We start from the raw sequence: 179,059 nt of genomic DNA, 5'->3' as shown, positions 1-179,059 counted from the left end.
AAAAGTTGCGCCTAATCTAAAACCAGCTATTGGCCGAGTACGCCAATAGCTAGTTTCCAATTAGTGCTCGCTTTTTAACCGGGACAGTTCGCACTGATTTTGATGTCGTGCTTACCATCGCAAAAAGTTGCGCCTAATCTAAAACCAGCTATTGGCCGAGTACGCCAATAGCTAGTTTCCAATTAGTGCTCGCTTTTTAATCGGGACGGTTCGCACTGATTTTGATGTTGTGCTTACCATCGCAAAAAGTTGCGCCTAATCCAAAAACCAGCTATTGGCCGAGTACACCAACAGCTAGTTTCCAATTAGTGCTCGCTTTTTAACCGGGACGGTTCGCACTGATTTTGATGTCGTGCTTACCAGTACAGAAAGTTGCGCCTAACCCAAAAAACGATCATTGGCCAAGAACGCCAACAATCGTTTTTCAGTTAGTGCTTGCTTTCTAAACGTACTGGTTCGCACTGATTTTGATGAAACGAGTGGAGGCTGACCATGAAACGGCGAAGTGCTGAAGAAATGATGACCATCATTAAAACGGTGGCTGAGGGTGATGATAACATTCGGGCGATTGGGATGGAAGGGTCACGCAATGACCCGACGGCTAAACAGGATGCGTTTGCGGATTTTGACATTACGTACTTTGTGAAGACACTCAATCCGTTCAGAAAAAACGATGAGTGGTTGGCTGTGTTTGGTGAGCGTTTGATGATGCGAAAACCAACAATGGCCCAAATTGCTGGGACGAAACAACCGGCATATCCCTACCTCATGCAGTTCACGGACGGAAATCGTTTGGACCTAAAGGTGGCTTGTGTGGAAGATCAAGCGGCCTACCTTGCTGCCGAACATGAAAACACCGTGATTTTTGATAAGGATCATCCAGTAAAAGCGCAACCGGAATTATCAACGTGGGATTTTCGAATTACAGCGCCCAGCACGGATGATTATCAGGAAAGCATTAACAAGTTTTTTTGGAACAGTTTGTACGTGGTCAAGGGCCTAAAACGCCATGAGCTATTGTATGCAAACGGCTCGTTTGAAATGGATGTTCGTCGCGAACTGTTAACGATGTTACGGTGGTCAGTCGGTATTGCAACAAACTTTCAAACGGATGTGGGAAAGCACGATGAACGCCTGAAAGAAGCGTTAGCCCCTGCCGATTATGACCAGCTATTAATGACTTATAAACTGGCTGATGAGGATGCAACGTGGGTGGCTTTACAGGTGGCGAGTCAGCTATTCTTAGTAACGGCACGGATTGTGGCCGACCAAATGGGCTTTGACTTTCCGACGTACCCACAGGCTGTGATTGCTTACGAAGAGACATTAATGGAGGCTGCCGATGGCACAAGCGCGGGATACTCGCCGACGAGGTGATCAGTTACAAAATGAAATCTACCAAGCAGTGTATGAATTATTGGATGAAAAAGGGTATGCCAGTTTAACACTGGCCGATGTTGCGGGACGTTCGAAAACGAGCCGCTCCGTCCTTTATCGTCACTGGGATAATATTTTCGATTTAACTTTGGACGCGATTTTGGCGGGAATTTCGACGGAAACGAACCCACTGGTTCAGGGAATTTTTGATCGCGGTAGTTTACGAGCTGACCTTTTGTATGTCGGTCAAACATTTATCCGCCTTTCAAATCAGGGGCCGAATAAGTATTTTCGACTATTGTTTGCGGAGGCGCCTGAAGCACAATTGAACCGGGAGAAAATTCTGGCAGCATCGGAGACAAGCAACCTGAAAATCATGGGGGTTGTCCTTGAAAACGGCCGCCGGCGTGGAGAGATTCATAAGGAACCACCAGTAATGACGCAGCTGATGCTGTTTCGGTCGTTGCGATACTTTGACTTGATTGGCGGCCGGTCAATGACGGTGGCTTACCTGGACCGGATCGTTGATGAGGAAGTGTTGCCAGCATGGCGAACGTTTATAAAAGAGGAGAGCGTGACCTAACGCGGTTAGGCACCGTCATCTAAGCAAACAAGCGACAGTGGGTGGATTATGCCCGCAGTCGCTTGTTTGCTTAGATGAACTGATGCCTGCGTTAGGTCACGCGTTTATGGCAGCTTAGAAAATGAAGCAGTGGTGGGCGACAGTGGGTGGATTATGCCCGCAGTCGCTTGTTTGCTTAGATGAACTGATGCCTGCGTTAGGTAAAATCGGTAGTAAGCGACGGATAAGGTAATTGTGACCCGTAAAAGTGATAAAGAACACGGTGTTCTCTATTGTTTTTAACTGTGAAGGTTGTATGATAGACATCGTTAAAATAAAGTACATAGTGTACTTAATCAAACGGAGGATATCAATCATGAAGGTTATTGTTTTAGGCTTTTCTCATGGTGGCTATGAAGCAGTTGAAAGTTTACGGTTAATGGATGTTGACGCAGACATTCATTGGTATGATCAACAAGCCTTTGATATTGTGAAGCGAAACGATGCAGCAGTGGTGGAAGGAATCCCGGCAATTAGTTCGCTGACAAAAACAGAATTAAACGAGCAACGCATTACGGTGTTCGAGCAGACAGTCATGACACGAATTGATGCGACTGCCCACACGGTTGATACAAAAAATTTAGTGACCGGAAAAACCGCAACGGATTCATATGACAAACTTATTTTGAGCCCGGGCATTCATGCAACAAAGCTCCCGGTCCCTGGTGTGGATTTGGAAAATGTTTTGACGGTGCATTCACCTCAAGATTTAATGATGACCCGCAAGCAAGCGCAATCCGAAACGATTAAAAATGTCGTGGTGATTGGGGCTGGCTATGTTGGGATGAGCGTCGCAGATTTATTTGTTCAATCAAAAAAACACGTGACGTTAATTGACGTCAACCAACGTCCACTAAGCACGTACTTGGATCAAGAGATCACAGCACCGCTAACAGAGGTCATGGTGGCTGATGGTGTTACGATGGCGATGGGTGAATCAGTAACTGAAATGGTTGGGACCGATCACGTTATGGCGGTTCAAACAGCGACTCATCGTTATCCAGCGGACCTTGTCATTCTGTCTGCCGGTGGGCATGCGAATACGGATTGGCTGGCGGAAACGGTGGCGTTACTCCCAAATGGCCTCATTAAAACGAATGAATACATGGAAACAAGCGCCCCAGACATTTTTGCTGTTGGCGACGCGACACAAATTCAGTACACGCCGGCGAACACAACGTTACCCGTTGCGTTATCAACGAACGCGCGGCGGCAGGCAATTTTTGCAGTACGTAACTTGACGGGCCAGCGGGTGGCATTTCCAGGCGTCCAGGGAACGTCAGCGCTACCTGCGTTTGGGTATAAATTTGCGACGACCGGCTTGTCGGAAAAGACGGCGGCACGGTTAAATATTTCTAGTGCCAGCACCGTTGTTAAGAAGCAGGCGACATTTGGATTAACCGAAGATGTGACGTTTAAATTGATCTATGCACCGAAAACATGTCAGATTTTGGGCGCACAAATCATCTCCAAACAGGATTTAACGGCAAACATTAACACGATTTCGTTAGCGATTGAAATGCACGCAACGCTGGACCAATTGGCAACGGCTGATTTCTTCTTTCAGCCAGAGTTAAGCACTCAGTGGAACGTGATGTCACTTGCAGCACTTCAGGCGTTGAAGACGTGCAACGCTTTATAGGACCAACAAAATAACGGTGTCATTGATGAATGTGTTCGTTCATTAATGACACCGTTATTTTTTTAGGGGTAAACTGATTATCATTTTGTCAGCGTACCGTTAGGCCAGACTCGCGACAACTGCTAAAATAAAAATGAAGTGTAACTTGTGCGGTGAATGAAATGTGCTGCACACGGAGAGGATGGAAGTTAAGACCCATGAAAGAGCTACGTCAAAACGCAGAAGTTTCGAATTTGGAATTATTTTATGACCTTATTTTTGCCTATGCAATTAGCCGCATCACAACGATTCTTCATCTCGTTCACCATGAGGAAATCCCCGGACTGTATCTTGGGGAGTATCTGATCATGTTTTTCATGTTTTGGACCATTTGGACGTATCAAACGGTGTTAGTAAACCGATTTTTCCATGAAAATCTACAGCACACGGTCTTTATGCTATTTGATATGTTCATGGTAATCATTTTGTCGCAATCATTAAACGCAGATTTTGAGGCCACGCACCTGACGTTTGCCGGCAGTACCTCAATTTTATTGATCAGCATTGGGATTCAGTATTGGTTGCAGAGCCGGAAACTGACGGATCAAAAGCAGTTGGTGGTCGCCCGCGGGTTGTACCGCTTGTTGTTTTTGAGTGGTCTTATTGGCGCGGCAACAATTGTTCCGTGGGCCAGTTACGGCGTTCGGGTGACGGTGTACGTGTTGTCGATGGTGTTGGCAAACGTTGGCCCAATCTTTTTATACCGTGAACTAACGGACTTTCCGGCAATATTTGAACACCTGACGGAACGATATTCTCTGTTTACATTGCTTCTTTTTGGTGAGGCCGTGATTGCAGTTGCCAGCATTGTGGATGTTCATGATTTTAACTGGCTAGCCATCCCGTTCTTTTTGATTATCGTGGCCCTCTTCATGATTTATTTTGTTAGCTATCAGGGACGGGTAAACCGCCATAAAAAGACGGCGGGGATTACGTTAATCAACGTTCATTACTTTATTTTTGTTGGCCTTGATCTCGTAACGGCGGCAACAGAACTTTACCTGCAACACGAGCTTATTGGTTGGCAATTTGCAGGGCTGGTTAGTTTGGGTCTGGCAGGATTTTTAGGCGGGATTCTCGTGATGGTCCTGACGTATCCAAACCGGCCGTTAACACACAGTCCGTGGATCAGTGGTCTGGGCTTGCTAAGCTTTGTGGTGATTCTTGGCGCAGTGGTACTTGCACTAAGTGAAGTCCCGGTGGCCGCCATCTTAGTTTTAAGTGGTGTGTTGGTCCTCACGTCATCTTGTTGGTGGTTTTACACCAGCGCACACGCGCGTGATGTGATAAAATGAGGAACAAACGTTCGCTATAAAGGAGGGCATCATGAGTGACCAGGAAAATAAACCCATTTTAATTGGCGATGTGGGTGCACCAAAGCCACGCCGGTCAAAGTCTGGTGAACCGGCCAGTGGGCAGTCCGTTGCTGATGACTTGTTAGCAAAGCACCGCCGTCGTCATGGCGATCAGCAACAACCAGATGAGCCAAGTGGTCCGACAGCAAACCAGGTGACCATGATTGAGGCCCAAAAGCGGGCAGGACGGTATAATGTTTATCTTGATGGGAAGTATGCCTTTCCAATTAGTGAATCCGTCATGATCAAATTCCGCATTTTCAAGGGGATGGTGATCGATAAGGACTTGGCTGAAGAAATTATTGCGGCCGATGATGTGGCTAAGGCATACAACCGGGCACTGGATTATTTGTCCGGCCAGTTGCGGTCTGAACGTGAAGTCCATGATAAGCTGAAGACGTTGGAAGTTGACGAGAGCGTTATCACGGAAACAATGCAACGGCTGCGTGAGTTTCATTTGCTTGATGACCAGGCGTATGCGGAGGCCTATGTTCGGACCATGCGGAATACGTCTGATAAGGGACCGGTGATCATTCGTCAAAACCTTCGGAGCAAAGGGGTGGGGGAAACCATTATTGATGGCGCCCTCGCTGAATTTTCAACGGATCAGTTGCTCGAGAACGGGTTAGAGACCGCTGAAAAATTGGCGCGACACTACGCGCGAAAGCCATTTTCAACACAGCGCCAGAAGGTGATTCAGGGACTGATGACGAAGGGCTTTCAGCGTGAGACAATCGACCAGGTCATGGGCCAACTCGAATTGGTGCGTGACGAAGATACTGAAGCTTCTTTGTTAAGTCATGAAGCGGAGAAAATTTGGCAACGCAACCGGCGTTATGATCTGCGTGATCGGATGAACCGAACCAAACGAAGCCTGTACGGTAAGGGTTATCAAATTGATGACATTAACCGGGTGCTCGACGCATTAAGCGAGGGAACAAGTAAATAGTTGACAATTGAATGGTTAATGTTCATGGTGGTTATATAAATATAATTGTTAAGGGGTCAACATGAGAACACGTGCAGAACTAAAACAATCAGTTAAAGATCTTTTTCACGGTAAGTGGGGGAAAGCAGTCGGCTTAAACGTTATCCCAGTACTGCTGCTGTTATTAGTCAACGGGTACAATCGGTTTTACATTCGTAGCAATTACGATGCTGCATCGTCGTCATTTATCGGATTATATCAGCACCTTGGCACAAGAACATGGTGGATTATATTACTTGCGACGGTAATTGGGTTTGGTGTAACGTACACTTTTCTGGATTGGGTTCGTGAACCTAATCGTGAAATTAACCCTGCCAGTGATAGTTTTCGGGTGGTTGCCTCACCAACTGTCTTTCCGCTGTTAGTATTATCGTTCTTGATCAGTTTCATTGTTGTGGTGGGGTATGTACTCCTAGTTGTCCCAGGAATCATGTTCTCCTTAATGTATAGTCAATCAATCTTTGTCTATAAGGATCTTCATGAAAAAAATCCGGATGCCAGTATCTGGGCCGGCATCATTACCAGCATGCGCCTAAGTCGTCAGCTCATGCAGGGGCACAAGTGGGAATTCTTTGTTCTTACCTTGAGTTTCTTAGGCTGGGCGTTATTGGCTGTTCCTTCATTTGGTTTTTCAAATCTATGGGTAACACCATATATATCTGGAACACGAGCTGCTTATTATAATGATTTAGAGGAAACAAGCGAGCTTGAATTAACGTTATAAACGGGGAAAGTCATCACATTACTGTGATGACTTTTTTTTATTTTCTTGAAATGCAAAATTATATCAGTGTCATCTAGTTTACTAAACTAGATGACACTGATATAATTTACTCATCAACTAGCAGGAGGATGATGACATGACTGAACCATTCAATGAATACCATCAGTGGGAACAACACCTAACTGAAGTAACGTTACCAAAGTGGGATGAATTACCAAAGTTTGATTTATACATGGATCAAGTGGTGGCCTATGTGAACGATACGTTGGGACCACTGGGTGTCGACACGGTGACGCCAGCCATGATCAATAACTACGTGAAGCACAACATCATTTTGGCACCGGTCAAAAAGAAGTACCAAGTGATGCAGGTTGCGGATATTCTGCTGATCGGGATCTTAAAACCAAGCTACTCCATGGACACCATTCGCCAAGGCATGGATCAAGTGACGGTAAGTCTGTTTCCTAAACGTGCTTACGACACCTTCATTGGGTTAGTGCTGGCGGGGTTACGCAATGAACCGGCAACAAAGAGTGCCACAACGGAGCTTAGTGACCAAATGATGAAGGAAACAGTCGCAACGGTGTTGGCTAAAATGCGCTCAGAAAAGCTACTCTCCTTAGCCCAAACGGTGGTAAAGCCAAAGCCCGTCGAACAAAAGTAGGTTCATAATTGTTTCACGTGAAACGGCAAAAGTGGTCCGTCTTGAAGGTATCTTTGAGGTTGACCACTTTTTTTGCGGACAATGGGACGGGGATAATGGCCCACAATAATATGACCGTTAGCGTTACACTTAAACGTAACAACAGGCACAACGGAGGGGAGCACATGAAACGACAACAACGCTATGGCGTGATGTTCATTGGCATCATTGTGATTGTTTTGGGCGCGTATCTATTAAGTCGGGGATCGAGTTTAGAAACGGGGCCAAGCACTAGTGGGTCGCAGTCCACGCAGCACGTGTCTGGTCAGGGTAGCACTGAGGCAGCCAGCACGGCGGCACTGGCTAAGTTGACCTATCAATCTGGCAAGCCAGCGGTGGTGAGTGTTAACCACAACCGGAGTACGTTAAATAGCGATGCGTGGCGGACGAACCACGTCGTTTATCAGTCATTGGATCGGTTGAATCGAACGGTCGAACCGAACACGGCGTATTTGGAACGGCGCAACGTGGCTAACGATTCATTGCGGGTGCGACAGTACATTCAGCCAAGTGGTTGGCACCAAAAAATGGTGAATGGTCAGGCCATCATCAACCGGGGGCATCTGATTGCGTACTCGTTGTCAGGGGGAATTGGCCAATCGGGTGCGTATGATCCCAATGAGCAATCGGGGGATCAAAATAATCCCAAAAACCTGTTTACCCAAACGGCGTTTAGCAACCAGACGTTACAAACGATTTATGAAAGCGAGGTGCGCAACGCCCTTAAAGCCAATAAACGGGTGATCTATTCAGCTCAAGCAGTGTTCTCCGGGGATAATTTAATGGCCAATGGGGTTCACTTACAGGCGCTGTCAACGGATGGCGCCCTGAACTTTAACGTGTACATTTTTAACGTTCAGCCGGGCTTTACGTTTGATTATGCCACCGGTCGTTCACGGGTTGACCATGACATGAAGGTGCCAACACCAGATGAATCATCAGAGGATTAGCCATTATTAAACAACGAAAGCACGGTGCTTATGGATAAAAGTCCATGAGCACCGTGCTTTTTAAGTTAATGATTTCTAGTTTTAGTCCTGTTCTTGGTACTGAAAGTGATCAAACGTTGCTGGTTGCTCATATCCGGCGTAGTCAACGGCGGCTAATCCGACAAAGGCACCGGTGAAGAAGCCACCGTACGTTTGGAGCACGTAGTCATCTGAAAGCACGGCGGCATCAAGGGTAACGGGGATTTCGGTCCACGTGGTGCCGTCGAAGGAGTAACTGTACGTGTAGGATGACTTTTTGACGGTTGTCCGGAACCACACTTGCTTAACATTGGTGGGAATTGGGATGGCGTTGTCACGAAGGTAGGTGTGGTAATCACCGCGATTATTCTCAGCCACTTCAATCACGCGGCCCTTCGTTTCATCATTTGTAATGAAGATCCATGACCAGTGTTTATCGTTGTAGAAGTTGGTCAGGCCGGCCATTTGCTGATAGCTAAACGGATCAAACGTCACCGCAACGGTCGTGGTGAAGTTAAACGCCTGCCACCTGCGAGCAAGCAGTGAAACGTCAAAGGTGCTGGCCAGTGACTTTTGGCCAATGAGGGTTAGGTGACCATCGCCAGTATGGCCCATTTTTGGTGTAAATGGTTCACGAAGCGTGTTCCAATTCTGATCGAGGGTTGGGGTGGTGAAGTCGTCAGACTGTGAATGATCCAGTGGGGCACTCATTGGAATGGCGTCAACGGGGGCGTCCACCACCACTTGGCCACCATGACCACCAACGACGCGGGGCCAACCGGCATCATCCCAAGTGACCTTTTGGATCGCAGTTTCACGACCAAGCGTGCTCCACCCGCGCGGATCGTGGGCAGATTCAGTGTCGTGGTTCCAAGGCCGTGACGTCAGGGAGGCGTAGTACCATTCACCACTTGGTGTATCCACGAGGGCACCGTGCCCCTGCTTTTGGAGGGCGAAGTCTGGCGTATCAAAGTTAGTCAGGAAGGGGCCATCTGGTTCAGAGACGAAGCTGTCGGTGCTGAGGTCGGCTGACTTGGCTACCACTTCTTCATGGGTAAAGACCGTCCCACCTTGAGCGGCAAAGAGGTAGTAGTTGTCATTGATGTGGTAAAGATGGGGCCCTTCAACAAGTTTTGTGGCCGTTCCCCGGTAGATGGTTCGGGCCGTTTTCGGCATCAGGTGCATGGTGCTGACGTCAAATTCGGTCAGGGTGATGCCGTTAAACGGGTGGTGATATTCACGGTGGTCCCACGTTTGTTGAACGAGATATTTGCGACCATCGGTGTCGTGGAACAGAGAAGCGTCAAAGCCAACGCCGTTAAGTTTAATGGGCGTGGTCCATGGACCGTGGATGTCGGTGGCCGTTGTCAGGTAGTTATCCATGTCCTTAAAGGCACCTTCAGTTACCTTGACGTCAGTGTACACGAGCCAGAATTGCCCGTCAGCGTAAGAAAGGTCAGGGGCCCAGATTCCGCCAGAAGCCGGATTGCCACGCATGGATAGCAATGTGGTTGTGTTAAGTGGTGAGGGGAGGAGCTTCCAGTGAACAAGATCCGTTGATTCGTGGAGACGAACGCCTGGGAACCATTCAAACGTGGAGTTAGCGATGTAGTACGTGTCACCGACACGAATGATGCTGGGGTCGGCATTAAAGCCGGGTAAAACGGGATTAGTCAGTTTCATAAGAAAACCTTCTTTATCGATTTGAATTAAAACGTCACGTGGTATGACAGTGTCTTTAACCGTGGCTGGCCGGGATGAATCGTGATGTCCCCAAAGTTTGGGTGTGCGGTTGCATCCGGAAGCGTGTGCGGTTCAAGGGCGATGCCGAGATAGGGGTTACCGTGCCCTCCCGTTTTGATGAACGGCATGTGCGCCGTTGTAAACGAATTGGCGGTGAAGACAACCAGGCCATTTTGATGTGAGCCCACGGTTACGGTAACACCTGTGTCAGGATCGGCTAGGTGAGCAACCGTCCCGGCTTCATCCGGTGTCACGCAGTATACGTCGTCTAGTCCCCGCTCAGAGGTCCGTTGTAAGCCGTCAATGGCCTGCTGCAATGGTCGTGATTGCTGAAAGTCAAACGGGGTGTTTGCCAAGCGGGTAAATGTGCCAGTCGGGACTTTATTTGGTTGTGTTGCTAACCGGTTCGTTGCGTTCACCTGTAACGTGTGGGCCAGAATGGTTGCGGCATCCCCCAAGTTGAAGTACGTGTGAAGGGTTGGATTGAAGACAGATTCGGTGTCACATGTGCCAGCAAAGGTTACCGTGACGGTGTTATCTAATGAGAGTTGGTACGTCATGGTTGTGGTGAGTGTGCCGGGGAACCCGTCGTCTTCTGGATGTTGCGTCGTGGTTAGCTGAATGGCGGGGCAGTCGTCAATAGTGGTTAGTTTACCCACCCAAAAACGTTGGTGAAAACCGTGAGGCCCGCCGTGTAACGTGGTGTCACCCTCATTTTGTGGCAGCAGATACGTTCGGTTGTTGAGGGTCAGCCGGCTGTGACCAATGCGCCCCGCAGTTCGGCCAATGGCCATGTTGACGTAAAACGGGTTGGCGTAGTAATCAGCACTATGTGGGTAATTAAGGACTAGGTTCCGGCGGCCGTTGGCACTAGGAATGGAAAGTTCGTTTAAAATCCCCCCAAGATTTAAGACGCTGAGGCGAACGCCGTGGGCATTTTCGATGGTGTAGCGATAAACTTCCTGACCGCGATAGGTGTCAAACGGCGTTACGGTCGTGGTGAATTCAGATTGTGTTTGCATTTGCCGGCCTCTAGTTCAGGGTAAACGTTTGGCTGGCACTAGCCAAAGTAAAGTCGGTGATCTGGCCGTGATCATGCACATAAACGGTTGCGACACCGTGAAGGCCAGTTGTTGTGAGCGTCAATTGGTTACCAGCCGTGGTTGCGGTGACTGAACCCACGGTGTGGCCGTCCCGGTCGACAACGGGCGTGGTGATGGTGCCGTTATCCAATTCGTAAAGATTAATGTCAGGAGCGTCTGTGTAGTCGTAATCTGCATGTGCGCTGCCCGGTTTCCGAAGCAAGATGCTGTTGCCGGCAACAAGTAATGGTAAGCCCAAATGATCGTACTGTTCGTTCAGCCATTGACCATTTTGATCAGTTTCGTAAACGTGTTCCGTTAGGAGGTTTGTCCACCGACCAGCTGGTAAGTAGTAGTGGACGTTTCCCTGATCATTGAAAATTGGGGCCACCAGGAGCTTGTCACCCAACATGTACTGTTTGTCGAGATAGGCGGTGTTTGGATCCTCAGGAAATTCGATGAACATGGGCCGCATGAGCGGCGTGCCGGTTGCGGATGTTTGAACGGCTTGCTGATACAGGTACGGCATCAGTGATAGCTTTAGGTCAACGAATTTCTTGGTGACGGCGACCGCTTCATCATCGAATAACCATGGAACCCGGTACTGAACGCTACCATGGTAACGGCTGTGTGATGATAACAGGCCAAACTGCGTCCACCGTTTGTAAATGTCTGGCGTTGCCTTTTCTTCGAAACCGCCGATGTCGTGACTCCAGAAGCCGAAGCCAGATGATAGGAATGACAACCCGCCACGTAAGGAATCAGCCATGGAATTGTAGCGGGATAGGTTGTCACCGCCCCAGTGAACGGGGAGTTTTTGTGATCCGACTGTTGCTGACCGTGCGAAGACGACTGCATCATCTTCACCACGTTTGGCACTCAGCACATCATAAACAGCCTGGTTGTACTGAAGGGTGTAGTAGTTATGCTCACGTTGTGGGTCACTGCCGTCAAAGAAGACAGCATCATCAACGGGAATTCGTTCACCAAAGTCGGTTTTGAAGCAGTCGACCCCCATATCAAGTAGGGCGGACAGCTTACTTTGATACCAAGCAACGGCGTCAGGGTTCGTAAAATCGACAAAACCGTTACCGGCCTGCCACAGATCCCACTGCCAAACGTTGCCGTCATGACGTTTGATGAGGTAACCGTGGTCCTTTGCTTCTTTAAATAGTGGTGACTTTTGGGCGATGTAAGGGTTCAACCAGACACAAACTTTGATGCCGCGGTCATGGATCTTTTTAAGGAGACCAGCAGGGTCAGGGAACTTTTCGCGATCCCAGGTTAATGTGCACCATTCAAACCCCTTCTGCCAGAAACAGTCAAAGTGAAAGACGTCTAACGGAATGTGGTGTTCAGCCATGCCGTCAATAAATTTCATCACCGTTTCATCTGAGTAATCAGTGGTGAAAGAAGTGGACAGCCATAGACCAAAGGACCAGGCAGGCGGAAGTTTGATCTGACCCGTTAGCCGGGTATATTTATTCAGAATTGCTTTTGGTGTGGGGCCATAAATCACGTAGTAGGTCAGGGATTCACCCTCAGTGCTGAACTGAACGCGGTCAACATTTTCAGAAGCAATTTCAAAGGAGACCTTTTGGGGTTCATCGACAAAGACACCGTAGCCCTTATCAGTAATGTAAAACGGAATGTTCTTGTAGGCCTGTTCACTTCCGGTCCCACCATCCTGATTCCAGGTGTCGACCGTTTGACCATTTTTAACAAACGGGGTGAACCGTTCGCCCAGTCCGTAAACATGTTCATCAACATCCATGGACAACTGTTCGCGCATAAAGTGCTGGTGGTGAACGGTGTCTGTGATCTCGCCCTGGGCCTTCGTCATGGATTTTGTGATGCTGTGGCCGTCTGGGTCTGTAAAGTTGAGTTCAAACGGACCGTCCAGTGGCAACGTTGCGGTTAGGTCGCCGGAGGTAAAGTGCACGTCATGGGCGTCTTTAGCAATGGTGACGTGGGGATGTTCGTCGTTTAAAACATAGTTTGGGCCCGCCGTTGACTGATCAAAGTGGGTCAACTTAACGCCGATCACCCCTTCAAGTGGTGAAGTCAGGGTGATGGTTGACATCCCGAGGTTAAGTTCGTCATTGCGGGTAGCGATGTGATGATAGGGTGCATATGCCGTGAGGGCATTATCGGTAATGTCGGTATCAAAGACCTCCATTGGTGAATTAATGGTGTACCCATCCTTGGTGAGCCAATAACCGTTTGTAAATTTCATGAAATGAAACCTCCTTAAAAAATTGTGCTGTTATTACCACCACAGTGGTGTGTAAAAGCGGTGTGGTTGTGATGGTTTTGGTGTTAGTGGAGCATGAAGCCAAGCTGAAATGCGTTTGAACCAGTGTTGATTAAACATTGAGAAAACCTCCTGGTTAACAAAAAGTAATTCTACCTGTCAGCAATAACCGACACGTTAGGAAAGCAGGGGCTCCTACGACAATCAGTGGTGGCGAGGTAGAATTACTCGGGTTAATTAAGAATCGTCCTAGTGGTCAGACCGGGATGCGATTTCTTCATTCATTTGTTCAACCTTTTCGTCTGTTAGGTGGTAAAAGGCAAAGACAACCATGGCCAGAACGGTAAGGATAATGGGAATGATGGTGGTTGTTAACCGAATTCCTTGAAGGGAGCGGGCGCTTTGCGTCTTGTTAGCGGCAAAGCCGTAAGCAGCCAGCACGTAACCCGGAATCACACCACCAAGCGCCATCCCGAACTTGAAGAAGAAACCAATAACGGCGTTGATAATTCCGTTTTCCCGTTTGCCGGTCTTCCATTCGCCATAGGTGATGGTTTGGGGAACCAGTGCCCATTGGAAACCAGTGGAGAGAATGATTCCGGCGGCTTCAATGGTGCGGGCGATAAACGTTCCGGGAACGTTGGTTGCTGGAATGAAGTACAACATGATAAAGCCAATGATGGCGAGCACTAAACTACTTTGCATGAGGACTTGGGTTCCAAGTTTGCGGTTTAACCACGGTGTTAGTGGAACAACGATGAATGCGGGGAGGGTTCCCAGCAGGTTATACCATTGCATTAAGCCAGGGTTCCCAGCGTTATACGTCATGTAGTAGGCCCCAACGGCATTAACAACGGACATCAAACCAAACGTAATGATGAAGAAGATGGCAAGGGTCCGAAGGGGGCCGTTGATAACTAACTGGTGGAATAAATCAGAAACGTGAACATTTTCTAATTGATCGCCGCTCATGGTGATCCGTTCAACAGATTCATGGAAACAATACATTAAGATAAGGGCCCCAGCGATGCCGTAAATAACCATCGTCCAGAACCACCCACTTTGCGATTGAGGGCCGGTGTAACTACCGTTTGAAAACAGTTTGACACAGATTGGTACCCCGAAACTGACGGTGAGTGAGCCAAGGTTGGCTAGAACCATCCGGAGTGACGTCATGGAGACGATTTCCTTATTGTTCCGGGTCATTGCGGCGTTCAGTGAACCGTAAGGGATGTTGACGGTCGTGTATAAAACGGACAGACCAACGTAAGTCACGTAAGCGTAAACCAGCCGGCCCATGGCAGAAAAGTTTGGCACGGTGAAACACAGAATGGCGAGGGCTGCCAGTGGCACAGACATGTACAGTAAGTAACCACGGTATTTACCAAACCGAGTCGTGTGTTTATCAACGAACGTCCCGACAATGGGGTCGTTGATGGCGTCGATAAGCCGAACCACAAGGAACATGGTGGCCGCAGTGCTTGCGCTAAGGCCAAACACATTGGTGTAGAAGAACAATAGGTACGTTGAAATGGTGGTGTAAATCAGATTTTGAGCAAAGTCACCGGTTGCCCAGCCGAATTTCTCGCGCCAAGGTAACTTTCCGTCAGCGTTCACTGACGGTTTAACGGAATTTTCCATAATTATGATCCCCTAATTAATTAAGTGAGTGGGTGGAGTGAATGTGCGTGTCAGCGGTATTGGTAGCTCGTTGACGCAACGAGGTTTCGATGTCTTCCAATGAGCGGTTCCGCGTTTCAAAAACATGCGCGTGAACGAACCAAATGGCGACAAAACAGAGAACACCGTAACCGATAAATAAGCTCCCGGTGCCGAAGAAGTTCAGCAATGGTGGGAAGGTCAGGGACACAACCATGTTGGCGCCCCAGTTAATGACACTACTGAAGGAATTCCCTAAGCCACGAATGTTTAGCGGGAACACTTCCCCAATCATGACCCACATAACGGGGCCCCACGTTGCGGAGAAAAAGGCGATGTAAATGGTAAGTGCAATGACACAAACAATGGCTGCGACCATTGAACCGTGAGAAAACTTCATGGCAATGCTCATGATGATCAAACACACACCCATTCCGATCCCGCCACCAATCAGCATTTTCTTGCGGCCGATCTTGTCCATGACGGCCACGGCAACGGCCGTTACGATCACGTTGAAAACCCCGATGCCGATGTGCGCTAACAGGGCCGCCGAAACACCAAAACCAACGTCTGTAAAGATAGTCGGTGCGTAATAAAGAACGGTGTTACACCCCATGACCTGTTGGAAAATGGCAAGGCCAACCCCGATAACCAGTGCAGGCCGGGCCATGGTGCCAAATAACTCGTGCCAGCCGCCACTCTTAATGGCAGCCTGTTGCTTGATTTGCGTCAATTCAGCTTGAACAGCAGCCTGATTATGATGATTCATTTGATCTAAAACATGCTCTGCGGCGTCAAGCTGGTTTGTTTTAACCAAGAACCGTGGGCTTTCTGGAAGCAAGAGGCCACCAAAGAAAAGAATGGCAGCGGGGAGGGCAGCGAAGCCAAGCATCCAGCGCCACCCGGTGACCATTCCGGAAAACCCATAGTTAGTGATGTAGGCTAGTAAAATCCCGGTCATCACCATGAGTTGGAATAAACTGGAAACGGTGCCCCGCTTGTCAGCAGGCGCCAGTTCAGATAAGTATGTCGGGATCAATGCTGACGCAGCCCCGACTCCCATTCCTAAGATGATCCGTGAAAGAATCAAACTCCAAAATTCGGGGGAAAAGGCTGATCCAAGGGCCCCGACAAAGAAGATGATGGATGAGAGAAGCACTAACTTGCGCCGCCCGTAACGATCCGACATGGGACCGATGGTGGCTGCACCAAGCACGGCCCCGAGGAGGACGGCACTAACCACCCATCCTTGTTGCCAAGAACCAAGATGTAATTGTTTTTGAATAAAGAGAATTGCTCCGGAGATAACCCCGGTGTCGTAGCCAAAAAGTAAACCGCCCAGCGCACCGAAGAAATAAACAAAGCCTGTGGAAACCTTATGCATAGCAGTGGACTCCTATCGATGAAATAATGTGACAAACAGCTGTAAGTTGGTGCCGTCAGAGTTTATTCATCAAGTTAGTGCGAGCAAAAAACCAACTGGGGTAATCTTGCCACGCATTTACGGTAAATGCAAGCGCTTTCTAAATAAAGTTTATAATTACACAAACTTTGGATGACGCGATTATTGAGTGTGGATCATCACTGGATAATGCGGTTAATAAGCGGAATCGCGGATTATTTTTCGTTAGCTTAGTTAGATGAAAGAACAGGCTGATACGAGACAAAAGCGGAAAAAAGTTTTTGAAAGGGCTTGCAAAATAATAATAAGCTAATATAATCAATCTCGTAAGTTGGTTGTTGCAGAAAACTAACATCAAAAATTTGGAGGCACGATTGTTATGGCTTATTGGAATGTTGATAAGGTCCCTTACGTGGGCACTAGTGATTTGAAATCTGGACTGGGATTCCACTACTACCAACCAGATAAAATGGTGGGTGGAAAGAAAATGCGTGACTGGTTGCGGTTCTCCGTTGCCTACTGGCACACATTTGACCAACGGTTGGTGGACCCATTTGGTGATGGGACTGCTCAACGGCCATATGATAAGTTCACGGACCCGATGGATCTGGCGTTAGCCAAGGTTGACGCAGCGTTCGAATTTTATGACAAGCTGGGTGTGGATTACATGTGTTTCCACGATCGTGACTTGGCACCAGAAGGCAACACGTTACGGGAAACCAATGCCAACCTGGACAAAGTGGTTGATAAAATCGTTGAATACCAAAAGACGAGTGGCATGAAGGTTTTGTGGAACACGTCAAACATGTTCACGAACCCACGCTTTGTTGAAGGGGCCGCAACATCACCATCCGCTGACATTTTTGCCTATTCTGCAGCACAATTGAAGCACAGTTTAGAAATTGGGAAACGGGTCGGTTCTGAAAACTATGTCTTCTGGGGTGGTCGTGAAGGTTACGAATCACTGTGGAACACACGGACTAAGGAAGAACAAGAACACGCTGCAAAGTTCTTCCACATGGCTAAGGACTACGCCAACGAAATTGGCTTCGACGCACAAATGCTATTAGAACCAAAGCCAAAGGAACCAACGACGCACCAGTACGACACGGACGCAGCCACAACCATTGCGTTCATGAAGGAATACGGTCTTGATAAGGACTTCAAGTTGAACCTTGAAGGAAACCATGCTAACCTTGCAGGACACACATACCAACACGAAATTAAGACGGCCGTTGACGCTGGTTTGTTGGGTTCATTAGACGCAAACCAGGGTGACAAGCTGATTGGTTGGGACATTGATGAATACCCATCTAACTTATATGAGACAACGGCAGCAATGTACGAAGTCTTGTTAAATGGCGGCATCGGGCCTCGCGGTGGACTGAACTTTGACTCCAAACCACGGCGGTCATCATTTGAAGCAAATGATCTCTTCTACGGTCACATCGTCGGAATGGATAGCTTTGCTGCTGGTTTATTGGTTGCCCAACGGATGTATGAAGACAAAGTCCTGGAAGATATCAAGGACGAACGGTACGCTTCATATAACACTGGTGTTGGTGCTGACATTGAAAGTGGCAAGGCCGACTTCAAGACGTTGGAAGCTTATTCGATCGACAAACCACAATCAGAATTGATTGCTGCAACACATTCAGATCATTTGGAACAAATTAAGGACACGATCAACCATTACATCGTGGATACCTTAGGAAAATAATGACGGTTAATAAACTGGCGCTGGTGGCATAAGTCAATCGGGAACAATTGTTGTCGACACACTGTGGTACTCAGTCCGGTTAGCACATTGCACTTAATGAAAAGCGACTGACCTCCCCAAGTTTGGGAACTCAGTCGTTTTCATTTCGAAGCAATGCGTTGACTGATGCTTGTTGGTGTTCGTTTATTCGTGGGAGGAAACGACATGAGTTATGTATTAGGTGTTGATCTGGGGACGAGTGCGGTAAAAGTCTCGGCTGTTGATCAGACGGGGCAGATTGTGGCCCAAGAAAGTTATGCGTACGAATTAAGTCAGCCCCAACCGGGTTATAGTGAGCAAAATCCAGAGGACTGGGTGAGCGGGACCACCGTGGCCATTGTCCGGTTGATTTTAAACGATGGCATTAAGCCGGCGGAAATTGACGGAATTAGTTATTCAGGTCAGATGCACGGACTGGTATTATTAGATGAACACAATCAGGTGTTACGACCAGCCATTTTATGGAACGATACCCGAACCACCAAGCAACGCGATGAAATTACCGCGGCAATGGGGAAAACGTTTGTTAACATTACCAAGAACGAACCGCTTGAAGGGTTTACGTTGCCTAAGTTGTTGTGGGTGAAGGAAAACGAACCGGCAATCTTTGATCAAGCACGGCACTTTGTCCTGCCGAAAGATTATGTGCGTTATCGAATGACGGGCCAATTGGGAATGGATTACTCGGACGCTTCTGGAACGGTGCTTCTGGACGTTGTGAACCACACGTGGAGCCAAGAAATCTGTGACCGGTTTGAAATTCCCATGAGCATGTGTCCACCCCTGATGGACGCCATTGATTACGTTGGCAACGTTTCAGCGAGTTACGCCGCGTTTTCAGGGCTCGATTCGCACACCAAAGTTTTTGCTGGTGGCGCGGATAACGCGTGCGGTGCAGTGGGGGCGGGAATCTTACACCCGAACATGGTGCTTTCAAGCATTGGCACGTCCGGCGTGGTGTTGAAGTATGAGGCGGATGGCGCAGTGGACTATCATGGTCAGTTACAGTTTGAAAACCACGCGATTCCTGATGCCTACTATGCAATGGGCGTGACACTGGCTGCCGGTTACAGTTTAAACTGGTTTAAAAAGACATTTGCACCAGACGAAGACTTTGGTGACTTTGTGGCAACGGCTGGTCAAGCCACACTTGGAAGCCAGGGACTGCTGTTTGCTCCTTACATTGTGGGTGAACGGGCGCCATATGCGGATGCAGATATTCGCGGAAGCTTTATTGGTATTGATGGGACCCAAACCCGGGCGGACTTTGTTCGTGCCGTCATGGAGGGAATTGTGTTCTCATTCCGTGACATTTTGGATTTGTTTGCAAGCCAGGGGAGTCAGTTTGATACCGTGGTTTCCATTGGTGGTGGTGCAAAGAGTCCACTGTGGTTACAAATGCAGGCGGATGTCTTTAACACAAAAGTCGTTAGCTTAAAGAACGAACAGGGGCCTGGTCTTGGCGCCGCCATGTTGGCCGCCGTGGGACTTGGTTGGTTTGAATCAGTGGCTGAATGTGCAGAAACGTTTGTGCAATTTGGCGCCGAGTATCAACCCATTCCCGAAAACGTGGCACAGTACGAAGAACTTCATGCGCTCTATAAGAAAATTTATGCAGCAACGGCAGACGTTAGTCACGAACTATTAGCGTTCCGCCGGGGCGTTCAGAACTAAAATTCAATGACTTTGCTTCCATAGTATTCACCGAAAATACGCCCATTCGTGTTTTTGCGACGATACGGGGTTCAGTGAGGTTTATACTAATGGTAAAAATGCAAGGTAGGAACAACTGTTGGCTAGAAAAGTTTTAAACCAAGATATTATGCGTGATGTAAATCAGAAGTTGGTGTTACAACAAGTTTTTAATGAGGGACCAATTTCCCGGATCGATGTTTCTAAACGTTTGAACCTCAATAAATCAACGGTTTCAACGCTATACAATGCGTTAAATGATGAATCACTGGTGGTTGAACTGGGTGAGGGTGCGGCGTCATCAAATGGTGGCCGTAAACCAATTTTCACGAAGGTCAACGCCCACTGGGGGTACACCGTTAGTTTTGAAATCGGCTACCACCACCTTCACATGATGGTCAATTATTTGGATGGCGAAATTGTGTCGTTCAATAATTATGAAATTGATCGGTTAACACTGGCAGCAATTACCCAGCTGATGATTGCTAAGGTGCGTGATGTGCAGGTTGCGGATACAAACCGTGGCCTACTGGGCATCAGCATTGCTGTTTCTGGGATTGTGGATGATAACCGGGTAACGGACTCGCCGTTTCTCGACATGACGAACGCAGATCTTCAGGGACTGTTTGAACAGACCTTTGATGTGCCTGTTGTCCTGGAAAACGAGGCGAACCTATCGGCAATTTATGAACGTGACTTTAACAGTGCGGGCGATTTTGCCAATACGCTCACGGTCAGTATCCATAAAGGGATCGGTGCCGGAATCATCATCAATCGTCAGTTGTACCGTGGTCTTCATGGTGAGGCTGGTGAAATTGGCCGGAGCATCATGATGGACGCAAACGTTGGCGTGATGGGGCGGTCCCAAAAGGTTGAGGATTACTGTTCGGAGGATGCCATCATTGGGTTTGCCCGAGCCGTCAAGGGTGATGAAACACTTCAACGGCAGGATCTTGTGAACCTCTTTTTGGCGGATGATGCGGACATCAAGCGGATCCTCGGTGAATTTTGTGCGGCCATCTCCAAGATTTTATTCAATGTGGCCACCAATTTCGATCCTGAGGTCATGTACTTAAACTCACCGTTAATCGAAGCATTGCCTGAATTGCTATCCGAAATTCGCCAAGATTACCGGACCATTGCGGGAACTAATCCCCGGATTCAACTTGCACAAAACACGCAGTATGCAACGTTGCTTGGTGGTTGCTCATTGATCACGCACCGGGTTCTTAACATGGATGACTACATGTTGAAATTTTAGGACGTGGTGCCACCTCTGAAAATGTAAGGCCCAATTGATGTATAAGGTAGTATTCCAAAAAGATAAAAGGTGAAGATAGATTGCACCGGGACATAAACAAGCAAAAACAGCGGATGCCTACTAAGGGCAACTCGCTGTTTTTTTGTAACGGTTAGACTTAATGATTAACGTTTCTTTTTGAAAATATGAAACCCAAGAATCGTTGCGCTAATCAATAGTGACGTGGCTAGGATGGTGAGAAGCGCTGGTGTTTCTTGACTGGTTGCTGGCAAGGCAGCAGTTTGTTTTTTAGAAGAAGTGTTATTGGCCGCATGATTTGAACCTTGTGACTGCCCATTTGCATTAACACCAGAGTTTGTAGGTTGGTCAGTCGTTGCGCGTGACCCGGTAACTGTTGTCCCAGGGTTAGTTATGCTCCCTGTACCAGTACCACTGTTGTTTGGTTGCAATTTATTAGTTTCGCTAGTGAGGCTTTCACCACCATTAGATGAGGCACCATTATTGGAATTGTTGCCTGAATTACCAACGTTGGCGTTACCACCGTTACCGCCATTACCGTTAGTATCGCCACCACCGTTAGTACCACCAGTGTTGCCACCGTTATTGCCATTTGAGTTGTCATTGGCAACGGTTATAGTGACAGGAGCACTGTTTTTTGTTTGGCCATCATTTGTTGCAACAATCATTACAGAAATGATTTCATCGGCGGTTAAAGTACCGGTATCAACGGTAAAGGAACCGTCAGGGTTGACCGTTGCGGTCTTCGTTGAACCATCAGGAAGTGTGACAACGGCGGTGAAGGTGGTCCCGTCAGGGATCGGTGTTTCTAGATCAACGTGACCAGAGACACTCGTATCGCCAGCAGTAGCGGGGTTCACCGTCGGAGAGGCAACATTATAGTTGTCCAATGGATTGGTTGGCTGACCTGCTTGAACCGTAATGGTCGTGGTTTGACTGTCCTTGGTGTTTTCACCGTTAGTTGCTTGAATCTTAACACCGATGATTTCATCGGCGGTTAAAGTACCGGTATCAACGGTAAAGGAACCGTCAGGGTTGACCGTTGCGGTCTTCGTTGAACCGTCAGGAAGTGTGACAACGGCGGTGAAGGTGGTCCCGTCAGGGATCGGTGTTTCTAGATCAACGTGACCAGAGACACTCGTATCACCAGCAGTAGCGGGGTTCACCGTTGGAGAGGCGACATTATAGTTATCCAATGGATTGGTTGGCTGACCTGCCTGAACCGTAATGGTCGTGGTTTGACTGTCCTTAGTGTTTTCACCGTTAGTTGCTTGAATCTTAACACCGATGATTTCATCGGCGGTTAAAGTACCGGTATCAACGGTAAAGGAACCGTCAGGGTTGACCGTTGTGGTCTTCGTTGAACCGTCAGGAAGTGTGACAACGGCGGTGAAGGTGGTCCCGTCAGGGATCGGTGTTTCTAGATCAACGTGACCAGAGACACTCGTATCACCAGCAGTAGCGGGGTTCACCGTTGGAGAGGCGACATTATAGTTATCCAATGGATTAGTTGGCTGACCTGCCTGAACCGTAATGGTCGTGGTTTGACTGTCCTTAGTGTTTTCACCGTTAGTTGCTTGAATCTTAACACCGATGATTTCATCGGCAGTTAAAGTACCGGTATCAACGGTAAAGGAACCGTCAGGGTTGACCGTTGCGGTCTTCGTTGAACCATCAGGAAGTGTGACAACGGCGGTGAAGGTGGTCCCGTCAGGGATCGGTGTTTCTAGATCAACGTGACCAGAGACACTCGTATCACCAGCAGTAGCGGGGTTCACCGTCGGAGAGGCAACATTATAGTTATCCAATGGATTGGTTGGTTGACCTGCCTGAACCGTAATGGTCGTGGTTTGACTGTCCTTAGTGTTTTCACCGTTAGTTGCTTGAATCTTAACACCGATGATTTCATCGGCAGTTAAAGTACCGGTATCAACGGTAAAGGAACCGTCAGGGTTGACCGTTGCGGTCTTCGTTGAACCATCAGGAAGTGTGACAACGGCGGTGAAGGTGGTCCCGTCAGGGATCGGTGTTTCTAGGTCAACGTGACCAGAGACACTCGTATCACCAGCAGTAGCGGGATTCACCGTCGGAGAGGCAACATTATAGTCATCCAATGGATTGGTTGGTTGACCTGCCTGAACGGTCATTTCAGCAGGAAGGCCGTTTTTATTGGTTGATCCATTAACTGCTTGAATAGCGACGCTAACAATTTCGTCTGTAGTTAGCTCGTTAGTATTAATGGTAAACGTCCCGTTTGCTCCGTTAACATCAACATTAGCCTCAGCGGTGCTTCCATCACCTAACGTTGCGATGGCCTTAAATGTTGTTCCATCAGGAATTGGCGTTTCAAGGTTAACTGATCCCGTAACTTTGGTATCGCCAGCATGACCTTGATCAATTGTTGGCGTTGCAACATTATAGTTTTCCAACGGATTGGTTGGGTTTTCTGCTTGAACTGTTACCGAAGCGTTAGCGCCATCTTTAGTGTATTCACCGTTAGCTGCTTCAATGTGAACTTGGACAACTTCTTCAGCGGTTAAAGATTTGGTATTAATGGTGAAAGAGCCATCTGGGTTAACGGTTCCTTCAGCAGTGCTACCATCCCCCAACGTTGCGATTGCTTTAAATGTTGTTCCATCAGGAATTGGTTCTTCTAATACAACGTTTCCTTTAATCGCCGTGTCACCAGCTGTTGCTTGGTCAAGTGATGGCGTTGCAACGTTATAATTTTCTAATGGATTAACAGCAGTCTGTGCGAATTGAAGGTCAACAGGGTCACCATTTTGAGTCAAAATATTAATATCGACAGCAGCGTCATTAACTAAAGCACCATAAATGTGTGATTCAGCAACGTTAGGATTTGTAACGGCCGTCGTTAAATGTGCAGAGGTGTGGCCAAGCAAATTAACGTTTAGTAAGTCATCTAGAACAGTACTGGTAGAGCTAACTGCACCCTCTAAGATATTCAATAACGTGTTAACTGCGGCGATTAATGTTAATAATAACGGATTCCCGTGCGGTAACGCAGCTAATGTTGCTTCAACATCGGTAAACAGACCACTAACGGTTTGACGGACATAATTGCCCAAACCATCAGTAATGTCTGCTGAAATGTAATTGTTGGTTACCGTTCCGGCAACGTTGGCCGTATAAGTTCCCAGCGGCTGCGGACCAGTTAGTTGTGCAATGGCATTTTTAAGGGGATTTAGATCAACTCCGGGCACATTTAGTGTGCCTAAGAGCCCTTCGATGATAGCAATTTCTGCTGAAACACCGGGTATCTTAGATAAATCAATATCTGTTAAAGCAGCACTAACATCAATGTTTGCGGCACCAGTTACTTTTCCACGGAGTTCTTGAGCAAGCGCAAACATGATGATTTTCTTAGTGGCTAAGCCGACATCGGCAACACCAGATCCAGTATAGGTTAGATCAAGGTTATAGTTGCCGTCTGCATTTTGCTGGAGCGGATTAGCAAGATTCGAGACTAATTGGGAATTTGTTAGCAAGCTGATTCCAGCTAATCCAGGCCCAGTTCGTTCCACCCGTGGTGTCGCATCAGTTTGAGCAAGTGCAACAGCACTTGGGACCGCTGCACTGGCAATCAATAGAGCAGCACCACAAAGGTAGACTGATCGAGTCAGGTTCTTTTTAAACGAGGACTTTGTTTTTGTCGAAGATTGGGTTGGCGTTGATGACATACGTAGCTCCTTTCTTGGCATAAGCATTACGAAACAGTAAATAAATTCTATCGGTTTGATAGTGATTCCAGCATAGCAGGTCGTTTACCATTAGAAAAATTATATGATTTTTATAAGATATTTTCTAGAGAGGATATTGATACAAATTTTATCGATAACATAAAAACACCCCCGAAGTTGAAAACGACAACTGCGGAGGTGTTTGAAGGACAATTATTATTGAAACGTAGCGTGTTAACCATTTGCTTTGCTTATTTTTGCAAAGGCATCATTCATGAGTTGGTGGGTTGCCCTGAAGACTTGATCTTTGTCTTGATAATCGGCGCCTAGCACAACGGTGATCAACCGGTGACCATGCCGTTTTGCCGTGCCAACGAAACAGTTACCAGCTGTTTCAGAAGAACCAGTTTTAAGCCCATCAACTGGCGTGTCCTCAAAGTAATCGCTTTGGGTGGGCAACATCCGATTTTCAGTGGGAAAGTCGTTAGCAAGTGCAAATTGAACGTGCGGTTGACTGGAAATGCTTAAAACCTGTTTTTCGTAGCGACCGAGAAGCTTCTGGGCCACGGTGGCAACATCCACTGCCCGAAGCTTGTTTTCCGCGGTTTCGCCGGTGTGGGTGACGCGGAGTGACCCCAACGACTGATTATTTAAGCCGGTAACGTTGACCAGTTGGTAGTGCTGAAGTTTCCAGTTGGCCGCTTGGTGGTTGATGGCTTTAACGGCATTTGCCTGGTTTCCGTACATGGCCTGAGCCAGTAGCATGATGGCACCGTTGGCAGAATGAATAAGCGAGGCAGATAGTAAGTCCCTGACGGAATAGCTCTGACCATTTTCAAGTGGAACGTTTGCAAGAGCTGGTTCATGAGAAAGGGCCGCAATATCTGCGGGTGCTGTGACCTGCTGATCCAGTTTTAATTTTCCCTGGTTAATTTTTTGCAGTGCGAGATAGATGATGAAGAGCTTCGAAATGGAAGCAACTGGTCGTGGTGTGGTGGCGTCACTTTTTTGATAGACATGCCCAGATTTGGCGTCCATGACCAACGTGGAAACAGATTGGGTGTCAGCGTGCCCCCTAGTACAAAGAACGGTACTGGTACCCGTAAAGGTGAGTAAAAGAATTAACAGAATGATGGTTTTTTTCATGGTTGATGCGTTCCCCGTTATGATGATTGGTTACCCCTTAATGATTTTAACAGTGGTGCCGGTTGGAATGGTTTCATAGACCCAGTGGGCATCCGGAATGGAAAGGTGGACACAACCGTGGGAAGATGGGCGTTTACCTAAGTCGGCTTTCGGGCCAGGAAGAATGTTTTTTTGTTCGTCAGTTGGTGTTGAGTGGAACAAGTAGACGCCGTGATCCTTCCATGACACCCAATCATAAGCTCCTTCATTAAAGCGCGGTGCGTAAAAATAGGTCCCCCGTTCGGCTTCAATGTGAAAAGTTCCGGTTGGTGTTGAATCATGCATCCCGGTAGAAGCCAGCATCGTGTAAAGTTTTGTTTTGCCGTTCATCACGTAAACGCGCTGGTGCTTTAATGAAACCAACAACCACGCATGGGGATACTTAATGAGATCTGGGTACGTCGCTTGGTGTGATTGCTTTTCATGGGTAGCCGCGCTGGCGACAATGGGGTCAGGCGTGAGGCCGGTTGAACTAATGCCGGCAAACTGACTGAAAAGGACGCTCACGAAAACGACGAGGGTGAGTTTGAGGACGAAATGAGTGCGTAAAGACATATTTTTTCTCCATAAAACGAATGATGTAAGGGTTTAAAACGTGTGCGTTTTGCTGACTAACCCAAATATTATACCATCTGTGTGAAGTTAGCAGCTGGCAAACCAACTAAAAAGTTGATTATTTAGTTGGTTAAGTTAACGGCTGGAAATGAGCCATTAATTGGGGAAAGGACATGTTGGCATATAACAAAGTTTTACTATTCACAAAGGTTCATTAATAACAAAACCAATGAGGATGAAAAAACATTACGAGCAGTAATTCACTGGTAACACTAATGTAAGCGGTTACTTAAAATTCATTTGTTATTTTTTGAGCAAAAAGACTTGCAAAGTTTTTACAAGGTGCTAAACTACTAATTGTGAAAGAGATAACAATAACTTCAACATTGATGGAGGAATTCAAACAATGGTTGTGAAGACTGAGAAAAAAGCCGAAAAAGAAACAATTGATGTAGCAGACATGATCCAAAAGCTCGTTGACAAAGGTCACGAAGCGCTCGACAAGATGGATGATTTTGATCAAAAACGCATTGACCACATCGTTCATGAAATGGCGATGGCAGCACTAGACAAGCACATGGACTTGGCCAAGTTAGCTGTTGAAGAAACTGGTCGCGGAATTGTCGAAGATAAAGCAATTAAAAACATTTACGCCTCAGAAAACATTTGGCACAAGATCAAGGATGACAAGACAGTTGGCATCATTCGTGAAGATGAAGTGGAAGAAATCACTGAAGTTGCCGAACCACTTGGTGTTATCGCCGGGATCACACCCGTTACGAACCCAACATCAACGGTGATCTTCAAGGCAGAAATTGCCGTGAAGACACGGAACCCAATCATCTTTGCCTTCCACCCACAAGCACAACAATCATGTGTGGCCGCAGCCAAAGTTGTTCGTGACGCTGCTATTGCCGCTGGTGCTCCTGAAGGCATGGTTCAATGGATTGACCAACCTTCAATCGAAGCCACAAACCTGTTGATTAACAACGATGGCATTGCCTCAACGTTGGCAACTGGTGGTCCTGGAATGGTTAAGGCTGCTTACTCAACTGGGAAACCAGCCTTGGGTGTTGGACCTGGTAACGGCCCCGTTTACATTGAAAAATCAGCAAACATCAAACGTGCCGTGAACGACATTACTTTGTCAAAGACGTTTGATAACGGGATGGTTTGTGCTTCTGAAAACTCAGCTGTTATCGACGCTGACATCTACGATGACGTGATGGCTGAATTCCAACGCCTTGGTTCTTACTTAGTTAAGAAGTCAGATCAAAAGGCCTTGGGTGAAGCAATGTTTGACCCTCGCACCCACGGTGTTAAGGGCCCAATCGCTGGGAAATCAGCCTTTGACATTGCCAAGCTTGCCGGCATCAAAGTTCCTGAAAACACAAAGGTTCTGTTAGCTGAAATCGATGGCGTTGGTCCTGACTACCCATTGTCAGCTGAAAAATTGTCACCAGTTCTGTCTGTTTACAAGGCCGCAACGCGTGAAGACGCCCTGAAGCTTTGTGAAGACTTACTCGACTTTGGTGGCCTTGGTCACACCGCTTCATTACAAACTGAAGATGAAGACTTAATGACTTCATTTGGTGTTCGCATGAAGGCCAGCCGTGTTCTGATCAACACACCATCAGCTGTTGGTGGGATTGGGAACATCTACAACAACATGATTCCTTCCTTAACGTTAGGGACTGGTTCATGGGGTAAGAATGCCGTTTCTCACAACGTTTCATCATTTGACTTAATTAACGTTAAGACGATCGCTAAACGGAGAAACAACATGCAATGGATTAAGATCCCAAGTAAAGTTTACTTTGAAAAGAACTCAGTTCGTTACCTGACTGACATGGAAGGCGTTGAAAAAGTCTTCGTTGTTGCTTCACCATCCATGGTTAAGAACGGTTACGTCGACATCGTCCGCGATCGTCTGCGCAAACGGCCAAACGGCACTAGCGTTCAGATCGAAGTCTTTGACCAGGTTGAACCAGACCCATCAACAGATACGGTTGACCGCGGTGTTCGCTTGATGAACGAATTTAAGCCTGACACGATTATTGCCATCGGTGGTGGGTCACCACTTGATGCCGCAAAGAACATGTGGATGTTCTACGAGCACCCAGATGCAGACTTCTTCGGTGCTAAGCAGAAGTATTTAGACATCCGGAAGCGGACCTACACATTCGAAAAGCCTAACAAGGCTAAGTTTGTTGCGATCCCAACGACTTCAGGGACTGGTTCAGAAGTAACGCCATTCGCCGTTATCACTGACTCCAAGACCCACGTGAAGTACCCACTGGCTGATTACGCTCTGACACCAGACGTTGCCATTGTGGACCCTCAATTTATCATGACGGTTCCTAAGCGGACAATTGCTTACTCAGGACTGGATGTTTTCTGTCACGCCCTTGAATCATACGTTTCAAGTTTGGCCTCAGACTACACGCGTCCATGGTCACTGCAAGCATTGAAGCTGGTCTTGAACAACCTGACGGCTTCTTACAACGGTGACAAGCACGCGAAGGAAGAAATGCACAATGCCTCAACCTTAGCTGGGATGGCCTTTGCTAACGCCTTCTTGGGGATCAACCATTCCGTTGCCCACAAACTTGGTGGTGAATTTGGTTTAGCCCATGGGTTATGTATCGCCATCACCTTGCCACACACGATTCGTTACAACGCACAAATGCCAAACAAGTTGGCAATGTGGGCGAAGTACGAATACTACCGTGCTGACGAAGACTACGCTGATGTTGCGCGTTACCTTGGTTTGAAGGGGAACACAACGGAAGAATTAGTTGAAAGTCTTGTTCAAGCATTCATCGACTTAGCACATAGTGTTGGGGTTGAATTGAGCCTGAAGGCTAACGGTGTGGACAAGAAGCACTTTGACGAAGCTGTTGACCACTTGGCTGAATTAGCTTACGAAGATCAATGTACAACGGCCAACCCGAAGGAACCACTGATTTCTGAACTGAAGGAAATCATGGAAGAAGACTTCGACGGTAAGGGTGTTGAAACAAAGACACGCGGTGCCTACTAAAATCACTAACTGATTATTAAACGGCACATTCCATGGAGCGGTGAGAACCGCCCGGTGGAATGTGCCGTTTTGTGTGTCATGATAAAGAACCATTTAGTTTAACCGTTTTGGGTAGTGATTTGCCTGTAGATGCGGTAAAATCACGATATCTTTGGGCATTGATTACTGTGTCCAATAATGACATTAAACGTGAGGAGACACCAATGCGGTTACCGAAAAGTGTGTTAGCAATTGTGATCGTTGTCGTCGCCATTTTAGTGGGGGTTGTGACGCTTCATCCAGTGACGGATCAGCCACAACAACCGGTGGCAACGAGTTCATCGACAAAAAAACAAGCACAGGATCAAACGAAAACGTCATCAAAAAAGCCGGTGAAAGAGTCGACGAAGGCGCCCGTTGAAACAGAAACGGTTGCCGGGTTTACATTGACCAAAACGGCTAGTAAGTTGCCAAGCGCACTCAGTGAAACATCGGCCCCCACGGGCTGGTCAACACCAATTACATTGACGGTTGGTGTCAGTTCATTAGCGGGCACAAGCGAGGCGGATATGTATCGTTTTGATGGCCTTCATGTGGGGACGGATTACCGAATTTGGGTTAAACCAGTGGGGGCAACGTCTGCAACAAGTGGTTATGTCATTAACTACCGGCCAACGTCATCTTCAATGTATGTCCCAACAAAACTGTTGAGAACGGTCGCAAACGCAGCTGAAAAAGACGACGATACCGTGACTCAGTTGACGCTGTACAACAGTGCAAAGGACTAAAAGCCCGCAGTTACATTGAAATGCGGGCCACGAATGGTTAACGAATAAAAAATGAAATTGAGGCGATGACAATGACTGCAGACCAAATTCGACGCTATTTGATTGGTGTCGGCGCCATGTTTGGCTTGTTTGTTCTGGAACAGCTGGCCATGGTTCCGGTGGACCTGCCCAGTTTGATCAGCAAGAACGCAGTGGCGGTTCAATGGGGGTTAGGCATCTTGACCACCATTTTAAGCTTATTTGTTTTATGGGTGATTTGGCGCGTTTATCAAAAGGGGCTAGCTGAACGAGAGCCCCAGTATTTTCGGCCCCAGCCACGACGAAAGACGAAATGGCTGTGGTTTGGGCTGATGGTGTTAGCACTGGCGGCCCTCATTGTGGCAGAAGCATTGATTCACTCCGGGACGTCAGCCAACGAGCGGTCCATTGACAAAATGTTAAAGCAAACCCCCTGGCTCACCATGTACTTTGGTGTGATCTGGGCACCGATCCTAGAGGAACTTATTTTTCGGGGGTTGTACTTTGACTTTTTCTTCATGAAGCTTCAAAAGCGGTGGGTCTGGTGGCTTGGTGTGGTGCTAAACGGCGTGTTGTTTGCCATGTTGCATACCAGTCTCTGGAGCCCAAGTGCGTGGGTTTATGGCACGATGGGGATGATCTTGGCGATCACCTACCTGAAGACTAAGGACATCCGTTTTGACATTGGGATCCACTTCTTAAACAACGGGTTTGCCATGCTGGCGTCATTTTTATAATGTGCTTGCTAGCGCAGTGAGGTAGCGGTGTGATTCAAGCATTTCGTTGGCGTGCGTCTGGTCGGCGAGGTTGACCTCATAGATCCGTGTGGCTTGCGGATTAAGCAGCGGTAACATGGTTCGCCAGTCAATTTTACCGGTCCCTAATGGCAGACTGTCATGGGTTTGACCATACGAGTCAACGAGGTGGTAGTGAACCACTTGGTCACGAAGCGTCGTCAGTGAAGCCGCTAATGCGTCGTTACTACCGTGCTGCTTAATGAAGCAGTGACTGGTGTCAAACGCCAGCCGGTAATGGTGGGCGGCGATTGTTTGATCCATGATTGGGTCACCGTAATAAAACAGGGGTGAAATTGAGTTTTCAAACATGACGTGAGCGCCACCCTGAGCAGCGTAATGATCCAGCCGGTCAAAGACGACGGCTTGTGCGGTGGCCAAACTGTCATAGTGATTAATAAAGAACTGTGTTTGGCGAGAATAAGAACCATGTAACAGTAATTGAATGTCGTTTTTGACAGCAAGATCAAGAAGCGTGTCGGAGCTAAACTGCAAAAAGCGGTAGAGCTCCGGCATTTCTTTTTCTGGCGTCACCATTTCAACGGCCCACTTGCCATACTTCATGGGGTGGTGTAACACGATGTGGGGTGTGACCGTTTTGACCTCGTCAATGGCGTCTTGAAGGTGTTTTAAGCCAGTAGGGGTCAGGTCACCTTCGTCGAGGAAGAATTCAAACGTTGCCGGTGCGTAGGCAAGACGATCGCGGTATTGTGCGGGAGCGGTACTCCCCTTTAAACCAAGTTGAATGTGCATGAGTAACCTCCTTATTAGTCAATAATAAGTAATTTAATATCGAACCCAGAAGTTCGTGAAGGTTGTGGTATGATGGAAGAGGATTGTTTTTAACAAGATTCGACGGACGCTTCGGCAAACGCCCGCTTTGTAAAAAGAAGGGAATTGTGTCTAATCGTGAAAGTCAAAACACTCGTCTACGTTATTATTTCGACCTTTTTATTCAGTTCAATGGAGATTGCGCTGAAAATCGCAGGTGGGAGCTTTAACCCCATTGAACTTAACTTCATCCGCTTTTTATGCGGTGGTTTAGCATTACTACCAATTGCAGTACATACATTACATCGAAAAAATCAGCAGCTGCATCTCCGTGATTGGGGGGCCTTTGCCCTAACTGGATTCACCTGTGTTGTTGTCAGTATGACACTCTATCAGATGGCAATCCAGGCAACGACCGCGTCAACAGTTGCCATTTTATTAAGTGCTAATCCTGTTTTTGGGATGTTGATTGGATTGATCTTCTTGGGTGAACGGATGACGCGAACCAACACGATTGCCGTTATTTTAACGCTAGTTGGGTTGGTGATCATCATTAACCCCTTTAAATTGACGAATCCCGTGGGCATTTTATTGGGCCTGTTGTGTTCAATAACGTTTGGTCTTTATGGCGTTCTTTCCCGGGTGAATTCGAATCGGCGGCACTTTGATGGGTTGACCATGACCTGTTTCTCGTTCATTGCCGGAGCGATGGAATTGGGCCTGTTCATGTTATCAACGCACATTCCGGGTGAGGCAAACGTCCTTCGCGGAATCAAGGGCTTCAGTGACGTGCCGTTTTTTGCAAACTTGAGTTGGAGTTCTCTGCCACTGTTGGCTTACGTTAGTATCCTTGTGACCGGGGTGGCGTTTGGCTTATACTTCATCGTCATGGATGAGGCGGGGATTCCCGTTGCCTCGCTGATCTTCTTCATTAAACCAGCCTTGGCACCAGTGTTAGCGCTGATCGTGCTTGGGGAACCGATTTATAAAAATACGGTCGTTGGGATCGTTGTTATCCTGATCGGTTCCGTTGTGACACTGGTTGGTGAAAAGATTGCGTTGACCATGGGCCAGTGGTTTAACACATCGAACGGTGGTCATAACCACTCGTAAGATTAAACGAATAATGAAACGCGTCATTAAGACCGTCAATTCAATTTAGGATTGACGGTTTTTTATTCCCTGATCGGGTGAAACGGCCCGACGCCAGTTTAGTAAAATTATCACAATATGAAGGTGCTGGACGCCGGACCATCAAGATGATTGCCGCGAGTTGACGGGCTTTTAACCAACCTATTACGTGCAGAAATAGCGTCAATAAATAATTCGTATTGGATATGAAATCGCTTCCAGAAGACAATGAAGACGTTATCACAGGGTGATGTAATCTTGTGATTTAAAACACATCATGGAGGCTGTAAAATGGTTGATTACAAAATTATTTATGAAGACGAATTAGAAGTTGGGATGAGCGGCGAATTCTCCAAACGGGTCACCGAAGCTGACGTGAAGGACTTTGCGAAGGTCACCGGGGACTACAACCCCATGCATATGGACGATGAGTTTGCTGAACAAACCCAATTTCACGGCCGGATTGCGCACGGCATGATTTCTGCGGGAATGATCTCGGCTTGCTTAGGAACAAAGATGCCGGGACCAGGAGCCATTTACCTAGGACAGACGTTACGGTTTGAGAAACCAGTTCACTTTGACGATGTTCTGGTTGTTACGGCTGAGGTTACCAAGATCGAAGCCAAAAAGCACTTTAAGATTGCAACGATTGCAACAACGGTGACAAATCAAAATGGTGAGATCGTTACTGATGGCGAAGCGACGATCATGCCAGCTAAACATTAAGCCACCACAATAAGAACGCCCCCCTCATGGTAAAAGAGGGGGGCGTTCCTATTGTGATTTAGATGTTATTCGTTAGGAAATTCTGCTTTCCGTTTTTCAAGAAAGGCGGTCATACCTTCCGTTTGATCAGCGGTTGCAAATGTTTGGGCCCACATTTGGGTTTCGAAGTCGATGGCGGTGTCGAGGGGAAGATCAGCGGCACGGTCAATGACGTACTTAGCCATCCCGACAGCAATCAACCCATTCTTCTGAATGGTGTCCGCAATTTCCGTCACCTTGTCCGTTAAGGCGGCTGGTTCCGTCACTTCTTCAACGATCCCGGTCCGGTAAGCTTCTTCTGCATCCACCATGGTTCCCGTTGCAATCATTTCCTTGGCTTTCCCACGACCGACTAACCGGGTAAGGCGCTGGGTTCCCCCAAAGCCAGGAACGATCCCAAGCGTCACTTCAGGTTGACCAAACTTGGCCTTATTTGAAGCCACTCGCATGTCGCATGAGGCGGCTAATTCAAGACCACCACCTAAACAGTAACCGTTTACGGCAGCAATGGTGACTTGTGGTAAGTTTTCAATCTTACCAAACGTTTCGTGCGCTAATTTTGATAAATCAGCGGCTTCCAGAGCATTCATGTCACGCATTTGGGCGATATCTGCGCCTGCGACGAAGGCCTTTTTACCGGCACCTGTGATGGTAAGCACCTTAATGTCGGCGGCGTTCATTTTGACGTTATCCAGTGCCCGACCAATTTCGATCAGTGTGGCTGAATTTAAGGCGTTCATTGACCGCGGCCGGTTAATGGTCAAGGTTGCAATCCCATCAGAGACATCAAGCAAAATGTTTTTAAACGTTGTTGTTTTAATCATCGTTAGTAACGTCCTTTCGTAATTCCGGGAGTGATACTAGCGAGCACTTTCAATTCACATGATAGCGTGAAATCAAATAAATGCAATGATGCACATGCAAAGCGAAAAAATGGAAATCGCGTCGCACTGGGATTTGCAGGGAACCTTTAATCACCAAGGTAGACAAGTTCATCAGCAAAGTTTGTGAAAAAACGAATTTTTATGGAATTAAAATGGTGTTGAATTAGGCTTTGACCAGCCTATAACTTTTTGTAATCGAAATAATGAAAAAATATCAACATTTACTTCTGAAAGCGTTTTTTTTATAGTTCATATTGGTTAAAATATAAAGTAATGTGCAAAATGTTACTTTATGCAGGTTGAAAACTAAAGGAGGCGGATATTTATGACAGGTAGTTGGGATGTTCGGTTAGCAGCAGAGTTTTTTGGCACGATGATTTTGGTCTTATTCGGGAACGGGGCCGTTGCCAATTCGTTTTTGAAGGGGACAACGGGGAACGGAACGGCTGGTCAAGCTAATGGGGGGTGGCTGTTCATTGCATTTGGGTACGGCCTCGGGGTCATGATCCCGGCGATGATGTTTGGATCCATTTCAGGAAACCACCTTAATCCCGCAATTACACTGGCTCAAGCAGCGGCAGGAATCTTTCCGTGGTCACAGGTGCTGGGCTACTTGTTAGCGCAGTTTGCTGGCGCGATGGTGGGGCAATTACTCATTATTTTGATTTATTGGCCATACTATAAAAAGACTCACGAAGCAGACCTTGTGTTTGGAACCTTCGCAACGGGGGATGCGGCTGGTAGTAAGTTAAATGGTTTCTTAGCAGAAACAGTCGGGACGTTTGTGCTGGTGTTTGGTGCAATGGGGTTATATCGTGGCATGTTCTTTCATCAAAACGTTGATATTGCCAACATCGGCGTTGGTTTACTGATTGCCACAATGGTGATCTCACTTGGGGGACCAACGGGGCCAGCATTGAATCCGGCGCGTGATTTAGGTCCACGGATCATTCATGCGTTGCTTCCGATCCCAAATAAGGGGTCCTCGCACTGGGAATACAGTTGGGTTCCTGTTTTAGGCTCAATCGTGGGGGCTGTGATTGGGATCTTTACGTACAAGGTCTTCTTCGGCCTTTAAGAAAAGTTTGTGAAAAATCACGCTTAAATATCGTTGAATCCGGTTAGGGTAAATATCATAACTTGTTGTTATGGAAAAATGAAAAATGCGTATTGGTTATTTATCTTGGAAGGGCTTACATTTTGATTGGAGATAAGGATTTGTTTTTGATGAAACAATCATGTTATCGCTGGCGGTGCGGACAAAAAGCTCAAAGAGGCCTAACTGACGTTTATTAGCGGGCACTTTCACTCTGACAGTTTGGTGGCACGCACCGACATAAATTGAAAAAGGGTGGAATTGAAAATGTCAGAAGATGTAATGGTTAAAATCTCTGAAAAATTAAAGGGCAACGTTGCCCGCTCTGTTAATCCGTATGGGTGTCAGAAAGAAGTCCTTGATCAAATTGCCTATGTCCAGGAAAAGGGCCATTACGAAGGGGCCAAAAAGGCGTTGGTTATTGGGGGGTCATCAAGTTATGGCCTTGCCAGTCGCATCACAGCGGCCTTTGGTCAAGGCGCCGACACAATTAGTGTTGCCTTTGAACGGCCGCCAAAGGATGCCTCAATGCTCGGAACTGCTGGCTGGTATAACAACATTTATTTCCGTGAAGCAGCTGAAAAAGCGGGCCTGAAAGCGAAAAACTTTAATGGCGATTGTTTCACTCAGGAAATGAAAGACCAAGTGATTGCGTACATCAAGAGTGAATTTGGTGGCTCAATTGATTTGCTCGTTTATTCCGTTGCGGCACCAAAACGGACCAACCCAGATAATCCGGATGAAGTTTGGCGGTCAGCCATTAAAACGGTGGGCGCACCGGTAACGGGTGAGAACATTAACTTAGAAACGAACTCGTTATTTGAACAAACGGTTGAACCAGCAACGCCCGAAGAAATCGAAGGAACTAAGCACGTCATGGGTGGTGAAGATTGGGAACTGTGGGTCAACGAATTGAAAAAGGCCGGTGTTTTGGCACGCGGCTTCAAGACGATTTTGTATTCATACATCGGACCAAAGAGCACGTACGCCTTTTACCATGAAGGAACACTGGGACTTGCTAAGGACGCTGCTGAAGCTTCGTCTCACAAGATCCAAGACAACATCAATGATTTAAATGGTGAAGCACTGATTTCTGTTTCACGGGCGGTTACCACTAAGGCCTCAGTCGTGATTCCGATCTTCCCACTGTACTGCTTGGCATTGTATAAAGTTGAAGAAGAAACGGGCACTCACGAAACACCAATTATGCACAAGGACCGGTTGTTCCGTGACATGGTCTACGGTACAAAACGTGAACTGGATGATCGTGGACGTTTACGGCCAGACGCATGGGAACTGCGTGATGACATTCAAGCGAAGGTCACAGACTTGATGGCAAAAATTACGCCAGAAAACTTTAACACTGATTTAACGGGTTACGCACAGTTCCGGCGTGAATTCCTTCAGTTAAACGGGTTTGAAGTTCCTGGTGCTGACCAAGATGTTGTTAACCTTGAAGAACTGAAAAACCTTGAACCCTAATCAACCGTTTTAGGGAGATCACCGGTACAGATGATCGCCTCAAAATGATGATAACGAAATTGCTAATAATGGAGATGGGCGAGAATGACAGTTCAATTTATTGATAGTAACGCGGCCGCTAAGCTGATTCCAGATGACGCAACGATTGCGCTCGAAGGCTTTTTAGGCTCTGACGTTGCGGAAGAAATCTTACGGGCAATTCGGGCGCGCTACGATACGGAAGGCCACCCCAAAGCGCTTGAAGTGTGGCATGCCTCCGGAGTTGGTGATGGCGTCGCAAAGGGAACCAATAACTTGGCGGCCAAGGGGCTTCTTAAACGGCTCGTCGGGGGGCACTGGGGGTTAGCGCCACAGTTGGAACCACTGGTGGAAGCCAACGACTTTGAAGCCTATAACTTCCCACAAGGGGTGTTATCCCAAATCTTCCGTGATTCTGCGGCACATAAACCAATTCAAATTAGCCGGGTCGGATTGGGAACGTTTATTGATCCCGACATTGAGGGTGGGCGCCTAAACGCAGCCGCTAAGAAGCATGATTTGGTGTCGAAAATTAAGGTTCACGGCGAAGATTACCTCGCTTATGAGGTGCCAAAGCCCAACGTTGCTATTTTACGGGGAACGTTTGCGGATGAAAATGGGAACATCACGTTTGATGATGAACCACTAACGTTGGAATCGACGTCGATTGCCATGGCGGCGCATAACAACGGCGGGAAGGTCTTTGTCCAGGTTAAACGGGTTCTGAAGGCAGGTTCAATGAAGCCAAAAGACATCCGTATTCCGGGGCTATTGGTGGACTACGTTGTTGAAACGGCCGATGAAACGATGACCATGCAAAGCAACACCACGCAGTACAACCCGGACTACATCAATCAAGATGTGATTAAACCAGCCGGCGCCATTAACGTACCATTGGACGCCAAAAAGGTGATTGCACGCCGGGCCGCAATGTTTAAAAAGGATACCGATCAGATCGTCAATTACGGAATCGGGAAGTATCCAGAAACAGTGTCACTGGTCCTAAAAGAAGAAGGTGCTGCTGAAAACATTACAACCACGGTTGAACCCGGAACGTTTGGTGGTGTACCAATAGGTGGCGGTGACTTTGGGTGTGCCATTTCTCCAGAAGCAACCATTGATCAACCATACATGTTTGATTTCTATGACGGTGGTGGGATCGACATTACGTTCCTTGGTCTTGCTGAACTAGACCAAAAGGGGAACATTAATGTCTCGAAGTTTGGACCGAAAATTGCCGGAACCGGTGGGTTTGTGAACATTACGCAAAACACGCCAACGGTAATTTACACGGGGACCTTTACCGCTGGCGGCTTACGGGAAAGCATTCAAGACGGTAACTTGGTCATTGACCAAGAGGGCCGCCGGAACAAACTGGTGGACGCCGTGGAACAGATTACGTTCTCGGGGCCGGTTGCTTACAGCAATCAGCAAAACGTTTACTACGTCACTGAACGGGCCGTCTTCAAGTTGGTTGCCAACGGGATCGAACTGATTGAAATTGCGCCGGGGATGGATTTACAACGAGATATTTTAGCTCACATGGACTTTGAGCCACAAATTAGTCCCACGCTAAGTTACATGGATGCGCGGATTTTCCAAGACGCGCTAATGGGTGATGTGATTAATCAGCCGGGCGAACCAGTCGGGATGTCCGTTTAGACAAGCGGTTGGACTGCACATGACGAAGGTGTTGATCGTCAAGTGCTGAAAAAAAACGACTTCGGTTGGCAAGAAACTGTCAATCGAAGTCGTTTTTAGTTGAGTTGTGTGGTGGTCACGGTTTTGAACGGATGTTTTTAAAGTAATTGGAGATCCATTTTTGCGTGTACCGTGCCAGGTTGTTATGGGAAACGTCGCCGAGACTGCACAGGCTGATGTTCCACGGAAAGGCGGGGGTAACGTCGCGGTGCTCGATGTTTGTGCCCGCATAGTTATCCCCAATTGGGGCGGCGATGATGCCGACGACGGGCATTTCCTGACACATGTTGAGGATGAGGTCCCAGGATGTTGTTTGGAAGAAAATGTTGGGGTTGAGGTGTTGTTGCGCAAAGCGATTTTTCATTTGGAACGTCACCATGAAGCTGTCATCTAAAGTGACGATGCGCTCCTTCCCAATTTCCTTAAGGGGAATGGCGCCAGGAAAATCATGGAACCGGTGGGACTTATTGAACCACACGGCAACGGAGTCACGGTAAATGATGTCTTCCTTAATGGCCGGAAAGGTCGCGGGTGCCACCAGGACGGCGAGGTCAATTTCCTGTAAAATGAGCATTTTTTGAAGCTCGTAGGCCCCTTTTTCAACGATTTTTAACTCAATATCAGGGTTTTCTTGAATGAACTTTGGAATGGCCCGGTTGAAAACGGTGGAAATGATGACCGGCGCGATCCCGATCCTGACGGTCCCACGTTTGGCGGTCGCGTGGTTGCGCATACTGGTCAGCATGTCTTGATACTCCGTGGCAACCAGCCGCCCGTGCTTGATGAGATCCTCACCAACGGGGGTTAGTCCAATAATGCGGCCCTTGCTGCGAATGAAAATTTGAACACTTTCGGTGTCCTCTAGTTCACTGATCAGTTTACTGAGTGCGGGTTGGGAAACGTTCAGGACCCGGGCGCTTTTAGTGAGATTAAACCCGTTATCAACGATGGTAATTAAATACTGAATTTGATGAATATCCATGTAAAAATCCCTTCATTCATTAAAGTGGAGAAGCAAAATGAAATCGTTAAAAGATCATTTATATCGAGAACTTGTTCCAGAAATTATCCGCCAGCACCAAGGCGATGGTCCGGTTATTATTGGAATTACTGGAAATATCGCTTCTGGAAAGACGACGTGTGCTGCTGAAATGAGCCGTGTCCTCACGGAGCTGTTGCCAAAACAGCGGTTATGTAAAATTTCGACGGATGACTTCTTAATGACAAACAAAACGCTGCGTGAACAGGGACTGTTTGCACGCAAGGGGTTTCCAGAAACGTACGATGTCGACCGAATTACAGCCTTTAAGCGCGCAGTAAGTCATCGGCAAAACTTATCGTTACCGGTGTACGACCACCAACAAGATGATTTAAATAAATCACGACGATTATTAATTAATTGTCCTGATATCATTATCCTTGAGGGTCTGATGGTTTTGCAACCCGTTTTTCGTGAGATTTGTGATGAAACGATTTTTCTTGAGACCACTGCGGCGGCTAATTTCCAGTGGTACCTGGACCGGTGTGTCGCGTTGGGCTTGCCGGCAGTTTACCAGTTAGAAATGGACGCGTTTACGGCGTTAGCGACCAAGACATGGCACGACGTTAACGTGAAAAACTTTGAGGAAAACGTCGAACCGTTACGGCAGTTTGCCAGTATTAACGTTCAACTCGCGGCGGATCATCGGATGGTCAACATGACGGTCAGGCATCCACTAACCCAGGTTCAGCGTCAGGATCGGCGCGATATTGAAATAAGCGAGGCAATGAAATGAAATTTAAAACGAGTGATCAAATTGAATTAGATTACGATGACGTTGGAACGGGGCAACCAGTGCTCATCATGACGGGGTATGCCGGCTATCGGGAAATTTGGCGTGCACAGGTCGAAACGTTGGTTAGTCACGGTTACCGGGTCATTAACTTGGACCGGCGCAACCACGGGCGGTCTGAAACGACCACCAAGGGGTTACGAATGAGTCGCCAGGGGAAAGATGTCGCCGAGTTACTGGATTATTTGGATCTGGATCACGTGGATGTGATGGGAAATTCAATGGGGGCGGCCACAATTTGGGCTTACTGTTCCCTGTACGGTGATCGCCGGCTGCATAAGGTGATCAGCGTCGATCAATCTCCCAAAATGATTAGTGACGAAACGTGGTCGGATGGGTTACTAGACCTAACGTGGGCCAATTTCCCAACGGAAGCGTCGGCCATGATCCGCGTTCACACGACGTTTAAACGAATTGACGATGAAACCTATCGGGCTGTTAAGGATGTGCAAGCGGGAAAGACCTTTGATTATCAATTGAACCAACCGTTGCTGTACGACCATGCGTTTCAAGATTGGCGTGATGTTATTCGGCAACTGAGCGTCCCCGTTCTATTTATGGCGGGGGCTGAAAGCCCGTTTTGGAATCCGGAACACGCCCAAAAGTCAGCGGCACTTTGCCCCAAGGGCCAGTTTTGGATTGCACCTGAGGCTGGGCATATCATCATGGCTGAACAACAGGCGGCGTTTAATGACCAGATGCTGACGTTCTTAGCAGATGAGTAGGGCCCGTTTAAATGCAGTAAAAAATCGTACGGCGCCAGCGCTAACTGGTGACGTACGATTTTTGTTGGTTTACTTAGTAAAATCAAATGTTTCGAGGAATTGGGCCACGCCGTCGTCATCATTGTTGCCGGTGACGTGGGTTCCAGCGGCTTTGATCTCAGGCTTCCCGTTGTCCATAACGACGCCCACCTTAGCGGCCGTTAGCATGCCAAGGTCGTTTTCGGCATCGCCAAACGTCATCAGGTTATCAAACGTCCAGCCGTAGTGGGCTAACAGGGCGCTTAAACCGACGTGTTTGTCCATGCCAGCGGCCAAAAATTCGAGAATTTGCGGTTGCGAACGGACGGTGTGGTACTGAGCCTGCATCGCTGCCGTGAGGTTGGTTGTTGCGTCGTCCAATGTTGCAGGGTCAAGGGCCATGACCGCCTTGCTGTACGTTTGGTCGGCAAGGTCTGGAAATGCTGTTGGTGTGAACGTGAGGTTAGCATTCAACATTTTCTGATAGATGGAGGGGTTCAGGTCAGCCAGTGGGTAAACTTGGTCGAAGTCGAGTACATCTAACGGGTACCCGTGATCAGCACAGTAATCATGGAGGAGGGCGAGATCCTGCTTACTAATCCCCTGTTTAAACAGTTCGTGATGGCCAACGTTTTGAATCACCAGTGCGCCGTTAAAGGTAATGGTGTAATCCTCGTCATTTGTCAGTTCAAGCTGTTCGATGTACTTCCAAATGGCGTTGATCGGCCGGCCGGTGCATAACACAATTTTGACACCTTGCTGATGAAGGTGTTTTAAGATTGCTTCATTTCGGGGACTGATCCGTTTATCACTGGTTAGTAGCGTTCCGTCTAGATCCAACGCAACCATTTTAATCATGGGGGTTCCTCCTTGATGGTAACCGTTCGGTGTTTGCGAAATCGGTGTTGAGCGTAGCGATAACGCAACGATTTTTGTGTTAAAACGAGCAAAACGGTTAAACCGGTGCTTGCTCGAATTTAACGCGACTAATTCTAGAATAGCATATTTAAGAAGTGCTGGCGGCGCCAATTAGCTAAATTAACAAAAGACCGAACTTTCCACTGTTTATAATTTATCTTTGTTAAGAAACTCGGTAGAATAAGGGTAACAAGAAAATGGGGGCGACCACCATGAATTATGAGTCAACGTATCGTTACGATGGTAAAAAATCATTAGTGTTAGCAACGCAACCGACAAGTTTATCTGAACCAATGCCGGAAAAAGAAGCCATTCAGGCTCAACTCGCGGAAAATTTATCAAAACTTGCCGATCTGCAAAGCAAATTGTATGCACAATCAACGCATGGTGTGATCGTTCTGTTACAGGGCATGGATGCTGCCGGAAAGGACAGCATGATTCGTCACGTGATGAGTGGTTTGGACCCAGAGGGGACCTCCGTGGTGAGTTTTAAGCAGCCAACCAGTAATGAACTGGCGCACGATTACCTGTGGCGTATTTCGGCAGCACTCCCACGGCGGGGAAGCATTCAGATTTTTAACCGGTCACAGTATGAAGACGTCTTGATCAGCCGGGTGCACCCAGAAATTTTGACGACCCAACACTTGCCGGGCATTACGAGCGTTGACCAGGTAACACCCGCCTTGTTCCATGAACGGTATGACGACATTAAACACTACGAAACGTACCTGAAGCATAACGGCTTTGTGCTGCTTAAATTTTTCTTGCACTATTCAAAGGCCGAACAGAAGCGGCGTTTTGAAAAACGAATTGAAGTTCCGGATAAGAACTGGAAGTTTTCAGCGGCCGACATTAAAGAACGGGCCTACTGGGATGACTATCAAAAAGCATATGAAGAAATGCTGAACCACACGGCAACCAAGGATAATCCCTGGTACATCATTCCATCGGACTCCAAGTGGTGCTCACGGGTCGTGGTGTCGAACATTTTAACCACCCGTTTAGCTGAGTTAAATCCGAAGTATCCAACGGTCACAGCAGAACAAAAGCAAGACTTACACAGAATTTTGGAACATTTACAAACTGACGAAAATAGTTGAGGGTTGTCCTTATGGCAAAGGAAAAATTGTACGGGGCCATGGTGATCAGCGCACAGGATATGCAGCTGATGATCGTGGAATTAAAAACACAACGGGTGCTTGAACGGGTGAGTGCGCCCCTTTATTTGGGGGCAGATCTATTTGAGGGCAAACGAATTGAACCGGAACGCGCAGACGATGTCGTCACCATTTTGGAACGTTTTCTCCAGTTGTTAAAGGACTACAACGTGACAAACTACCGGTTGGTGGCAAGTCATACGATTGCGCGGGCCGAAAACATTGATTATATTCGTGACCATATTTACATCACGACCGGGATTACGCTTCACTTTATGACGGTTAATGAAGAGTCACTCTTTTCATACGAAGCCGCAGCAGATCTCTTGCCAAACTTCCACCAGTTGATTAGTGACCGGACGCTCCTGATCCAGGTGGGTGCTAGCATGGCCCATTTCATGATCTTCGTGGATGGGCGGTTGACGTTGACCCGTGAGCTCTTTTTGGGGCCACTCCAGGTGGCAAATCAATTGCAGGGGTTAGAACACCGGGTGGAATCGTATCAAGAAGTGCTCAGCGATTATTTGCATTCTAAATTGGTGAGCCTGTACCAATACTTACCAGAGCAAACGTTTGACCAGGTTATCTTGATGGGCTCAAAGTTGAACCTCTTGGAGGGGATGATCCCAACAAATCAACGCTATGTCAAACTGAGTCATGCAGATTTTGAACAGCAGTTTCAAACGGTGATCCAGATGACGCCGCAAGATTTGTTGAACCAAAGCAATCTGCCGACCGCGGAAGTCAACGAAGTTTTACCACTTTTCTTATTGCTGGACGAAGTTTTTGATCACTTTGAGGTGAAAACGATTCACCTAACGGACTTCAAGTTGATTGATGGCTGCGTTTTAGATGCCGCGGCCAGTCAGGCCACCCACGCACATAATGACGATGCCATCAGTCAGGTGATGCTGAGCTCGGCGTATGAACTAGCACGCAGGTTCCATGTTGATGAGGCCCACCAGCAATCGGTGGTGATGTTTGCAACCCAGCTATTTGACCGGCTAAAAAAGCTGCATGGGCTCGGGGCTCGCGAACGGCTGCTGTTGCAGTTAGCGGCAATTCTTCAGGATACCGGGTTATTTATTGATAGCGAACAGCACGCGTTTCACTCGGAGTACATTGTTAACCATTCGGAGATGCTGGGCTTGCGGGCTGACGAGCAGATCGAAGTGGCTGCCATTGCGCGTTATCACAGTTCTGAAACGGTCTCTGCGGATTTAAGCCAGTTTGGGATTGCGATGAATAACCGGTTGGTGATGGTCAAGCTGGCTGCGATTTTGCGGTTGGCGGACGCGCTGGATGACAGCCGGCTACACAAGATTTCTAAGATCAGTGTTTCCATTAAAAAACCGACGATCACAATTCGGGCAACGGCCAATGACGACATTGAGTTGGAGACCTGGACGTTTAATAAAAAGCGCCGGTTCTTTGAGGAAATCTACGGACTAACGCCAGTCTTGCAACGGACAGGTCGTTTCTAAAGGGAGAAAACAATGGATTACACAACACCAGAGTTATATGTGAACCGGGAACTAAGCTGGGTGGATTTTGATGATCGTGTCCTGGAAGAAGCACGGGATAAGACCAACCCGTTGTTGGAACGGGCCCGGTTTTTAGGAATCACCCAGAGCAACCTTGATGAGTTTTTCATGGTGCGGGTTGCGTCCTTACGGAAAATGGAAGATGTAAACTACGTGAAGCCGGATGCGTCGGGGATGACGGCCTCAGATCAACTCACGGCGATCAGTGTCAAGGTTCACCAGTTGGTCGAAAAACAGTACAGTACGCTCAACCGTTCATTGCTGCCACAGCTAGAGGCGATTGGCGTGCACGTTCGTTTGTTCGATGAGTTGACGCCCACACAGGTGAGTTACTTAACGCAGTACTTCAGGGAGGTCCTTTACCCCGTTTTGACACCGATGGCAGTGGACATTTCCCGACCGTTTCCCTTCATTAGCAATAATACGTTGAACATTGCCTTTCGATTGGTCAAGAATACGAAGGACGAAGCCAGCGGTAAAAAGGAGCACCGGTTTGCCACCATGCAAGTTCCGGGAACATTTAACCGGGTGGTGGCCGTTCCTGGGACCAATGAATTCGTTCTCCTTGAAGAAATTTTAAAGCACTTTGCGGGCGAGCTGTTTACCGGGTTTAAAGTCAAGGAAGCCCACACGTACCGGGTTATTCGCGACATGGATCTGGATGTTACCGAAGAGGACGCCAGTGACTTGCTCAAGGAAGTTGAACACGAATTGGCACTGCGCGACCACACGCAGGTGATGCGGTTAGAGATTGACGCCAGCATGTCAAAGCAGTTGCGGAAACAGTTGATTAAGGATCTGGAAGCCCGGGAGGCGGATGTTTATGACATCAAGGGGCCAATTGATTTACGGTTCTTGAGTAAACTGGTTAAGCAGGTCAAGGGGCACACAGACCTGTTATACCCGGCGTTTAAGGGTGCGATTCAACCAGCACTGCGGCAGAAGGACATGTTTGCGGCAATTAAGAAACAGGATTTGTTTGTGCACCACCCTTATGATAGTTTCGAACCGGTTGTGCGGTTTGTGCGGCAAGCGGCGTCGGACCCGGACACACTCGCCATCAAAATGACGTTATACCGGGTCTCGTCACAATCACCCATCATTAAGTATTTGGCCCAGGCGGCGCGAAATGGGAAACAGGTGACGGTCCTTGTTGAATTAAAGGCGCGGTTTGATGAAGAAAACAACGTGAAGTGGGCCCAACAACTGGAACATGAAGGGTGTCACGTTATTTACGGCCTTGTTGGGTTAAAGACCCATTGCAAACTGTTACTAGTCGTCCGCCAAGAAGCGGATGGCATTAAGCGCTACATGCACATGGCAACCGGGAATTATAATGATGTCACGGCTAAGCTCTACACGGATATGGGCATCTTTACCGCCGATCCATTGATGGGCGTGGACGCGTCCAACGTGTTTAACATGTTATCGGGGTTCAGCGAACCAGATCATTTTGAACGGGTCGCCATTGCACCAACCACGTTACGGGACTTTTTATATGATCGAATCAATGATGAAATTGATAACGCAAAGGCGGGCCGGCCAGCGCACATTCGGATGAAGATGAACTCTCTGTCTGACCGGGGGATGATCCAAAAGTTGTACGCAGCGTCAGCAGCCGGCGTTAAAATCGATCTGATCGTTCGGGGCATTGTGTGCTTGAAGGTTGGAATCCCGGGTGTTTCCGACAACATCACCGTTCATTCACTGGTTGGCCGGTTACTTGAACACAGCCGGATTTACGATTTTTATGCGAATGGTGAGCACCGGATCTACCTGTCATCAGCCGATTTAATGACGCGAAACATCAGTCGGCGGGTGGAACTACTTTTCCCTGTTTTGCAGGACGACATTAAGGCCAAAGTGAGCGGAATTTACAACCAAATGTGGCACGACACGGTGAAAACGAGGGTGCTTCATGAGGATGGCACATGGACAAAGGTGGATCGGCGCGGATTGGCGCTACTTGATGTGCAGGAACACTTGATTGAGGCGGCCAAAGAGCAGGTTCAACAGGATGCTGACCGTGAAACAGCAAAGCCACAGACGCCGTTTACACCACTGATGCGGCCAACGGACGACACGTTGACTGGTGATCACCACAATAACGAGGAATAAGCACAAAGGGGTGGGTAAACCACATGGAAAACTTCGCAGTTATTGATCTCGGATCAAACTCTTGTCGGATGACAATCACGGAAATTGACGATGATGGTCAGTTTACACGGGGGCAAATGACGAAACAGTTTGTCCGGTTATCCGAAGGGATGGCGCAAACCGGTGCGTTGCAACAAGCGCCAATGGATCGAACCATTGCGGCACTGAAAGACTTTTATGCCGTTTATTCGCAATTGCCGAACCTGACGCTTAAGGCGGTTGCGACGGCTGCCGTCCGGAGTGCGTCGAATCAGGCGGCATTTTTGGACCGCATCAAGGCAGAAGTGCACGGTCTGACAATTCAAGTGATTACAGGAAAAGAAGAGGCCCACTACGATTTTCTTGGGGTCATCAACACACTTCCGGTAACAAATTGCGTGTTGATCGACACGGGTGGAGCCTCCTGTGAACTGGTCTTGGTTCAAAACGGTCGGGCTCAGGAAATGGTTAGTTTACCGTTTGGCTCCGTTAATCTGTCGGAGGCCTTTTTGAAGCATGGAACAACGGAACCCTTAGCGGCAGTGGATCAGTTCCGACTCACAACAACCATGCAGCGGTTGTTTAACGGCATATGGTGGCTTCATCGGGGCCTGAATCTACCCATTGTCGCACTGGGCGGATCGAACCGAACGCTTGCCAAAATCCGCCGCAAGCAAAAGCACGTGGCGGACTTTGAGGACGTTCATGGGTTTCGGATGAGTGTCACCGAGGTGGATGATGTGTACGCGACGATCATTGAACGAAACCTTGAGGATCGCAAGGCGATTCCTGGTCTGGCAAAGGATCGTGCAGACATTATTGCGGCGGGGCTTGCCCCGATTGTGACCATCATGCGGTACTTAGATTCCGGCCGGGTAATTTTTTCTGAAAATGGTGTCCGCGAAGGCGTCCTGTATGAACATTTAGCAGCGCGAAACGTGGAATAAGTAACGATGTTAAAAGGGCACCCATGAGTAGAAAACCTACTCATGGGTGCCCCTTTATGTTTATGAACGTCTAGTTTAATGCGGCTTCAAGTGCCTGCTTTAACGCCCGTTGTTGAACGTCAGCGCGTTGGGCAGCGGTCAGCCGGGGATTTTTCGCAACGGCGCCAAGGACCTGTTTGGCCACGGTGGCGGTGATGGCCTGCTGTTTAGCAGGATCCTTCATCACCTTGGCGAGTTGCTTCGCCTGAGCGGTGCTCAAAGTCAACCACGTTGCGGGAACGTTAAACGTGTAGTGGTGGTGCTGAACGGTGTTTTTCTCGCCAGACAACGCAAAGAGGAATTTCATCCAGTGGTTTTTGTATTCCCACCGGGTCGTCGTTTTGACGAGAGTTGCCTCCGAGGCGGTTGTTTGATGAACCGTCGTGGTGATTTTTTTCGTTGGAATCGGTTGAGGCTTTTTTTCGGATGCGTTCGTCCGGTAAAGGTACACTTTTTCCGTCCCGTTTCCAAGGGGTTGGTACAACAACATGTTAACGGGAAGCTTTCCCTTCACGCTTGAAACTAGCGTGACCGTTTGACTGGTGTTAACTTTTTTCAAACCGTAGTGGTAGTTATCGTTAGCAATCAGTAACCCCATCATGCCAAGAAAACCAATTAAGAAAAGGCCGATCAAACAGTGGCGAATCGCGCCGCTATCGAGTAAAACGATGCTCATAAAGAGCCCGAGGGTGGAAATAACAAGTAAACTGATAACCATTAGTTGACCCTCCGTGAATTCCCAGATTTGATCCAAAATGCGAGAACTAAACCAACTAATGCAAACAGAGTGGCCGTCATGAAGGCAGCGTGGTAACCGGAGAGCGTTGCGCTGATGGCATGGTCACGGTAGGCCAGTGGTGTCTTGTGCAACACGGCTTTAGCCGGCATGTTTGATTTAGTGACGTTGGTCAAAACGGAAATTAAAATGGCGGTTCCCATTGATGAAAAGACTTGCCGACCGGTGTTATTGACGGACGTTCCGTGACTCATCAAGTTGAGTGGCAGGGCGTTCATCCCGGTAGTGGTGACGGGCATCATGACCATGGCGATTCCGAACATCCGAATCGTGTACATCAGGGTGACAAAGACGATGGGCGTGTCTTCAGTCAAGGTCATGAAAAAGGCGGTTCCGGCCGTCAATAAGAACATCCCTGTGATGGCTAAGCGCCGGGCACCGATTCGGTCAAAAATTCGCCCGGTGATGGGACTCATGATCCCCATCATGAGGGCCCCAGGCAGTAAAATCAGTCCAGAATGAAAGGCGGATTCGCCACGAACCGTTTGAATGTAAAGTGGGAGTACCATTTCCGCCCCGATCATGGCCATGTTAACCACGGCCACTTCAATGACGGACAGGGTGTAAACGGGTGAAGTAAAGACCCGCAGTTGGAGAAGGGGATTTTCAATGGTCAGTGACCGCCAAACGAAAAGGCCCACAAAGATTGCCCCGATGATTAAGGTGATGTAAACCTTTGGTGACGTCCATGAGCTGGAGCCGACACTACTAAAGGCGTACAGCATGCTCCCAAAACCAACTGTTGAAAGGAGAACGGACAGCCAATCTGCCTGTGCGTGACGGGTTGGGAAGAGTTTACGCATGGTGAATAAGGCAAGGATAAAAACAATTACTGGGAACGGAAGAATGACGACAAACAGTGACCGCCATGAATAGTTTAATAACAGCCACCCAGACAGGGTTGGGCCGATGGCGGGTGCTAAACCGATAACAATTCCGGCAAGGCCCATGGCGGACCCCCGTTTTTCTGGTGGAAAAATGGTTAGCATGGTTGTTTGAAATGTTGGGGCAGTGATTCCAACGGCAACAGCTTCGATCAATCGTCCCGTTAGAAGCGTGCCGAAGTTAGGCGCAATCATACAAATGAATGTCCCGGCGAAGAAAATGGCCATCGCCGTCAGGTATAACGCCTTCGAACTAAACCGCTGGAGTAAAAAAGCGGAAATGGGAATCGTGATCCCCATGACCAGCATGAACCCGGTTGTCAACCACTGAACGGTATCGGCGTCGATGTTAAACGTCCGCATTAACGTTGGAAAGGCAGTGGTCAGGGTGGTTTGGACGATAAATGTACTAAAGGTCCCAATCAACATGGTTAAAACGAGCAGTAGCCGGTTAAACGGCCGGCCGTTCGCGTCCACCACGTGAAATTCTGTTGATGATTCAGACACAAGAACGCCTCCTTAGCGTAAAAAAAGTGCGGTAATAATAATCAGAAATAAAAAATCCAATGAATAATTATACGCTTTTGACTAATAAAATGTTAGTGGCAGTTCGTGGCTAATTTATTGATGAGTAGATAGCTTGATGGAAACCGTTTGAGAAGGTTGCACAAAAAAGATTGCAGGGTCCATTAGGAGCCAGCAATCTTTATTTAAGGTGTTTGCTTACGAAGCGCTAATGAGGTCGCGGCGTTGGTAGCCAAGCCACCCCACGACCATGAGGGCAACGGCAATGGCAAGCTGCCACCAAAAGGTTGGCCAATCAATGGCGACGGACGGCACGTTACCGATGTACCCAAACGGCGTTAACTTAGGGACCCAGTGGGCTAGGTTAAACAGCCGGCCGAAGTAACCAATTCCAAAGGCTAATCCCAGGTAGCCCCAAATCACAGGGGTCCAGCGAGGCCACCACCCCACAAGGATTGCGCCGATCCCAATCATGATCAGCAGTGGGGGGATGTTTGCCAAAATGGCGTGGTAGAAGATGGTCGTGCTTAGCGGGTGGGTGAGGACGGTATTGGCAGCGATTGCCAACCCGGAGACACTGGCAATGAGGGCGGCCAAACTGGTCAAGACCCCTAAGCCAAGCAGCGTGATGTTTAACCGCCACCGTGCAATTGGTCGGGCAAACATCGTTTCAAGGGTGCCGTGATGTTCGTCGGTTGTTAACCGGTAAAGGATCTGTAAACCGGGGATGGCACTGACTGTCGTGAAGACAATCATGAGAACCGCAATGAAGGCTTTAAGGACGCTTGTCGTTGCGGCAGTTGCCGTTTGCGGATCTGACAAGAGTTTTGCCGTTAAGGGATTCGACTGAAGGACGTTGGCCACGGTGTTAAACACCGATCCATACATCGCACCGAAAATGATTAACCCAATGAGCCATGCACAAATGAGATTACGCTCAAGCCGCCAAAAGAGGCCGAGGGGGCCACTTAAGAGTGCTGACGCGCGTGCAGGGCCAGGGCGACTGGCAATGATGCCGGCGTTAAGGTCGCGGTGGGCCCGTAAGCCGATGGCACCAAGAATGAGAATGATGCTGGTAATCACCATGAGCGCTACTGGCCACCAGTTGTTAGCTCGGTAGGTGGAAAATTTCTCGACCCACCCAAACGGGGAAAGCCACGTGTACGCGGGGTGACTAACATCGGTAACAAGGCGCATCATGTATGTGATGCCAAAGAGTCCGTATGACAAGCCAGTGGCGGCCCGACTGCTAGCGGCTAGCTGAGCACACAAGATTGCGAGAAGACCAAATAACAGTCCGTTTAAGCCTAAGCCAATGCCCAAAACAAAATTTCCGTTGGAATTGGTGCCGGTGAGGTTGGCAAACTGCAATCCGACACTGTAGAGGAGGCCGAGGCCAAGGTTAACAACGAGCAGTTCGCTAATGGCAGCGGCAAGTGGCGCATAGGGGCCAACACCGCGGGCGGCTAGCAGTTCAGTCAGACCCCGCTCTTCATCGCCGCGGGTTAAGTTCACGGCCAGGTTGAAGTTCATGATGACGCCAAAGATGGCCATGAAAACGGTCATTTCACCGGCAAAGACGTCGGCGGAGGTGTATGGCCCGCTGGGAAGGCGGCCGAACAGGGCCCGCATGGCAGGAGTGTTCAATGTATTGGTGATCTGATCGATTGCCGTAGTTGAGCCATAAAGGTCGCTAAACTTCGCGGCGATGCTGGCGAAAAGGCTAACCAACACGAGCACCCAGACAAGAATTTTCCAACGATCCCGGCGTAAGTTGATCCTGAGTAGCTGGTTCGTGTGATAAAACGCGGCGTTAGGCATGGTCACTCACGTCCTTTCCGCTATGATCGGTCACGGGCTGTTGATCATAATAACGGAGAAAGAGATCCTCTAACGTTGGTGGTGTACTTTGAATGGCGGTGATCTGATGAGCGGTAAGCAGTGTCATAACGGCGCCAAGGGCTTCTGAATCAACGGTAAACGTGGTGTGGTAGCCGGGGCGATCCGTCGTGGTCGTGGCCACCTGATGAACACCTTGGTGAGTAGATAAATCAGTCAGTGGCTGGGTCGTCGTCACGGCAATCTGTGTCCGGGTCAGGTGACGCATGTCGGCAAGCGTTCCGGTCTCAATGATGGTCCCGTTTCGAATGATGCCGATTCGGTCACACATCCGTTCCACTTCAGACAAGATATGACTGGAAAGAAGCACGGCTTTTCCCTGTTGCTTCAGTTGAAGCACTGCTTCCTGAAAGAAGCGTTCGTTAAGGGGGTCGAGGCCGGAAGTGGGTTCATCAAAGATGTAAAGGTCTGCGTCCTGTGACAGGGCGGCAATCAGGGCCACCTTTTGCCGGTTCCCTTTGGAATATGTGCGGGCCTTTTTGGTGGGATCAAGGCCGAATTGGTGGATGAGGTCGTCCGTTTTTGGCTGATGACGTTGACCACTGAGCTTTAATAAGAGGTCAATGATCTCGCCACCAGTTAAATTTGGCCAGAGGTAAACGTCGCCGGGAACATAGGCTAACCGTTTATGAATGGCAACGGCGTCCTTAAAGACGTCCTGATCAAAAATGGTCGCGGTGCCACCAGACGCGCGTAAAAGGCCAAGCAGGGTTCGAATGGTCGTTGACTTACCGGCCCCGTTTGGACCAATAAACCCGAAGACTTCGCCAGGATAAACGTCAAAGGTGACGTCATTGAGTGCGTGAACACGGCCGAACTGTTTTTGAAGGTGGTCGAGGTGCACCACCGGAGTATTGAGTGTCATGATGCAATCCTCCTTAGCTAAATGTGACATCAAATAAGCGATTCCGTTGGTCTTAGCCCAAGTGTACGGAGCCGCGAAAACGGTGTCAATTAAGCTGGCTTACAAAAATTAAACCAGAGGAAACGGCCGCCTCGTGGTAGGATAGAAGTAATCAAAATCAGTGCAAAAACAGACAGAATGACGGAAATGGTGGCGCATAATGATGACAATTGGGTTATCAGCAGGTGAACAAGAGCAGCTAGTGAAAATTATTGATTACGCACGTGGTCAACTGGGGGCAGAACACTCGGGCCATGACTTTGAACACGTTGAACGGGTGGCAAAATTGGCCGCGCGAATTGAATCTGTGGAGCAAACTGGGCAGCCGTTTATTGTGATTGCAACGGCGTACTTGCACGACGTTATGGATGACAAAGTGGTTGCTGACCCGAATGCTGCCCGCCAGGCCCTTCATGATCGGTTAACGACGTGGGGTGTTTCGGGAGCTCAGATTACCGCGATGTTTGCAATTATTGATCACATGTCGTTTAGCGCGAATTTAGCGGGGCACCAGTCATTAAGTGCGGCGGGGCAAATTGTTCAGGATGCAGACCGGATGGACGCCATTGGGGCCATTGGAATTGCCCGGACGTTGACGTATGGTGGTCACCACGATCGGGTGATCTATGATCCTGACATTGCGCCCCGAACACAGATGACCAAGGCCGATTATCGAAATGATGAAGGAACAACCATCAATCACTTTTATGAGAAACTGCTGCTGATTAAGGATCAATTAAACACGGCGACAGCGCGTCAACTAGCTGATCACCGGCAACAAGTAATGCTTAATTTTTTGGATGAATTTAAACAGGAGTGGAACGGCGAGGCCTAACCATGAGTGAAATAAAACCGCCATATCCGGACTACTTTATTAGCCCGGATATGGCGGTTTTTGGATTGTTAATGACGTTTAAACAAAAGACGTGTGATCGCGTTGATCAAAATGGATAGTACCACGACAAAGGAAATGGCTAGGTACAGTGGCACCAGGTGAAGCCGGAACCAGCTGGCAATGGGCCAGGATAACATTCCCGTTGCCAGGCCGATGAGACCTAATAACAGGATGTACGTGGAGAGCCCGGTCACTGAGTTTTTAAGGTCCGCCTGACTCAGATCAAAGCCGCCAGCACTAATGTTGGTTACAAGAACCATCCAGATGAGTAAGCGGAGGGTCAATGGCCCCCAGGCGATGGTGGTTACCGGAGCGTGAAACAGGGCGCCAAAACTTGGTTGTTGTGCAAACGTGACCCAGTTGCCATAAACATCTGGCAAAAGCCACGCGGTCAATGCAAAAATGACGAGGCTAATTCCAACGATGGGGGCAAACCCAATGAAGAAGTTTCCGATGACTTGGTAGCTATTATCGGAGTGCCACCGGTGGTTAACGTAACCTAACGTGAGGTTGTCAGGATCGTCCGGGGTGGCGGTTGCGCGTTGTAGGAGTTTGAAACTTTCAATTCGATGGCCAAAAATAAGCGCCATGATGAGGTGACTCAACTCGTGAAGGATGATCCCGAGTGCACCAAAGTACACGGGGGCATTCACGCCGAATTTATTGGTGAACAGTTGCTTGGTGTTGCGATTGATAACGGTCAGCGCCCAGCTAAAAAGGAGCGGAAGGCCGAGCGCATACAGATAGGTGGCCAGTAAATTGACGATGATCTGTTGGCCAATCGTGCTGGCTGACATGGCATTAATCCTCTTCTAAATCTGTGAAGGTTCCGTGAACTAACTCGGCAACGGCCGCCGCGTTCACTTTGACAGAGCGGCCAATTTTTCCGGATGAAACGACGATTTCGCCTTGTTCTTGGGCGGTCGTATCAAAGTAGATCGGGTACTGGTATTTTTCCCAAATCCCAATGGGCGTGTTGGCCCCGTGTTCGTAGCCGGTGGTCTTCAAGAGGTCCTTTAATGGCACCATCCCCACCTTTTTATTGCCGGAAGCAGCGGCTAACTTTTTATAACTCAGGTGTGTATCAAGGGGCACAACGCCGACCAACGGCCCGGTTGTTGGACCGGTCAGCACCAACGTTTTGTAGATGTGGTGTTCGTCATAATTTTCGTGATCCACATCAAGTTGTGCGACATCCCCTTGTTGGTGCGTTGCAAACTCGATTTGGGTGTAGGGGATTTTTGCCTTATCTAAAATTTTTTCAACAAGTGTTTTTTGAATTTTTTTCTTTTTTGCCACTGTGTTAACCTCCGTGGTTGGTCGTTTACGCTGGTTTTAAATATTGGTACGGACCTAATGAACAATTGGCTGGACCAATAATTTCTGATATACTTTCATCAACCAGTATACAAAGAAAGGAACCGAGCGTCGATATGGCGGACTTAGTTTATAAAAATGTAATGCAGGACTTGAAGTGCCGCATTAATGATAATCAATTTCCAGACAAACGGCTACCGGACGAACGGAGTTTGAGCGACGAGTACCAAGTGAGTCGCTCCTCCGTGAAACGCGCGTTGAATGTACTGGCCCAGCAGGGGATCATTTTTAAAAAGCGGGGATCAGGCACGTTTGTTAATCCACTCTATCTGAAAAACCAAGCGGTCTTTAGTTATGAAGGGCGTAATTTGGGAGTTACAGATTCCATGCGGGTGGACGGTAAACAGCCAAGTATTAAGTTGCTGGATTTTCAGGTTGTTCCTGCGACGCCGGAATTGCAGCAAGATCTTTTCCTTAATGAAGACGATTTTGTTTACCAAATCAAACGGCTGCGGATGCTGGATGATCAACCAGTGATGATCGAAACGGGTTTTATCCCCATCAAAATCATGCCAGAATTGTCGTCCACCGTGGTGTCCGGTTCCATCTTTAACTACCTAGAAGATATTAAGCACGTTTCCGTGACAAAATCCTTTATGACCGTAGCGGCAGAACCGTCAACAGTGGAAGATCAAACGTTGCTTTCATTGGCCGAAAATGAGCCCGTGGGCGTTATGAGCGGGATCTTTTTCCTGGATGATGGCACACCGTTCGAAGTTTCAAATATGCGAATTCACTACCAATACATGAAGTACAACACATTCGTCGACCTTGATGCTGACTGATAGATATTAAAAAATGCTAAGAATCTTTAATTCTTAGCATTTTTTATGTTCTTTTTAAGCGCTAATTTGTTACCATGGCGGCAGATTAGTGGATCGCAAACCTGAATGAGGGAGCGGTTTTCACTATGTAAATAAGGGTCGATTGTTTTATTTTGAACAATTGGGTCGTACCAATTTTCAGAAAGGTTGACTTTTATTTAAAACCGGCTATTATAGTAACTGTAAATTAACCGGACAAAAGTCGGTGGATTTCACAGCATATCGTGTTGATAAAAAGACAAATTGAAGGAGTGTAACTATTCATGGCAGTTGATTACGACTCACAAGAATACTTAGACACAGTTGACGCCTACTGGCGCGCAGCTAACTACCTTTCAGTTGGGCAATTGTTCTTAAAGGACAACCCATTGTTAAAGGGTGACTTAACCGCAAACGACGTTAAAGTTAAGCCAATTGGTCACTGGGGGACAATCGTTCCTCAAAACTTCATTTACGCACATTTGAACCGTGCCATCTTGAAGTACGACTTGGACATGTTCTACATCGAAGGTTCAGGTCACGGTGGTCAGGTCATGGTTTCAAACGCCTACCTTGATGGTTCATACACTGAGCGTTACCCACGTATCACTCAGGATGAAGAAGGTATGCAACGCTTGTTCAAGCAATTCTCATTCCCGGGTGGGGTTGCTTCACATGCTGCTCCTGAAACACCAGGTTCAATCCACGAAGGTGGCGAACTTGGTTACTCACTTTCACACGGTGTTGGTGCTATCTTAGATAACCCTGACGTTATTGCTGCTGTTGAAATTGGTGACGGGGAATCAGAAACTGGCCCACTAGCTGCTTCATGGATGTCAAGCAAGTTCATCAACCCAATCCACGACGGTGCTGTTTTGCCAATCGTTCAAGTTAACGGGTTCAAGATTTCTAACCCAACTATCCTTTCACGGATGAGCGATGCTGACTTAACTAAGTACTACGAAGGAATGGGCTGGTCACCAATCTTTGTTGAAACTGATGGTGACGACCACAAGACTGCCCACCAAGACATGGCTAAGGCAGTTGATGAAGCCGTTGAAAAGATCCAAGCTATTCAAAAGAATGCTCGTGAAAACAACGACGACTCATTACCAGTATGGCCAATGATCGTGCTTCGCGCACCTAAGGGTTGGACTGGTCCTAAGAAGGACTTGAACGGTAACCCAATCGAAAACTCATTCCGTGCTCACCAAATTCCACTTCCTGTTGACGCTAACCACATGGAACACGTTGATCTGTTGATCGACTGGTTGAAGTCATACAAGCCTGAAGAATTGTTCAACGAAGACGGAACTCCTAAGGAATTCTTGTCAGCCGTTGAACCTAAGGGTGACCGTCGGATGGCTATGAACCCAATCACTAACGGTGGGGTTCACCCAGAACCATTGAAGTTAGCTGACATTCGTCAATTTGCCGTTCCTGAAAGTGATTTGAAGGACAACAGCAAGCAACGGATGGACATGCAAGTGTTATCAGAATTCACTGCTGACACGATGAAAGAAAACGAAAACACGTTCCGGATCATGGGACCTGACGAAACGATGTCAAACCGTCTCTGGGATGTCTTTGATGTTACCAACCGTCAATGGATGGAAGACATCAAGGAACCTAACGATGAATACGTGGCTCATTCAGGCCGTGTTCTTGACGCTCAATTGTCAGAACACCAAGCTGAAGGTTGGTTAGAAGGTTACGTTCTGACTGGTCGTCATGGTTTCTTCGCTTCATACGAATCATTCACGCGTGTTATCGACTCAATGTTGACACAACACTACAAGTGGTTACGTAAGGCGCAAGAACAAAACTGGCGTCACGATTACCCATCATTGAACATCATCAACACTTCCACTGTGTTCCAACAAGACCACAATGGTTACACTCACCAAGACCCAGGTATGCTTGGTCACATGGCTGAAAAGGGTCATGAACTGGTTAACGAATACTTGCCAGCTGACGCTAACTCATTGTTAGCTGTTATGAACAAGTCATTACAAAGTCGCGAAGTGATCAACTTGATCGTTGCTTCCAAGCACCCACGGACTCAATGGTTCTCCATTGACGAAGCTACGGAATTGGTTAACAACGGTTTGGGAATCATTCCTTGGGCTTCTAACGACGATAACGTTGAACCAGATGTTGTCTTTGCAGCAGCTGGGACTGAACCAATGATGGAAAGCTTAGCTGCCGTTTCATTACTGCACGAAATCTTCCCAGAATTGAAGTTCCGCTTCATCAACGTTGTTGACCTGTTGAAGCTTCGTAAGAAGGGTGACGACCAAGACGACCGTGGAATGACGGACGAAGAATTCGACCGTTACTTCACAACTGACAAGCCAGTTATCTTTGCTTTCCATGGTTTCGAAAACACATTGCGTGGTTTGATTTACGACCGTCACAACCACAACGTTCACTTCCATGGTTACCGTGAAAACGGGGACATCACGACACCATTTGACATGCGTGTCCTGAACGAAATGGACCGTTACCACTTGGCTAAGGATGCCATCAACGCATCTAAGTTTGCTGAACAAGCCGGCGAATTCACTCAACACATGGATGACATGGTTGCTAAACACAACCAATTCATCCGTGATGAAGGTACCGACATGCCAGAAGTAAACGCATGGCAATGGAAAGACATCAAGTAATTTCGCGATTACTTGAGTGTTGACCGATTTGAAAACGCACATCAATCTTCGGATTGATGTGCGTTTTTGTGTTACGAATGGGAATTAATTCGTGTTAAACGTTGCGTCGCCTTGAGATTAGTTTAATAATAAAATATTAGGACTAATCTGAACGAACAGGGCGAGGTGAAACCAATGGCAAAAACAGAAGTAGTGGAACTGACTAACTTAGTGCTTGTGTCTGACAATGAAACAAATCAAATTCTGGTGGAAGATCGGAAAAATCCCGATTGGCCGGGCTACACCTTTCCTGGTGGCCATGTGAAGCAGGGTGAGAGTTTCGTTGATTCAGCCATTCGCGAGGTTAAAGAAGAGACTGGGCTGACGATCCATAACCCGATTTTTTGTGGATTCAAGGAATTTATGACGGACAATGGTCGCTACATCGTGGCCCTTTTTCGGACCGACTCCTTTTCTGGAGAAGTTCGTTCCTCCTCTGAGGGGACCGTTTGCTGGATGCGCCGGGATGAACTTTTTGAACATCACTTTGCAACAGATGTGGATAAGCTATTAGAAGTGTTTGAAAAACGGAATATTTCTGAGCTCAGCTACTTAAATGACCCTAAGGGTGAATTCAAATAAAAACGAATTTAAGTGAGTGCTCACTCGTGATTGTTTATCAAAGCGCGTATAATAAAGTCATGAGAATATCCGGGTGAAAAGCTCGATAACGTCGTGTTTGTTGGCGAAATGATTGCGACAAGACACCGACCGAATACAAAAGTGAGGCAAGGACGATGAAGACAGCAGTCATTACAGATAGTGCCAGTTATTTAGACCCAGAGGTTGCGATGGCAGCAGGCATTCACGTGGTCCCCATCACGGTGATTTTTGGGACCCAGACATACCTCGAAAACGTTGACATTACGAGTGAACAATTTTATCAACGGATGCGGGAAGAAAAAAAGATGCCGTCCACGGCACAAGTGACAATGATGCAAATGCAAGCGGTGTTCGATGAACTGATTGCTGACGGATATGATGAAGTAATCTGCATTCATCTTTCTAGTGGCATCACGACCTTTTTGCAGAACCTCACGGCGTACGCACCGACCGTGACTGGCATCAAGGTCTATCCGTTTGATTCACAAATGGCCAGCGAAGGTGAGGCCTGGTTGGCGCTGTTAGCCGCAAAGATGGCCAAGGCGGGGAAGAATGCCGCTGATATTTTACCGGCCTTAGAACACCTGAGAGCGACGACACACGTGTACTTTGTTGTCGACGACCTCAGTCATTTATTGCGCACGGGGCGAATTACGAATAGTTCTGCCTTTGTGGGGAATTTATTGCGGATCAAACCAATTTTGACGTTTGAAGACGCTAAAATCGTCGGGTTAACGAAGGAACGAACGGCTAAACGGGCGTTTCAAAAGGTGAAACAGGACTTTGAACAGTCCTTGACGACAATAACCGCTCCAGTCCGGGTGGGAATCATCGACGGGAATAACCCAACGGCCAGCGAGGAATGGTTGACGGATCTATCAAGTTCCGCTGAAACTGCGACTGGCGTTACACCAGCCTTTGAAACTGCGCACATCGGCGCGTCTATCGGTGTTCATACAGGTGAAAAAGTGATGGGCCTTGTGTGGGCAGAAGACTGGCAGACACTCGGCGAATAAGCACAAAAGAAAAGCGGCTGCTTTCCCAGATTTTTGGGAATGCAGTCGCTTTAGTGTCGGTAGAAATAGGGGCATCGGTCGTTATTGTTGGTGACTTAGGGACACTGACTGGCTTGCGGGTTGCTGAGCCAGAGTGGGGAAGCCACGTGTCTCCGCCACAATGTACAGCGGCCGTTCACGTGATTGATTAAAAATACGTCCCAGGTATTGGCCGAGAAAGCCAATACTAGTGAGGATCATACCGCCGATAATGAGAAGCGCGCAGAGGGTGATGATGGTTGGCGTAAAGCCGAACCAGATGGCGCTGATGACATCGACTAAAGCAGCAATAAACAGCGTGGTTCCAAACCAAGTCGCAAGTTTTAACGGGAGGTTTGAAAATGAGGTGACGCCATCCATTGCGAGTCGAATCATCTTCCGGAGGGGATATTTGGATTCGCCGTCTGTTCGCGGTTGGCGCTCGTACGTAACAGCCTGTTGGTTAAAACCGATCCAGCTGACCATGCCCCGGACGAACGGTTCGTCTTCGTTCATTTGATCAAGAACGTTCACGACCTTACGATCCATTAACCGAAAGTCGCCGGTATCGACGGGAATATCAACGTTCGTAATGGCGTGTAATAAGCGGTAAAAGGCACTAGCGGAAGTCTTTTTAAACCAGGATTCACCATCGCGTTGTGATCGTTGACCGTAGACAACGTCAGCGCCACGTTGCCAGGCATTGATCATGTCACCGATGACGGCTGGTGGGTCCTGAAGATCTGCGTCCATCACGACAACTGCGTCACCTGTGGCATAGCGGACGCCAGCGGTAATGGCCAGCTGATGCCCAAAGTTTCGTGAAAAGCGAATTAACCGCATGTCAGGGTAAAACGCGCTGGCCTTTTTAAGTTTATCAATGGTTGTGTCACTAGACCCGTCGTCCACAAAAATCACTTCGTAACGTTCAGGTCGCTGGTTGATGAAGCCCTGGACGGTGCGCAACGTCTTCATGATTAACGCTTCTTCATTGTAAACGGGCATGACGATGGAAATTAACGGTGGGATTGCTTCGGGCATGATCCTCACGTCCTTTCTAAAGGCAACAAGATTAATTTAATTGGTAAAGGGTACCGCTACTCATGCCGCCACCCATTGGTTGGGCATTCTTTGTGCTTGTTGATGAGGTCGCGCCCTTGGTGGTTGGTTTTGTTGCGCCTGGTTGTTTTGTCCCTGATGGTTTTGCGCCACTTGGCTTCTTCATGCCAGTCGGTGCACCACCAGGGGCACCATTACCGCCCATGCCGCTTGGCGCAGACCCCTGTTTTTTCGTTGGTGCGGCTGTTTTAGCCGCTGATTTGCTGGTTGTTGATGAGGTGCCACCATATTTTGAGGCACTAATTTTGGTTCCGTTTTTCTCAACCCACTTAACGATGGCGCTGCTACTACTGCTCTTACCGGCAACGTAGAAGTATTTAACTTGGCCTTCTTTGACCAACTTCTTGAACTGCTTCAAAGAGATGGCGTTATCAGTTCCGTTAAATCCGCCGATCGTCATCACCGCTTTCCCGGTTTTAATGATGTACGGGGCTGCGGTTCCAGAATCCATTGTCGCAAACAGATACTTGGCGTTCCCATTGTGTTTTTCAAGGTAGTTAACCAGTTTAGTATTAGCTGATTCACTGCCCATTCCGCCACTGGAGGCACCACCACTGGTTAATAGATCAGGACCAGCTGTTGGAATCGCTGCGGATTCAGCGGCAATTGTTGGAGTTAAGGACCAGAATCCAGGGGCTAACGATAAAATCGTAACGGCTGTGGCCGTTGTGGCCATTGCTTTGCGATAGGTGGTAAAGACAAAGGCAATTAGGGCCGCTGTTGCCACTGATCCAAGTCCAATGAGCCAGCTGAGCCATGGATAGTCAGAATAAACGTACCAGGCTTGAAGTGCAGCCATGGCCAAAAGACCACCAGCAAAAATGAACCGTTGCCATAATTGCCGACCTGTCTTAATGGCTTTCAAGTAGGTCGCAACACCAATTCCAGCGAGAACGGCAAGTGGCGGTGCAAGCATAATCATGTAGTAGGGGTGGAAGAAACCGGCAATACTGAAGAAGCCAGCGACGGGAACCAACCATGCGGCCCAGTACCAAAGCTGTTGTTGATTCTTCGTGGTTTGCCACCACTTTTTCTTCCGGTCGGCTTCATAAAGGTAGCTCCCAATCAAACCGGTTAGGGCGAGTAGGAAGAACCAGCTGACCTGACCACCAAGCGCTTGTTGGAAGAGTCGGAATGGGCCAGCAGTTCCGATGTTAAAGGCACCACCGCCACCACCGGCTGTTGCGCCACCGGTCGCAGCTTTGCCACCAGTTGTTTGTTTCATCCCAGTTGGTGCGCTACCCGTTGGCTTTTTCGTGCCGGATGGCGCTTTACCCGTCTTGCTCCCGGTTGGTGGGGTGCCCGTTTTCGAGGCTGATCCTTCAGACTTACCAGTTGAGCCCATGCCGGGGAAACGACTCCCGGTTCCGGTCGATTGGCCGAGTAACCGTTGTGACCCGTTATACCCAAAGGCAAGGTTTAAAACGGAGTTTGTCGATGAGCTACCGATGTACGGGCGACTACTTTTACTGGTGGAATCAACGGCAAGTGGCCACGCTAAGGTGAAGACGGCGAGGGCAGCTGTCGCATACAGTAAGTGAAGGACCTTTTTCTTCCAGCCAACCGTGCTCGCAATCCAGTAAAAGAAGTACATTGCTGGTAGAAGCATGAAAGCTTGCAACATTTTGATGTTGAAGGAGACCCCGATAAGGGCAAACGAAACGACAACTAACCATGTCTTTTTGTTAACAACGGCTTTTTGTAATAGGTAACCGGCTAACAATAAGAAAAAGACCAGGGTCGCATCCATATTATTTGTTCGCGAATCGGCGACTACGACCGGGGTGATGGTCATGAACAGGGCACTCAGGTTAGCAGCCAGGCGACCAAAATAGGGTTTAACCATCGCGTATATCAACCACACGGAACCGATTCCGAACAGGACGGATGAGAGGACAATGCTCCATCCGTGCAGACCAAAGATCTTAACCGAGATGGCCATGAACCATAAGGCGACTGGCGGCTTATCCACGGTGATGAAGCCTGCAGGGTCGAAACTAGCATACCAAAAGTTTTTCCAACTCTTCGTCATGCTGACAATGGCTGAGGTGTAGAAATCATTGGCAGAACCAGCCTGCCAGATGTTCCATCCGTAAAGAAAGGCGGCGAGGATCAAAATCCCGACGAGCCACCAATCCCAGTGTTTTAAACGTTGTTTCATAGCGTCACTTCCTAGGTTGAGTTTATGGATTAACGATGAGTAGAAGTCCCAATTGCTAAAACATTACGTTCTAGGATAGCCGGGCAGGCATAAAGTGGACTTAACTGAACCTAAACCAAAGCTTAAACGGGGAGAATGACGGGAATGATTTTAGAAACGTAGACATGATTTTCAAAATTTTTTTATGTAGAGACACAGCATTTACGTTAGAACACTTTGATTCTTATGCGGCATATCAACTTAAAAGTGTTTTCAAAATGAATAATTTTAATAGTGCGATTGATTGATATGTGAATCAGCTAGATAATATTGATTGAAATTATGTTTCCCAGAGAAACCAGGGATAGGACGAGCGAAGAATGTTAAACGATAATGAAACAGAAGCAATGGCAATTAAATATTATCAACGATATCTTGACCTTCATGATCGGACACTGATCGGAAAGTATGGCAATCAGTCGCAGGAGGAAATCGAAGCCATTTCGTGCTGGCTGCCTGAATCCTACAAAAAGTTTTTACGGATTTTTGGAATTTCAGAACCTAGTGGATTAGTTTTTTGGGCGAAATCAAATCATCCAAGTATTGATCTTGATACTTGTAATTCAGAAATCAGACAAAATGTGTTGTTTAAGACCGACGATGATGTTACTTACTTTGCTGATGAAGGAGAATCTGTTCAGGGTTTCCGGCATACTAATGATGGAACAGAACCAAAACTAGTTGTCACAGATCATTACGGAACTTATGAAAGAAACGAAACTTTCTGGGCCTATTTACTTGGTGTAGAAGTTGATTTGTATCAGAACAGTAAGGACTTATCCCAGTATGGTTTCAATGGTTTTTTAGACATGGATTCTAAGGAAGATGTTGAAATGTTTGATCCGGACTTACTTCAGTAATGATAATTTATCAAAAAGTGTTGATGGATAATTCATCAGCACTTTTTTGATAGGTTATTTTATGATCAGGTGAGATAAAAAATCGTAATTACTTTTGCCATCTGTAACTTGCCTGTGGTATGAGGGCAATAAAAAACCGCCGACAATTACTTGTCAGCGGTAAGAATGGTGCTTATTTATCGGCGTTAATTTTAACGATCAAAACGTCAACGTCGGCGTTACGGCTTACGTAGTTGGTTACAGAACCAACCATTAACCGTTCAACGGCGTTTAGACCGGTGGTTCCCATAACAATCAATTCGTTGCCGTGATCATGAGGAAATTCACGGGAGATGACTGGTTTCGGGTTCCCGAACCGGACGTGGATATCAACATCTTTAACACCAGCATCTTCAGCCTGCTTTTTTAAGGCTTCTAAGCGGTTTTGAACGTCTTCTACCAACCGGTAAATGACGTCACCACTAACAGCACCACCGTAACTGTCAGAAAATTGGTTAACTTCTAACACGTTCAGGATATCTAAATGTGTGTCGTTGCGTTTTGCAACTTCAATGGCTTTTTCAAGGACTGGGTCAGTGGCCTTGGAACCGTCGACTGGCGCGAGGATATTTTTATATTGTTGTAACATGATTACATGCCACCCTTCTCTCGATTAAAAACGTTGATTGTGCCTTACATTTATTATACCGTTTATTACTAATAATGTAAGCGATTTACTCCATTGGAGAAGAAAAAGTGCGTGGTTTTTTCATTGTGGTAACTGGAATGAGGGGGGATAATGGGCGTTCAAAAGTTTGTGAAGTCACAATGATGAAACGCGGCAACATCACAATTGTGTCCGCTTTCAGAAAGTGCTAACATCAACGTAACGGCAGAATGGGCGGATGAAGTCTCACCCGTTATTGTTGATTTGACTTAGGGGGCTAACCATTATGTATTATGTTTCGATGACATCGCACAACATTGGTGAAAACTTAGCAACTGAACAATATTTGATGAATAACAAGCAATTTGACGAACCATTGCTCTTGTTCTATTACGAAGAACCTTGCATCATCGTGGGCCGGAATCAAAACACGATGGAAGAAATCAACCAGAAGTACGTTCAGGAACATAACATTCGGGTAACGCGCCGGTTGTCCGGTGGTGGAGCGGTTTATCAGGATCTAGGGAACCTGTGCTTTAGTTTTGTGGTGGACTCAAACAGTGAAGCTTTTGGGGACTTTAAGTCATTCACGAAGCCGATCGTAACGGCCTTGCAAAAGATGGGGGCTGAATCCGTTCAAGTTTCCGGTCGGAATGACATCTTGGTGGACGGCCGTAAATTCTCCGGTAACGCCATGTACACACGAAACGGGAAGACGTTCTCTCATGGAACCCTGATGTTGGATGTTGATCTAGACGTTGTGACCCATGCGTTGAACGTTCCAGAAGATAAAATTGCCTCAAAGGGAATTAAATCAGTTCGCTCACGGGTGACGAACCTGCGGCCGTACCTTGCTCCAGACTATCAGGATATTGATGTTCCAACGTTCCGGGACCTTTTACTGAAAGAACTATTTGATGTTAACGACCTAGCTGACATCAAGTCACATGAATATGTTGTCACCCCGGAAGATCAGAAAGAAATCGACAAGTTGTACGAACAATATTACAATAATTGGGACTGGGTTTACGGAAATTCACCAGCGTTTACGGTGAAAAAACGTCAACACTTTGATTACGGGACGATTGATGCACGGCTTGACGTTCAGGATGGGAAAATTGCGAACCTGAAATTCTATGGCGATTTCTTTGGGCCAGAAGATGTGACGGCCCTATCGGATCAGCTGACGGACATTAAGTATGACCGTGATCACTTAGAAGGTGCATTACGTGACGTAGACCTCAGTAAATATTTCGTTGGCATTTCAAAGGAACAACTCATTGATCTGTTGGCATAGAAAGGTTTTTACTAGATGAGAGATGCACGTGTACGTGTGGTTAGTTTAACCATTGCAGCCTGGTTTTTTTATACGATTGTTAACGCGGGGAGTTACTTTGGTTTTGGTGGATCGGCCAGTCAGCAGTGGCCAGCATTTTTAGCCAATGAGGCGTTGATGATCATTTTAACGTTGATCCCGGTGCTGATGTTTGCCTTTAACTGGCGCTTTTCTGTGTACCCGCAATCCCTGGTCCTCATCATTTTAACAGCGGTCTTGCTGTTGGCGATGATGCGAACATTTACTGAACATGGTGCGATGATTGCAAAGGTAGTGATCGACCTCTTTGCGGTTATTGGGTTGATTACCAACTTTGAAGCCTTTGTCGCAGGGGCGCGTTTCCGGCACGATTATGAGGAAAACAACCAGATTTGGGTTGAACGCGAAGAAAAGTCGCACCATTAAAAGAGAAACGGGAGTCAGAACGAATGAAAATTAACATCGCTGATTTTTTGACAGCACTGGAAGAAGAAACGTACGCCGCAACGTCTGGCATCACAACGTTTGATGAATTAACTGCTGATCCAGCCATGATCATGACGGGAAGTTTGGCGTTTGCACAAGAACAGTTGCAGGCCGGAAAGTTGGTTCAAACGCGTCTTGATGTAACAGGGTACCATGATGAACCCATCAACATCCGGTTAGAAAGTTCTGTTATCAACTTGCCGTTTGCTTATGCAAAGGAAATTGATAAAATGCTGGATTCTGATGAGGAGCGTGAGGTGAACCTTTACCTCATCTTCGATTCACCAGCAATTAACGTTTCTAAAATGCGGATTGATCTAATTAGTTCCGTTCAGGCCTTTTTGGACGATCCGGAGACTGTAGCCGAACGGGTGACAGATTGGGTTCGAGAACAACTGAACCAGTTGGCACAACGGGCCGCCGCAGCTGAAGAAGCTGACACGGATGAACCAGAAGCTGATTAACTGAAAATGAAAAAATGTCACGCCAATGTTGGCGTGACATTTTTTTATTTTGAAGATTACCGGGCACGAACTGCATCGATCCATTCATGAAGAAAACGGCTTGCTTCGTGGATGACAACCGGAAGAAGGGCAATACCGATACAAATGAAGGTGAAGTAATTTTCGACGAATTCGGTTTTGCCGAAGAAGAAGCCAGCGAGGGTTGCGATTAGGATCCACGCTGTGACACCAATGGTATTAAAAACATGGAAATCGTGGCGATCCATGGCTGTTTCACCAGCAATTAGGGGCATGAACAGGCCAACAATGGGAATGAAGCGCGCGATGATCAAGAAACCACCACCGTACTTTTGAAAGTATTCTTCAGATTGCGATAAGCGCCGCATGGTCTTTGTTGTTGGTTGGTGATCATCAGGATCAGCTTGTTTTTTAGCCGTGGCTTTCTCCTTGAGGCGCAACCCAGTCTGGTACTTTATGATCGACCCCAAGAGGGTCATGAGGATGAAACCAACCAGGAGAATGTAGATGTTCAGCACCGATTGATGACTGGCAGAAATGGCGCCGGCTACGAAGAGCAAGGATTGAGCGGGGAGAAAGGAAAAGAGCAGGTAGGCACTTTCAAGAAACAGCACCGCAAAAAGGATGATGTAACCCCAGTAATCGAGATGGTTTGTCCAGGGAACTAAAAATTTGAGTGGGTTAAAAATAAATTCGAGGACCCAGGCAAGGCGTGTAGATGCAATAAATTTTGTCATAATACGGTTATCATACCGATATTTAGTTAAGTTTCCTAGCGATTTGCGCTTTTATTTTAGAGGTGTTATAGTATTGACATGCGATGAGTCGAGATCAGCCAGACGACAGTGATGTCGTTCCTCTGCGGAGGCTAGTGGCTATCGAAGTCAGGGGTACGTTTTTCCATCGTATATGGAGTGCTTGATCGTTTGGGTTGTGGAACCCGGCGGTCTACCCACCGACTACTATTGGGTACTGACGTTCTCAGTTCTTCTTTATTGAAGAGCGACCTTAAGTTCAGAAGGTTAATACTGAACATGCCAACCAAACGCCTACGTCTGTAGACGTTTTTTTATTGGTCATGAAGAATATGTGACTAAATTGCTAACTAATGCGGTGACAGCTTTGGGAGAAGTTGTGGTGCCGGCGTGTATGCTACACTATAAATATAAAAACTATTATGAGTTGTTGCGGGGGTCGAAATGGAATTAAGCAAGATGCACCACATTGGGATTGTGGTTTCAAGTTATGCCAGGGCGAAGGATTTTTACATGACCAAACTGGGTTTTCAACTTGTGAGCGAATATGATCGGCCCGTTAAACACGATACGGTAATGATGCTGTGTTCAGGAACGGTTCAATTAGAACTGCTCATCCGGCCCAATAGTCCGGAGCGGCTGACGTATCCTGAAGCATTGGGGCTTCGTCACGTGGCGTTTGCCGTGGATGATGTGGCCCAAACGGTCATTGAACTCGCTGAACTGGGGGTTAAGGCCGAACCAATTCGCAACGATGAATTTACGGGAAAGGCAATGACCTTCATTCATGATCCAGATGGCTTGCCGATTGAACTTCACGAGTAGTCAGCGGTTGATGGGTCATACGAATGTGCGGTGTGGTGTTGAAAAGAAACACCTCGCCTGCGGGTTGGAACCCAAATTTACGGTAGAAATTTTGAACCTGAACCTGTGCTTCAATTTGGATGGGGTAATTTGGGTAGCGTGCGGCAAGGGTTGCCATGACGTGTTGTAAAAGAACCCGTCCATAGCCCTGGCCACGAACGGCGGGGGTGGTCAGGATACGACCAAACGTAACGGTCGTGCCTTCTGTGAAAATTCGTGCGTATGCAACAAGATGATTGTCTTCGTAGTTAAAAAGATGGCGCGCTCGGGGATCAATTTCATCGACTTCTTGGTACACACGGTGCTGATCAACCACGAAAGTTTGGATTCTTGCCACCATTATGTCGTATAATTCAGTTGTTGAGAGTTCTGAGAATGATTTTAAAAGCCACATAAGCGAATTACCCCTTTTGAATGATTGCGCTCTAGTATAGGTTTATTTTATTGCAAATGCAACAAGGAGTTTACAATGATTGATGAATTAAGGCAGTTGGGTACCTTTTCGAGACGGGCAACGACCAGTGCCAACCACGCATTTGCGGCACAAGGATTAAATAATAATCGGTTTCAGTACCTGCTGCGAATTTGTGAACGGCCCGGACTGTTTTTTGACGAATTGGCGACGGACATGGCGGTGGATAGAACCACCAGTTTTCGAGCAGTTCAAAAGTTAATCACGGAAGGCTACGTTGAAAAACGTGCAGATGCCGTTAATAAGAAGGTGCGCCGGTTATACCCGACGGCGCAAGCACAGGCGTTGTATCCAAGCATTCATGCATTTGAGCGTGGTGTTGCAGAGCGGACAATCGGCTCGTTGACGCCTGGGGAACAGCAATTACTGGCTGAACTATTGACCAAAATCAATAAGCAGCTGTGAGTGGTTTCCCACCAGCCAATAAGAAAATAATGCACCTGATTCTCGTAACCGCGGGGATCAGGTGTTTTTTCTGTGAAGGATGGTTGGCGAGCCGACACGCTGATTATTGAAATCATGTGGTCAAGATGCCACGCGTGAAAGATTGTGAATTTTTCTTGCATTGCTGACGTTTAATCGCTGGAAATGAGCTAAAATGGAAACGTTAAGCGCTTACATAGAAAACGAACAGCACTGAGGGGTGTGAAAATGCGGTTTATAAAGAAAGCCATTACAAAGTTAGTTCTATCAACTGCGGTGATCGGTATGATTGCGGCACCGATCGAACCAGCCTTCGCAAGTGACCAACCAACGGGGACCGAACCAACCACTACAGCGGTTCAGCAACCGGCAGAAACGCCACAAGAAACCACGGCAACGCCAATCAAACAGTCCCAATCGGCTGAAACAACCACTACGACGCCGCAAACCCAGCCGCAATCGGCCGTTTCGATGGCGAATGACGTTCGTAACGGCACCACAACAAGTACAGCGTTGGTGAACCAAACGTTAACGTCGATTGATCAGTCCAACCCAACGTTAAACGATGTGATTACCGTGCGAAAAGACGCAGCGCTTCAGGACGCTAAAGCAAACGATGCAACACCGATCAGTGATCGAACGGCGCCATTTTACGGGGTCCCAATTCTGGTTAAGGGGCTCACCCACACGGTTGCGGGTGAACCGAACACAAATGGTTTACCGTTTGAGGCGGGAAACGTGACGAATTTTGACAGTCGCTTTGTTAAAAAGATGAAAGATCTTGGCTTTGTGGTTGTTGGACAAACAAATTTTCCGGAGCTAGGCCTGTTTAACGTGACAAACTCCAATTTGTACGGGGCAGCTAGTAACCCGTGGGACGTCACGCGGAATCCCGGCGGATCTTCCGGTGGTGCGGCGGCAGCCGTGGCGAACGGGACCGTTCCAATTGCACTGGCAAACGACGAGGGTGGTTCCATTCGCATTCCTGCCTCATGGACCGGGGTCGTTGGTTTGAAACCAACCCAGGGAATTTTAGCCTGGGACAGTAAGACGATCGGGGCCGTCAATTTTGCGGAGACACGGACCATGGCAGATACGGAAACGTTGTTTAATGCGCTTCGGGCTAAACCGGGAACGGCCCCGTTGCTGAGTGATCTCAAGCAGGTGCCGGTGGCGTATTCGCTCACCTCGCCAGTTGGAACGCCCGTCAGTGATGACGCTAAGGCGGCCGTGCTGAACACGGTGGCGTTTCTACGGAAGCAGGGCTTCACCGTCGTTGAGAAGGCGGCGCCAGTTGACGGGGTCCAGTTGATGAAACTGTATTATGAGTCGAGTACCGCGACGGGCAGCATCGCTAACTACCTCTTTAATCAAAAGTTCCATCGCAACCTGACCTGGCAGGACGTGGTTAATAAACAGGTTTCGCCCATCACCTACGCGCTGTACCAAGCATCTTTAAAACAGCAGCAGGCAGACCCGACGTTTACAACGAGACGTCAAACGGAACTCACAAACATTGCGGCACAAATGAGCGCGTTCCACAAAGAATATCCGCTGTACCTAACGCCAACAACGGCGACGGTGGCGCCGAAAAACACGGAGCCAATTGTTTTGCCGGCCGATGTTGACCGAATCGCAACCATGGCATCATTACCGTTTGATCAGCAAATGGCACTGATTTATGATGCATGGTTATATGGGTTATCAAAAACACCATTTACGCAGTTAGCCAATTTATCAGGTGAACCGGCCATTAGTTTACCAACTTATGTGACAACTGGGGGCTTGCCACTCGGAGTTCAGTTTGAGGCAGGCCGCGACCAGGATGATCTTTTAATGGCCTTAGGAACGCTGTTTGAACAGGCGGGACTCTTTAAGGAGTGGCCGCAGCCAATGCAACAACCGGAGCCAACCACCAATGGTAACGGTCAATCAGCACCAAATTCACAAGGCGGCTCTTCTGCACAGCAACAGCCGATCACAAGTCGTGCCACCAATCCCGGTAACCCAGAAGTTCCCGTGATGAAGCCGGCGATGGCAGCGGTGGCTACCAGGACGATGTCTCAGCAGGTGTCCTTACAATCAATCACTCCAAGTTCCACGACTGTCGGTGACCCAAATGACGGGCGCTCCCAGCTGAAGCCGGGAACGCTTCCCCAAACGGGCGAAACGGTCCGCGGCGAAATGACTACGTGGGGCATCTTATTACTATTTGTTGTGGCGTCCCTGGATGAACGGCGCTTGAAGAAAGTGCGTGATATTGAAAGGGTTCACTAACTTAAAATGACTGACTTTTCGATTTTTCGAGAAGTCAGTCGTTTTAAGTTAGTACGTGAATTGAAGTAACGTTAGTTTAGTTGTGACCGGTAAATCAACCGGGCGACATTTTCTGCGACCGTTGTGAGATTAGTCTGCACCTGACTGATTGCCGTGGGGAGATCTTCAACACCAGGAAGAATGCCCATGATGACGTCGATTCCAAGGTCATACAACTGGTCAATGCCGCTGCCAACGTTACCGGCCAGCGCAATCACGGTCACGTGATCACTCACACGATGCGCTGCTTGGGCCGTCCCCATGGGGGTCTTGCCGTACTGCGTTTGAAAATCAATGCCACCTTCACCGGTGAACACAAAGTCAGCGTCCGTTGCGCGTTCTTTTAGCCGGGTCATTTCGATCACAATTTCGATTCCCTTTTCCATGTGTGCATGGGTGAAGGCGAGTAAACCAGCGCCCAAACCGCCAGCAGCACCGGCTCCGGGGTGGTCGGCGAGGTCGATCTTTAAGCAGTTCTTCAAGACATGGGCATAATGAGTTAGGTTGGCATCTAATTGAGCGACCATTGCTGGAGTAGCGCCTTTCTGCGGGCCAAACACAACGGCGGCACCAGTCTTGCCCACTAACGGGTTGGTGACATCTGAGGCAATGCGGATGTGGGCGTTTGCCAGTAGCGGATTTATGGCGCTAGCGTCAATGGTGGCTAAATCGCGGAGCCCGCCACCACCGCGGCTAATCGGGGTTCCCGCTGCGTCAAGGAGCTTAGCGCCTAGTGCTTCGGCCATCCCAGCGCCACCATCCGTTGTGGCACTGCCGCCGATCCCGATGATGATGTCGGTCAGTCCTTGAGCCAGTGCATCTGCAATCAATTGACCGGTTCCGTAAGTGGTTGTGATCAGGGGATTTTTCGTTTGCTCGTTAACAAACTGAAGGCCACTAGCAGCTGCCATTTCGATGACGGCTGTCTTTCCATCGCCAAGGATGCCGTAGCGTGCTGGAACTGGTTCTTGCAACGGGTTTAAAACAGTAATGGTACGAAATGTGCCGTGAGTGGCATCCACTAACGACTGAACGGTACCTTCACCGCCGTCAGCCATGGGGATGTTTTCATAGTTCGCATCCGGGAAAACACGTTTGAGTCCTGCTTCGATGGCATCGGCGGCTTCCTTTGCCGTGGCACTCCCTTTAAATGAGTCTGGTGCGATAACAATTTTCATTTTTTATCCTCCGTTAGAACAAAAAGCCGTACATGATGGTGCCAACAATTGTCATGGTGAGTCCAACAGCCGTTTCGTAAGGCACAGCCTTCATCCGCGCCTTTAAATCCATGTTCATCGCGTTAGCGGTCACGTGGAAGTAGTTTCCCTGTGGCAGGTGATCGATCACCGTTGCTCCGGTGTGGACCATCACCGCGGCAGCGAGTGGGGCCGTCCCAAATGCGAGAATTGCCTTGCCAAACGAACCGGTGGCGAGAATGACCCCCGTTGACGTTGAGGCCGTGGCGGCGGCCATTAGAATTCCGGCGATGGGTGCCAGGAAGGTTCCAGAAATCCCTGATAGCTTGATCAAATGGACAATAGCCGCCGGAAGTGTTGACGCGGTGATCAGGCCACCAATGGCACCAGCACCAATTAAAATTAACACAACGTCCGTCATCCGTGCCATGCCAGACTTAGTGTAGGCCAAAATCTTTCGCCCCTGGTGCATGGCAAACATGCCGATGATGCCGGCGAGGGGGAGGATGTACATGGCGTCCACCTGGAATTTTTCTAAAGCACTGATGTGAAAAATACTGCCAATAGGATTGATCAACAATAAAATAACGGCAATCAATGGGGCCACGATTGCTGACTTAAATGAAGGTAAGTCAGCGGGATCGGGGGTTGTGCCCGTGGCCTGGTTAGCCGCAATATCTTCTGCACTGGCAATGGCGCCATGATTCTTTAATAACGTCGCGAGGAGGACGGCCATTGCTAAGCCAAAGAGTGCCGGAATAAAGTCGGCCACCATGACGGCGCTTAGCTCTAAGTGAAACCCGTGTGCTGCCGCAATGGTATTAGGATTGGGTGAAATGATGTTGCCAGCCTTGCCACCGCCGGATAGGGCAACCAGCAACGCAAGTTTAGAAATTTTCATGCGGCTACCAACTTCTAGTGCAATCGGAGCCACGATCAATACAGCGACGGGAATAAACACACCAACGGCCGTAATGATCATGGTTGACAGGGCCAATGAAAAAATGGCAAGGCCCTCACCAAATTGATTAACGATTGTTTTGGCGATGGTGTTGGCAGCGCCGGATTCCATCATGACCCCAGCTAAAACGCCGGCAGCCAAAACGCGGACTACTGTACCCATCACACTTTGGGTCCCAGCAACCACAATGTTTGTTGTTTGAACCAGGTTGGCGCCACCGATGACGGCCCCAACGATTGTTCCAAGTAATAATGAATAGACCGGATTGAGTTTTCGTAAAATCAGAAAGATCGCTAACGCCAGGCCGATAACCGCCCCAAGCCAGCTAACCGTTACGTTTGCCACAATGTGTACCTCCAATAAGGGTTTAAGTTCATTCTTAGCATAAAATAAAGCGGTTACATTTTGTAGTGCCATCGCGGCGTGACCGATGGTATTTTTTTGTCATGCGCCACATTCAACCGTTCATTTGGGCTTACTGTGGCGCAAACTTCTCACCTGAAAAGGATATGAAATTACCCGAACGGGTGGGCTAAAAATCCAGGGCCCCCAGTTCACAACCACTTAGGTGCGTGAACTGGAGGCCCTGGATTAATTGAATGATGCTAATCTGTGTGATGGTCGTGCCAGTAATTATAGAGATTGTACAGACCAACGGCCAGCAAGACCGCCCCGAATGCGCCTGAGGGGAGCTGCTTAGCCCATAAGCCAAAGGCCAATAAAAAGAGTCCGGCAACGGCGAATGAAAGCGCGTCGCGAAGTTGTTTGTTCATTTTAAAAGCCTCACTTGACTAGGTAAACGTGATCATGAATGAGATCGAAGTGACTAAAATGTTTGTTTAGACTGGTTGGTGCCGTCAAATGGGCATTCGTCCAGAAGACTTTTGAATCAGTGGCGCCGTTTTGTTCACCGATCACGATGAATTCGGGCTGGGGTGTCAGTTGCCGAATGGCCGAAAGAACCTGCCAATCAATGTCTTGACCATCAGGTGACCAGCTCATAATGATGGCGTCGACCTGGTGGCCATACTTGGCGATGGCGGCAAGCGCATCAAGCGGTTCGATGGCTGTCACCGGATGCTTGCCCGTTTCGTTTTCTTTGGTCCAGTCCTTGGAATCAGTGGTGAAGATGGTTTGCTGGGGCCGTTTATCCCGGAGCCCTTTTGAAATGTACCCATTACCAGCCATTAATTCGAGGGTTGGCCGACCGTTCAGATACTGGCTGAGGTCGTTCACGAATGGGGCCGAAATGTAGGCCCACATCCCATAGGTGGCTTCAAGGTAGTCCCGAAACCCGCGAAGGGCCTCATCTAGTTGTGGCAAGGCCGTTGAAAGTGCATTCCACACCGTATCACCACGCGGGTCACCAAGAGGGTAACGGGCAAGGATCGTTTGATAAATCGTGTCCTGAAGCGTTTCAGGCAGTAACAGCTCGGGAAGCGGTTGGGGAAGTAATCCCCGTGAGAGTAACCGGTCTGCTTCTAAAACCTGATTGATCAGAAAAACGGCCTCACTAAAATCAGCAAATTGCTCACGAAAATGGGTCAGCTGCCGAATGTAATCATTATGGGCACCGGCGTGTGGATTAAGTCCGTTTTGATCGAGTGCCGGTTCATGGTGTTTGACTTGTTGCTTTAATTTACGGAGTTGTTTGGGAGTCATGTCAGCCTCGTCCTTAGTTTGTTGGCATGTCGTAGCCAAGATCAAGTTCTTCCTGGTGGTCTAATGGCACATCCTCGCGGCGACTTTCGCGGCCGTGCATGTAACCTTCAATGAGTTGATACACTTCATAACGATCCTGACTGCTGAGGGTGTCGTTATTAAACGTCAATCGTTTACCAGAAAGAAATAACCGACCAAGATCATATTCATCCAGCTCTGCCTTACCCGTAAGGTAATCCAGTGAAACATCGAAAAATTCGGAGAGTTTGCGGACTTCAATGTACGAGGGGGTCCGAATGCCACGCTCCCAGTTACCAATTTGCGAAGCGGTATTTGGTTTTTCACTGGGGGTCAAATTCTGATTTAAAGCATCGGCCAGTTGGTCGAGCGTAATGTGGCGCCCGCGGCGAATCGCGCGTAAACGTTCAGGAAACATTCTGTCACTTTCTTTCTAGGGGAGTCTGATGATTGCTTAACCACTCTAATAGTACCGCATACACCCGTTCACGGTCACCCTCATTTAGGATTTCGTGGCGCATTTGTGGCCATAAATGTAACGCTACGTCGTTAAAGCCAGCATGACGGAGGCGTGCGGTGTGCCGTTTTGGCCCGTGACCAAAGCCACCGACAGGATCATCTTGGCCACTCATGAAAAGCATCGGCATGTGGGAATCAATACCTTGGTACCAGTGCCGCCGCGTTGATCGATCAGCAAGTTCAAACAGCACATTAAAGCCATTGTTGGTAAACGTAAAACCAGCGAGAGGATCATGGTTATAAGCGTGCACATTTTCGGGATTTGCAGAGAGCCACTGAAACGGCCAGGATTCTGGAAACCGCCGGGCGTAACCGCCAAAGGCCATGTTGTCGAGGAAATGGTTGGGACGTTTTGGCGCCAGTTTGTTCAGGAGGGCTGTTACGGGCCGGCCAAGGATAAGCGCCGGATTACGGGCAGCGGAGCCAATGATGACAGCGCCGTCCACCCAGCTATCGTAGCGGGTTAAGAACAGCTGCACGATCATGGCACCCATTGAGTGCCCAAGAAGAATGTGGGGTTGGTCAGGATAGTCATGCCGGAGTCGTTTTGCCACCACGAGCTCATCGTCAATAAGGTGGGTGACCGGATCATGCGCCCCAAAGTAACCAAGTGGGGAGTGGCCAACGGTTTGACCATGACCCAGATGATCTGCACCGGCAACCACCCAGCCGTGCGCGCTCATGAAGGTCGCAAAGTGAGCATAGCGGTTAATGTGTTCAGCCATTCCATGAACGATTTGTAGCGTTCCAACGATGGGGGTTGGGGGTGTCGGTAGCCACTGGCGGCCAACCAGTTGGTGGTGATGATCCGTCGATGGGCAGGTAAACGTCGTGCTCGTCATACGGTTCACCTCCTAAACAAGTGGATCAGACAACTTCATAAAGGCGTCAATGTCCTTTTTAACAAGGTCGGCACCAGCTTGCCAAAAGTCTGGCTGGGTCAGATCAACATCAAGGTGCTTTTTCGCCAATTCTTCCGTGGACATGTTGGCCGTGTCGCGAAGCAGTGCGATGTATTGGTCCTCAAAGTCATCCCCAGAAGCCTGGGCCTTGGCGTAGATCCCGAGGCTAAACAGGTAGCCAAAGGTGTACGGGAAGTTATAAAACGGAACGTCATCAATGTAGAAATGTAACTTGCTGGCCCAGAAATGGGGATGATACGTACCAAGGTGATTGGAAAAGGCCCACTTTTGAGCAGCAAGCATTAAATCGTTTAACCGTGCAGGGGTGACGGGACCAGTCAGTCGTTCCTTATAGTAATTGGTCTCGAATAGGTACCGGGCACGAATATTCATGAACATGGCAACTGGATTGAGGAGCTTTGTGTCCAATAGGTTCAACTGTTCGCCAACGGAACTAGCGGCCTGAACGTTTGCGTCAGCGACCACCAATTCGGCAAACGTTGAGGCGGTTTCAGCGACGTTCATGGCGTAATCACGGCGCATGGTGGGCAGATCCTTCACAACACTATAATGGAAGGCATGGCCCAGCTCATGGGCGACGGCTGACGCATCTTCTGGTGTGCCAGTATACGTTAAAAAGATTCGTGATTCCTGTCGTTCAGGCACATCCTCCATGTAACCGCCAGGCTGTTTGCCAGGGCGGTCTTCAACTTCGATCCACTGATTGTCAAAGGCGGTTTGGGCCAGGTGAGCCATTTTGGGGCTAAAGTGATCAAAGTTTTTGACGATGAAGTCCGCGGCGTCATCGTAATCAATGTGTGGTTGGGTAAAACCAGCGACGGTAATGGGCGCTGATTGATCCTGCCAGTCGTATGATGACTTGCCAAGCAGGGCAGCCTTCCGATCCATGTATGGAATAAACATTTCCTTGTTGGCTTCCACAACGTTCCACATGGCTTGAAGTGTCTGCCGGCTCATCCGGTTTTGTTCCAGCGGCTCCTTTAGGAAGGCAGTCGTGTTGTGGAGGCGATCGACTTGTAAACGGAAGCCAGCAAGGTGATTGAGTGTGTCCGCTGCCACGGCCTCTTGTTGCCCCCATGCAGATTCATAGGCGGCCATGAGGTGGTCTCTGGTCTGATTATCAGCGGCCCCAGTGAGTTGGTTTAGGGCCTGACCAGCAGAAAGCGTCTGCTGATGGCCAAAAGCATCGGTAAACGGCACTGCGACTTGACCGGCAATGGTGTCATAGTGCGTGCTCCACCCGGTTAAGCCGTCAACAGACAGCTGATTAATAACACTTTCGGTGGCTTCATCTAATTGTTCGTTGGCATGAGTGCGTAGTTCGGTAAGGTTAAAGGCAATCGGCGCGAGGGCTGGTGTGGCAACAAGCGTGGTGAACGCGTCATCGCTGACCGTCGCAAGACGTTTACCAAGTGTCACGTCAAGATCGGCAAACTTAGCGGAAACCTCGTTTAACCGCGCGATTTTTGGCGCAATGGCGTGGTTATTGAAATCAGCAGATTGGTGAGCAGTCCAAAAGACGCTGAGTTCCTTTAAACCATCGGCAGTCTCATCACGCGTGGTAATGTAGGCCGTTAGTGCTGAGTAAGCGGGTGCATCAGCGGTCAGATCCAATTCAGCAAGGGTCTGTGTTAACGTTGCGATACTTGCGGTCAGCGCTGTTAAGCGCGCGGCGGCTTCTGGTGACTCGAAACCACCGGGGAAAATGTTGTCGAGAGCCCACGTTTGTTGATATTTCATGATGGTGCCTCCTAAAAGTGAACATTATGTTACGGCCATTATAGCAGTCATTTGCGAGGAACGCCCGTTGAAGAAGGCTGGCAGGCGTGGTAAGGTGAACAAATTAGTATAGGGGGTCAATAAATGAAACAGAATCAAAATCGCCACGGCAAAAGTTCTCATGGTCACCGCCGGGCATGGGTCGTTAGTCTCATTGTGCTGGTTTGTTTAGTCTGCGGTGGTTTATTGGCCGCGGGGACGTACTTTTTCCAGGTGGCGGAGGTGCGGAGCCACAAAGCGTTTATCAATAATCAACCGTTAAAACATAGTGATCCACTGTATGGTCGTGATCAGTGGTTTAAAAAGCAGCACAAACAGCGGTGGACCATTACAGGTCAACCCGGGCAGTTAAAGCTTGTCGCTGATTACTTGCCGGCAGCAACCCCCACAAAGAAAACGGTGGTGATCGCGCACGGGTTCGGGGGAAACAAAGAAAAAATGGCGGCCTATGGGACCATGTTTCATGACATGGGCTTTAACGTGTTGATCCCAGATGATCGGGCGGCCGGGCAGTCACAGGGGAAGTACATTGGCTATGGCTGGCTAGATCGGCGTGATTATGTAAAATGGCTTAAACAAGTTGTGCAAAAAAATGGCGCAGACAGTCAACTATTGATGTTTGGTGTGTCGATGGGTGGCGCAACGACCATGATGGTCAGCGGCGAACCGGATGTCCCTAAACAAGTTCGGGCCTACATCGAGGACTGTGGCTACACATCGGTGAAGGATGAAATCAGCTATCAGGCAAAGTCGATGTATGGACTCCCCGCATGGCCACTAGTGGGGATCGTGAGTGAAATCAGTCAGATTCGCGCCGGGTATAATTATGCGGAAGCCAGCTCGGTGAATGCGGTGAAGAAAAATGATAAACCGATGTTCTTTATTCACGGTGATAAGGATACGTTCGTGCCAACCAGCATGGTTTATAAAAATTACCGCGCTGCTGGCGGACCAAAGTCGCTATGGATCGTGAAGGGGGCAAAACACGCTGCCTCATTCCGGCATGATCCAACGGCCTATCAAGCACACATCCAAGCGTTTTTAGATCAACATTTTAAATAATCCTTGTCGTAAAAAAAATCGCTTCTTCATTGACTTATCGTCAACGAAGAAGCGATTTTTTAGACTTACGATAACGAGCTAAACAACACGGTCTGTAAGCAAAGTAAGCTAATGCCAGCGACCCAATAATTCCAGATTGGAACCGAAACGACAGTCACGTGTGTTCGGGGCGCATTTTCAGTAAAGCCGTGAGAAGTCATGGCCTCGGCCAAATTTTCGGACCAGTTAAGGGCGGCCACGATGGCCTTGAAAAGCAGCTGTGGTGACCAGAAATGAAGCGTGATGCCGCGCATTTGAGCACTGGCCCGAATGATGGTGACCTCGCGACGAATCTGTGGCACAAAGTTAAGCGCACCAACCATGCCGTAAACAAAGGTTGTCGGGAGGTGGGCATTTTGTTCCAGTGAGGCCAACGTTTTTGCAGGGGTCGTTGAAAACGTAAAGAGGCCGCCGAGGCCAGCATAGGCGTAGATCCGGGTGGCAAGAACCCAAGCAAAGTGGGCGTTTTGACCACTCGTTGTGAACCGGATGGAACACCAAATCCCGACTGCGGGGATGAGTGGAATGAGGGCGAGACGAACAAACGATACTAAGGGCGCACGTCGCCAACACATAATAAAGAGACTGATGATAAGAATCAAAACATTGGCCCAGATGACGCTGGTAAACGAAATTTCGATACCGATCAAAAGAATTAAGCTGAGGAGAATGGTTGGGTTCATAGGGAAGCCTCGTAGTGGAGTTGGTGATTGATTAGGTGGATGTGCCGATCTGCGTAGTGGACCACATCCGTGAGTTGGTGGGTAATCATGATAATCGTGTGGCCATGTTGATGAACCGCCTCATGTAGTAACTGAAGCATTTGGTGCGTTGACGTTAAGTCTAAACTGGTGAGTGGTTCATCCAGGAGCAGCGTATCCGTCCCCATGATCAACATCAATAAGAGCTGTAATTTTTTCTTTTGGCCCTCACTAAGCGTGTAGACGACGCGGTCTAATAAATCGGCGAGGCCGAGGTCGCTAAGCGTGGCATCAACTTTAGCGGGTGTCCATTCAGTGGAGACTTGGTGCGTCTGGCTAAGGGCCAGTTCCTCTGCAACCGTGATGCGCAAAAACTGACTGCTGGCCTGTTGGAAGACCAACGCGACGTGTTTTGCATACTGTTGGCGGCGGATTTTGTTGAGGTCAGTCTGCCGCCAAGTAATGGTTCCCGTGTACGGTTGTAACCGTGCCAGTGCATTGAGCAACGTTGATTTCCCCGTCCCGTTAGCACCAGTAATAACGGTGAGTTGTGCCTGAAACAGGCTTAACGAGGTAGCGGTCAGTAAGGGTGTTTGGTGGCCGACCGTGAGCTCGTTGAGGTCAAATTCCGATGCTGTCTGAACGACAGGGGAAAGTGATTGTGGTTGATGAGCATGTGCCGCAAAGTCGGTAAACCGAGTGGCCGTTTCGGTGACTGTTGCCGGATGAATCTGCTGACGAGTCGGATCCAAAACGTAAAGTTGATCGATCCGGTCACGATAGTCTGATAGATCATGGTCGGCAATGAGAATCGTTTTATGATGATTGGTGGCTAACTCGCTCAACCGGTCTAATAAGACCGTACGGGCCTCAGGATCAACGTTTGCAAAGGGTTCATCCAGGAGGATCACGCGCGATTCAAGCGCAACAATTAGGGCAAGCGAAACCTTTTGCTGCTCGCCACCGGATAGGGTGGTAAATTGCCGGTCCGCAAGGTCGGCAACATTGGCGAAGGCCAGAGCGTTCCTAACCTTATCAGGAATGACTGCTGGATTGAGCCGTTGGTTTTCCAGTGCAAAAACGAGCTCTTCACGGGGAGTGGGCATAGCGAACTGTTCACCGGGATTTTGAAACATCATGGCAACCAGTGCGGTTCGGTCGTTAGGCGCCAAGACGTTAACGTCCTGACCGGCGATGGTGATGTGCCCCTGCTCTTGGTGGCCCGTAAACGCAGGGTAAAGTCCGGCGACCAGCTTCAGAAACGTCGATTTGCCAGTTCCTGATGGGCCCGTTAGTAAATTAAACGTGCCGTCGAAAACGTCAAGTGACTGATCGTTAAGGACTGGTTGTTGCTGTGCATCATAATAAAACGTAACGTGATCGAGATTAATCAATGACATAATGGTTCACTTTCATAAAAGGTAAATGTAACGTTAGGCGCGCCGATCCAGGAGGTGCGAGCGGTCGAGAAGTTTCGTAACCGCGGCAACAAGGAGACCGCCAAACAGCCACATTGAGATGACCCGGGTGATGAACAAGCCGATTAGCATCCCGGGGTGAAAGGCACTGTAACCAGAGCGAGCAAGGTCCCAAATAAACGTTACGATGGCTGTGGTGATAGCAGATAGCGAGAGGGACCATAAGTCATAACGGCGATAGCGCGTAAACGTGAAACCCAGTTCAGAACCAAACCCCTGAATAAAGCCAGAAAGAAGGGTGCTGGGGCCCCACTGTCCACCGATGATGGCCTCAACAGCGGATGCCAGGAGCTCGCCGATGGTGGCAGAACCAACTTTCCGAAGCATGAAGGCGGCGAGTGGACCAGCCATGGTCCAGAGCCCCAGCAGGGCGTCATTGGCGAATGGTGCCAACCCAAATGGGGTTAGCAACAGGGTAAGTCCGTTGTACAAAAAACCAACGGCAAAGAAAATGATTCCCATGAAAATCGCCATGATCGTGATTAAGATGACGTCACGAAGGTGCCATGAATTGTGATGTGGTGCTGATTGATGTTGCATAAAAAGTTCCTCCTATTGGTAATGTTACCGGACATTAGGAACCGCTATTTGAGACATAAAAACCCCGACACAGATAGAGTCTGTGCCGGGGCGCAATTGCGACATTGAAAACAATCCAAATTAACGGATTGTTGTGACGTATCTCCCTTCGCCGGTACTAACCGGAGCAGGTTCAATGGGTCTTATCTCAGCCAAACGGCACCCCAGATCTATTTAAACTACGCTCATCATAGCGAATACTTAGCAGAAATTCAACAAGTAATGTCCGTTAATTTGACCGACGAACGCGGAGGATTGCCCCACCAATGATCGGCACGATGATAACACCGGCAATCATTTCTGCAATTCCGTTTGTCCCAACCAAGGAAAGGAGCAGCCACATAAATGTGCCACTGTGAGGAATTCCAGGGAAGTAAACGTGGAAAATGGCAATGGTTGACCATGCACTCAAAACAACCAGTGCGGTGTTAGTGAAGGAGGCCCAAAAACCGGAAAGGACAAGTCCTAATCCCTGACGGTGACGCTTAGCCAGCGCCTGGAACGTGTACCCGACGACAAGGCCGATCATGATTCGGGGAACCAAGGCGGTCACAGGATTTCTAAACAGGAAGGCCCCAATGTTGTACGTGGTGGTCCAGGCTTGAATCAGTGAAGCTAACCCCCAGACACCACCGATGAGGGCGCCCCACCACGGTCCGAGCAGAATGGCAGCAATGGCGACGGTAAATTGAATGATGGTAATTTGCAAACCGATAACCATTAATCCCAAGGGGATGTATCCCAAAAAGGGAACGATGACCTGCACGATGATAATGGCAATAAAAAGTGCGGCCAACACGAGGTTTCTGGTGCTAGCGCTAGTAGATGTTTTCATGGTAACGAGCTCCTTTATGTTATGGGAACGGATTAAGCAAGTAGCCGCATCACGCCCATGATGATGTTGTAAAACCAAAGAATGGCACTAACTAAACATAATCCACCAATCAGTAACAGGGTGAGCCAACCAAGGCCAGCCGTTGCGCCACTTGTAAAGCCGACCGCAACGATCCAAAAAAAGCTCCCAAAAGCAATAATGGTTGGTAACAGTTGACTCCAAAAAGCGCGGGCTGCATCACGAGTAACGTCTCGTTGCCCAGCTGCAGCGATCCAAACGATTAGCGGAAAGATAACTGGTAAAAATAAAATGCTGAGGTAACAAAGGGCTGTTAACACTTTATGTGCCATGGTCACCGCCGCCTTTCCTAAATGATTACGTTCATTTTACGCTAGCAGGACGATTGACGCCAAAGTTTTTAATTGACCCAGGTGGAAAAATCGTGACGGCGACTAAACGACGCAATCATTTAGGATTACGTCATGAATCCGCATAAAAAGCGACCGCTTCCTGATTTGTTAGGAAACGGTCGCTCCAAATTGAGCAGAATATGAATGATTAATGTTGGGCAAATAAGTTGGTCAACAAGTCCATGAAATGGGCAAGGTAACGATCCTTATCAACATCAACTGCAACCTTCATGTTAGTCGTTGGGTCATTCAGTCGAGCTGAATCACCAATGGTCCGACCAATATCAGCAGGGTTAGCAGGGTCATCATGAGTGACCTTCATGTTTAAATCAATCAACTTAGCGTAGCTTGAATCGATTGAGATTCCAACAGCCAATGGGTCGTGAATGGCACAACCATTTTTATCAATGTCTAAATCGTAGTAAGCGTCAATGTAGTAGTCGGTAATGTCAGCAAATTTTTCACCGGCAACCGTTCCAAGATCACGCCATTGTTGCGTTTCCTTCTTAGTCAAAAGGGTCCGCAGAGTCACGTCTAACCCAACCATGGTGGAGCGCAATGGTGAGCGGAAGACACGGTCAGCGGCTGCAGGGTCCTGGTTGATGTTGGCTTCTGTAAAGGCCGTTACGTTACCAGGAACAGTCAAGGCACCACCCATGAAGGTCATGTTACCAATCAGGTTAGCGATGGTTGGATCCTTTTGAATTGCGGCATCAATGTTTGTTTGTGGGCCGGTTGGCACCAAAATCAAATCATCGCCGTATTCATGTGCAGCATCGATGATGAAATCGATCCCTGAATTTGCTTCAACTGGGCGACTTGCTGCAGGAATTTCAACTTCCCCAATCCCGTTGACCCCATGGATCTTTTGACTGATTTCCATAACGTCAAAGTGATCTGTTGTGCTGGAATGTGCGTCACCTAGGAAAACGGGAACGTCTGTTGCACCCAATAGGGCTAACAAGTTGAGCGAATTCTCCGCTGACTTGTCTACCAAAACGTTACCATATGATGAAACGATCCCAATTAAATCAACTTCTGGTGAAGCAACTGCATAGGCGATGGCGAGTGCGTCATCCACCCCAGTGTCTAAATCCAGAATCATTTTCTTTGTTGCCATTTTATAACCCCCACAAATGTCAGATTAAAAGCTGTAAACTGTCTGATTACTTCCCTCATAATAGACGAATGTAAGCCCTTTCTCAAGTGAAATGGCTAATTTCTCATGTCATTGTTAATTAAATAGATTAAATAATGCTTAGATGACCGAAGACTGGTGATAAAACATCGGTCGAGTTAGTCAAAGGGCTTGACCATGCGGTTGTTTAAAAGGATAATAATTAAAATTGTAGTTCATTATAATGTGTATTATAGTTTTTAATGGCAAATAATCACCGAGGATTTAGGGTAGTGAGAGATGAATGATGAAAAGAAGCAGGCACCATCCGAACTAAACGTCAATGAGGTTGTTGAACTGTTACAGCGCGGGTATTTGGGCAGCTTTCGAATTATTGAAAAGGTCCTAACAACACTGCCGATGAAATATGGCACAAACTGGGCAAGTTTGTGCATGCTCAATCAACTAGCGGAAGACCCAAATGTGTCCGTTAACCAGTTGGCGGAGCTCAATCACATAAGTACCGGGGCGGTTTCATTACGAACCCGGGATTTACTGAGTCAGGGATTAATTGAGATTCAGATCGATAAGGATGATCGCCGGCGCCGGCATCTTTCCATTACTGAGGCCGGGCGGGCGTTACAAGAAAACCAGGTCAAAGAGGCGCGGCTAACTGCGGAATTATTACTTCAGCAGGTCAGTTACGACGATGTTATGCGGATGCAGGCCTGTTTTGACGATTTATCGGTAATTTTGGATGGGCGGCTTGAAGCGTGGAACCAGTCATCACTTGCCTCAGACGAACGCTAGTGTGAAATTTTTGGTGTTCTGATTGGGGAATCGCAATGTTTCCGCCAAACGTGGCATAATAAACACCATTAACAACAAGTGAGGATCAGTCTCATGTGGACGGTGATTTTAAGTTTACTGGTATTATTTTATTTTATTCAGGGACAATTTGCTTTTGAACGTCCAACACGATTACGATATTGGGTGCTCCCCATTTTTGCGCTGGTGATGTTCAGTCAAACGTTTAAGGTCACGGCGGTTAACGTCTGGATTGCTGTTGCAATGGTTGGTCTTGGTATTATTATCGGGATCTTGCAGGGACGTTACGCAACCATCCGGCCCCTTCTCGGTGCGAGTGGTGAAGCACGCGTTGAGGTGAAAGGCGGCTGGTTGTACCTTGCTGGCTGGGCTGTCATGCTCATCATTCAGTTAGGGATGGAAGTTATTTTTGCACACCATGCCCTCACCGTGAAGGAGGTTTCAAACGAAGCCTTTCAAAGCGTGACTGACGAGTTGTTTCCGATCCGGCGACTCCAAGGGAGTGGTTGGTGGGTGCTGTGGGCGTTAACGGCCGGTTCAGGACTAGCGTACACATTAACGTTAATGCACCGTTCAGAAGGGTTTCGCGCAACCATCAAACGTCATGCTCATCGCAATGATCGGCGGGCAGAACGGAGGCACCATCAGTGATCCGAGTGATGATTACAGCCGGTGGAGCGTTTTTAGCGACCAACATGGACGATCTCTTGTTGTTAATTATGTTTGCCGGGTCAGCGAAAACAAAACGCCAGTGGCGTGCTGTTGTATGGGGGCAACTGTCAGGAATCGTTACGCTAATTGCCGTAAGCTGGCTCTTAAGCTTTGGACTGATGAAGTTTGCCCCGTCATGGATCAGTCTTCTCGGGATCATTCCAATTGCGGTTGGGGTGCTCGATCTGTGGCATGAACGTCACGGGTGGGCAGAGACGTCTGAATTGAAGCAGGCCAAGGTTCGAGCTGTTTCCGTTCCGTTAGTATGGAGTGTGACGGTTGGGGATGGTGGCGATAATCTGAGTGTCTACATTCCACTATTTGCGAAGCAAACAGCGGCAGACATGACAATGACAATTGCAATCTTTCTCATGTTAACCATCGCATGGCTCTGGTTGGGCCGCCGCTTAGCACAAACGAAGGTGGCCGTTGTAATTGTGGAGCGCTTTAGCACGTGGCTGATGCCAGCCCTGTTAATTCTGGTCGGGAGCGTCATTTTATGGCACGGGTTTATCCACTAGCCTAATTAAATTAATATAAAACACCCCGCGTCCTTAGATCGTTCGCTAAGGACACGGGGTGTTTTGGTTGGGGAACATGGGCACCCGTTATTTTGCTTCAGGAGTTGTTACGAACACATTGTTGGCAGCTTTAAAACTAACGTCAACATGGTCGCCTGCATCAGTGGTTAAGGTGATTGGACCTTCAAAAGGCGCGTGAGCCGAAACGGTGTACGTTTGGCCAACCACGAAGTTCAAGCTTTCTAAGTATTCCAACAGGTCGTGATTATCAACAAAACGGGATAGCGTGATCACAATGTTGTCGGGCACGTCAGCTAACGCTAAGCGACTACCTTCGACGTAGTGGCCAGCTTGATCTGGAATGGCCCCACCATGGGGACAATGGTCAGGATGGTCCAAAAAATCATCCATGGCGTCAATCATGTGATCACTGGAGCTGTGTTCCAATTGTTCCGCTTCCTGGTGAACCGTGGCGAGTGTATAGCCAAGCTTTTCGAAAAGGAAGCACTCCCATAACCGGTGCTTACGAACCAATTCTTCTGCTGCGGCCCGACCTGATTCTGTGAGTGAAATGCCAGCGTAGGGCGTATGAGCGACTAGCCGTTCTTCGACCAATTTATTGATCATTTCTGTCACAGAAGCAGCTGCAATGTTGAGACTCAACGACAGCTGCTTGTTTGAAACTTTTCCAGAAACGCCACCTAACTCAAAGATCATCTTTAGGTAGTCTTCCTTCATAGGGGTCATTATTTTCCACCTGTCATTATAAAATTTGTGTTACATCATTTATAGTCCATTTAGGTGGAAAAGACAACTGACGGTTACCTAAATCACTGGTCAAGCACCGATTGGGTGAGTTGGCGGGTAAGGGCTTCACCAAAGCGTTTGATCCCGCTGGTGATTTCTGCTGGTGTAACACCAGAAAAGTTAAGGCGCAGGGTATTGGTCACGTTTTGGTGGGCGTAAAAGACCTGGCCCGGAACAAAACTGACGTGGGCCGTTGCTGAAATTTCCGTTAGAAGCGCCGTTGTGTCCAGATCATCTGGGCAGGTTAACCAGATAAAGAACCCGCCAGCAGGGGTTGTGTAATGGACAGTTTCCGGCATAAACCGGGTTAGTGCGGCAATCATGGCGTCACGGCGTTGCTGATAGACAGGGATTAGCGTTGCGATGTGCTCATCTAAAAGACCGTGGTCAAGGTAGTTTGTGATGGCCTGAAGCATGATTGCTGGCGATTCAAGGTCGCTGGTTTCCTTTAACTGCCGGAGTTTTTGAATAATGCCGGTCCCTGCGATAATCCAGCCAGTCCGAAGCCCGGGCATCAAAATTTTTGAAAAACTACTAATGAAAATGACACGATCATGGGTGTCAAAAGCTTTAATGGCGGGAAGCTGATGCCCCGTATACCGGAGGTCACGATAAGGCGTATCTTCGACAATGTACACATCATAGTGCTCAGCTAGTGCCACTAGGCGTTTCCGATTTTCGGTCGGCATGGTGACTCCAGTTGGGTTATGAAAGTCTGGAACTGTATACACAAGTTTGATGTTGGGATGTTGTTTTAGGGTGGCTTCAAGGGCATCAAGGTCCATGCCGTCACGTGTCATTGGAACATCGTGATAACGTGGCGCATATTGGTCAAATGAGGCCAACGCCCCCACATAGGTTGGCGCTTCGACCGCGAGCTCATCACCCGGGTTTAGGAACAGCCGAGCAACAAGATCAATGGCTTGTTGGCCACCTTGGGTGAGTAAAACATTTGCTGCGGTGGCCGGAATTATCGCCGTTTGTTGGGCACGATCGGCAAGTAATTCACGTAAATGGAAAGGGCCGTCGACTGCTTGGTACTCAAAGAGGTGGGCGCCGTGGTGATCGATGACTTGGGTAAACGCTTGTTTCATCGTGACGGTGGGAAATAATGCAGGGTTCGGGTTCCCAGCGGAAAAGCAAACGCCATTTTGTCCAAGGTCATTGGCGAATAGTTGACCAAGGCGGTTTTCATTGCTGATACTGACGCGATCCGAAAAAATTGTTTTTGTCATGTTAAGGCCCCTTTCGTTATGCCCCAGTATAGGGGGCGGGGTTGGGAAAATAAAACGCAACTTTTTCATAATGATGATGAAAAATCTTCATTATCGAAGTAACGTGAGGAAAATTGCTTAAGCAGGGGCAAACAATTGAAAATAATTGATTACAAGTGTAAACTAAAACCCAAGACGACACTAAATCAAGGAGGCGGCGTGACGATGGAAGCAACGGTTAAACTGGAGATTAGCGATGCAGAGTGGGAAGTAATGCGGGTCGTTTGGACGCTTGGCCAGGTGACCAGCCATCAGGTGACCACCATTTTAGCGGATAAAATGGGCTGGAAAGCCGCGACAAGCAAGACCCTCCTAGGACGGTTGGTGAAAAAAGGGGCGCTGGCAACGGCAAAGGAAGCAAACGCCTTTGTTTACACGCCATTAGTTGCAGAACAAGACGCCATGAACGCCGCAACGCATGCGTTGTTTGGTCATCTCTGCGAAATGAAGGCCGGGGCGACGCTTGCAACCTTAGTTAACGATCTGACGCTTAGTCGAACGGACATTGCTCAGTTACAACAGGTGTTGGCTGAAAAAGCAATTGACGCACCAGCCGTTGTTCCCTGCAACTGCGTTCCGATCCAGTTAACCGATGGGGAACACGCTTGTGCCCCCACCGCAGTTAATAACGATTAAAACTGAATGTTAATGGCCACCACCATGATGTGGGTGGCCATTTTTATTGGGAAGCGCGTTTAATACTTGACGAATTTCGATTACAAATGTAAGCTTTAGTCGTTGATTACAAATGTAAACGAAAAAGCACGTTGAGGGGGCACAATCATGAACAATATGTCGATGGACCATGAGATGGATCATGGATCAATGGAGATGGCCGATGATGGCATGATGCACATGGGCAATCTTAAACGGAAGTTTTGGGTTTCCGTGATTTTAACGATTCCAATTATTTTGTTAACGCCAATGATGGGGGTTCACTTACCCCTTCAGGTGACGTTTCCTGGGTCCGATTGGGTGGCAGCGCTGATTGGAACGGTTTTGTTTTTCTACGGCGGCTCACCGTTTTTCTTTGGTGGGTTTGCTGAACTAAAGGCAAGAAAACCCGCCATGATGGCATTGATCACAATGGGGATCTCTGTCGCCTACATTTACAGTTTGTATGCGGTGGTCGCAAATAACATCTTTCACGCGCAACCAATGGTCACAAACTTTTTCTGGGAGTTGGCAACGCTGATCGACATCATGTTGTTGGGACACCGGATTGAAATGAATGCCGTGATGAACGCGGGTTCTGCGGTTGATTCGTTAGCCAAGTTGTTGCCCAACGTTGCTCACAAGGTGGTTGATGGTCATGTGCAAGACGTCGCCATTAGCGATCTGGCCGAGGGTGATCACGTTTCCGTTCGTGCAGGCGAACAGGTTCCGGCAGACGGCACATTGGTCAGCGGGACAACGAGTGTCAATGAAGCCATGGTGACCGGTGAAGCAAAACGAGTGGAAAAGACGGTCGACGCAACGGTGATCGGTGGTTCAGTGAATGGTGACGGGACGTTTGAAATGGTCGTCACCGGGACTGGTGATTCTGGGTACTTAGCGCAAGTTATGAACCTTGTGAACAGCGCCCAGGCATCAAAATCGGCTCAAGAAAACATGGCCGATCGGGTAGCTGGAACGTTATTCTATGCAGCCCTAACGGTGGCCATCGTGGCGTTTGGTGTCTGGCTGCTTGTTGGTAATTTGCCGCTAGCCCTGTCTGTCGCCGTGACGGTTCTGGTTATTGCTTGTCCTCATGCCCTGGGGTTGGCCATTCCGTTGGTTGTTTCAAGAAGTACATCCATTGCGGCCCGTCATGGTTTGTTAATTCGGAACCGGAACGCATTGGAGCGGGTCAACGACATGAAGTATGCGTTGATGGATAAAACGGGGACCCTGACAGAAGGTAATTTTGAAGTGCATGCACTGGGAAGTTATCAAGCGGACGTTACGGAAGACACAGTGTTAGCCCAATTAGCTGGGCTGGAAAATGGGTCCAGTCATCCATTAGCAGTCGGCATTAAGAATGCTGCGAAAGCGCGAAACGTGACCCCAGTTTCAGCAACAGATATTAGTCAGATCACGGGTGCCGGTGTGCAAGGAATGGTGGCTGGTCATAAGCTCCAAATTGTATCAGCCCATTACCTGACGGAACGAGGGTATGCGCTAGATCAAAAGCAGTTTGATGAGCTGGCCAGTGCAGGTAACTCCGTTAGTTATTTGTTAACGGATGGCACGTTAACGGGATACGTTGCTCAAGGTGATGAAATTAAGGCCGATGCAAAGCAAATGGTCACAGCGTTGAAGCAACAACACATTACCCCTGTGATGTTAACGGGTGATAACGAACAAACAGCGCAGGTGGTTGCGGAACAATTGGGCATTACGGAAGTTCACGCGCAGCTATTACCGCAGGACAAGGAAACGCTGGTTCGTAAGTATCAACAAGATGGTGCGGTAATGATGATTGGTGATGGTGTGAACGATGCGCCAAGTTTGGCCCGGGCAGACATCGGTATCGCCATCGGCTCCGGAACGGATGTTGCGATGGATTCAGCGGATGTTGTGCTGGTTCGTAGTGACCCCAATGATGTGATTGAATTTCTGGATCTCGCCCGGAAGACAACGAGAAAGATGACCGAAAACTTGTGGTGGGGCGCTGGGTATAACCTGTTTGCCATTCCGCTGGCGGCCGGCATCTTGGCCCCAATTGGGTTCTTATTAGATCCAATGGTGGGTGCCATCTTGATGTCACTGAGTACGGTGATCGTCGCCATTAACGCAATGACGTTATCCGTCAAAAACGGGTAATCAAAAGTGAATGACGAGTAAAAATGGCGGTTCTCAAAATGGGAACCGCCATTTTTGTTAGCATTGAGCTAATTTGTAAATTGAGGGTCGCAAGGTTTATGGAAACCGAGTAAACTTTGGTGAAGAACGCACGGGGAGGAACGGAGAATGATTTTTGAAAAGTATCATCCCATCATGACCGCACACTATGTGTTGGACTGGCTGACAACGTATAAGGTGAAAGATGTCTTTGCATTGCGTCATGATATGACGGTCGCTTCGTTAAGCGGGCGGACCGTCGATGAGACGCTAACAGAGACGGCAACCTACGTTAACCAGATGATGAGCCGCGTCATGAGCAATCAAGCCCTAGTGTGGGGAATTGGTGATCAGCGGACACAGACCTACCTTGGCACGGTCATGTTGACGGATTTTAAAACCGAGCAGTCACAAGCAACGATCAGCATTGAGGTAGTGGCAAACGAAGATCAACAAGTGATCAGTCGTGAGGTGTTACTGCACACGCTGGCGTTTTCACGTGAAGAACTGGGATTGACCATGTTAACGGCGGATGTTCCGTTACAAAACACCTTGGCTCAGACACTGTTTGAGGCAGCTGGGTTCACAGCATTTCCGTCCACGCGTGGGTTGCTAGAGCGGCATTACGAACGCGATTTATCGGTGCCGATAGCATAATGGTTACCAAATGACGCCAAAAGCGCTACAATAAAACTAACGAGTGGTTTGGTGAAGTCAGTAGCTCGAGACTGCCCGCTTTTTTTCCATCTTAAAAGAGGCGATAATCATGGCTAAATTGAGTAAGGAAGAACGGAAGGCTTTGATCGAAAAAGCTGAAGAAGACCGTGCTAAGAATCCCCAACCTGCATCAAAGGTTTCTGGATTTGCAACGATCGATGCAGATGCAAAGAAATTGTCTGGTGAAAACTAGACAATTTGTTGGTGGCTTACATAGGTAAGTGAACCAAATTAAAAAGACAGCGACTGTGGGATTAACCCGCGGTCGCTGTCTTTTTTTGAAATGAACGTGGTCGCCCATCAGGTGATGGAATGCTGTATACTCAATGTCATGGTGGCAACATGAGTTAACCGGTTGCGTAAACGACAGAATCGGGTACAATGACCAACATTAAGATCATTTTAGACGGAGTAAAAATAATGAGCGAAGAAATGTACGATTTAACCATCATTGGTGGTGGCCCAGTGGGGATGTTTGCCGCCTTTTATGCGGGATTACAGGAACTGCATACGCAGGTTATCGAGAGTATGCCAGCCGTTGGGGGACAAATTGCCGCACTATACCCAGAAAAGCAAATTCTTGATGTGGCTGGTTTTTCCGGTGTTACGGGGGAACAATTAATCAGCAAGTTGCGTCAGCAGTTAACTGAGTTTCCAGTGGACATCAAGACGGGCACGACCGTGACGAACGTTAGTGGCCAGCTGGGCGATTTTACGGTAACGACAGACCAAGGCGTGACCCACAGCAAGACGGTCTTGATTACAACGGGGAACGGTGCGTTTACACCACGGCCATTAGCAGTGGAAAACGCGGCGACGTTTGAAAATAAAAACTTGTGGTACTTTATGCCAAAGCTTGATCATTTTCGGGGGCATTCCGTGATGGTTGCCGGAGGTGGGGATGCCGCGATCGACATTGCCCTGATGCTTGAACCGGTGGCCAGCCAGGTGTACCTCATGCACCGGCGGAATGAATTTCGGGCGTTGCCACACAACGTGACAAAATTGGCGGAATCTAGCGTTGAACAGGTCACGCCATACTTGGCGCAAGCCTTAACGGCCACCGCTAATGACCGGGTCACCGTGGACTTGAAGGAAATGAAAACAGACAATCACCGGGAATTGACCGTGGATGACTTAGTCGTCAACTTTGGCTTTGTGTCGGACCATAGTGTGTTTGAAAACTGGACGCTTCAGTTTGATCAACACCGGCAGCAAGTGGCGGTTGATTCCAGTATGAAGACCAGTGTAGACGGTGTTTATGCGGCTGGTGACACAGCTAATTATGAAGGAAAAGTGGCCCTGATTGCGACAGGCTTTGGAGAAGCAGCCACGGCCGTCCATGCGGCGGCATTTGCAGCCAATCCGCAACATCGCGGACCAGTACACAGCACATCAGTTCATTTGCCAAAACAGGAGGGCTAAGTCATGCGTCAACAACCAAGTCAAAAATCACAAATGACAAGTTTGATCTTTGTCATGATTCTATGGATTGCATTGTTAATTTGGACAGGATACAATACTGTGATGTTGTACCAAAAGGGTGGGACTGGCGACTGGCACATGTGGGTGTCTGCCGCCATCTTCCTGTGGAGTTGCTTTGAATTGGGCCGTGATGGTGTCCGAATTCAAGCGCTACGGCGTCAAAAATAAGTTAGTATGGTAACAAAAAAACACCTCCATGTGGCTTTTGCACACATGGAGGTGTTTTGTGTCATGCAGGATTAAACGCGGCGAATCTTACCAACCGCGATGGGGAGGGTAACGTGGGCGTCGTAGTCACCAACAGCACCGGCCACAGAGGCAGGCAGTGCTAGTGTGTCAGGAACACCGTGGATGTAAACGACCCGTTTGTCGAGAGCCAATGTTTGATCCTTGAAAACGTCGCTAAACTGCTGATTGATGGCGGCTAACGGAACTTTTTGAACGTAATCAAAGTGACCGTGAGCGTCTGAAACGGGGTATGTATCCGTCGGAATGTTCATCGTTTCGGGGGCGTCGTTGAAGGGGACCATTGTGGTTCCTGAAACAACACCTGTTTCAATCAAATCAACGTACCCGTCACCATTAACGTCTTGTGCCTGGGTTGCAACGGCGGCATCTTGGCCATCTTCAAACCCGTGGAAATGCTCCCAGTGCTGTGTGTTAGCGGGGGTGTCATCCATGGTGATGGCAATGGTGAGCGTATCATCTTCAACGGTAAACGTTGCCTTGCCATGGGCAGCAGTTCCAATCTTCTCGGCGTTTAAGGGGGTAATGTCTGCTTCAAAACGTTCAGTCATCGTGTTAGCTTCCTTTCAATTGTGGACAAGTGATTTTAAAAGCGCCCTCAGTATACCGAGGGCGGTTTGATCACGCAATGATTAAGGCTGGTGCTTCATTTACTTAACTAAATGAGTCATTTAGGTGAAAAAAGATAAAAGATTGTTATTGCGACACCTTTCAACTACCCGTTTACCCAAAAAAGTTAGTATAATGTTAGTAATGACGGTTTTGGGGTGACGCGAAACTTGCACTACCGGCATGAGACAATTGAGAGGATGTGTCTAACATCAAAAAAGTAATGGGTTGGATTTGGCCAATCATCATTGGGGTTTTATTAGCGGTCCTTGTTCAGTGGCTCTTCGTCGCGCATGTTCGCGTTGATGGACCATCGATGGAACCAAATTTACAGAACAATGAAAAAGTGTGGGCGTTTAAGCAGTCCAAGATCAAGCACAACAGTGTGATCGTTTTTAATGCGTACGGCGTTGATCCACAAGCAACGGATCATAGCATCAAGTACGTTAAGCGGGTCATCGGCTTACCAGGCGATACGATTAGTTATCATGCCGACGGAAAGCTCTACATTAACGGAAAGCTGGCAGATCAGTCTTACATCAGTAAGAGTGAACAGTTATCCGGGACATTAGGACCGCTTCCTCATTCAGGATCAAACTACAAAGGCTTTACGCTGAGCAGTTTGAGCTATGACGAAAATTGGACCAAGAATATTGGTGCCACGAAGGTTCCAAAGAACATGTACTTTGTTCTAGGGGATCACCGGTCTGTTTCAAATGACAGTCGGTACTACGGCTTTGTGCCAAAGAGCAAGGTTGTCGGGGTCGTTAAGGCGTACCCGTGGGCCGCACATCATACTGAAATTAATAGTTTCAAGTAAGCAAAAACGGCTGATTTCCCATTGGGAAGTCAGCCGTTTTAATTTGGCGCGCTTGAGCCATAGATTCAGTTTACTGGCCCTTACTGTTTACTTCGGGGGCGTTGGTATGATACAAGTCTTCAATTGATTTATTGCCGTTTTGACTAAAGAGCGATGTGCTCCCAATGCCACGGTCTTGTTCAATCTTTTCGGCTTGCTGGAGCCCCTTTGTGTACTTGTATTTGCTTGGATCAACGGCGGTAAAGCCGGTTGGATCATAGAAGCGTAGGAGGTTTTTCTGGTTTAACGAATCAGAGAGGCTCAGTTCCTTCGACACTTTAGCTTGATCAGCTTCGACCTTCTTTTTCTGGGCGTCCGTTAAATCAGCCTGTTTTCCGGTGTTGTTGTCGTAAATGGTTCCAGAAATCGAGGTGTACTTTGGTGTGATAAAGTCTTGATTCCGGAAGGCAACGACCTGATCGTGGTCCTTTGAGAACAGGTCTGTCCCAAACTGAACGTACTGTTTGGTGCCGACACCGAGCAGGTGCATGATGGTTGGTTCAACGTCAATCTCGCCGCCGTACTGGTGTTCAATTTTTCCGTGACCATTGCCCGGAATGTGGACCATGAAGGGCACCCGTTGAAGCTGGGCGTTATCAAAGCTGGACCAATCATCGGGATTCTTGCCAAGGACACTGGCTAAACTCTTGTTTTCAGAGTTAGAAATGCCGTAGTGGTCTCCGTAGATCACGATCATTGAGTTGTTGTACAACCCGGAGGATTTTAAGAAGTTAAACAATTCTTCTACGGATTGATCAAGGTAATGTTCCGTGACAAAGTAGTTGTTAACCACGGAGCTATCAGTATCAGTAGTTTTGAAATCAGGATCCTGATCTTCCTTATCAAGGTCAAACGGGAAGTGGTTCGTAACGGTCAAATACTTCACGTAGAACGGTTGTTGTAAGTGTTGAAGGTACTTAACGGAATCATCAAACAGTAACTTGTCCTTTAACCCATAACCCATGGAACGACTGCCGCTGGTATTGTAGTATTCCTGAGCAAAGAAATACTGATAACCAAGGTTTGGATAAACGTTGTTCCGGTTCCAGAAACTTGGGACGTTTCCGTGGAACACCGCCGTTGTGTAATGTTCTGGTGATTGCTCCAAAATGGCCGGTGCGGCTTGGAATGTTTCGTCAGAGCCAAGCTGAGCGAACAGGGAACCCTGCGGTAAGCCGTAGGTGCTTGTTTCAAGCATGTTTTCAGCATCGGAGGTCTTCCCTTGGCCGACCTGGTGGAAGAAGTTATCAAAGGCGTAGGTATCCTTTGAATGGTAAATGCTGTTTAAAAACGGCGTAACTTCTTTCCCGTTGACCTTTCGATCAATTGAAAACTGTTGGAAACTCTCCAAGTGGATCACAATCACATTGCGCCCCTTGGCGGCACCATACATGGAACTATTTGGGGCCGCATAGTGTGACTGAGTGAAGTCCGTGACCGTTTTGAGCTCTGACTTTGTGGCCGCAGCGCGCATCGCTGAGGTATGCCATGCGCTGGCGCCATCGAAGGCGGTGAAAAAGTCGAGGCCCAGGTACTTAACCACGTAGGTCCGGTCAAACGTTCTGGTCATGAGCTGTGAACGATCCACTTCACCGAGGGCCAAGTTTGCCATGATAAACATAAGCGCAAATGAAGTCATCGCAAAGCCAGTCTTCTTGGGAAGAGCGAGTTTATCGAACTTCAACCAGCGGAAAAGGTATAGCAAGACTAAGACGACTAGGTCTGCCCAGAAGAAGACGTCGTGCGGCATTGTGAGCGCCAACGAACTCCCGGAGAGCCCCTGGTTGACCTTATCGTACCCGGTCATGGTGGAAACGGTCATAAAGTCCGTAAACTCACGGAAGTAAATGACGTTGAGGTATAACAATAGTGTGTTTAACACATAGGTAACACCCAGAATTGGGTAAAAGAAGCGTGCTCGACGCGCATAAAAAGCAAGGCCGAAGAGCAGCAAACTGGTCCCAATGGGATTGATGATCATGACGAACCCTGCCAACGGATCACCAACACTTAGATGGAAATCCATTGTGTAGGCCAACATTGTTTTGGCCCAAAAAACGAACACAAGTAGCCAGAAGAGACCAATTCTGGTATTCAATTTTGATTGCAACTTACGCATGAAGCTCCGTTCCTTTTCATAATGAATGTAACAGTAATAAGGCTAAAAGCATATGACCTAGTGTACCACGATGCTTTGATACGATGAACTATGTAAAAAGTCACCTTACATAAACTTTAACCGGTCTTAAAGACTAAATGCGGGGGTCGTGTCGTGTATAATAAAAGGAACGGTAACCATCGTTTTTAGGATGATTAGCAATCAGCAACGAGAAAAATGTCGTTCATGTAAAAAAGGAGTGGTTCAGATGGCAGCAGTTAACCTTTATTTAGTGCGTCACGGACAAACATACTTTAATATTTACAATAAATTGCAGGGGTGGAGTAATTCACCGCTGACCCAAAAGGGCTTGGCGGATGCCGCCACTGCCGGACAACGGCTGGCTAATGTGTCTTTTGCGGCAGCCTACTGTTCAGATACCACCCGCGCCCAGCAGACGGCCGCAACGATTTTGGCGGCAAACCACGTGACAAACGTGACTCATGCGCAAAGCAGCCCATTTTTTAGGGAACAGTTTTACGGGTCGTTTGAAGGGGACAACATGAATTACGTTTGGGATCAGGTTGGCCGTCCGCATGGGTTGACCAGCTTTAAGGAAATTGTGGCTGAGCATTCCATTGCGACTGCAAAGGACATGATGAAGGCTGCTGATCCGTTTCACGATGCTGAAAATAATGAAGAGTACTGGCACCGGGTGGATCAAGGTTTCGAATTGATCCGACACAATGCAGATTTAGCTGACGGTGATAATGTGTTGGTGATTAGTCACGGCAACACACTATTAAGTTTGATGGAACGCTTTGGTAACGGAAAATTTGATCTTAGTGTGCGCCCCAAAAACGGGAGTATCACGCGGTTATCAATGGATGATAAACAGATTCAAGTGATGGGTTACAACGAATAAAACGGTAAAGGTAGGCAGAGTGAATGAGTTTATTGCATTGGGGTAAAAAGAAGCGGGACAAACAGTTGGTCATTAAGACCCAAAAAGGGGACGCCGGGCAAGTGTATAACGACGCTGTGGCCGTTCGCTTAGCAGTCTTTGTGGATGAACAAGGAATTGATAAGGAGTTGGAACTAGACGGTGAGGACGTGCATGCCGTTCACTACGTGGGGTATAACCACGAGGCACCAGTCGTAACGGCGCGGACGAAACGTTTGGATCGGAATATTCTTCAAATTCAACGGGTTGCCACCATCGACTGGGCAAGACACCGTGGTTACGCGATTGAGTTATTGAACCAGATTATTGAAGATGCCAAGGCGGATGGCTACAAATCCATTTATTTAGAGGCTCAGGAAACAGCCGTGAGCTTTTATGCGAAGCAGTCCTTCGAAGCCTATGGACAACCATTCTTGAAGGCAAATATTTGGCACCGGAAAATGCTGTTGGAATTTGATCCAGAAAGTTAACCGGATGTCAGGATCAGTGTGAAGGCGGTAAAGTTATGGCACAACCAAGTTTACGAAGCATGAGTAACGGGAAGATTTTCAGCACGGCAAACCTGATCTTTGGAATCGGTGAGTTGAGCAAGATGACGGGGACGTCAACCAGACAGCTCCGTTATTGGGAATCAAAAGGGTACTTACAATCAAAAGAACGAATCGATGAAAAGGCGGCCCGCGAATATGGGTATGATGCATTTTTAAAGGCATCAGGCATCAAGCTGATGCTGGATGAGGGCTACACGCTGGCAGCTTCCGTTGAGCGCACGGAGGTCCTAATGAACGAAGCAAAGGGCATTCGTAATTTCTTGCTGGATGCCTACCATGGCATGGTGACGGAGAATGGTCACCACGTGTTGGACCTTGGGTACTTTGATCAGGCGCATACAAAACGACTGTTTGCGTACAGTGAAGACCACACGATTCATTATGAAGTTCGTGATGAGACAGGTGGGACAAGTAAATGATGATTTCAAAAACGCGGTTAGAAGCGTTTAGTGATGGCGTTTTTGCCATTTTAATTACAATTTTAGTGTTAGAGTTTCACGTCCCCAATTATCACCAGGGACACCTTGCCCAAGCGATTGTTGAACAGTGGCCGGAATTTTTAGCGTACATTGTTTCGTATTTTTACGTCGGCACGTTGTGGCTTTTTCATCATGATTATTTTGTCATGTTGAAGGCAATCGATCGTAATATGAACCTCATCAACCTGTTGTCCATGTTTAGCGTGACGCTGTTGGATTATCCAATGAGCCTTGTCGCCACTGCGCTCGCCGGACGAAATGAGGCGGACATTCGGGTGGCCTTCATGATTTATTCTGCGGTAGCGTTCATGATCTCCGCAGTTTATTATCTGATGTACTACTATTTGGCGGGGCACCAGGAGCTCCTTGATCGAGATCACTTTGTCCTGAACTTTCGGATCAAACGTGATCCAATCTGGTCGATGATTTTGTATGGATTAGCCATTATAAGTTCAATGTGGAACATTTGGGTTGGCGGGTTGCTCTTGCTGGCGGGCATTATTTTCCACTTCATTGCCTACCTTCATTTAAGTCGGATTCGTCGGCGTAATGCCGCGTAAACGGAGAAAACGATGTGTACAAGTATTTTTCAAATTGCGTGTGACGGGACCCATGTGCTGTCGCGCACCATGGACTGGCCGGTGCTGGCTAACCAACCAGCGTTTATTCCAAGAAATTATCAATGGGAAAGCGATTTTGATGGTCAAACACACACCAATCGTTATGCGATGGTGGGCAGTGCCTTTCAGGATGGTCACAGAATCGACCTTTCGGATGGCGTTAACGAATGGGGACTGACGGCACAAAAGCTGACGTTTGCAAACGGGGCGGAACTTGCTGTCTCACGTCGCGATGATCGGGTGCAGTTAGCCCCGTATGAATTTGTGTTCTGGTTACTTGGGCAGTTTCGTTCAGTTGATGAAGTGATTGACCATCTGGCGGACGTTCAATTAATGGCGGCAACGTACAGTAATCGTGATTACGGTCGGCCAGAGCTGCACTTTGCGGTGGCGGACCGGACGGGGAAGATGGTGGCCATTGAACCAACGACGATCCCGATGCGTGTGGTGGCTGATCCACTGGGAATTTTGACGAACGTTCCAAACTTTGAGCGTGAGCTAGACCGGTTGGGCCAGTACGTGACGTTTACGCCTGATTTCTTGGCGGGCACGGTCCCACTGAACACCCCGAAGGTGACGACGGGAAACTTATCTGGGAAAGCCATTCCACCGGGTTCATACAGTCCATCATCCCGGTTTATTCGGGCGGCATACTTCAAGGAACGGGCGGATCAACCAGCTGACGAAGCGGCAGCGATTGTCAGCAGTTGGCGGTTGCTAGATGGTGTGGCCGTTCCAAAGAATACGGATCATCAACAAACGTATTCGGTGTACCGGGCGGCGGCCGTGTGTGAGAGTCGGACACTGTATTTTGAACCCTACCATCGGGGGGCACTCGTTAAGCTACAGTTAACGACGGAAATGCTCTCATGGACGACTCCCGTTTTTTATCCGGTCGCGGATGAATTAACGGTAATGTCGTTAAATTAATTAAAAAATGGTTCACTCGCTGACAGAATTGTTGGGGCGGTGAACCATTTTTTTGTGGTCATTATTAGCTACTTGCCTGTGAATACTGAAAACGATTACTTATTGAAGCCACCGCGGTTTAATAATAGTGGTGGCATCTGTTGTGGAACGTGCTATATTTGAACTAAATGGTCTTTGCGGTAACAGAATGGATTCGAAAGCGAACTGGAACAAACGCTGGGCCTAATGACAAACGACCGATTGAAAAGTGAGGAATAAGAAATGACAGCGCTGACAGATATTCTGGGAACAAAATATCCACTCATTCAGGGATCAATGGCACGAATTTCACGACATGAATTGGTGATCGCCGTTTCAAATGGCGGTGGCTTAGGCGTTTTAACGTCTGCGGGCTTTAATAAAGAGGAATTACGCAATGAAATTCGGCTGATTCAAATGGGGACGAGTAAACCGTTTGCGGTCAATTTGATGCTGATGATGGATAATATTCCAGATATGGTTGACGTTATCATTGAAGAACGGGTTCCAATCGTTATGACGGGGGCAGGAACGCCTAAGCCGTACATGCCGGCGCTAACCGCTGCGGGGATAAAGGTGATTCCGGTGATCCCATCTGTCAAAATTGCTCAAAAGATGGCGGAACTTGGTGCCGTTGCTGTCGTCGCAGAAGGTATGGAATCTGGTGGTCACATTGGTGCAACGACAACGATGGCACTGGTTCCTCAGGTGGCCTCAGCCGTTGATATTCCGGTTATTGCTGCCGGCGGGATTGCTGATGGTCGGGGAATCGCGGCGGCCTATGCACTTGGTGCGCAAGGGGTTCAGCTGGGAACACGCTTTTTAGCCGCAAACGAAACACCCATCCCAGAAACGTTTAAACAGGCTGTCTTGGCGGCAGATGATACAGCCACCACGGTAACGGGGCAACGCTTTGGAGCACCAGTTCGGGCGATTAAAAATCCACTGACGGAAAAATACTTAGAATTAGAAAATGCGGGGGCCTCACGGGAACAATTAGAAACGTTGGCGTTAGGGTCCTTATCGAAGGCCGTGTTTGAGGGTGACGTGGCGCATGGCTCCGTGATGGCGGGTGAAATTGCCGGTATGGTGACGGAAGAACGGCCCGTGGCGGAGATCATTAGCGACCTCTTTACTGAAGCGGCGGCGGTTATTCAAACGCTGAAGATCAATGATTAAGCGTCACACTGTAAAATCGATTCAAACAAAAAACCACTTTTCCCTTAGGAAAAGTGGTTTTTTGCTAGTTTGAGTGATGTTGCTGATCATTGTGGCGTTGGTGCCGTTGCTCTTTAAACCATTTTGCCCACTGTTTGCGCTGTTCCTCGGTGGGCCGGTACCCGTGCTTGATTTTCTGTTGCATTTCCGGATCGATATTTTGATCTAGCCACTGCTGCCAATGACGTTGACGATCGCCGTGGGATGCTTGTTCCTGTGTTTGGGGGGCCGCCGTTTTAACGGGAGCTGACTCAGGTGTTGCTGGCGCCGCAGTTTCGACAGGAGTCGCCGCGATGTTCGACTGGGCCAGCGCAGCGATTTTATCATGTTGTTCACGGAAGGCTTTCCGATCAGCCGTAGAAAAATCAAGAAACTCTGCCCGTTGTGCTTCTGTGAGCTGTTCAACATCGTACATTTCCTGACGGTCACTACTGTTACTGAGAAAATTCCAGATTGGGTAGATGAGGTAAAGAATGATCGCCCACGCAGGCTTAAAGTAGGCCAGAATAATGGTGACAACACTGAGACCGTTTAAAATACGGTTATTGTAGCCGTAAATTTTGACGTAGACCTTGGCCATATCCGTTTTATCCGTGTATCGAAAGTGGACGATTGCCCGACTAAGGTAGCGGAAAAACGCGCCGACGATAAACGAAAGGACGCCGTAAGCCATTACCGTGATGCGTGTTGTGTGGCCCGCCATCATGCCGGTGAGGAGTGGAATTAATGAAAGTGACGCTAAAAAGAGAAAATCTAAGATCAAGATTCGGTAAGTCATCGTTTTAATCTCATTGAAAACAGTTGCGTGTTGGTACCACATGTTTGCAATGTAAAAGAAACTGATGAGGTAGATCCCGATTTCTTTGCCAAGGACGAGGTAGGCCGCCGAATTATCGGAAACAACTGAGTGAATGTTTAGAACCATGATCGTAATGATGATTGAGATGATGTCATCACTGAACGAGTCGAGGCGTGTTTTTAATTTTTCCATGTGGTGGAGCCTCCGGAAAGGATTCTAACGAATGAGCGTGGTTATGAACCGGTTGTCCAACTCCCAGTGGCATAATTAATGGTTGCCCCGGCTTGGTTGTTGAAAACGTAAACGTTAATGTTAAGACCAGCGCCGTCATCCGTTGCACTAATGGCCTGGACGTGAGTGCCGCGGGGAACCAGTTCTGATCCTTGATAAAGCGGCGTAACAACGTAATAAACGGGGATGTTGGGGCGATTCCGGACAAAGGTTCGAATCGCAGTTTCTGCGTAGGCCATCCCGCCGGCTGTGCTGGTGCTCCGCCCGTTAGTCCCGACGTTTTGGGCCCGGGTGCCCGTTATTAAGTTTGCCCGTTGCATGATGGCATTACTAGATGTTGCACCGCCACCGAGGTTTCCCACCAATGACCAAGCGAGGGTGTGGGACCGGTTGTAGAAGTAGCCACGGTAGTCGGTCAGTTGAGCGATCCGGTTGTTGCCCTTGTAGCCGGAAGGATCGGCACTTTCGGCAAATGGCGGCCGTTTCATTTTAGAAGTTGCGTTAACAGAATCATAGGTAACGAGCGCTTGACCGGCGCCACTCCGGCCGAGGCTGTCGAGAGGATCAACACTGTACCAAGCGTTCCCGTTACTATGGTTAACGGCATCCTTAATTTGCAGTTTTGTGAGGGTCGCTTTTCCCAAGTTGGCATAATTTTCGGGGTATTTTTTTGCATCAAAGGTGAGCGCTAACAGCTGACTGTCAGTTGCGTCCTGGGGAACTTTGGCGCCCTTTGCAGTGGCGGCTGGCGTTGCCTTAGTAAGCTTAGCCGCCGAGTTGGTGATTTTGTGCGTGACCGATTTCACGCCCGTTGCGTGAACCAACGGTGTGAGCGTCTGGGGATGAGCGTGAAGATAATAACCGCCCAGAACAATGATGAGGGTGGTTAACAGGGTGAAGAATTTATGTTGTGTGCGTGATCGTTTTTTCATGAGTTTATCCTTTATGTTTTAGTTCAACACTTTATTTTACATTAGAACGGATGTTCGCGGTAGGCCTTCTGCATAAATCTAACGTGAAGTTGGTCTGCGAGTTTGATCTGGCTATACTGTGAAAACAAAACCGGCTGGGTCCCAATTTTTAGGGAACCAGCCGGTTTGCATTAATGGTTATTCTAAATGGTGGAACGTGAATCTGTTTTCCATCTGAGAATTACAAGCGTGAGCGATGTTGCTTCCGTGCGTGAAGCAGTCGGAGCCCCTTATCTGCTTCGGTCACAATGAGGGTAACCAAGCCGGCAAGAATTGCAATGCCCCACTGAGCCCAGGACATCGGGCCCGTTTGGAAGACGTCCTGCATGAATGGGATGTAGGCTTGGGCCGCTTGAAGAACCAGCAGAAGGCCAATGACAACAAAGGCCATCGGGTTGCTCCACAAATTGCGCGACAAGGCGAGGTGGGGCGTCCGAATGTTAAACAGGTAGAAGATTTTCCCCATGATGATGACGTTGACCGTGATGGTGCTGGCAATTACATGGCTAACCCCACTGTTGGTCAGCCAATCAAAGCACCATAACCCCATGGCGGCGATTAAAACAGAAACGTACATCATCTGGAACACATCGTGGCGATTCATCAACGCTGTCCCGGCCTTTCGTGGCGGTCGGTGCATGATCCCGGTCTCTTCTGGTTCGAAAATGAACGCAAACTGAATCGTGACGGCAGAGACCATGTTGATCCACAATAACTGGGTGGGTACTAATGGTAGCTGTTGTTGCATCAAGATACTAAAGGCAACGATCAGCCCTTCAGCAAAACTGGTCGGCAACAGAAAAGCAATCGTCTTTTTAATGTTGTCGTACAACCGACGGCCCTCACGGATCGCCTTGGTCATGGTCGTAAAGTTATCATCAACCAAGATCATGTCGGCGGCATCCTTCGCGACATCGGTGCCCTTGATTCCCATGGCAACACCGATATCCGCTTGTTTTAATGCGGGTGCATCGTTAACCCCGTCACCGGTCATGGCGGTCACCTTGCCATTTTCTTGATAGGCGTTGATGATCGCTAATTTGTTGCTGGGAGTGGTCCGAGCAAAGACATCATAACGACCAATCGTCGCCTTCAATTCTTCAGGCGATAACTGATCTAATTCCGCACCGGTGATGGTGTGGATGTCGTCAGCAAGGCCGAGTTGGCGACCGATGGCGGCAGCAGTGTCAGGATGATCACCGGTGATCATTTTGACCTTCACGCCAGCTGTGCGCATTTCTTTTAGGGCGTCGATGACTTCCTCACGAGGCGGGTCAATAATCCCGACCACCCCGAGAAAGTCGATACCAGCAGCCAGAGTAGTGTGAGTGACTTCGGTGACGTTATCGTCAACAAGCTGACGACCAACGGCAACGACCCGTTTTCCTTCGGTGGTCAATGAATGAATCACATCATTCCAGTGATCAACGTTAAACGTCGGGTCCTTTGCCAGCGCCATGTCATATAGCTTGTCTGGAGCCCCCTTGATGAAGACCTCATGAGCGCCTGTTTCAGTGACATCTAGGCGGGCAATGTACCGGTAATCAGAGTCAAACGGAATTCGGTCCAGCTCTTCATATGCTGGTGGCGTCATGCCGAGCCCCTTGTGGTAAAGCGTTAGGAACGCACCGTCCGTTGGCTCCCCGTTAAGTACCCATTGACCAGCTTCTTCCTGCAACATGGTGTCGTTGGCTTCAAAACCACTGATGAGTAATTGACGAAGAATGGGATCACTTTGGACGTCGACTGATGAATCGTGTTCTTTAATGATCCCGGTAGGTTGGTAACCAGTCCCGGTGACCTGATAGTGATGATCGGCTGTAAAAATGTCTTGAGCGGTCATTTCATTTTTAGTTAATGTTCCCGTTTTATCGGTGGCGATGATGTCGACTGCACCAAGTGTTTCAACGGAAGGTAAGGTTTTGACAATGGCGTGATTTTTCGCCATTTTGTTGACCCCCATCGCCAAGATGACGGATGTGGAGGCGGGGAGTCCTTCTGGTAAGGACCCAACAATCATGGTAATCACAGCCAGTGCTAATGTTGGCAACGCATAGAGATGTTGCACCCAACCAAATACAAACAGAGCGATGGCAACCGCGATAATGAAGTAGGAGATCCATGTACCAAGGTGATCCAGTTCCTTCATCAAAGGTGTCTTTGTTTGTTTGGCATCAGAAACGTCAGTGGCAATTTGGCCAAGCTCAGTTGTATGTCCCGTTGCCACCACGATGCCCGTTGCACTCCCGTTAGTCACGGCAGTACTGGCATAAGCCATGTTCGTTCTGTCGGCAAGTGGCGTCAGGGGATCAGCTAATGGTGCGAACGTTTTGAGTACCGAATCTGGCTCACCAGTGAGGGCGGCTTCCTGAATTCGAAGATTATCTGCATCGAGAATCCGTAAATCAGCTGGGACGTTATCACCTGCTTCAAGGTACACGATGTCGCCGACAACAAGGCCGGTGGCTGAGATGTCGGTTCGCTGGCCATCTCGAATGACGGTTGCCTCTGTGGACAGCATGGACTTGATTTTATCAAGCGCGTTACTGGCATTGACCTCCTGGAAGTAACCAATCAGGGCGTTAATGATCACGACAAGGCCAATAACCACAGCGTCGGAATAGTGGCGAATGAGCAACGTAAAGGCCGCCGCAAACAACAGGATGTAGATGATCACGTTGTTAAACTGCCGGAGAAAAATCACCCACTTGGGAGTTACTTGGGCAGTCAGTTCATTCGGACCGTTCTTGGCTAACCGGGTAGCGGCGTCATTTTCGGTTAAACCAGTGGTTGAATCACTGGCAAACGTGGTGAGAAGCGTGGCTTCTGGTTGAGTAAATACCGGATTGGGTCCGGGTTTTGCATCAGAATTTGTAACCTGTTCCTTCATGTAAACAATGTCCTCGTTAAATAAGATTTTAGTGTCATTGAGTATACCATGTTTTATGGTGAGCTTATCAAGTGAACCGTCCCTTTTAGGAGAAATAAAAGGTTAATCGGCAAATGGTTGAATTTTTAACTGGTCAAGGGGGAACAACGTTTAAAAAATCTGGTGATCAAAAAGCGCTCAATGCGGGGCTTAATCAGCGGCGTAAACTATATTTTAGAAAAGATTGCTTGCAACTTAGTTGTGTTAGTTTTATGGTTAAAGGGTAAAGATGATTAGAACTATTCTAAACCGAAACATAACACAGGAGGCTTATTGGTCATGGAAAAGACAAAAGTTGTTATTGTAGGTGCATCACATGGTGGTCATGAATCAGCAATTGAGTTACTAGATAAATATCGTGATGTTGATGTCACAATTTATGAAGCCGGTGACTTTGTTTCATTCATGTCATGTGGGATGGAATTGTTTTTAGAGGATCAGGTCACGGGCCAAGATGATGTCCGGAACTTTCGGCCAGAAGAGATCGAAAATAAGGGCGGCCATGTTTTCAATAACCACGAGGTAACGGCCATTAACGCAGACGACAAGACGGTTGCGGTAAAGAACGTTGTGTCTGGTGAAACGGAAACAGTGGCCTATGATAAATTAATTTTAAGCTCAGGGGTCACACCGACTGTTCTACCGGTTCCGGGTCATGACCTTTCAAACATTTACTTAATGCGTGGTTATGACTGGGCTAGCAAGATTAAGGCGGCCCTTTCAGATGATGCCATTAAGAATGTGGCGGTGATTGGCGCTGGTTACATCGGAATCGAAGCCACCGAAGTATTCGCCAAAGCGGGCAAGCACGTTACGCTGTTGGACATAATCGATCGGCCACTGGGGAATTACCTGAACGAGGCGCTGACGGATGTTGTGACCGATAAGTTGACGGCTGAAGGCATTACATTAGCCATGGGTGCCCACATTGACGCCTTTGAAGGGACAAATAGCGTCACTGCTGTGAAGACGTCGACCGCAAGTTATCCTGCTGATTTAGTCATCTGTGCTGCTGGTGTTAAGCCAAACACAGGGTGGTTAGCGGGGACCGTTAACCTGACGGACCGCGGGTTCATTGATGTTGATGAATACTTTAAGACAAACTTACCTGACGTTTATGCCATTGGGGATGCAGTGCTGCCGTTATCCATTCCAGCAGGAAAACCAATGCCAATTGCGCTGGCAACGACAGCCCGGCGTGAGGCACAATATCTGGTCAACCATTTATTTGAAACCACACCAGCCGTTCCATTCAAGGGTGTTGTTGGTGCCTCAGCGCTCAGTGTCTTTGACCTGCACTTTGCGGCTGCTGGTTTGAACACGTTTACGGCAGGTCGCGCAGGCATTACCGTGGCAACGAGTGACTACGAGGACACGTTGAGGCCAACGTACGTTCCTGAACGTGCTGGGAACACAACGGTTCACGTGAGTCTGACGTTTGATCCAATGACACACCAGTTGTTGGGTGGTGCAGTCCTGTCTGACTACGACATTACGGCGCAGGGCAATGTTTTAGCGTTAGCCGTGGCACAAAAGCTAACACTGGAAGATTTAGAAAGTGCTGATTTCTTCTTCCAGCCAGGATTTGATCGTCAATGGAGCCTCCTGAACTTAGCAGCGCAACATGCACTTGGCCGAGCACGGTTCTAAGTGAAATAATGAAACGCCCCATAATTGTTAGGCATACACGTCTAATGATTATGGGGCGTTTTATTTTGCTTCAGGGGTGTTCTTATTTTTACAATGTTGTGAATTTTCCGTTAGCTTACATCACTTTGGTTAGGACAAGTTGATCGACAAATTCCGATCTTATCCCAAACTTTGCTCACCCAAATTGGTGGTGATCGAAATGTACGAAAGAAAACAGCTACCTTACAAGTTCATCATGATTGTAGCTTTAACGGTTATCGTTGTTTTGAGCTTGTTCACAGTTAGTGCTTCTTAATGAAGCCAACTGTAAGCGCCTCTTGCCCGGCAGCAAGAGGCGTTTTTATGTACAAAAAAACACTCGTGCCGGCAGACGCGAGTGTTTGGTGATCGAAATGTACAACAACTACCTTACACAAAATATTATAACGACATTTTGTGGAAATAACAAATCTAAGTCGCTAGATTTTGCTTAAAGATTCTCTGGTTAGCGTTTCATTTTGAACACTAAAATAGAAATCATGGTTTTTCATCTTTGGCCAAAAACACCTCAATGCCTTTAAAGATGCGCAGGTGCTAACGGCCGTTAATTATAGCCGCGGTCGCCGAATGGTTGAAGCTTTGCGAGCCATTCTTCACGGAGGTCCTTGAGGGTTTGCCGTAGGTTTAAAACATCCGCAGCGTCTTTTCGATACAGTTCCGTAAATTCAAAGTTCTCCCGACCAAACGTTTTCCAGTCGGCCTGAAGCTGGTGAACAGGAAAGCTCCCGTTATCCAGGTTCTGCTGATAAAATGACCAGCGATTCTTGAGGTTAGGGACAGCGGCAATGTAAATCTTCCCGTTTTGCTTATTTTTAATTTGGATGACGCCGTAGTAGACCTTGATCTGGGCGTATTCATCGAGTAATTGTTGTTTTCGTTGTGGATTCATAATGGCTCCTTAAATAAAGCGCATGACGGTGTGCACGAGATTGGTTGGTAACTTGTGAAGGTCAGTGAAGTCCAGGAAGTGGTCAGCACCGTAAATTTCCTTAAGGGTGGCAGCATCATCGCCCAGGGCCGCAGAAAGTAATGTACAACCACGACTGGTGGCGAGTTTAACCACGTCCTGTAGGTCGGCTTTTGCGAGTGCGCCGGTATAATTTGGTAACGCCCGGGGCTGGCCATCACTGAGGTTGAGTAATAATTTGGTTTGTTCCGGTCGGTCGGCTAGCTGATCTAAGAGGATGCGAAGGGCGCTACCATCACGATTATTATTAAACGCTTTGAGGTCCGCTAATCGTAATAACGCGGTGTCGTAATCATCAGCAAACGTCTTATAGGTGTAGATTGAGGTGGCCTCACGGGCGCTGATGTCTGCCGTGTCACCGCTGATAGCAAGTGGAATGTCCAATGCCCGACAAAAGGCGGTGAGGGTAAAGATGGCGGCCTGCTCATGAGCAATCCGGTCATCATCGACCATTGAAGCGGATTGATCTAACCGAACCGCAATCGCCAGGGTGGGCGCTTCGTTTGGGGGCCGTTTTTTGGTGAAGTAGCGAAAATCTTGATTCACGGTGCGCGTCGCGTCAAACGTTTGTCCGAATGGCTTCCCGTGAGCGACGGTTGTCGCACGCTGATGTTGTAAAATGCCCTGCATCTGACGAACAAGTTGGGTCATGATTTGCTGATTATCGGCTAGCAAAGCGTGCGCCGTTTTCATGCTGGCGTCCGTAATGTCCGGTGTATGGACGATGAGGCCCTCATGCGCGTGCATGGTGTGACGAAGGCTGGCTCTGGCCGTAAGGTTAAGCTCGTGTCGTTGTGACTTGGCGGCATTTGCATCAAGGTGTGGCCGGTGAAGCGTTATTCCGGCGTGAAAACTGGCGCGCGTTTGGGCCCGACCATGACGACTGTCAACGGTGAGACTGGCATCGCGGGATTGTGGCGCTGCCGTGGTTACTTGTTCGGCTTGACTAGGACGTGTGGCCTGTGCAGACACTGCTGGCGAAGCAGCAGAACTTGCGGCCGCCTGGTGGCTAGCGGTGCCTCGCCGAAGACGCTGGCGCAGTTGTTGCGGAAGATGCGGTGGGAGCCTGAGTCAAGGGCTGCTTGTCCGTGACCGTTTGGGGTGTTGATGGTCCTGTGGCCGCGGTTGGGTGAACGATGGCCTGCAAGTCAGTCCAGAGACCACTTGCGGCCAATGCATCATGCAACAACGCCAGTTCTGTTTCATCCGTGGTGATTTTATAGAGGACGAGTTGGTCAAAACCGGTGAGCAGATCAGTGAACGACGCGCTGGCGGCCCAGTACAGGTAACTCCGCATGCCGGCGACACCGCGAATCCCGTTAGCGGTCGCTGTTTCATCCAACAATCGAATGATTTCCGCCATGATGGTCAGGGCAGCTGTGGTGGTTGCCGTTGTTTTGGCTTGGGCACGGGCAACCATGACCGGAATGGTGGGTAAATCCATTTTTTCAGAATACTGCATCCGGTCACGGAGCGATTCGTTTAGTGGCCGATTCCCTTGGTAGTGCCGGTTAGTTGTCAAAACGACCACGGTGTCAGGATGACGGGGAATCTGTCCCTGCAAGGTTTCAAGTGTGCCGTTTGGCTCTAGGACAGCGTTTAAGGCGACCAGGACAGACGCATCACGAATGACGGTTGGTTCCTGAATTTCTAGCAGATAACCGTGTTGAACTGCGCGAACGATCTCAGACGGATAAAATTGGTAATGAACGGTCTGGTGCTGTTGTTCATACTGATCAAGGTACTGCTGGGTGGCAGCGGGCGTTAACCCCAAGTGCTCACCCAATTGGTCGAGAAGATCCGTTCGGGTCGTTGCTCGTTCGAAGATTTCTTGAATGGCGGTGTCACCATCCAAAACGGGAAGCAGCGCGCCAAGGACATCAGTTTTGTCCATGTCGGCAAAACAGGTAATCTTTGTGTAGGGAAGCTGAAAGTCAGCAGAGAGGGCTTTCGCGAGCTGGGTCTTCCCGGAGCCTGCGTCCCCTTCAAGGAGAAGGTTGATAATGCGTAATTCTGGTTGGTCCCAGGTGGCGCTGACGGTTGCCACGATACGGCGTTCCTGAGCACTCGTAACGTGTGTCGTCGGTTTATGCCAAATCATGGCCCGTTCGGCCGGGGTATAGGTGGTTCGTTGTTTGGTTAATGGTGCAGTCATAATGGGGTTACTCCTTCTTGCTAGTACCCCAACTTTGCAAGCTCGTCGCGCAACAGACGGTAACGTTCACCGTAGAGTTCGCCATCAGCTTGAAGTTGGTTATAGAAAAATTGAATGTCGTGGGCCAAGGTGTCGTTGTCTGTGGCAACGGTGATTGGGAAACTGGTGCCTTGTAATGCATGGCGGGCAATTTCCGGGTGGTCCGGATCGTAAAGTGCCGGTAGTTTGTAGGCGGCCTCTGAAAAGTAAGCGTTGGTGCTTAGAATTAATAGCGCCAGGTCTAAAATGCGGGTTGCGGGGACCGTTTTAGCTGGATCATCGTCCAGTTGAACCATGAGTTCCCCAGTTGTGGGCCGGGCACCGAGCGCGTCGCCATAGCTTGCGTGGTGAATTGTGGTCGCCTCTGTGGCGCGACCATCCGTTTGGGAAAAGTGTTGGTTATGTGAAATTGGTTGGTAAGTCATTTTGATTATCCTTTATTGTTTGCGTGGTGAAGTGACCCAGTAGTCGGCGCCGTCACGGGTCCGGCTAAGGAACCCGTAATCGATAAGGTAGCGGCGTAATGTGACGGGATCACTGGTGATGGTCTTCAGGTGGGCAGTAATGTCATGCTCATTCCAATGTTGATCAGTAGGTAAGTCTTGGGTGATGCGGTCTAAAACGATGATGATTTGTTTCTGCTTTTTCGGGATTTTTGTCAGCGTGAGGTGTCCGTTTTGCTCAGTAAAGGCCTCGGAAACGGTCGCTTGCCATTCTGCATTGGTAATGGCAAACCGATCATCAGGTTTTGCAACGTGTCCCGGTGTGGGGATGAGGCTGTCTGCTGAATCTGGTTGGACCTCAAAAACATTGTGGTACATGGCGAGGTACTGAAGTGCCTGCTTCGCCTTCTCCCGAAACGTAAACTTTTGGTGGCGGATGGTCGAGGCAGAAACACCAAGTGCTTTAGCAACGGCGGCATCTTTTTCACCGTTGGCAAAGGCGTCCAGTAGTTCCTGCTGTTTTTTGGTGAGTTGGTTGTATTTAGTGTCAGCATGAATAAGTTGCTGGGCGTTACCGCCGTGCACATCAGTGATGTGGTGGCGAATGGCCGGGGCAGCCGCATAGAATTGATCGCCAAATTGATAAACTTGGTCAGCAACAAATGCCGTCTCGCAGTAGTTGCAGTAGTAGGTGTCACCATCCCGGTGCCAGCCCTGTTCCATTTCTTCAAGTGTTTGATTGATTGACATTTTATCACCTCAATTGATAAACGTATTCTAAATGTGTTTACTATATTCGTCAACACTTTTTTGAAAACAGGAACAAATGAGCGACAAAAAACGCCTGACGCCCCAAACTTTGTGGGGAATCAGGCGTTTTCGTTTTAATGGTGCTTGAGTGATAGATCAGCTGAGGTGACAGTGGCCTAATTGTCAATTGCCGTCAGGGTAACGCGGTACGTGCCGTTTGGAGCGACAACGCTGACCGTATCACCAATAACATGATCCATGACCGCCCGGCCAAGCGGGGAGTCAAATGAAAGTTTGTTCTGGTTTAAATCGGCTTCAAACTTGCCGACAACTTGGTAACGGTCGGGGGCGTCATCATCATCAAACGTGAGCGTGATGGTAGAACCCACTTCCACGTGGTCCGTCGTTTCTGGCGTGACCACCTCGGCATACTGAAGCAATTTATTGAGGTAGCGCAGGCGGCTTTCAAGATGACGAAGGTCACGTTTAGCAGCGCTATACTCAGCGTTTTCGGAGAGGTCGCCCAGGGCGCGTGCCTCCTGGAGCTGTTTGATTTTGTGTGGCCGATCTAATTCAAGGGCAATGATGGCCTGCTCAATTTGGTGATAGCCAGCAGGGGTCATTGTGTTTACAGTGAGTATCATAATAAGATCCTTTAAAGTAATTAACCGGTTAATGGATTGTTGGGATTGATAAAAGATGGGCCATTCAGTTATTCAGAAGACTCCGTTAACCAGTTAACGAAACGGCGTTAACGGATAAGATTACTTACCCCATAAAAAGTCGATAATCAGCTTATTGACTGCTGCGTTGTTATGAAGGCGACTGTGCTGGGCGCCCTTACCGGTAATCATTTTGGCGGTGTAGTGCCGCGGCGTGGTACCAAGTAAGTATGCTAATGATTTTGAGGACACGTTGCTGACTCGACCGTCGGAGGCCGTCCCGTCGTTGAGGTTGCCGTAGACGTTAAGAACGCTAATCTGATTTTTGGGAAAGTTGGCTTGGTGCTTTAATAAATACCGGTATGAGTCGTTCATGCGAGTAGGCTGGCCATTACTTAACAGGTGGTTTTGATTGGCCTTATCGTCCATGCCAAGGATACCATCAAAGTGACCAGCTAACGCAACGTACTTGTTAAGTTGTGGCAGTGTCCGTTTTTGCCCGAAGCGCGCCTCATAGTACATGAGATCAAGGTTGCCCATGGAGTGGGCGACCACGTTGAATTGGGTGATATGATAGCGACGTTGAAGTGCCGTGACCACCCGTTTTAACCAGGTTGCATTTTGAAAAAAATGGCCATTTTTGTTGTCTTTAAAAATGACTTGAACCATGGGATTGACCTTTCCACGTTGCCAATGACCGCTCAGGGAAACGTTGCCGGAGTGGCTGACGGTTGCGGTTAGAACTTTGGTTGCAGCGCCGCTTGATTGCGCCGCGTTAATCATATCCTTTGTTGAAGATGAACCACCACCATAACCGTGAAGAAAAAGGGTTGGCGTTTGACTGTAGTGATAGTTGGCATTGTTTGGTTTACTGGCAGCATTTGTATGCCAGCTGATAAAACCAATAATGAAAACAAGAACAACGGTGACCAATGCACCAATAGCTTTACGCATGAATGATTCCCCCTCGTTAACGTTTATTGTAAGACACTCACCAAGTCGTGCCAACTGGGAACATGTTATTGAATTGATAAGAACTGGATCACTTAAAAAAAGTTGGAAAGTGTTAGAGTTAAAAAATAACTGATTTAAGGGAGGGCCCGTAACGTGGAATACCGAACGTTAGGTAAAACAGGCTTTGAAGTGAGCGAAGTGTCACTGGGAACGTGGCAACTAGGGGGGAAATGGGGGACGCGGTTTAACGAGGAAGATGCACGGGCAACACTTGATGCCGCATATGACGCCGGGGTCAACTTTTTTGATACGGCTGACATCTATCAAGATGGCGCAAGTGAAAAGGCAATTGGTGCGTTTTTAAAGGGGAAAGCTGGTAAGGTGCACGTTTCTACAAAGATCGGTCGGAAACTCGATCCCCACGTTGCGCGTGGCTACACGAAAGAGAATGTTGATAAGTTCATTGATGAATCTTTGCAGAATCTAGGGGTGGATTCATTAGATAACGTGTTGCTTCATTGTCCACCAACGGCGGTTTATTATGATCCCGAAGTGTGGTTTGAATTGGAGCGGTTGAAGCAAGCCGGAAAGATTCAAAACTATGGTGTTAGTGTTGAAAAAGTTGAAGAGGCCATCAAGGCCCTGGATTACAACATTTCAACGGTTGAGATCATTTTTAACATGTTTAGATTTCGGCCATCAAACCGGTTCCTTGAGATGGCAAAGGAAGCTAACGTGGGAATCTTGGCCCGGGTTCCGTTAGCATCCGGGTTATTATCCGGGAAGTACACGGCAACCACGCAGTTCGGAATGAACGATCACCGTTTTTACAATCGTGACGGGGCTGCGTTTGATAAAGGGGAAACCTTCTCAGGTGTTGATTACAAGACTGGGGTCAAGGCCGCTGATGAACTGAAGGAACGGTTAGGAACAGATAACTTGGCAGAAGTAGCGCTTCGCTGGATTCTGATGTTTGACGCGGTGTCGACAGTGATTCCTGGCGCCTCAAAGGCCAGTCAGATTGATCGAAACGTCAGTGCGGCGGATGCACCGGCGCTAACGGACGATCAGATGGCCATCGTCCGGGACGTTTATGATAAGTACATTAAGAACCCCGTTGAGTACCTTTGGTAATCCGGGATTTTAAACAAAATGACTGATTGCCCAGTAAGTGGCAGTCAGTCATTTTTGCTTGCAATTATTCAGGATGATCTTCGTTTAGCCGATGACGGCGGTGAACTTCGCTCTTCAACATTTCATACTGGGTGTCCATGTTGGCATAGATTTTTTTAGCGTTGTCCAAATTCTGTTTCGTGGTGTTTAAACGACCGGCTAGTTCTGCGTTTGAATAACCTGAGAGGTGTTGTTGCGTGTGAACGGTCATGGTGTAGGCCCGCGTAACGGAGCCGTAGCTGACTTTGCCGAGTTCCGCAATCTCAACGCCGATGCTCCGAACTGAGGGCGCGGTACTAAAACGTTGAATGCTGTTAATGGCGTGATCACTGACATGGACGTTCCAGTAGGTGATGAGTGGGCCGGTGAAAAAGGCCACAATAATGGTCGCAACGCCAACGGGACCACCAGCAAAAAAGGCAGCGATCATAAAAACAACGTCTTGGATAATGCGGGCCACGCGGTAATTAATGTGAAAGCGGTCAGACGCAATCGGTGCTAACGCATCATAAGGGGCAACGCCAAGGTTTGTGGACATGTACAACGAGGCGCCAAGTGTGAAAAGCAACAAGCCGATAATGGCGTTCGCTAAAATTGTAAAGAGGGTGACACGTTGTGGGAAAAAGGTTTGGTACAATGTCGTAAACCACTGAATTTCATAACCAACAAGGACCATGTTTAAAATGGTTCCAACGCCAATTTTCTTCCGATCGAATAGTAAAACAAGCACAAAAATGGCAGCGTTAGCGGTCAGCTGATAGGCGCCGAGGCTCCAACCAAAGTGATTGGCTAAACCGGTATTTAGCGCCGTAAACGGATCCAGGCCAACTTGGCCAGCGCGAAGCAGCGTTGTGCCAAGTGAGAGGATGGCGATGCCGAAAAAGGACATGATCGTCTTTAAAGTGAGGTTAACGGCCTTATTAACCTGCGGGTCTGTCGTTGGTGTTTCGCTTATCATGATGAAAACCTCCTGAGGACCAAAGTGACATAAATTAGGTTCCAACATAACAAAAAGTTGTTTTTGGTTTCAAGGGGGCCTGGCCAATTGGTCGACTAAACGAGTAAGATGAAACGTGAAGTAGCGCCGTGATGACGGGGCTGCGTTATCCAAGTGGTCTAATGATTAATAAAACGTTACGTTTGGGTGACAGGGACCGGTTAACCACGCGTGTGGCAGGAGGAGGTTAATGATGAATGAACAACAAACTGATGGTAACGCGGATTTAGGCGACGTGTTGAAAGTGATTGCTTGTACGGCCGTCATGGTGCAAACGGTTCTAGGGTTGGCTGTTCATGAGTCGCTAACCGCAACCCAGCAGACCTGGGTCATTGGCCTTAATGATCTGATGAAGTTTAGTGCGCCAGCCTTTATTTTTGGAATCCTGTACACAACGTCAAAAACGACAACGTTAACGACATTTCGTGGTGACTACTTGCCGTATCTCCAGACCCAATGGACGAAATTGATTGCGCCAACCATTTGGTGGACGGCAGTGTACCTCTTGTTAATGCCGGGAGAACAGGTCCACCATCATTATCATGATCTAGCGAGCTTTAACTGGCAGTTTATTAGTGGCAATGCCGCACCCCATCTGTGGTATAGCATCATGATGCTCCAGTTTATTTTGCTCATGCCGGGATGGCTCGGTGTCGGCAAGTGGTTGGATCACCGACCGCAACGCTGGGGGTTTGCGGCCTTACTGGTGATCCCGGTATACGTTTGGTGGGTCGCACTCTACGATGTCTCAGTGTTTAACGGGCCACGTGCGGCCAGCTGGTACCTGATGGATCGCCTCTTTATTAGTTTTGTTCCGTACGCGTTACTCGGCTTGTTTGCATGGTCCCACCGTGAACTGGTTTCAAAATGGTTGCTTCGCTGGTGGTGGGTGCTCATTATCGTTAGCGGTCTGACATGGTGGCGTATGAACGTCGAACTGAAAAGCTACGGGGTGCCCATTAATTTAGATAATGCGCCGTACCTAAAACCAACGACCGTACTGTATGCAGTGACCATGATTGGCCTCTTAAGTGCTGTGGGAAACTGGTTAATCGCGCATGGTGGCTGGCTTAATGGCAAAATTCACCGCTTGGCGCAGATCGCGTACCGCGCGTTTTTGGGTAATGTCTTCTGGATAAACTTGTTGTGGTGGGGAACCGCACGGCTTGGCTGGCACACGGCACTCGGTTTGCGAATGTTTGTGATTGTTGTGTGCGGATGGGGACTATCGTTTGGCGTTGCCGCTAATGGTGGCCGGATGAGCCGGTGGCTAATAACTAAACTAAATTTAAAGAATGAAGCAAAAAAACGTTAAGCTGCGCGGATTCAAACCGTGCAGCTTAACGTTTTTTATAACATGACCGGTAATAACAATCCAAGCCCCGCTACGAGAATGACAGAGCCGAGAAGGATCGCGTGCACCCACTTATGGCGGGTGAAGACCGCAATGTATTCACGGATGATGGCATTTGGAAGGAAGAAACGTGCGGTATGCGAGCCAATGCCGTCAGCCTTCACGCCCGCTTGCTTAGCAATTAAGCCGGCACGAAGCGTGTGGTAATTACTGGTCACAAAGATGGTGTTGGGCTGTTGATGATCGCCAATGTTGTGCATTAATTTGCGTGAAAAGAGCATGTTTTGAAGGGTATTTAATGAGCGGTCTTCCGCCAGGGCATGGTCGGCAGGAATGCCGTGTGCCACTGCATATTCGCGCATGGCCACACCTTCTGGCCGCGTCTCATTGCCACCCTGACCGCCCGAAAGAATGAGGATCGGGGCGACGCCGGTTGCGGCCCGCTGCCGCTGATAAAAACGAATGCCACGATCGATCCGCTGTGCGAGCAAGGGGGGCACGTCGCCACCATTGATCAGACCGCTGCCAAGAACGATGACGTATTGTTGATTCAGTTTGGGCCGGTTAAATTGGTAAAGGACGAGGACGGTCAGGTAGTTGTAGAACCAAAATAAAAGGTAAAAAACGACCAGATCGGTAATCATGGCGAAAAAGTTAAACCATCGTTGGGACAGAAAGTGACCCGCCAACCGGTCGATCAGCGGAATCAATAAAATGCCAAGTCCCAAGATGAGGGTGAGCATGTTCCCAACAGAATGACTTTCACGGCGCCAGACAACGGCCGCGTTCCAGAGAAGTAAGACACTTTGACCAAGAAAAAGCGCCATGATGGTTAGTAGAACAATGATAAATGGCACACCAAAGGCGATGATCAACAGGTGATTGTTGAGGTGTAAAATGCTTCCACCAAGGGCTGCGAGGGCTGTGTAAAAGGCAATGTTAAACCAAATTCCGTTGATGAGCCGCCGTTTTTCAATGTGCCAAGAAAGCGCAAAGCCGCCGGCAAACATAATGGCAATGAGCCACATGCTAAGTAGTAATAGCGTCGCTGAGTCATGAAGTTGCATAAAAGGTGGTTCCCCCCCAGTCAAATGATGGATTTTTGGGACCGACACCAGGTTACCGGCGCCGACCCCAAAAGTCCGTGTGTCGAAAAACGATTGATCACTTAAGAAGTGACCAATCGTTTCAAGGAAAATTTGTTTATTGAATCACGTTAGCGTTTCAGACGGGTCATTAGCCCCCAAAAAGGGATGCCCACATCATGAAAGCACCGATAAGTGTCATCGCCAACATCACGAGTGTGACACAAAGCCCAGCAAGATACCATAAGGCATGGTAAACGGTCACTTTATTCATCATCATTTCCTCCGTTACACTTCACCTTAAAGTGTAGTGACTGTGGTGGAGAAGTCAATCATAAACTACATAAAACGGAATAAAGTGGAAACAGCGCAATAATTTTAGTGGAAAACCATTCCGCCATCAACCGTAATCGTTTGCCCAGTGATGTAGTCAGAATCGCTGCTGGCAAGAAAACCAACCACGTTAGCGACATCTTCGGGTTCTGAAAGGCGTTTCAAAGCGATGTCCTTGGCGAATGTTTGCATGCCCCATTCGTCATCTTTACCCGCGTTTTGGCCCACTTCATGGGCGATGTCTAACATCATTGGTGTCCGGACGATTCCTGGTGCAAAGGCGTTAACGGTAATGTTCTCGTCAGCTAATTCCTTAGCGGTTGTTTGGGTGATTCCGCGGATGGCAAACTTCGTGGAACCGTACACCGTGAGGTTAGGGTTCCCGACTTCACCGGCTTGAGACGTTGCGTTAATAATTTTACCACCGTGATTTAACCGCTTCATGGCAGCATGTGCGGCCTGAGTGCCCCAGACAACACCACCAGTGTTGATCATGGTGACATTGGCCAGTTGTTCAGGCGTAACGTCGTCAATGGGTGTGGTTGGGGCAACCCCGGCGTTGTTGACCATAACATTTAGGTCGCCAAGTTGGGCCACTGTTTTATCAACGGCTGCAAAGACAGCATCGCGGTCAGCAACATCGGCAGCGATGGAAATGGCTGTTCCGCCATTTGCAATGATCTCTTCAGCAATGTGGTCAGTTTTTGATTTTGTCCGGCCAACAAGTGCAACGGCAAAACCATCATTAGCTAAACGACGGGCAATGGCGGCACCGATTCCCTGGCCGGCACCGGTAATAAAGGCAACTTTTTGTGTCATGGGAAAATCCTCTCTTTGACTTTGTGATTTTAATAACTAATCCCTAGTATAGGGGACACGCGGCAATAAGGAAAGGACGAATAAAAAAAGGTGTTGGATGGCAGGTTCGATTAGGAAATAAACAGGCAGAAGAAAAACGACTGGTCACCGGCATACCAGCGGATCAGTCGTTTTCAATTGAGCAGACCTCGTGGTGTGCAGGCGCTACCGCAACTATTTAATGGTTAGGGGTTGGTAGGCAGGGGTCCACTTCGTTTTAAGGACTGCTTCCTTAACGTCAGTAATGGGCCGCTGATTCAGGTGCTGGTCCACGGCGCTTTGAGCCACGGCCTCGGCCACCGTTTCGGAAAAGACACTGAGTTTATCGACAGGGGGCAAGACGGCAGCCCCTGGTTGGGTTGGATCAACGAGCCCACCGAGTGAGTGGGCGGCCTTACTGATCATCGTATCGTTTAGAACCCGGGCCGATGACGCAATCGTGCCGAGGCCCAGTCCCGGATAAACGAGGGCGTTGTTGGCTTGGCCGATGTGATAGGTCACCCCGTCGTAGACAACATCAGGGGTTGGAATCCCAGTTGCAATCAGTCCGCGTCCGGCCGTCCATTTAATGAGGTCGCTAGCGGATGCTTCAGCCAGTTTGGTTGGGTTCGACAACGGGAAAATGATCGGGCGGGGCGTGTGAGCAGCCATGTTTTTGATGATGGCTTCCGTAAACGTCCCCGGTTGGGTGGACGTTCCGACCAGAATGGTGGGGTGAATGGCGTCGACCACGGCGGCCAAGTTCGTGAGTGCCTCAGGATGAGCAAATTCACTGCGTTGGCGAGCAAATGGCCGTTGTTCCGGTGTCAGATCTGTCATGTCATCGAACAACAAGCCCTGTTTGTCGACCATGTAAAAGTGGCGACGCGCCTCATCCTCGCTGAGGCCCTGTTCAACCATTTCATCGAAGATGCGGTTGGCAATGCCGGCACCGGCCGATCCTGCGCCAAACGTTAAGTAAGTTTGGTCCGTTAACCGCTGTTTCGAAATGTTGAGAGCACCCAAAATGGCGGCTAACGTAATGATTCCGGTTCCCTGAATGTCATCATTAAACGTCACGTACTTCTGCTGGTACTTTTTAAGGATCTTGGCGGCGTTGTTACGACCAAAGTCTTCAAAGTGAAGGTACATTCCGGGAAAGAGGTCTTCGGCGGTCGTCACGAACTGGTCGATAAAGTGATCGTAGTCAGTGCCCTCAATGCGATGATGACGATTGCCAAGGTATAACGGATCGTTAAGCAAGGCCGCATTGTTGGTTCCGGTATCAAGGACAACGGGGAGGACCTTGTGGGGGTCAATGCCAGCGGCAGCGGTGTACACCATGAGTTTGCCGACAGAAATGTCAACGCCCTGGACGCCCCAATCACCAATGCCCAAGATCCCTTCGCCATCAGTCACAACGATGAGCTGAATGTCACGATCACCGGCCACGTTGAGCAACGTTTGGCGCATGCTACCGGGATCATCAATGGATAAAAAGGCGGCGTACTGGGAGCTTAAAAATAGTTCACTGTAGTTTTCGATGGTGTCTGCAATCGTGGGATCATAGACGATGGGCATGAACTCAACCACGTGCTGACTAAACAACTTGTAGAACAAAATCCGGTTTTCATTAAAGAGGGTCATGAGGTACAACCGTTTATCCAACATGGTTGCCTTGGCCTGGAACTGTGCGTAAACACGTTCAAGCTGGTTTTCAATGCTTTGCACTTGGGGCGGTAACAAACCGAGTAAACCAAACTGGCGGCGTTCCTCAGCCGTAAAGGCAGTGCCTTTATTTAAGAAGGGATCTTCTAAAATTTCTGTTGGTGTCATAAACAGTTCCTCCAAAATTACTTGATGTGGATAGGCTACAACGCTGTTATAATCATAGTCAAACGTCCGTTTTGATATAACCATTTTAAATATGGAGAGTGAATATGAATACACGTGATCTGGAATACTTTATGGCGGTCGCCAACCAACAGAACTTTTCTGCCGTTGCAGCACAATTCAACGTGAGCCAGCCAACAATTACGGTGGCCATTAAACGACTGGAAAAGGAGTTTGGTGACGTGTTAGTGCAACGCGATCGAACCCACGCGCTGGCCAAACTAACGACGGCCGGGGTGATCCTGCAAACTCGTGCTGAAATAATGCTCCAAAATCTGACGTTGGCACAACGAGAGATCGCACAATCACGGGCGACCACAATTCGTTTTGGGCTCCCGCCAATCATTGGAACGATTTACTTTCCAAAGTTGGCAGGGCGACTACTGTCGGACAACATTCTGTCACACTTGCGAACCCGTGAGGCAGGGTCGGATAAACTCTTGCAAGAGTTAGAGGACGGCGAGATTGATGTTGCCCTGTTAGGATCGGTACGCCCCTTACAGAATCAAACGTTGACCACCACACTGCTCGCACAGCGCCCCTTTAAGGTGATTGTGGGTCGGAATCATCGTTTAGCAACGCAAAAAACGGTGTCGTTTAGTGAGCTTGCCGAAGAAAACTTTGTGACGTTAACGGATAATTTTATCCACCCGGAGGCGCTTCAAAAATTCGCGGCCGCAAGTGGCATTGAACCACACGTTATTTATAAATCACCAGACATCCCGTTGATCAAAGGGCTAGTGGCGGAAGGCTTAGCGGTCAGTCTTTTGGTTGGCGACGCCATTTTCGAAAGTGACGACGTGGTGGCTTTAGAAATTAGTGATCCGTTGACAATGCGTTTTAACATTTCGGTAGCTTACCGAAAGGGCTTTGTGCCGACCACGGCACAACAACGGTTTATTGACGACCTTGCGCTTATTCAGTAAGCTCATTTTGAACAAAAATAACCCCCTGAACTTGGCATTTGCCGAGTTCAGGGGGTTCATATTTATTGATTATGAGGGTGTTTTGTCGGCGGCCTGAACTAAACTCAGGTGACCGTCCTGAATTTTATAAACGGCGTCACTTTCGGTAGTGAGACGTTCATCGTGGGTAACCATGATGATGGCCGTCTGCCGTTGGTGAGCTTGCTCAATGAGCCGCTTAACGACATCAAAGGACCGGGCGGTGTCCAAACTAGCCGTTGGTTCATCCGCTAAGATGAGTTCTGGCTGGTGATAGAGGGCCTTGGCAATGGCCACCCGTTGGCGTTCTCCACCAGACAGTTCGTTTGGATAAACGCGTTCTAACCGTTTAAGCCCCAGTTGGTCCAATAAGTCACGCATGTGGCTTAACTGGAAGGGCCGGTGTGCCAGTTTATCGAGTGCTTTAAACTGTTCGGCAACGGTAAGGTATGGGATTAAGTTTGAGCCTTGGAGAATAAACCCGACGTGGTCAAACCGGTACTGAAGCCGTTGCTTCTCCGATTGGGTCGCTAGATCGGTGTCGTTTAAAAAGACCTGGCCGTGCGTTGGCAACTGAAGGCCAGCGGCAATGGTGAGTAACGTGCTTTTTCCGGAGCCAGACGGGCCGATGATCGAAATGAATTGGCCCGGTTCAACACTCATGCTGGCATCCTTTAATGCGGTCACCGCGGTGTGATCTTTCCCGAATTGTTTTGTAACATGATTTAATTTTAAGACTGCTTGAACCATAAACGTAACCTCCTAACCAATGGCTGTGACGGGGTTGATCCGGGCAATGGTTCGCCAAGAACAACAAGCGCCAAGAAGGGCGGCAACGACAAGGAGCACACTGTAGATTCCAAGCTGCGTGTAATCGAGGGCAAACGGCATGCCAGTTGGGGCGATGACGCCAACACCACCGGCTAAAAGAAGCCCGATGAGGACACCGACCACACTAATGATGGCAGCCTGAATGATAACACTGGCGAGGATGTGTGTGGTGCCGATCCCCTCAACCTTTAGGATGCCAAAGAGGGCCTGCTTTTGAAGGGTCAAGATGTACATAAAGATCCCAATGATGGCCAGTGACATGGCCACTAAAAAGTAGATCATGGTGTTTAAGGTTGCTTGTTCAGCAGTGTAGCCAGGAAGGTGCTGAATGAATTCAGCGATGGGCAACTTTTGAAGGCCCTTTGAATTCGTCAAAGCGTGATTATTCTTCATCACAACGGCATTGACCATGGTCGTTGGGCTGTTGGTCAGCAGTGAGAACGTTTCGAGATCAGTATAGACTGTTGGGGTAATGCTGTACGTGCTGGCTTGGTAATCACCAACAACGGTAAACGTTGTGGCATTGGTGCCAAAGCGCAGTTTGTCACCCACCTTAATGCCCTGTTGCCGTAAATTATCCGAAATCAACAATTCTCGCGAATGCTGCAGGGTGCGGCCATGGTTAATTGATGGGATAATAAACGCCTTTTTTTGGGTCGCTAAAACAGCCACGTTGATCTTCTTGCCGGAGCCTGTTCGTAAAACGGTGTTAGCAACACTCAACGGTGCAACCGTTTTGGGATCCGTCTGGTTCGTGGCTGTCAACGGAATTTGTGACGCATTCAATATCTTGTTTGCCGTTTCATTCAGATAAACGTTTTGAGCGTTCCACTGATCAACGGCCAACCGGTTTCCCTGAGAGAGACCGTTAGCAAGGCCAGCTAAAATAAAAACAACAACGGCAATCAGTGTCATGACACCAGTTAATAGCGTAAACCGAAGCCGTTCGTAGCGCATTTCTTTCCAACCAAGGTACATGTCGCGCACCTCCCCATGTTAGTTATCAGGTGATAAATATAGTTACACCTAATGATAACCGAGGTTAAATCAGAGCGCAATTAATCCGTCTGTCGGGGTGGTTGATCAGTCAGACTTGATAAGCGAACAAGCAAGTCATGATGACGTTCTTGTCGTGTAACGAATGTCCGAATCATTTCGTCGGAATACCCCGTTTGAATGAGGCATTGTGACCGATTAAAAATAATTGGAAACCGCAACATGCTTGGCTGTGCTTCAATTGCCCGAATCAGTTCAGTAAGGGGCAACTCATCAATGTTATGCTCACTGGCTAAAACTTGGTAGGCGTGCGAATGGGGGGCCAGCAGATCCTCAACCCCATTTTCCGATGCTGTTAAAAGTTCTTTGACCGGAACCGGCGTTAATTTTGGTTGCGCTGGATGAACGCGATGCTCATGAAAGGCGACCTGGTGGTCAGTAAGCCACTGAATCGCTCGCCGTGATGGTAAGTTAGATGGAATCGTATAGATATCGATCATCATGCTGTAACCTCGAATCGTAATCAATTGACTACATGATAATAATTATTTGTAAACATAGCAAACGTTTTACCTAGTTAACGGTTAATTTTATCAAAACGAAAGATAAGTGCGCAAGCTGAATTGACAAGCTTTAATAATGTAAGCGCTGACTTAATTTATTAAAACGATTATACTGACGATAATGATGGGTAATATAGGAGGTAACTGAATGAACTTAGCAAACAAAGACCGATATGAGTCGATGATGTACCGGCGAGTTGGCAAGAGTGGCTTAAAATTATCAGTGCTTGGTTTGGGACTCTGGCATAATTTTGGCAACGTGGATGTTTATAGCAACCAACAAGCAATTGTTCGAACCGCCTTTGACGCCGGGATAACGTATTTTGACCTAGCCAATAATTACGGACCAGAACCTGGGAGTGCGGAAGAAAACTTTGGCCGCATGATGAAAAATGATCTTGGCGCTTACCGGGATGAATTAGTGATCGCGACCAAGGCGGGGCACCGAATGTGGCCTGGCCCTTATGGTGACGGCGGTTCCATGAAAAACATTCTGGCGAGTGCTGATCAAAGTTTGAAGCGGATGAATTTAGACTATGTCGACATCTTTTACTCACACCGTCCTGATCCAGAGACGCCGGTGGCGGAGACTGCGTATGCCTTGGATAAATTAGTTCATCAGGGAAAGGCACTGTACGTTGGGATTTCTAAGTATGATGTGAACCAAACGGCTGCGATGGAAGCTGTCTTTCAGGACCTTCACACGCCCTACATTGTGCATCAGGATCGCTACAATTTATTGGACCGTCAGTTTGAACAGCAGTTACTGCCAACGTTAGCAGAACGAGAAACGGGTGTTGTGACGTTTAGTTCGCTCGCGCAGGGGCTATTGACGGGTCGGTACTTAAACGGAATTCCAGAAGATTCACGGGCGCACCGGTCAGACAGTCCGTTTCTCCATGAAGATCAGGTGGCAAAAACGTTGACCCTGGTGCGGGCGTTAAACGATCTCGCGGCGAACCGTGGTCAAACGTTGGCGCAAATGGCATTATCCTGGTTGTTAAATCATCAAGAGGTGACCAGTGTCTTAGTGGGCGCGAGTCGGCCGACTCAATTGACTGACAGTTTGCAGGCGTTGAAACACATTGATTTTACGCCGGAAGAGCTGGCAGAAATTGATCGGTTAACGTTGGCAGAATCGTAAAGATAAGTGAAATCTAAAAAGGCTGATCTCCCGGGTGGGAGGTCAGCCTTTTAGCAGTGTTAATCACGTTCGATTAAGCGCTTACATTTTCACGAGACGGAATCGGTTGGGGCGCTTACTTCACCAGCCTGAACAGGATCTTCCTTTTTGAGGGTAAACGCTGCGAACAGGGTAATGGCAAAGACCAGAATGCCCATCCAAATGTAGGTATGTTGGTAGCCAATGACATCGTACATTTTGCCGGCAACAGAAGAAAAGATGAAGACGGAAATTTGTTTGGCAAAGTTTGATGCAAGGGCGTAAACCGTTGCGTATAAGCGAATGTCGAAGGCACCAGCAATGTACTTCATGATCGAAGTCAGTAACAGTGGCATTTCCAATCCAGCAATCAACCGGAAGAAGACGATCCAGCCCCACGTTGGTGATAGGGCAGATCCAAGGATGCGGATGCAGGTCAGAAAGCCGTAGATGATTAATCCATGCTTGGCACCAATTTTATTGATGATCCAGGGCATTGGGAACATGAGTAAGAATTCGATGGCTGTTTGGCCAGAGGTCATGTAGCTGTAAACTAACGTTCCTTGAGAAGCGGTGTGGAAAAACGTCTTGAAGAAAATGATGAACTGTTGATCGAAAACGTCGTAAACGGCTGATGCACCCATGTAAAAAATGGCAAGGTACCACAGGTTTTTGATTTTAAACACGTTGGCAACGGTTTTCATGTCCAATGAGTTAGAGGTATCACCTGCTGCTGCGGCGTTATCCAGGTCAACCTTGTCACTGAAAATAAGCAGGCCCGTTAAGATAATTGCGGCAACGGTACAGGCCCAGAAAATTGAGTTGGGGTGCCAGAGAAACAGCCGTCCGGCAATGAGTGAGGCGACAACACCAGCAACAGAACCGCCGACCCGTGAGTGAGCGTATTCAAAGTGGTTAGCAAGACTAGCCCGTTGAACGTACTGCTCAATGACGGAAACCCCGCCGTTTAACACAAAGCTAAGGAAGGTCCCAGTGACAAGCGCAACAAGGAATGAATTGATGTGTAACAGCGGCATGAAGAGCCACTGGAAGTACGGGCCAATAAAGATGGCAACAATGGCGATTAACAGGACAAGGTTCTTTTTGAAGAGGAGTTTGTCGGAGACAATCCCGAAGACCGGTTGGAATAAGAGCGAGATGCCGGCCATCATTGAGAAGACGGCACCAGATTCCGTCCCGTTGAGGTGACCAACTTGCTCTAACCACAGCGTTAAGTAACCGTAAATGGTCGCCCAAATGAAGAAATAGCTGAAGTGCGTCAGGGGAAATCCCCAGAAGTGTTTGGTTGATTTTTGTTCAGTTTTCATGTGAATGTTTGCCTCTATTCATAGTTGTATGGCACGGGTTTGCCGAAGTGAGGGGTTCCGTCAGTATTCCAGGTGAATGCTTGGATCTTTGTGTGACGGTTAGGATCGTACAAGGGATCACCGGTGATGTCGGTGTAGTCGCGGCAGTGGTACACCAAGATGTCTGTAACACCGTCTTCCGCCACCGTAAATGAGTTATGGCCGGGGCCGTATTGGTGGGTAGCGGGGTCACTTTGAAAGACTGGGGTGGTCTGTTTATGCCAGTTGGCGGGGTTCAACAAGTCGGCGTCGTCTGCGATGGTCAACATGCCCATGCAGTAGTTTTCATCCGTGGCACTGGCTGAATACGTGAGAAAGAACTGACCGTTGCGATGAAGGACTGCGGGCCCTTCGTTGACCCAGAAACCACGCGTTTCCCAGTCAAGTTCTGGTTTGGAAATCATGACCGGCGCTGTTTTCAGGGTCCACGGATTGCTCATCTCGGCAATATAGAGGTTGGAATTGCCGCGGATGGCGGGATCTTTTTGGGCCCAAACGTAATACAAGGTGTTATTTGCGGTAAAACAGGTGGCGTCAAGGGCAAATGAATCCAGTGGTGTGCTTACTTGGCCACGTTCCTGCCAATCCGCTTCACTGTGCATTGGGTCAACGGCGTCACATTCCAGGCAGAACATCCGGTGTTGGAACATTCCGTTTGCATCAAAGGCGGTTGTTTCGGCAGCCGCAAAATGGATGAACCATTTGCCATCAATGAAGTGAAGTTCTGGAGCCCAAATTAGCTGACTCATGGGCCCACGGTCGTGTTTTTGCCAAATGGTGCGCGGGGCTGCATGGGCTAAACCGGCAAGTGTCTTTGCTCGCCGCAGTTCGATGCGGTTGTAAGCTGGGACAGAAGCCACAAAGTAGTAGTTTCCATCCGAATGGCGATAGATGAACGGATCAGCACGTTGAACAATGAGTGGGTTGGTATACTGTGGTGAATAAGTCATTAAGTTATGTTCCTTTCGTGTTACTCATAATGGTTGGGGACTTGTGCACAAGTTCAGAATAAATGGCAAATTAACCGCTTACAATAGTGTTTATGTTGTTTTAACTGATAAAGTCGCTGAACAAAAGTGTTTATGTTGCTTTAAAAGACTAACAAACCGTTTAATATTATGTTAAAATGATGTTAATGTTGTTTTTAAGAACGAAACAAAGGAAAAGGTTGGTGTTGATGATGGAGCTCGATTTATCTGATGCCGCATTAAATGCATATAAAGCGCTGGCGAGTTCGGTCCGGTTGGAAATCTTACGAAAGCTGTCTTATAAGAAGCTAAGCGTGCAAGACTTAGCGACGGAAATGGGCTTGAGCAGCACGATCATCTTGATGCATTTAAACAAGTTGGCAGAAGCAGGATTGATCGAATTTGAACGGATTGGTCATAACAAGGTGTCACGGCTTAAAGTGGATCACATCAATGTGAATTTCCCTCAGGAAATCTACACGGCGTTTTCGGTTTACACGACGCAAGTTCCGGTGGGGCACTACACCAATTTTTCCGTAACACCATCATGTGGTTTAGCGGGTAAGACGGACTACATTGGAAAGGTCGATAATCCGGCCTACTTCATGGACCCGGAACGAATTCATGCGGGGATGATTTGGTGGACCGAGGGCTTCGTTGAGTACCAGTTTCCGAATTATTTGAATAAAAATGACCAGTTAGAGATGATCGATTTATCGATGGAGTTGGGATCAGAATTTCCGTTTTCAAACAATGTGTGGCCCTCAGACATTACGTTTGCAATTAATGGTCACCGGGTCGGGGCGTGGACAAGTCCTGGCGATTTTTCCGACACGCGGGGGAAGTACACGCCGCTGTGGGTTCCGGATAATGTGAACCAGTACGGCATGCTGAAGGTATTACGAATTACCAATCACGGGAGTTATCTGGATGGGCAACCATTTTCGGAGGCCTCGTTGGACGACTTGAAGGTCGATGGCGATACGGTGACGGTTCGCTTTGAGGTGGCGAAAAATGCGGAACATCCGGGCGGGTGTACGTTGTTTGGTCATGGCTTTGGAAATTATAATCAGGATATTGAAATGAAGATGTTTTATAGTTAGAGAGCGAAATTGCCCGCGGTAGGCCCCCCTCATCTAACCCCACCAACGCTTATGGACGGTTTATGTCCATGAGCGTTGGTGGGGTTAGATGAGTAGTGGACCTGCGGGCAATTTCGCGTTTTCGGGAGCAAACAGGGTAAAACGAAATGATGAGCATCTAAAAAAGACCATCGTTAGAATTTTTTTCTAACGATGGTCTTTTTGCTGTGTCCGTTAATCGCGGGCGAGCCCTTTTGTCAGGGTGTCCACGGTGTGGTTAATGATTTGCGGGGTGATCGGCTGGTTGAGGAAAAGGTTCCCAAGAATCAGGCCACTGGCACCCGTGATAATTTGATGAATAATGTCGTGGTTTGGCCAGTTGACAAGCATGTGGTTGGCCTTAAGGTCATCGAGCTCTTGGTCTAAGCTGGCCCAAAATGAAGCAGGAATGTTGCCAATCATTTTATCGCGGGTTGCTTGATTATAAGCCAGTTCGGCAATCAAAATTTTAATAACCTTGCGATTAGCCAAGAGAATCTCAACGCGGGTTGTAATAAACGTTTCCAAAAACGCGTGGAGGGTCAAGTATTCAGTTTGTGTTTGATCCGCAAGCAACTCCGTCATGGTATTGGGGAAAATGGAGGAAACAACGGGGTCGATAATGGCTGTTAATAGCCCCCGCTTGTTTGTGAATTTGCTAAAAATATTACCTTCTGAAACGCCGGCCCGAGTCGCAATCTCCTTGGTACTGGAGTTTGAATACCCCTTTTCTGAAAAAACGTCGATGGCAGCAACAAAAATTTGAACTTGTTTGTCCGTATAGTCGGTCAACGCGTGAGCGTCTTGGTAAAGGCGCAGTTCTGGATGTTCCATGGGTGGACTCCTTTAAAATCGATGTGAGTTGATATGACTAGTATACCGCAAATTTACGTTGATAAATGGGGTTCATTCAAGGGAAAAATATTTTTAATTGAGCACTCACTTATTTCGTTTGATTCAACAAGTCGTTTCCGTAATCAACCATTATTGCCTTTTTATAGGTGTTTTTAGGAATGGCTAAAAAATGTTTGACACACATTCAAACCCGTGTATAATGATTTTTGGAAAGAATGTTGAGTGTTTACTCAATCCTGAATTTCTAAACCAATAGAAAAGAGGGCTTGCACATGAAGCGTGTTGCCATGAACGAAAAAGAATTGCGATTTGAAGAAAAGGCGGTTGGAGAAAAGAGTTTAAACGAAATTAACGGCAGTGTTCAGGTTCCACAAAACGCTGGCTTCTGGCGGACGTTGTGGACATACACCGGACCGGGCGTGCTGATTGCGGTTGGGTACATGGATCCGGGTAACTGGATCACATCGATCGCCGGTGGCGCACAGTTTAAGTACCGGCTACTGTCAGTCATTTTACTATCAAGTTTGGTGGCCATGCTTCTTCAAGCGATGTCAGCACGGTTGGGTATCGTCACGGGGAAGGATTTAGCGCAACTCACCCGGGAAAAGACCTCAAAGAAGATGGGCATCTTTCTCTGGATCATCACAGAATTAGCCATTATGGCAACGGATGTTGCTGAAGTGATTGGCTCTGGAATCGCTTTGGAACTGATCTTCAAGATTCCGTTGGTGGCTGGGATCATTATTACAGCGGCGGACGTCTTGCTACTACTACTTCTGATGAAGCTCGGGTTCCGCAAGATTGAGGCCATTGTGGCAACGTTGGTCCTGGTGATCCTGTTGGTCTTCTTATATGAGGTACTGTTATCCAACCCAAGTGTTAACCAGATCATTGCTGGGTATGTCCCAACGCCATCACTGATCAGTAACAAGTCCATGTTGTACTTAGGTCTAGGAATCGTTGGGGCAACGGTTATGCCACACGACCTCTACCTTGGTTCATCCATCTCACAAACCCGGGCCGTTGACCGGAAGGACCGCGGCGCCGTTGCTAAGGCCCTGAAGTTCACCACGATCGACTCAAACATGCAACTGCTTTTGGCCTTCGTCGTGAACAGTTTGTTACTGATTCTGGGCGCTTCATTATTCTTCGGTACAAACAGCAGTGTTGGGCGGTTCGTCGATTTGTTCAACGCACTGAGCAATAACCAAGTGGTCGGCGCCATTGCCAGCCCAATGCTCAGCATGTTGTTCGCCATTGCTTTACTGGCTTCAGGGCAAAGTTCAACCATTACGGGAACGTTATCAGGACAAATCATCATGGAAGGGTTCATTCAGCTAAAAATGCCAATGTGGGCCCAACGCCTCATTACCCGTGGTTTGTCAGTCCTGCCAGTGTTAGCCTTCGCCATTTACTACCACGGTGACGAAGCAAAGATTGAAAACCTTCTAACGTTTTCACAAGTATTCTTAAGTGTCGCCTTGCCATTTGCGATTGTCCCACTAGTTATTTTCACCAGTGATAAAAAGCTCATGGGAGAGTTTGCAAATCGGCGGTGGGTTCGGCTCACCGCTTGGGTGATCACGATTGTCCTAGTCACCTTAAACGTTTACCTGATTCTTCAAACAATGGGGATTATGAAGTAAGCGGTCGGATAAAACGAATTAGAAAAGAGGAAACGTCAATGTTTAAAAATAAATTTTTTGGATTTGCCATTATTGCTGGTTTGTTACTCACGCTGATCCTGGTTATTGCCCAACTACCGGTGGCAAAAGCAAAGCTTCAGGATGCACCCGTTGCGGTCGTTAACTTGGACAAGGGGCCCATGGGAAAACAGATTACTAAAAAGATGTTAAAGATGAACCATAAGTCTGGTACAAAGGCCTTGCACTGGCGCGAATTTAAGTCAGAGACGGCAGTTAAACGGTCGATGAAAGAACAACGTTACTATGGTGCATTGGTTATTCCAAAAGACTTCTCACAGTCAATTACGTCGCTTGCCAACCCAACGGCGACCGGTAACGCCAGCATTAAGGTGATGGTCAATGAAGGAATGAACAGCACACTAAGTGCGTCAGTTAAACAAGTGCTCACAGGAATTGTGAACGGGATCGGAAGTGGCATGCAAACAACCATGCTGGCAAACTTCCAGAAGTTAAACGTCCCAGTTCCGGCCGCCGTTGCGGCAAAGTTGGCTCATCCAATTACCGTTAAAACGGAGTCCCTAAACAAAACAACGGGCTTGGCCGCTGCTAGTTCTGTCTTCTTCCAGCCAATCTGGTTATCAAGCCTCGTAATGAGCCTACTGATTTTCTATGCAGGCCGTGGCAAGGTAATGTTACAACGGCGGGAACGGTTACAGTTTAAATTGACGCAGATGACGGTTGCCGCAGGGTTAGCATTGATGGCAGGCACGGTGACCGCCGTTTACGCACAGTGGATTTTAGGCTATGACTTTAGCCACTTCATGCCACTGGCAATGTTCCTTTCAATGGCAAGCTTCGCCTTCATGATGTTGTTCTCAGGCGTCATTACGTGGTTAGGAATCGCTGGGGTTGCGGTCTTTGGGCTGTTACTGTTCTTCTCTGCACCACTCATGCAATTGGCACCAGAAATGATTCCCCACTTCTATCAACAGTGGATCTTACCATGGTTGCCAATGCGATTCTTGTTTGATGGCGCTCGTGACATGTTGTACTACAACGCTTCCTTCTGGAATTCGGCAACAAGCGCCCTGGTCGTTATTTTGGCTCTCGGCATGGCAATGTTTGTCTCAGAATTATGGGCACCAAAGCACCGTCGCACGGCAATGGCAAAGTAAAAAACAATCGAAAACAGGCGCCCAAACGTTGACTCACGTTTGGACGCCTGCTTTCGATTGTAGTGAAGTTTAGTGCTGGGCCATTAGTGAAGCAATGATGTATAACGCCCAGATGTGGAGGGGATAAAAGACGTAGAAGAAGTACTTTAAACTCCCACCCTTGAGCCCGTTGTACAGATAGATCGGGATGATGGCAAAAACCATGATCCATTGACTCATTCCAAGCAGAAGGTACAAGAACGCAACAATCGCGATGGCAATTAATTGAATGGTCCGCTTGTTACGGAATACATATAGGATTCCTGCGAGATAGAATAAAACGAAATATTCGGCAAAGAGAATGGTTGGAACAACACTTAAAAATATTTGTGCAACAATCCCAGCCTTCATCAGGATCAATAAAGCGGCAATCGCTGTTGTCAGAAGTGGGGCCAGGAGCACACTGATTCCTAAAAGTGGCCGCTTTTGTTCAAAGAAGTAAATCCCAAGCATGGTGAGCACGCCCAGAAATAAATCAGCAAAAATATTATTGGTAATGGCTTGGCCGCGTAACTGGAAGAAGTGCTGCACAATGGTGTTCCCTAAGTTCATGAGCCAAAAGCCGATGAGCAAACGGGTTAAGTACAAGCGTTTGTTTCTCGTATGGGTAAAGCCTTCCACGCTCACAAAAAAGAAGATGATGGGGACTGGTCGACCGAACCAGTCCACCCACGCGGGAACGCCGAACGAAGCGAAAAATTCATGAAAGTGATCGATAACCATGAGGATCAACCCCAGGATTTTTAGAGAAAAGGTGGTTAGTCCAAACCGTTGTTTAATTGCCATGATGCTCCTTTAAGGGGGACGTTAGTGAACGTTCTAGCTAAGCAAACTTGCGGTTAGCATTGTAAAGGAAGAAGCCGATCATCAGCAAGGAAAAATACTTTAATGTTTAACAATGAGGAGGGTTACTTTACTATTATCTGATTAAAGGTTACTTTTTTAATAGTTTACAAGCGTCAGAAAACAATCACGGCTGATTACGGAACGCATCGGCCATTTTTGGAGGAACGAATGTCAATCATTCTAGTGTTGCTGGTTTTTATCATTATGATGAGCATGTTTGTGATGAGGCGGCCTAATTTTTGGATTGGGTCGATCCTCTCACTGAGTGTGCTTATTTTCATGATTTTTTTGGCTTGGCGGCTCCTTTTACTTGTTTTAAATGCAGTTTCGTCGTGGTCGATTATCGCGGGCCTTATCTTGCTTGCTGTAATCGTGCTTGCTTTTGTCGCGGTTGCCATTTACTTTATTTGGAATACTTCAGTGATGTCGACGCGTGAGGGGCGCAGCTTCACTGGAAAGTTGTCGGCAATTTTTGGAGTAAACTTGCTGATTTTGATTCCCTTATTTTTGGGCCTGATTAGCTCTGAGACAGTGGTTCTTAAAATCATCTTTGCAATTCTGTTTTGGGAAGATATTTTTCTTTCACTATTGTTCTTCTCTTACATTAACTATTCGGCGTTAAACCAACTGTTAAGACAGCCGAAAAACGTTGATTACTTCATTGTCTTGGGCTCGTGGTCTGGACGAAATGACGTCATTCCGGCGCTGCTCAAAGGCCGGGTTGATAACGCCATTATTCATTATCGGCGGGATGGCTCATCGGCTAAGTTTGTCGTTAGTGGTGGCCAAGGTCCGGATGAAGAAAAAAGTGAGGCTGCGGTGATGGCCGCCTACTTGAGGAGCCAGGGGATTGAAGACCGTGATATCTTAGTGGAAGACAAATCACGAACAACCCTTGAAAACATGCGCTTTTCAAAGAAATTGATCGATCAGGATTGGTCACGGCAGCAGCCACCAGTAATTGTCTTTTCGACAAATAACTACCATGTGTTGCGAGCCAGTATTTATGCCAAAAAGGCTGGCCTTAACGCAACGGGGATTGGCTCGCCAACGTCCTTTTACTTTTTACCGAGTGCGCTTCTTCGGGAATTTGTGGCGCTATTAGTTCTTTATAAGAAGACAACGGTGACGTTACTAAGTGTGATTGCACTGGTACTGATCTGGTCGTTTACGCATTAATTAAATTTTAAGTAAATAATAAAAAGCCACGCTTTGATTAGCGTGGCTTTTTATCACTCAGTGAGTTGTTACATAACTGCTCGAGCTGGAATCGAACCAGCACACTCTCGATTAACAGTCGAGCGCAGTACCATTGTGCCATCGAGCAAGAATGATTGATTTGATTGACACTAGTATAGCTGACGCTAAATGAAAAGTAAATGAAAATGTTTATTATTTTCTCATTTATTTAGTGGTGAGCAAATGTGCTGCCGCTGGTCCGCAGTATAAAAACGGACGGCAGTATGCTAAAGTGATAGCTATTAGACCACGAAGGATGGAAACAAGGATGTTATTAGCAACAGGAATTAACGCCTATTTTGATCAATTTAAATGGCGGACAGTCGGCCCCCATATCTTTGATGCGGTGTTGCAGATCATACTTTATGCGGCCCTCTTTTGGATAATTAACCGGGTGGCAATTTTTTTGATCGACCGAAGTTTTGACACATATATGAAGGGCCGCCACATTAATGAAAAGCGGGCCCAAACGGTGCACACGCTGGTTCGGAATACCACACGCTACGTGGTGGTATTCTTTGCCATTTACACAATTCTAAGTGCGCTTGGTTTTCCCATTGGCACGTTGATTGCGAGTGCCGGAATTGTGACGGTTATCGTTGGTCTTGGCGCGCAGGGGATCATCCGCGATGTGATTGCCGGCTTTCTCATCTTAATGGAACAGCAGATGGAGGTTGGTGATAGCGTGATTATCAACAACAATACGACAGGGCGGGTGGTTGCGTTTGGGCTCCGGGTGACCACCATTAAGGATGCTGATGGTGGGCTGAACTACATTACGAACAGCAGTATCACCACGATTACAAACCAGTCACGCGGTAACGTGCGGGTGCAAATTGATCTGCCATTACACCAAAATGTCGCCAGTAGCCAAGTGACAAAGGTCGTTAAACAGGTGAATGAACGTTTGTTGCCAAAGCATCCAGAGGTTGTGGGGCGGATCAGTATTCAGGGTCCGATTATGCTGCCACAGACGACCACTGTGGGTGTTTCCGTTACGTTGTTTGTCAAACCTGGTGAGCAGGGGACAACGAAAGCAACGTTTACGACCGCTTACCTTAATGCACTGGGCCAGGCGGGAATTGATCTTTCAACAACGATTGGTAAATAAAAAGCAGCGCTACGAAATTTTTCGCGGCGCTGCTTTTTAATGTGCTGATTGTGTCAGCCAGCGATTAACACTGGGCCAACTATTGTCGTTGATAATGATTCGTGGTGTACTCCGTAAGTCAGTGTGGCGAGTGACGATCCCTGTATTAAGGGTGTAGATAACCTGGAGTGGTTGGCGTTCCAGGAATGATTGAACCTGAGGTGTCCCACTCCCGTATGGATACGTGAAGATCGGTGTTTCGGCACCAATTTTTTCTTGCATGACATCCTGACTGACCGCGTAATCACGACGGAACTTACTGAAGTTCCCAGGAACGTTGAACACCGGAGTTCCGTTACGGGTGAGGTAATGCATGTTGTTTGTGTGAACCGCAAACGTGACCAGGTTGCCCATGTCTTTCTTCATGGTGAGGATTTGTGGCCATGAGGCGAGCTTGGTTCCGTCACGATAGGCGCCGGTGTCACCAGTGATAATGGACACGGTAAACGGGAAGTGGTGCTGCTTCATGACCGGCGCGGCGTTATCAATCGTTGTCCGGTCGATGTCGTCAAACGTTAGCACCACATAACGGCCGTGGATGTGGCGATGTTCGTTTAACATCTGGGTCATTTGGGTGGTTGAAATTACGGTCACGTGGTCGCGTTTAAGCGCGGCCATCTGTTTTTTAAACGTGCTGAGGTTGACGTTGAAATCGTGGAACTGACTGTTGGGTGATAACCGTTCATCTAGCTTAACGGTGTCGGTGTCGTTTAACACACGGTGATAACAGAACACCATGATCCCATTTTGTTTGTGCTGATCGCGGGCCGAGACGGCATAGCTTGGTCGGTTTCCCAGTTCAAACTGAATGCTGCGTTGCACCGTGATGCCGAGAATAACACAAATAATGACAGCGAACCCAGCGAGAAGCCACTTACGCGTTGTTTTGCTCATGATGGCGGGCCCTCCGTTTCAGTGTGTTAATGTGCCATGTGCCGTAAACGGTGATGAGGGCGCTAACGATAACGACAAGCACAGCCATCACCTTATACAGGTGGAGGGACAGGTTAAGCACGAGGTAATCGGCCACTAAATCATCGGAGTAGATCCCCAATAAAAAGCATACGTTGATGTAGATGATGAACCCCGTGATGACCCACAAAACGGCGAGAATAATGAGCCGTCGCAATGACGCCCAGAGTGACGATTTTTTCCGAATGATGAGGTTTTGTTGTGAGTGCATGCGTTAGAGCCCCCGATCTGGACTGCGCCACGTCCCCACTCGTTGCGGATCTAGGAAGAACGAGACCAGGGCACTTAGACAGCTAATGAGGTTAATGAACCAGTAAAAAATAATGTAAAGTGGCAGTAATAATAGGTCATGCCAAGCAATGAAGTCAGACTGTTTGGAGTCCGCAAAGCCGATTAAAAATTGCACGAGACTAATCAGTAATAATAAAAATAAAATGACGCCATCCAACAGAAGTGTTTGGGTGAAAGCAATGGTAAATACGTAAAAGAGGAGCACAAACGCACAGGCGAGGGCCCAGCTATCACTGAGCACCATGTCGAACAAAAGCCACTGGGCGCTGAATGGACCGGTAACAAACATCCCCTTGTTGCGCCACAAGACGTCGTAGCCACCGCGGGCCCACCGCTGCCGTTGGTGAATGAGGGCGCCAATGTGTTCAGGCACGAGGATCCAGGCAACGGCGTCTGGACAATAGCTCACCCGCCACTTATTCCGGTACAGTTGCCAAGTCATGTCGATGTCTTCCGTGATGGCTTGGGGATTCCACCAACCAACATCTTTTAGTGCGCTTGCACGGTAGGTTACGATTACACCAGAAACGGTGGTGATGTGGTTTGTTAAAAAGGCCTGCCCCCGTTTAATGATGTCGATAACCCCGATGTATTCCAATAATTCTAGCCGCCCGAGTAAACTTGTTCGGTTACGGACGACGGGTTTTCCAGCCACCGCGCCAACACGATCGTCATCGTAAAATTGGGCGAGCATGGGGGCCAATGCGTTTGGATCAACCGCACAGTCGGCATCGAGACAGAGGAAAAATTCGCCACTGGCGGCCTGGGCCCCAACGTTTAACGCATGGGCCTTCCCTTGATTGGGTGTAACGGGGACAACGTGAACGGCACAGCGTGACTGATATTGCTCAGCGAGGCGGTGCATTTCTGCTAAAGTATCGTCATCGCTCCCATCGTCAATGAGGTAAACATCGATGGTTTGGTAGGCAAGCGCAACGACGGAGGCCATAACCCCGTTGAGTGTTTCTGCCTCATTATGGGCAGGAATAAGCACAGATACGAGTGGATCACGTTTGTCCGTTCGGGTGTCGATTAGCGGTACAGTTCGGCGCTGAATGGAAAAAAAGATGGAGCTGATGATCCAGATGATGGAAACGATGACTGGATATAAAATGACATATGAACTAATGAATTGCATGAAGCTCCCCTTTACATAGGATCAGATTGGTTGACGGGCAAGGGCAAAAAAGTCGTGGAGAAAGGTCGTTGAGCGGGTGACGATTTGTTGATCAGAAATCTTGCCTGCGTCATCGGCCCAGAAACCAACGCCACTTCCCGTGATGTTGTGGAGTGAGTTTAGACTAGAATCTTCATCGTTATCCCAAATCGTTGGGTCCCAGTTTTCCTTCATGTCGCTACTCATGTAGGCCACGTTTTTTGCTGTCATATTCTTGGGTGAAATGTTGAAGTAGAGGTAATAGTCATTATCATTTTGAACCTTGAACCCCTGATGAATAAGCGTCGGCATGCTAGCCCGTGCTCGCTGAAGCTTTTGTTTAGTGGCACCGTGGGCATCGCCAGTCCAGTTCCAGTAAGTAACCTGAATGTTGTGGTCAAACTGGTTAAGGTCGTGATTCAGAAAGCCGTCATTCCATGCTTCAGGCATGAAGCCGGCTTGCTCCACTGTTTTCGCAACCGCGTTTACGTACGTCACGTACTTGGGATTTGCCTTTGTGCTGCTCGTGAACTCATCGCCACCGAGATGAAAGTATGGGTTCGCTTGGTTGGTGAAAGAAGTCGCAACCTCGTTGTCAATTTGACTAACAAAAGTGCTACTAGCTGTCGTTAACCGCATTTCTGACCCGTAATCGCTTGAGGTTTCGGTAAGTTGTTTGGCAAGCGTCTGTTGGCCACTCGCTTTTAGCGTTGCCACCAGGCCGCCAACGTGAGCGGGGGTGTCAATTTCTGGAATGAGGGTCACATGCTGTTGTTTAGCATAGGTGACCAGGGTTGCGATTTGATCCTTACTATAAAATCGTTGGTGGGTTGTGCTGTTACGCCACACGCCGTCTTTTTGGGTGGCGCGATCGAGCGTTTGGCCCACCGTGTTATTTTCAATGGCGAAACTTTGCTCATCCGTCAGGTGAAGCTGAACGAACTGGCCGTGGTCCTTGGCGACAGTATTAATGAGCGCTTTTAATGTATCGACGTTGTAATAGCGCCGGGCGACGTCAATGGTTAAACCGTTAAATTGACCATTCCGCGGTGCCGCACTAGCAGATCGGCTGGGAATTAGGAAAAGAATCATGATTGGTAACAAAATAAATAGCTGATGCATCCGCTGTGTCATGTGAGCCTCCTTAATCGCGCCTATTAGAATAGTCTCTTCTGGCGAAGATGGGATAGGGTCGCCCCAAGCTTAAAGTAAACTAAAGCATCGCTTAGAAAAGTTTAGTTGAAACGGTTGGGATTTGAAAGAAATCGACATTAAGCGTTACGGTCGGACTGCGATGATTCAAGGTTCCCCGCATAATAATGATGGTCAATAATGGATTCGAATAAATTTCAATTCATGATGGCAATTAATCTGACCGGTGAGGGATTGTTATTGGACGATAAAACTAAATTCCTATGATAGCGGGTGTTTTTATCAGTAAATTCATTGCTAATTTATTGAAAAGACGCCTCATTTTCGCTAAACTAGGGTTAAACATGATTGATATGAAGTTGTTATGAAGACTGTGGGTGAGGGGTTCATGGAAAATAAGTATCAAAAGGTGAAGGATGGGCTAAAAGAAGCCATTCTGGCTGGTCAGTATAAGGTTAACGATAAGCTGCCAACGGAAACAGAACTCATGGAAGCCTACGAAGTCTCGCGTTACACGGTGCGTCGGGCGGTGGGTGATTTGGAAACGGATCACTTCATTTACCGCATTCAGGGTGGCGGGATGTTTGTTCAGGATTGGCACAGAGACTGGTCCACAGAACCGGACAGCAAGATGATTGGTGTTATCACGACACACATTGCGGATTACATTTTTCCAAACATCATTGCGGGGATCGACCGCGTAATTTCTGACGCGGGGTACTCGCTCTTAATCAGTAATACGCACAATGATCATGATAAGGAACGCAAAAGTTTGATTAACATGCTGGATTCAAAGGTGGCGGGGTTGATCATCGAACCGACACAAAGTGCGTTGCCTAATCCTAACCTAGATCTGTACCATGAAATTAAGGATGACCAGATCCCAACACTGTTTATCAATGCGAAGTATCCGAGCCTTGATTTTCCTGGGGTCACAACGGGCGATCAAGCGGCGGAAGAACGGTTGGTTGATTACCTGTTTGAACTGGGTCACCAAAGCATTCTGGGCGTGTTCCAGGTGGATGATAGCCAGGGGGTCGCCCGGATGAACGGGTTTGTCCAAGCGTACCAAGCCCACCCGGAATTTTCGTACAAGAGTAACCAGATTATGTATCAATCCGGAGATGATTTTGCCAAGCTTTCGGAGCGGATTGGGGCGTACATGTCCCTCCCGGAGCGGCCAACAGCAATCGCTTGTTACAACGACCGGTTGGCGATTCAGGTGATGGCCGATTTGCGCAAACGGGGCTTCCGCGTACCGGAGGACGTTTCCGTGGTTGGATTTGATGATTACCAGTTGTCACAGTACATGACCCCGGCGCTCACAACGCTTAGTCATGAAAAGGAACGAATGGGTGCGGATGCTGGGACGATGCTGTTACAAATGCTGGATCAGCAACCCGTCACGGACATTGAGTATCAACCCGAGCTGATTAAACGAACGTCAGCACAAGCACCGGACGTTACGTCTAAATAAGCACAAAAAAACTGATTCCATTTTCAGGAATCAGTTTTTTTGTGCTTATTTAGCAATGTGACCATGCGTAGCTGGATCATCTTCATCAGCGTGTTCACGCAAACCAGCTTCAATTTCTTCAAGTGACTTACCGCGTGTTTCAAGGAAGTGGCGACGGGTAAACCAGATGCAGATCGCACAGATGGCAGCGTAGAACAGGAAGGAGCTTGAGAGGCCAATCGTGCTCAGCATTGCTGGGAATGTGAGAGAAACTAACATGTTGGCGGCCCAGTTAGTGGCCGAACATAATGAAGTTCCGAGACCACGAATGTTTAATGGGAAGACTTCACCAATCAAAACCCAGGTAACGGGTGCCCACGTAGCGGCGTAGAAAGCCACGTAAACGGTTAGGGCAATTGCGCTGACAATGGCAGCAACTTGTGAACCGTTATCAAACTTCAGAATGATACTCATGACTAACAGTGAAAGGCCCATTCCGGAAGCCCCAAAAATCAGCATCTTTTTCCGGTCGATCTTGTCCATTAACAACATGGCAATGATGGTGACGATAACGTTAATGACCCCGATCCCAATGTGGGCAAGCAGGGCAGCGGCAACACCCCAACCAACCTTAGTGAAGATGGTTGGTGCATAGAAGATAACGGTGTTACTCCCGATAACTTGTTGGAAAATGGCGGCACCTAAGCCAGTAACTAATGCAGGCCGAACGGTTTTCCCAAAGAGTTCGTGCCACCCACCAGTTGCTTGACCAGCTTGAACCTGAATGTCAGCCAATGCGGCGTCAACGGCTTCGGCATCACCTTTGTTGGTGTTGATCAAAACGGCTTTAGCTTCGTCAACCTTACCAACTTTGACTAAGAAACGAGGACTTTCTGGTAGGAAGAAGGCACCGGCAAACAAAATCCCAGCGGGAACAGCGGCTAAGCCAAGCATCCAACGCCAGCCAGTGAAGATGCCGGCAAATGAGTAGTTTAAGATGTAGGCCAACAAAATCCCAATCATGATCATCAATTGGAACATTGTGGCAACGGCACCACGCTGCTTTTTGGGTGCCAGTTCTTGGAGATAGGCAGGAATCAGTGCGGATGTGATCCCAACACCAACCCCTAAAATAACCCGGGTCACGAGCAGGAAGTAGAATTCTGGTGCAAATCCTGAACCAAGTGCCCCGATGAAGAAGATGATGGATGCCCACAGAAGTAACTTGCGTCGACCATATTTATCAAGGAACTTACTGGTGGCAAGCGCTCCAATGATGGCCCCGATCAGAACGGCACTAACGACCATTCCCTGTTGCCAAGACCCTAAATTGAGTTGTCTTTGAATGAAGAGGATGGCTCCGGAAACAGACGCAATGTCGTAACCAAAGAGCAACCCACCGAGTGCACCAAACGTATAAATGAATCCATTCGAAACTTTTTTCAACGTTAAACCCTCATTTCTGCATGTTATCAGATGCAACGATCGGACATGATCAAGTTGACTAAGCAATAAAATGGCAAAAGCGATTGATTAAAATTGTTGATAAAAAGAAAACGTTTTCACAAATGAATATACAATATTGGTTCGGATAAATCAATACCACAAAAATTCATTTGATGAAAAAAGACCATCAATTTGTCTTAAACAGAATCGTTTGAAGGGCGTCGCAGCATCACAAAAGATACTAGCACAGACTTTCCTTTAATGAAGTAACTGAATAATGAGACGGTTTACGGCGATTGTAGCGACATAAGTGGGCTTAAGCAGTGATGAAAATGGAACTGGGAAAATTAACTGTGCTTTTTCAAATAAATAAAATTTGTGTTGATTTATTTGAATGAATATTCTAAACTATGGTCGTTGATGAAAATGAAAACGTTTTAATTTAGATTGAATTTGGAGGCACACCGCATGAACTTGATTAAAACAGCTCAGGCCATTACGGCGGGCGAGGTTGCTCTGGGAATTGAACTTGGTTCGACGCGGATCAAGGCGGTGTTGACCACCCGCGATTTTCAAACCATCGCCACAGGAAGTTATGTTTGGGAAAACCAACTGGTTGATGGCGTGTGGACATATCCCTTAGAACAAGTTTGGACGGGGATTCAGGCGAGCTACACGCAACTAGCCGCCACGGTTCAAAGTCAGTATCACTGCCCAATAACGAAACTAGGTGCAGTTGGTGTGAGCGCCATGATGCACGGATACCTTGCGTTTGATCAAGCGGGCGAACAACTGGTTCCGTTTCGAACGTGGCGCAATAACATCACGGAACAAGCCGCTGATGAATTAACGAAATTGCTGGACTTTAACATTCCACAACGGTGGAGCATTGCCCATTTAGAACAGGCCATGCTAAACGATGAGGGGCATGTGAGCCGCATTGACTTCTTAACGACGTTGGCTGGTTATGTTCACTGGCAACTATCGGGTGAACGGGTGCTAGGAATTGGTGATGCTTCCGGAGTCTTTCCGATTGATGAAGCAAGTGGTACATACGACCAAGCCATGTTAGAAGCGTTTAACAACCAGGCACTGGTGCAACGTTATCCTTGGAAGACCGAAGCCATTCTCCCAACGGTTTTGACCGCGGGACAACCGGCCGGCACGTTGTCAGCCGATGGCGCGGCACTACTTGATGTGACGGGCACGCTCACGGCTGGTGCTGTGATGGCACCGCCAGAAGGTGACGCTGGAACCGGGATGGTCGGAACTAACAGCGTGCGGAAACGAACGGGGAATATCTCTGTTGGCACCTCCGCGTTTGCGATGGTGGTCTTAGACCAGCCGCTAACGGCAGTGCACCGGGACATTGACATGGTGACAACGCCAGCAGGGGCGCCCGTTGCAATGGTCCACATTAACAACTGTTCCTCAGACATTAATGCATGGGCCAATATTTTCGGTGAGTTTGCGGCCCAGTTGGGTGTTGATCTTGGCGCAGACCGCCTGTATGAAACGTTGTTTTTGCAGGCGACCCATGCTGATCCCGATGCTGGTGGCCTGGTGAACTACAGTTATCTGTCGGGTGAAAACATCACGAGGATGAACGCCGGGCGGCCACTGTTTGTCCGGACACCAAAGAGCCACTTCACGTTGGCAAACTTCATGGTGACCCAGTTGTACGCGGCGTTTGCACCGCTGAAGATTGGGATGGACATCTTAATGAATGAAGAACACATCAAAACGGACGTCATGATTGCCCAAGGGGGCTTGTTCAAGACGCCGGTCATTGGTCAGCAGGTGTTGGCCAACGCACTGAACGTCCCGATCACGGTAATGAAAACCGCTGGTGAGGGTGGTCCGTGGGGCATGGCCGTGTTGGCAGAGTTTGCGCGGCAACATGATGATCAGGCATTGGCAGACTTTCTCGATGAACACGTTTTTGCTCAGCCTGAAAGCATGACGCTCAGTCCGGAACCTGCTGGTGTGGCAGGATACCAAGAATTTATCGACCGGTATCAGGCAGGATTACCCGTTGAGGGCGCAGCCATTACCGCGATTACGGAACAATAGTGAGGTTGACAAATGTTAGAAAAATTAAAGCAAGAAGTTTATGACGCAAACATGCAACTCCCAGAGCTGGGCCTTGTGACGTTTACATGGGGCAACGTTTCCGGAATTGACCGCGACCGCGGACTGTTTGTCATTAAGCCTTCCGGTGTGGATTACAACGATCTGACGCCGGCAGACATGGTGGTGGTTAACCTTAAAGGTGAGGTGGTCGAAGGGAACATGAACCCATCGAGTGATACACCAACCCACACAGTGTTGTATAACGCATTTCCAAACGTTGGCGGAATCGTGCACACCCACTCACCATGGGCCGTTTCGTTTGCGGCTGCGGGGATGGACGTGCCAGCGCTCAACACGACGGCTGCCGACACCTTTTTCGGTGATGTGCCCGCCGCGGATGCGTTGACGAAGGAAGAAATCGAAGAAGACTACGAGGGCAACACCGGGAAGACGATCGTTAAAACGTTTGCCGAACGGGGCATGGACTACGAGGCCGTTCCCGCCGCCCTGGTGAGCCAACACGGCCCGTTCGCCTGGGGACCGACGCCGGCGAAGGCCGTTTATAACGCCAAGGTACTTGAAGTGGTGGCCGAAGAGGATTACCACGCGTTGCAGTTGACCCGCAACAACATTGAGTTGCCACAATACTTATTGGATAAACATTACTACCGTAAGCACGGCGATAACGCGTACTACGGACAGAACAATGCACAGTCGAAAACACATGCGGTGCATGAATCGTAACCATTACTGACAATAAAAAGGAGTGCTCATTATGTTAGCTGTACCTGATTATGAATTTTGGTTTGTTACTGGTAGTCAACACCTTTATGGTGAAGAACAATTACAAGAAGTCGCCAAGGATGCCAAGGACATTGTTGATAAATTAAACGCCAGTGGAAAATTGCCGTACAAGGTGGTCTTTAAGGATGTAATGACCACCGCCGATGGCATTACCCAATTTATGAAAGACGTGAACTACAATGATAACGTCGCTGGTGTCATCACGTGGATGCACACTTTCTCCCCAGCCAAGAACTGGATCCGCGGGACGAAATTATTACAAAAACCACTGTTACACCTTGCCACACAATACCTGAACAATATTCCGTACGACACGATTGATTTCGATTACATGAACTTGAATCAAAGTGCCCATGGTGACCGTGAATACGGCTACTTAAACGCCCGGTTAGGCATTCGGAACAAGATCGTGTACGGTTTCTGGGGTGACGACGAAACGCAAACTGAAATTGCCAAGTGGGAAGATGTTGCCGTGGCCTACAATGAAAGTTTCAAACTGAAGGTTTGCCGTTTTGGGGACACCATGAGAAATGTTGCCGTTACCGAAGGTGATAAGGTTGAAGCCCAAATCGACTTGGGTTGGACCGTTGATTACTACGGCATTGGTGACCTGGTTCAAGAAATTAGCCAGGTGAGCGACGCGGACATTGATCGTGAATACGAAGCGCTGGAAGCCAAGTACACGATGGTTCAGGGCGACAATGACGCCGACAGTTACAAACGGGCCGTTCGGGTTCAACTCGCCCAATACCTTGGCATCAAACGATTCATGGATCGTGGCGGCTACACGGCCTTCACCACTAACTTTGAAGACTTGTGGGGCATGGAAGCCTTGCCTGGGTTAGCTGCACAATTGTTAATGCGTGACGGCTACGGCTTTGGGGCCGAAGGTGACTGGAAGACCGCTGCTTTGGGCCGCTTACTGAAGATCATGGCGCACAACGAAAAGACAGCGTTCATGGAAGACTACACGTTGGACTTACGTAAGGGTCACGAAGCCATTCTTGGTTCACACATGCTGGAAGTGGACCCATCCATTGCTAGCGACAAACCACGGGTCGAAGTTCACCCATTGGACATCGGTGGAAAAGCTGATCCTGCCCGGTTGGTCTTCACTGGTTCTGAAGGGGCCGCCATTGACGTGACCGTTTCAGATTTCCGTGATGGCTTTAAGTTTATCAGTTACCCAGTTGCTGCTAATAAACCAGAAGCAGAGACACCACATTTACCAGTTGCTAAGCAATTGTGGACACCAACGGTTGGTTTAAAGGCCGGGGCAACTAAGTGGATCGAAAACGGTGGTGGTCACCACACGGTCTTCACGTTTGCGCTGGATGAAGAGCAGATCAACGACTTGGCAACCATGTTAAACGTGAAATCAGTTGTGATCGACTAAGAAAAAACGAGCTGTGATAAGGCCCGGTTAGAGAATGAGCATTAAATAGGAATGACCGATTTTCCGAACCTTGGAAAATCGGTCATTCCAGTTTAAGCGGAATTCTCTGGGCCTTGGAACGCGTTATCACTGGTAGGACTTTGTCACAGCTCGCTAAATTAAAGGAGAACGACAATGACAGTATATGATGACATGCGGGCTGGCCGGCTTTTCGACGTTTACGATCATGACCTTGTGGCACGACGAGCAGCGGCGAGAGAACAGGTGGAGCGGTTTAATGCGCTGGGGGAAACGAACCCAGCAGCCAGTGCGGCCATTATTAAAGGTCTGTTTGGCGCGAGCGGGCCTAAGTGTAGCGTTCACGCGACGTTTCGGTGCGATTATGGCAGCAACATCTACATTGGCGATGACTTTTTTGCTAACTACGACTGTGTGATGCTGGACGTCGCCCCGATTCGAATTGGGCAGCACTGTTTGCTGGGCCCGCACGTTCAGCTGTACTCGGTTAATCATCCAGAGGACCCGTTGCTTCGCCGAAATGGCGCTAAGGGGATTGGCAAACCGATCACACTTGGGGATGACGTGTGGGTTGGCGGTGGCGCCATCATTTGTCCGGGTGTAACGCTTGGGAATAACGTGATCGTGGGAGCCGGGAGCGTGGTGACGCATTCTTTTGGGGATAACGTGGTCATTGGTGGCAACCCGGCCCGGGTGCTGAAGCGGTTGGGTGCGGATCGTTAATTTAAAAGGTGTTACTCGGCCTCGTAGACAGTTTCTTTTGTCGACGAGGTCTTGTTTTGGTTATTTGATTGAAAACGCGAATCACCATGCAGGCTCCGTCTCATCTAACACAAATAGGCATCATGGGCCAAGTGCGCTTCACTTTAATTGAGTGACAGTTGACTAGTTTTCTGGTTGAAAACGCGAATCACCGTGCAGACTCCGTCTCATCTAACATCAAACAGGCACTCACGGACCAAAAGCAGTCCGTAAGTGCCTGTTTGATGTTACCTGAGTGAGCCTAACCGCATGGTGATTCGCTCTGATCTTAAAAATTCGTTCCGCGTTTCCATGCGCGATCAATTCCTGGGTCGTTTCCGACAAGCCACTCGTTTGCAAGAACGTTTCCGCGTTTGCTGGTTGCTTGTATGGATAATCGATGGCGTAGAGCAAGTGCTCCGGGCCCATTTCAGCGAGCATGAAATCTAGTTGCGGTTTCGTTAACATTCCGCTTGGTGAAACATACACGTTCTTTCTGTAGTAATCGGCAAAGGACCGCTTTAGTGGTGTGTGACCGGTAAGCTCGTCATCAAGGCGTTCGAGGAACATTGGCACCATTTCACCCCAGTGGCCGGACACCAGTTTGAGGTTTGGAAACTTGTCAAAAATCCCACTGACAATCATTCGCATGACCTGGATGCCGACATCCATGTGCCAACCGAACCCAGCGAAACTCAAGATACCGGTGGTTAAATCAGACCAATTGTCGTTTTCATAATAGTGGTGTGTAACGCTGGCCGGGATGAATGACGGGTGGAAGTAAACGGGGACGTCAAGGTCGCTTGCCGCCTGGAAGATTGGCAAAAAGAAGGGGTCGTCAAAGAAGCGGTTATCGTAATTGCCCTTGAGCAGAACACCCTTGAGCCCAAGTTTTGTGACCGCGTGGTGCAGTTCCGCAGCCGCAGCGGTTGGATCGCCGACTGGGAGAACCGCTAGGCCAGCAAACCGGGTTGGGTTGGCGGCAATCACGCTAGCGAGTTCATCGTTAGCCAGTTTACAAAGCGGAATGGCAACGTCTGGTGCCAAGTTTTGTGGTGATGAATTTCCGTAAGACAGTAATTGCATATCAATGCCGTGCTGATCCATGTAGGCCAGCCGTTCGCTGGTCACATCCTGCATTAAGGCAGGACTGGGCAGCTCGGTCTGCATGTAGTGGCGCATTTCTGGGCTCATTGTTGGGATCGCACCAGTAGTGCCGTTTGCCGCTTGAATGGCGGCGGTAACGGTGGCGGATTCAAAGTGTTCTTCAACGGTAATTAGTTTCATGGTGGACTCCTTTATAAAGTTGCTGGATTAATTTGAATAACTAAATTGTAGGGCGTTCCACGATGAAGACCAATCACGATGTGAGACAAATGGCGTATAATGTCTCGTATGAAAACAGTAAAAATAAATCTTGATCACCAATTGGTCGTTGATGCGCGCATTATGAAAACACACGCGGCAGTGATGACGACCCTTACGGCGGCCTACCAGGCTGGGCGCCCGTTTAACACGGTAACGGTCACAGAAATCGTGGCTAATGCTGGCGTTAGCCGGGCAACATTTTATCGCCGGTATCAAAACCTTGGGGATGTGTTGATCGTTGCGTTAATGGCTGTCCTTCATCAGTTTGAACAGCGGGTCGATGCCCGAGCAAGCATTGATTTTGAGCAAGGGACAACAATTATTACGGCATTGATTCGAGAACACGGACAGCTGATTCGCCTGCTTCAGTGGGCGAATCAACGCGAGGCGGCTGAACAACTGTTAACCGGTGAAGTTTTAAACGTCTTAACGTTGCGGGACCATCAAGCAGCGCACCGGCAACTGATTGGGGCGTGCATGGGGGCAACGTTATGGGCGTTTGCTAGCCAAATAGCGGCGTTATCGCCAACACCAAGTCTTGACGAGGTTCGAACGCTATACCAACTACTCGTGTCACATCAACTTTAAACGGGGTTCACTAGGGTCTGCCCCCGGGCTGTGCTAAAGTAGACAAAGACATTTTTAAACGGCAGGAGGTGAACCTTTTTTGGCAAGCATTAAACTAGGCATTCGGGAACTGGTGGAATTCGTCTTACGGAGCGGGGACTTAAATCCGCAAACGGATGGTAGTCATAACACGGCGCAAATGGGCGCACGGATCCATAAGGAATTACAAACAGAACGGTTGGCGGCCCATCCTGATTACCAAAAGGAAGTTGGTCTGAAAATCCCGGTGATGATGAATGGTCAAGAATATTCTGTTCATGGTCGTGCTGATGGGATTTTTACGACGGATGAAACGGTGCACATTGAGGAAATCAAGACGTCTGGATTAGCGTTTGAAGATGTGCCGGAGAGTACGCTGGCCTTGTACTGGGGTCAGGCGAAAGTTTATGGATACTTGCTCATGAAGGAGCGGGAACTGACTGCGGTTACGCTTCAACTCACCCACTATCAGGTGGAGGACGACGCCATTACCGTGACGGAGCAAGTGCTGACGTTGACGGATGCTGAAACGTTTTTTCAACAGCTAATTGACGAATACGAAGCGTGGTTGATCTTACGGGCAGATTTGCGAAAACAACGGGATGAGTCGATCAATGCACTGGCGTTTCCGTATCCGGAGTATCGAAATGGTCAGCATGAGCTGGCTGTCGCCGTGTACAAAACCATCATGCTTAAGAAACAGTTGCTGGTGGAGGCGCCCACGGGAACGGGGAAGACAATTTCAACGCTTTTTCCAACCATTAAGGCAATGGGCACGGGCCTCATCCAACGCACGTTCTACCTAACGGCAAAGCAAAGTACCCGCCGTGTTGCGGAAGACGCCCTTGCCCTAATGGCGACTGATGGGCTTGCTCTAAAGAGCATCACACTAACGGCCAAAGAGACGATTACGTTCCCAGAGGAAGCAGATGTTTTACCAGTGGATAATCCGTTTATGTTGGGCTACTACGACCGCTTGAAGCCAGCGTTAATGGATATTTTAGCGCACGAAAATCAGTTGACTCGTGCGGTGATTGAAACGTACGCCCGAAAGTACACGCTGGATCCGTTTGAATTTTCACTGGATGCCAGTGTGTTTTGCGACGTGATTATCTGCGATTATAACTATTTGTTTGATCCCCAGGTGTACCTGCAACGCTTCTTCAGTGATGCGGATGAGGATAACTTTTTCCTTGTGGATGAAGTGCATAATTTGGTGAATCGCGCCCGTGAAATGTATTCAATCACGGTAACGGAACGGGCCGTTTTAGCGCTTAAACCGCTGTATAAGAGTGATCGGCGGTTCCATCGACAGGTGAATGCACTGGCACGAACGTTTAAGGACTTCAAACAATTATTAACCGAGCAACATCAAGAAGAACTGGTGTCGCAACCGGAGCTAACAACGTTTAGTCAGGCAGTGGAACGGTTTGTCCTCTTTTTGGGGCGGTGGCTTCCGAAACATCCGGATGACAACGATTTAAGCGTTGTGCTGGATCTATACTTTGCGTGTTTAAATTATCTACATTTATGTGAGGAATATGGTCCGATGTACCGGACCAGAATCTTCAAAACGAACCAGGGGGTGGCGGTGCGTTTGGTGTGTTTAGATCCCAGCTCATTTCTCAACCGGTCGCTTCATTTAGGGCGTGGGGCGGTCTTGTTTTCCGCAACGGTTTCACCATTGGCCTACTATCAGCGCGTCCTGGGTGTGGATCAAGATGGACTTACCTATCAGCTGCCCTCACCGTTTGTGCCAGAACATCAAGAAATTTTGGTGACCGACTATCTTCAAACGACTTATCGGGAGCGAACGGCAAACCAAGCGGCACTGTTGGCGAGCATCGAGGCACTGATTGATGGGCAAACCGGAAACTACCTGATCTTCTTTCCCTCGTATGGGTATCTTGAAACGGTGGCCACAGCGTTTGAACAAGCTCACCCAACGATGACAATCATTCGGCAAACGGTGGGCATGACCGGCGATGATCGGGACGCCTTTCTTGCAGAATTTCAGGCTGCCCCGGCGAAATCGTTGGTGGGGTTTGCGGTCCTCGGCGGAATCTTTTCGGAGGGGATCGATCTGCCTGCTGACCGGTTGATTGGGGTGGGCATTGTGAGCGTGGGTCTGCCAGGGTTGAACTCAGAAACGGATTTAATTAAGGATTATTTCAACGGGAACAATGGCCGCGGGTTTGAATTTGCGTACCAGTTACCCGGGTTTAATAATGTGCTCCAAGCGGCAGGACGATTGATTCGTAGTCGGCATGATCGTGGAATCGTGGTGCTGATGGATCAACGGTTTGCCCAACCACGGTATCGGCAAATTTTCCCGCAGCATTGGCAACACTGGCAACAGGTTGGCAGTGTTCAACAACTCACAGCACAAATCGCTACGTTCTGGCAACGGGAGGGCTAAAGATGGCAACGTTATTAACAACAGAAGAAATCAAAACGGCTAAAGAATGGATTGCTGAATCGCCAACACTAGAAGGATTTGTCCCGAGTGAAGGGTCGCTAACCCCACGGTTTGTGTTGGTTAGTGAGGCACCCGGGGCGACAGAAGCGGCGGTGGGGCATCCGTTTCAAGGCCCAGCTGGTGCGACACTGGACGACTGGTTGGCCAAAATTGGTGTGACCAGGGACGAACTCTACCTGACGGGGGCGGTTCGGGCCCGGCCGTTTAGCGAAACGAACGGGCGTAAGCGAGACCGAAAGCCAACAAGCGCTGAGATTGCCCAGTTTGCGCCGCTCCTCGACCACGAGTTGGCGGCGTTAACTGGTCGTTTGTTGGTGCCACTTGGAAACACGGGCCTTCAGCGATTGTTAGGGAACAAGCTGAAAATCTCGCAGGTTCATGGACAACTGTTAAAGAGCCCCATCATGGAGTGGCATCCGGCAACAAAGCGATTCCAGCCGGGAAAAACAACCTATTCGATTTTGCCGCTGTTCCATCCGTCGTACATTCGGCGGTTCCCAGGAAAACAGGAGTTAGTGGCGGCTGATTTAGCCATGCTTCAGTCAATTATGTAAAACAAGCACCCAGCGGCGGTTAAACGTCGCTGGGTGCTTGTTTAGTTGTGAGTTCAAGTAAGAGATGAGCCGTGGCTATTTTGTTGAAGCAAAATACTGTTTAAAAATGGCAACGGCGGCATTATCTGGGCTGTCAGGGAACATCTGCTGTAAGACGTCCTGCTTAGGGATCCAGTCGGCCACGGCGAGCTCTGCTGATTTTGTCAGTGGTTGTTTAGATGTTACCGCCGTGTAGCCATGCATCAGGGTCTCTGTTTTGGAGAACCAGTACGTCCCGGCGTAAGCAACATGATCTAAGGAAATCCCTAGTTCTTCGTCGACCTCTCTTATGGCTGCTTGTTCAGCGGTTTCACCGGGTTTCATGTACCCACTAATGAGTGACTTATAGTCTGTTGAAAGGTACGGCATTTTAACTAGGGCCACGTCGTCGAATTCATCGGCAACTAAAACAATCACGCAATCCGCGAAGGTGGGAAACCAAAAGCGCTGGCAGCTTGAGCAATAAGGGGTTAGCCCGTCGTCACCAGCCTCCTTTTCAATCAATTTGGTGCCACAAGTGGGACAATATGTATAAACCATGTTAACGAAGCCTCCGTGAATTTGTCGTGAGCCCGGCTGAAACTGGCCCAACCTCGTATTAATAATATAATTTTTTATTTGTTGCTGGTGGCCGTAATTGGGAATTCTTTGGTGAATTTTAGTAATGGGAGTGTTTATGCTTGAGATTTTAACTGTAATATTTATAATTACAGTTAAAAGAAAACCCAATCATTTTTTACTAACGGAGGTCAATAAAATGAGTCGAATCTTAATTTTAGGTGCCAGTGGTCGAATTGCTCAATTTGCACGAGCAGCACTTTTGGCGGACCAAACGACGCAATTAACGCTATTTGCCCATCATGCTAGAAAACTAACGGATGTGGACAACGCCCGGGAAACGGTTGTTGAGGGCGATGCTGCTAACGTGGCTGATTTAACAGCCGCAATGAATGGCGTCGATGTGGTGTACGCAAACTTGGCGGGCCGAAACATTGAGGCCCAAGCGCAGGCAGTTGTCAGCGCAATGAAGCAAACCGGTGTCCGGCGGTTGATCTGGATTTCAACGTTGGGGATTTATGACGAGGTTCCGGGGAAATACGGTGAGTGGAACCACCAGATGTTGGATGACGGGTATTTGCCGACGTACCGGGCGGCCGCACAGGTGATTGAAGAAAGTGATCTGGATTACACGATCATTCGGCCAGCATGGTTGCAGAATAATGATGAAGTTGATTATGAACTGACGCAAAAGGGTGAGCCATTTAAGGGAACTGAGGTCTCACGAAAGAGTATCGGAACGTTGGTGGCAAAAATTGCACTGGCACCGACGGACTACGTGGGCGCATCACTGGGTGTGGATAAACCGGGAACGGATGGCGATAAACCAGCCTGGTATTAAAAGACAGAGCGAAAAAAGACGCGGTTAGGCCGCTTCAGGTAATGCAAACAGGCATTCATGGGTGATTTTTGCCCATGGGTGCCCGCTTGCATTAGATGAACTGAGGCCTGCGTCTTTTTTCGCGTTTGCGGCAGTCAGAACCAGAGTTCATGGGTGATTTTTGCCCATGGGTGCCTGTTTACATTACCTGAACTGAGGCTTGCGTCATTTTTCGCGTTTGCGGCAATGGTAAAAAAAGTTGTTATTAGGGCTTGTCTTAGAGTGCGCTGGAAGGTCTAAAGTTAGTCTTCGTTAAATTAAGTAACGGAGGCATCACAATGAAAGACAAGCGGTTTGGCATCATTTTGCCAATTATTTTATTGAGCTATTTTATGATTCTTTTGGATAATTCAATCGTTTTTACCAGTACGGTTAAAATTGCAGCAGACCTACACATGGGCGCGCAGGCGCTTGCCTGGGTCACCAACGCGTATGCGTTAACGTTTGGTGGGTTACTCTTGCTGGGCGGCCGCGCGGGTGATTTGTTTGGTCGGAAACGGGTCTTTATGTGGGGACTCGTCATTTTTAGCATTGGTTCCTTAATGGTTGGGCTCGCAACGAACGCAACGATGATTATTTCAATGCGGGCGCTCCAGGGTGTTGGGTCTGCCATTTTGGCACCAACAACGTTAGCGCTACTAATGGATAGTTACCAAGGACCACAGCGTGTTCGGGCAATTGCTTACTATGGGGCAACTGGTGGGCTTGGCGCTAGTTTTGGTCTGGTAATTGGGGGTGTTATCGCAAGTTACCTGTCCTGGCGGGTTGGCTTCTTACTAAACGTGCCGTTGGGTTTAGCGATGCTAGTGCTTTCCGCAAAGTTTATTCAGCGCCAAAACGGTCAATCGAGGGCACTTGATTGGTGGGGCGCAGTGACGTCTGTCATCGGTGTAGCCGGTCTGATCTACAGTGTCAGCGGTAATGCCGGGGCCGGCTGGGCCGGCATTGTGGCGGTGATTTCATTAGGACTATTTGTGTGGCAGGAAGCGCGAAGCCACGCGCCATTGATGCCCTTACAATTGTTTGCCAATAACGAGAGAACCAGTGCATACATTGCCCGGTTCTTCTTTCTTGGTGCAATGATCAGCTACTTTTTCCTTACGCCTCAGGCAATGCAGCACGTATATGGCTACACGCCATTAATGGCGGCCATCGGATTCTTGCCGGAAACCGTGCCACAGTTTGTGAGCGCAACGGTGTTATCACGATTAAACGGTCGGTTTACAAACACACAGTTATTACTGTTTGGGATGATTACAACGTTAATTGGTATTGTGTTTGGCGCCGTTATGGGGGTTCAAGCAGGTTATTGGTTGGCAATTGGCCTACCGATGGTGATTATTGGGATTGGTCAGGGGTTTGTTTTGAGTCCGCTAACGGTCGCTGGTGTCGCGAATACGGATGCGACGATTGCTGGTTCGGCGTCTGGTGTTGTTAATACGGTCCACCAGGTGGGAAGCTCATTTGGGCTCTCCGTCATCGTTGCGTTAACAAGTCACTACGCAATGCCACAGACGTCCTTTGACCATGCCTTATGGCTGATGGCCGGCTTTGTTGGGGTGGCACTGGTGGCAAGTTTAAACATTTTACGGCGTGATCATCATTAAAAGGAGAAAACAAGATGAACATTAAACGTGCAAGTGAGCTCACGGGCGTTTCGTCAACAACGATTCGGTACTATGAAAAGGAAGGACTGGTTCCACCGATTGATCGAAGTGAGACAGGGGTTCGCGAAATTGATGAGCGCATCATTCGTCGAATCATGTTTGTCAAACAAATGCGTGGTGCAGGCATGCCGATTGAGGCATTGCTTAACTACATTCAGCTGTTTGACGCTGGGGAAGATAACCGGAAGGCTGAATTGGCCATTCTAACGGAGCAAGCGGCCATTATGGAAGAAAAACGGGATGATCTGCAGGCTGCGATTGACCATTTACACTGGAAGATTGCTCACTTTAATGACCACATGGCGATGACGGAAGCAGAATTGACCGCGTTGGAACGAGTAGGGCGAGCGGATTAGGAAACTTTTCAATGATATCGAGACAAAAACCACCTTGGAAGTGAATGCCTCCAAGGTGGTTTTTGTCTTAGCTCTTTAGGTTACTGACTTAACAGGGATTAACTACAGGACAGTTAGTTTTGCCGTGAAGCTGTTCGTTAGGGCAAGCGGCTGGCAAACAAGTTACCAATTGAACGCTTCATAGTAAACCTTGTTTGGTGACACCCCGTGGGCGTGCAACGCTTGCCGCCAGGTGTGGCCGAGCAAACGGGGACCAGACAGAAGGTACGTTGTGTTTGGAACCGTAAACGTTGAGACCGTTTGGGTAACGTCAAACCGACCGGCCTGAAGGTGAACGGTTAATTCAGGTCTGGTCGTCGCAAGCTGGCGGAGTTCATCAGCATAGATCAACTCTTGCTCTGTGTGTGCTGTGTAATACAGCGTGATTTTTTGATGGGGATGGGCCGCGATGAGCGACAACATGGGAACAATGCCAGAACCGCCAGCAATGAGCACCAGGTGGTCAGCTGGTTGTTCCTTTAAAACGGCGGCGAAGCGCCCAAAACCACCCTCAACAGCCGCCTTGGCGCCAAGTGGAAGGGACTGAACGAGGCGTGAAAAGTCGCCATCACCACGAATTGCGAGAACGATTTCACCAGTTTCGGTTACCGCATTGACCACGGAGAATGGATGAAGTTCCTTTAGGTGGTCAACGTTTGTAAAATTCACAAAAACGTAGTCACCAGGCTTGATGGTCACCTGATTTGGCCGCTGAAGTTGAAGCCGAAATTCAAAAAAGTTGGGCGCTAGTTCACGTTTATCAACCAGGGTGGCTGCGGGCAGTCCCCAAACGTGGGTGGCCTTGTGAATGAGGTAAGCAGCCAGCACGAGAATGGTGTAACCGTCAAAGAAAATCATAAAACTGGTTATCGACGTCACGTAGCTAATTAATTGAACGTGAAGGAAGACCAGTGCCACGGCAATTAAGTTTAACCGGTGGAGCCAGATAGAGAGTTCATGGTGAAAAATCACCTCAAGCCGGTGCTTTAATTGGTCTAACAGTGGGATCCGGCTGGTTAGCCAACCGGCCATAAAAATCAATGAGTAGAGCATGAGGCCAAGGAAAAGGTCAAACGCCCAATCACCAGTCTGCTTGATTAAACCACCTGATGACGTCTCCGTTTTGTGTAAATAGGCGAGACCGATGGCAAACATACTGAGCATCCTGTGGATGAAGTAGACACTCGGTAAGCCAATGAGCCGGTCCAACCACCGTGGCCGGGTGCTTAGATAAATAGCTGCTAAAAAACCAGACGTACGCGATGGACCCAAATTGAATGGCTATGGCTAACGCTTCACTTGAATAAATGGTGGGTAAACCGAGTGCGAGTGTCTGAATCAACGGTAGGGGGATAACAAATAAAATCACCAACCAGACGAGTCCGTTTAGGTAAGGAACTTTTTTCAACATGGGATCAGCCTCCCTAAATAGCGATTGCACAGTCGTTTTGATCAATGAGCAGGCCAGCGGTTGAATACTGCTGACTAAATTGAAGAAACGCTGATTGACCCATTGAAACCGCAGCGGTGGCGAGAATGTCAGCCTCAATGAGGTCTAATGACAGAATGGTTGCTTGTTGCAATGTTTTTTGATGATCTGTGCGAACAATGTGTTCACCATGGCGACTGGTTCCAGAAGTTGCGATTGCGCCATTTTGGAGCGCATATTGATGGCAGAGGTGGTCAGGTGCTTGCGGGTCTTCAATGCCAATGTGCCAAGTAAACGTTTCGCCTTCTGCAACACCTAGTTGCATGTCACCGGCACCATTAATTGCCGCGGCGACCAGCGTGCCATCCAGTAGGTGTGGCTGCAAAAAGCGTTCAAACGCCCGCTGAATGGCCCACCCTTTGACCAGACCGGTGGGATCGTAGTGATTGTTAAAGAAGGGGTTAAACGCCCCCTTGGTGAGGGTCATGGCCGTATCGGCGAATGCGTACACTTCCTGAAATTCAGCGGTGAAATCAGCAGCTTTCAGTTGGTCATGTTGATAGCGGGAGACTAGGGAATCAGTTTTAAAGGGAGAAAAATCGTCATCAATGTGTGTTAAGTACGTCAAAATGTTGGTCTGGACGGTCGTGATCTGTGCCGCTGTCAGGGGCCGGGTTGCTGGGGCAACCAATTTAATGGTGAATGGCATTGCCATGGCCGTTAGTTGAATTGTTTTCATTACATCGCCGCCTTATTTAATGCGTCCTGAAGGGAACCAGTAAAGCCTTTATACGTTTCACTAGCGCCTGAAACAAGTTGAATGTTGGCACTTTGTTTTTTAACCGCTTCTGATTTATAGATGGGTAACGCGCGGGCATTAACTTGCTTATCATGGTCGTTATCATTCGGATAGGATAAGACCTTTACGGTTGTTAACTTCCCGTTCTTAATGGTCGCTTGAACCTGAACGGCACCCCATTTTGTGGCAGTTGCCTGGCCCGTATACACGCCACTTTTATAGGTGCCAGCGGACTGAGTGCGACTGCTGCTGGCACTATTAAGATTGCTGGTTGTGGATTGGCTTGAGGTTGTTTGACTGGATGTTGTTTGTTGATTTGTAAGACGATCTTTGATGAATAAAAAATAACCATCAATAATCATGGCACCAGCGATAATAATTGCGATCAGACTTCCGATTACTTTTTTCATTAGCGGACCTCATTTCTAAAATTTATTTGATTATGAACGTTACGGGTAAAGGTAACCTTATAAAGAGGTTAAGAGTGTTTTACGGGGTGAACCGATAGGGTTAGTTTTAAAATGCTTTTATTTTTATATAGAAATGGGTTAATTGACCTAAGGTACGATGATTTTTTGTATAATTTAGGTGACCTGTTAAAATGGTTGTATTAATTCATTTATTTTAGTCAATTGACTACATGATTGGGGGATCATCAACATGAAAAAGACACGCTTACGTGTTGCGTTACTTGGTGTTGCATTATTAATGGGTGCCGGATTAGCCGGATGCGGGAATAATACGGGTGCTACTGCTTCAACGGATCAAAGTAGTGCCTCAAGAAGCAGCAAGGTTAGTTCACAAAAGGAATCCAAAAAGGCCAGTTCATCAGAATTAGCCACTTCTTCAAGTGCCACAACACAGTCTTCTAGCCAGGCAAGTCAGTCCGTTACGGCGTCATCATCTAGCTCGACGGATAAAGCGTCTGGAAGTTCCAGTGCGACAGCAACCAGTAAAGCAACGACGGCGGTTGCAAAGAGCGCCGCTGCGGGTGATTTGAATGTTGCGGCCATTGATAACGGTGACATTAGCTCAATGGTTGGGACGTGGAAGAACGGCGCTGGTGACGTGTTGACTATTAATGCTGATGGAACAACGGGTGCGAACATGACCATTAAAACGGTGCCTAACTCAGAACAAACGAGTGGTGTGCCATATGTGAATGTGATGGACGGTTACGTTGGTGCCGCAGCCATTGGATTATATCAGGCCGGGTTTAAGAACCCCGCGGGGGATCAATCAGACACCTCAAAAGCACGGTTAACGATTTCACAACAAAACTCAGATTTTCCTGCCTCAAGTTACTACTACCGGCAGTAATTAAAAGTATCACGGTAATAAATGGTTAAGTCAAAAAATCCACCTAAGAATGATTTTCTTAAGTGGATTTTTGTGTCCTCTCCCGTCATTAATCGTGATCGAGCGACAATTTGATTTTTTGAATGGTGTCATCCGTTTCAACCGGGGTGAAAACGTACATCCGCAGATCAACATTATCACCAACGATAAAGCTCGTTTCATCGAAATGAACTTCACCAACAACAGGAAAAAACATTGTCTTATGGCGTTCAATTTCAGGGCGGATGTCATGTTTTTGCCAGAGTTGATCAAAAAGGGGACTGTCCGCGCGCAATTGCTGAACGAAGGCTGTTAATTCGTCATCGGTCGTTAACGTTGCGTACTGTTGGCGAAACCGGCCCACCATGTTACTGGCCACGATTTGCCAGTCAGCAATGACCCGTTGAAAGGCCTCATCCGTAAAGAGTTCGCGGAGCAGATTACGGTGTAAAAGCGCATGACCAACAATTGTTGAAGCAAATTGGGCTGTGAGGGTATTAACGGCCACAAAGTTCCAGCGTTGATCGAGAATGACGACGCCGGAGAGGGGCCAACTGTCAATGGTCCGCTGGAGCATCGGGTTGATTTGTTCAGTAAACGGTGGCGTTGTGGTCGGTTGATTAACACCCGTTAACGTGAATAGATGGGTAGCCTCGGCGGGGCTTAATTTAAGGGCGGCAACCAGCCCGGTCACAATCTGTTCAGAAACCTGAATGTCACGGCCCTGCTCCAACCAGGTGTACCAGGTCAGACTCATGTGGGCTAGAGCAGCTACTTCTTCACGCCGAAGCCCAGGCGTTCGGCGGTGGCCAGTTGTTGGTAAGCCGACCTGGTTAGGTTGCAGGCGTTGCCGCCGCGTTGTTAAAAAATCGGCCAGTTCTTGCTGACGTGTTGATGACATTAAACCACACTTTCCTATTATGATTTATCCTAGTATAAATGAACATCTTATCCTATTAGTGAACTTCATTATAATTGATTTTATCAAAATGAACAGGAGCAAAGATGAAATGACAGAAACGGTGTTGGTAACGGGTGGTTCAGGGTATATCGCTGAATATTTAATCGCTCAGCTTTTAGCAGATGGACAACAGGTGCGGGCCACGTTACGATCCATGAAACGGGCTGAGTCAGCTCGTGCAGCGATTGCAAGTCTTGGTGCGCCACACCTCGACGACTTAACGTTTGTTCAAGCTGACCTAAGCGCTGATGCAGGGTGGTCAGCCGCAATGACTGGTGTGGATCGGGTCTACCACGTGGCGTCTCCGTTTCCAATGACCATGCCCAAGGATGAAAATGATGTCATTATTCCAGCCCGTGAAGGGGTTAAACGCGTCCTGACGGCGGCTGCTTCCGCAGGTGTCAAGCGCCTGGTGATGACCGCGGCCTTTGGGGATGTGGCGATGGGGTACGACAAGAGCCACAACGATCATGTTTATACTGAACGCGACTGGAGTAACGTCGCCCCTGATTCAAAAATTACGGCTTACTATAAGAGTAAAACGTTGGCGGAACAGGATGACTGGAAATTTGCAACGGCACATCCAGAAATGGAGCTTGTGACAATGCTGCCGGTTGCCGTTTTGGGTCCGGTCATCGGCCCGCGCATCACGGGATCAAACTCGCTGATTGAAAGCTTGGTTAAGGGCACGATGCCAGGGTACCTTCATTTTTACATGCCGATTGTGGATGTTCGTGACCTTGTTTCTGCGCACATCCTCGCAATGACCACACCAGCGGCAGCTGGGCAACGGTTTATCATCAGTAACGGCCAGGCCCTAAGTTTTAAGGGGATCGGCACCATTTTAGCAAACGGCGTAACGGCCCCCATGAAATTGCCGCGGGTGACACTGCCAAACTGGGCAATCTATCTGTTGGCACCGTTTAACGGGCAGGCGCGTGATGTCATTCCTGAATTAGACGTTAGACGACAAATGTCGAGTCAACATGCAGCGGATGTTTTACATTGGCACCCACAGTACACGGTGGCTGACACCATTGTGGCAACGGCTAATTCGATTTTGGCATTGTCGTAAGCACTCCTTTTCCTTAGGCAGATTTTAGTTAACCGGGTCCGTTCAACGTGATTATGATAAGCTGGATGTACAGTAAATGAAGATGGGATGTTAACTAATGAGTAAAGGACGATTAACGGCGTACACCGACGCAATTTTGGCAATCATTGCTACGATTTTGGTGCTGTCGCTACCAGATCTTAATAGCTTTTCTTACCACGCGTTGGCCAGTCATTGGCAGGCCTACATTATTTATGTGATTACGTTTCTCCAATTGATGGCGATTTGGTTAAACCACCACAATCTGTTTGCTGGCCTGAAAAAAATCACGGGCGGGATTTTCTGGGCAAACGCAATCTGGCTACTGGTGATTTCCTTCTTGCCGTATGCGGTGAAATGGGTCGGCGAGTATCCCAACAAGTGGCAACCAGAAACGTTTTACGTGTTCATCATTGTCCTTGGGAGTGTCATGTTTTCCTGGCTCCGGGTGATCGCGGGCCGAACAAACGGGTTTAAGGTGAAAATTCGCAACTGGATCTATGTAATCTTTGTTCCGGCGGTGATCGTGACCTACTTCATTCCGTTTTTTGGAATCGTGACAGCTGCATTCTTAATCATCAATTTGATTATGAACCCAATGGATCGTGACCTGCTTGACTAACGTTAAAAGGCTGAACCCGAGATGATCTTTTGGGTTCAGCCTTTTTTGATATTACTGATTCAATTGTTGATCTGACTTTAAGAACAAACTGAGGATAACACCTAAGGCGCCAATTGCGGTGGCAGCCCATAGTGCGGCGTGAGCACCGTTAACAAGGGCTTGATGAATTCCCGTTGTGAAGGCTTGCCGATCCGTTTGCAGTAGTTTGGCGCTTGGTGACGTGGTGGTTGCAACGTTACTCATAATCGAAACAAGGATGGCCGTTCCGATGGCCGCACCAATCTGGCGCACCATGTTATTACTGGAGCTCCCGTGACTGATTAAATCACGGGGGAGTGATTGCATGCCAAGCGTACTGGCTGGCATCATGACAAATGACAGGCCGACATTGCGGATGGCGTAGGCAAGGATGACTAGCCAGATGGGTGTGGTTAACGTAATGAAAGTCAGTGCTAAGGTGCTGAGCGTCATGACGAGAACCCCAAAAATTACAATGGTGCGTCCCTTGCCGGCGCCTAAGAGTTTTCCGGCGAGGGGACTCATTAAGAACATGACGATGGCCCCGGGGAGAAGCGTTAATCCAGACTGGAAGGCCGTTAAATTACGGACGTTTTGCAAGTAAAGTGGCAGAATGAATTCAACCGCAACCATGCTGATTTGGGCAATTGCACTGATAATAGCAGCGAGGGCAAAGTTTCCCTGGCCAAAGACCCGGAGTTGAAGAATGGGATTTTTGATGCGCCCCTGCCGAAACAAAAATAGCGCTGTGATTATGCTCCCACAGATAATTGGCGCAATGGTACTTGCGGCCCCCCAGCCGTGATTACCAACGTTTGAAAAACCAAAGAGTAATAGACCAAAGCCACTCATCGAGTAAATTACGGAGGGCCAATCAAGCGGAATGACGCGGTGTGGCACAACGTCGGCCATGAAGAAGAGCCCCATTAAGACTGCTAAAATAATAACGGGAAGCATTGCGATGAAGATGGAGTGCCAGCCCCATGTATCGACTAACCACCCGCCTAGTGTGGGCCCGACGGCTGGTGCCAAACCGAAGACGATGCCGAGCAGGGCAGTTGGGGTACTCCGTTCATCCTTGGGGTAGACGGAAAAGAGAATGGTCATGGCTAACCCAGAAAGAATCCCGGCACCCATGGCCTGGACAAAGCGGCCGAGGAGTAGCCAGCCAAAACTTGGCGCAAAGGACGCAATGATCGTCCCAAATAAAAAGATGAGTTCGGTGGTGACAAAGAGGTGTTTCGTATTATACCGATCAGCCAGCCATGCGGTGATGGGGATGAGAACGCCACTAACCAGAGCGTAACCAGTGGATAGCCATTGAACGGTCGCAGTGCTCAGACTAAATGCGGTCATTAACTTTGGCTGGGCCACGGAGAGAATGGTTTGGTTGAGCATTGTAACAAAGGCGCTAATAACGACGGCTGCGACCAGGAACCGCCGATTGTACGTTGTTTTCATGAGTTTTGAGCCTCCGAAAAATATAGTTAGACATCTAACGATTTGTAACTATAATCGTTAGATATCTAACTGTCAAGCACACACCGATGAAAATTGACTAGATTCCCATGCTATACTAGTAAAAAAGGTGCTGTGGAGGCCGCTAATGGCAGTGAATGGGCAACAAATCAATAATTTAATTAGGGAAATTGGGATTACGCAACGGCGACAACTGGAGACGCGGTTACGAACAGAAGTTAACGTGACCCCTGAACAGGGCCGTGCACTCCAGATGGTCGCGGCCAAACCAGGATTAATTCAACGCGAAATGGCCGATATGTTTAACCGCCGGGGAGCAAGTGTTTCAAGTTTGCTCCAAAATCTTGAGCGTGATGGCTTGATCACTCGGCAACGGGCGGCGAATAACGGCCGGAATAAACAAATTTTTTTAACGGAAGCGGGGCAACGGCTGGTTGATCGAATTCAGGAAGAGTTTGAACAGGCAAATCAAGGTGTGACGTCACAGCTGACGGTGGACGAGCAAAAAATGCTCATTCAGCTCCTTCAGAAATTAAACAACGGTGAAGCTGATCATGGCGACACACTTTAATGCAAATAAAAATGACCATCACTGGGACCCCGCCGCTTTGGCTGATTCCCAGTAATGGTCATTTTTGCATTGATTGTGATTAAGGTGTGCTGTTTTTAATGAATGAACTTGTTATTTTTGAAGCTGATGATAATTTTCATCAAAGTAACGGCCGTTGCGAATGTCGTCCGTCATGCCGGCATAGGGCGCTTCACTAATAACGGCCTCGTTATTTTGCCCGGCATTCCCCATGTAGGTGATTGTTGCAAATTCTGGTACAACGAGTTTTGGATAAGTCGCGTATTTTTCGCGGGCCGCGCGCATATCGTCTAGGTGCTCGTTTTGGTAGGTGACGGTGATTTCGGGATGGTCTTCAACCCACTTTGGGAAAAAGATGGTGCCATGAAGTTTATCTTCGTTTGGTAAGAAATCTAAGGCAACGTCCGTACCAGTAGGCTCGGTCCAGCTAATCTTGTAGACCCCGGGTGTTAACATCACAATGTCCGCTGCCTGATCCGTGACCCAGCGACCCGCAACCATACCACCGTGAATGCGGTAATCGACGGTGTGGTCATTTTTGGCGTACCATTCGTACTCCCAGCCATTGTCGTAAGTGTAAATAAAGTGGGTTCCAAGAAAGTCATCCAGTGTTTTAAATGTTTTATGGTTCATTGTAAAAACCTCCAATGTTTAAGTAATCATATACATGTAATTAATTACATGTATATGATAGGATGTTTTTAAATACTTGTCAAGGAGCATACACAATGGCACAGAAAAACCGGTTGAAGTACATTTTGCTCGGACTTTTAACCGAGCGGGCGCAAAGTGGCTATGATTTAACGCGGGCGTTTGATACGGGGATTGGTGAATTTTGGTCAGCGAATCACAGCCAAATTTATCCGCTGCTAAACAAAATGGAAACTGAAGACTTGATTACGCATGAGTCCCAACTGGCGGGAGAGAAACTGACAAAGAAGGTTTATTCAATTACGGCAGCGGGGGAAGAAACGTTTACTCAGTGGTTGGGGAGTGCCTCTGACGCAGATAATGAGCACGATGAGTTTGTTCTGAAGCTGTATTTCATTCAGGAACGGCATGATTTTCGCCTGGTCGAAATGGTTCGAAACCAACGCGCTAAACGGCAGGCAAAACTGGTTCATCTTCAACAGCAGTTGGCGGATAAGTTTATGGATTCAACGATGATCGAGCAGCAGTACGGTCATTATTTGGTCTTACGCCATGCGATTGAACGCGAGCGTGAATACGTTGTGTGGTTAACGAGTATTCTCGATGAAGCAAAATAAAAACGGCACTAGGGCAACTGCTTAGTCTAAGCAGTTGCCCTAGTGCCGTTTTTGAACATCAGATTACGCGTGGTTCGTTGCCTGTGAAAATGGTGTGTCCGCTGAAAGCAGCTTCGCCTTTTCTTGTTCAAAGCGGTGCATTTTTTCAACGAGAAAAGATTGTTGCTGTTGCAAGCGAGTAATTTGTTGGTTGGTTTCATCCTGCAAATGTTCTAGGAGGGCAATTCCGGTATCGTAGGCCGTGACTGACTTATGATCATCACGGAAAAGGTCAAGCATTTGTTTTGTTTCTGCAACGGTGGCGCCGAGATGTCGCAAATGAAGTAATTTATTGAGGTCATCCAGATCATGATCACTATATTCACGTTGGCCGTTGTCGTTACGTTGAATGGGGTGGAGAAGCCCCTTCTTTTCATAGAAGCGGAGGGCATCATAGGTCACATGAAACTGGGCGGCAACGTCATGAATAGCATGCATTGATTTATTTTCTCCTTTTTTTCGAATTAAGCTTGCGCTAGTCTAACACCAGCGGCGTAGGATATCAATTATTCAAACAGGAGGTTCATTTAAATGACAGAAAATAATCAAGAAGTGATAACGTTAGTGACCGGTGGTAACCGGGGGATGGGATTAGAAATCGTCCGTGAATTGGCAGTGGCAGGCCAGCACGTCATTTTAGGCGCGCGACGTCTTGAAAAAGGGCAGCAAGCAGTTGCAACGTTGGCGGCGGATGGCATTAACGTCGATGTCGTTGAACTAGACGTTACGGATCCGGATTCAGTGACCCGCGCGGCGCAAACCATTGCGGATCGGTATGGCGCCCTGTCTGTTTTGATCAACAATGCGGGAGCTGTGTTTGATTTTCGTCAAACGGCCGCAGAAGTTGAAATGAAACGGTTACGGGCAGACTTTGAAATTAATTACTTTGGCTTAATTGACGTGACGCAGAAAATGCTCCCGTTGTTAAAGAAACGTCCACAGGCAAAAATCATTAACGTATCAAGCATGATGGGGTCCAAGACAGAGGCATTGAACCCAGCATCCGAAGTTTACCGGGCGGTAGCTGTCGGTTACCAATCCGCTAAAGCTGCGGCCAACATGTTTACCGTTCAGTTGGCAAAGGAAATGCGCCGTGAAGATCTGAACACCACAGTGAACGCCATTGACCCCGGGATCGTGGCAACTGAGTTTGGTGGCGCAACTCCGGAGCAAGTGAAACAAATGGGTGGGCAACCAGTGAGTGTTGGGGTGGCCCGAACCGTTGAATTGGCAACGGACTGGACAAGTACAGAAACGGCAACGTTTAGTAATACACATGGACCGGTGGCGTGGTAAAGCTATTAGCGGTCATTAAGCGCGTTCAACTCGAAGTGAGTGAACGCGCTTTTTATTTTTGCCAATACATAAATATTAGATATTGACCGACAAAGTTAATAAATGCACAATGATTTCAAAGGAATTAAAATATTCATTTTATAAAAAGGGATAAATTTATGAAAACTGAATTTAAAACGTTTTATACTCAAATGGCACTGGAATTGCTGAATGGAAACCTAACTTTTTTTATGGGAACTGGTTTTAGTATGCAACTTACAAATGGACAAGCGCCAAGCTACGAGCGTCTCCTTTTTGAAGTGCTGGAGAGCGTCGAAAATCGTTTGGAAGAAGCATCAAATAATCATGACGAAAAATGGATCGATGAAAAGAAAACTCAAAAGAATGAATGTGTACAGTTAAAAAAACAGCTTTTTAGTGAGCACCATAGAGCGAAGTACGATTTACAAATTACGGCGCAAATTATTGAAGACTTTTGTAATCGCTGTGAACAAGATTCTAAAGTAGTCGTTGCTGATTGTATAGGTAATGATACTGAAGACGGAAAAATAGATAAACAACAAGTGAACAAATTAAAAGAATCACTAATGAGTTTTAGTGATGGGAAACAGATTGCTAATGTTAATTTTATTACTACTAATTATGATGATTTGATTGGTGGTAGTTGTTTGGAAGGTAATTGTAATCGTATTTTCGGCAATAAAATTGAGTCGTCCATGAAGAAAAATATGCCGGATGTTTATCATATCCATGGTGTTGCTAGCAATCCCAAATCAATGGTTTTAACGATGAAAGATTATTTTAAATTTGAACGAAGCAATGATTATATTTCCCATAAATTTTATAGTCTTTTATATGAAACAACGGTCGTAATAATGGGGTATTCGCTCCAGGATTTTGATTTGAATTTGTTTTTGAGCGAAGTTAATGATTTTAAAAAGCAATCAATGCGTGAAAAAAATATTTTTTATATTTCTAGAAATAGTGTTGATCACTTATTCAAAGAATATTATTTTTTGAATTATGGCATTAGAGTCATTGATAATACGGGAATTGATGAGTTCTTTTTGAATTTGGCTAACACACGTGAAGATGCAGATGAGGTTATGTCCTTGGATTTTGGTGAATTACTAAAAGGGGACAACGAAGTAGAAGATGAGTTATTACATAATCAGATGGGATTGGGTCAAATTTGTGCAGGACTTAGTTCAGTATCGTCTTCTCTTAATGATCCTAAAACACTTCACTTTATTTTTGGTCTCGTTGAACGTAAATTAGTTTTTACTAAAGAACCTAAAAGGTTTGAACAGTACGTCCATTTAGCTTCATGGTTGATTTTTTTATTGAAGAATTTAGATTTTGAACGATTGACAATTACTGATGAAAAACGTTTTGAAAAATTTCTACAATATTCGTTTGAGAACATGAGTAAGGAACTGAACCCTGGATATTCGTGGAATGCTTATGCAGAGTGGAAGCGACGAATTAAGGAACTGAATCCAAAACAACGGGAGTATTTGTTGAGGTTTATTGAAGATAGAAAATTCAAACCAGAAAATAATGTTGATGGAATTAAAAATGAATTGAATTTGGCGCAATAATGATTACTTAAAAGACGATTAATGTGAATAGAATTGAATGGAAACTAAAAAGTTTATTTATTATGTTTCAACTTAGGATTTAAAGGTTTTTTTATTATTCATTTTGTTCGTCAGCAGCAAGGTGGGAATCAATAAGGCCAGTGCTGTTAACGAAATGATGAGGAAGCCGTTTTGGAACGCTGCCGTTTTAATTGTCAGCATGTGGTTAGCCGCAAATGATTGAATGTGCGCGGGGGCAACGTGAAAGTCACCGTGCTTAAGCTGGGTGGCAAACGTTTTGGCACGGGTGGTTGCGTATGATGAAATGATGGTGGTGATCAACGCAGACCCAAAGGCACTCCCGACGTTTTGAATGATGCGTGAACCAATGGTTGCGGCGGGAACCTGGTCGGCCCGCATGCCGGTGTAGGCGTCGGCCATTAATGGCATCATAATACCGCCGGCGCCAATCCCACGGATAAACAAGACAATGCCAATGAGCCAGTAGGCAGTGTCTTTATCGAACCAGTAAAACGGAAGCGTGCCAACAAACGTAATCAAACTGCTGATCAAGACTACGTATTTAGCACCGAGTTGGTCGGTGAGTTTGCCCGTTAAACCACGGGCTAGTAACATGCCTAATCCCTGGGGCAACAAGGATAGTGCCGCGGTGAGAACGGACATTTTTTGAATTGTTTGAAAATAAAGGGGCAGCAGTAACATCGCACCGTTTAAGATGGTTCCAGCAAGAAAGAGGCCGAGTCCGGCGCCATTAAACGAGCGAAAGGTAAATAAACTAAGCGGCAGAACGGCCCGCTCCTTTTTAATGGCCGCCCAAATGATGTAACAAACCAGGGCGCCGATCCCACCGATGATGAAAGTGAGGCTGGTCCGGTTAGTAAAAGTGGCTGTATGCGCTGCCCTTACCATGCCGTAAATGATTGAGCTAGAGGACAGGATCAACAGTAAAATGCCGATGAAGTCCATTTTTGCCGCCTTATTTTGGGCTGGATAATGGGGCATTTTCCAAATGATCAACGCAATTGAGATCAACACAACCGGGATGTTGACCCAAAAGAGCCACCGCCATGAAGCAAATTTGATGATGATTCCACCAATAATGGGTCCAAATAAAGGACCAAGAATCATGGGTAAACCAACCGTTGCCATCATTTGCCCCATGACGTCAGTACCAGCTGTTTGAACCAGAAGTGTTGTTAGCAACGGCATAATCAACCCGCCGGCAAACCCTTGAACTAACCGTGCGAGAATCAATGCGTGGATGGTGGGTGACAGGGCGGACAAAAGCGAGCCAATTCCAAAAAGAATTTCGCCCGCCATGAAGACGGTTTTTCCGTCAAACTTATTTAGGAGCCAGCTGGAAAATGGCACGGCCACTCCGGTTGCCAGTAAGTAACAGGTGACGGTCCATTGCACCGTCGTGACGCTACTGTTAAAGCTTTTGACAAGGTTATTAATGGCAATGTTCATCATTGTTGAATCTAATAACGGCGCCATTGCACCGAAAACGATGACTAGTGCTGTTATAACCGTTGATTTAGGAATCTTTGTTTCTTTTGACATAACTCTCTCCTTAAGATACTACTTGGTATCTTTTAACTGCGAAGTGTATAATACGCTGTAAGAAGAAAAAGTCAACAAGAAACTTTTTGGTTTCTTAAATGCAAAGGAGAAAAGATGACGAAGACGCGTCGCCGGGGTGCGGAACTGGATGCAGCAATTTATGAGGCCACCCGCTCAATTCTAGAAAACGAGGGCCTTGCGCAGCTCACCTTTGCAAAGGTTGCCGCTGCGGCGGGAACCAGCAAACCCGTTATCTATCGTCACTGGCAGTCACCATTTGAACTGGCCTTACTGGCAGTACAAGATAAAATTAAAGCTGATAATAACGGCCGTCTTGATGAACTGGAATTGACTGGGACCAGCCTGTCAGCGGATTTATTTGAAACGTTTAAACGGTTTACATTCAGTACGGATGCGTTTGGAAAATCATTTGTCCTGAGCTTTAATGGCCTTAATGATGAACAAAATAAGCAGTTGCAGGTGATGATCAACGAGGCAAAACAAATCGACATCAACGCGATTGATCACGTTGTGGCGCGTGCCCAGGCCCGCCATGAACTGGCGACTGGCAAGCTTGATGACGCGCTTAAATTGATGCCGTTTGAATGGCTCCGTTACCGGATTTTTATGAACGAAACCATTACCGATGAAGACCTGACAAAGTTGATCGATGGCATGCTTGTTCCTGCGTATCGACAAGCCTTAGCTAAGTGACTAAAAGACCCACACAGACACGATAATACGCTGTCTGTGTGGGTCTTTTGATTACTGCTTGGGCCGTTTAGTCAGGTGCATTTGTCAGTGACCAGTTGATGGAACCAGTGTACTGGCCGGCGAGGGCACCGGGATCAACGTGAAGAAGAAGCCCGTTAGTTGTCGACCAATCGGCAGCGGCATTCGTTAACGAATGACCGGCCGCCTTGGTGCCGTTGGCAACGATGGTGGCTGCGCTTGAAAGTGGGGTAATGGAGCCGTTATTAGCATCAACGAAACCACCGGGAAGCTTAACGCCAGCAGCGTTTTTCATGGGGGTCGCGCTGGCCGTTAACGTCCATTTTGCCCCGGGTTCACGGGTATCACTAATATCAATTGGCGCGGCGGCTGGGGCCTTATTAATGGGTGTTATCGGGACTGTGGATGTCGGGAATGTGTAGGTGGCAGGTAAGGCTTCAAAAGAGAGCGTTCCGGGAACACAAACAACGGTAATGTAAAGTGGCTCGGAGTTATCAGTACCGTTAGTCGCGTAGATGGGGACGGTGAGCTGACCGTTTGGAATCAATGCGGCAAGCTTTGCGCCTAAACTTGTGTCCTCGGTGTCAAACGAAATGTTGTTACGCGCTGGACCTGAGGAATCTGAAGCAGAGATGCCCGCGGCTTTAACGAGGGCGTTAATAATGTCATCGTCATTTTTTTGACTTAACGCGAGCATTTCATCTGGATTAAAGGTGACCGTTTGCGTATCACTTTCGATTTCAAGATTGTCTGACTGGACGGACGCCTGGGCAGTCCCAGGTGTGTCGCCTTTTGTGCTTGATTCCGTCACGGTCACCTGTGATTTGCCGCGAAGGCTGGTGCCAACGGGTAAGGTGTACCGCCCATTTCCATCAACTGTGGTGGTGGTGGTGTTTGTTGCGTCACAGCGAATGGTGTCACCCGCAAACGAACCGGTTCCAGAAATGGTTGTGTCCGTATCCTTAACGGGTTGGTTGATGGTTGGCTTGAGGCTGTAACTGGCTGGTTTGGCCCATGTGGCTAAAGCAAAATAGTCAGGGTTGTTGGGCCGAAGGGCAGTTGTGGCCTGAAAACCGATGTAATAAGGGGGCTGACTTTGGGAAAACAGTGGAACTGCTACCATTAGATTCGTGAAGATCAAATTATTTGTGTAGTTTGGTTGAATGTTGAAGTAATCTAGTAAGTCATCACCGTCATCATTAAACGTATTATTGCTGAAACTACCGAAGTAGAGGCTGTTAAGTAGATAGAACTGGGCGGGAACCGAGGTTGAGTTTCCGGTTGAAAATTTCCCCGAGAGTTGAACCTTAAGGGTATCAGTCCGCGTGGAAATTTGACCATTGACGGTATAGTTCGCTAAAACCTTGTTGATTGTGGGGTATTTGATTTGTCCAAGTGGGTTAGTTGTTGGTGACTGACCGGCGACATATGCCCGCTGATTAACAATGTTCATCGTTGAAGTGACATCAACGAAATTGTTGGCATCATCTGCGTGAGCGGGGAGTGGCGCACACCACCAAAAAATAAAGAGACAACTGAGCAGGCCGAAAAGGACTTGATCGGTTAATAAAGTGAACTGTTTTTGTTTCATGTTAAGCTCCTTTGCAAATAACTAACCGAATTAAAGCTGGTTGAAAACGAAAGAATGTTTTAGTTGTGCATCTAATTGGGAGCGTTGGCTAGCGTCCAGGTAATCGTGCCGTGGTACTGATCGGCGAGAACTCCAGGATTTACATGAAGGAAAATCCCGTTTGTTGGCGACCAGTCCGCCGTTGCATTGATTGTCGATTGGCCGAAAACTTTAGTCCCAGTGGCAATCGTTGTGGTGGCCGTTAATGAAGTGGTAGTCCCATCGTGGATGGCAACTAGTTCACCGGGGAGTGGTCGCCCACTTGCAGTGGTCAATGGCGTTGCACTGGCTGAGAGCGTCCAGGTGGCACCAACGGCGCGGGTATCCGTAATGAGGATGTTGGGATTTACTGGGGTCAGGTTAATTGGTCCAATTGGGACAACGGTGGTTGGAAAGTTTAGGGGTGTAAGCGGCGTTTGGAGGGCGACGGTGCCTGGGGAGCTGATAACGGTGAGTTGTAAGGGAGCAGAGTCAACACCGTCTTTTGTGGCATAAATGTTGATGTGCATTTGACCACCCGGAATCAAGGCTGCAAGTTTTGCCCCCAGATTTGAATGGTTTGAGGCAAATGTGATCCCGTCACTCGCCCCGGCGGTTGTGTCGGTGGCTGAAATCCCGGCTGCGTGAACGAGGGTGGCGATAATGTCTGCGTCGTTTTTTGTGATGAGTGGCGTCATCTTATCTGGGTTCAGGGGAACCGTTTGAGTTGTACTCGTGATAATGAGATTCGGACTTGCTTGAACTGGTGCCGAGATGTTACCAGGATTATCGGTTCCCAATGGATTGATTTCCGTTACTTTGACGTGGGCCCGGCCGCGCAGACTGTCGCTAACAGGGAGTGTATAGGTGCCGTCCGCATTGACCGTGGTGGAAGTATTGGTGGCGTTAGAGACGATGACATCATTTGGAAACGAACCGGTACCGGTAATTGTGGTGTCAGTATCTTTTATTGGGGTCATGATGGTTGGCGTCAGCGTGTATTTATCCGTTGTTGGCCAGGTGACCAACGCAATTGAATCGGCATCGGCAGGCCGTGAGGATACAGCACATTGAAGACCTAAATAGTAGGGGGCCTGTCCCTGAAAGGACCACGGGACTGACGTGGTTAATCCTGAATTGGGGAAGGAGACGGTGTTTGTGGAATCGACGGTGGTTCCCAATTGCGGGAGAAGATCCGTAGAACTACTGGTGAAAACGTTGCTACTAAAGGCACTGGCGTAAAGGGCATGGATGTTATAGGGCTGAACGATTACCGGAATCAGCGGTTTCCCCGTGGAGAACGTACCAGCAAAAGTCACCTGAAACTGGTTCGTTCGTTTGGTAATGTGACCGTCTGTCGTGTAGTTTGCGGTGATCTTAGTGATGGTCGGAAAGGTCAATTTACCCAATGGATTTCCCGATGCAGATTGGTCGTTGGCATAAATGCGTTGATTAAGGACCGTAACGGACGGGGTAACGTCCACGAAGTCGGTTGCGTCAGTATTTGCGGCAGCCTGAATCGGAAAGGCGTGAAGCACAAACAGGCTAAGCACTAAGAAGAATGAAGACCAGTTAATGATGCAATGGAACTGCGATTGTTTCATGGTGACCACCCTTTCACAGAATGGAATAATTTTAATAATAAAGTTATTTAAGTTTATTTAACTTGGATGATAGTAACATCATTCTTTACATATAACAACGAAAAAGGAATGGGCGGTTGCTTCCCAATGGCGCAAACATTAAAAAAGACTTGCATTTAAATGAGCTTAATGTTAATTTTAATGGCATTAAGTGTTTACTAAGGCTAAATGACTGGGAGGGCGGCCATGATGAAAACGAATGTTAACAAAATGAATGCGGCCCAGTCGATGACCACAACGACCTCAACCACAGTGCTGTGGTTGAGCTTTTTGTGGTGAGATAAACGATATCAATCACAAAACGGCCAACCACGAACTTCTTACTAGAAGCGTGGTTGGCCGTTTTTTAATTCAATGGTGGAGGAATGGCAAATGGAAGAGGAACAAGAACAAGCGGGGCTAAAACGGTCCCTGTCAGCAGGGCAAATGCAGATGATCGCACTAGGGGGCACAATTGGTGTCGGTCTGTTTTTAGGATCGACTGCCACGATTAAGTGGACCGGGCCGTCCGTTATTCTCGCCTATGCATTGGTGGGGGGCCTCCTTTACCTTGTGATGCGTGCGTTAGGAGAAATGATTTACATTAATCCAACGACGGGATCCTTTGCTGACTACGCAACAACATACATCCATCCGCTTGCCGGTTACCTAACCAAGTGGAGTAATGTGTTCCAATACATCGTGGTGGGGATTAGTGAAGTGATCGCCGTGGGTGAATATTTGCGGTACTGGTGGCCGTCTGTTCCGGGCTGGTTAGCCGGCGTGGTCGTTATTGTGCTGTTAACGCTGGCCAACCTTGCTTCTGCGCGGGCGTACGGGACGTTGGAATTTTATTTTGCCATGATTAAAGTAGTGACGATCGTTGTGATGATCGTTCTTGGAGGAATGGTTATTTTCCTCGGTTTAGGGAACCATTGGCATGCAGTGGGCTTAAGTAATCTGTGGTCTCACGGCGGTTTCTTTACGGGCGGTGTGAAGGGGTTCATTTTCTCGATGTCCGTTATTGTCGGTTCCTATCAGGGCATTGAGGTGCTGGGAATCACGGCCGGCGAGGCGAACAATCCGCAGCATGCCATTGTGGCCTCTGTAAAATCAATCGTGTGGCGGATCCTAATTTTTTACATTGGGGCAATTTTTGTCATTGTGTCGATCTACCCATGGAATCAGTTATCCGCAATGGGCTCTCCGTTTGTTGAAACGTTTGCTAAAGTGGGGATTACAGGAGCGGCCGGAATTATAAACTTCGTGGTGTTAACAGCCGCGATGTCTGGTGCGAACTCCGGGATTTATAGTTCGAGCCGCATGCTGTTCAAACTTTCTCATGATGGCGAGACGGCAAAGGGGTTAAGCAAGTTGTCACCACGCCAAGTGCCATTACGGGCAACCCTTGCGATTTCGGGCGGGATTTTCATCGGTCTGACGTTAAATACGTTATTTACGCAGTTTAGTCACGCTTCAGCAAACATATTTGTGCTTGTTTACAGTTCCAGTGTGTTACCCGGGATGGTACCGTGGTTTGTGATCCTGATTGCGGAACTCCGGTTTCGGCGGGCGAACCCAGAGTTAATGAAGGCCCATCCGTTTAAAATGCCGCTGTACCCAATGACAAACTACATTGCGTTGGCCGCATTGGTGCTGGTGGTGATCTTTATGTTTATTAATCCAGATACCCGGATCTCTGTTTCAATTGGGGTGCTCGTTTTGGCGGTGCTGAGCTTGACCTATTACGTTCGGCGGTGGCGCGGACTGGGTGTTGAATAAGCCCCCAAAAAAAAGTAAAAAATGATATTAGAATCAAATTCAGTAATTAATCTATTTGAACCCTTTATTTTTAACATTTCATAAATT

At 48.1% G+C, this 179,059-nt stretch carries 162 protein-coding genes, 1 tRNA gene and 1 riboswitch; of the genes, 84 read left to right on the top strand and 79 right to left on the bottom strand.

The genetic code is table 11. The annotated features are described in order from the left end of the window. Window positions 1-492 precede the first annotated feature (492 nt). From ACRYI5_RS06895 to ACRYI5_RS06860, 8 genes are all read left to right on the top strand, one after another. A complete protein-coding gene (locus ACRYI5_RS06895; protein WP_407880219.1) occupies window positions 493-1,377 on the top strand; it encodes an aminoglycoside 6-adenylyltransferase in 885 nt (294 codons plus the stop codon). Next, complete coding sequence (locus ACRYI5_RS06890) at window positions 1,343-1,960, top strand: TetR/AcrR family transcriptional regulator (protein ID WP_448224753.1); 618 nt, start codon at window positions 1,343-1,345, stop codon at window positions 1,958-1,960. Before ACRYI5_RS06895 ends, ACRYI5_RS06890 begins: the two co-directional genes overlap by 35 nt. A 355-nt stretch (window positions 1,961-2,315) precedes the next feature. Then, a complete protein-coding gene (locus ACRYI5_RS06885; protein ID WP_448224752.1) occupies window positions 2,316-3,641 on the top strand; it encodes an FAD-dependent oxidoreductase in 1,326 nt (441 codons plus the stop codon). 197 nt (window positions 3,642-3,838) lie between these two features. Next, the gene (locus ACRYI5_RS06880; protein ID WP_448224751.1) at window positions 3,839-4,975 is read left to right on the top strand and encodes a low temperature requirement protein A; all 1,137 of its coding nucleotides are present in this window, start codon (window positions 3,839-3,841) and stop codon (window positions 4,973-4,975) included. Window positions 4,976-5,195: 220 nt separating this feature from the next. Then, complete coding sequence (gene recX, locus ACRYI5_RS06875; RefSeq protein ID WP_448224793.1) at window positions 5,196-5,984, top strand: recombination regulator RecX; 789 nt, start codon at window positions 5,196-5,198, stop codon at window positions 5,982-5,984. Between the two features lie 61 nt (window positions 5,985-6,045). Further along, window positions 6,046-6,747, top strand: a complete 702-nt coding sequence (locus tag ACRYI5_RS06870) for a DUF975 family protein (protein ID WP_448224750.1) — start codon at window positions 6,046-6,048, stop codon at window positions 6,745-6,747. Between the two features lie 136 nt (window positions 6,748-6,883). Further along, window positions 6,884-7,411: a DUF1836 domain-containing protein gene (locus ACRYI5_RS06865; protein WP_407881471.1), complete on the top strand. Its 528-nt coding sequence runs from the start codon at window positions 6,884-6,886 to the stop codon at window positions 7,409-7,411. A 164-nt stretch (window positions 7,412-7,575) separates the two neighbouring features. Then, window positions 7,576-8,400, top strand: a complete 825-nt coding sequence (locus tag ACRYI5_RS06860) for a DNA/RNA non-specific endonuclease (RefSeq protein WP_448224749.1) — start codon at window positions 7,576-7,578, stop codon at window positions 8,398-8,400. 81 nt (window positions 8,401-8,481) lie between these two features. Here ACRYI5_RS06860 and ACRYI5_RS06855 read toward each other — a convergent pair whose 3' ends face one another. The 5 genes from ACRYI5_RS06855 to ACRYI5_RS06835 form a co-directional block, all read right to left on the bottom strand. After that, on the bottom strand, window positions 8,482-10,101 hold the full coding sequence (locus ACRYI5_RS06855; RefSeq protein WP_448224748.1) for a glycoside hydrolase family 43 protein: 1,620 nt from the start codon (window positions 10,099-10,101) through the stop codon (window positions 8,482-8,484). A gap of 26 nt (window positions 10,102-10,127) precedes the next feature. Next, window positions 10,128-11,183, bottom strand: a complete 1,056-nt coding sequence (locus ACRYI5_RS06850) for an aldose epimerase family protein (protein ID WP_448224747.1) — start codon at window positions 11,181-11,183, stop codon at window positions 10,128-10,130. Between the two features lie 10 nt (window positions 11,184-11,193). After that, on the bottom strand, window positions 11,194-13,479 hold the full coding sequence (yicI, locus tag ACRYI5_RS06845; RefSeq protein ID WP_448224746.1) for an alpha-xylosidase: 2,286 nt from the start codon (window positions 13,477-13,479) through the stop codon (window positions 11,194-11,196). Window positions 13,480-13,746: 267 nt separating this feature from the next. Then, the gene (locus ACRYI5_RS06840) at window positions 13,747-15,138 is read right to left on the bottom strand and encodes a glycoside-pentoside-hexuronide (GPH):cation symporter (protein ID WP_407881479.1); all 1,392 of its coding nucleotides are present in this window, start codon (window positions 15,136-15,138) and stop codon (window positions 13,747-13,749) included. A 16-nt stretch (window positions 15,139-15,154) separates the two neighbouring features. After that, on the bottom strand, window positions 15,155-16,540 hold the full coding sequence (locus ACRYI5_RS06835) for a sugar porter family MFS transporter (RefSeq protein WP_448224745.1): 1,386 nt from the start codon (window positions 16,538-16,540) through the stop codon (window positions 15,155-15,157). 397 nt (window positions 16,541-16,937) lie between these two features. Here ACRYI5_RS06835 and xylA point away from each other — a divergent pair, with 397 nt between their 5' ends. The 3 genes from xylA (at window position 16,938) to ACRYI5_RS06820 (ending at window position 21,270) form a co-directional block, all read left to right on the top strand. Next, complete coding sequence (gene xylA, locus ACRYI5_RS06830; protein ID WP_407881483.1) at window positions 16,938-18,278, top strand: xylose isomerase; 1,341 nt, start codon at window positions 16,938-16,940, stop codon at window positions 18,276-18,278. 204 nt (window positions 18,279-18,482) lie between these two features. Further along, on the top strand, window positions 18,483-19,991 hold the full coding sequence (xylB, locus tag ACRYI5_RS06825; RefSeq protein ID WP_448224744.1) for a xylulokinase: 1,509 nt from the start codon (window positions 18,483-18,485) through the stop codon (window positions 19,989-19,991). Window positions 19,992-20,109: 118 nt separating this feature from the next. Continuing rightward, entirely contained in the window at window positions 20,110-21,270 is a 1,161-nt protein-coding gene (locus ACRYI5_RS06820; protein ID WP_448224743.1) for an ROK family protein, read from the top strand. 164 nt (window positions 21,271-21,434) lie between these two features. Here the strand turns inward: ACRYI5_RS06820 and ACRYI5_RS06815 are convergent, their stop codons facing one another. From ACRYI5_RS06815 to ACRYI5_RS06805, 3 genes are all read right to left on the bottom strand, one after another. After that, window positions 21,435-24,989: an adhesive domain-containing protein gene (locus ACRYI5_RS06815; protein WP_448224742.1), complete on the bottom strand. Its 3,555-nt coding sequence runs from the start codon at window positions 24,987-24,989 to the stop codon at window positions 21,435-21,437. 234 nt (window positions 24,990-25,223) lie between these two features. After that, the gene (locus ACRYI5_RS06810; RefSeq protein WP_448224741.1) at window positions 25,224-26,135 is read right to left on the bottom strand and encodes a D-alanyl-D-alanine carboxypeptidase family protein; all 912 of its coding nucleotides are present in this window, start codon (window positions 26,133-26,135) and stop codon (window positions 25,224-25,226) included. Between the two features lie 30 nt (window positions 26,136-26,165). Further along, a complete protein-coding gene (locus tag ACRYI5_RS06805; RefSeq protein WP_407879941.1) occupies window positions 26,166-26,729 on the bottom strand; it encodes a L,D-transpeptidase in 564 nt (187 codons plus the stop codon). A 406-nt stretch (window positions 26,730-27,135) separates the two neighbouring features. Here ACRYI5_RS06805 and adhE point away from each other — a divergent pair, with 406 nt between their 5' ends. From adhE to ACRYI5_RS06790, 3 genes are all read left to right on the top strand, one after another. Beyond that, a complete protein-coding gene (adhE, locus tag ACRYI5_RS06800) occupies window positions 27,136-29,772 on the top strand; it encodes a bifunctional acetaldehyde-CoA/alcohol dehydrogenase (protein WP_448224740.1) in 2,637 nt (878 codons plus the stop codon). 203 nt (window positions 29,773-29,975) lie between these two features. Next, on the top strand, window positions 29,976-30,539 hold the full coding sequence (locus ACRYI5_RS06795; RefSeq protein WP_448224739.1) for a hypothetical protein: 564 nt from the start codon (window positions 29,976-29,978) through the stop codon (window positions 30,537-30,539). Window positions 30,540-30,610: 71 nt separating this feature from the next. After that, the gene (locus tag ACRYI5_RS06790; protein WP_407879947.1) at window positions 30,611-31,294 is read left to right on the top strand and encodes a CPBP family intramembrane glutamic endopeptidase; all 684 of its coding nucleotides are present in this window, start codon (window positions 30,611-30,613) and stop codon (window positions 31,292-31,294) included. Here the strand turns inward: ACRYI5_RS06790 and ACRYI5_RS06785 are convergent. After that, a complete protein-coding gene (locus tag ACRYI5_RS06785) occupies window positions 31,289-32,104 on the bottom strand; it encodes a TIM barrel protein (protein WP_448224738.1) in 816 nt (271 codons plus the stop codon). The two genes, ACRYI5_RS06790 and ACRYI5_RS06785, sit on opposite strands and share 6 nt — an antisense overlap. 156 nt (window positions 32,105-32,260) lie before the next feature. Here ACRYI5_RS06785 and ACRYI5_RS06780 point away from each other — a divergent pair, with 156 nt between their 5' ends. Both ACRYI5_RS06780 and ACRYI5_RS06775 read left to right on the top strand, forming a co-directional pair. Further along, window positions 32,261-33,235 (top strand): DMT family transporter, encoded by a 975-nt coding sequence (locus ACRYI5_RS06780; protein WP_448224737.1) that lies wholly within the window; start codon window positions 32,261-32,263, stop codon window positions 33,233-33,235. Window positions 33,236-33,544: 309 nt separating this feature from the next. After that, window positions 33,545-33,979, top strand: a complete 435-nt coding sequence (locus ACRYI5_RS06775; RefSeq protein ID WP_407879950.1) for a MaoC family dehydratase — start codon at window positions 33,545-33,547, stop codon at window positions 33,977-33,979. Window positions 33,980-34,044: 65 nt separating this feature from the next. Here ACRYI5_RS06775 and ACRYI5_RS06770 read toward each other — a convergent pair whose 3' ends face one another. Next, complete coding sequence (locus ACRYI5_RS06770) at window positions 34,045-34,842, bottom strand: enoyl-CoA hydratase-related protein (protein WP_407879952.1); 798 nt, start codon at window positions 34,840-34,842, stop codon at window positions 34,045-34,047. 385 nt (window positions 34,843-35,227) lie between these two features. Here ACRYI5_RS06770 and ACRYI5_RS06765 point away from each other — a divergent pair, with 385 nt between their 5' ends. From ACRYI5_RS06765 to ACRYI5_RS06755, 3 genes are all read left to right on the top strand, one after another. After that, on the top strand, window positions 35,228-35,980 hold the full coding sequence (locus ACRYI5_RS06765) for an MIP/aquaporin family protein (protein ID WP_448224736.1): 753 nt from the start codon (window positions 35,228-35,230) through the stop codon (window positions 35,978-35,980). Window positions 35,981-36,265: 285 nt separating this feature from the next. Further along, window positions 36,266-37,480 (top strand): enoyl-ACP reductase FabV, encoded by a 1,215-nt coding sequence (gene fabV, locus ACRYI5_RS06760; protein WP_448224735.1) that lies wholly within the window; start codon window positions 36,266-36,268, stop codon window positions 37,478-37,480. Between the two features lie 84 nt (window positions 37,481-37,564). Then, window positions 37,565-39,160 (top strand): acyl CoA:acetate/3-ketoacid CoA transferase, encoded by a 1,596-nt coding sequence (locus tag ACRYI5_RS06755; protein ID WP_448224734.1) that lies wholly within the window; start codon window positions 37,565-37,567, stop codon window positions 39,158-39,160. Window positions 39,161-39,275: 115 nt separating this feature from the next. Here ACRYI5_RS06755 and ACRYI5_RS06750 read toward each other — a convergent pair whose 3' ends face one another. Continuing rightward, complete coding sequence (locus ACRYI5_RS06750) at window positions 39,276-40,181, bottom strand: LysR family transcriptional regulator (RefSeq protein WP_448224733.1); 906 nt, start codon at window positions 40,179-40,181, stop codon at window positions 39,276-39,278. Between the two features lie 37 nt (window positions 40,182-40,218). Between ACRYI5_RS06750 and ACRYI5_RS06745 the strand changes: the two genes are divergently transcribed. Continuing rightward, a complete protein-coding gene (locus ACRYI5_RS06745; RefSeq protein WP_448224732.1) occupies window positions 40,219-40,974 on the top strand; it encodes a hypothetical protein in 756 nt (251 codons plus the stop codon). After that, window positions 40,971-41,756, top strand: coding sequence for an alpha/beta fold hydrolase (locus ACRYI5_RS06740; protein WP_448224731.1), 786 nt, complete (start codon window positions 40,971-40,973; stop codon window positions 41,754-41,756). The genes ACRYI5_RS06745 and ACRYI5_RS06740 overlap by 4 nt, the downstream gene beginning before the upstream one ends. 69 nt (window positions 41,757-41,825) lie before the next feature. Here ACRYI5_RS06740 and ACRYI5_RS06735 read toward each other — a convergent pair whose 3' ends face one another. Continuing rightward, window positions 41,826-42,632 carry a Cof-type HAD-IIB family hydrolase gene (locus tag ACRYI5_RS06735; protein ID WP_448224730.1) on the bottom strand — a complete coding sequence of 269 codons (807 nt, stop codon included), beginning with the start codon at window positions 42,630-42,632 and terminating at the stop codon, window positions 41,826-41,828. Window positions 42,633-42,904: 272 nt separating this feature from the next. Between ACRYI5_RS06735 and ACRYI5_RS06730 the strand changes: the two genes are divergently transcribed. From ACRYI5_RS06730 to ACRYI5_RS06715, 4 genes are read left to right on the top strand one after another with little or no spacing between them, the layout of a single operon-like run. Then, window positions 42,905-43,792, top strand: coding sequence for a polyphosphate kinase 2 family protein (locus ACRYI5_RS06730; RefSeq protein WP_407879965.1), 888 nt, complete (start codon window positions 42,905-42,907; stop codon window positions 43,790-43,792). 11 nt (window positions 43,793-43,803) lie between these two features. Then, entirely contained in the window at window positions 43,804-45,333 is a 1,530-nt protein-coding gene (locus ACRYI5_RS06725) for a Ppx/GppA phosphatase family protein (protein WP_407879967.1), read from the top strand. A gap of 12 nt (window positions 45,334-45,345) precedes the next feature. After that, window positions 45,346-47,511 (top strand): RNA degradosome polyphosphate kinase, encoded by a 2,166-nt coding sequence (locus tag ACRYI5_RS06720; RefSeq protein WP_448224729.1) that lies wholly within the window; start codon window positions 45,346-45,348, stop codon window positions 47,509-47,511. A 23-nt stretch (window positions 47,512-47,534) separates the two neighbouring features. After that, window positions 47,535-48,476 (top strand): Ppx/GppA phosphatase family protein, encoded by a 942-nt coding sequence (locus ACRYI5_RS06715; protein WP_448224728.1) that lies wholly within the window; start codon window positions 47,535-47,537, stop codon window positions 48,474-48,476. Between the two features lie 70 nt (window positions 48,477-48,546). Here ACRYI5_RS06715 and ACRYI5_RS06710 read toward each other — a convergent pair whose 3' ends face one another. The 4 genes from ACRYI5_RS06710 to ACRYI5_RS06695 all read right to left on the bottom strand — a co-directional run bounded on the left by ACRYI5_RS06710 (window position 48,547) and on the right by ACRYI5_RS06695 (window position 53,484). Further along, window positions 48,547-49,233, bottom strand: coding sequence for a DUF4811 domain-containing protein (locus tag ACRYI5_RS06710; RefSeq protein WP_448224727.1), 687 nt, complete (start codon window positions 49,231-49,233; stop codon window positions 48,547-48,549). Continuing rightward, entirely contained in the window at window positions 49,233-50,702 is a 1,470-nt protein-coding gene (locus tag ACRYI5_RS06705; protein WP_407879974.1) for an MDR family MFS transporter, read from the bottom strand. Before ACRYI5_RS06705 ends, ACRYI5_RS06710 begins: the two co-directional genes overlap by 1 nt. Before the next feature lie 216 nt (window positions 50,703-50,918). Then, on the bottom strand, window positions 50,919-52,541 hold the full coding sequence (locus ACRYI5_RS06700) for an ABC transporter permease (RefSeq protein WP_448224726.1): 1,623 nt from the start codon (window positions 52,539-52,541) through the stop codon (window positions 50,919-50,921). Beyond that, window positions 52,534-53,484 (bottom strand): ABC transporter ATP-binding protein, encoded by a 951-nt coding sequence (locus tag ACRYI5_RS06695; protein WP_407879978.1) that lies wholly within the window; start codon window positions 53,482-53,484, stop codon window positions 52,534-52,536. Before ACRYI5_RS06695 ends, ACRYI5_RS06700 begins: the two co-directional genes overlap by 8 nt. A gap of 202 nt (window positions 53,485-53,686) precedes the next feature. Here ACRYI5_RS06695 and ACRYI5_RS06690 point away from each other — a divergent pair, with 202 nt between their 5' ends. Continuing rightward, a complete protein-coding gene (locus ACRYI5_RS06690; protein WP_407880041.1) occupies window positions 53,687-54,358 on the top strand; it encodes an HD domain-containing protein in 672 nt (223 codons plus the stop codon). A gap of 68 nt (window positions 54,359-54,426) precedes the next feature. Here the strand turns inward: ACRYI5_RS06690 and ACRYI5_RS06685 are convergent, their stop codons facing one another. Both ACRYI5_RS06685 and ACRYI5_RS06680 read right to left on the bottom strand, forming a co-directional pair. Then, on the bottom strand, window positions 54,427-55,215 hold the full coding sequence (locus ACRYI5_RS06685; protein ID WP_448224725.1) for a hypothetical protein: 789 nt from the start codon (window positions 55,213-55,215) through the stop codon (window positions 54,427-54,429). A gap of 4 nt (window positions 55,216-55,219) precedes the next feature. Beyond that, entirely contained in the window at window positions 55,220-55,717 is a 498-nt protein-coding gene (locus ACRYI5_RS06680) for an aminoacyl-tRNA deacylase (protein ID WP_407879981.1), read from the bottom strand. A gap of 134 nt (window positions 55,718-55,851) precedes the next feature. Between ACRYI5_RS06680 and ACRYI5_RS06675 the strand changes: the two genes are divergently transcribed. From ACRYI5_RS06675 to ACRYI5_RS06660, 4 genes are all read left to right on the top strand, one after another. Beyond that, window positions 55,852-56,580 carry a GntR family transcriptional regulator gene (locus ACRYI5_RS06675; RefSeq protein WP_448224724.1) on the top strand — a complete coding sequence of 243 codons (729 nt, stop codon included), beginning with the start codon at window positions 55,852-55,854 and terminating at the stop codon, window positions 56,578-56,580. 302 nt (window positions 56,581-56,882) lie between these two features. Then, entirely contained in the window at window positions 56,883-59,267 is a 2,385-nt protein-coding gene (locus ACRYI5_RS06670) for a phosphoketolase family protein (RefSeq protein ID WP_448224723.1), read from the top strand. Window positions 59,268-59,441: 174 nt separating this feature from the next. Next, a complete protein-coding gene (locus ACRYI5_RS06665) occupies window positions 59,442-59,888 on the top strand; it encodes an 8-oxo-dGTP diphosphatase (protein ID WP_407879985.1) in 447 nt (148 codons plus the stop codon). A 155-nt stretch (window positions 59,889-60,043) separates the two neighbouring features. Continuing rightward, window positions 60,044-60,925: a DegV family protein gene (locus ACRYI5_RS06660; protein ID WP_407879986.1), complete on the top strand. Its 882-nt coding sequence runs from the start codon at window positions 60,044-60,046 to the stop codon at window positions 60,923-60,925. An 81-nt stretch (window positions 60,926-61,006) separates the two neighbouring features. On the opposite strand, the gene ACRYI5_RS06655 is transcribed toward ACRYI5_RS06660, so the two are convergent. Together ACRYI5_RS06655 and ACRYI5_RS06650 are read right to left on the bottom strand one after the other, a co-directional pair. Further along, a complete protein-coding gene (locus ACRYI5_RS06655) occupies window positions 61,007-61,984 on the bottom strand; it encodes a glycosyltransferase family 2 protein (RefSeq protein ID WP_448224722.1) in 978 nt (325 codons plus the stop codon). A gap of 31 nt (window positions 61,985-62,015) precedes the next feature. After that, entirely contained in the window at window positions 62,016-64,223 is a 2,208-nt protein-coding gene (locus ACRYI5_RS06650) for a glycosyltransferase family 39 protein (RefSeq protein ID WP_448224721.1), read from the bottom strand. Between the two features lie 359 nt (window positions 64,224-64,582). Here ACRYI5_RS06650 and ACRYI5_RS06645 point away from each other — a divergent pair, with 359 nt between their 5' ends. Then, on the top strand, window positions 64,583-65,122 hold the full coding sequence (locus ACRYI5_RS06645) for a hypothetical protein (protein WP_448224720.1): 540 nt from the start codon (window positions 64,583-64,585) through the stop codon (window positions 65,120-65,122). Between the two features lie 172 nt (window positions 65,123-65,294). Here the strand turns inward: ACRYI5_RS06645 and ACRYI5_RS06640 are convergent, their stop codons facing one another. Next, window positions 65,295-65,750, bottom strand: coding sequence for a universal stress protein (locus tag ACRYI5_RS06640; protein WP_407879989.1), 456 nt, complete (start codon window positions 65,748-65,750; stop codon window positions 65,295-65,297). A gap of 304 nt (window positions 65,751-66,054) precedes the next feature. Here ACRYI5_RS06640 and ACRYI5_RS06635 point away from each other — a divergent pair, with 304 nt between their 5' ends. From ACRYI5_RS06635 to ACRYI5_RS06625, 3 genes are read left to right on the top strand one after another with little or no spacing between them, the layout of a single operon-like run. After that, window positions 66,055-67,065, top strand: a complete 1,011-nt coding sequence (locus ACRYI5_RS06635) for a lipoate--protein ligase (protein WP_448224719.1) — start codon at window positions 66,055-66,057, stop codon at window positions 67,063-67,065. Between the two features lie 15 nt (window positions 67,066-67,080). Next, on the top strand, window positions 67,081-67,509 hold the full coding sequence (locus tag ACRYI5_RS06630; RefSeq protein WP_407879992.1) for a hypothetical protein: 429 nt from the start codon (window positions 67,081-67,083) through the stop codon (window positions 67,507-67,509). 23 nt (window positions 67,510-67,532) lie between these two features. After that, window positions 67,533-68,033, top strand: a complete 501-nt coding sequence (locus ACRYI5_RS06625; RefSeq protein WP_448224718.1) for a hypothetical protein — start codon at window positions 67,533-67,535, stop codon at window positions 68,031-68,033. Window positions 68,034-68,089: 56 nt separating this feature from the next. On the opposite strand, the gene ACRYI5_RS06620 is transcribed toward ACRYI5_RS06625, so the two are convergent. Continuing rightward, the gene (locus ACRYI5_RS06620; RefSeq protein WP_448224717.1) at window positions 68,090-68,788 is read right to left on the bottom strand and encodes a VTT domain-containing protein; all 699 of its coding nucleotides are present in this window, start codon (window positions 68,786-68,788) and stop codon (window positions 68,090-68,092) included. A gap of 462 nt (window positions 68,789-69,250) precedes the next feature. On the opposite strand from ACRYI5_RS06620, the gene gloA2 reads away from it, so the two are divergent. Beyond that, window positions 69,251-69,631, top strand: coding sequence for an SMU1112c/YaeR family gloxylase I-like metalloprotein (gloA2, locus tag ACRYI5_RS06615; protein ID WP_448224716.1), 381 nt, complete (start codon window positions 69,251-69,253; stop codon window positions 69,629-69,631). On the opposite strand, the gene ACRYI5_RS06610 is transcribed toward gloA2, so the two are convergent. Further along, window positions 69,588-70,064 (bottom strand): GNAT family N-acetyltransferase, encoded by a 477-nt coding sequence (locus tag ACRYI5_RS06610; RefSeq protein WP_448224715.1) that lies wholly within the window; start codon window positions 70,062-70,064, stop codon window positions 69,588-69,590. The two genes, gloA2 and ACRYI5_RS06610, sit on opposite strands and share 44 nt — an antisense overlap. Window positions 70,065-70,139: 75 nt before the next feature. On the opposite strand from ACRYI5_RS06610, the gene ACRYI5_RS06605 reads away from it, so the two are divergent. Next, window positions 70,140-70,547, top strand: a complete 408-nt coding sequence (locus tag ACRYI5_RS06605) for a MarR family winged helix-turn-helix transcriptional regulator (protein WP_448224714.1) — start codon at window positions 70,140-70,142, stop codon at window positions 70,545-70,547. Between the two features lie 246 nt (window positions 70,548-70,793). Beyond that, window positions 70,794-72,842, top strand: a complete 2,049-nt coding sequence (locus ACRYI5_RS06600) for an amidase family protein (RefSeq protein ID WP_448224713.1) — start codon at window positions 70,794-70,796, stop codon at window positions 72,840-72,842. 71 nt (window positions 72,843-72,913) lie between these two features. Here ACRYI5_RS06600 and ACRYI5_RS06595 read toward each other — a convergent pair whose 3' ends face one another. The 7 genes from ACRYI5_RS06595 to ACRYI5_RS06565 form a co-directional block, all read right to left on the bottom strand. Next, entirely contained in the window at window positions 72,914-74,059 is a 1,146-nt protein-coding gene (locus ACRYI5_RS06595) for a glycerate kinase family protein (protein ID WP_448224712.1), read from the bottom strand. 13 nt (window positions 74,060-74,072) lie between these two features. Then, window positions 74,073-75,455, bottom strand: a complete 1,383-nt coding sequence (locus ACRYI5_RS06590; protein ID WP_448224711.1) for a GntP family permease — start codon at window positions 75,453-75,455, stop codon at window positions 74,073-74,075. 188 nt (window positions 75,456-75,643) lie between these two features. Beyond that, window positions 75,644-75,811 (bottom strand): hypothetical protein, encoded by a 168-nt coding sequence (locus ACRYI5_RS06585; RefSeq protein WP_407880007.1) that lies wholly within the window; start codon window positions 75,809-75,811, stop codon window positions 75,644-75,646. A 10-nt stretch (window positions 75,812-75,821) separates the two neighbouring features. Further along, window positions 75,822-76,700 carry an SAM-dependent methyltransferase gene (locus ACRYI5_RS06580; RefSeq protein WP_407880009.1) on the bottom strand — a complete coding sequence of 293 codons (879 nt, stop codon included), beginning with the start codon at window positions 76,698-76,700 and terminating at the stop codon, window positions 75,822-75,824. A gap of 13 nt (window positions 76,701-76,713) precedes the next feature. Then, window positions 76,714-77,136, bottom strand: coding sequence for a helix-turn-helix domain-containing protein (locus ACRYI5_RS06575; RefSeq protein WP_448224710.1), 423 nt, complete (start codon window positions 77,134-77,136; stop codon window positions 76,714-76,716). A 4-nt stretch (window positions 77,137-77,140) separates the two neighbouring features. After that, window positions 77,141-78,079, bottom strand: coding sequence for an alpha/beta fold hydrolase (locus tag ACRYI5_RS06570; protein ID WP_448224709.1), 939 nt, complete (start codon window positions 78,077-78,079; stop codon window positions 77,141-77,143). Between the two features lie 12 nt (window positions 78,080-78,091). Further along, the gene (locus ACRYI5_RS06565; RefSeq protein WP_448224708.1) at window positions 78,092-79,900 is read right to left on the bottom strand and encodes a M3 family oligoendopeptidase; all 1,809 of its coding nucleotides are present in this window, start codon (window positions 79,898-79,900) and stop codon (window positions 78,092-78,094) included. 123 nt (window positions 79,901-80,023) lie between these two features. Between ACRYI5_RS06565 and ACRYI5_RS06560 the strand changes: the two genes are divergently transcribed. After that, window positions 80,024-81,001 carry an alpha/beta hydrolase gene (locus tag ACRYI5_RS06560; protein ID WP_448224707.1) on the top strand — a complete coding sequence of 326 codons (978 nt, stop codon included), beginning with the start codon at window positions 80,024-80,026 and terminating at the stop codon, window positions 80,999-81,001. A 65-nt stretch (window positions 81,002-81,066) separates the two neighbouring features. Here ACRYI5_RS06560 and ACRYI5_RS06555 read toward each other — a convergent pair whose 3' ends face one another. The 6 genes from ACRYI5_RS06555 to ACRYI5_RS06530 all read right to left on the bottom strand — a co-directional run bounded on the left by ACRYI5_RS06555 (window position 81,067) and on the right by ACRYI5_RS06530 (window position 86,163). Continuing rightward, the gene (locus ACRYI5_RS06555; protein ID WP_448224706.1) at window positions 81,067-81,723 is read right to left on the bottom strand and encodes an energy-coupling factor transporter transmembrane component T family protein; all 657 of its coding nucleotides are present in this window, start codon (window positions 81,721-81,723) and stop codon (window positions 81,067-81,069) included. Next, window positions 81,720-83,141 (bottom strand): ABC transporter ATP-binding protein, encoded by a 1,422-nt coding sequence (locus ACRYI5_RS06550; RefSeq protein ID WP_448224705.1) that lies wholly within the window; start codon window positions 83,139-83,141, stop codon window positions 81,720-81,722. The genes ACRYI5_RS06555 and ACRYI5_RS06550 overlap by 4 nt, the downstream gene beginning before the upstream one ends. Window positions 83,142-83,174: 33 nt before the next feature. Next, window positions 83,175-83,759 carry an ECF transporter S component gene (locus ACRYI5_RS06545; RefSeq protein WP_448224704.1) on the bottom strand — a complete coding sequence of 195 codons (585 nt, stop codon included), beginning with the start codon at window positions 83,757-83,759 and terminating at the stop codon, window positions 83,175-83,177. Between the two features lie 126 nt (window positions 83,760-83,885). Next, window positions 83,886-83,975: riboswitch (TPP riboswitch) on the bottom strand. A 52-nt stretch (window positions 83,976-84,027) separates the two neighbouring features. Next, window positions 84,028-84,633, bottom strand: coding sequence for an ECF transporter S component (locus tag ACRYI5_RS06540; protein WP_448224703.1), 606 nt, complete (start codon window positions 84,631-84,633; stop codon window positions 84,028-84,030). 32 nt (window positions 84,634-84,665) lie between these two features. Continuing rightward, window positions 84,666-84,983 carry a hypothetical protein gene (locus tag ACRYI5_RS06535; protein WP_448224702.1) on the bottom strand — a complete coding sequence of 106 codons (318 nt, stop codon included), beginning with the start codon at window positions 84,981-84,983 and terminating at the stop codon, window positions 84,666-84,668. A 208-nt stretch (window positions 84,984-85,191) separates the two neighbouring features. Next, window positions 85,192-86,163 carry a nucleoside hydrolase gene (locus tag ACRYI5_RS06530; protein WP_448224701.1) on the bottom strand — a complete coding sequence of 324 codons (972 nt, stop codon included), beginning with the start codon at window positions 86,161-86,163 and terminating at the stop codon, window positions 85,192-85,194. Between the two features lie 297 nt (window positions 86,164-86,460). On the opposite strand from ACRYI5_RS06530, the gene ACRYI5_RS06525 reads away from it, so the two are divergent. The 3 genes from ACRYI5_RS06525 to ACRYI5_RS06515 all read left to right on the top strand — a co-directional run bounded on the left by ACRYI5_RS06525 (window position 86,461) and on the right by ACRYI5_RS06515 (window position 88,220). Continuing rightward, complete coding sequence (locus ACRYI5_RS06525) at window positions 86,461-86,970, top strand: MarR family winged helix-turn-helix transcriptional regulator (protein ID WP_407880025.1); 510 nt, start codon at window positions 86,461-86,463, stop codon at window positions 86,968-86,970. A 93-nt stretch (window positions 86,971-87,063) separates the two neighbouring features. Beyond that, window positions 87,064-87,639, top strand: a complete 576-nt coding sequence (locus tag ACRYI5_RS06520; protein ID WP_448224700.1) for a hypothetical protein — start codon at window positions 87,064-87,066, stop codon at window positions 87,637-87,639. Further along, complete coding sequence (locus ACRYI5_RS06515; RefSeq protein ID WP_448224699.1) at window positions 87,636-88,220, top strand: cadmium resistance transporter; 585 nt, start codon at window positions 87,636-87,638, stop codon at window positions 88,218-88,220. The genes ACRYI5_RS06520 and ACRYI5_RS06515 overlap by 4 nt, the downstream gene beginning before the upstream one ends. A gap of 87 nt (window positions 88,221-88,307) precedes the next feature. Here the strand turns inward: ACRYI5_RS06515 and ACRYI5_RS06510 are convergent, their stop codons facing one another. Together ACRYI5_RS06510 and ACRYI5_RS06505 are read right to left on the bottom strand one after the other, a co-directional pair. Next, window positions 88,308-88,967 (bottom strand): metal-dependent transcriptional regulator, encoded by a 660-nt coding sequence (locus tag ACRYI5_RS06510; protein WP_448224698.1) that lies wholly within the window; start codon window positions 88,965-88,967, stop codon window positions 88,308-88,310. An 83-nt stretch (window positions 88,968-89,050) separates the two neighbouring features. Continuing rightward, a complete protein-coding gene (locus tag ACRYI5_RS06505) occupies window positions 89,051-90,262 on the bottom strand; it encodes an aminotransferase-like domain-containing protein (RefSeq protein WP_448224697.1) in 1,212 nt (403 codons plus the stop codon). Window positions 90,263-90,466: 204 nt separating this feature from the next. Between ACRYI5_RS06505 and ACRYI5_RS06500 the strand changes: the two genes are divergently transcribed. From ACRYI5_RS06500 to ACRYI5_RS06475, 6 genes are all read left to right on the top strand, one after another. Continuing rightward, window positions 90,467-90,937, top strand: coding sequence for a CopY/TcrY family copper transport repressor (locus ACRYI5_RS06500; RefSeq protein ID WP_448224696.1), 471 nt, complete (start codon window positions 90,467-90,469; stop codon window positions 90,935-90,937). 147 nt (window positions 90,938-91,084) lie between these two features. Continuing rightward, a complete protein-coding gene (locus tag ACRYI5_RS06495; RefSeq protein WP_448224695.1) occupies window positions 91,085-93,106 on the top strand; it encodes a heavy metal translocating P-type ATPase in 2,022 nt (673 codons plus the stop codon). A 147-nt stretch (window positions 93,107-93,253) separates the two neighbouring features. Further along, a complete protein-coding gene (locus ACRYI5_RS06490; RefSeq protein ID WP_448224694.1) occupies window positions 93,254-93,781 on the top strand; it encodes a GNAT family N-acetyltransferase in 528 nt (175 codons plus the stop codon). A gap of 109 nt (window positions 93,782-93,890) precedes the next feature. Further along, window positions 93,891-94,034, top strand: coding sequence for a hypothetical protein (locus ACRYI5_RS06485; RefSeq protein ID WP_407880039.1), 144 nt, complete (start codon window positions 93,891-93,893; stop codon window positions 94,032-94,034). Between the two features lie 227 nt (window positions 94,035-94,261). Further along, window positions 94,262-95,266, top strand: coding sequence for an NAD(P)/FAD-dependent oxidoreductase (locus ACRYI5_RS06480; protein ID WP_448224693.1), 1,005 nt, complete (start codon window positions 94,262-94,264; stop codon window positions 95,264-95,266). A gap of 3 nt (window positions 95,267-95,269) precedes the next feature. Beyond that, window positions 95,270-95,494, top strand: a complete 225-nt coding sequence (locus tag ACRYI5_RS06475) for a hypothetical protein (protein ID WP_407881515.1) — start codon at window positions 95,270-95,272, stop codon at window positions 95,492-95,494. Between the two features lie 71 nt (window positions 95,495-95,565). On the opposite strand, the gene ACRYI5_RS06470 is transcribed toward ACRYI5_RS06475, so the two are convergent. Continuing rightward, the gene (locus tag ACRYI5_RS06470) at window positions 95,566-96,123 is read right to left on the bottom strand and encodes a hypothetical protein (RefSeq protein WP_448224692.1); all 558 of its coding nucleotides are present in this window, start codon (window positions 96,121-96,123) and stop codon (window positions 95,566-95,568) included. 260 nt (window positions 96,124-96,383) lie between these two features. On the opposite strand from ACRYI5_RS06470, the gene lepB reads away from it, so the two are divergent. Next, window positions 96,384-97,001 carry a signal peptidase I gene (gene lepB, locus ACRYI5_RS06465; RefSeq protein ID WP_448224691.1) on the top strand — a complete coding sequence of 206 codons (618 nt, stop codon included), beginning with the start codon at window positions 96,384-96,386 and terminating at the stop codon, window positions 96,999-97,001. A 70-nt stretch (window positions 97,002-97,071) separates the two neighbouring features. Here lepB and ACRYI5_RS06460 read toward each other — a convergent pair whose 3' ends face one another. Continuing rightward, window positions 97,072-99,159: an LTA synthase family protein gene (locus ACRYI5_RS06460; protein WP_448224690.1), complete on the bottom strand. Its 2,088-nt coding sequence runs from the start codon at window positions 99,157-99,159 to the stop codon at window positions 97,072-97,074. Window positions 99,160-99,406: 247 nt separating this feature from the next. On the opposite strand from ACRYI5_RS06460, the gene ACRYI5_RS06455 reads away from it, so the two are divergent. The 6 genes from ACRYI5_RS06455 (at window position 99,407) to ACRYI5_RS06430 (ending at window position 103,879) form a co-directional block, all read left to right on the top strand. Then, window positions 99,407-100,063 (top strand): histidine phosphatase family protein, encoded by a 657-nt coding sequence (locus ACRYI5_RS06455; protein WP_448224689.1) that lies wholly within the window; start codon window positions 99,407-99,409, stop codon window positions 100,061-100,063. 23 nt (window positions 100,064-100,086) lie between these two features. Then, a complete protein-coding gene (locus ACRYI5_RS06450; RefSeq protein ID WP_448224688.1) occupies window positions 100,087-100,572 on the top strand; it encodes a GNAT family N-acetyltransferase in 486 nt (161 codons plus the stop codon). Between the two features lie 35 nt (window positions 100,573-100,607). Then, window positions 100,608-101,072, top strand: a complete 465-nt coding sequence (locus ACRYI5_RS06445; RefSeq protein WP_407881505.1) for a MerR family transcriptional regulator — start codon at window positions 100,608-100,610, stop codon at window positions 101,070-101,072. Then, entirely contained in the window at window positions 101,069-101,692 is a 624-nt protein-coding gene (locus ACRYI5_RS06440) for a TMEM175 family protein (RefSeq protein WP_448224687.1), read from the top strand. The genes ACRYI5_RS06445 and ACRYI5_RS06440 overlap by 4 nt, the downstream gene beginning before the upstream one ends. A 12-nt stretch (window positions 101,693-101,704) precedes the next feature. Further along, window positions 101,705-102,682, top strand: coding sequence for a linear amide C-N hydrolase (locus ACRYI5_RS06435; RefSeq protein WP_448224686.1), 978 nt, complete (start codon window positions 101,705-101,707; stop codon window positions 102,680-102,682). 261 nt (window positions 102,683-102,943) lie between these two features. Further along, entirely contained in the window at window positions 102,944-103,879 is a 936-nt protein-coding gene (locus ACRYI5_RS06430; RefSeq protein ID WP_448224685.1) for a nitronate monooxygenase, read from the top strand. Window positions 103,880-103,943: 64 nt separating this feature from the next. On the opposite strand, the gene ACRYI5_RS06425 is transcribed toward ACRYI5_RS06430, so the two are convergent. The 3 genes from ACRYI5_RS06425 to ACRYI5_RS06415 all read right to left on the bottom strand — a co-directional run bounded on the left by ACRYI5_RS06425 (window position 103,944) and on the right by ACRYI5_RS06415 (window position 108,809). Continuing rightward, a complete protein-coding gene (locus ACRYI5_RS06425) occupies window positions 103,944-104,909 on the bottom strand; it encodes a TMEM175 family protein (RefSeq protein ID WP_448224684.1) in 966 nt (321 codons plus the stop codon). 41 nt (window positions 104,910-104,950) lie between these two features. After that, on the bottom strand, window positions 104,951-105,880 hold the full coding sequence (locus ACRYI5_RS06420) for a DNA/RNA non-specific endonuclease (protein ID WP_448224683.1): 930 nt from the start codon (window positions 105,878-105,880) through the stop codon (window positions 104,951-104,953). Window positions 105,881-106,100: 220 nt separating this feature from the next. Then, a complete protein-coding gene (locus ACRYI5_RS06415; protein ID WP_448224682.1) occupies window positions 106,101-108,809 on the bottom strand; it encodes an HAD-IC family P-type ATPase in 2,709 nt (902 codons plus the stop codon). Window positions 108,810-109,127: 318 nt separating this feature from the next. On the opposite strand from ACRYI5_RS06415, the gene ACRYI5_RS06410 reads away from it, so the two are divergent. Then, window positions 109,128-110,498, top strand: a complete 1,371-nt coding sequence (locus ACRYI5_RS06410) for an FAD-dependent oxidoreductase (RefSeq protein WP_407881492.1) — start codon at window positions 109,128-109,130, stop codon at window positions 110,496-110,498. 583 nt (window positions 110,499-111,081) lie between these two features. On the opposite strand, the gene ACRYI5_RS06405 is transcribed toward ACRYI5_RS06410, so the two are convergent. The 7 genes from ACRYI5_RS06405 to ACRYI5_RS06375 form a co-directional block, all read right to left on the bottom strand. Next, window positions 111,082-111,426 carry a GIY-YIG nuclease family protein gene (locus ACRYI5_RS06405; RefSeq protein ID WP_407880378.1) on the bottom strand — a complete coding sequence of 115 codons (345 nt, stop codon included), beginning with the start codon at window positions 111,424-111,426 and terminating at the stop codon, window positions 111,082-111,084. 9 nt (window positions 111,427-111,435) lie between these two features. Continuing rightward, window positions 111,436-112,476 (bottom strand): hypothetical protein, encoded by a 1,041-nt coding sequence (locus ACRYI5_RS06400; protein WP_448224681.1) that lies wholly within the window; start codon window positions 112,474-112,476, stop codon window positions 111,436-111,438. Between the two features lie 37 nt (window positions 112,477-112,513). After that, window positions 112,514-113,659: an AAA family ATPase gene (locus ACRYI5_RS06395; RefSeq protein WP_448224680.1), complete on the bottom strand. Its 1,146-nt coding sequence runs from the start codon at window positions 113,657-113,659 to the stop codon at window positions 112,514-112,516. A 20-nt stretch (window positions 113,660-113,679) separates the two neighbouring features. After that, window positions 113,680-114,123, bottom strand: coding sequence for a DUF6530 family protein (locus ACRYI5_RS06390; protein WP_448224679.1), 444 nt, complete (start codon window positions 114,121-114,123; stop codon window positions 113,680-113,682). A gap of 12 nt (window positions 114,124-114,135) precedes the next feature. Next, entirely contained in the window at window positions 114,136-114,891 is a 756-nt protein-coding gene (locus ACRYI5_RS06385) for a DUF2087 domain-containing protein (protein ID WP_407880371.1), read from the bottom strand. Between the two features lie 176 nt (window positions 114,892-115,067). Beyond that, complete coding sequence (greA, locus tag ACRYI5_RS06380; RefSeq protein ID WP_448224678.1) at window positions 115,068-115,535, bottom strand: transcription elongation factor GreA; 468 nt, start codon at window positions 115,533-115,535, stop codon at window positions 115,068-115,070. Window positions 115,536-115,655: 120 nt separating this feature from the next. Beyond that, entirely contained in the window at window positions 115,656-116,507 is an 852-nt protein-coding gene (locus ACRYI5_RS06375; protein WP_448224677.1) for an alpha/beta hydrolase, read from the bottom strand. 153 nt (window positions 116,508-116,660) lie between these two features. Between ACRYI5_RS06375 and ACRYI5_RS06370 the strand changes: the two genes are divergently transcribed. After that, window positions 116,661-117,641: an aldo/keto reductase gene (locus ACRYI5_RS06370; RefSeq protein ID WP_448224676.1), complete on the top strand. Its 981-nt coding sequence runs from the start codon at window positions 116,661-116,663 to the stop codon at window positions 117,639-117,641. A 64-nt stretch (window positions 117,642-117,705) separates the two neighbouring features. Here the strand turns inward: ACRYI5_RS06370 and ACRYI5_RS06365 are convergent, their stop codons facing one another. After that, window positions 117,706-118,638, bottom strand: a complete 933-nt coding sequence (locus ACRYI5_RS06365; RefSeq protein WP_448224675.1) for a YczE/YyaS/YitT family protein — start codon at window positions 118,636-118,638, stop codon at window positions 117,706-117,708. 229 nt (window positions 118,639-118,867) lie between these two features. Between ACRYI5_RS06365 and ACRYI5_RS06360 the strand changes: the two genes are divergently transcribed. After that, the gene (locus ACRYI5_RS06360; protein ID WP_448224674.1) at window positions 118,868-119,992 is read left to right on the top strand and encodes an acyltransferase family protein; all 1,125 of its coding nucleotides are present in this window, start codon (window positions 118,868-118,870) and stop codon (window positions 119,990-119,992) included. Between the two features lie 35 nt (window positions 119,993-120,027). Here the strand turns inward: ACRYI5_RS06360 and ACRYI5_RS06355 are convergent, their stop codons facing one another. From ACRYI5_RS06355 to ACRYI5_RS06345, 3 genes are all read right to left on the bottom strand, one after another. Then, window positions 120,028-121,098 (bottom strand): YdcF family protein, encoded by a 1,071-nt coding sequence (locus tag ACRYI5_RS06355; RefSeq protein ID WP_448224673.1) that lies wholly within the window; start codon window positions 121,096-121,098, stop codon window positions 120,028-120,030. A 396-nt stretch (window positions 121,099-121,494) separates the two neighbouring features. Further along, a complete protein-coding gene (locus ACRYI5_RS06350) occupies window positions 121,495-122,268 on the bottom strand; it encodes a (S)-acetoin forming diacetyl reductase (protein WP_448224672.1) in 774 nt (257 codons plus the stop codon). A gap of 213 nt (window positions 122,269-122,481) precedes the next feature. Beyond that, window positions 122,482-124,122, bottom strand: a complete 1,641-nt coding sequence (locus tag ACRYI5_RS06345) for a malolactic enzyme (protein ID WP_448224671.1) — start codon at window positions 124,120-124,122, stop codon at window positions 122,482-122,484. Window positions 124,123-124,226: 104 nt separating this feature from the next. Between ACRYI5_RS06345 and ACRYI5_RS06340 the strand changes: the two genes are divergently transcribed. Further along, window positions 124,227-125,105, top strand: coding sequence for a LysR family transcriptional regulator (locus ACRYI5_RS06340; RefSeq protein ID WP_448224670.1), 879 nt, complete (start codon window positions 124,227-124,229; stop codon window positions 125,103-125,105). Between the two features lie 69 nt (window positions 125,106-125,174). On the opposite strand, the gene ACRYI5_RS06335 is transcribed toward ACRYI5_RS06340, so the two are convergent. The 3 genes from ACRYI5_RS06335 to ACRYI5_RS06325 all read right to left on the bottom strand — a co-directional run bounded on the left by ACRYI5_RS06335 (window position 125,175) and on the right by ACRYI5_RS06325 (window position 127,453). Beyond that, window positions 125,175-125,873: an ABC transporter ATP-binding protein gene (locus tag ACRYI5_RS06335; RefSeq protein WP_448224669.1), complete on the bottom strand. Its 699-nt coding sequence runs from the start codon at window positions 125,871-125,873 to the stop codon at window positions 125,175-125,177. 12 nt (window positions 125,874-125,885) lie between these two features. Continuing rightward, on the bottom strand, window positions 125,886-126,932 hold the full coding sequence (locus tag ACRYI5_RS06330) for an ABC transporter permease (RefSeq protein ID WP_448224668.1): 1,047 nt from the start codon (window positions 126,930-126,932) through the stop codon (window positions 125,886-125,888). 80 nt (window positions 126,933-127,012) lie between these two features. Beyond that, the gene (locus ACRYI5_RS06325) at window positions 127,013-127,453 is read right to left on the bottom strand and encodes an ArsC/Spx/MgsR family protein (RefSeq protein ID WP_407880351.1); all 441 of its coding nucleotides are present in this window, start codon (window positions 127,451-127,453) and stop codon (window positions 127,013-127,015) included. 208 nt (window positions 127,454-127,661) lie between these two features. Here ACRYI5_RS06325 and ACRYI5_RS06320 point away from each other — a divergent pair, with 208 nt between their 5' ends. Next, complete coding sequence (locus ACRYI5_RS06320) at window positions 127,662-128,657, top strand: aldo/keto reductase (protein ID WP_448224667.1); 996 nt, start codon at window positions 127,662-127,664, stop codon at window positions 128,655-128,657. 89 nt (window positions 128,658-128,746) lie between these two features. Here the strand turns inward: ACRYI5_RS06320 and ACRYI5_RS06315 are convergent, their stop codons facing one another. Both ACRYI5_RS06315 and ACRYI5_RS06310 read right to left on the bottom strand, forming a co-directional pair. Further along, a complete protein-coding gene (locus ACRYI5_RS06315; protein ID WP_448224666.1) occupies window positions 128,747-130,003 on the bottom strand; it encodes an oligosaccharide MFS transporter in 1,257 nt (418 codons plus the stop codon). 14 nt (window positions 130,004-130,017) lie between these two features. After that, entirely contained in the window at window positions 130,018-130,992 is a 975-nt protein-coding gene (locus ACRYI5_RS06310; RefSeq protein WP_448224665.1) for a glycoside hydrolase family 43 protein, read from the bottom strand. 230 nt (window positions 130,993-131,222) lie between these two features. On the opposite strand from ACRYI5_RS06310, the gene ACRYI5_RS06305 reads away from it, so the two are divergent. Beyond that, a complete protein-coding gene (locus ACRYI5_RS06305; protein WP_407880382.1) occupies window positions 131,223-132,113 on the top strand; it encodes an ArsR/SmtB family transcription factor in 891 nt (296 codons plus the stop codon). Window positions 132,114-132,326: 213 nt separating this feature from the next. On the opposite strand, the gene ACRYI5_RS06300 is transcribed toward ACRYI5_RS06305, so the two are convergent. Next, window positions 132,327-132,965, bottom strand: a complete 639-nt coding sequence (locus ACRYI5_RS06300; RefSeq protein WP_407880347.1) for a TetR/AcrR family transcriptional regulator — start codon at window positions 132,963-132,965, stop codon at window positions 132,327-132,329. A gap of 293 nt (window positions 132,966-133,258) precedes the next feature. Here ACRYI5_RS06300 and ACRYI5_RS06295 point away from each other — a divergent pair, with 293 nt between their 5' ends. Together ACRYI5_RS06295 and ACRYI5_RS06290 are read left to right on the top strand one after the other, a co-directional pair. Then, window positions 133,259-134,632 (top strand): Nramp family divalent metal transporter, encoded by a 1,374-nt coding sequence (locus tag ACRYI5_RS06295; protein ID WP_448224664.1) that lies wholly within the window; start codon window positions 133,259-133,261, stop codon window positions 134,630-134,632. A gap of 38 nt (window positions 134,633-134,670) precedes the next feature. Continuing rightward, window positions 134,671-135,807, top strand: a complete 1,137-nt coding sequence (locus tag ACRYI5_RS06290; protein ID WP_448224663.1) for a YhgE/Pip domain-containing protein — start codon at window positions 134,671-134,673, stop codon at window positions 135,805-135,807. Between the two features lie 69 nt (window positions 135,808-135,876). Here the strand turns inward: ACRYI5_RS06290 and ACRYI5_RS06285 are convergent, their stop codons facing one another. Beyond that, window positions 135,877-136,632, bottom strand: coding sequence for a TraX family protein (locus ACRYI5_RS06285; protein WP_448224662.1), 756 nt, complete (start codon window positions 136,630-136,632; stop codon window positions 135,877-135,879). A 228-nt stretch (window positions 136,633-136,860) separates the two neighbouring features. On the opposite strand from ACRYI5_RS06285, the gene ACRYI5_RS06280 reads away from it, so the two are divergent. Next, window positions 136,861-137,871, top strand: a complete 1,011-nt coding sequence (locus tag ACRYI5_RS06280; RefSeq protein ID WP_448224661.1) for a YdcF family protein — start codon at window positions 136,861-136,863, stop codon at window positions 137,869-137,871. Window positions 137,872-137,947: 76 nt separating this feature from the next. On the opposite strand, the gene ACRYI5_RS06275 is transcribed toward ACRYI5_RS06280, so the two are convergent. Beyond that, window positions 137,948-138,019, bottom strand: a tRNA-Asn gene (locus ACRYI5_RS06275). A gap of 180 nt (window positions 138,020-138,199) precedes the next feature. Here ACRYI5_RS06275 and ACRYI5_RS06270 point away from each other — a divergent pair. After that, window positions 138,200-139,042: a mechanosensitive ion channel family protein gene (locus tag ACRYI5_RS06270; protein WP_407880338.1), complete on the top strand. Its 843-nt coding sequence runs from the start codon at window positions 138,200-138,202 to the stop codon at window positions 139,040-139,042. A gap of 36 nt (window positions 139,043-139,078) precedes the next feature. On the opposite strand, the gene ACRYI5_RS06265 is transcribed toward ACRYI5_RS06270, so the two are convergent. From ACRYI5_RS06265 to ACRYI5_RS06250, 4 genes are read right to left on the bottom strand one after another with little or no spacing between them, the layout of a single operon-like run. Further along, a complete protein-coding gene (locus ACRYI5_RS06265; RefSeq protein WP_407880336.1) occupies window positions 139,079-139,975 on the bottom strand; it encodes a polysaccharide deacetylase family protein in 897 nt (298 codons plus the stop codon). Further along, window positions 139,956-140,264 carry a hypothetical protein gene (locus tag ACRYI5_RS06260; RefSeq protein WP_448224660.1) on the bottom strand — a complete coding sequence of 103 codons (309 nt, stop codon included), beginning with the start codon at window positions 140,262-140,264 and terminating at the stop codon, window positions 139,956-139,958. The genes ACRYI5_RS06265 and ACRYI5_RS06260 overlap by 20 nt, the downstream gene beginning before the upstream one ends. A 3-nt stretch (window positions 140,265-140,267) precedes the next feature. After that, a complete protein-coding gene (locus ACRYI5_RS06255; protein ID WP_448224659.1) occupies window positions 140,268-141,482 on the bottom strand; it encodes a glycosyltransferase family 2 protein in 1,215 nt (404 codons plus the stop codon). A gap of 21 nt (window positions 141,483-141,503) precedes the next feature. Continuing rightward, the gene (locus ACRYI5_RS06250) at window positions 141,504-142,634 is read right to left on the bottom strand and encodes a family 20 glycosylhydrolase (RefSeq protein WP_448224658.1); all 1,131 of its coding nucleotides are present in this window, start codon (window positions 142,632-142,634) and stop codon (window positions 141,504-141,506) included. A 406-nt stretch (window positions 142,635-143,040) separates the two neighbouring features. Between ACRYI5_RS06250 and ACRYI5_RS06245 the strand changes: the two genes are divergently transcribed. Further along, a complete protein-coding gene (locus tag ACRYI5_RS06245) occupies window positions 143,041-144,129 on the top strand; it encodes a GntR family transcriptional regulator (protein WP_448224657.1) in 1,089 nt (362 codons plus the stop codon). A 45-nt stretch (window positions 144,130-144,174) separates the two neighbouring features. On the opposite strand, the gene ACRYI5_RS06240 is transcribed toward ACRYI5_RS06245, so the two are convergent. Continuing rightward, window positions 144,175-145,554 carry a sugar porter family MFS transporter gene (locus ACRYI5_RS06240; RefSeq protein WP_448224656.1) on the bottom strand — a complete coding sequence of 460 codons (1,380 nt, stop codon included), beginning with the start codon at window positions 145,552-145,554 and terminating at the stop codon, window positions 144,175-144,177. Between the two features lie 468 nt (window positions 145,555-146,022). Here ACRYI5_RS06240 and ACRYI5_RS06235 point away from each other — a divergent pair, with 468 nt between their 5' ends. The 4 genes from ACRYI5_RS06235 to ACRYI5_RS06220 all read left to right on the top strand — a co-directional run bounded on the left by ACRYI5_RS06235 (window position 146,023) and on the right by ACRYI5_RS06220 (window position 150,568). Continuing rightward, a complete protein-coding gene (locus ACRYI5_RS06235) occupies window positions 146,023-147,627 on the top strand; it encodes a xylulokinase (protein ID WP_448224655.1) in 1,605 nt (534 codons plus the stop codon). 12 nt (window positions 147,628-147,639) lie between these two features. After that, window positions 147,640-148,371 carry an L-ribulose-5-phosphate 4-epimerase gene (locus ACRYI5_RS06230; protein WP_407880323.1) on the top strand — a complete coding sequence of 244 codons (732 nt, stop codon included), beginning with the start codon at window positions 147,640-147,642 and terminating at the stop codon, window positions 148,369-148,371. A 31-nt stretch (window positions 148,372-148,402) separates the two neighbouring features. Then, a complete protein-coding gene (gene araA / locus ACRYI5_RS06225; RefSeq protein WP_448224654.1) occupies window positions 148,403-149,827 on the top strand; it encodes an L-arabinose isomerase in 1,425 nt (474 codons plus the stop codon). Between the two features lie 174 nt (window positions 149,828-150,001). Further along, window positions 150,002-150,568 (top strand): sugar O-acetyltransferase, encoded by a 567-nt coding sequence (locus tag ACRYI5_RS06220; protein ID WP_448224653.1) that lies wholly within the window; start codon window positions 150,002-150,004, stop codon window positions 150,566-150,568. A gap of 228 nt (window positions 150,569-150,796) precedes the next feature. On the opposite strand, the gene ACRYI5_RS06215 is transcribed toward ACRYI5_RS06220, so the two are convergent. Continuing rightward, the gene (locus tag ACRYI5_RS06215; RefSeq protein WP_448224652.1) at window positions 150,797-151,873 is read right to left on the bottom strand and encodes an amidohydrolase family protein; all 1,077 of its coding nucleotides are present in this window, start codon (window positions 151,871-151,873) and stop codon (window positions 150,797-150,799) included. Window positions 151,874-152,035: 162 nt separating this feature from the next. On the opposite strand from ACRYI5_RS06215, the gene ACRYI5_RS06210 reads away from it, so the two are divergent. The 3 genes from ACRYI5_RS06210 (at window position 152,036) to ACRYI5_RS06200 (ending at window position 155,593) form a co-directional block, all read left to right on the top strand. After that, window positions 152,036-152,542: a TetR/AcrR family transcriptional regulator gene (locus ACRYI5_RS06210; RefSeq protein WP_448224651.1), complete on the top strand. Its 507-nt coding sequence runs from the start codon at window positions 152,036-152,038 to the stop codon at window positions 152,540-152,542. Between the two features lie 79 nt (window positions 152,543-152,621). Further along, window positions 152,622-154,979: an ATP-dependent DNA helicase gene (locus tag ACRYI5_RS06205; protein ID WP_448224650.1), complete on the top strand. Its 2,358-nt coding sequence runs from the start codon at window positions 152,622-152,624 to the stop codon at window positions 154,977-154,979. Window positions 154,980-154,981: 2 nt separating this feature from the next. After that, complete coding sequence (locus tag ACRYI5_RS06200; RefSeq protein WP_448224649.1) at window positions 154,982-155,593, top strand: uracil-DNA glycosylase; 612 nt, start codon at window positions 154,982-154,984, stop codon at window positions 155,591-155,593. 75 nt (window positions 155,594-155,668) lie between these two features. On the opposite strand, the gene ACRYI5_RS06195 is transcribed toward ACRYI5_RS06200, so the two are convergent. Further along, entirely contained in the window at window positions 155,669-156,049 is a 381-nt protein-coding gene (locus ACRYI5_RS06195) for an NAD(+) diphosphatase (protein ID WP_448224648.1), read from the bottom strand. Between the two features lie 340 nt (window positions 156,050-156,389). Here ACRYI5_RS06195 and ACRYI5_RS06190 point away from each other — a divergent pair, with 340 nt between their 5' ends. The 3 genes from ACRYI5_RS06190 to ACRYI5_RS06180 all read left to right on the top strand — a co-directional run bounded on the left by ACRYI5_RS06190 (window position 156,390) and on the right by ACRYI5_RS06180 (window position 159,093). Then, a complete protein-coding gene (locus ACRYI5_RS06190; RefSeq protein ID WP_448224647.1) occupies window positions 156,390-157,031 on the top strand; it encodes an SDR family oxidoreductase in 642 nt (213 codons plus the stop codon). Window positions 157,032-157,348: 317 nt separating this feature from the next. Next, a complete protein-coding gene (locus ACRYI5_RS06185; RefSeq protein ID WP_448224646.1) occupies window positions 157,349-158,677 on the top strand; it encodes an MFS transporter in 1,329 nt (442 codons plus the stop codon). Between the two features lie 14 nt (window positions 158,678-158,691). Continuing rightward, on the top strand, window positions 158,692-159,093 hold the full coding sequence (locus ACRYI5_RS06180; protein WP_448224645.1) for a MerR family transcriptional regulator: 402 nt from the start codon (window positions 158,692-158,694) through the stop codon (window positions 159,091-159,093). A 162-nt stretch (window positions 159,094-159,255) separates the two neighbouring features. Here ACRYI5_RS06180 and ACRYI5_RS06175 read toward each other — a convergent pair whose 3' ends face one another. The 3 genes from ACRYI5_RS06175 to ACRYI5_RS06165 all read right to left on the bottom strand — a co-directional run bounded on the left by ACRYI5_RS06175 (window position 159,256) and on the right by ACRYI5_RS06165 (window position 161,770). Beyond that, on the bottom strand, window positions 159,256-160,287 hold the full coding sequence (locus ACRYI5_RS06175) for an FAD-binding oxidoreductase (protein WP_448224644.1): 1,032 nt from the start codon (window positions 160,285-160,287) through the stop codon (window positions 159,256-159,258). 269 nt (window positions 160,288-160,556) lie between these two features. Continuing rightward, window positions 160,557-161,300, bottom strand: coding sequence for an FAD:protein FMN transferase (locus ACRYI5_RS06170; RefSeq protein WP_448224643.1), 744 nt, complete (start codon window positions 161,298-161,300; stop codon window positions 160,557-160,559). Then, window positions 161,300-161,770 carry an FMN-binding protein gene (locus ACRYI5_RS06165; protein WP_448224642.1) on the bottom strand — a complete coding sequence of 157 codons (471 nt, stop codon included), beginning with the start codon at window positions 161,768-161,770 and terminating at the stop codon, window positions 161,300-161,302. Before ACRYI5_RS06165 ends, ACRYI5_RS06170 begins: the two co-directional genes overlap by 1 nt. Before the next feature lie 250 nt (window positions 161,771-162,020). Between ACRYI5_RS06165 and ACRYI5_RS06160 the strand changes: the two genes are divergently transcribed. Next, window positions 162,021-162,680, top strand: coding sequence for a DUF6287 domain-containing protein (locus ACRYI5_RS06160; protein ID WP_448224641.1), 660 nt, complete (start codon window positions 162,021-162,023; stop codon window positions 162,678-162,680). An 88-nt stretch (window positions 162,681-162,768) separates the two neighbouring features. On the opposite strand, the gene ACRYI5_RS06155 is transcribed toward ACRYI5_RS06160, so the two are convergent. Then, entirely contained in the window at window positions 162,769-163,599 is an 831-nt protein-coding gene (locus tag ACRYI5_RS06155; RefSeq protein WP_448224640.1) for a helix-turn-helix transcriptional regulator, read from the bottom strand. Between the two features lie 109 nt (window positions 163,600-163,708). Here ACRYI5_RS06155 and ACRYI5_RS06150 point away from each other — a divergent pair, with 109 nt between their 5' ends. Both ACRYI5_RS06150 and ACRYI5_RS06145 read left to right on the top strand, forming a co-directional pair. Further along, window positions 163,709-164,734 carry an NAD-dependent epimerase/dehydratase family protein gene (locus tag ACRYI5_RS06150; RefSeq protein WP_448224639.1) on the top strand — a complete coding sequence of 342 codons (1,026 nt, stop codon included), beginning with the start codon at window positions 163,709-163,711 and terminating at the stop codon, window positions 164,732-164,734. 97 nt (window positions 164,735-164,831) lie between these two features. Beyond that, the gene (locus ACRYI5_RS06145; protein ID WP_448224638.1) at window positions 164,832-165,374 is read left to right on the top strand and encodes a TMEM175 family protein; all 543 of its coding nucleotides are present in this window, start codon (window positions 164,832-164,834) and stop codon (window positions 165,372-165,374) included. 51 nt (window positions 165,375-165,425) lie between these two features. Here the strand turns inward: ACRYI5_RS06145 and ACRYI5_RS06140 are convergent, their stop codons facing one another. After that, window positions 165,426-166,853 (bottom strand): MDR family MFS transporter, encoded by a 1,428-nt coding sequence (locus tag ACRYI5_RS06140; protein ID WP_448224637.1) that lies wholly within the window; start codon window positions 166,851-166,853, stop codon window positions 165,426-165,428. 145 nt (window positions 166,854-166,998) lie between these two features. Here ACRYI5_RS06140 and ACRYI5_RS06135 point away from each other — a divergent pair, with 145 nt between their 5' ends. Next, a complete protein-coding gene (locus ACRYI5_RS06135; protein ID WP_407878952.1) occupies window positions 166,999-167,442 on the top strand; it encodes a MarR family winged helix-turn-helix transcriptional regulator in 444 nt (147 codons plus the stop codon). A gap of 111 nt (window positions 167,443-167,553) precedes the next feature. Here ACRYI5_RS06135 and ACRYI5_RS06130 read toward each other — a convergent pair whose 3' ends face one another. Then, a complete protein-coding gene (locus ACRYI5_RS06130; RefSeq protein WP_448224636.1) occupies window positions 167,554-168,093 on the bottom strand; it encodes a phenolic acid decarboxylase in 540 nt (179 codons plus the stop codon). 95 nt (window positions 168,094-168,188) lie between these two features. On the opposite strand from ACRYI5_RS06130, the gene ACRYI5_RS06125 reads away from it, so the two are divergent. Then, the gene (locus ACRYI5_RS06125) at window positions 168,189-168,728 is read left to right on the top strand and encodes a PadR family transcriptional regulator (RefSeq protein WP_448224635.1); all 540 of its coding nucleotides are present in this window, start codon (window positions 168,189-168,191) and stop codon (window positions 168,726-168,728) included. Between the two features lie 63 nt (window positions 168,729-168,791). Here the strand turns inward: ACRYI5_RS06125 and ACRYI5_RS06120 are convergent, their stop codons facing one another. Continuing rightward, entirely contained in the window at window positions 168,792-169,205 is a 414-nt protein-coding gene (locus ACRYI5_RS06120; protein ID WP_448224634.1) for a helix-turn-helix domain-containing protein, read from the bottom strand. A 93-nt stretch (window positions 169,206-169,298) separates the two neighbouring features. Here ACRYI5_RS06120 and ACRYI5_RS06115 point away from each other — a divergent pair, with 93 nt between their 5' ends. After that, window positions 169,299-170,063, top strand: coding sequence for an SDR family NAD(P)-dependent oxidoreductase (locus ACRYI5_RS06115; protein ID WP_448224633.1), 765 nt, complete (start codon window positions 169,299-169,301; stop codon window positions 170,061-170,063). A gap of 158 nt (window positions 170,064-170,221) precedes the next feature. Continuing rightward, window positions 170,222-171,664, top strand: a complete 1,443-nt coding sequence (locus ACRYI5_RS06110; RefSeq protein WP_448224632.1) for an SIR2 family NAD-dependent protein deacylase — start codon at window positions 170,222-170,224, stop codon at window positions 171,662-171,664. A gap of 72 nt (window positions 171,665-171,736) precedes the next feature. Here the strand turns inward: ACRYI5_RS06110 and ACRYI5_RS06105 are convergent, their stop codons facing one another. Next, a complete protein-coding gene (locus ACRYI5_RS06105) occupies window positions 171,737-173,227 on the bottom strand; it encodes a DHA2 family efflux MFS transporter permease subunit (protein ID WP_448224631.1) in 1,491 nt (496 codons plus the stop codon). 114 nt (window positions 173,228-173,341) lie between these two features. On the opposite strand from ACRYI5_RS06105, the gene ACRYI5_RS06100 reads away from it, so the two are divergent. Beyond that, window positions 173,342-173,941, top strand: a complete 600-nt coding sequence (locus ACRYI5_RS06100) for a TetR/AcrR family transcriptional regulator (RefSeq protein ID WP_448224630.1) — start codon at window positions 173,342-173,344, stop codon at window positions 173,939-173,941. A 67-nt stretch (window positions 173,942-174,008) separates the two neighbouring features. Here the strand turns inward: ACRYI5_RS06100 and ACRYI5_RS06095 are convergent, their stop codons facing one another. Continuing rightward, window positions 174,009-175,550: a hypothetical protein gene (locus ACRYI5_RS06095; protein WP_448224629.1), complete on the bottom strand. Its 1,542-nt coding sequence runs from the start codon at window positions 175,548-175,550 to the stop codon at window positions 174,009-174,011. Window positions 175,551-175,621: 71 nt separating this feature from the next. Continuing rightward, window positions 175,622-177,172, bottom strand: coding sequence for a hypothetical protein (locus ACRYI5_RS06090; RefSeq protein ID WP_448224628.1), 1,551 nt, complete (start codon window positions 177,170-177,172; stop codon window positions 175,622-175,624). A gap of 411 nt (window positions 177,173-177,583) precedes the next feature. Between ACRYI5_RS06090 and ACRYI5_RS06085 the strand changes: the two genes are divergently transcribed. Further along, the gene (locus tag ACRYI5_RS06085; protein ID WP_407878968.1) at window positions 177,584-178,972 is read left to right on the top strand and encodes an amino acid permease; all 1,389 of its coding nucleotides are present in this window, start codon (window positions 177,584-177,586) and stop codon (window positions 178,970-178,972) included. Window positions 178,973-179,059: the final 87 nt, after the last annotated feature.

This window comes from Furfurilactobacillus sp. WILCCON 0119 (assembly GCF_053471565.1).
This window is presented reverse-complemented; position numbering and strand designations above follow the sequence as displayed.

Bases quoted from the DNA above. Each gene is read 5' to 3' on its own strand.
- ACRYI5_RS06710 (WP_448224727.1), bottom strand. From the start codon at position 49,233: ATGGTTATCAGTTTACTTGTTATTTCCACCCTCGGGCTCTTTATGAGC.
- ACRYI5_RS06510 (WP_448224698.1), bottom strand. From the start codon at position 88,967: ATGACCCCTATGAAGGAAGACTACCTAAAGATGATCTTTGAGTTAGGT.
- ACRYI5_RS06895 (WP_407880219.1), top strand. From the start codon at position 493: ATGAAACGGCGAAGTGCTGAAGAAATGATGACCATCATTAAAACGGTG.
- ACRYI5_RS06540 (WP_448224703.1), bottom strand. From the start codon at position 84,633: ATGAAAACATCTACTAGCGCTAGCACCAGAAACCTCGTGTTGGCCGCA.
- ACRYI5_RS06670 (WP_448224723.1), top strand. From the start codon at position 56,883: ATGGCAGTTGATTACGACTCACAAGAATACTTAGACACAGTTGACGCC.
- ACRYI5_RS06185 (WP_448224646.1), top strand. From the start codon at position 157,349: ATGAAAGACAAGCGGTTTGGCATCATTTTGCCAATTATTTTATTGAGC.
- ACRYI5_RS06480 (WP_448224693.1), top strand. From the start codon at position 94,262: ATGAGCGAAGAAATGTACGATTTAACCATCATTGGTGGTGGCCCAGTG.
- ACRYI5_RS06805 (WP_407879941.1), bottom strand. From the start codon at position 26,729: ATGTCTTTACGCACTCATTTCGTCCTCAAACTCACCCTCGTCGTTTTC.
- ACRYI5_RS06420 (WP_448224683.1), bottom strand. From the start codon at position 105,880: ATGAAAAAACGATCACGCACACAACATAAATTCTTCACCCTGTTAACC.
- ACRYI5_RS06530 (WP_448224701.1), bottom strand. From the start codon at position 86,163: ATGGCAACAAAGAAAATGATTCTGGATTTAGACACTGGGGTGGATGAC.
- ACRYI5_RS06110 (WP_448224632.1), top strand. From the start codon at position 170,222: ATGAAAACTGAATTTAAAACGTTTTATACTCAAATGGCACTGGAATTG.
- ACRYI5_RS06640 (WP_407879989.1), bottom strand. From the start codon at position 65,750: ATGTTACAACAATATAAAAATATCCTCGCGCCAGTCGACGGTTCCAAG.
- ACRYI5_RS06755 (WP_448224734.1), top strand. From the start codon at position 37,565: ATGACAGTTCAATTTATTGATAGTAACGCGGCCGCTAAGCTGATTCCA.
- ACRYI5_RS06410 (WP_407881492.1), top strand. From the start codon at position 109,128: ATGGAAAAGACAAAAGTTGTTATTGTAGGTGCATCACATGGTGGTCAT.
- ACRYI5_RS06575 (WP_448224710.1), bottom strand. From the start codon at position 77,136: ATGTTTCCTGAACGTTTACGCGCGATTCGCCGCGGGCGCCACATTACG.
- ACRYI5_RS06165 (WP_448224642.1), bottom strand. From the start codon at position 161,770: ATGAAAAAAGTAATCGGAAGTCTGATCGCAATTATTATCGCTGGTGCC.
- fabV (WP_448224735.1), top strand. From the start codon at position 36,266: ATGTCAGAAGATGTAATGGTTAAAATCTCTGAAAAATTAAAGGGCAAC.
- ACRYI5_RS06660 (WP_407879986.1), top strand. From the start codon at position 60,044: ATGAAGACAGCAGTCATTACAGATAGTGCCAGTTATTTAGACCCAGAG.
- ACRYI5_RS06095 (WP_448224629.1), bottom strand. From the start codon at position 175,550: ATGAAACAAAAACAGTTCACTTTATTAACCGATCAAGTCCTTTTCGGC.
- ACRYI5_RS06100 (WP_448224630.1), top strand. From the start codon at position 173,342: ATGACGAAGACGCGTCGCCGGGGTGCGGAACTGGATGCAGCAATTTAT.
- ACRYI5_RS06590 (WP_448224711.1), bottom strand. From the start codon at position 75,455: ATGGCACTACAAAATGTAACCGCTTTATTTTATGCTAAGAATGAACTT.
- ACRYI5_RS06260 (WP_448224660.1), bottom strand. From the start codon at position 140,264: ATGCACTCACAACAAAACCTCATCATTCGGAAAAAATCGTCACTCTGG.
- ACRYI5_RS06130 (WP_448224636.1), bottom strand. From the start codon at position 168,093: ATGAACCATAAAACATTTAAAACACTGGATGACTTTCTTGGAACCCAC.
- ACRYI5_RS06230 (WP_407880323.1), top strand. From the start codon at position 147,640: ATGTTAGAAAAATTAAAGCAAGAAGTTTATGACGCAAACATGCAACTC.
- ACRYI5_RS06500 (WP_448224696.1), top strand. From the start codon at position 90,467: ATGGAAGCAACGGTTAAACTGGAGATTAGCGATGCAGAGTGGGAAGTA.
- ACRYI5_RS06290 (WP_448224663.1), top strand. From the start codon at position 134,671: ATGTTTAAAAATAAATTTTTTGGATTTGCCATTATTGCTGGTTTGTTA.
- ACRYI5_RS06455 (WP_448224689.1), top strand. From the start codon at position 99,407: ATGGCAGCAGTTAACCTTTATTTAGTGCGTCACGGACAAACATACTTT.
- ACRYI5_RS06525 (WP_407880025.1), top strand. From the start codon at position 86,461: ATGAATGATGAAAAGAAGCAGGCACCATCCGAACTAAACGTCAATGAG.
- ACRYI5_RS06505 (WP_448224697.1), bottom strand. From the start codon at position 90,262: ATGACAAAAACAATTTTTTCGGATCGCGTCAGTATCAGCAATGAAAAC.
- ACRYI5_RS06155 (WP_448224640.1), bottom strand. From the start codon at position 163,599: ATGTCATCAACACGTCAGCAAGAACTGGCCGATTTTTTAACAACGCGG.
- ACRYI5_RS06605 (WP_448224714.1), top strand. From the start codon at position 70,140: ATGATTGATGAATTAAGGCAGTTGGGTACCTTTTCGAGACGGGCAACG.
- ACRYI5_RS06655 (WP_448224722.1), bottom strand. From the start codon at position 61,984: ATGCCCGAAGCAATCCCACCGTTAATTTCCATCGTCATGCCCGTTTAC.
- ACRYI5_RS06345 (WP_448224671.1), bottom strand. From the start codon at position 124,122: ATGACACCAACAGAAATTTTAGAAGATCCCTTCTTAAATAAAGGCACT.
- ACRYI5_RS06775 (WP_407879950.1), top strand. From the start codon at position 33,545: ATGGTTGATTACAAAATTATTTATGAAGACGAATTAGAAGTTGGGATG.
- gloA2 (WP_448224716.1), top strand. From the start codon at position 69,251: ATGGAATTAAGCAAGATGCACCACATTGGGATTGTGGTTTCAAGTTAT.
- recX (WP_448224793.1), top strand. From the start codon at position 5,196: ATGATTGAGGCCCAAAAGCGGGCAGGACGGTATAATGTTTATCTTGAT.
- ACRYI5_RS06395 (WP_448224680.1), bottom strand. From the start codon at position 113,659: ATGACTGCACCATTAACCAAACAACGAACCACCTATACCCCGGCCGAA.
- ACRYI5_RS06140 (WP_448224637.1), bottom strand. From the start codon at position 166,853: ATGAAAACAACGTACAATCGGCGGTTCCTGGTCGCAGCCGTCGTTATT.
- ACRYI5_RS06490 (WP_448224694.1), top strand. From the start codon at position 93,254: ATGATTTTTGAAAAGTATCATCCCATCATGACCGCACACTATGTGTTG.
- ACRYI5_RS06350 (WP_448224672.1), bottom strand. From the start codon at position 122,268: ATGACACAAAAAGTTGCCTTTATTACCGGTGCCGGCCAGGGAATCGGT.
- ACRYI5_RS06600 (WP_448224713.1), top strand. From the start codon at position 70,794: ATGCGGTTTATAAAGAAAGCCATTACAAAGTTAGTTCTATCAACTGCG.
- ACRYI5_RS06735 (WP_448224730.1), bottom strand. From the start codon at position 42,632: ATGATTAAAATGGTTGCGTTGGATCTAGACGGAACGCTACTAACCAGT.
- ACRYI5_RS06220 (WP_448224653.1), top strand. From the start codon at position 150,002: ATGACAGTATATGATGACATGCGGGCTGGCCGGCTTTTCGACGTTTAC.
- ACRYI5_RS06320 (WP_448224667.1), top strand. From the start codon at position 127,662: ATGAACTTAGCAAACAAAGACCGATATGAGTCGATGATGTACCGGCGA.
- ACRYI5_RS06280 (WP_448224661.1), top strand. From the start codon at position 136,861: ATGTCAATCATTCTAGTGTTGCTGGTTTTTATCATTATGATGAGCATG.
- ACRYI5_RS06565 (WP_448224708.1), bottom strand. From the start codon at position 79,900: ATGAAATATCAACAAACGTGGGCTCTCGACAACATTTTCCCCGGTGGT.
- ACRYI5_RS06485 (WP_407880039.1), top strand. From the start codon at position 93,891: ATGGCTAAATTGAGTAAGGAAGAACGGAAGGCTTTGATCGAAAAAGCT.
- ACRYI5_RS06460 (WP_448224690.1), bottom strand. From the start codon at position 99,159: ATGCGTAAGTTGCAATCAAAATTGAATACCAGAATTGGTCTCTTCTGG.
- ACRYI5_RS06475 (WP_407881515.1), top strand. From the start codon at position 95,270: ATGCGTCAACAACCAAGTCAAAAATCACAAATGACAAGTTTGATCTTT.
- ACRYI5_RS06190 (WP_448224647.1), top strand. From the start codon at position 156,390: ATGAGTCGAATCTTAATTTTAGGTGCCAGTGGTCGAATTGCTCAATTT.
- ACRYI5_RS06270 (WP_407880338.1), top strand. From the start codon at position 138,200: ATGTTATTAGCAACAGGAATTAACGCCTATTTTGATCAATTTAAATGG.
- ACRYI5_RS06570 (WP_448224709.1), bottom strand. From the start codon at position 78,079: ATGACGAGCACGACGTTTACCTGCCCATCGACGGATCATCACCACCAA.
- ACRYI5_RS06150 (WP_448224639.1), top strand. From the start codon at position 163,709: ATGACAGAAACGGTGTTGGTAACGGGTGGTTCAGGGTATATCGCTGAA.
- ACRYI5_RS06625 (WP_448224718.1), top strand. From the start codon at position 67,533: ATGAAAATTAACATCGCTGATTTTTTGACAGCACTGGAAGAAGAAACG.
- ACRYI5_RS06300 (WP_407880347.1), bottom strand. From the start codon at position 132,965: ATGGAACATCCAGAACTGCGCCTTTACCAAGACGCTCACGCGTTGACC.
- ACRYI5_RS06685 (WP_448224725.1), bottom strand. From the start codon at position 55,215: ATGTCAGCCAGCACGATTGGCCAACAGATCATCGTCAATTTACTGGCC.
- ACRYI5_RS06310 (WP_448224665.1), bottom strand. From the start codon at position 130,992: ATGACTTATTCACCACAGTATACCAACCCACTCATTGTTCAACGTGCT.
- ACRYI5_RS06115 (WP_448224633.1), top strand. From the start codon at position 169,299: ATGACAGAAAATAATCAAGAAGTGATAACGTTAGTGACCGGTGGTAAC.
- xylB (WP_448224744.1), top strand. From the start codon at position 18,483: ATGAGTTATGTATTAGGTGTTGATCTGGGGACGAGTGCGGTAAAAGTC.
- ACRYI5_RS06200 (WP_448224649.1), top strand. From the start codon at position 154,982: ATGGCAACGTTATTAACAACAGAAGAAATCAAAACGGCTAAAGAATGG.
- ACRYI5_RS06425 (WP_448224684.1), bottom strand. From the start codon at position 104,909: ATGGAAAAATTAAAAACACGCCTCGACTCGTTCAGTGATGACATCATC.
- ACRYI5_RS06645 (WP_448224720.1), top strand. From the start codon at position 64,583: ATGTTAAACGATAATGAAACAGAAGCAATGGCAATTAAATATTATCAA.
- araA (WP_448224654.1), top strand. From the start codon at position 148,403: ATGTTAGCTGTACCTGATTATGAATTTTGGTTTGTTACTGGTAGTCAA.
- ACRYI5_RS06675 (WP_448224724.1), top strand. From the start codon at position 55,852: ATGGCGGACTTAGTTTATAAAAATGTAATGCAGGACTTGAAGTGCCGC.
- ACRYI5_RS06665 (WP_407879985.1), top strand. From the start codon at position 59,442: ATGGCAAAAACAGAAGTAGTGGAACTGACTAACTTAGTGCTTGTGTCT.
- ACRYI5_RS06390 (WP_448224679.1), bottom strand. From the start codon at position 114,123: ATGACTTACCAACCAATTTCACATAACCAACACTTTTCCCAAACGGAT.
- ACRYI5_RS06750 (WP_448224733.1), bottom strand. From the start codon at position 40,181: ATGGATATTCATCAAATTCAGTATTTAATTACCATCGTTGATAACGGG.
- ACRYI5_RS06355 (WP_448224673.1), bottom strand. From the start codon at position 121,098: ATGCAACTTCATGACTCAGCGACGCTATTACTACTTAGCATGTGGCTC.
- ACRYI5_RS06340 (WP_448224670.1), top strand. From the start codon at position 124,227: ATGAATACACGTGATCTGGAATACTTTATGGCGGTCGCCAACCAACAG.
- ACRYI5_RS06085 (WP_407878968.1), top strand. From the start codon at position 177,584: ATGGAAGAGGAACAAGAACAAGCGGGGCTAAAACGGTCCCTGTCAGCA.
- ACRYI5_RS06315 (WP_448224666.1), bottom strand. From the start codon at position 130,003: ATGAAAACTGAACAAAAATCAACCAAACACTTCTGGGGATTTCCCCTG.
- ACRYI5_RS06865 (WP_407881471.1), top strand. From the start codon at position 6,884: ATGACTGAACCATTCAATGAATACCATCAGTGGGAACAACACCTAACT.
- ACRYI5_RS06170 (WP_448224643.1), bottom strand. From the start codon at position 161,300: ATGAAAACAATTCAACTAACGGCCATGGCAATGCCATTCACCATTAAA.
- ACRYI5_RS06850 (WP_448224747.1), bottom strand. From the start codon at position 11,183: ATGCAAACACAATCTGAATTCACCACGACCGTAACGCCGTTTGACACC.
- ACRYI5_RS06890 (WP_448224753.1), top strand. From the start codon at position 1,343: ATGGCACAAGCGCGGGATACTCGCCGACGAGGTGATCAGTTACAAAAT.
- ACRYI5_RS06545 (WP_448224704.1), bottom strand. From the start codon at position 83,759: ATGCAACATCAATCAGCACCACATCACAATTCATGGCACCTTCGTGAC.
- ACRYI5_RS06440 (WP_448224687.1), top strand. From the start codon at position 101,069: ATGATGATTTCAAAAACGCGGTTAGAAGCGTTTAGTGATGGCGTTTTT.
- ACRYI5_RS06145 (WP_448224638.1), top strand. From the start codon at position 164,832: ATGAGTAAAGGACGATTAACGGCGTACACCGACGCAATTTTGGCAATC.
- ACRYI5_RS06560 (WP_448224707.1), top strand. From the start codon at position 80,024: ATGAAACAGAATCAAAATCGCCACGGCAAAAGTTCTCATGGTCACCGC.
- ACRYI5_RS06325 (WP_407880351.1), bottom strand. From the start codon at position 127,453: ATGATGATCGATATCTATACGATTCCATCTAACTTACCATCACGGCGA.
- ACRYI5_RS06495 (WP_448224695.1), top strand. From the start codon at position 91,085: ATGAACAATATGTCGATGGACCATGAGATGGATCATGGATCAATGGAG.
- greA (WP_448224678.1), bottom strand. From the start codon at position 115,535: ATGATACTCACTGTAAACACAATGACCCCTGCTGGCTATCACCAAATT.
- ACRYI5_RS06790 (WP_407879947.1), top strand. From the start codon at position 30,611: ATGACTGCAGACCAAATTCGACGCTATTTGATTGGTGTCGGCGCCATG.
- ACRYI5_RS06770 (WP_407879952.1), bottom strand. From the start codon at position 34,842: ATGATTAAAACAACAACGTTTAAAAACATTTTGCTTGATGTCTCTGAT.
- ACRYI5_RS06715 (WP_448224728.1), top strand. From the start codon at position 47,535: ATGGAAAACTTCGCAGTTATTGATCTCGGATCAAACTCTTGTCGGATG.
- ACRYI5_RS06265 (WP_407880336.1), bottom strand. From the start codon at position 139,975: ATGAGCAAAACAACGCGTAAGTGGCTTCTCGCTGGGTTCGCTGTCATT.
- ACRYI5_RS06285 (WP_448224662.1), bottom strand. From the start codon at position 136,632: ATGGCAATTAAACAACGGTTTGGACTAACCACCTTTTCTCTAAAAATC.
- ACRYI5_RS06365 (WP_448224675.1), bottom strand. From the start codon at position 118,638: ATGATAAGCGAAACACCAACGACAGACCCGCAGGTTAATAAGGCCGTT.
- ACRYI5_RS06555 (WP_448224706.1), bottom strand. From the start codon at position 81,723: ATGAACCCAACCATTCTCCTCAGCTTAATTCTTTTGATCGGTATCGAA.
- ACRYI5_RS06690 (WP_407880041.1), top strand. From the start codon at position 53,687: ATGACAATTGGGTTATCAGCAGGTGAACAAGAGCAGCTAGTGAAAATT.
- ACRYI5_RS06870 (WP_448224750.1), top strand. From the start codon at position 6,046: ATGAGAACACGTGCAGAACTAAAACAATCAGTTAAAGATCTTTTTCAC.
- ACRYI5_RS06295 (WP_448224664.1), top strand. From the start codon at position 133,259: ATGAAGCGTGTTGCCATGAACGAAAAAGAATTGCGATTTGAAGAAAAG.
- ACRYI5_RS06730 (WP_407879965.1), top strand. From the start codon at position 42,905: ATGAATTATGAGTCAACGTATCGTTACGATGGTAAAAAATCATTAGTG.
- ACRYI5_RS06445 (WP_407881505.1), top strand. From the start codon at position 100,608: ATGGCACAACCAAGTTTACGAAGCATGAGTAACGGGAAGATTTTCAGC.
- ACRYI5_RS06335 (WP_448224669.1), bottom strand. From the start codon at position 125,873: ATGGTTCAAGCAGTCTTAAAATTAAATCATGTTACAAAACAATTCGGG.
- ACRYI5_RS06255 (WP_448224659.1), bottom strand. From the start codon at position 141,482: ATGCAATTCATTAGTTCATATGTCATTTTATATCCAGTCATCGTTTCC.
- ACRYI5_RS06385 (WP_407880371.1), bottom strand. From the start codon at position 114,891: ATGTCAATCAATCAAACACTTGAAGAAATGGAACAGGGCTGGCACCGG.
- ACRYI5_RS06235 (WP_448224655.1), top strand. From the start codon at position 146,023: ATGAACTTGATTAAAACAGCTCAGGCCATTACGGCGGGCGAGGTTGCT.
- adhE (WP_448224740.1), top strand. From the start codon at position 27,136: ATGGTTGTGAAGACTGAGAAAAAAGCCGAAAAAGAAACAATTGATGTA.
- ACRYI5_RS06765 (WP_448224736.1), top strand. From the start codon at position 35,228: ATGACAGGTAGTTGGGATGTTCGGTTAGCAGCAGAGTTTTTTGGCACG.
- ACRYI5_RS06860 (WP_448224749.1), top strand. From the start codon at position 7,576: ATGAAACGACAACAACGCTATGGCGTGATGTTCATTGGCATCATTGTG.
- ACRYI5_RS06180 (WP_448224645.1), top strand. From the start codon at position 158,692: ATGAACATTAAACGTGCAAGTGAGCTCACGGGCGTTTCGTCAACAACG.
- ACRYI5_RS06585 (WP_407880007.1), bottom strand. From the start codon at position 75,811: ATGAACAAACAACTTCGCGACGCGCTTTCATTCGCCGTTGCCGGACTC.
- ACRYI5_RS06785 (WP_448224738.1), bottom strand. From the start codon at position 32,104: ATGCACATTCAACTTGGTTTAAAGGGGAGTACCGCTCCCGCACAATAC.
- ACRYI5_RS06250 (WP_448224658.1), bottom strand. From the start codon at position 142,634: ATGACACAGCGGATGCATCAGCTATTTATTTTGTTACCAATCATGATT.
- ACRYI5_RS06740 (WP_448224731.1), top strand. From the start codon at position 40,971: ATGAAATTTAAAACGAGTGATCAAATTGAATTAGATTACGATGACGTT.
- ACRYI5_RS06720 (WP_448224729.1), top strand. From the start codon at position 45,346: ATGGATTACACAACACCAGAGTTATATGTGAACCGGGAACTAAGCTGG.
- ACRYI5_RS06430 (WP_448224685.1), top strand. From the start codon at position 102,944: ATGACAGCGCTGACAGATATTCTGGGAACAAAATATCCACTCATTCAG.
- ACRYI5_RS06415 (WP_448224682.1), bottom strand. From the start codon at position 108,809: ATGAAGGAACAGGTTACAAATTCTGATGCAAAACCCGGACCCAATCCG.
- ACRYI5_RS06635 (WP_448224719.1), top strand. From the start codon at position 66,055: ATGTATTATGTTTCGATGACATCGCACAACATTGGTGAAAACTTAGCA.
- ACRYI5_RS06305 (WP_407880382.1), top strand. From the start codon at position 131,223: ATGGAGCTCGATTTATCTGATGCCGCATTAAATGCATATAAAGCGCTG.
- ACRYI5_RS06245 (WP_448224657.1), top strand. From the start codon at position 143,041: ATGGAAAATAAGTATCAAAAGGTGAAGGATGGGCTAAAAGAAGCCATT.
- ACRYI5_RS06880 (WP_448224751.1), top strand. From the start codon at position 3,839: ATGAAAGAGCTACGTCAAAACGCAGAAGTTTCGAATTTGGAATTATTT.
- ACRYI5_RS06215 (WP_448224652.1), bottom strand. From the start codon at position 151,873: ATGAAACTAATTACCGTTGAAGAACACTTTGAATCCGCCACCGTTACC.
- ACRYI5_RS06450 (WP_448224688.1), top strand. From the start codon at position 100,087: ATGAGTTTATTGCATTGGGGTAAAAAGAAGCGGGACAAACAGTTGGTC.
- ACRYI5_RS06210 (WP_448224651.1), top strand. From the start codon at position 152,036: ATGAAAACACACGCGGCAGTGATGACGACCCTTACGGCGGCCTACCAG.
- ACRYI5_RS06405 (WP_407880378.1), bottom strand. From the start codon at position 111,426: ATGAATCCACAACGAAAACAACAATTACTCGATGAATACGCCCAGATC.
- ACRYI5_RS06840 (WP_407881479.1), bottom strand. From the start codon at position 15,138: ATGGAAAATTCCGTTAAACCGTCAGTGAACGCTGACGGAAAGTTACCT.
- ACRYI5_RS06175 (WP_448224644.1), bottom strand. From the start codon at position 160,287: ATGTTTGCCATCGGTCTCGCCTATTTACACAAAACGGAGACGTCATCA.
- ACRYI5_RS06375 (WP_448224677.1), bottom strand. From the start codon at position 116,507: ATGCGTAAAGCTATTGGTGCATTGGTCACCGTTGTTCTTGTTTTCATT.
- ACRYI5_RS06160 (WP_448224641.1), top strand. From the start codon at position 162,021: ATGAAAAAGACACGCTTACGTGTTGCGTTACTTGGTGTTGCATTATTA.
- ACRYI5_RS06125 (WP_448224635.1), top strand. From the start codon at position 168,189: ATGGCACAGAAAAACCGGTTGAAGTACATTTTGCTCGGACTTTTAACC.
- ACRYI5_RS06700 (WP_448224726.1), bottom strand. From the start codon at position 52,541: ATGCCTAACGCCGCGTTTTATCACACGAACCAGCTACTCAGGATCAAC.
- ACRYI5_RS06795 (WP_448224739.1), top strand. From the start codon at position 29,976: ATGCGGTTACCGAAAAGTGTGTTAGCAATTGTGATCGTTGTCGTCGCC.
- ACRYI5_RS06330 (WP_448224668.1), bottom strand. From the start codon at position 126,932: ATGTACCTTGGTTGGAAAGAAATGCGCTACGAACGGCTTCGGTTTACG.
- ACRYI5_RS06835 (WP_448224745.1), bottom strand. From the start codon at position 16,540: ATGCATAAGGTTTCCACAGGCTTTGTTTATTTCTTCGGTGCGCTGGGC.
- ACRYI5_RS06135 (WP_407878952.1), top strand. From the start codon at position 166,999: ATGGCAGTGAATGGGCAACAAATCAATAATTTAATTAGGGAAATTGGG.
- ACRYI5_RS06580 (WP_407880009.1), bottom strand. From the start codon at position 76,700: ATGACTCCCAAACAACTCCGTAAATTAAAGCAACAAGTCAAACACCAT.
- ACRYI5_RS06745 (WP_448224732.1), top strand. From the start codon at position 40,219: ATGAAATCGTTAAAAGATCATTTATATCGAGAACTTGTTCCAGAAATT.
- yicI (WP_448224746.1), bottom strand. From the start codon at position 13,479: ATGAAATTTACAAACGGTTATTGGCTCACCAAGGATGGGTACACCATT.
- xylA (WP_407881483.1), top strand. From the start codon at position 16,938: ATGGCTTATTGGAATGTTGATAAGGTCCCTTACGTGGGCACTAGTGAT.
- ACRYI5_RS06535 (WP_448224702.1), bottom strand. From the start codon at position 84,983: ATGGCACATAAAGTGTTAACAGCCCTTTGTTACCTCAGCATTTTATTT.
- ACRYI5_RS06695 (WP_407879978.1), bottom strand. From the start codon at position 53,484: ATGACACTCAATACTCCGGTGGTGCACCTCGACCACCTTCAAAAACAG.
- ACRYI5_RS06610 (WP_448224715.1), bottom strand. From the start codon at position 70,064: ATGTGGCTTTTAAAATCATTCTCAGAACTCTCAACAACTGAATTATAC.
- ACRYI5_RS06810 (WP_448224741.1), bottom strand. From the start codon at position 26,135: ATGAAAAAAACCATCATTCTGTTAATTCTTTTACTCACCTTTACGGGT.
- ACRYI5_RS06595 (WP_448224712.1), bottom strand. From the start codon at position 74,059: ATGAAAATTGTTATCGCACCAGACTCATTTAAAGGGAGTGCCACGGCA.
- ACRYI5_RS06435 (WP_448224686.1), top strand. From the start codon at position 101,705: ATGTGTACAAGTATTTTTCAAATTGCGTGTGACGGGACCCATGTGCTG.
- ACRYI5_RS06725 (WP_407879967.1), top strand. From the start codon at position 43,804: ATGGCAAAGGAAAAATTGTACGGGGCCATGGTGATCAGCGCACAGGAT.
- ACRYI5_RS06520 (WP_448224700.1), top strand. From the start codon at position 87,064: ATGTGGACGGTGATTTTAAGTTTACTGGTATTATTTTATTTTATTCAG.
- ACRYI5_RS06105 (WP_448224631.1), bottom strand. From the start codon at position 173,227: ATGTCAAAAGAAACAAAGATTCCTAAATCAACGGTTATAACAGCACTA.
- ACRYI5_RS06650 (WP_448224721.1), bottom strand. From the start codon at position 64,223: ATGAAACAACGTTTAAAACACTGGGATTGGTGGCTCGTCGGGATTTTG.
- ACRYI5_RS06885 (WP_448224752.1), top strand. From the start codon at position 2,316: ATGAAGGTTATTGTTTTAGGCTTTTCTCATGGTGGCTATGAAGCAGTT.
- ACRYI5_RS06470 (WP_448224692.1), bottom strand. From the start codon at position 96,123: ATGACTGAACGTTTTGAAGCAGACATTACCCCCTTAAACGCCGAGAAG.
- ACRYI5_RS06120 (WP_448224634.1), bottom strand. From the start codon at position 169,205: ATGCATGCTATTCATGACGTTGCCGCCCAGTTTCATGTGACCTATGAT.
- ACRYI5_RS06550 (WP_448224705.1), bottom strand. From the start codon at position 83,141: ATGTCATTGATTAATCTCGATCACGTTACGTTTTATTATGATGCACAG.
- ACRYI5_RS06090 (WP_448224628.1), bottom strand. From the start codon at position 177,172: ATGAAACAATCGCAGTTCCATTGCATCATTAACTGGTCTTCATTCTTC.
- ACRYI5_RS06855 (WP_448224748.1), bottom strand. From the start codon at position 10,101: ATGAAACTGACTAATCCCGTTTTACCCGGCTTTAATGCCGACCCCAGC.
- ACRYI5_RS06620 (WP_448224717.1), bottom strand. From the start codon at position 68,788: ATGACAAAATTTATTGCATCTACACGCCTTGCCTGGGTCCTCGAATTT.
- ACRYI5_RS06630 (WP_407879992.1), top strand. From the start codon at position 67,081: ATGAGAGATGCACGTGTACGTGTGGTTAGTTTAACCATTGCAGCCTGG.
- ACRYI5_RS06360 (WP_448224674.1), top strand. From the start codon at position 118,868: ATGATGAATGAACAACAAACTGATGGTAACGCGGATTTAGGCGACGTG.
- ACRYI5_RS06815 (WP_448224742.1), bottom strand. From the start codon at position 24,989: ATGTCATCAACGCCAACCCAATCTTCGACAAAAACAAAGTCCTCGTTT.